Origin of the sequence: Luteimicrobium sp. DT211, from assembly GCF_049844995.1 — a bacterium.
In the GTDB taxonomy this organism is placed as follows: domain Bacteria; phylum Actinomycetota; class Actinomycetes; order Actinomycetales; family Cellulomonadaceae; genus Luteimicrobium.
On the sequence record NZ_JBNCMC010000002.1, the window covers coordinates 1 to 230,686 of the forward strand.

Sequence of the window (230,686 nt, forward strand, 5' to 3'; positions counted from 1 at the left end):
GTAGGACGCCGCCGAACACCCATTCAACCGAAGGCCACCCCCACCAGGGGGTGGCCTTCGGCATACCCGGACCCGGGCGTGCGTCGCTCGGTGCACGGGCTCGACTCAGCGCATCGGCCGGCGGGTCGCCGACTGACAGTCCTCGGTTCGGGTCCTGCGAGCCGTGGCCCAGCGTCGGCTCCGGAGTGCCGACCTCGTCGTCCCCGCCACGTCGAGGGTTTGACCGGCCCGGTTGAATGACCGGCCCTGTCGAGCTGTCCACGGGCAGCTGAACGGCGCGCGGCGTGCCCTGCCGATCCTCCCGTTGTCGGACCTCGCTGGTGGGGTGCCCGTGCACGAAGCGGCTCGAGCGCCCGTGGGACAATGGGTTCAGAGCCCGTGACGTGCGGCGCCGGACGGTTGTCGTTCAGCAGCCGCGGACGCGCGTGAGGAACCCGGCGGCGGGCGCAGAGCCGGGAGCGCGGCACTGATGCGCAGGTGTTCTCGAGCCGCGCAGGCTGATGCTACGGCGCGCGGCGCGATTCAGGGCACGACAGGATTCAAGAAGAGCGAAGTGCGTCGGGAGCCCGCGGGCACACGCACGGAACGAGGAGCGACCACGTGAGCGAACAGGCCAGATCGGACCACGGCGGCGACCGTCGTCGCCGGGACGGAGCCGGGCAGCACCGGAACTCCGACGGACGGCAGGGACGGAGCCGCGACGAGCGGGGCTCGGACCGGGCGGCACGGGGCGACGCACGTCCGGGGCGCTCGTCGTACGGCCGTGACGGTGGTTCGACGGGTCGCGACCAGGTGCAGGGAAGCTCCCAGGCGCGACGCGACGGCGGTTCTTCTGCGCGAGGTGACAGCGCTGCTGCGGCCGGTGACCGGCGCCGCGGTGCCGGCGACGGACCCCGGTCTGGCGGCCCCACACGCGGCGGCGGCGACGAGCGCCGGCCGGCGTACGGGCGCGCGGACGGCGCTCGTCGGCCGTCGTACGGTCGGGACGACCGGAACGACCGTCCGAGCTGGCGTCGTGACGGGGACGGTGGCGGCTCGGCTCGCGGCCCGCGGACTGGTGACGGGCGGGGAGACCGCGCGTGGGGAGGCCCTGCGGGTCCTCGCGACGACCGGCGCACCTCCGGCGGCGAAGGGTCGACCCGGTGGGGGCAGGATGCCGGTCGCGCCGGACGCCCCACGGGTGCGGGGCCGCGCGCCGGCGGCTATCGGGGAAGCGACGACCGGGCTGCGTACCGTGGCGGAGACGACCGGCGTCCGTACCGCGGTGGCGCGGCTGGCGCCGACCAGCGGTCGGGAGACCGCCGCACCCCGGGCCCGGACCGCGCGGACCGTGGCGGCGACGTCGGGCGCCAGCGACGCCCCGTCGATGCTGAGCGGGGTCCGCGTCGCGAGGGTGAGCGTGGGGGCTACGACCGTCCGCGTCGCGAGGGTGAGCGTGGGGGCTACGACCGTGGCGCGCGACCGGAGCGCGGCGGCTACGACCGTGGCGCGCGACCGGAGCGCGGCGGCTACGACCGTGGCGCGCGACCGGAGCGCGGCGGCGCGGCTGGACGCGGTTCGGCGGACCGGCGCGGCGGCCCGCGCACGTCGCGGCCGGACCGGCAGGGTGCAGCTCGCACCGACTCGAGGCCTCCGCGCGCCTTCGAGGACAGGCCGCGAGGTCCCGAGCTGCCCGAGGACGTCACGATCTCGGAGCTCGACCGCGTCGTCCGCGGCCGGCTCCGCGGCCTGACGAAGGACAACGCCGAGACGGTGGGGCGCCACCTCGTCATGACCGGACGGTTGCTCGACACGGATCCTGAGCTCGCGTACGAGCACGCCCAGGCGGCGGTCCGCCGCGCCGGCCGCATCGACGTCGTGCGCGAGGCCGCGGGCATCGCGGCCTACCGGCTGGGGCACTACGCGGAGGCGCTGCGCGAGCTGCGCACGGTGCGGCGGCTCAACGGGTCGTCCGAGCACCTGCCGCTCATGGCCGACGCAGAGCGTGGCCTGGGACGGCCCGAGCGTGCGCTCGACCTCGCTCGCTCGCCCGAGGCGGAGACGCTCGACGCCCAGGGACGGACGGAGCTGGCGCTCGTCGTCGCGGGGGCGCGGGTCGACCTGGGGCAGGCCGAGGCCGCCCTCGCCGTGCTCGACTCCGTCCCGGCCCGCGACGTCCGCAGCGCCGAGCTCCGCCACCGCGTGAGCGAGGTCCGGGCGGACGTGCTGCAGGCGCTCGGTCGGACCGACGAGTCCGCGGCGCTGCGCGCGGTGCTCGGGGAGCCCGAGGACGAGATCGTCGTCGTGGACCTCGAGGAGGACGAGGAGTCGGACGACGCGCTGACCGACGACGCCGAGCCTGACGGCGAGCCGGCCGAGGCCGGCGGCACGGAGCCGACGAGCGTGTCGGACGAGCTGCCGACCGACACCGACCCCGACGATGGCCTCGAGCCGCCGGCGAGCACCACGCCGGTCGACGAGGTGGTCGACGGCGAGGAGACCCGGTGAGCGGCGGTCTGCGAGGCTCGGACGTCCCGCTGGCCGAGCTCCACGATCTCGCCCTGGTCGACCTGGACGGGGTGGTCTACAAGGGGCACGAGCCGGTGCCCTTCGCGGCCGACAGCCTGGCGACGGCGCGCGACCGGGGTCTCGCGCTCCAGTTCGTGACGAACAACGCGTCCCGTGAGCCCGAGGCGGTCGCCGAGCAGCTGACGGCGCTCGGCGTACCGGCGCGCCCCGACGAGGTCTTCACCGCCGCGCAGGCGGGGGCTGCCCTCCTGACCACGCGGCTCGCCGCGGGCTCGCGCGTGCTGGTGGTGGGCGGCGCGGGGCTGCACACGGCGGTCCGGGCCGCCGGCTACGTCGTGGTCGGCTCGGCGTCCGACCGGCCGGACGCCGTCATCCAGGGGTTCGCGCCGACGCTCGGGTGGACGGACCTCGCGGAGGCGGCGTACGCCGTCGCCGGCGGGGCCTGGTTCGTCGCGACGAACCTCGACCTCTCGTTGCCGACCGACCGCGGCTACGCGCCGGGCAACGGGGCGCTCGTTGGCGCCGTGCAGGCCGCCACGGGAGTCCGGCCGGACAGTGCCGGCAAGCCCGAGCCGACGATGTACCACCTTGCGGTCGAGCGCACGGGCGCTCGCTCGCCGCTCGTCGTCGGCGACCGGCTCGACACGGACCTCGCGGGGGCGCGGTCCGCCGGCTACCCGGGCCTGCACGTCCTGACCGGCGTGAGCTCGGCGCGCGACGCCGTCCTGGCGCGGCCCGGTGAGCGCCCGGACTACCTCGGCGCCGACCTCCGTGCCCTCGCCGAGGCGCACCCGGCGCCGGCACGCTCCGGCGACTGGTGGGAGTGCCGCGAGGCGGCCGCGCGGGTCGCCGACGGCGTGCTCCAGGTCCGGGGCCACGGCCTCGACGCCGCCCGGGCGGCGTGCGCGGCGGCATGGGACGCCGTCGACCGGGGCGAGAGCCTCGACCCCGACACGGTGCCCGCCTGGGGTGTGGGTTCTTCACTCGAGGCGGCCCCGGCCAGGTAGCGTGGTGCCGCCGGGACCGCCGCTCGCGCCCGCTGACCTGCCCGCACGGTCGACGACACGCAGCGGCGGCACGGCACCGCATCAGCAAGAGGACCGCGGCCCGGCCGCGGACACACCGACGGGAGTGCAGATGACCAGCGACGCCGCGTACGACGCCCCGACCGGGGACGAGACGGTCGACGGCGCCGTCGGCCGGCTGCGTGAGGTGGGCGAGCTGCCCCTTCGCGAGCAGGTCGCCGTCTTCGAGGCGGTGCATGCGGCCCTTCAGGACCGCCTCGCGGAGACCGAGGACTGACAGGTGGCCGCACGGCTCGACGCCGAGCTGGTGCGCCGGGGGCTCGCGCGCTCCCGGCGCGAGGCAGCAGCCCTCGTCGCCGCGGGACGGGTCACGGTCGCAGGCGCGACCGTGACCCGCCCGGCCGCCCCGGCCCCGGCGGACGACGACCTCCGGGTTGACCGTCCCGCCGACGACGCGGGCTGGGCGTCCCGCGCCGCGCACAAGCTCGAGGGCGCGCTGGTCGCGCTGGAGGACGCGGGGCTCGCGGTGCCGGTCGACGGCACGGTGTGCCTCGACGTCGGCGCCTCCACGGGCGGCTTCACGGACGTGCTCCTGCGACGCGGGGCGCGCCGGGTCGTCGCCGTGGACGTCGGCCACGGGCAGCTCGTCGAGCGGCTGCGCGAGGATCCCCGCGTGGACGTGCGCGAGGGCGTGAACGCGCGCGAGCTCGACGCGGGGGACTTCGCCGTGCCGCCCACCGTCGTGGTGGGCGACCTCTCCTTCATCTCGCTCGGGCACGTGCTGCCCGCCCTCGCGCTGGTCGCTGCCCCCACGGCGCGCGCCGTGCTCCTGGTGAAGCCGCAGTTCGAGGTGGGGCGCGAACGCCTGGGGACCGGCGGCGTCGTGCGGGACCCGGCGCTGCACGAGGACGCGGTGCTCCGCGTCGCGGCCGACGCGGACCGGTCCGGCTGGACCGTGCGCGCGGTCGTGCCGAGCCCGCTGCCCGGCCCCCACGGGAACCGCGAGTTCGTCCTGCTGCTGGACCGTGCGAGCCACACCGCGGCGGACACCCTGGACGGGATGGTGGGCACCCGGTCGGCGCTGACGCTCGCCGACGCGGTGCGCGCCGCCGTGGCGGCACCCGTCGTGCCGGCCGCCGACGACTGGACCGCGCCCCCGACACCCGCGGCCTTCGTCGTCGGGACGGTCGGCGGCGCGGACCACGACCACGACCATGAGCACGATGAGCAGGGGGTGAGCAGGTGAGCGCGCGCAAGGTGGTCATCGTGGCGCACGGCGGCCGACCGGAGGCGCTCGTGGCGCTCACCGAGACCATCCGCGAGCTGCAGGCGGCGGGCTTCGAGGCCGTCCTGCACGACGACGACCTCGCCGAGGCGTTCGGCGACCCGGTGGACGTGGTGCGCACCCGCGAGGGGGTCGGCGACGCGGAGCTGGTCCTCGTCCTCGGCGGGGACGGGACGATCCTGCGCGCCGCGGAGCTGACCCACGGGACCGGCGTGCCGCTGCTGGGCGTGAACCTCGGGCACGTCGGTTTCCTCGCAGAGTTCGACCGCGAGGACCTGTACCTCGCGGTCCAGCGGCTCGCGGCCGGCGAGTACACGGTCGAGGAGCGCGGCGTGCTCGAGGTCACCGTCACGCGCCCCGGCGAGGACGAGCCGCTGCGCGGCTGGGCGCTCAACGAGGCGACGCTCGAGAAGGCCGACCGGTCGCGGATGATCGAGGTCGCGATCGCCGTCGACGGGCGGCCGCTGTCGTCCTTCGGGTGCGACGGGGTGGTCCTGTCCACGGCCACGGGCTCGACGGCGCACGCGTTCTCGGCGGGCGGCCCGGTCGTCTGGCCCGACGTCGACGCGATGCTCCTTGTCCCGATCGCGGCGCACGCGCTGTTCGCGCGCCCGCTCGTCGTGGGGCCGTCGTCGTCGCTGGGACTGGAGATCCTCGCGACGTCGGTGTCGCCTGGCATGCTCACGTGCGACGGGCGGCGGCGCGTCGACATGCCGGTCGGCTCGCGCGTCGAGGTGCGCCGCGGCCCGGAGCCGATCCGGCTGGCGCGGCTCAGCCGCGCGCCGTTCACGGACCGGCTCGTCGACAAGTTCGCGCTGCCCGTCGTCGGCTGGCGGCAGCTCGCCGCGTCACGCGCGGCCCACGACGGCGCCACGCCGGGGAAGGGGAACTGAGTGCTCGAGGAGATCGCGATCGAGAACCTCGGGGTCATCGACTCCGCGCGCATCGCGCTCGGCCCCGGCCTCACCGTCATCACCGGCGAGACGGGGGCGGGCAAGACGATGCTCCTCACCGGCCTGTCGCTGCTGATGGGCGGCCGGGCCGACCCCGCCACCGTGCGCCCCGGCGCGGGCAGGGCGGTCGCCGAGGGCCGGCTCCGGGTCGCTGACGGCTCGGCCGCCGCGGCCGTCGTTGACGAGGCGGGGGGCACGGTCGACGACGACGGCACGGTCGTCGTCGTGCGCACGGTCGCCGCGGAGGGGCGCTCGCGCGCCCACGTCGGCGGGCGGGGAGTGCCGCAGGCGGTCCTCGCGGAGCTCGCCTCCGAGCTGGTGACGGTCCACGGCCAGGCCGACCAGCTCCGGCTCCGTGCCCCGGCGCAGCAGCGTGCCGCGCTCGACGCGTTCGCGGGGACGGACCACGCCGCGACGCTGGCGCGCTACCGGGCCGCCTGGGCGGAGCGGGGCGCGGTCGCCGCCCGCCTCGAGGAGCTCACCGGCGCGGCGCAGGAGCGCGTGCGGGAGGCCGAGCTCCTCCGTCTCGGGCTCGCCGAGGTGGAACGGGTCGAGCCGCAGCCCGGCGAGGACGCGGTCCTCGACGCCCAGGTCGCCAGGCTGACCAACGTCGAGGACCTGCGCACGGCCGCGCAGCTCGCGCACGACGCGATCAGCGGACTGGAGGAGGCGGACGCCCAGGCCGGCGCCGTCGTCCTGCTCGACCAGGCGTGGCGTGCGCTCGACGGCGCCGCGGCTCAGGACCCCGCGCTGGCGGGCCTCGCAGCCCGGGTCCACGAGGCGGCGTACGCGCTGCAGGACGCCGCGACGGAGCTCGCCTCCTACGTCCAGGACCTCCAGGCCGACCCCGCCGCGCTCGAGACGGCCCATGCGCGGCGCGCGGAGCTCGTCGCCCTCACGCGGTCCTACGGCTCGACCATCGACGAGGTGCTCGCCTGGGCGCGCGACGCCGGGCTGCGGCTCCTGGACCTGGAGGACGACGGGAGCCGCGTCGCGGAGGCGCGCGCGCGGCTCGCCGAGCTCGACGGCGAGCTGCGCGGGCTCGCGGACGAGCTCACGGCAGGCCGACGCCGGGCGTCGGCGGAGCTCGCGGAGGCCGTGACGACCGAGCTCGCCGGCCTCGCGATGGCGGGTGCCCGGCTCGAGGCGCGGGTCGACGAGGCGGACGAGCCCGGGCCGTGGGGCGCGGACGCCGTCGCGCTCGAGCTCGTTCCGCACGCCGGTGCACCGGCCCGACCGCTCGGCAAGGGCGCGTCCGGCGGCGAGCTCTCGCGCGTCATGCTCGCCATCGAGGTCGCGCTGGCCGAGCGGCACGGTGACGGGTCGGACGCGTCGCTGCCCGCCTTCGTCTTCGACGAGGTCGACGCCGGCGTGGGCGGGCGGGCGGCGGTCGAGGTCGGCCGGCGGCTCGCGGAGCTGGCGCGCCGCGCGCAGGTGATCGTCGTCACGCACCTGGCCCAGGTCGCGGCCTTCGCCGACACGCACGTGGTGGTCGCCAAGTCCACCAGCGGCGCATCCGGCGCCGACTCGAGCGCCCCCGTGACCGCCTCCGACGTCCGCGCCGTCGCCGGGGACGAGCGTGTCCGGGAGCTCGCGCGCATGCTCTCCGGGCAGGAGGACTCCGACGCCGCGCTGCGCCACGCGGCCGAGCTCCTGGAGGCCGGGAGGTCGGCCGTCGCGCCGGACGTGGGACGATAGCCCCGATGAGACTCACGCTGCGCAGGCCGCCGTCCGACCAGGACGCGGGCGACGTCCAGGGCCCCGCGAGGATCGACCGGCGCACCAAGGCGCTGACGAAGCGGCTCGACCCGGGTGACGTCGCGGTCATCGACCACGAGGACATCGACCGCGTGGCGGCCGACGCCCTCGTGTCGGCGCGCCCCGCGGCGGTGCTCAACGCCGCGAAGTCCATCTCGGGCCGCTACCCGAACCTCGGCCCGCAGGTGCTCGTCGAGGCCGGGATCCCGCTCGTCGACGACCTCGGCCCCGCCGTCATGGAGCTGCGCGAGGGCACCGAGCTGCGGGTCGACGGCGGCGACGTCTACGCGGCCGGCGAGCTCGTGGCGTCCGGTCGGGCACAGGACGAGGCCAGGGTGCTGGAGTCGATGGACGCCGCGCGGGAGGGCCTGTCGGCCGAGCTCGAGGCCTTCGCCGCCAACACCATGGAGTACCTGACGCGGGAGAAGGACCTCCTGCTCGACGGCGTCGGCGTCCCGGACATCAGCACGCCGATCGACGGCCGGCACGTGCTGATCGTCGTGCGCGGGTACCACTACCGCGAGGACCTGCAGATCCTCCGGCCCTACATCACCGACTACCGGCCGGTGCTGGTCGGCGTGGACGGCGGCGCCGACGCGATCCTCGACGAGGGGTTCAAGCCGGACCTGATCGTCGGCGACATGGACTCGGTGTCCGACCGGGCGCTCGCGTGCGGCGCGGAGATCGTCGTGCACGCGTACCGGGACGGGCGGGCGCCCGGGCTCGAGCGCGTGCAGCAGCTCGGAGTGGACCCCGTCGTCTTCCCCGCGACCGGCACCAGCGAGGACATCGCGATGTTGATCGCCGACGACAAGGGTGCCGAGGTCATCGTCGCGGTGGGCACGCACGCGACGCTCGTCGAGTTCCTCGACAAGGGGCGCGCCGGCATGGCGAGCACCTTCCTGACCCGGCTGCGGGTCGGCAGCAAGCTCGTCGACGCGAAGGGCGTGTCCCGCCTCTACCGTTCGACGATCTCCAACGTGCAGGTCATGCTCCTCTCGCTCGCGGGCCTGCTCGCCGTCGTGGCCGCGCTGGCCGCGACCGCCGCGGGGCAGACCCTGTTCGGCCTCCTGGGAGCGCGGTTCGACGACGTCTGGTCGTGGGTCCGCTCGCTCTTCGGCGGCTGACCCGCGACGGCCCCGCCGCGCCCCCGCCGCGCCCCCGCACCGAACCCCGACCGTCGGCACGACGCCCGACCGACCAAGAAAGCCCTCCGTGATCAACTTCCGGTACCACGTCGTCTCCCTGATCTCCGTGTTCCTCGCGCTCGCGGTCGGGATCATCCTCGGCGCCGGGCCGCTCAAGGAGTCGATCGGCAACCAGCTGAGCGGTCAGGTGTCGTCGCTGCGCACCGAGAAGGAGCAGCTGCGCACGGAGCTCGACGACGCGCGGACGGCGGCAGACCGCGGCTCGACCGCTCTCGCCGCCGTCGCGCCGACGGTCCTCGACGGCGTCCTTCCCGATTCCCAGGTGACCGTCGTGGAGGTCAGCCCCGACCTCGACGACGAGTTCAAGGCGGTCTCCACGCAGCTCAAGGCCGCGGGGGCGGTCGTGCGGGGCCGGATCCGGCTCGAGTCGGCCTGGCTGACCGAGTCCGGTGCCGACGCGCGCAAGCAGGGCGTCGACGCGGCGCTCGCGGCGGGGCTGCCGCTCGACACGACGGCCTCGGAGGAGAAGCAGCTCGCGCAGGCGCTGTCGCTCTCGCTGACCATGTCCACGAGCGCGACCGACCACCAGCTCGCGGCCGCGGCGCGCACCACGCTCAAGGCCCTCGCCGACGCGAAGCTGATCACCGTCGAGAGGACGCCGTCGGTCGCGTCGACCGCGCTGCTGGTCCTCGCGGGCTCGGCGGACTCCCAGCCCGCCGTCGACGGCACGGCGGCGCCCACGGACGCCAAGGCGCTCGCGTTCGCGCAGGCCCGCGAGGAAGAGCTCGTCAGCGCGCTGCACACGAGCGAGCCGGCGACCGTCGTGGCAGGCCCGACGGGCGAGTCCGACAGCCTCGTCGCCGCGGTGCGCCACGACGGTGACCTCCAGGTCGCGGTGAGCACGGTGAGCGGCATCTCGACCCTGATCGGCCAGGTGAGCGTCCCGCTCGCGATCGCCGACCAGGCCCAGGGCACCGTGGGCCACTACGGCTTCGACGACGGCGCGACGCAGGCCATGCCACCGCGTCCCGACGCGACCTCGACCGACTCCGCGAAGGGCTGACCGTGGCTGCACGAGGACTCGCACGGGCGCTCGCGGGCGCCGCCACCGCGGCGGCCGCGACCGTGGCGGTCAGGGCGCTCACGGCGCGGCGCGCACCCGGCGGCGCCGAGCGGTGGGAGCGGACCAACCACCGCGGGGAACCCGTGAGCATGCTCGAGGGCCCGGCGGTGGCGGCAGGGCTCACCGCGGGCGCCGCGGTCGCGCTGCCGGGCCCGGTGGGCGCGGCGGCGGCCGTCGCGACCGTGGGCGGCGCGGCATTCGGGATCGTGGACGACCTCGCCGAGGACACCTCGCGCCGCACCAAGGGCCTGCGCGGGCACCTCGGCGCCCTGGCGCACGGCGAGCTCACGACCGGTGGGCTCAAGGTCCTCGGCATCGGCGCGACGGCGTTCCTCGCCGCCTGCGTCCGCGGCCCGCGGGGGAACGAGGGCGTCGCCGGGCGCGGGCTCGACGTCGTCGTCGACACGGCGCTCGTGGCCGGGACGGCGAACCTGCTCAACCTGCTCGACCTGCGGCCGGGCCGCGCGCTCAAGGCCGCCGCCGGGGCGTCGGTGCTGCTGGCGCCCCTCGCGCCCTCGACCGCCGCCGCGGCCGGGCCGGTGCTCGGCGCTGCGGCGTCAGCGGCCTCGCGCGACCTCGCCGAGCGCGACATGCTCGGCGACGGGGGAGCGAACGCGCTCGGAGCGCTGGTCGGGCTGCAGGCCACGGGGCTCGCGCGACCCGCACGTCTCGCCGCCCTCGTGGGCGTCGTGGCGCTGACGGTCGCGAGCGAGCGGGTCAGCTTCTCCGCGGTGATCGACCGCACGCCGGCGCTCCGGACGCTCGACCGGCTCGGGCGCCGGGGGTGAGCGCCCCCGGCCGCTGGCGGGGGGCCACGCAGAGCCTCGCGGGCGCCGCGCTGCTCATCACGGTCGTCACGATCGCGAGCCGCCTGCTCGGCTTCGCGCGGCAGCTCGTCCAGGCCTCCGAGGTCGGCACGGTGGGCGTCGGCACCGCCTACGCGAGCGCGAACCTGTTGCCCAACATCCTCTACGAGGTGGCCGCGGGCGGCGCCCTCGCGGGCGCCGTCGTGCCCGTCCTCGCCGGCGCGATCGCGCGCCGAGCGCGGCTCGACGTCAGCCGGTCGGCGTCGGCGCTGCTCACCTGGGCGCTGGTCGTGCTCGTGCCGCTGGCGCTGGTCGTGCTCGCGCTGGCAGGCCCGATCGCCTCGCTGATCCCGCACGTGGGACACGGGGAGACGGCCGCGACGACCACCTACTTCCTCCGCGTGTTCGCTCTCCAGATCCCGCTCTACGGGGTGGGCTTCGTGCTGTCCGGGGTGCTCCAGGCGCACAAGCGGTTCTTCTGGCCGGCGGCCGCGCCGATGCTGTCGAGCGTCGTGGTGATCGGCGCGTACCTGGTGTTCGGGCACCTCGACGCCGACCCCACCGACGTCGCGGCCGCGTCGCGGTCCGCGCTGGCGTGGCTCGCGTGGGGCACGACCGCGGGCGTCGCGGCGATGTCGCTGCCGCTGTTCGTCCCGGCGTGGCGCACGGGCACGTCGCTGCGCCTGACCCTGCGGTTCCCACCCGGACAGGCGGTGCGGGCGCGCCGGCTCGCGCTCGCCGGCGTGGGCGCCGTCGTCGCCCAGCAGGTCGCCTCGGTCGCGATCCTGTGGGCGACCAACCGCTGGGGCGGCGACGGCGCGTTCCCCGTCTACCAGTACGCGCAGGCGGTCTACGTGCTGCCGTACGCCGTGCTCGCGGTCCCGCTCGCGACGAGCACGTTCCCGCGGCTCGCGGAGCGTGCCGCGCTCGGCGACCACGCGGGCTTCTCGCGGCTGGTCGCGACAACCACGCGGCTCGTCCTGACGGTCACCGCCGCGGGCGTGGCGGCGCTCGTCGCCGCGAGCGACGCCGTCCAGGCGCTCTTCGACACGTTCACGCCCGGCGGCGTCGGGGGCATGGCCGCGACGGTGGCCTGGCTCGCGCCCGGCCTGCTCGGCTTCGCGCTGGTCTTCCACCTGTCCCGCGTCCTGTACTCGCTCGACCACGGGCGTGCCGCGGTCCGCGCGACGGCGCTCGGCTGGGGGGTCGTGGTGGTGGCCTCGCTCGCCCTGCCGCCCCTCCTGACCCGGGGCGGCGCCGACGCGGTCCGCACGCTCGAGGGCGTGGGCGCCGCGACGAGCCTCGGCATGACGGTCGCCGGGGCCGCCCTGCTGTGGGCGGTGCACCGCTACGCGCCCGGGCGCCCGCTCGCGGGGCTGGCGCGCACGGTCGTGACGCTCCTGGTGGGGGCTGCGCTGGGCGCCGTCGCCGGGCTGCTCGCGAGCGACCTGCTCCTGCCCGACGACGCCGGCTGGCCCGCGGCGCTCGGCGTCGGGATCCTGGTGGCGGTCGTCGGGGCCGCGGTGGTGCTCGTCGTGTCGCTCGCCGGCGACCGTCCCACGCTGCGCGGGCTGAGCTCGCTGCGCCGGAGCGACCCCGCGGTGGCGACGACGGAACCGGGCGACGCCTCGACCCCGCCGACGGACGAGACACGGAGCGACGTATGAGGGTGCTGCAGGTCCTGGGGTCGAGCGCGGGCGGCGTCGGCCGGCACGTCGGCCAGGTCGCGTCGGCGCTCGGCGCCGCCGGGCACCGCGTGGTCGTCGCCGGGCCCAGCGAGGTCCGGCCCCTCGTGGGCGGCGACGTCCCGTTCGAGGTCGTCGCGATCGCCGACCGGCCGCGCGCCGGCGACGTCGCCGCGGTCCGGCGCCTCGCCGCGCTGGGCCGGGACGCCGACGTGGTCCACGCGCACGGGCTCCGGGCCGGGGCGCTGGCGGTCCTCGCCGTCCGTGGCCTGCGCCGGGCACCCGCCGACGGGCGGCACGCGCCGCGCGTCGTCGTGACGTTGCACAACCTGCCCGTCGGCGGTCGCGCCGTCCGTGGGGTCTCGGCCGTGCTGGAGCGCGTCGTCGCGCGGGGCGCGGACGTCGTGCTCGGCGTGAGCCCCGACCTCGTCGCGCTCGCGGGGGCGCGCGGCGCGCGCCGGACCGGCCTGGCGCTCGTGCCGGCCCCTCAGGCGTCGGCCGCGGCGGAGGCCGCGTCGGTGCGGGCCACCCGCGACGGCCTCGGGCTCGCGGGCGACGAGCGGCTCGTCGTCACCGTCGCCCGCCTTGCGCCGCAGAAGGGCCTCGACGTCCTCGTGGCCGCCGCGGGCGAGGTGCAGGGGCTGTCCGGGTCGTGGCGCTGGGTGGTGGCGGGCGTCGGGCCCCTGCGCGCGGGCCTCGAGGCGGAGGTCCGCGCGTCGGGCGTGCCGGTCGAGCTTCTCGGCGCGCGCGACGACGTCCCCGCGCTCCTCGCCGCGGCCGACGTCGTCGTGAGCGCCGCCCGCTGGGAGGGGCAGCCGCTGTGGCTCCAGGAGGCGCTCGCGAACGGCGCCGCGATCGTCGCGACCGACGTCGGCGGGACGAGCGCCGTGACGGGCGAGGCGGCGCGGCTGGTGTCGCCCCTGCCCCCGGCCGACCTCGCGGGAAGGCTGGGCGCCGCGGTCGCCGGGCTCCTGTCCGACGACGGCGCGCGCGACGCGCTGCGACGCCTGGCCCGGGAGCGGGCGGCCCGGCTGCCCACCGAGCGCGACGTCGTCGAGCAGCTCGAGGCGGTCTACCGGGCGGGGCCGGCGCCGGCCTGACGGACCCCGCCGCTCCCGTCCGCTGTTAGGATGGAGTTCCGTGGCAGACCACTCGAGCAGGCTCACCAACCGCCCCGGCAACGCGCACCGCCTCCGTGCGGACTCTCCGACGCGACACGTCTTCGTCACGGGGGGTGTGGCGTCCTCCCTCGGCAAGGGACTGACCGCCTCGAGCCTCGGGCGCCTCCTGCGGGCCCGCGGCCTGCGGGTCAAGATGCAGAAGCTCGACCCGTACATCAACGTGGACCCGGGCACGATGAACCCGTTCCAGCACGGCGAGGTGTTCGTCACCGAGGACGGCGCTGAGACCGACCTCGACATCGGCCACTACGAGCGCTTCCTGGACGTCGACCTCGAGTCGTCCGCGAACGTCACGACCGGCCAGGTGTACTCGAGCGTCATCGCGAAGGAGCGTCGCGGCGAGTACCTCGGCGACACGGTCCAGGTCATCCCGCACATCACGGACGAGATCAAGGCGCGCATGCGCGCGCAGGCCGGTGACGACGTCGACGTGATCATCACGGAGATCGGCGGCACCGTCGGCGACATCGAGTCCCAGCCGTTCCTCGAGGCCGCACGCCAGGTCCGCCACGACGTGGGCCGGGACGACGTCTTCTTCCTGCACGTCTCGCTCGTGCCCTACATCGGGCCGTCGGGCGAGCTCAAGACCAAGCCCACGCAGCACTCGGTCGGCGCGCTGCGCAGCATCGGCATCCAGCCCGACGCGATCGTGCTGCGCTGCGACCGCGACCTCCCCGAGTCGACGAAGCGCAAGATCGCGAACTTCACGGACGTCGACGAGGAGGCGGTCGTCACCTGCAAGGACGCGCCGAGCATCTACGACATCCCGCGCGTCCTGCACTCCGAGGGGCTCGACGCGTACGTGGTGCGCCGGCTCGGGCTGCCGTTCCACGACGTCGAGTGGGCCGGCTGGGACGACCTCCTGCGCCGCGTGCACGAGCCCGCCCACGAGGTCGAGGTCGCGCTCGTCGGCAAGTACGTCGACCTGCCGGACGCCTACCTGTCGGTGACCGAGGCGCTGCGCTCCGGCGGCTTCCACCACGACGCGAAGGTGCACGTGCGCTGGGTCGCGTCGGACACGTGCGAGACCCCTGAGGGCGCCCGCAAGCACCTCGGCGGCGCGGACGCCGTCCTCATCCCCGGGGGCTTCGGTGTCCGCGGGATCGAGGGCAAGCTGGGCGCGCTGCGCTGGGCCCGCGAGAACAAGGTCCCGACGCTCGGGATCTGCCTCGGCCTCCAGTCGATGGTCATGGAGTACGCGCGGACCGTGCTGGGGCTCGACGACGCGTCGTCGTCCGAGTTCGACCCCGACACGAAGCACCCCGTGGTGGCGACCATGGAGGAGCAGCTGGCGATCGTCGGAGGCGACGGCGACCTGGGCGGCACCATGCGCCTCGGCTCGTACGAGGCCGTCCTGGCCCCCGGCTCGGTCGTCGCACGGGCGTACGGCGCCGAGCGCGTGACCGAGCGGCACCGGCACCGGTACGAGGTGAACAACTCCTACCGCAAGCAGCTCGAGGAGGCCGGCTTCGTGGTGTCGGGCACCAGCCCGGACGGCTCGCTCGTCGAGTTCGTCGAGCTGCCCGCCGACGTGCACCCGTACTACGTGGCGACGCAGGCCCACCCGGAGTTCAAGTCGCGCCCGACGCGCTCGCACCCCCTGTTCGCCGGCCTCGTCGGCGCGGCGCTCGCCGTGCGCGCGGGCGTGACGGAGGTCACCGAGGACGTCGCCGCCGAGGCGCTGTGAGCGGGGAGCCCGTCGTGCGGGACGTGATCGCCCCGCGGCCGGTGCTGCGGCGCGAGCTCGTCCACCACGGGCGGATCTGGGACGTCGTCGCGGACGACGTCGACCTCGGCCAGGGCACCGTCGTCACCCGGGAGGTCGTGGACCACCCGGGTGCGGTCGCCGTCGTCGCGCTCGACGACGACGGCCGCGTGCTGCTGCTGCGCCAGTACCGGCACCCGGTCGGACGGGAGCTGTGGGAGGTGCCCGCAGGGCTGCTCGACGTCCCCGACGAGCCGGCCGCGCTCGCCGCGGCCCGGGAGCTGGGGGAGGAGGCGGACCTGCGCGCCGCCCGCTGGGACGTGCTCGCCGACTTCTACACGACACCGGGCGGCAGCTCCGAGGCCGTGCGGGTGTTCCTCGCGCGCGACCTGTCGCCCGTGCCCGACGCCGAGCTCCACGTCCGCGAGGACGAGGAACGCGACATCGAGGTGCGGTGGGTCGCGCTCGACGACGCCGTGGCCGCGGTGCTCGGGGGTGCGGTGCACAACCCGTCGGCCGTCGTCGGCGTGCTGGCGGCCCACGCGTCCCGGGCGACCGGCTGGGCGACGCTGCGTCCTGCGGACGTCCCGTGGCCGGAGCGCAGGACGGCGACGCTCATGGAGCGCCGTGACCTCGAGGGGCAGGCCTCCCACCTGCCGTGATGCGCCGCCGTCCCGCGGCGCCGGTGCCGCGGGAGGGCGGTCCGCGCCGCTAGGGTGGTCGTCGTGCCAGGCTCCCCTCCACCCGCGGACGCCGCCGGCGTCGACAGCGGACGTCCGGCGCGCGCCGACGCCCACGTGCTGGGCGCGGTCCAGGTCCGTGGCGCGGACGGGCGGCACGTGGCTCCCGGCGGCGTCCGGTCCCGCGAGCTGCTCGTGGCGCTCGTCCTCGCGCACGGGCGGCCGGTGTCGTCGCGCACCCTGCTCGACGAGCTGTGGTGGGACCACGACGACCTGACCGACCCCCGCGCCGCGCTGCAGACGCTCGTGTCCCGCACCCGCAGGATCGTCGCACCCGGCCTGGTGGGCTCCGGTCCGGCCGGTTACGCGTGGGCGGGGACGAGCGACCTCGCCGAGGCCCGCGCGGCGCTCGACGCCGCCGCGTCCGCGCTCGCGGCCGACGCCCCCGAGACGGCGCTCCGCACGACCCGTGACGCCCTGCGCCTGTGGCGGGGCGAGCCCGGGGCCGACCTCAGCCCGGGCTCACCGCTCGCGGACGCGCTCGCGACGGAGGCGGCCCACCTTGCCACGGGCCTCCAGGAGGCACTGCTCGTCGCGCTCGTCGCGGCCGGCCACGACGAGGAGGCGCTCGACCTCGCGGGGCGCCGGCTCGCGGCGCGGCCCACGGACGAGGCCGCCTGCGTCGCCTACATGACCGCCGCAGCGCGCCTCGGACGGGCCGGCGACGCCGTCCGGGCGTTCGCCGCCCTGCGGGAGGCGCTCGCGGACGAGCTGGGCGCGGACCCGAGCGCGTCGGTCGGCGAGCTGCACGAGCGGCTGCTGCGGGGCGAGGTCCCGCGCCCGGCGGTGCCCGCGCCGTCGGGACCGGGCGAGAGCGCGGACGACGAGGCTCCTGCCACCGCGGAGCCGGGACCGGGTGCCGGCGTGCCGCGGGCGACCGCCTCCCTCGCGATCGGGCTCCGGGCCGCGCCCAACGCCCTCGTCGGCCGCGACGACGACGTCCGGGAGCTCGAGCGCGCTCTCGCAGCCTCGCGGCTCGTCACCGTGCTCGGGCCCGGCGGTCTCGGCAAGACCCGCATCGCGCAGGAGCTCGCGCACCGTGCCGTGGCTCGCGGCGAGCCGGTCGCCGTGATCGAGCTCGCGAGCGTCCGGACCGACGACGACGTCGAGCTCGCCCTCGCCACGACGCTCGGCGTCCGCGACGTGCAGGGCAGCCAGCGGATCGGGGACGGGCTCCCGCGCCCCGACACCCGCGCCCGGATCCTCGACCGCCTGCGGGCCCCCGGCACGCTCGTCGTGCTCGACAACTGCGAGCACGTGCTCGACGGCGCGGCGTCCTGGGTCGCCGAGGCGCTCGCGGAGACGCCCGTGCGGGTGCTGACGACCAGCCGGGCGCCGCTCGCGCTCGCCGCCGAGACCGTCCGCCCGCTGCCGCCGCTCGCGAGCCACGGGGGCGACGGCACGGCGGGGGATGCGGACGCCGGACCCGCGGTCGTGCTGTTCGAGCAGCGGGCACGGGCCGCGCGCCCCGAGGCGCCGCTGCCGCGCGACGTCGTCGAGCGGCTGTGCGACAGGCTCGACGGGCTGCCCCTCGCGATCGAGCTCGCTGCCGCACGGGTCCGGTCGATGTCCGTCGCAGAGATCGAGCGTCGGCTCGCGTCGCGCTTCGCCCTGCTGACCTCCGGCGACCGAGCGGCCCCCGAGCGCCACCGCACGCTGCGCGCCGTGATCGAGTGGAGCTGGAACCTCCTCGGCGCCGCGGAGCAGGCGCTGCTGCGGCGCGCGTCCGTGTTCCCCGGCACGTTCGGCGCGGACACGGTCGAGGCCGTGACCGCCCGCGTCGACGGCCGCCCGGCCGACCCCATCGCGCTCGGGACGCTCGACGACCTGGACGGGCTCGTCGGGCAGTCCATGCTGGTCGTGGTGGAGGACGCCGCGGCCGGGATCACGCGGTACCGGATGCTCGAGACGGTGCGGGAGTTCGGCGGGCTCGAGCTCGAGCGCGCGGGCGAGGGGCCCGCGGTGCGCGACGCCGTGTACGCGTGGGCGGCGGCGTTCGGGCGCGAGCACGGCGGCCGCCTGACCGGCAGCGAGCAGATCCTCACGATGCGCCGCGTGCGCGCCGAGCAGGACATCCTGGTCCAGGTCGTCCGCTGGGCGCTCGAGGACCGGCGGCGCGACGTGCTGGGCCCCGTCTTCGCGCTCCTCGCGCACTTCTGGATGCTGCGCGGCCAGTTCGTCGAGACGGTGTCCTTCGGGCTGGACGTCGCCGAGGTGTTCGTGGGCCACGAGCCCACCGTCGACGACGCGAACGACCTCGCGTGGGTGTACTTCGCCGCAGGCTCGCCCCTCGCGATCGTCCTCGACCAGCGGAGGTCGCTCCGTTCGGCGGCGCGGCTGCGGCGCCTCGCCCGGGACCGGCTGCCGCTGGCGCCGGTGACGCGGGCGTTCGTCGAGCTCGCCGTCGCGGTCGCCGACCTCCCGTCCCTCCCCGCGCTGCTCGAGCGCCAGCGCGCTGACGAGGACTGGACCGTCTCGATGTTCGCGCACGTCATGTCCGCCCAGATCGGCGAGAACATGGGCGAGCTCGACGTCGCCGAAGGGTACGCGCGCCGGGCGTACGAGATCGCGTCCGAGCACGGGGACGCGTGGGGCTCGGCGATGGCGACGCAGAGCCTCGCGGAGCTCGCCGCCGAGGCTGGGAACCCGGACGAGGCGCTGCGCTGGGTCGCCGTCACCCGGGCGGGCCTGCAGGACCTCGACCTCGAGACCGACGCCTTCACGTTCCAGGTCGGCTCGATCGAGGCCAACGCGCTCGTCTCGCTCGGTCGGGGGGAGGAGGCGCGCTCGACGTTGCGGGACCTCGCCCGGACGCCCGACGGTGAGGGCACCTCGACGGTGCTGCCGGGAGCCGAGGACGTCTTCAGCGCGTCCGACCGGCGCATCATGGGGATGGGCGGGCTCTCTCACGCGGCGTACGCGAGCGGGGACGTCCGCGAGGCGCTCGACCTGGCCACGACGACGATCGACGAGCTCAGCCGCCAGCGTCGCGGAGGGTTCCAGGGCGGCACCGTGCAGGCCGCGTCCCGCCTCGCGATGGCCGTCCTGGACGCCGAGGACGCCCGCCTGACCGGTCGCGAGCCCGCCTCCACCCCTGAGGAGCGCGAGGTGTGGGTCACCGAGCTCACGACGCCCCTGCGCATCGCGATCCGCGGCGGGGGGCCGTCGGGCTTCGTCGACCGGCCCGTCCTGGGCGCCGCGGTGCTCGCGCTCGGCGGGTTCCTCTGGTCGACCCGACCGGACGTCGCGGACGTCGGGCTCGAGCTCGCGGCGCTCGCGGCCCGGGTGAGCTCGCGCCAGGACTACGTGGCGCTCGAGCGGCGGCGTCACCGTGACGCGGCCGTGCGGGCGCTCGGCGAGGAGGCCGTCGAGGCCGCGGAGCGGAGGGCCGCCGCTGTTCCCGACCCCGTCGCACGGATCATCGAGATCGTCGGGGAACGCCCGTGGCGGAGGCCCGCCGGCTGAGCCGGGGACCCCCGCCACGGCAGGGTCGTGCACGACGCCGCGCGCGTCGTCGTGCGGGAAGTGTCACGCCTTGCGCATGTACGCCTTGACGGTGAGCGGCGCGAAGATCGCGACGATCACGGCCGCGCCGAGGAGCGAGATCCAGGCGTCGGAGCCAAAGCTTCCGTCGTTGGCGAGCTCGCGCACCGCGGTCACGAGGTGCGAGATCGGGTTCACCTTGACGAAGCCCTGCAGCCACCCGGGCATGGTGTCGACGTTCACGTACGCGTTGGACAGGAACGTGAGCGGGAACAGGATGATGAGGGACATCCCCTGGACGCTCGACGCCGTGCGTGCCACGACGCCGAAGAACGCGAAGATCCAGCTCACCGCCCACGAGCAGGCGATGACGAGCAGGCCGGCGACCACCACGTTCCCGAGGCCGCCGTCGGGCCGGTAGCCCATGACGAACCCCATGACGAACGTGAGCGTCGTCGCGATCCCGTACCGCAGCGTGTCGGCGAGCAGCGCCCCCGACAGCGGCGCGATCCGCGCGATCGGCAAGGACTTGAACCGGTCGAACACGCCCTTGTCCATGTCCTCGCGGAGCTGGACGCCCGTGACGACGGACGTCGTGATGACCGTCTGGACGAGGATGCCGGGGATCAGGGTCGGCAGGTAGCTCTTCACGTCGCCCGCGATCGCGCCGCCGAAGATGTACGAGAACATCAGCGTGAAGAGGATCGGCTGGACGGTGACGTCGACGAGCTGCTCGGGCGTCCGCTTGATCTTGAGGAGCCCGCGCCCGGCCATCGAGATCGTGTTCTCGACGGTCTGCTTGAGGCTCGTCCGGTTCTTGAGCTCGCGGTCGACGCCGGGGACGATCGTGGTGCGGTCGAGGGTGGTGGAGATGCTCATCGCAGGGCCGCCTCTCGGGTGGTCGTGGACGGGGTGCTGAGGGGCGCCGGCTCGTCGCCGGCCTCGGGTGCCTCGGGTGCCGGCGCGTCGTCGTCGACGCCGCGCCCCGTCAGCGTGAGGAAGACCTCGTCGAGGCTGGGCTTCTGCATGGACAGCGAGGCGACGTCGATGCGCGCGTCGCGGAGCCGGACGAGCAGGTCGGTGACGGCGTCGGGCCCGGTCACGGGGATGGTCAGGCGGCGGGCCTCGGGCGAGGGGGTCGCGGGGACGCCGAACGCGGCCTCCGCGAGTGCGATCGCCGGCGTGAGGTCGTCCGGCCGCACCAGCCCGACCTGGAGCGACTGGTTGCCGACGGTGTCCTTGAGCTCGTCGGACGTGCCCTCCGCCACGACCCGTCCACGGTCGATGACCGCGATCCGGTCGGCGAGCTGGTCCGCCTCGTCGAGGTACTGGGTCGTGAGGACGACGGTCGATCCGGTCGCGACGAGCTCGCGGATCGTGTCCCACATCTGGGTGCGGGTGCGCGGGTCGAGGCCCGTCGTCGGCTCGTCGAGGAAGATCAGCGGGGGCTGCGCGATGAGGCTCGCCGCGAGGTCGAGCCGGCGGCGCATGCCGCCGGAGAAGTTCTTGAGCGGGCGCTTCGCGGCCTCGGTCAGGCTGAACGCCTCGAGCAGCTCGGCGCTCTTGCGCCTCGACGCCGCGCGCGACAGGCCGTTGAGCCGGCAGAACAGCATGAGGTTCTCGTTCGCGCTCAGCGTCTCGTCGACGGACGCGTACTGGCCCGTGACCCCGATGAGCTGGCGCACGACGAACGCCTCACGCTGCACGTCGTGCCCGAAGATGCGTGCCTCGCCGCCGTCGGGCCGCAGGAGCGTGGCGAGCATGCGGATGGTGGTGGTCTTGCCGGCGCCGTTGGGGCCGAGGACGCCGTAGACCGTGCCGGTGCGGACCGACAGGTCGACGCCGTCGACGGCACGGTTGTCGCCGAAGACCTTGACGAGACCGCTGGCCTCCACGGCCCAGTCTCCGGTGCTGCGGGTGGTCATTGCCTACCTCCTGGATGCGGGAACGAGCCCAGCATCGCGAGAGGTGCTTTCAGCGCGCTGTCACCTGACTGACGCCGACGCTGACGTCGGCTCCCGTGCCGTCAGCCCCACTGGTGCGCGTCGCCCGCGAACGTGTGGACGAACCCGCACGTCGCGCAGATCGCGCCGTCCGCGGACCGGTTGAGCCAGTCGAGGTCGAGGAACGTGAGCCCCGTCGTCTGGAGCTTGATCTCGCGCCGGAAGAACCGATCGGCACCGCAGGTGCGGCACGTGAACGGGTTGCCGAGGACGGTCAGCGTGCGGGGGTCACGGGATGCCATGACCCGCGAGCCTACTGGCCCGTTGACGGTGCGACTGCCGGCCCGCCGGCGCCGCGCGGGGTGCGCTCGCGCATGGTGAGCAGCGCCCACGTGGTCGCGGCGGTCAGGCAGGCGGCGAGGAGCATGTGGACGGCGACCAGGCCGATCGGCAGGCCGGAGAAGTACTGGACGTACCCCACGACACCCTGCACGACGACGAGGCCCAGGACCACGAGGAGAGCGCGGCGGACCCGCTGCGGTGTGGGGAACCGGTGCGTGCGCCACAGCAGCCACGCCAGCAGGGCGACGAAGACCCAGACCACACCCGCGTGCGCGCGAGCGACGACCTCGGGGTCGAAGGAGAGCCGGTCGGCGTGCACGTCGTCGCCGCCGTGCGGCCCGGAGCCGGTCACCACGACGCCCAGGACCAGCACGGGCACGAGCACGAGCCCGAGGGCGCGCGAGAGGTTCCAGGTTCCCGGGTCGACGACGCGGTGGGGCGGCGTGTCGGCCTCGCCCCAGCGGACGAGCAGGAGCATCGAGAGCCACACGAGCGTCATCGAGACGAGCAGGTGGACCCCGACGAGCGTGGGCGGCAGGTCGAAGAGGACCACGATCCCGCCGATCACGGCCTGCGCGACGACGCCCAGCAGCGGCGCGAGGCCGAGCCACCGCACGGAGCGGGCGCGGTCGCGCCGCCGCCACACGACCACCGCGACGTAGGCCGCGATGACGCACAGGACGATCGTCACCATGCGGTTCCCGAACTCGATCGCCTGGTGGTAGCCGGTCTCGGCGTGGCGGACGGGCGTGAAGCTCCCCGGGTGGCACTCGGGCCACGTCTCGCAGCCGAGGCCGGAGCCGGTCAGCCGGACGAACCCGCCGGTGACGATGATGGCGATCTGCCCGACGAGGTTCGCGATCAGCGCGGGACGCGCCCACGCGCCGAGACGGTCCAGGACGCGGCCCAGCGCGGTCGGCGCTGCGGGCGCGTCGTGGTCGGTGCGGGTCGCGGTGGTCACGCGACCACGGTACGGGACGGACGGCTCCGTCCCGGAATCCCGCGGACCTGATGGGTCCGGGGCGTGCGTCACTGCCACCGGAACCACCGGCGCGTGGCCCACCCGAGGACGACGGTCCACACCAGGAGGACCACCACGGGCCCGACGGGGACCGAGCCGTCCAGCAGGGCGCCGCGCATGGCGTCGCCGAGCGCGCCGGACGGCAGGAGCGCTGCGACGTGCCCCCAGCCCGACGCGAGGTGCGCGGGCGGCACGAGCACGCCGCCCGCGACGATGAGCACCACGAGCAGGAGGTTGGCGACCGCGAGGACGCCCTCGGCCCGCAGCGTGCCGGCGACCAGCAGGGCGAGCGACGTGAACGCGGCCGTCCCGAGCAGCGCGGCGACGATCGCGAGCGGAATGCCCGAGGCCTGCGGGTGCCAGCCCAGGACCAGCGCGGCGACGACGAGCACGACGGCCTGCACGACCTCGACGGCGAGCACGCCGAGCACCTTCCCGGCGAGCAGCCCGCCGCGGCCGAGCGGCGTGGTCGCGAGCAGGCGCAGGACGCCGTTGCGCCGGTCGAACGCCGTGGCGATCGCCTGGGACGTGAACGCCGTCGACATGACGGCCACGGCCAGGACGCCCGGGGTCAGGAAGTCGATCCGGGTGGCGCCGGACGTGTCGAGCTCGACGGCGTGCACCCGGTCCAGCCCGACGAGCAGGAAGAGGGGGAGCAGGATCGTCACGAGGATCTGCTCGCCGTTGCGCAGGATCGCGCGGGTCTCGAACGAAGCCTGGGCGGCGATGCGCCGCCGGGTCGGCGCGGCGCCCGCGTGCGGGGTCCCGGCGTCCGGCACGGTGGTGGCGGACGTGCTCATCGCAGGTTCCTCCCCGTGAGGTCGAGGAAGACGTCCTCGAGCGTGCGGCGCCCGACGGCGACCCGGGACGCGAGCACGTCGCGCGACGCGAGCGCCTGCGTGAGCGCCACGAGGGTCTCGGGCCCGACGACGCCCTTGGTCACGTACTGGCCGGGCGCGCGCTCGCGCAGCTCGAGGCCGCGCAGGAGGTCGGTCGGCAGCCCGGGGGCGGCCTCGAGGCGCAGGGTCTGCTCGTGCTGCGCGCCCTCGGCGCCGCCGCCGTCCGTCACGAGCTCGCGCACGGAGCCCTGGGCGATGACCTTGCCCCGGTCGACGATCAGCACGTCGTCGGCGAGGGCCTCCGCCTCGTCCATGAGGTGGGTGGTGAGCACGACGCCGACGCCGTCCGCGCGGAGCTCCGCGACGAGCTCCCAGACGGCGCGCCGCGACTGCGGGTCCATGCCCGCGCTGGGCTCGTCGAGGAACACGAGCTCCGGGCGCCCGACGACGGCGACCGCGAGCGCGAGCCGCTGCCGTTGCCCGCCGGACAGGCGTCGGACGGTCGTGCGCGCGAACGAGCCGAGGCCCAGGCGCTCGGACAGCTCGCCGACGTCGCGCGGGTCGGCGTACATGCGGGCGACGTGCTCGAGCATCTCGAGCGCGCGGACGCCGGTCGGCAGGCCGCCGTCCTGCAGCATCACGCCGACGCGCGGGCGCAGCGCGGCGGCGTCGGCCAGGGGGTCGAGGCCGAGCACGCGGACGGACCCGGCGTCGGGGGAGCGCAGGCCCTCGCAGCACTCGACCGTGGTGGTCTTGCCGGCGCCGTTGGGTCCGAGGACCGCCGTGATCGCGCCGCGGCGCGCGGCGAACGACAGCCCGTCGACGACGGCGGTGCCGGCGTACCGCTTGACGAGGCCGTCCACGCGCAGCGCCACGTCACCGGTGGACGGTCGCTCGGCGCGGGCTGGGCCGGTCTCGGGGGTGCGGGACACGAGCGCCCAGTGTAGGAGGCGTGCCTGACCGCTCGGGCTCGGAGCGGGTCTTTCGCCGGGTTGGAGCGGTGTTCGTCTCGTCACGTAAGGGGTGCCTTGCTTGCACCCGCCCATTTTGGCAACGAAGATGTTTCCTAACGTCTGGCTGTGCCGGGCATGCTGAGGAGGTGAACCGGTGGCGACGACCCACGTGCGCGTGCAGGACCCGTCCGACCAGGACGCCTCGATGCACGACGCCTCGACCCGCGAGCGCGTGCTCGCCCTGATCGCTTCCGAGGGCCCCGTCAGCGCCGCGAGCCTGGCCGCCGACCTCGGGCTCACGTCGGCCGGCGTCCGCCGCCACCTGGCCTGCCTCGAAGAGGACGGCCTGATCGCGGTCCACGACGCGGGCGCGCACGGGCCGGGCAAGGCCCAGCGCGGCCGCCCCGCCCGCCGCTACGTCGCGACCCGCCAGGGCCAGTCGCGGATGGCGGGGGAGTACCCCGAGCTCGCCAGCGCGGCGCTGCGGTTCCTGCGCGACCACGTCGGCCCCGAGGCCGTGGAGGCCTTCGCCGCCGAGCGGTTCGCCGGGATGGCCGACCGGTACCGCGACGGCGTCGACGCACCCGACGTCGCCGGGCGCGTCGACCAGCTCGCGGGCCTGCTCGCCGCGGACGGCTACGCCGCGAGCGTCCGGCCCGTCTCCGCGGGTCTGCCCGGGGCCAGCCTTCGCCTCGTGCAGCTCTGCCAGGGCCACTGCCCGGTCCAGCAGATCGCGGCCGAGTTCCCCGAGCTGTGCGAGGCGGAGGCCCAGGTCTTCACCGAGCTCCTCGGCACGCACACGCAGCGCCTGGCCACGTTGGCCGGCGGCGGTCACGTGTGCACCACCAACGTCCCCGTCGTGACCGCCCCCGGACGGTCCGTCGAACGCCCGAACGACCCCCTTGCCTCGCCCCCCGCGGAAGGAAGCAGATGAGCGCCCCCACCCAGGACACCCGCCGCACCGACGACGAGATCATCGCCGAGATCGGTGGCTACGGGTACGGCTGGCACGACTCCGACGACGCCGGCGCCACCGCGCGCCGCGGCCTCTCCGAGGACGTCGTGCGCAACATCTCGGAGCTCAAGAACGAGTCCGAGTGGATGCTGAAGACGCGCCTCAAGGCCCTGCGGCTCTTCGACAAGAAGCCCATGCCGCACTGGGGCGCCGACCTGTCCGGCATCGACTTCGACTCGATCAAGTACTTCGTGCGCTCGACCGAGAAGCAGGCGGCCTCGTGGGAGGACCTGCCCCCGGACATCAAGGCCACCTACGACAAGTTGGGGATCCCGGAGGCGGAGAAGCAGCGCCTCGTCGCGGGCGTCGCCGCGCAGTACGAGTCCGAGGTCGTGTACCACCAGATCAACGAGCAGCTCGAGGCGCAGGGCGTGCTCTTCCTCGACACCGACACCGCGCTGCGCGAGCACCCGGAGATCTTCGAGGAGTACTTCGGCACCGTCATCCCGTCGGGCGACAACAAGTTCGCCTCGCTCAACACGGCCGTCTGGTCGGGCGGCTCGTTCGTCTACGTGCCGCCGGGCGTGCACGTCGAGATCCCGCTGCAGGCCTACTTCCGCATCAACACGGAGAACATGGGCCAGTTCGAGCGGACGCTGATCATCGCGGACGAGGGCTCGTACGTGCACTACGTCGAGGGCTGCACCGCGCCGATCTACTCGTCCGACTCGCTGCACTCCGCGGTCGTCGAGATCGTCGTCAAGAAGAACGCCCGCGTGCGCTACACGACCATCCAGAACTGGTCGAACAACGTGTACAACCTCGTGACCAAGCGCGCGACGGTCGCCGAGGGCGGGACGATGGAGTGGGTCGACGGCAACATCGGCTCCAAGGTCACCATGAAGTACCCGGCCGTCTACCTCATGGGCGAGCACGCCAAGGGCGAGACGCTCTCCATCGCGTTCGCCGGCGAGGGCCAGCACCAGGACACGGGCTCGAAGATGGTGCACCTCGCGCCGCACACGTCGAGCTCGATCATCTCGAAGTCCGTCTCGCGCGGCGGCGGCCGCTCGTCGTACCGCGGCCTCGTGCAGGTCATGGAGAGCGCGCACAACTCCAAGTCGAACGTCCTGTGCGACGCGCTGCTCGTCGACACGATCTCGCGCTCCGACACGTACCCCTACGTGGACGTGCGCGTCGACGACGTCGAGATGGGCCACGAGGCGACGGTCTCGAAGGTGAGCGAGGACCAGCTCTTCTACCTGATGTCCCGCGGTCTCGAGGAGACCGAGGCCATGGCGACGATCGTGCGCGGCTTCATCGAGCCCATCGCGCGCGAGCTGCCCATGGAGTACGCGCTCGAGCTCAACCGCCTCATCGAGCTGCAGATGGAGGGGTCGGTCGGCTGACCGCGTCCCGCGCCCGTCTCGTCCGTTCCCTCCCTCACCACCGGAGCCCTTCGTCGTGACCACCTCGACCGACCTGTCCACCGACCACAGCCGCGCCCGGCTCGACGGCGCGCACAGCCACGGCATCCCCACGGGCGTGCCCGAGCGCGACCGTGCCGAGCGCCTCACCTCGTTCGACGTCGCCGACTTCCCCGTACCCACGGGCCGCGAGGAGGAGTGGCGCTTCACCCCGCTCGCGCGGCTGAAGCGCGTCTTCGCCGCCGAGGCGTCCGACGCGCGGCTCGCGACCACCACCTCGCTGCCCGACGGCGTCACGCTGACGACCCTCACGCTCGCCGAGGCCCGGGAGCGTGCCGTGCTCGCGCCCGCCGACCTCCCGGCCGCCGGCGCCGCGAGCCTCGCGGGGGAGGCCGTCCTCCTCTCCGTCCCCGCCGGGTTCACCTCGACCGACCCGCTCGTCGTCGACCTCGCCGGCTCCGGCGTGGACGACCTCGTCTGGGGCCAGGTGCTCGTCGAGGTCGGCGCGAACGCCGAGGTGGCGGTCGTCGTCACCCACACGGGTTCCGCGACGTACTCCGCCCAGCTCAGCGTCGACGTCGCCGAGGGCGCGCACGTCACCTTCGTCTCGATCCAGGACTGGGACGACGACGCCGTGCACCTTGCGGAGAACGACCTGCGCCTCGCGAAGGACGCGACGCTCAAGCACGTCGTCATGACGTTCGGGGGCGCGCTCGTGCGGATCCCCGTGAACGCGCGGCTGGAGGGCGAGGGCTCGAACCTCGAGCTCGTCGGCGCGTACTTCACGGACGCCGGGCAGCACCAGGAGCACCGCCTGTTCGTCGACCACGCCACCCCGCGGGCCCGCTCGCGGGCCACGTACAAGGGCGCGCTCCAGGGCGACGGCGCGCACGCGGTATGGGTCGGCGACGTCCTGATCCGCGCCGAGGCCGAGGGCACGGACACCTACGAGCTCAACCGCAACCTGGTCCTCACGCCGGGCGCGCGCGCCGACTCCGTGCCGAACCTCGAGATCGAGACCGGGGAGATCGAGGGTGCGGGCCACGCGTCCGCCACCGGCCGGTTCGACGACGAGCAGCTCTTCTACCTGCAGTCGCGGGGCATCCCGGAGCTCGAGGCGCGGCGCCTCGTCGTGCACGGCTTCTTCGCCGAGCTCGTCCGCGAGATCGGCGTGCCGAGCGTCGAGGAGCGCCTGCTCGTCTCGATCGAGAAGGAGCTCGCGGTCGAGCCCACGGGCGGCGCGCCGGAGGCCGCATGACCGCCCAGCTCGCCTGCCGGACCGACGCGCTCGAGCCCGCCGAGGCGCTGCGCGTCGAGCTGCCCGCCGCCGACGGGGCCCTCGTCGAGGTCGCCGTCGTCCGTGACGAGGACGGCGACTGGCACGCGATCTCCGACATCTGCTCGCACGGCCAGGTCTCGCTGTCCGACGGCGAGGTCGAGGGCTGCACGGTCGAGTGCTGGCTGCACGGCTCGACCTTCGACCTGAGCACCGGCCAGCCGCTGTCGCTGCCCGCGATCCGGCCCGTCCCCGTCTACCCGGTGACCGTCGACGGCGAGCAGGTGCTCGTCGACGTCGACGCCCGGGCCAACTGACCACCCAGACCCGCAACACCACGAGGAGCCACCCCCGATGTCCACCCTTGAGATCCGCGACCTGCACGTCAGCGTCGAGACGAAGGAGGGCCCCAAGGCCATCCTCCGCGGAGTCGACCTGACGATCGCCAGCGGCGAGATCCACGCCGTCATGGGCCCCAACGGCTCGGGCAAGTCGACGCTCGCGTACTCGCTCGCGGGCCACCCGAAGTACCAGGTCACGTCCGGCACCGTCACCCTCGACGGCGAGGACGTCCTCGCGATGACCGTCGACCAGCGCGCTCGTGCCGGCCTCTTCCTCGCCATGCAGTACCCGGTCGAGGTCCCCGGCGTGTCGGTCTCGAACTTCCTGCGCACCGCGAAGACCGCGATCGACGGCGAGGCGCCCGCGCTCCGCACGTGGGTCAAGGACGTCAAGACGGCCATGGGCAACCTCCGCATGGACCCCGCGTTCGCCGAGCGCTCGGTCAACGAGGGCTTCTCGGGCGGCGAGAAGAAGCGCCACGAGATCCTCCAGCTCGAGCTCCTCAAGCCCCGCTTCGCGGTGCTCGACGAGACCGACTCGGGCCTCGACGTCGACGCGCTGCGCATCGTGTCCGAGGGTGTGAACCGCGCGCACGAGGCGAGCGACCTCGGCGTCCTGCTGATCACGCACTACACGCGGATCCTGCGCTACATCAAGCCCGACTTCGTCCACGTGTTCGTCGACGGCCGCGTCGCCGAGGAGGGCGGCCCGGAGCTGGCCGACCGCCTCGAGAACGAGGGCTACGACCGCTTCCTGCCCGCCGGGACGGTCGCCTGACATGCCGTCGTCCGCCACGCAGGGTGCGCCCGCACCGACGGGCGCCCGCCTGACCGACGCCGAGCTGGCGGCGGTCCGGGCGGACTTCCCGCTGCTCGGGCGCACCGTGCGGGGCGGGCACCCGCTCGTCTACCTCGACTCGGGGGCGACGAGCCAGAAGCCCGACCCGGTGCTGGACGCCGAGCAGGACTTCTACGTGCAGCGCAACGCCGCCGTGCACCGCGGCGCGCACCACCTGGCCGAGGAGGCCACGGAGGCGTTCGAGCGGGCGCGGGCCGACGTCGCCGCGTTCGTCGGGGCGGACGAGGGCGAGCTCGTGTGGACCTCCGGGGCCACCGCCGCGATCAACCTCGTCGTGTACGCGATGGGCAACGCGACCGCGGGGCGGGGCGGTGCGGCGGCCCGGCGGTTCGCGCTCGCGCCCGGCGACGAGATCGTCGTCACCGAGGCCGAGCACCACGCGAACCTCGTGCCGTGGCAGGAGCTCGCTGCCCGCACCGGCGCCGTCCTGCGCTGGCTCGAGGTCGACGACGAGGGCCGGGTCCGCACGGACCAGGCCGTCGACGTCGTGACCGAGCGCACGCGCGTGCTGGCGTTCACGCACGCGTCCAACGTCACCGGGGCGGTCACGCCGGTCGCACCGCTGGTCGCGCGTGCGCGCGAGGTCGGCGCGCTGACCGTCCTCGACGCCTGCCAGTCGGTGCCGCACCTGCCCGTCGACCTGCACGCGCTGGGCGTCGACTTCGCCGCGTTCTCGGGGCACAAGATGCTCGGCCCGACGGGCGTCGGCGCGCTCTACGGGCGGCGCGAGCTGCTCGAGGCGCTGCCACCGTTCCTCACCGGCGGGTCGATGGTCGAGGTCGTGACGATGGCCGAGACCACGTTCGCGCCGCCGCCGCAGCGGTTCGAGGCGGGCACGCAGCCGGTCGCGCAGGCGGTCGCGCTCGGCGCGGCCGCGCAGTACCTCGGTGAGCTCGGCATGGACGCCGTGGCGGCGCACGACCACGAGCTCGCGGGCGAGCTGCTGCGGGTCGCCGAGATCCCGGGCGTCCGGGTGATCGGCCCCGCCGAGCCCGGCGCCGTCGGGGAGCGGCTCGCGATCGTGTCGTTCGTCGTCGACGGCGTGCACGCCCACGACGTCGGCCAGGTGCTCGACGCCGCCGGGATCGCCGTGCGCGTGGGGCACCACTGCGCGCAGCCCCTGCACCGCCGGTTCGGGGTGGCGGCCACGGCCCGCGCGTCCGCGTCCGTGTACACCACGGCCGACGAGGTCGCCGCGTTCCGGGAAGCCCTGGCCGGGGTCCGGGCGTTCTTCGGGGCGGAGGGAGCACGATGACGAACCAGCTCGAACAGCTTTACCAGCAGGTCATCCTCGACCACGCCCGGTCCGCGCACGGCCGCGGCCTGGCGGTCGCGGACGCCGTCGGGCATCCCCACGGAGAGTCGCACCAGGTCAACCCCACGTGCGGCGACGAGGTGACCCTGCGGGTCGCGCTGTCGGACGACGGCGCGACCACCATCGAGCAGGTGAGCTGGGAGGGCCAGGGCTGCTCGATCTCGCAAGCCTCGCTCTCCGTGCTCACGGACCTCGTGAGCGGCCGGAGCGCCGAGGACGCGGAGCAGCTCGGCGAGACGTTCCGGGCCCTCATGGCCTCCCAGGGCAAGGGCCTCGACGAGAGCCTCGAGGACGAGCTCGGCGACGCCACGGCGTTCACCGGCGTCTCGCAGTTCCCGGCACGCATCAAGTGCGCGCTGCTCGGTTGGGCCGCGCTGCGCGACGCACTGGCCAGGGCCGGAGCGGCGTCCGCGACGTCGACCCCCGTGGCGCCCGCCCCCAAGACGCAGGACTTTCCGAAGGAGGACGCATGACCACCGATGCCGACAAGGTGCCGACCACGGCCCCGCCGGCCGTGACCCCGGAGGCGGCCGCGGCCGCCACGCCGGCGACCGTCGAGGAGGTCGAGGAGGCGCTCCGAGACGTCATCGACCCCGAGCTCGGGATCAACGTCGTCGACCTGGGCCTCATCTACGGGGTGACGATCGACGAGAACAACCACGCGACGATCGACATGACGCTGACGTCCGCGGCCTGCCCGCTCACGGACATGATCGAGGACCAGTCGGCGCAGGCGCTCGAGGACGTCGTGACCGGGTTCCGCGTGAACTGGGTCTGGATGCCGCCGTGGGGCCCGGAGAAGATCACCGACGACGGCCGCGAGCAGCTGCGGGCGCTGGGCTTCAACGTCTGAGCGTCCGTCGCGCCGCGACGGAAGGCCCCCCGAGCAGCGGAGACGCTGGTCGGGGGGCCTTCGTGCTGCGTGCTCAGGACCCGCGGCGTGCGGCCCCGTCGGCGCCGGGCCTCGGTCGCGGCCTCCTCGGCGCCCGCCACGTCGTCCTCGCTCCGCGCGACCTCCTCGGCCGCCGCAGCGACGGCCTCGCGCGCCTCGTCGACCGAGGCGGCCCGCGCCTCGCGCACCTCGCGCCGGCGGGCGAGCTCGGACTCGGCCTCCGCGACCGCCGCGTCCGCCCGGTCGAGCGCTTCCGCGACGGACGCGAGGTCGGCCCCTCGTTCGTGGTAGGCCGCGCGTGCGGCGTCGAGCGACTCCTCCGCGCGGTCGAGCGCCTCGGTAGCGTCGGCCACCGCCCGCTCCGCGTCGTCCCGCCCGCCGCTGGTCTCGTCGTGCTCGTCGTGCTCGTCCTGCTCGGCGCCGCGCGCCGCCTTGGCCGGGCGCGCCGGCGCGGGCGCGGGCGGCGTGGAGGGCAGGTCGACGGGCTCGCCCGCCTCGTCGACGAGCCCGAACCCGACGTGCTGGAGCGCACGGGCGAGGTTCCCCGCGCGGACGGCCGCCGCGGCGCCCGGGTCGGCGACGGCGGCGACGAACGTGTCCCGGACCGCCCGCAGCGTGGCCTCGGACGCGGGCCGGCCGCCGGGCCGCACGGTGTCCGCGACGCCGTCGAGCAGGGCGTCCAGCAGCCGGCGGCGCTCCTTGTCGAGCGCGACGAGGCGCTCGCGGTCGCTGTGCGCCGTCGCGTCCCGCAGCTCGTCGCCGACCGCGACCACGGCGTCGACGGCGTGCGGGACCGTGCGCGCCGCCTGGTCGACGACCCAGGCGGAGGTCGTCGGCTTCGGCAGCGCCGCGATCCGCCGTGCGAGCGGACGGTCGCCGGCGGATCGCGCCGAGCGGGCCTCCCCGTCGCGGGCGGCGACGAACTCGTCCAGGGGGAGGCCGTAGAGCCGGTGGACCAGCGCGGCGGGGATCTCGCCCTCGTCGGGGGCGTCGTCGGCACGCGCGCGGGACGTCACGCCCCCAGCCTGCCCCGGGGACGCCGGAGCCGCCCGGGTTCGGCTGCCCGAACTTCTGACTCCGCATCCCCTAAGATCGCCGTATGACGGAGAGGCGCACGGGCACGGTCCCCGCACGCGCGCGCGACGACGGGGCAGCCCGGCCCGGTCGCGCCTCCCTCGGCCGCGGGCTCCTGCCGCTGCTCGGCCCGGCCTTCGTCGCGGCGATCGCCTACGTGGACCCCGGCAACGTCGCCGCGAACATCACCTCCGGCGCGCGCTACGGCTACCTCCTCGTGTGGGTCCTCGTGCTGGCCAACGCGATGGCCGTGCTCGTGCAGTACCAGTCGGCCCGGCTGGGGATCGTCACCGGGCGCTCGCTGCCCGAGCTCCTGGGCGACCGGCTGCCGCGCGGCCGGCGGATCGCGTTCTGGGTGCAGGCTGAGGTCGTCGCGGCAGCCACCGACGTCGCCGAGGTCATCGGGGGAGCGATCGCGCTCCAGCTGCTCTTCGACCTGCCCCTCGTCGTCGGCGGCGTGATCGTCGGCGTCGTCTCGCTCGGCCTGCTCACCGTCCAGGGACGCGGGCAGCGGCGGTTCGAGGCCGCCGTCGTCGCCCTCCTGGCCGTGATCACCGTCGGGTTCGTCACCGCCCTGTTCGTCTCGCCGCCGGACGCGGGCGGCGTGCTCGCGGGCCTGGTGCCCCGGTTCGCGGGCACCGACTCCGTCCTCGTCGCGGCGTCCATGCTGGGCGCGACGGTGATGCCCCACGCGATCTATCTGCACTCGGCGCTCGCACGCGACCGGCACGCCCCCGACGGTGCGTCCGCCGGGCCGGAGGCCACCGCCGCGGACCATCGCCGGACCCGGCGGCTGCTCGGCGCGACCCGCTGGGACGTCGTGGGCGCGCTCGTGCTCGCCGGAGCCGTCAACGTCGCGCTCCTGCTCGTCGCGGCGGCGAACCTGCAGGGGGCGGACGGCACCGACACCATCGCGGGCGCCCATGCGGCCATCGTGGACGCGCTCGGGCCCACGATCGGGGTCGTGTTCGCCGTCGGGCTGCTGGCCTCGGGGCTCGCGTCGACGTCGGTGGGCGCGTACGCGGGCGCCGTCGTCATGGGCGGGCTGCTGCGGGTGCGCGTGCCGCTCGCCGCGCGCCGCATCGTCACGCTCGTCCCGGCGCTCCTGCTCCTCGCGGGCGGCGTGGAGCCGACCTGGGCGCTCGTGCTCAGCCAGGTCGTCCTCAGCTTCGGCATCGCCTTCGCGCTCGTCCCGCTCCTGTGGCTCACTGGCCGCCGCGACGTCATGGGCGAGTTCGCCGACGGGCGCTGGATGCGGCTCGGGGGCTGGACGTGCGCCGTCCTGATCGTCGGGCTCAACGTGGCGCTGCTCGTCCTCGGCGTGTGAGCCGGGAGGTGACGCCCGTCACCTCGGGGCGGATCGCCTCGGGGAACCCCGCGCCGGGCCCGTAGACTCGACCCCCGTGATCTCAGCCCAGAACGTCGAGCTGCGCGTCGGCGCACGCGTCCTCCTCGAGGACGCCTCCTTCCGCGTCGGCCCCGGCGACCGCGTGGGCCTGGTGGGCCGCAACGGTGCGGGCAAGACCACCCTGACCAAGGCGCTCGCGGGGGAGACCCAGCCCACCGGAGGGCAGATCGTCCGCTCGGGCGACGTCGGCTACCTGCCCCAGGACCCGCGCAGCGGCGACCTCGACCAGCGCGCCATGGACCGGGTCCTCTCGGCCCGCGGCCTGGACGACATCGTGCGCCGCATGCGCGAGGCCGAGGGCGAGATGGCGAGCGCGGACGCCGACACCATGGTCGCCGCGCTCGACCGCTACCCGAAGCTCGAGGCCCGGTTCCTCGCCGCGGGCGGGTACGCGGCCGAGTCCGAGGCCGAGCGCATCACCGCCAACCTGGGCCTCGACGAGCGGGTCCTGGGCCAGCCCATGCGCACGCTCTCCGGTGGCCAGCGCCGGCGGATCGAGCTCGCGCGGATCCTGTTCTCGGGCGTCGAGACGCTGCTCCTGGACGAGCCGACGAACCACCTGGACGCGGACTCGATCATCTGGCTGCGGGACTACCTCAAGTCGTACTCGGGCGGCTTCGTCGTGATCAGCCACGACGTCGAGCTGCTGCGCTCCACGGTCAACCGCGTGCTGTACCTCGACGCCAACCGGTCGGTCATCGACACCTACGCGATGGGCTGGGACGCCTACCTGCAGCAGCGCGAGTCGGACGAGCGGCGCCGGCGTCGCGAGCGGGCGAACGCGGAGAAGAAGGCCGGTGCGCTCATGGTGCAGGCCGAGAAGATGCGCGCGAAGGCCACCAAGGCCGTGGCGGCGCAGAACATGATCCGCCGGGCCGAGAAGATGCTCGGGTCGCTGGAGGGCGAGCGCGTGAGCGACAAGGTCGCACACCTGCGCTTCCCGACGCCCGCGCCCTGCGGCAGGACGCCGCTCACCGCGGAGGGCCTGTCCAAGGCCTACGGGTCGCAGGAGGTGTTCACCGACGTCTCGCTCGCGATCGACCGGGGGAGCCGCGTGGTGATCCTGGGCCTCAACGGCGCCGGGAAGACGACGCTGCTGCGCATGCTCGCGGGCGTCGAGAGCCCGGACACCGGCGAGGTCGTGCCGGGCCACGGCCTCAAGCTCGGCTACTACGCGCAGGAGCACGACACCCTGGACCTCGACGTGAGCGTCGTGGAGAACCTGCGGCACGCGGCGCCCGACCTCACCGACACCCAGGTGCGGTCGGTGCTCGGGTCGTTCCTGTTCTCGGGCGACGACGCCGACAAGCCCACCCGGGTGCTCTCCGGCGGCGAGAAGACGCGTCTGGCGCTCGCCACGCTCGTCGTGTCAGCGGCCAACGTCCTGCTGCTCGACGAGCCGACCAACAACCTCGACCCGGCGTCCCGCGCCGAGATCCTCGGGGCGCTGCGCTCGTACGAGGGCGCCGTCGTCATGGTGACCCACGACGACGGAGCGGTCGACGCCCTCACCCCCGAGCGCGTGCTGCTGCTCCCGGACGGCGACGAGGACCTCTGGAACGACGGCTACGCGGAGCTCGTCTCCCTGGCCTGAGGCTCCGGCTCGGGCGCGTCGCCCGACCGGCGGTCCGCCGCGAGCTGCGCGTCGACGATCGCGTCCTCCTCGTCCTCGAGGCTGACCCTCGTCGGCCGGCCGGAGCGTCGCGCCGCCTGCCGCGCGGTCCGCGCCGTGTCGACGTCGTCGTACCCGGCGAGCAGGTCGCCCGCCGTGAGCCGGGGCCCGCGCTCCCGCCGCCACAGCACCGCGTACGCGGCGAACATCCCGACGGCGAAGATGAGCCACTGGATCGTGTAGGACAGGTTGGTGTCGGGGTCGGGCGCGGCAGGCGCGGGCAGCGTCTCGATCGCGTCCGTCGCGGCCGGGTCCTCGGAGGTCATGACGCCGTAGGCGGCCGTCGTCCGGCCGTCGGCCCACGCGGCCCCGCCGGGCGCCGCGGCGAGCACCGCGTCGGTGGAGATCGCCTGGACCTGGCCGGCGGGCGCCGACTTGGTGGGCGCCGGCTCGTCCGCGCGGAGCCGGGCGACGACGGTGACGTCGCCCGATGGCGGCGCGGGGACGGCGTCGGGCCGCTCGGCGCTGCTCGACGACAGCGGCACGGTGCCCCGGTCGACGACGAGCACGACGCCGTCGACGGGCGTCCCGGGGTCGTCGACCACGAACGGCACGAGCACGTGGAAGACCGCGGCGCCGTCGACGGGACGGTTGCGGAGCAGCACGGTCCGGTCGGCCTCGTAGTGGCCGCGGGCGGTGACCGACCGCCACACGTCGCCGGGCGGGAGCGGCTCGCCGGGGGCGGGAAGCAGGTCGGCGACCGGCACCGGGTCGGCGCCGTACGCGGACGAGATCTGCTCGGCCTGCGACTTGTGCAGGTCGTACCGCGACCACTGCCACTTCGCGGCGAGCAGGCAGACGAGCGCCAGCAGCACCGCGCCGACGGCGAGCACGATCCACTGCCGGCGCGTCCTGGCGCCGCGGACCTCGCTCACGCGCCGCCTCCCGCGCTCGCGTCGAGCCGGTCGAGCTCGGCCGCCGGCACGACGTCGCGCAGGAAGCCCCGCAGCTCGAGGAACTCGGCGAGGTGCTGGCGGTGGTCGTCGCACGCGAGCCAGACCTTGCGGCGCTCCGGGGTGTGCAGGCGCGGGTTGTTCCACAGGAGCCCCCACCCCGCGGTCGCGCGGCAGCCCTTCGCGCTGCAGACCAGCTCGCCCACGGCGTCCGCGCGCGGGCCCAGCTCCTCGGCGCTCATGCGGCGTTCCCGTGGTCGCGGGAGGAGGGTCCCTGGTCGGCCTCGCCCGGGCGGTCGTTGTCGTCCTCCGGCTCCTGCTCGACGACGACGCCGGGCGCGATCGCGGGCCGCTGCGGCTCGTCCTCGCTCGCCTCGAGCCCTCGGTACTCCATGCCGACGGAGTCGGACCCGCGGCGCTGTCCGCTCGCGTTCGCGAAGATCACCGCCGTGTACGGCAGGACGACGGCGCCGACGATCAGGACGATCCGCACCGGCCAGCTCGGCACCAGGATCGCGCCCAGGAAGCACAGCAGCCGGACGGCCATCTGGATCGCGTAGACGCGCATGCGGCGCGACTGCTCGTCGTGCCGTGACTCGGGTGCGGAGGTGATGGAGACGACCTCGTCGTCGCCCGCCTCGCGCGGGTCGTGCCCTGGCGTCCTGCTCACCGAGCCAGTCTAGGCGCGACGTCTGGGAGCGGCGGGCTTGTCGGGTCCGCACAAAAGCGAGGAGGGCGCCCGTCGCGCGGCGGCAGCGCTCCGAGGTGCACCGACGGGATAGGTTGTGTGGCGGCTCCAGGACCTGAACAGGACCGGAACGTGCCGCACACCACACCCCGACCGAGCGGAGCAGCAGTGAGCGAGACGACGAACGACGTGACCCCCGCGCCGCGCACGGTGCTGGTCACCGGCGCGAACCGCGGGATCGGCCGCGCCATCGCGGAGCGCTTCGTCGCGCAGGGCGACCGGGTCGCCACCCTCTACCGCGGCGGCGACCTGCCCGACGGCGTCCTCGGCGCCGTCGCCGACGTGCGCGACACCGCGGCCGTCGACGCCGCCTTCACCGAGATCGAGAACGCGCTCGGCCCGGTCGAGGTGCTCGTCGCGAACGCGGGCGTCACCAAGGACGGCCTCCTGCTGCGCATGCGCGACGAGGACTTCACGGACGTCATCGACGTCAACCTCACCGGCACCTTCCGCTGCGTGCGCCGCGCCTCGAAGAGCATGATCCGCCTGCGGCGCGGGCGCATCGTCCTGATCTCGTCGGTCGTCGGTCTCTACGGCGGCCCGGGCCAGGTCAACTACTCCTCCTCGAAGGCCGCGCTCGTCGGCATGGCGCGGTCGATCGCGCGCGAGCTCGGCGGCCGCGGCATCACGGCGAACGTCGTCGCGCCCGGGTTCATCGAGACCGCGATGACGGCCGAGCTGCCCGAGGCGCGCCAGACCGAGATCAAGGGCCAGATCCCGGCGGGCCGCTACGGCTCGGCGCAGGAGGTCGCCGGCGCGGTCGCGTTCCTCGCGTCCGACGACGCCGCGTACGTCAACGGCGCCGTGATCCCCGTCGACGGCGGCCTCGGCATGGGCCACTGACGGCACCCCCGCACTTCGCTTCGACCGCACGACCTCGACCCTGCCCGGCCGGGCCCGCCCCGGTACGCTCAGGTCGAGCTCTTCTCTGAAAGGACACCGATGGGCCTGCTCGACGGCAAGAAGATCCTCGTGACGGGAGTCCTCACGGACGCCTCGATCGCGTTCCAGGCCGCGCGCCTCGCGCAGGAGGAGGGCGCCACCGTGCTGCTCACCTCGTTCGGCCGCCAGGCCAAGCTGACGCAGGCGATCGCCAAGCGCCTGCCCGCCGAGGCGCCGGTGCTCCAGCTCGACGTCCAGAGCGCTGAAGACCTCGCGAACCTCGACCGTTCCGTGCGCGAGCACGTCGACTCGCTCGACGGCGTCGTGCACTCGATCGGCTTCGCCCCGCAGTCCGTGATGGGCGGCAACTTCCTCGCGGGCGAGTGGAAGGACGTCGCGACGGCGCTCGAGGTCTCGGCCTACTCGCTGAAGTCGCTTGGCGTCGCGACCCGCAAGCTCCTTACCGACGGGACCCCCGGCGGGTCGATCGTCGGCCTCACGTTCGACGCGACCCTCGCCTGGCCGGTCTACGACTGGATGGGTGTCGCCAAGGCGGCGTTCGAGTCGACCGCGCGCTACCTCGCCCGCGACCTCGGCCCGGACAAGATCCGCGTCAACCTCGTGTCGGCCGGCCCCATCAAGACGGTCGCCGCGAAGTCCATCCCCGGCTTCGAGAAGCTCGACGCGGAGTGGCCCGAGCGCGCCCCGCTCGGCTGGGACAACTCGACCGCGGAGCCCGCGGGCCGCGCGATCGCCGCGCTGCTCTCCGACTGGTTCCCGGCCACGACGGGCGAGATCGTGCACGTCGACGGCGGCTTCCACGCGATGGGCTCCTGAGTGAGGCTCGCCGCGTGACGGGCACCGAGCCCCGGCAGACGACGCGCACCACCGACGCCCCCGACGGGGCGCCCGGTGGCGCGCGTCGTCTCGTGCTGCTCCGCCACGCGAAGGCCGAACCCGCCGGGTCCGGCCCGGACCACGCCCGTCCGCTGGCGCTGCGCGGCCGTGCGCAGGCGACGCAGGTAGGGCAGACGCTGACCGCCGCGGGGCTCGTCCCCGACGTCGTGCTCTGCTCGTCGGCACTGCGGACCCGGCAGACGTGGGACCTCGTCGCCGGGCGGCTGCCGGCGACGCCGGCCGTGACGGTCGACGACGCGCTCTACCACCTCACCGTGCGCGAGCTACTCGCCCTCGTGCACGAGCTGCCGGACGACGCGCGGACGGTTCTCGTCGTTGGGCACGAGCCCACCATGGGGGCGGCGTCCGCGTTCCTCGCGGGACCCGACTCCGACCAGGGTGCGGTGACGGTCGCGCGCGTCGGGCTGCCGACGGGCGGCTACGGCGTGCTCGAGGCCGACGCCGCGTGGTCGGCCTGGGGCCGCGGGGCGGCGCTCCTGCGGCACGCGGGGCGACCTGCCGACTGACGGGGCCGCCCGCGGGCGCGCGGTCAGCCGATCGCCGACGAACCCTGGCCGATCGGTTGATGCACGCCCGGGCCGTCGCTCCGGATGCTGGGGCCATGGCCTCCACGACGACCCCGTCCCCGCACGTCCGCCTGCACCCCGAACCCGTGCCCGCCGGGGAGACGGAACGGTGAACGGCCCCGCAGAGGTTGTCGTCGTCCTCGGGGTCGTCGGGTACCTGGTGGTCCGACGGATGGTGGGGGAGCCGGCCGAGGGGCGGCGGATGATCCTGCTGCCCGTGGCACTCGTCGCGGTAGGGCTGACGAACCTGGGGCACGTCGCCCTGGCGCCGGTCTCCGTGGGCGTCCTCGCTGCCTCGACCGTGGTCAGCCTGCTCCTCGGCGTGCTCCGGGGCGTGAGCGTCCGGGTCTTCGAGCGCGACGGCGTGGTGTGGATGCGCTACACCGTGACCACCGTGGCGCTGCTCGCGGCGAACCTCGCGCTCAAGCTCGGCACCGACCTGGTGCTCCGGGCGCTCGACCGGTCCGCGGAGCACGCGGTCGGCCAGGGCCTCGCCCTGACGCTCGGCGCCGGCCTGCTCGCCGAGGGCGCCGTCGTGCTGTCCAAGGCGGTGCGGTCGGGCGGACGTGTCCGCTGGGAGCGGGACGCGGGCGACAGGCAGCAGGGCCGGTTCTAGGTGCGTCCGGCGAGGGGCGGACGGTCCGCCGCACGCTCGGGGCCGAACCGCACCCACCGGCCTTCCGAGACCACCGTCACGGTCCCGCCCCAGACGCGGATCGCCGTCTGCTCGTCGATCGCGTACGCCGGGCCGCCGAGGTCGGCGGCCCAGCGTTCGGCCGCGTCGAGGGTGTCGGTCGGGAACGCGTCGAGGTGCGGGAAGATCGAGAAGTCGACGACCCCGAGGGCGCGGTCGTCCGGGGCGCTCGGCCACTCGACGAAGGACGGGCCGATCCGCGGCGTCATCACCATGCTTCCGGCGCTCACGCCGACCCAGACCAGCTCGGGCAACGACGGCAGGAGCTCGGCCAGGCCGGACTCCCGCATCCAGTGGCCCAGGTAGGTCGCGTCGCCGCCGTCGACCAGGAGTACGTCGGCCTCCCGGACCCACGGGACCCACCGCTCGGCCCCGATCGTGGGGAGGGCGGTCAGCTCCAGGACGCCGAGGGAGCCCCAGCCCAGCCCGGTGAAGTGCCGGAAGTCCGGCTCGGCGGCCACGAGGCCGCGCACCGACCGCGGTCCGCACCGGGGGTGCCCCCACTGCGCGGTCGGCACGACCAGCGCGTGGCACTCCTCGATCGGCTTGTCGAGCAGCTCCACGAGCGCCGAGCGGATGCTCGGGTTCGTGACGCCGCCGGACGTGAGCAGGAGCTTCATGGCGCCTCCAGGTCGTGGAGCGGAACTGCCCCACCGTGATGACCCGCGGCGCCGCCCGGACTCATCGGGCCCGGCGCACGCGCCCGTCAGCGGGCGGCGTCGGCCGCGTCGACGACGTCCAGCACCTCGTCGAGGCGCCCGTCGACGGCGTAGGGTGCCTGCTCCCTGACGACCGGTTTCGCGCGGAACGCGATCCCGATCCCGGCCGCGCGGATCATGTCGAGGTCGTTGGCGCCGTCGCCGACGGCGACCGTGTCCGCCATCGGGACGTGGAGCTCCGCCGCGAGCTCGCGCAGCGCGCGCTCCTTCGCGGCGCGGTCGACCACCGGCCCGGTCGTCCGGCCCGTGAGGCGGCCGCCCGACACCTCGAGGCGGTTCGCGCGGAACCGGTCGATGCCGAGCGCGCGCGCGAGCGGCTCGACGACCTCGGCGAAGCCGCCGGACACGAGCGCCACCACCCAGCCGCGGCGGTGCGCCTCGGCCACGAGCTCGCGCGCCCCGGGCGTGTGCGTCGCCGACGCGCGGACGTCGTCGAGCGCGGACGCCGGGACCCCGGCCAGGGTCGCGACGCGCTCGCGCAGCGACGCGGCGAAGTCCAGCTCGCCCCGCATGGCCCGCTCGGTCACCGCCGCGACCTGCTCGCGCGTGCCCGCGTGGTCCGCGATGAGCTCGATGACCTCCTGCTCGATGAACGTCGAGTCGACGTCCATCACGAGGAGGCGACGGCGGTGGGCGGTCTCGGGCTCGCGCGGCTCGGGCACGGGTCGGGCTCCTCGCGGGTCGGGGCCCTCGGGCCCGTTCGGTTCAGTCGACGACCGTCCCCTTCGGGACGACCGTGATGCCGGACGCGGTCACGGTGAACCCGCGCGCGCGGTCGGCGTCCGGGTCGAGACCGATACGCGCCCGCGCGCCCACGATGACGTTCTTGTCGAGGATCGCGCGGTGCACCTGCGCGTGGCGGTGCACCTGCACGCCGTCCATCAGGACGCTGTCCGACACGGACGACCACGAGTGTAGGTGGACGCCGGGGGACAGGACGGAGCCGACCACGGTCGCGCCCGAGATGAGGACGCCGGGCGAGACGATCGAGTCGGCGGCGTGGCCGAGACGGCCCGGGCCGGCGTGCACGAACTTCGCGGGCGGCAGGCCCGTGTACCCCGTGTAGAGGGGCCACTCGTCGTTGTAGAGGTTGAAGACCGGGTTGATCGAGATGAGGTCCTTGTTGGCGTCGAAGTACGCGTCGATCGTGCCGACGTCGCGCCAGTAGCTGCGGTCCCGGTCCGTCGCGCCCGGTACGTCGTTGCGGATGAAGTCGTAGACGCCGGCCGTCCCGCGGTCGACGAAGTACGGCACGATGTCGCCGCCCATGTCGTGCGCGGAGGCCTCGTTCGCGGCGTCGCGGGTCACGGCCTCGACGAGCGCGTCGGCGTCGGCGACGTAGTTGCCCATCGACGCGAGCACCTCGCCGGGGGAGTCGGCCAGCCCGACCGGGTCGGTGGGCTTCTCCAGGAACGCGCGGATCCGGCCGGGCTTGTCCGGGTCGACGTCGATGACGCCGAACTGGTCCGCGAGGGCGATCGGCTGCCGGATCCCGGCGACCGTGAACTCGGCGCCCGAGGCGACGTGCTCGTCGACCATCTGCGAGAAGTCCATCCGGTAGACGTGGTCGGCGCCCACCACCACGACGATGTCGGGCCGCTCGTCCTCGATGATGTTGAGGCACTGGTAGATCGCGTCGGCGCTGCCGAGGTACCAGTGCTTGCCGACGCGCTGCTGCGCCGGGACCGGGGCCACGTAGTTGCCGAGCAGCGTCGACATGCGCCACGTCTTCGCGACGTGCCGGTCGAGGCTGTGGGACTTGTACTGGGTCAGCACGATGACGTGCAGGTAGCGCGAGTTGATGACGTTCGACAGCGCGAAGTCCACCAACCGGTAGATCCCCCCGAAGGGGACCGCGGGCTTGGCCCGCTGCGCCGTCAGGGGCATCAGTCGCTTGCCCTCGCCGCCGGCGAGGACGATCGCGAGGACTCGCTTCGTCGCCATGGCTGCACCCTACGGTCTTTCCGGGCGCCACGTGGGCCGACGGCGCGCGGGCGCACGCTAGCGTTGCGCCATGCGCGTCGACCTGCTCTCCCGCGAGTACCCACCGAACGTCTACGGCGGCGCGGGGGTGCACGTCGCGGAGCTGTCGCGGGTCCTCGCGCGCCGGCTCGACGTGCGCGTGCACGCCTTCGGCCCCGGGGACCCGCTGCGCGTCCCGGAGCGGTCCGCGCCCGGCGAGCCGGTCGTCACGCGGTACGGCGTGCCCGCGGAGCTCGCGGACGGCGACGCGGCGCTCGCGACGTTCGGCGTGGACCTGCAGATGGCCGGGCGCCTCGCCGGGACGGACCTGGTCCACTCGCACACCTGGTACGCGAACCTCGCGGGCCACCTCGGGTCGCTGCTGACGGGTGCGCCGCACGTCCTGTCCGCGCACTCGCTCGAGCCCCTGCGCCCGTGGAAGGCCGAGCAGCTCGGCGGCGGCTACGCGCTCTCGAGCTGGGCGGAGCGCACCGCGTACGAGGCCGCCGACGGCGTGATCGCCGTGAGCGCGGGCATGCGCGCGGACATCCTGCGCGTCTACCCGTCGGTCGACCCGGCGCGCGTCCACGTCGTCCACAACGGGATCGACCTCGACGGCTGGCAGCGGCCGGAGGCACCGGACGAGGTGGCGGACGCGCGGGCGACGGTCGCCCGCCTCGGCATCGACCCCGACCGGCCGACCGTCGTGTTCGTCGGCCGGATCACCCGGCAGAAGGGCCTGCCGTACCTGCTGCGCGCCGCCGAGAGGCTCGCCCCGGAGGTCCAGCTCGTCCTGTGCGCCGGCGCGCCCGACACACCGGAGATCGCGCAGGAGGTGTCGTCCGCCGTCGCGCGGCTCGCGACCGAGCGCACCGGCGTCGTCTGGATCGAGCAGATGCTGCCCCGCCAGGAGCTCGTCGCCGTGCTCGCCGCGTCGACGGTGTTCGTGTGCCCGTCGGTCTACGAGCCGCTGGGCATCGTCAACCTCGAGGCCATGGCGGTGGGGCTGCCCGTCGTCGGGTCGGCGACCGGCGGGATCCCCGAGGTCGTCGACGACGGTGTGACCGGGCTGCTCGTGCCGCTCGACCAAGCGGACGACGGCACGGGCACGCCGCTCGACCCCGACCGCTTCGTGGCCGACCTCGCGGACGCTCTCACGGCCGTCGTCTCGGACCCCCCGCGTGCCGCCGCCATGGGCCGGGCCGCGCGTCGGCGGGTCGAGGAGCACTTCGCGTGGGACGCGATCGCCGACCGGACGGTCGCCGTCTACGAGCAGGTCCTGGCGGGCGCCCGGTGAGCGCGCCCGACACCGCCGGCGAGCGCGTGATCCGCGTGGCCGCCGCCGTCGTCACCGACGACGCCGGCCGCTACCTCCTCGTCCGTAAGCGCGGCACGACCGCGTTCATGCAGGCGGGAGGGAAGATCGAGCCCGGCGAGGACGCCCGTGCCGCGCTCGTGCGAGAGCTCGCGGAGGAGCTCAGCGTCGACGTCGCGCCCGCCGACCTCGTGTCGCGGGGCACCCACCACGCCGCCGCGGCCAACGAGCCCGACCATCACCTCGTGGCCGAGGTCTTCGAGGTGCGCGGCACCCTCGAGCCGCGGCCGGCCGCGGAGATCGAGGAGCACCGCTGGGTCCACCCGGACGACGTCGGCGACGTCGAGCTCGCCCCGCTCACCCGCGACCTGCTCGCCGCGGCCACCGCCAGGTAGACGGGCCGCCCGTCTACCTCGCGGTCAGCGCAGGTGGAGCGTGGCGGCCTCGAGCGCCCGACGCGCGGCCTCGCCCACGGCGTGCAGGGCCGCGCCGCGCTGGTCGGACTGCCACAGGTTGACGGCGCCGCCGTCGTCCCGGGTCGCGAGGTCCACGATGGTGCGCAGCCTGACGGCCTGCGAGAGCACGCGGGCCCGCTTGGGGTCGAGTGCGGCGGGCACGCTCGCGCCCAGGTCGAGGGGGGACCGGAGCCGGGCGATCGCGTCGGCGGCGTCCTCGCGCCAGCTCGCGACGTCGAGTGAGTCGAGGGCCTCGGTGGCGGTCACGAGGGCGGCGCGCAGGTCCCGCTCGGCGTCCTCGACGCTGCCGACGGAGCCGAGCACGCGGGTCTGCCACGGCCCGACCTCGACGACGTCCCAACGGACCAGGTGACCGGGCTCGAGGTCGCTGCCGAACCGCTGCACGTCCGGGACGGCCGCGAACGCGCGCCCGCGGCGCTCCACGAGGACGCACTCCCCGGCGTCGACGGCGGCGTGCGACACCGGCGCCGGGACCGCCGCGGCACGGCCGGCCTCGGGCAGGAGCGCGACGACGGCGTCCGTGCGTCCCCACGCCGCGAGCAGCCGGCCCACGCCGGTCGCCGGTCCGTCGTCGTCCCTCGCCGCGCGGTCGTCGTCGAGGTCGAGCTCGAGCCCGGCGACCTCGTGGGGCTCGTCGTCGCCCTGGACGAGCCGCGCCGCGCGGGTGAGCGAGGCGGCGTCGCGGGGGCCGAGGGCCAGCCACAGCGCGAGCACGGTGCTGCGGGAGAGGGCGGGTGGCGTGTACGGATCCATCGCGCCCAACCTATAGGGTCGGTTCCCATGAGCTGGGTTCTCGACCTGTCCGACATCACCGTCCGCCGCGGGACCAAGACGATCCTCGACGGCGTCGACTGGAAGGTCGGGGAGGGCGAGCGCTGGGTCGTCCTGGGGCGCAACGGCGCCGGCAAGACGACGCTCGTGCAGATCGCGGCGGGGCGGATGCACCCGACGTCGGGCACGGCGCGGATCCTGGACCAGGAGCTCGGGAAGTCCGACGTGTTCGAGCTGCGTCCGCGCATCGGGCTCGCGAGCGCGGCGCTCGCGGACCGCATCCCGGGCTCGGAGCACGTGCTCGACGTCGTGCAGACCGCGGCCTACGGGGTCACCGGGCGCTGGCGCGAGGACTACGAGGCGCTGGACACGGACCGCGCGCACGACCTGCTCAAGCTGTTCGAGGTCGACCAGCTCGCCGACCGCACCTTCGGGACCCTCTCGGAGGGCGAGCGCAAGCGCGTGCAGATCGCGCGCTCGCTCATGACGGACCCGGAGCTGCTGCTGCTCGACGAGCCGGCCGCGGGCCTCGACCTGGGCGGCCGGGAGGAGCTGGTGCGGGCGCTGTCGGAGCTCGCGAGCGACCCGGGGTCCCCGGTGCTGGCCCTGGTCACGCACCACGTCGAGGAGATCCCGCCCGGGTTCACGCACCTCCTGCTCCTCAAGGACGGCGCGGTGCACAGCGCCGGCCCGCTCGAGGAGATCCTCACGTCGGACAACCTGTCGTCGGCCTTCGGCCTGCCCCTCCTCGTCGCGCACGGCGCGGGGCGCTGGCTGGCGCGCGCGGCCCGCTGACGGCACCCGGAGGGGGCGCGCCGACGCGCTCCGAGAAGCCGGTCGAAGCCGCCCGGCAGGGGGGTGCGCCAACCCCGGAGATTTGGTAAAGTCCGGGCAAAGGTACCGAGGTCACGCAGGCGAGGTCGCATCGCGGCCCGCGGCGCGACGTGCCCTCCCGGAAGGGGATGCCATGGAGTGGCTCTGGTGGATCGGCGCAGCGCTGCTGTTCGCCGTCGTCGAGGTCATGACGCTGAGCTTCGTGCTCGTCATGTTCGCGGGCGGGGCCCTGGTCGCGGCGATCGTCTGCGCGTTCGGCTGGCCGTTCTGGGCGCAGGTCGTCGTGTTCGGCATCGTCTCGACCATCTTCCTCGTGACGTTCCGACGCTGGCTCGTCCGCAGGTTCCGCACGTCCACCCCGGTCGCGAGGACGAACGCCGACGCGCTCGTCGGACGCGAGGCCGTGGCGCTCGCCGAGGTCAGCGAGGTCGGCGGGCGGATCAAGCTCGGCGGCGAGGTCTGGACGGCGCGCGTCGTGCGCGGCTCGCTCGCGATCCCGACCGGCGAGCACGTCCGGGTCGTCCGGATCGACGGCGCTACCGCCGTCGTCGAGCCGCTCTCGTTGGGCACCGGCACGGCCGACGCACCGGGCCCCGCCGTCAGCGGCGGCGCCTGACCTCGGCTCTCTGCTGCGGCGCGCCGCGCGCGCCGCCCCGACCCCCGCACGACACTCCGATTCGCAGCACTGTGGAAGGACCCGCATGAACGACCCCTCGGCCGGGACGATCGTCGCCTGGATCGTCATCGCCCTCATCGCGATCTTCGTGATCGTCTCCCTGGTCAAGGCGGTGCGCATCGTGCCGCAGGCCGTCTCGCTCATCGTCGAGCGCCTCGGCCGCTACTCGCGCACCCTCGACGCCGGCTTCCACCTGCTGGTGCCCTACGTCGACCGGGTGCGTGCGGGCGTCGACCTGCGCGAGCAGGTGGTGTCGTTCCCGCCGCAGCCCGTGATCACGAGCGACAACCTCGTGGTCAGCATCGACACGGTGATCTACTTCCAGGTCACCGACCCCAAGGCCGCGGTCTACGAGATCGCGAACTACATCACGGCGATCGAGCAGCTCACCGTCACCACCCTGCGTAACGTCATCGGCTCGATGGACCTCGAGCAGACCCTGACCAGCCGCGACCAGATCAACGGCCAGCTGCGCGGCGTGCTCGACGAGGCGACCGGCAAGTGGGGCATCCGCGTGAACCGCGTCGAGCTCAAGTCGATCGACCCGCCCGCGTCCGTGCAGGGCTCGATGGAGCAGCAGATGCGCGCCGAGCGTGACCGCCGCGCCACGATCCTCACCGCGGAGGGCGTCAAGCAGTCCCAGATCCTCACGGCTGAGGGCGAGAAGCAGTCGAACATCCTGAGGGCGGAGGGCCAGGCGCAGTCCGCGATCCTGCGGGCCGAGGGCGAGGCCCGCGCGATCCTCCAGGTCTTCGACGCCATCCACGAGGGCGACGCCGACCCGAAGCTGCTGGCGTACCAGTACCTGCAGATGCTGCCGCAGATCGCGAACGGCACCGCGAGCAAGCTCTGGGTCGTGCCGACGGAGTTCACGGCAGCGCTCGGCTCGATCGCGAAGGGCTTCGGCGGCGAGGGCGGCCCGGCGGGTCCGGGCGGCGGGGACGAGGGCGGCCCGGAGGGCCGTGCCCCGCGTCCGCGCGTCGACCGGTCGGCGCTGGGCGAGCAGGCCCTGACGGACCCGGCGGAGGCGCTCGCCGAGGCGCGGCGCCAGGCCGAGGCCGCGACGGCCGACGCGACGAGCTCCGGGACGCGGTCCGGGCTGCCGTTCGACCCGGCCGCCGAGCGCGGCCAGCACCCGGGCGGCGGGACGCTCCCCCCGGCGTCGACGGGCCAGCGTGGCGCCGAGCCCCGGCCGCTCGGTGGCGCGACGCCGCCGCCCGCGCCTCCCACGGGCCCGGGCACGGGCGGCCCCGCCGGCGAGCAGGGACCCGACGCCCCGCAGCAGTAGCGGGCGCCGGTCACCCGGCCACAGCAGTCCGGACGCCGTCTCGCGTCGCTCAGCCGAGCGACGCGAGGCGGCGTTCGAGGTGACGGCGCGACGGCGGGTCGGTCGTGAGGTCGACGGCTCGCCCGAACGCCGCCCGCGCGGCGGCGTCGTCGCCGGCGTGGGCCAGGAGGTCGCCGCGCGTCGCCCAGTAGGGCTGGAAGGCGCGGCAGCGTGCGGCGAGCGGGTCGAGGACGTCGAGCCCGGCGCGCGGTCCCTCGACGTGCGCCGTCGCGGCGGCGAGCGCGACGACGGCCCCCAGGGTGGGCGCGACCTCGACGAGCGCCCGGTGCAGCCGGAGCACCGCCACCCGGTCGGTGCGCCCCGTGCGGGCGCGCGCGCAGTGGGCCGACTGCAGGGCGGCCTCGAGCTGGAACCTCCCGGGACCGGGCAGCCCGGCGTCGGCCCACCCGGGCGCGAGGTTCGCGTGCGCGCGACGGAGGAGGGCCTCGCCCCGCTCGACGAGCTCGGCGTCCCACCGGCCGGTGTCCTGGTCGTCGAGCGGGACGAGGACGCCACCGACGACGCGGGCGCCCAGGCGCGCGGACGACAGGCACAGCAGGGCGGCGAGGCCCAGCGCCTCGGCGTCGTCGAGCAGGGACGCGAGGACGAGCGCGAGCTCACGGGCCTCGACGGCGAGCGACTCCCGCACCTGCGGCCCGGCGGTGCGCGACCAGTCGATCGTGTACGCGCCGTAGATCGCCTCGAGGACGGCCGGGAGCCGGCGGCCGAGCTCGTCGCGACCGGGCACGCGGAACGGGATGCGGGCGTCCCGGATGCGGCGCTTGGCGCGGACCAGGCGCTGCGCCATGGTCGCCGTCGGCACGGCGAACGCAGCGGCGATGCGAGCCGCGTCGAGCCCGAGGACCGTCTGGAGCATGAGCGGCGCACGCACCGCCGGGTCGATGGCCGGGTGCGCGCAGACGAACAGCAGCTCGAGGCGGCGGTCCGGGAGGCCGTCCGGGTCGGTCCCCTCGGGGCCGGGACCGAGGTCTGCCGGCTCGGTGGCCTCGCCCAGCGGGCGGGACGTCCGCCGGGAGGCCGAGCGCAGCACGTCCAGGGCGCGCCGCCGGGCGACGCGGTGCAGCCAGCCCGCAGGGTTGTCGGGGACGCCCGCCGCGGGCCAGGTGCGCAGCGCGCGCTCCACGGCGTCGGCGAGCGCGTCCTCGGCGAGGTCGAGGTCGCCGCACCAGGCGGCGAGCAGCGCCAGCACGCGCCCGTACGACGCGCGGACCGCCGCCTCGAGCGCGGCCCGCGCGTCGTCCTCGGTGGCGCTCAGGCCGTGGGCACCCACGTGCCCGACTGCACGTACGTGGCGCTCGGCCGGACCTCGACGGGCCCCCACCACACCGAGGGCGCCTTCTCGGCCCACGCGAGGGCGGCGTCGAGGTCGGGCACGTCGACGACGAACTGGCCGCCGAGCTGGTCGTGCGTGTCCGCGAACGGACCGTCCTGCACGCGCAGGGTGCCGTCGGCGGCGGTGAGGGTGGTGGTGGCCGACGACGGCTGCCAGACCTCTCCCGACACCAGGACGCCGGCCTGGTCGAGGTCGCGGGCGTAGGCCTGGAACGCGGACTGGCCCTCGGCGAGGGCGTCGCCGAGCTCGTCGCCGGAGCGCTCGGGGTAGTGGAGCATGATGGCGTAGCGCATGGCTGGTCTCCTTGTCGTGCGGGAACTCCTTCGTCCCTGTGACGATCGTGCGGCCCCGCAATCGACAGGGCGCGGCGAGGGACCGCGGCGCAGCCGCCGTGTTCGCTCTGGGCGAACGCCCGATGGCGTCCGGAGGCTTGTGAGTGAGTGCTCACTCATTTAGCCTCGGTTGTCATGACACCGACGGACGTGGGTACGGATCCGCGCGCTGCGACGGCAGGGGACGGCGCAGCCCGGGCCGGCCGCGCCGCGCCCCTGCCGCCCGACGAGCGCCGCGCCTCGATCCTGCGCGCCGTGCGGCCCGTGCTCCTGGAGCGCGGGGTCGCCGCGACCACCCGCGAGCTGGCCGAGGCCGCCGGGGTCGCGGAGGGCACGCTCTTCCGCGTCTTCTCGGACAAGCTGAGCCTGATCGGCCAGGCGGCGTTCGTCGCGGCCGACCCGGCCGACGCGGTGCCCGACCTCGACGCGATCGACCGGGCGCTGTCGCTGCGCGACCGGCTCGTCGCGGTCATGGAGATCGGGCTCGCCCGGATCGAGACCACCATGCGGTGGATGGCCATCCTGCACGAGATCGGGCGCGTCGACCCCCGGCCCCAGGCCGAGCGCGACGCCGCGGGCCGCGACGGCTGGGCCCAGTGGGTCCAGCGCCAGACCGAGGGCGAGGCGCAGGTGCGTGCCGCGCTCGAGCGGGTCATGGGCCCCGACCCCGGGCTCCGCGTGAGCACGGCCCGGGCCGTCGAGCTGTTCAACGTGCTGCTGGTGGGCTCGTCCATGCAGCTCGTCGACGCGCGCCGCCGCGGGGTCGAGGCCGCCCCGGTCGATCCCGCCGAGCTGGTCGGCCTGTTCCTCGACGGCGTCGCGCGCCGCACCTGAGACCGCCACCCCCGACCTCTCGGGACCGGGCGCCCGCCCGGCGCCCGCGACCCGAACCCGAACCCGAACCGTCCGCCTGACCCGTTGGGAGCCCTGATGCTCGTCCCGCTGCTCCGGCAGTTCCTCGCCCAGTACGCGAGACCCATCGCGCTGCTGCTCGTCTTCCAGCTCGTCCAGACGATCGCCGCGCTGTACCTGCCCACGCTCAACGCCGACATCATCGACAAGGGCGTCGCCCAGGGCGACACCGGCTACATCTGGCGCGTCGGCGCGATGATGCTCATGGTCACCCTCGTCCAGGTCGCGTGCACGGTCGCTGCGGTGTTCTTCGGCGCGCGGGTCGCGATGGGCTTCGGCCGCGACGTGCGCCGCGCCCAGTTCGTCCAGGTGGAGTCGTTCTCGCAGCAGGAGGTCGGCACGTTCGGCGCGCCGTCGCTCATCACGCGCGCGACCAACGACGTCCAGCAGGTCCAGATGCTCGTGCTCATGAGCCTCACCATCATGGTGATGGCGCCGATCATGATGATCGGCGGCGTGATCCTCGCGCTCCAGCAGGACGTCCCGCTGTCCAGCCTGCTGCTGGTCATCGTGCCGGTGCTCGCCGCCGTCGTGGGCCTGATCATCTCCCGGATGGTGCCGTACTTCCGGAGCATGCAGAAGAAGATCGACCGCATCAACGGCGTCCTGCGCGAGCAGATCTCCGGCATCCGGGTGATCCGCGCGTTCGTGACCGAGCCGCGCGAGCGCCGCCGGTTCGGGGACTCGAACACCGAGCTCTACGACACGTCGGTGCGGGCCGGCCGGCTGATGGCGCTCATGTTCCCGTCGGTCATGCTCGTGATGAACCTGTCGACCGTCGCCGTGATGTGGTTCGGCGGGCACCGCGTCGACTCGGGCGGCATGCAGATCGGCGCGCTGACCGCGTACCTCAGCTACATCATGTACATCCTCATGGCCGTCATGATGTCGACGTTCATGTTCATGATGGTCCCGCGCGCGGCCGTCGCCGCCGAGCGCATCCGCGGCGTCCTGGACACGGACGCGTCGGTCGTCGAGCCTCTGCAGCCGCGCAAGGACACCCAGCACGCGGGCGTCGTCCGGTTCGACCGCGTCACCTTCGCCTACCCCGGCGCGGAGAAGCCCGTCCTCCACGACGTGAGCCTCGAGGCTCTCCCCGGCCGCACGACCGCGATCATCGGGTCGACCGGCTCCGGCAAGTCGACGCTCCTCAACCTGGTGCCGCGGCTGTACGACGTGACCGACGGCGCGGTCCTCGTCGACGACGTCGACGTGCGTGACCTCGCGGGCGAGGACCTGGGCGCGCTGCTCGGGCTCGTCCCGCAGAAGGCCTACCTGTTCACGGGGACCATCGCGGACAACCTGCGGTACGGCAAGCCCGACGCGACCGACGAGGAGATGTGGGCGGCGCTGGACGTGGCGCAGGCCCGGTCGTTCGTCGAGGAGCTCCCGGACGGCCTCGCGTCGCCCGTCGCCCAGGGCGGCACCAACTTCTCGGGAGGCCAGCGCCAGCGGCTCGCGATCGCCCGGGCTGTCGTCCGCGACCCCCGCGTCTACCTGTTCGACGACTCGTTCTCCGCGCTCGACTACGCCACGGACGCCGCGCTCCGGGCCGCCCTGCACCCGCGGACGAGGCGGTCGACGGTGATCGTCGTCGCCCAGCGGGTGGCGACGATCCGGCACGCGGACCAGATCGTCGTCCTCGACGAGGGCCGCGTCGTCGGCACCGGCACGCACGCCGAGCTCCTCGAGACGTGCGAGACCTACCAGGAGATCGTCTACTCGCAGCTCTCGGTGGAGGAAGCAGCATGAGCGACCAGAACACCCGCGACGCGCAGCAGAGCCCCGGGGCCGCATCAGCGCGCCCGGCCGCTCCCCAGAGCCCGGCCGGACCGCGCCCGCCGCGCCGCGGCCCGGGCGGCGGCGGGCCCATGGGCGGGATGGGCATGCCCGCCGAGAAGGCGATGAGCTTCGGCCCCTCGCTGCGCCGGATCGCGCGCTACCTGGGCGCCGAGCGGTGGCGCGTCGTCGTCGTCGCCCTGCTGACGGTCGCGTCGGTCGCGGCCGCGGTCGCGGGCCCCAAGCTCCTCGGCAACGCGACGAACGTCATCTTCGACGGCGTGACGTCGAAGATGCTCGCGCAGTACTTCCCGGCGGGAACCACGTCCGCCGAGGCGGCGCAGGCGCTGCGCGACCAGGGCGAGACCACGCAGGCCGGGCTCGTCGCGTCGATGAAGGGCCTCGTCGTCGGGCACGGCGTCGACTTCCACCAGCTCGCCGTGATCCTCGCGTGGGTGATCGCGGTCTACGTCGCCGCGTCCGTCTTCCAGTGGCTCGCCGGCCGCGTCACCACGATGGTGGTCCAGAACACGGTCCGTCGGCTGCGCGACGAGGTCGAGGCCAAGCTGCACCGGCTGCCCCTGTCCTACTTCGACAAGCAGGCGCGCGGCGAGGTCCTGTCGCGCGTCACCAACGACATCGACAACGTCGCCCAGTCGATGCAGCAGACGCTCTCGCAGCTCGTGAACTCGGTCCTGACCGTCGTCGGCGTGCTCGTCGTGATGTTCTGGATCTCCCCGCTCCTCGCGGTCATCGCCCTGGCGACCGTGCCGTTGTCGGTGTGGGTGGCGACGGCGATCGCCAAGCGTTCCCAGCCGCAGTTCATCCAGCAGTGGGCGAGCACCGGGCGCCTCAACGCCCATATTGAAGAGATGTTCACCGGCCACACGCTGGTCAAGGTGTACGGGCACCAGCGCAACGCGATCGAGGACTTCGACGCCGAGAACGAGGGCCTGTACAAGGCGAGCTTCAAGGCGCAGTTCATGTCCGGCATCATCCAGCCGGCCATGGGCTTCGTCGGGAACCTCAACTACGTGCTCGTCGCCGTCGTGGGCGGGCTCAAGGTCGCGACCGGTCAGATGAGCCTCGGCGACGTGCAGGCGTTCATCCAGTACTCGCGCCAGTTCACCCAGCCGCTCACGCAGGTCGCGTCGATGATGAACCTGCTGCAGTCGGGCGTGGCCTCGGCCGAGCGGGTGTTCGAGCTCCTCGACTCCGAGGAGCAGACCCCCGACCCGGTGCCCGCCGCGGCGCTCGGTCCGGTCCGCGGCCGCGTCGCGTTCGAGGACGTGTCGTTCAGCTACACCCCCGACGCCCCGCTCATCGAGCACCTCGACCTCGTGGTCGAGCCCGGTCAGACGGTCGCGATCGTCGGGCCGACGGGCGCCGGCAAGACGACGCTCGTCAACCTCGTCATGCGGTTCTACGACGTGGACGCCGGGCGGATCACGCTCGACGGCGTCGACACCCGCGACCTGACCCGGGCCGACCTGCGCTCCAACGTCGGGATGGTGCTCCAGGACACCTGGGTGTTCAAGGGCACCATCGAGGAGAACCTGCGCTACGGCGTCCGCGACGGCCGGACCGTCGACGAGGCCGAGTTCCTCGCGGCCACGGAGGCGACCCACGTCGACGGGTTCGTCCGGACGCTGCCCGACGGGTACCAGACGGTGCTCGACGACGAGGGCTCGTCGGTGAGCGCGGGGGAGAAGCAGCTGCTGACGATCGCCCGGGCGTTCCTCGCGGACCCGCCGATCCTCATCCTCGACGAGGCGACCAGCTCCGTGGACACCCGCACCGAGCTGCTCGTGCAGAAGGCCATGAACGCGCTCCGGCAGGGCCGGACGTCGTTCGTGATCGCCCACCGGCTGTCGACGATCCGTGACGCCGACACGATCCTCGTGATGGAGCACGGCTCGATCGTCGAGCAGGGGACGCACGACGCCCTGCTCGAGTCCGGCGGCGCGTACGCGCGGCTGTACGAGAGCCAGTTCGCGGGTGCCGTGGCGGACGAGGAGGACGTGGTCGCGGCGCCCGCCGGGCCGCCGTCGTCGCGCTGAGCGGTCCCCGCGCGTCCCCCCGCGTCCCGACGCATGCTGTTGCTCGGCGTCGGGACGCGGCGGCCCGCCGTGGGACCATGTCGCGGTGGGACTGGGCGCGTATCGAGAGGTCCTGCGGGAGCCGCAGCTGCGACGGCTGATCGCGGTCGCGATGGTCGCCCGGATCCCCAACTCGGCCGCCGCGCTCGTCCTCACCCTGCACGTCGTCCAGACGCTCCACCGTTCCTACGTCGAGGCGGGGATCGTGGCCACGGCGGCCACCGTCGGGATGGCGCTCGGCGCCCCCTGGCGCGGCCGGCTGGTCGACCGGGTGGGCCTGCGCCGCGCCGTGTGGCCGTCCGTCGTCGCCGAGCTCGTGATCTGGCCCCTCGCCGGCGTCGTGCCGTACGCCGCACTGATCCCGCTCGTCCTCGTGGGCGGGCTCCTCGCGCTGCCGATCTTCACCGTCGTTCGCAAGTCGATCAGCGTGCTCGCGGAGCCCGGGCAGCAGCGGTCGGCGTACGCGCTCGACTCGATCGCGACCGAGCTCGTGTTCATGGTCGGGCCCGCGGTCGGCGTCGCCGTCGCCACGCAGGTCGGGACCGCGCCCGTGCTGGCCGCGATCGGCGTCGCGGTCTCCGGGGCCGGCGTGCTGCTCCTGGTCTTCGACCCGCCGACGAGCGCCGACCAGGTCACGCGCCGGGCGTCACGGACGGCGTACGCGGTGCCTCCGTCGGCGGACGCACCGCCACCGTCGGCGGGCGGGGCGTCGCCGTCGCGGCGGCTGTCGTGGCTCACGCCGACGGTCGCGGCGGTGCTCGCGGCGTCGTCGGGCGCGACGATCGTCCTGGTGGGCACGGACCTGGCGATCCTGGCGCACCTGCGCGCCCAGGACCAGGTCGGGTCGCTCGGCATCGTCTACTTCGCGTGGTGCCTCGGGTCGGTCGTGGGCGGGCTCGCGTACGGGGCCCGGCACCGCCCGACGAGCTCGATGCTGCTGCTCCTCGCGCTCGGCGTGCTCACGGTGCCGATGGGCCTGGCCCACTCGGTGGTCGGCCTCACGCTGCTGGCCTTCGTGGCGGGGCTTCCGTGCGCGCCGGTGATGACGGCGACCGCCGAGGAGGTGGCACGCATGGTGCCCGAGGAGCGGCGCGGGGAGGCGATGGGTTGGCAGGGGACGGCGTTCACCGTCGGGAGCGCGGTCGGCTCGCCGGTGCTGGGCCTCGTCATCGACGCCGGGGCCCCGTGGCTGGCCTTCGTCGTCGCGGGCGGCGCCGGCGCCCTGATCGCGGTCGCCGGGCTCGCGGTGCGGCGCGCCCGTCGGGACGCGGACCCGCAGGGAGAGCTGCGGCTCTGAGCCCGCGGACACGCGTCGGGGCTTGTCAGAGCGAGGCTGACAGGATTAGCGTCGGTCTGGCGCTGTCAGGACAGGACTGACAGCCTGGACCGAGGAGAGTCATGTCCGCCCAGCTGTCGTGCTCGTTCTGCCTGCGCCCGGAGCGTGAGGTCCGCAAGCTCGTCGCCGGTCCCGGCGTCCTGATCTGCGACGCGTGCATCGCGCTCGCGGCGCAGATCGTCTCGTCCGGGGACGACGAGCCACCCTCGAAGGAGTCGAATCCGCCCGCCGGCGCGGCCGTCGTCGTGCCGTGGGACGACCTCGACGACGACGCGATGCTCGCGAGGCTGCCGCGGATGGGCGCGGTGTCCGCCCAGGTGGACCGGGCGATGCACGAGTGGGTCGACGAGCTGCGGCGACGCGGGGTGACGTGGGAGCGGGTCGGGCGGGCGCTCGACATCACCCGGCAGTCGGCGTGGACGCGGTTCGCGGGCGACGACGCGCGGGAGGGCGACGCCGGCCGCTGACGACGTGAGGGCGGGCGGCCGGCGCGCCGGGCATCACGTGGGCTCGGCGAGGCGGGGCAGCACGCGCAGCAGCGTGGCGCGCTCGCCCGCGTCGAGGCCCGCGAGCACGACCTCTTCCATCGCGCGGATGTCGGCGCGGGTCGCGGCCAGGGTGCGGGCGCCGTCGGCGGTGAGCGAGACGCCCCGGGCGCGGCGGTCCGCGGGGCCGGGGCGACGCGCGACGAGCCCGCGCGACTCGAGGCCGTCGAGCAGGGCGATGAGGCGCGTCTTGTCGTACCGGATCGTCGTCGCCAGCGCGAGCTGGGTGGGGGCGGCCTCGCGCTCGAGCGCGCTCAGCGCCACGTACTGCCACATGGTCAGGTCGTGCGCGACGAGGATCGGCGCCTCGGCGTCGACGAGGCGGCGTGTCACGCGAGCGAAGAGGGCTCCGAGGTCGGGACGGTCCACGCGGCCCAGGCTAACGGGTCTTGACCGATCGTGTGCCGTAGTAGACGATCTATATATGCGTATCGAAGCAGAGGCGCTCGACCGCCATCGTCGTGCCGTCGAGGAGTCGGTCCGGGTCGTGACGGACGTCCGCGCGTCGGAGCTCAGGAGTCCCACCCCGTGCGCGGGGTGGAGCCTCGCCGACCTGCTCGCGCACATGACCGTCCAGCACACCGGCTTCGCGGCCGCGGCGCGCGGCGAGGTCACGGCGCTCGCCGACTGGGCGCCGCGACCCGTCGCCGACGACGTGGCGGACGCGTACCGGGCCGCGGCGGACGACGTCGTCGCCGCGTTCGTGACGTGCGACGCCGACGCCGAGCTGTGGCTGCCGGAGATCCGCGGCGGGACCCGCGTCCCCGCGCGCACCGCGCTCGGCTTCCACCTGGTCGACTACGTCGTGCACGCGTGGGACGTGGCCGCGAGCCTCGGGACGTCGAGGGCGCTGCGGCAGGGCGACGACGTCCTCACCGCCGCGCTGGCCGTTGCCCGGGGGGTGCCCGACGACGCGAGCCGCGGGGTGCCGGGCGCGGCGTTCGCCCCGGCCCTGCCGGAGGGCGGCGGCGCGGACGGACAGGCGGGCGACACGCTGGCCCGCGTCCTCCGCCTGCTCGGCCGTGATCCCGCCTGGGCGCCGGGCAGGGGCTGAGCCGGCCCGGCGTCGGGCACGGGCCTCACGCGCGGGGAGCCTCGCCCGTCAGCGCGTCGAAGAAGGCCACGACGTCGGCCGCGAGCTGCTGCGGCGCGAGGTGCGCCTGGTAGTGCCCGCCGTCCTCGTACACGGTCCACCGGCGGATGTCGGCGTGGTCCCGCTCGGCGAACCGCCGGATCGAGGCGAAGTCGCCGCGGGCGGAGGCGAGCGCCGTCGGGACCGTGGTCGGCCCGGCGGGTTCGGCGGGGACGGCCGGGTGCGCCATCTCGTAGTAGAACCGCAGCGACGAGCCGGTCGTGCGCGTGAACCAGTAGGTGGCGGCGTTGGCGACGACGAACGCCGGGTCGAGGTCGCCCATGAGCTGCGAGTTCCAGCCGAGGAGGCCCGCAGGGGAGTCCGCCAGGGCGTGCGCGAGCGTCTGGGGAGACTGCGACTGGAGCACGTTGAAGGCACCCATCGACGACCAGAACCACTGCAGGTGCTCAAGGGCGGCCTGCTCGTCGGCGGTCAGGTCCGCGAGCTCCGCCGGGTCGCCCGACGGGAACGAGAACAGCTGCGTGACGTGGACGCCGACCACGTGCTCGGGGTCGAGCCGGCCCACCTCGGGCGAGATCATCGAGCCCCCGTCGTTCCCGACGGCGCCGTACCGCTCGTAGCCCAGACGGCGCATGAGCTCGACCCAGGCCGCCGCGGTGCGCCGCACGTCCCAGCCGCGCTCCGTCGTCGGGCCGGAGAACCCGAAGCCCGGGATCGACGGGATCACCAGGTCGTAGCCCGCGGCAGTGAGCGGCTCGATCACGTCCAGGTACTCCAGGACCGAGCCGGGCCAGCCGTGCGTGAGTACCAGGCCCACGGCGTCCGGCCGGCCCGACGTGACGTGCAGGAAGTGGATGCGCTGGCCGTCGATCACGGTCTCGAGCTGGGGGTAGGCGTCGAGGCGCGCCTCGACGTCGCGGCTCCAGTCGAAGTCCTCGAGCCAGTACCGGACGAGCTCGCGGACGCCCGCGACGGGGGTGCCGTAGACCTCGTCGGCGTCCACGATCGGATCCGTGAACCGGGTGCGGGCGAGGCGCTCGCGGACGTCGTCCAGGTCGGCCTGCGGGATGCGGACGGGCGCGGGACGGATCGCGGTGGGGTCGGTCGTCATCGTGCTGCTCCTGGTGTCGGGTCGAGGCGTCGTCGTCGGGTGCGTGGGCGGTGCTCAGGCCGGCGGCGCCCAGCGGGGGTCGCGGCCGAGGTAGCGCAGCAGCTCGTCCACGACCGGCTCGGCGGGCTCGACGGTCGGGTCTGCGGGGACGACGGCGGCGTACGCGCCCCACTGGCGCAGCGGCTCGACGATCTGCCGGGCGAGGTCGAGGAGCGGGCCGGCGAGGTCGTCGTCGAGCGGGGAGGGTCGGCCGGTCGCGACCGCGAGGTCCCAGGCGTGGACGCCCGCGTCGAGGGCGGCGGCGGTCGCGGCGTCCGACCCGGCGAGCTGCCCGGGCGGGACGGGGACGGGCGTGGTGGCGTCCGGGTCGACGGTCGCGAATGCGCCCGCGGAGGCGGCGACGGCCGGTCCGACGAGCGCCTCGACGCTCGTGGCGAGCTCGCCCGACGGGGCGAAGGGGTCGCCGTCGGGGCCCTCCGTTCCGGTGATGGCCTGGGCGTAGGCGCGCTGGTCGCCGGCCGCGTGCTGGAGGACCTGCGCGACCGTCCAGTCGGAGCACGGCGTCGGCGCCGCGAGCTGGTCGGGGCCGATGCCGGCGGCGACGCTCACGAGAGCGGCGTGCGCGCGGTCGAGGACGGGGAAGGAGGTCGGGCTCATCGGGTGCTCCTCGGTCGGTCTGCCGGAACGGAATGAAGCATTCCGCTAACCTCGAGCGTAGCGGAACGTTCCGTTCCGCACAAGAGGTAGGGTGGTTGTCGTCAGCCCGCGAGAGGAGAGAGTCGTGCCGAGTCAGTCCCAGGACGCGGAACCGCAGGTTGCGTCCGCACCGCAGGGCGCGCCCGCACCGTTGAGCGGCCGTCGCGCGCAGGCCGCACGCAACGACGGCGCGATCCTCGACGCGGCGCGCCGCGTGTTCGTCGACGACCCTGAGGCTCCGGTCGCGGCCGTCGCCCAGGCGGCCGGCGTCGGGATCTCCGCGCTCTACCGGCGGTACCCCAGCAAGGAGGAGCTGCTCGCCCGGCTCTGCCTCGACGGCCTGCGCCGGTTCGTCGCCGTCGCGTCCGAGGCCGACGTCGTCCCGGACCCGTGGGAGGCTTTCGCCACGTTCCTGCGGGGGATCGTCGACGCCGACGTCCACTCGCTCACGGTCCGGCTCGCCGGTCGCTTCCGGCCGACCGAGGAGCACCGGAGCCTCGCCGCCGACGCCGGGGAGCGCGCCGGCCGGATCCTCGCGCGGGCGCAGGACGCCGGCGTCGTGCGCGCCGACGTCACCGACGACGATCTGCCGATGGTCTACGAGCAGCTCACCGCGGTCCGGCTCGGGGACGCCGCGCGGACCGCGGAGCTCCGCGCCCGGTACGTCGACCTGCAGCTCGAGGGGCTGCGCGCCCGGGCCGACGCGGCCGCGCTCCCCGGGCCGCCGCCGGCGCCGGCCGAGCTGGGCGCGCGATGGCGGTACCGCGAGTAGGAGCCCGGCGACGCGGGTGCCGGGGGCGTGGGATCATCGAGCCGTGCCTGAGCCCGTCGCCTCCACCACCCTCGTCACCGACCCCCGCGACCCGCGGCTCGTGGACTACACGGACCTGACGGACGTCGCGCTGCGCCGGGTGCGCGAGCCCGCCGAGGGTCTGTACATGGCGGAGTCGTCGACGGTGATCCGCCGGGCGCTCGCGGCGGGGCACCGTCCGCGGTCGTTCCTCATGGCCGAGAAGTGGCTCGACTCGATGGCCGACGTCGTCGCCGAGGCACGGCAGGCCGACCCGGACGTCCCCGTCTTCGTCGCCGACGAGCCCGTGCTCGAGCAGATCACCGGGTTCCACCTGCACCGCGGGGCGCTCGCGGCCATGCACCGCCCCGAGCTGCCCGACGTCGCCGATCTCCTCCGCGCCGCGCGCGACGGGGCCGGGGCGCGCCGGGTCGTCGTGCTCGAGGACGTCGTCGACCACACGAACATCGGCGCGGCGATGCGCGCCTGCGCGGCCATGGGCGTGGACGCCGTGCTGCTGACGCCGCGCTCCGCGGACCCGCTCTACCGCCGGGCCGTGCGCGTGTCCATGGGGACCGTCTTCCAGGTGCCGTGGACACGGATCCACGACTGGCCCCGGGCCGCGCCGGGCACCGACCGTGCCGGCGGCGTCGACCTCCTCCGCGACCTGGGCTTCCAGGTCGCCGCGCTCGCGCTCGAGGACGACTCCGTCAGCCTCGGCGACGTCGCGGCCGACCCGCCCGAGCGGCTCGCCCTCGTCTTCGGGACCGAGGGCGACGGGCTCAAGCCGAAGACGATCGCGACGTGCGACGTGACCGTGAAGATCCCCATGGCGGGCGGGGTCGACTCGCTCAACGTGGCCTCGGCGGTCGCCGTGGCGGCCTGGGCGGTGCGCGTTCCCGGATCGTGACCCGCCGTGGCCGAGTCGTGACCGTCGGGGAGCCCCGCGGCGGCTCGCGCGCTGGCACAGTGCTGCCATGCCGTCCGAGCAGCTCTGGTCGCGGATCCCGCCCATGCGTCCGGTGGCGCCCATGGCCGGCCCGCCGAGCCGGCAGGGGACGGCGGCCCTCGTCGTCGGACTCGTGCTCGCCGTGGTGGGGCTGGGCGTCCTGGTCGCCCCGCTGGCGACGTTCGACCAGCTCTGCAGGTTCGCACCCTGCGAGCCGCTCGTCCCGACCGTCGGCTTCCGAGCCGCGGACGACGGCGGGATCGTGGTGGAGACCGGCCCGCGTACCGCCGCCGAGATGACGAGCGTGACGGTGTACGGGCGGTTGCCCGCGCACAGCCCCGACGACGCGCTGCCACCCGTGCTCTGGGAGGTCCAGCGCCGCGGCCAGGTGGCGTCCGGGTGGGACGGCGCGGTCGAGCTCGGCCGGGTGCCACGGGGCTTCGTCGAGAAGGTCGCCCCGGCGACGTCATGGCGTTCGGCCGCGGTGAGCGTCGGCGTCGAGAACGGGTGCTACGAGGGCTGGGACGTGCTGCCGCGTGGGCGGCTGAGCACCGACCGCGTCGTGTACTTCAGCGGGACGGAGTACGACGTGCTCGACCAGTTCCGCACCGAGGACTCCGGGTTCACCCCCTGCGACGCGGACGCCCGCCTGCTCGCCCGGCGTCCCGACCTGCGGGGTCTCGCCGTCGGCCTCGCGGGCGTCGGTCTCGTGGTGCTGGGGGTGGTGCTGCGCCGTCGGCGGTGGTGACGGCGCGCCGGCCCGTCCAGGATCTCAGCCCAGCCCCAGCGCGCTCAGCGCGGTCTCGGCGACCTGCGCGGGAGGGCCGTCGACGGGCACGACGACGCCGTCCTCGGCCACGCCGAGCGGCTCGAGCGTGGCCAGCTGCGAGGGCAGCAGCGAGGGAGGCATGAAGTGGCCTGCGCGCTGCTGCATGCGCGTGCCGACGAGCGACGCGTCGCCGACGAGGTGCACGAACCGGGTGCGCCCGGGCGCCTCCCGCAGCACGTCGCGGTAGGTGGTGCGCAGAGCGGAGCACGTCACGACGGTGCTGGTGCCGGCGGCGTCCTGCTCGGCGGTCCAGTCGCGGATCGCGCGCAGCCAGGGCAGCCGGGCGGCGTCGTCGAGCGGGGTCCCGGCCTGCATCCGGGCGACGTTCGCGGGCGGGTGGAACGCGTCGCCCTCGGCGAACGCCCACCCGAGGCGGTCGGCGAGGAGGCGGCCGACCGTCGTCTTGCCCGTGCCGGACACCCCCATGACTACGAGGTGCACGGGCGAGGCGGGGGGCACGGGCGCGGTCGTCACGGCCACGACCGTACCCGGTCGCGGCGCGCGGACCGGTTCGACGCTCGTCGAAGCGCTCGGCGCGGTACGGTGGCGGTGGAGTCGAGAAGTGGCCCCCTACCCAGCCCACCCGATGGAGCTGACGATGACCACGACCTCCTCTACCCCGATCACGTCCACGAACGGCACGCACGGCGCGTCCGCCGACGCGGGGGGCGCCGCCCCGCTCACGGCGGCGGAGGCCGCAGCCGTCCTCGGCGCGGGCACCTCGTTGCTCGTGGGCCGCTACGTGGTCGACCTCGAGACCGGGATCTGCCGGCGGTCCCCGGAGGTGGACGCGATCCACGGCCGGACGGGAGATCCCTTCGGCACCCTCGCCGACCTGCGCGCGCGGACCCATCCCGACGACGCCCGCGTCGCGCCGTCGACGCTCGACGCCGCACGGCGCGGACGCGTGTTCGCCGCCGCCCACCGCGTCGTCGACGCCCGGGGCCGCGCGCGGACCGTGCTCGTCGTCGGCGACCCCCGACGCGGCCGCAGCGGCGCCGTCGGCGAGATCGGGGGATACGCCGTGGACGTCACCTCGGTCGTCCACGAGGCCGTGGAGCGCGAGGCCGACCGGGCCGTGACCCGCGCGATGGCGTCCGGGGCCGTGGTCGAGCGGGCGGTGGGCGCCCTCATGGTCCTCGCCGGCCTCGACGCCGCGGAGGCGGGCCGGACGCTCGGCAAGGCCGCCGGCGACGCCGACGTCCCCGTGCCGGACGCCGCCCGCCAGGTGCTCGCCCACCTCGCGGGCCGCGTGCCGCTGGGCGAGGGGCCTGCGGCGGTCCGCGAGGCGCTCGGCTCGGTCACGGCGGGCGCCCGCCACGAGAACGGCGCGCGCCTCGCGCGGCGCATCACCCGACGGGCCCGATGATGGTCGTCGACGCCGGTCCGGGGGCGAGGGCGCGGGCCGCGGGCGTGGACGGCGTCCCCCGGATGGACAGCCTCGCCCAGGCCGTGAGGCTCGTGGAGCGGAGTCGGGAGACGCTCTACGTGCGTGTCAGCGGCGGTCCCGCCGTCGACCGGTGCACCGTGAGCCGGGACCACGAGAGCGGCTGCGTCCTCCCCGGGCTGAGCGTCAATCCGCTGAGCCCCGAGCCGTGGTGGGACCGGCCGGTCGAGCACTGGGTGGCGCGCCAGCTGACCCAGTACGCGCACCTCGCCGACGACGGCAGCTTCGCGTGGCTCCTGACCGGCGAGGTGTCGGGGCGCGGGCCCGACTGCGAGCCGCTGCTGGTGGCGGTGCGGCCCGTCGCGGTGCTGGAGGACGCCGCGCTGGCCGAGGCGCGCGGCGTCTACGAGCGCGTGCTCGACCACGACGACCGCGGCGAGGACTGACCCGGCCGGAGCCGGGACGAACGGAGGAGAGAGCAGTGGACCTGGGACTGGAAGGACGCGTCGCGCTCGTCACGGGCGGCGACTCCGGGATCGGGCTGGCCGCCGCCCGCGAGCTGCTCGCGGAGGGCGCGCGGGTGATCCTGACCGACCGGGAGGCGGGTGCGCTCGAGCGCGCTGTCGGCGAGCTGGCCGGGGGCGGCGGCGAAGGAAGGGTCGTCGGCGTGCCCGCCGACGTCACGGACGCCGCCGCGGTCGAGGCGCTCGCGGGCCGGGCGCGGGAAACGTTCGGCGACCCGGAGATCCTCGTGCACGCCGCGGGGACCACGGGCGCCACCGGCGACTTCCTCGACATCGACGACGCCGGGTGGCTCTCGACGCTGGACACCGACCTGGTGGGCGCCGTCCGGGTGGTGCGGGCGGTGCTGCCCGCCATGCGCGCGCGCCGGTGGGGGCGCGTCGTCCTGCTCGCGTCCGAGGACGCCGTCCAGCCGTACCCCGACGAGCTGCCGTACTGCGCGGCGAAGGCCGGGCTGCTCGCGCTCTCCAAGGGCCTGTCGAAGGCGTACGGCCCCGACGGGGTGCTGGTCAATGCGGTGTCGCCCGCGTTCGTGGAGACGCCGATGACCGACGCGATGATGCGGGAGCGGGCCGCGCAGCGCGGCGAGAGCTTCGAGGAGGCGGTCGCCTCGTTCCTCGACGAGGAGCGGCCCGGCATCGCGCCGCGACGCCGGGGGAGCGTCGCGGAGGTCGCCGCCGTCGTCGCGTGGCTGTGCTCCGACCGGGCGAGCTACGTCGTCGGGTCCAACTGGCGGGTCGACGGCGGGTCGGTCGCGACGGTCTGAGGCGCGCCGGGCAGGCCGTCCCGGCTCGTGCGGTCCGCGTCGCCCGTCAGCAGCCGGGCGAGCGCTGCGGTCGTCATCGGCCCGTCGGAGGCGTGGCGGGCCGTGACGGCGGCGACCAGCTGCTCGGCCACCGCCCGGAGCCGCACGCCGCGGCGGGCGCCGGCCTCGCGCAGGGCGTCGAACGCGGAGTCCTCGTCGCCGCCGAGCACCGCTATGACGATGCCCTTCGCCTGCTCGATCACGCCACGGCTCGCCGCCGCGGCGCGGATGGCCTCCGACGCCTCGGCCTGGCTGGTGCGGCGCTGCGGGCCCGTGATGTCCACGAAGAAGCCCTCGACGCTGACCGGCTCGCCGTCGTCGTCGAGGTGCGGGCGGCCGACGACCGCCACCGTGCGCACCCTGCCGTCGGCGTCGACGATCCGGTGGAAGGAGCTGAAGGGCTCGTTCGCGGCGACGGCGTCGCGCACCACGTCGTCGACCTGTACGCGGTCGTCCGGGTGCTTGTGCGCGGCGAGCACCTCCGCGGACGGGACGACCTCGCCCCGCTCGAAGCCGTGCATCGCGTACACCTCGTCGGACCACCACCAGCGCCCGGACGCCAGGTCCACCCGGAAGCTGCCCACGTCCGTGTGCTCGCCGACGGCCAGGGCCCGCTCGTGCTCCTCGCCCGCTCCCGCCACACGCCTCATGCGGCCGATGCTAGTCCCGCAGCGGCGCACTCGGGGCCCGCACGCGGGTGACCTGCGAGGGCGTGAGACGACCGCCGCGTGCCAGGTACGCTGTGCTTCGACTCCGGCACGACCGGGGAGCCCCGCGGGTTGAGCAGCCAACTCGTCGGAGGGCGGGACCGCGCCGGACCATGGGCGCGGAGAGGTTGACCGTGATGCAGAGCGAGGCTGTCCGCAGCGTGCCCGGGGCACGCCCCCCGTGTGCCGACCGCGCCGCAGACCCCACCGCCGCGGCGGGCACGACGGAGCTCGCGTCCGGCCGCTTCCAGGTCGACGCGGACGGCGTCCGCTGCACCTGGTCCGACGAGCTCTACGCGCTCCACCGGCTCGCGCCCGGCGACGTCGTGCCGACGGTGGACCTGCTGCTGGCGCACCAGGGGCACCGCGACCGCGACCGCGTCCGGGCCATGATCGAGGGCGCGCGGCTCGCCGGGCGACGCTCGGCGTGCCTGAGCCGCCTGGTCGACTTCGCGGGACGCACGCACGTGGTGGTGGTGCGCGTCGAGCCCGACGACGACCTGCCGGGTGACGGCCCGTGGCCGGTGGCCGGCTGGTTCGTGCTGCTCGACGGCGCGTTCGACGCCGCCGTGCGCGCCCGGGTCGACGTCCAGCTCGCCCAGGCCGTCGAGTCGCGCGGCGCCGTCGACCGCGCCAAGGGTGTGCTGACCGCGCTCTGGCGCCTCGACCCCGACGCCGCCTTCGACCTCCTCCGGCTGGCTTCGCAGGCGCGCGGCGTGAAGGTCCGGGCGCTCGCCGACGCGGTCGTCGAGGGCGCGGCCCGGCAGCGCGCCGACGGCGAGGGCGACCACTGGCTCCGGAAGATCCTGGGCACCAGGCCGTGACGGCGGGCGGGTCGCCGGGCCCGCACCCCCCCCAGGGCCGGCCGTCAGCCGACGGCGCTCCCCGGGGCGCCGGCCGCGGGCGCGTCGGTCACGCCCGCGAGCTGCGCGAGCCGCTCCCACGACCGGTGCAGGCCGAGCGCCTCGCGCAGGGGAGCGAGGAGCCCGTCGGTGCCGGCGGGCGTGAGCACGCCGGGCGCGTCGAGGGGGACCCCGGCCCCGGCGAGCACGTCGCTCCCATCGCCGACGGCGACGAGCGGCTTGCCGTGCCGGTACGCCTCCTGCAGCAGGACGGCGGTGCGCGGGTCGCGTGCGAGCCCGCCGCCGGCGACGCCCGGCACGACGACGACGGCGTCGTACTCGATCGAGCGCGTGGTCGCGACGGTCCGGTCGACGGGCAGCGCGGCGCCGTCCGCGCCGGCGACCGTGCCGCCGTGGGCGGCCACGACCCGCACGACGACGTGCTCGGGGCCGAGCGCGTCGGTGAGCGCTGTGGAGACGGCGAGGTCCGCGCCGTCGTCCGCGAGGACGCCGACCACCCGGCCGTCCACCCGTCCCGGCTCGGACGGCCGCTGGGACAGGGCGGGCGAGGGGACGACGTCGGGCACGTCGCCCGGTGCGGGAGCCGGCAGGCCGAGCTCGGTCGCGACCGCGGCCGCGAGGTCGCCGTCCACGCGCGCGAGCAGCGCGACCTCGCGGGCGCGCACGTCCTCGTCGGTGCACTTGCCGAGCTCGAACGCGAACGCGTCCTGCAGGTGGGCGCGCTCGACGGGCGACAGCGAGAGCAGGAAGAGCCGCGCCTGGGTCGTGTGGTCCTCGAACGAGACGGGGCGCCACCGCCCCTTGTCGCCGTCCACCGGGGTCGGGTAGGTGACGAACGCGTCCTGGGGGGAGCGGGCCGGCTGGTCACCGTCGAGGGCGTTGGGCACGTAGGTCGTGATGCCCTCGTGGATCGCGGTCTGGTGCATGCCGTCGCGCAGCAGGTCGTTCACAGGGGCGTGCGGCCGGTTGATCGGCAGCTGCGAGAAGTTCGGGCCGCCGAGGCGCGTGAGCTGCGTGTCGAGGTAGGAGAACATCCGGCCCTGCAGGAGCGGGTCGTTGGTCGCCTGGACGCCCGGCACGAGGTGGCCGACGTGGAACGCGACCTGCTCGGTCTCCGCGAAGTAGTTGGCAGGGTTGGCCGTGAGCGTCAGCAGGCCGACGCGCTGCACGGGGCACAGCTCCTCCGGCACGATCTTGGTCGGGTCGAGCAGGTCGATGCCCTCGAAAGTCTCGGAGGGGTCGTCCGGCATGACCTGCAGGCCGAGCTCCCACTGCGGGTACGCGCCGGACTCGATCGCGTCGGCCAGGTCGCGCCGGTTGAAGTCGGGGTCGGCGCCCTGCGCGAGCTGGGCCTCCTCCCACACGAGCGAGTGCACGCCGAGCACCGGCTTCCAGTGGAACTTCACGAGGCACGTCGACCCGTCCGCGGCCTCGAGGCGGAACGTGTGGACGCCGAAGCCCTCCATGGTCCGGTAGCTGCGCGGGATCGCCCGGTCCGACATGGCCCACATGACCATGTGGGTGGCCTCGGTGTGCGCGGACACGAAGTCCCAGAACGTGTCGTGGGCCGTCTGGGCCTGCGGGATCTCCCGGTCGGCGTGCGGCTTGGCCGCGTGGATGATGTCCGGGAACTTGACCGCGTCCTGGATGAAGAACACGGGGAAGTTGTTGCCGACGAGGTCGAACGTGCCCTCGGCCGTGTAGAACTTCACGGCGAAGCCGCGGACGTCGCGCACCGTGTCCGCCGAGCCGCGCGAGCCGATCACGGTCGAGAAGCGCACGAAGACCTCGGTCTCACGGCCCTCCTCGGCGAGGAAGCCCGCCTTGGTCAGGGGCGCCGCGTTGCCGTAGGCGCGGAACACGCCGTGCGCGCCGGCGCCGCGCGCGTGCACCACGCGCTCCGGGATCCGCTCGTGGTCGAAGTGCGTGATCTTCTCGCGCAGGTGGTGGTCCTCGAGCAGCACCGGGCCGCGCGGTCCCGCGGTGAGCGAGTGGTCCGTGTCGTCCACGCGCGCGCCCTGCGCCGTCGTCAGGCGGTCGCCGTCCTGGGCGGGCGGGGTGGGCGGGATGCCCTTCCTCGGGTCGCTGCGGTCGTCGTCGGTCATCGTGCTCCTCCTCGTGGTGCCTCGTGTCGGTGCGTCTGGTGCTGCCAGGCCGTCAGAAGACCGGCTTGCCGCCCGTGACCCCCAGCACCGTGCCCGACACGTAGCTCGCGTCGCTCTCGGAGGCCAGGAACACGAACGCCGGCGCCACCTCGGCCGGCTGCCCGGCCCGGCCCAGCGGCGTGCTGGCGCCGAACTGCTCGACGTGGTCGGGCGGCTGGGTCGCCGGCTGCAGCGGCGTCCAGATCGGGCCGGGCGCGACGGCGTTGACGCGGATCCCGCGGGGCCCGAGCTGCGCCGCCAGGTTCACCGTCACGTTGTTGATCGCGGCCTTGGTCGCCGCGTAGTCCACCAGGGCGGGCGACGGCTCGTACGCCTGGATCGACGACACGTTGATGATCGAGCTGCCGGGGCGGAGGTGGCGGACCGCCTGCTGGGTCACCCAGAACAGCGCGTACAGGTTGGTCTTGAGGACCCGGTCCATGACCTCGGTCGTGAGGTCCTCGAAGGACTCGCGCCGCGCCGACTGGAAGCCCGCGTTGTTCACGACGACGTCGAGCCCGCCGAGCTCCTCGGCGGCCTGGTCGACCATGTCGCGCGCCGACAGCTCGTCCCGCAGGTCGCCCGGCAGCAGGACGGCGGCGCGCCCGGCCTCGCGGACCCAGTGGGCGGTCGCGTCGGCGTCGACCTGCTCCTCGGGGAGGTAGGCGATCGCGACGTCGGCGCCCTCCCGGGCGAACGCGATCGCGACGGCGCGGCCGATCCCGGAGTCGCCGCCCGTGATGAGCGCTCTGCGGCCGTCGAGGCGGCCGTGGCCCACGTAGCTCTGCTCGCTGTGGTCCGGCTCGGGGGACATCGCGCCCGTCAGGCCGGGGGGCTCCTGCTGCTGGGCGGGGAAGGGGGTCTCGTCGGGCATGGGTTGCTCCTCGGTGCGAGCGTCCGGGCCCCGTCTCGACCCGACCACCACGTTAGGTGGGGCCGCCGTCGTTCGCACCCGCGTCGTCGTCGGCGTCCTGGGCCGTGAGCGGCGTGGCGACGTCCTCGAGCGACTTCTTCTCGGCGCTGACGCCGAGGAAGATCGCCACCACGCCGCCCGCGATCATCAGCCCGGCACCGATGTAGTACCCGACGGCGATCCCCGTGATGTCGTGCTGGGCGCTCGCCGAGTCGATGAGGCGCCCGAACAGGAGCGGGCCCGTGATCCCGCCCACGGCGGTGCCGACCGCGTAGAAGAACGCGATGCACAGCGCGCGGGTCTCGAGCGGGAACACCTCGCTCGCCGTCAGGTACGCCGAGCTCGCGCCTGCCGAGGCGATGAAGAAGATCGCCATGCCGAAGAGGGTGAGCGTCCAGGCCGTGAGGCTGCCGAGCATGATCCCGGCGACGGCGAGCAGGACACCCGAGGCGAGGTACGTCGCGGAGATCATCGGGACCCGGCCGACGCGGTCGAAGAGCGGGCCGAGCGCGAGCGCGCCCACGAAGTTGCTGATCGCGAACAGCGCCAGGTACGCGCCCGTCTGCCCGACGCCGAGGAAGGTCTGCAGCGTGTCGCCGTAGGTGAAGAAGAACGCGTTGTAGAGGAACGCCTGACCGACGAACAGGGCGAGGCACAGCACGGTGCGCCGGGGGTAGTCCGTGAACACGGTGCGCGCGACCCGGCCCAGGCCGATGGTGCGGCGCTGCCGGACGGTGAGGCCCTCGTCGTCGGGCACGTCCTCCAGCTCGTCGCCGGTCTGCTCGCGGACGGTGTCCTCGACGTCGGCGACGATGCGCTCGCCCTCCCGCTCGTGACCGTGCACGAACAGCCAGCGGGGGCTCTCCGGGACGTTGCGGCGGACGAACAGGACGACGAGTCCCAGGGTCGCGCCGAGCGCGAAGCACACGCGCCAGCCGAGCCCCGCCGGGACGAGCTTCGGGTCGAGCAGCGGGATCGTGACGAGCGCGCCGGCGGCCGCGCCCAGCCAGTAGGACCCGTTGATCGCGATGTCCGTGCGCCCGCGGAACCGGGCCGGGATGAGCTCGTCGACGGCGGAGTTCACGGCGGCGTACTCCCCGCCGATGCCCGCGCCCGTCACCACGCGGCACGCGAAGTACATCAGCGGGCTCACCGAGAACGCGGTCGCTACGGTGCCGACGAGGTAGACGGCGAGCGTCACCATGAACAGTCGCTTGCGGCCGAACCGGTCGGTGAGCTGGCCGAACAGCAGCGCCCCGAAGCACGCTCCGGCGACGTAGACCGCGCCCGCGAGGCCGATGTCGCTGCTCGTCAGGCCGAGCCCGTGCGAGGAGGACTTGAGCGCCGCCGACAGGTTGCCGACGATCGTCACCTCGAGGCCGTCGAGCACCCACACCGTGCCGAGCCCCACCACGATCATCCAGTGCCAGCGGGCCCACGGCAGGCGGTCCAGGCGGGCGGGGACCGTCGTCGTGATGGTGCCCAGCCCGGACCGGTCGTCCGACGTCGTCGTCATGCCTCCCCAGGGTAGGCAGGAGCCGGCGCTACGCACGCCGGGGCGCCCAGGTGCGCAGGGGCGGGCGGCTCCGTAGCGTCGGGTGCATGAGCGACACCTTCACGTACCGCGCGGTCCTGTCCGGCGGGATGCAGTCGGCCCACCAGATCGGCTCGTCCTTCGAGGCCACGGCCGACGAGGCCCCGGCGCGCCTCACCGAGCTGCTCGCGCAGAACTGGCAGGAGCCGGGCGCGCTCGTCCGGCTCCAGCGCGCGGGCGAGAGCGGCTGGGAGGACACGGGCATCGAGGTCGCCGTGGACGACTGAGAGCGCCGTCCCTGGCGCGGGTGCGTAGCGGCGCGCCCAGCAGGACGATCGAGTCATGACCGCTTTCGGTTACACCCTGATGACGGAGCAGTCGGGCCCCCGAGAGCTCGTGGCCTACGCGGAGGCCGCGGAGCGGGTGGGATTCGACTTCGAGGTGTCGAGCGACCACTACTTCCCGTGGCTCGACACGCAGCACCACGCGCCCTACGCGTGGAGCCTGCTCGGCGCGGTCGCCCAGGCGACGTCGCGCGTCGAGCTGATGACGTACGTGACCTGCCCGACGGTGCGGTACCACCCGGCGGTCGTCGCGCAGAAGGCGGCGACGCTGGGCGTCCTGTCCGAGGGACGGTTCACGCTCGGCCTGGGCGCGGGGGAGAACCTCAACGAGCACGTCGTGGGCGAGCGCTGGCCCGCGGTCGGCGAGCGCCACGAGATGCTCGCCGAGGCCCTGCAGATCATCCGCGCGCTGCTCGCGGGTGCCGAGCTGACGTGGGCGGGCGACCACTTCCGCGTCGACTCCGCCCGGCTGTGGGACCTGCCCGACGACCCGGTCGAGCTCGCGGTGGCCGTGTCGGGCGACGCGTCCGTGGAGCGGTTCGCGCCGCTCGCCGACCACCTGGTCGCGGTTGAGCCCGACGCCGGCCTCGTCTCGGCATGGAACGCCGCGCGCGAGGAGGCCGGGCTCGCGCCCACGCGCGCGATCGGCCAGATCCCGATCTGCTGGGACACCGACCGCGACCGCGCCGTCGCCCGCGCGCACGAGGAGTTCCGCTGGTTCGGGCTCGGCTGGCCCGTGAACGCGAACCTGCCCACCACGGAGGCGTTCCGCGCGGCGAGCCAGTTCGTCCGGCCCGACGACGTCGCCTCGTCCATCCCGTGCGGCCCGGACCTCGACGCCGTCGTGGAGGCGGTGTCGGCCTACGTCGAGGCGGGCTTCACGGACGTGGCGATCGTGCAGATCGGCGACGACGGGCAGCAGGAGTTCCTCGACCGGGCGGCCGCGCCGCTGCTCGAGAAGCTGCGGGCGGCCTCGTGAGCGTGGACCAGGGACCCGGCGTGCTGTTCGACGTGGACGGCACGCTCGTCGACTCCAACTACCTGCAGGTCGCCGCCTGGCTCCGGGCGCTGCAGTCCGTGGGCCTCGACGCCCCGGCGTGGCGGCTGCACCGCGCGCTCGGCCGGACCGGCCGCGAGCTCGTGGGCGACGTCGTCGGCGACGCGGGGCTCGAGCGGTTCGACGAGATCTCCGGCGTGCACGCGCGCGAGGTCGACGCGACGGCCGACCGGCTGCGGCGGACCCGCGGCGCGGCCGAGCTGGTCCGCGCGGTCGCGGCGAGGGGCGCCCGCACGGTGCTCGCTACGTCCGCGTCGGCCGAGAGCCTCGAGGCGCTGCGCCGCGTGCTCGACCTCGACGACGTCCTGACGGCCGTCACCTCCGCCGAGGACGTCGAGCGCTCCAAGCCGCACCCGGAGCCGGTGCGCACCGCGCTCGCGAGCGGCGGCGTCGACCCGGCGCACGCGGTCTTCGTGGGCGACAGCGTGTGGGACGTCCAGGCCGCGGCAGCCGCCGGCCTGCCGTGCGTCGGGCTGCTCTGCGGCGGGATCGGTGCGGACGAGCTGCTGGCCGCCGGGGCCGTCGAGCTCTACGACGACCCCGCCGACCTCCTCGACCACCTCGACGCGAGCGCCCTGCGACGCGCGTGGTGAAGGCGCGCCTCAGCAGGGGCGCACGTCCACGACCAGCGCCCGGTGGTCGGAGATCCCGGTGTCGACCGACCGCCCCGGCCCGGCGGGGCACAGGCCGCCGCCCGTGAGGATGTGGTCGAGCTGCTCGCGCGGGCCGACGATCGGGAACGTCGGCTCGGTGACCAGCGGCACCCAGCCCGTCGCCCGCGCGGGCCGGTCGCCGGCGGTGTTCAGGTCGCCCATGACGACCAGCGGACCCTCCGTCTCGCGCAGCTCGCGGGCGAGGCGACGCAGCTGCCCGCGGTTGCGGACGGGCACGAAGCTCAGGTGCGTGGCCGCGACGGTCAGCGGCCCGAAGGGCGCGTCCAGGCGCGCGACGAGCGCCGCCCGCGGCTCGTCGTGCACGAGCGTCGGCCGGCGGTGCCCGGGGAACCGCACGGGGACGCGCCGCCGGGGCTCCGGCAGCCGGATCTCGTGCCACGCGCGCACCGGGACGCGGCTGAGCAGCGCGATGCCGTACGTCGCCGTGTCCGGCTGCAGGTCGCCCGTCGCCGACGTCCACACGCCCGGCTCGCCCGCGAGCGTGGCCGCGAACCGGTGCTCGACCGCGCCCATCGCGTCCGCCGCGAGCGCCGTCAGATCCCCGCCGTGGGAGCGCGGCTGGTCGCGGTCCACCTCCTGGAGCGCCAGGACGTCCGCGTCCAGGCCGGCGACGGCGGCCGCGAAACGGTCCAGGTCGACCTCGCCGTCCGGGCCCTGGCGGCCGTGCAGGATGTTGAACGTCGCGAGTCGCACCTCCTGATCCTCGCAAGGCCCGCGCCGCCACGCCCGCCCGCCGGCACGCCCGGCGCCCCGGCGTGCGCAGCGCCGGGGGCCGCCTTAGAGTCGCAGGCCGGTCCCACCCCGTCGAGAGGCGCCCATGACCCACGACACGCCGCCCGGCACGGCCGGGCCCGACGGCCCCGACCTGCGCGAGGCGCTCAAGGCGGCCGGCGTCGCGCTCAAGCGGGCGGGCGTGCCGTTCGCGCTGTGCGGCGGCTTCGCGGCCTGGGTCCGGGGCGCGCCCGAGCCGTCGCACGACGTCGACTTCGTCGTCACGCCCGGCCACGCCGACGCCGCTCGCGAGGCGCTCGCGGACGCGGGCTTCGACGTCGTGCAGCCGCCCGAGGACTGGCTGTTCAAGGCCTTCCGGGGCGAGGCGATGGTCGACGTGATCCTGCGGCTGTCGGGCGGCGAGGTCACGGAGCGGGACCTGGCGCGGGCGGACGACCTGGACGTGCTGTCGGTGCGGCTGCCGGTGCTGTCGGCGACCGACCTGGTCGTGTCCCGGCTGACACCGCTGAGCGAGCACTACTGCGACCTCGGGCCGCAGCTGGAGGTCGCCCGTGCGCTGCGCGAGCAGGTCGACTGGGACGAGGTCGCGGACCGCACGGCCGCGAACCCGTTCGCCCGCGCGTTCCTGTTCCTGCTCGGCGAGCTCGACGTCGCGGGCCGCGCGCCCGCTCGGAGCGACCGGTCGGCCACCACGCGCACCGCGGAGTCCTCCGGCTCGGTGGCGTCAACCGCGAGCATGCCCGCGCGCACGCCGGACGTGAGGTAGCGGAGCATCTCGTCGATGGCGCGGTAGAGCGGTCGCGTCATGCCTCGTCGGGTGCGTGCAGCGTGAGCACCAGGTGGCCGCCGAGGTACCCGCCCGCGGACACGAGGCCCGCGCCGAGCAGGCTGAGCGCCTTGCCCCGTCCGCGGCGCCGTGCGAGCCACGACGCGGCGAAGCAGAGCACGGCGCCGCCGTTGAGGGCCGCGTGCGCGACGCCGACGCCGCGGGCCGGCTGGTGCGTCGTGCGCCAGTCGGCCAGGCCGGCGAGGGCGGTGGGGACCGCGGCGACGAGGCCGGCGCCGACGAGGCGGCGGGACGCGTCCTCGAACCGGCGGCCCCCGGCGTCGAGCAGCACGGCGGACGTCCACAGCCCGATCGGCAGGTCGCTCAGCGTCGGGTGCAGCGGATGCCCGAACGGCTTGCCCCGCAGGACGGCGTCGACCGCGCCGTGCGGCAGCAGCCGCGCCAGGGTGTCGTACAGGGGCGTGAGGGCCTCGACCGGCCTCGACCGGCCGACGCCGTCGACGGCCCGGTGCAGAGCAGAGGCCTCCGTGGGGGAGCTGGTGGTGGCAGACATCGTTCCTCCGTTCAGGACTGGCCGTGCGCAGCGCGGAGCGCCGTCACGATCTTGTCCGCGGCCCCGACCTCCTCCGCGAGGTTCGCGGCGAGCAGGTCGCGCAGGTCGGCCTTGTCCGGGCCGTCGGCGAGCACGAGGAGCGAGCTGTAGGTCGCGATCTCGTGGTGCTCGGTCTCCAGCGCCGCGGACAGGGCGACGTCGTCGTGCAGGGCGTCGTCGGTCTTGCGCAGGAGCGAGTGGGCTTCTTTGGCGAGCCCGGCGGTGGTCGGCGACGGTGAGGCGTCCTCGGGGCTGCCCACGAGCTCGAGGCACCGCTCGACGTTGGTGATCTGGCGCCGCGTCTCCTCGGCGTGCTCGGCGAACAGCGGCCGGATGCGCTCGGAGGTCGCGCGCGCCAGCTCCTCCAGCATGTCGAGGGAGTCCTTCTCCGCGTTGAGGAGGGAGCCGAGGCGGAACGTGAGCAGGTCGTCCGGGGTGGTCAGGTGCTCGAACATGGCGGGTCCTTCGGTGGGGCGTCGTCGCCGTGGCCTCGACGACCCTTCGACCGTGCGCACCACACCGCCGCTACGCAACCGCGGCGCGGCCCGGCGTCCGCCGGGCCGCGCCGGGCGGCCGTCAGTTCCGCGAGCTGGCGACCGGCGCGGCCGCGAAGAGCTCGGGGTGCAGCTCGCCGCTGCTCGCGCGCTCCACCAGGTCGCACGCGAGGTCGCGCACGGGGACGTTGCTCTCCATCGACGCGCGTCGCAGCAGCTCGAACGCGGCCTCCGGCTCGATGCGGCACGCGAAGGAGAGGAGGCCCTTCGCCTGCTCGATCGCCGCCCGGCTCTCGGCCGCCGCGCGGATGGCCTCGTTCGCGCGCTCGGTGGCGGCCTGCTCGACCACGGGCGTGGCGTCCGCCCAGTAGGTCACCAGCTCGACGAGCTCACCGGTCTCCGGGTCCCGGCGCCCCTGGCCCGCGATCGACACGACCCGTTCCGTGCCGTGGGCGTCCATGATGCGGTGCACGATCGAGAACGGTTCGCCGGTGCTCCACGCCCGCTCGAGCGTCCTCGCGACCCGCTCGCGGTCGTCGGGATGCTTGTGCGCCAGGATCAGTGCCGTGGTCGGGACGACGTCGCCCGGTTCGAACCCGTGGAGGCGATAGGTCGCGTCCGACCACCACCACGTCCTCGTCATGATGTCGTACCGTCCGACGCAGACGGTGGGGGTCGCGCCGGCCACCGCTGCAGGTGCTGCCTTCTCGGATTCCGTGATCATCATCAACCCCTGTCGCTCCGGGGATGGGCACGCGCCTCTGCTTGGCCGTGTGCCCACCACGCTAGGGCACTTCTCGGGTCGCATCAACGGCACCGACGCGCCCGGCCGCCGTCGCGGGCGAGTAGGTTGGACAGTGGTGACCAGGAGGGGAGGGGCGCGATGGCTGACAATCGGTCCGCCGTGCTCGCGCAGCTCGCCCACGCCGTCGCCGCTGCCGCCGACGTGCCGCTCCCGGTCCGGCTGACGCGGGCGTGCGTCGACATCCTCGGCGCCGACGGCGCGGCCATCACCCTCGCCTCGACGTCGCCCGAGCGCCTGACGGTGACGACGTCGGACGGCATCTCGGCCCGCATCGAGGACCTGCAGGACGTCCTCGGCGAGGGCCCGGGGCAGGTCGCCTTCGTCGAGGGGCGCACCGTGGTGACGCAGATCGACGGCGACCGGGGCGGGGCGTTCCCGCTCTTCATGGAGCTCGCGGGCGAGATCTCCGGACCGCTGACGGTCTTCGCGATCCCGATGCGCCCGTCGCGGGTCGTCATCGGGGTCCTGACGCTGTACAGCGCGGAGGCGACCCTGGCCCGGACGCTGACCGACGCCCAGTTCCTGGCGGACGCGGTCGGGGCGGCGCTCCTCGGGGACCCGGACCTCACCTCGACCGAGAGCTTCGAGCTGTGGAGCGACCGGGCCCGCGTGCACCAGGCGACCGGGATGGTCGTCGCGCAGCTCCGGATCCCGCCCGAGGACGCCCTCGCCCTCCTGCGGGCGCACGCCTTCGCGGAGGCCGTGTCCCTGGACGAGATCTCCGCCTCCGTGGTGTCCAGGCGGCTGGCCTTCGGGTCGGACCATCGGGGCGCCCCGATCGAGTCCCACGGCGAGTCCCACGACGACACGGAGACCGAGGAGCCATGACCCGAACACCGGCCCAGGCGCTGGCCGCGGCCACGGCGGCGCTGCTCGAGGAGCACGAGGCGGCCGACGTCGTCGAGCGCGTGCTGCAGGACGTCGTCCGGCTCCTCGCCGCGGACGCGGCGGCGGTGCTGCTCGACTCGGGACGCGGCCTCGAGCTGTTCGTGGCGACGTCGCACCGCGCCGAGGAGCTCGAGGTGCACCAGGCCCAGAACGACGAGGGTCCCTGCGTGGACGCGGTGCAGACCGGCGTGCACGTCACCGCTGCGAGCGCGGCTGAGCTCGAGTCGCGGTGGCCGACCACCGGCCCGACGATCGCGCGCGCCGGGTTCGCCTCGGTCGACGCGCTCCCGCTGCGCTGGCACGGGCGCGCGCTGGGCGGGCTCAACGTGTTCTCCGAGGCCGAACGGGGGCTCGGCAGCGACGAGGTGGCCCTGGCCCAGTCGTTCGCGGACGTGGTCACGCTGGTGGTCGTCCAGTCGGCCGACCTCGACGACACGGACGTCCTCGCGAACCTGAGGCACGCGCTCGGGGGGCGGGTCGTCGTCGAGCAGGCGAAGGGGGTGCTCGCGCAGCAGCTCGACGTGGGCATGGCCGAGGCGTACGACGCCCTGCTGAGCAAGGTCGGGGACGACGGGTCGCTGACCGCGGTGGCGCGCGCCGTCGTCGAGGACGCGTACCGGGCCTGAGCCGGGAATCCCGCCGCCCGGGCCGGGGTTGCGCGAGCCATGCGAGCCATCACCTACGACCGTCACGGCGGCGCCGACGTCCTGCAGCTCACCGACCAGCCGGTCCCGCCCGTGGGGCCGGACGCGGTGCTCGTCCGGGTGCACGCGGCGGCCGTGAACCCGGTGGACCTGTACGTCCGCGCGGGCGGCCTCGACGCCCTCATGGCCATCCAGTTCCCGGTGGTGCCGGGCTGGGACGTGGCCGGCGTCGTCGAGCGGGTGGGCCTGGACGTGCCCGAGCTGGCCGTCGGCGACGAGGTGTTCGGGTACGTGCGCAAGGACTGGGTGCACGGCGGGACGTTCGCCGAGTACGTGGCCGCGCCGGTGCGCACGCTCGCGCGCAAGCCGGCCGCGCTGAGCTTCGAGGCGGCGGCGGCGGTGCCGCTCGCCGGCCTCACGGCCTACCAGACGATCGTGCGGTCCGGGCTCGGCGCGGGCCAGACGGTCCTGGTCCACGGCGCGTCCGGCGGGGTCGGGTCGTTCGCGGTGCAGATCGCGCGGTCGCTCGGCGCCCGCGTCATCGGCACCGCCTCCGACCGCAACCACGAGTACGTCCGCGGGCTCGGCGCCGAGCCGGTCGCGCACGGCGACGGGCTGGTCGAGCGGGTCCGGGCGCTCGCGCCGGGGGGCGTGGACGTGCTGCTCGACTACGCGGGCCACGGCGTCGTCGCGGACGCGCCGCGGCTGCTCGCCCCGGGCGGCGCCGCGGTCTCCGTCATCGACGCGTCGGTGCGGGAGCTGCCCGGCGGCATCTACGCGTGGGTTCGGCCGTCGTCGTCCGACCTGGCGGAGCTGGCGCGCCTGGCCGACGACGGCGCGCTGCGCGTCCACGTGGACCGCGTGCTCGACCTCGAGGAAGCCGCCGAGGCGCACCGGCTGGTCGAGGCGGGCGGCGTGCGGGGCAAGGTCGTCGTGCGGGTGAGATGAGCCACACCGCATTTCGTCACGGCGGTCTTGCGTAAAGACCAGTCCGCCGGGTTAGGCTCCCCTTCGTGAGCCAACCCTTACCTGCGGACCGGGCGATCGGTGCGGCGCTCGCCGGCACCGGCCTCGAGCTCGCCTACGACGGGCGCGTGGTCGTGCACGGCGCCGGACTGTCCCTGCAGAAGGGCCAGGTCACCGTGCTCGTCGGCCCGAACGGCTCGGGCAAGTCGACGCTCCTGCGCTCGCTCGCGCGGCTCCATGCGCCCGTCGCCGGCAGCGTCGTGCTCGCCGACGACGCCGCTCCCGCCGACGGCGCCCCGGCACCGACGCTCGACGCGCTCGCCCTGCACCCCAAGGACTTCGCGCGCCGCGTCACGCTCCTGTCCCAGTCGCGCCCCACCCCCGCCGGCGTGAGCGTGCGCGACGTCGTCTCCTACGGCCGCCACCCCTACCGTGGCCGGTTCGGGACGGGCGACGCCGACGGGCGCTCCGTCGTCGAGCGGGCCATGGGCCTCACCGGCGTCGCAGCCATGGCCGACCGGCCCGTCGACGAGCTCTCGGGCGGCGAGCTGCAGCGCGTCTGGCTCGCGACCTGCCTCGCGCAGGACACCGGCGTCGTCCTCCTCGACGAGCCCACCACCTACCTCGACCTGCGCTACCAGGTCGAGACCCTCGACCTCGTGCGCGACCTCGCGGACGTCCACGGCGTGGCCGTCGGCGTCGTCCTGCACGACCTCGACCAGGCCGCCGCCGTCGCCGACCGTGTGGTGCTGCTGCACTCGGGCGTCGTCCGCGCCGACGGCGCCCCCGCCGAGGTCCTGCGCGGCGACCTGCTCACCGAGGTCTACGGGCTGCGCATCGACGTCCACGTCGACGACGCCGGACGCGTGCGCACCCAGCCCGTCGGACGCCACACCGCGCGCCTCGCGCGCCCCGAACCCGCCCCCGCCTGACGGCCCCGCCGTCTCTCGCCGCCGCCCGTTCCCGGGCACCACCCGTCCCGCTACCCAGACCGAAGGACCACCGTGCCTCTGTTGTCCTCGACGCCGTCGAGCACCCGTCCCGCCCGCCGCCGCGCCCTCGCGGCCGCCACCGCAGCGTCCGCGACGCTCGTTGTCCTCGCGCTCGCTGCGTGCGGCACCACCGAGGACCCGGCCGCCGCCGACGCGTCCCCGACGATCGCCGCGACGAGCGCCGGCCCCGTCGACGTCACCGACGAGCGCGGCGCGGTCCACCTCGACGCGCCCGCCACGAAGGTCGTCTCGCTCGAGTGGGGCCTCACGGAGAACCTCGTGGCGCTCGGCGTGAAGCCGGTCGGCGAGGCCGACGTCAAGGGCTACAACACGTGGGACACCTCGGCCCCGATCGACGCCTCGACCCCGGACGTCGGCACGCGCGGCGAGCCGAGCCTCGACGCGATCGTCGCGCTCCACCCGGACCTCGTGGTGGTCACGACCGACCTGCCCGAGAACGTCATCAAGCAGATCGAGAAGAAGGTGCCCGTGCTCGCGCTGCGCGGGTCCGACGGCTCGGACCCGATCGGCTACATGCGCCGCACCGTCGACACGCTCGCGCAGGTCACGGGCACGCAGGCGCAGGGCGAGAAGGTCCTGGCGGACTTCGACGCCAAGATCGACTCCGCGAAGGCCGACCTCGAGAAGGCCGGGAAGACGGGCGCGCCGTTCACGATGGCGGACGGCTGGGTCGACAACGGCACCGTCTCGGTCCGCATGTACACGCCGGGGTCGTTCTTCGGGGGCATCGGCGCCGAGCTCGGGCTGAAGAACCAGTGGACCACCGGCGGCGACAAGGACTACGGCCTTGCGACGACCGACGTCGAGGGCCTCACCAAGGTCACCGACGCGGACACGACCTTCGTGTACGCGGCCAGCGACTCCGAGGCCGACCCCTTCGCCGACGGCCTCAAGGACAACAAGGTCTGGAAGCAGCTGCCGTTCGTCGAGGCGGGCCACGTGAAGCGGATCCCCGACGGCATCTGGATGTTCGGCGGCCCGCTGTCCGCCGAGCGCTACGTCGACGCCCTCGTCGACGCGCTGAGCTGAGGCTGCCGTGACGACGCTCGAGCGCCCGCCGGGCGGCCCCGGCCCGGTGGCGACCGGCCGCGCCGCCGGGCAGGCCGGGACCGGCGGGCGCCCGCGCGCCGGTGGGGTGGTCGGCGTGTTCGTCGCCGGCCTGCTCCTGCTCGCCGTCCTGTCGGTCTGGCACCTCACCCAGGGCACCGCCCAGCTCGGCGTCGGGGAGCTGCTGCGCGCCGTCTGGCCGTGGGCATCGGACGCAGGGGGCGCGCCCGACACGAGGGACACCGCCGTCGCCGTCCTCGTCTCCAGCCGCGTCCCGCGCCTGCTGGCCGGCCTGCTCGTCGGGCTTGCGCTCGGCGTCGCCGGCACGGTGCTGCAGTCTGTGGCGCGCAACCCGCTCGCGTCGCCCGACACCCTCGCCGTCAACGCCGGCGCATACGTGGCGGTCGTCGCGGTCGCCGCGTTCGGGATCTCCCTGCCCTTCTTCGCGAACGGGCTCGTCGCGTTCGTCGGCGGGCTCGCCGCCGCCGGGCTCGTCCTCGCCGTCGCGCGCGGCGGGGCCACCGGCCCCACCCGGCTCGTCCTCGCCGGGTCCGCCGTCGCGCTCGCGCTCTCGTCGCTCACCACCGTCCTGCTCATGCTCTTCCAGGAACGGACCACCGGCCTGTTCGCCTGGGGCGCCGGGACCACGGTCCAGTCCGGCACGCACCAGGTCGCGCTCGCCGCGCCGGTCGTCGGCATCGGGGTCGCGGCCACGCTCGTCCTCGCCCACCGGCTCGACGTGCTCGGCCTCGGCGACGACACCGCCACCGTCCTCGGGGTCGACGTGCGGCGCACCCGCGTCGTCGCGATCGTCCTCGCGGTGCTGCTCTCCGCGGCCGCCGTGACGGTCACCGGGCCGATGGGCTTCGTCGGCCTCGGCGCGCCCGTGGTCGCGCGGCTCGCCGCCCGTCACGTGCCCGGGCTCGGGCGTCACCTGCTCCTCCTGCCGCTCGCCGGACTCGTGGGCGCGCTCGTCGTGGTCGCCGCCGACGACGTCCTGCGCCTCGTCGTGCCCTCGTCCGTCTCCATCGCCGTCCCGACGGGCGTCGTCACCACCCTGTTCGGCGCCAGCCTGCTCGTGTGGCTCGCGCGCCGCGTCCGCGACGGCGGGCCCGCCGCGGCCAGCACCGCGCGCGGTGCCGGGGGAGCGGTGCGCTCGCGCGCCTGGGTCGTCGGCGTCGTCGTCGTGCTGGCCGTGGCCCTCGTCGCCGCGTTCGTCGCGGCGCTGCTGCTCGGCGACCGGGTCGTCCTCCTCGGCGACGTCGCCAACTGGTGGCGCGGCGCCGCGGGCGACGAGGTGACGTTCGTCCTGCAGCAGCGCTGGCCGCGCGTCCTCGCCGCCCTGCTGGGCGGCGCCGCGCTGGCGCTCGCGGGCGGGATCGTCCAGGCCGTGTGCCGCAACCCGCTCGCCGAGCCCAGCCTGCTGGGCGTGACGCCCGGCGCCAGCGTGGGCGCGGTCGCCGTCGTGCTGCTCGTCCCCGGCGTCGGCATCTGGCCCGTCATGGGTGCTGCGACCGTCGCCGCGCTCGCGACGTTCGCGCTCGTGTACCGGCTGGCGACCGGCCGTCGCGCCGGCGCGGGCGGGGGGCGCGGGCTGTCGTCCGACCGGCTCGTCCTCATCGGCGTCGGCGTGAGCGCCGCCGCCGGCGCGGTCACGACGCTCGTCGTGCTGGCCTCGTCTCCCTGGAACACGAGCCTCGCGCTGACCTGGCTGTCGGGCTCGACCTACGGGCGCACGCTCGACCAGCTCGTGCCCGTCGCGATCTGCCTCGCGGTCGGGCTGCCGCTCGCCCTCGCGGGGGCACGCAGCCTCGACCTCGTGGCCCTCGACGAGGACGTGCCGCGCGTCCTCGGGGTGTCCCTCGACCGGTTCCGGCTCGGCAACCTCGTGCTCGCGGCCGTCCTCACGGCCGCCGCCGCGTGCGCCGTGGGTGCCCTCGGCTTCGTGGGGCTCGTCGCCCCGCACGCCGCGCGAGCCCTCGTGGGGGCGCGGAACCGCGTCGCGCTGCCCGTCGCCGTCGGGCTCGGGGCGCTGCTCGTGAGCGTCGCCGACACCATCGGCCGGACCGTCATCGCTCCCTCGCAGCTCGCCGCCGGGCTCGTGACCGCGCTGGTCGGCGCGCCGTACTTCGTGTGGTTGCTGTGGCGCACGCGAGCCGCGCACTGAGCGTCCGCCCTCGCCGTGGTTGGGTCCGCGGGCGGGTGCGGGCAGGTGGTTCGGACTGCGTCACCTTCAGGCCCCTGGGGGCCTTCCGGCTCCTTGACGTCCTTCACCACCTGCCCGCCCCCGCCCGCTCCCAGGGTCACGTCACCCGGGCGACCCAGCCGTGCGCCGTCGTCGGAAGCGCCCGTGCCCGCCGAGCACGCGGTTGCGAACCCGCTTCCCTCGCCGAACACGGGGTCTTGAACACGTTCAGCGACGGATCGGTGCACAAGCCCGTCTTCGGCGAGAGGGACGTCACCGTCGGCGAACCGCGCGTCACCGTCGGCGAACCGCGCGTCGTCGTCGGGAGCGCCGCGCGGGTGTGACCCGGTGCACACGGATTTCCGCGCCGATCGTCTTGCGTAATACCCGCACCCGCAGGTTAGGCTCACCTACATGACCCAGGAGGACACCGTGGAGACGAGCACGCAGGGCACCGCCCGATGAGCGTCGACACCGCGACCCGCCCCGACGTCGCCGAGGACGGTGCGCCCGACGCCCCGTCCTCCCCGTGGCGGTTCTACGACGTCGTCGTCGCCCGGACCGAGCGGATCAGCCCGACGTTCCTGCGTGTGACGTTCGTCGGCGAGGGCCTCGACGACTTCGACTCCGGCGGCCTCGACCAGCGCGTCAAGCTCGTCCTGCCTGCGCCGAGCAGCGGCTACGCCCACCTGCCGCGCGACGCGGACTGGTTCGGCGTCTGGCGCGCCCAGCCCGACGAGCACCGCTGCGTCCTGCGCACCTACACCGTGCGGTCCGTGCGTCGCGGGATCCCCGGCCTCCCCGCCGAGGTCGACGTCGACTTCGCCCTCCACGGCGAGACCGGCCCCGCCGCGCGGTGGGCGCTCTCCGCTCGCCCCGGGGACCAGGTCGTCCTCATGGGTCCCGACGGCCGCCACGGCGGCCCCTACGGCGGCGTCGAGTTCGCGCCGGGCGTCGGTGCCGACACCTTCCTCGTCGTCGGCGACGAGACCGCCACGCCGGCCGTCGCCGCGATCCTCGAGCACCTCGCCACCCGTGTCGCCGACGGCCACGCCGTGCGCGGCGAGGTCCTGCTCGAGGTGCCCTGCGCCGCCGACGTCCTCGACCTCGTGGTCCCCGCCGGGGTCACGCTCACGTGGGTCGTGCGCGACGGCGCCGCGCACGGCGAGCGGCTCGTCCCCCTCGTGCACGCCGCGTCCGCGCGGATCCTCGCGGGCTGCCGGGGCAGCGCCGAGGAGCTGCCCGAGGTCGACGTCGACAGCGAGCTCCTGTGGGAGGTCCCCGTCGACGCCGCCGGCGCGTCGCTGGCGCCGACCGCCCCGCTCTACGCCTGGCTCGCCGGCGAGGCGTCCGTGATCCGGACGCTGCGGCGCCACCTCGTCCGCGACTGCGGCATCGACCGCAAGGCCGTCGCGTTCATGGGCTACTGGAGGCAGGGCCGCCCCGAGATGTGAGGGGTACCCGGCCTCCTGCCGAGCACGGGCTCTGCGCCCGTCTGCTCGGCGTGACGGACGGCCAGCCCGTGTTCGACGGGCGGCCAGCCCGTGTTCGACGGGCGGCCAGCCCGTGTTCGACGGGCGGAGAGCACGCGCTCGGCGGCCGGACACGCCGCGAGCGCCCCGCACTCGGTCAGGGAAATCCGTCGCCCGGCGCCCGCCGTCCTGGCAGGATCGTGCGACATGTCCACCCAGCACGCCGGGGCCACGGAACCCCGGGCCTCGAACGACCCGACGCTCCCCGCGACCCTCGGCCCCACGCTCCTGAGCTGGGCGTCCGTGCTCGAGCCGACGACGCGCGAGCAGGCCGAGCGCACCGCCTCGATGCCGTTCGTCTTCCCCCACGTCGCGCTCATGCCCGACGCGCACCTTGGCCTCGGCGCGACCGTCGGCTCGGTCATCCCGACCCTCGGTGCCGTGATCCCGGCGGCCGTCGGCGTCGACATCGGCTGCGGCATGATCGCGGTGCGGACGCAGTGGACCGCCGACGAGGTCCGGTCGGCCGGGTCGCTCGCCGACCTGCGCCGTGCGATCGAGCGGGCCATCCCGCTGTCGGCGGGGTCCTACAACCGCAAGATCGTCGCGACGGCCGCGCCGCGCGTCGTGGAGCTCGAGGCGCTCGCCGCGTCGTCGGGCGTCGACCCGGACGCCGTGACCGGGAACTGGCGCCTGCAGCTGGGATCCCTGGGATCCGGAAATCACTTTGCTGAGGCAACAATGGACGAGACTGGCCAGGTCTGGCTGTTCCTCCACTCCGGCTCGCGCGGCGTCGGCAACAAGATCGCCCAGCGGCACATCAAGGTCGCGGCCGAGCTGTGCCGGCGCTGGTGGATCCCGCTGCCGGACAAGGACCTCGCGTACCTCGTCGAGGGGACGGACGAGTTCTGGGCGTACATCCGCGACCTGCGGTGGGCTCAGGAGTTCGCGCGCCTCAACCGCGAGGAGATGATGGACCGCGTCGTCCGCCAGCTCGCCGAGCACATGGGCGCGGACGTCGAGCGCACCGAGCAGGTGAACTGCCACCACAACTTCACCGAGAAGGAGCGCCACTACGGCAAGGACGTGTGGGTCTCCCGCAAGGGTGCCATCCGCGCCTACCCGGGCGAGCCGGGGCTGATCCCGGGCTCGATGGGGACGGCGTCGTACGTCGTCGTCGGGAAGGGCGAGCCGCGGTCGCTGTGCTCGAGCCCGCACGGCGCGGGGCGGCTGTACTCACGCAGCGCCGCGCGCCGGACGTTCACGCGCGACCAGCTCCGCGAGGCCATGGCGGGCATCGAGTACCGCGACACCGACGCGTTCCTCGACGAGATCCCGGCGGCGTACAAGGACATCGACCAGGTCATGGCCGACGCGGCCGGGCTCGTCGAGGTCCGGCACGTGCTGCGCCAGCTCGTGAACGTCAAGGGGGACTGACCGACCACGCGGTCGTCGCCCCTCGGGCACGGGATCCTCGACGGTCTGCTCACTCAGACGGACCGGGATCCCGTGCTCGGCGGGAGGGGCGTGGTCACGACGCGCGGGGCAGCGCGAGCCCGGCGACGACCTCCACGCCGGGCAGGGTGGCGAGCAGGGCCCCGGGCAGCACCAGCTTCGAGCGCCGGGCGCCGGAGCCGAGGCACGCGACCGACCCCGCGGCCACGACCAGCGGGTCGAGGAGCACGCGCCACGTGCCCGGCAGGCCGATCGGCGTGATGCCGCCGTACTCCATGCCCGACTCCGCGACCGCGCGGTCCGTCGGCAGGAACGACGCCTTGCGCACGTCGAGCAGCGCCTTGACGCGCCCGTTGACGTCCGCGCGGGTGGTCGCGCGCACGACCGCCGCCGCGATGCGCTCCTCACCGGTGCGCCGTCCGGCCACGAGCACGCAGTTCGCGGACAGCTCGAACGGGATCTCGTACGCGGCCGTCATCTCGTCCGTGTCGGCGTTGGCGGGGTCGATCTCGGCGCAGACGACGAGCTCGGCGACGTCGGGCACCGCCTCGGCCCAGCGGGCGAGCGCCGCGTGGACCGGGGGCGCCACGAGGTCCGGGTGGGCGAGCGCGGGCTCCCAGGTCAGCGTGCCGACCTGCAGGGCGGACGGCGCCACGGTGCTCCCGCCGCCCGACGGCGCAGGCGCTGCCTCGTTCACGCCGCCGGCCGGGCGTAGGTGCCGGTGAGGGTCGCGCGCGCGAGCGTGTGGAACAGCGCGTTGAACGCGACCGCGGTCGCGCTCGTGGAGGCGTCCACGCCCAGGTGCTCGACGTCGAGCGCGTGGACCGCGAGCACGTACCGGTGGGGGCGGTCGCCCGGGGGCGGGCCGGCACCTTCGTAGCCGTCGGTGCCGCCGTCGCTGCTGACCTGGAACGCGCCGTCCGGCAGGGCGAGGAGCGAGGCGGGGCCGGTCGTGGTCGCCGCACCGGTCGGCAGCGACGTCACGGACGCGGGCACGTCGACGAGGGTCCAGTGCCAGTAGCCCGCCGGCGTCGGGGCGTCGGGGTCGAACAGGTTCACCAGGAACGACCGCGTGCCCTCGGGGAACCCGGACCAGGACAGCGCGGGGGACAGGTTCTCGCCGTCGACCGTGAAGCGACGGTCGATCGGCTCCCCCTCGGCGACGTCGCTGCTCGTCAGCGAGAACGACGGGACCGGGGGGAGCAGCGGGTAGGGCTCGGGGGCGAGGGGTCGGGTGAGGTCCATGAGCCCATTCTGGGACATGGTTCGCGGTTCGGCCCGCCGTTCGCGCGCCTCGGAGGCTCCGGTTGACGGGGACCCCTGGGAGGGCGTTGACTGGTGTTGTTCGAACAGGTGTTCGAACGTTGCCTCGCCCGTACCACCGCACCACCAGGAGGAGCGATGACCCTCCTCGACGCCCCCGCGGCCCTGGACCGGGCCGCGCTGGCCCGCACCGTCCTGGCGCGCGCCGAGCAGCGGACGGGCGTCCGGCGTGCGGCGACCGAGCGGGACTGGGTGCGCACCTGGGCCGAGCCCGTGGCCTCTGCCGGGGGGCCGGCCGGCGCCGCCGCGCCGGCGGTCGCACCGGCCGAACCCGCCGAGCCGGTCTCGCTGCGCGAACCCCTCGAGGCGCCCGGCCGCTCGACGACTCCCGGCTCCGACCTGCCGGTCGCCGCCGGCGTCCGGCACCTCCTGCCCGGCGGCGTCCTGCGCCGCGGCCGCACCGTCGTCGTCACGGGCTCGCGCTCCCTGCTGCTCGCGCTGCTCGCGCGGGCGTCGGCGGACGGGGCGTGGGCCGCCGTCGTGGGGCTGCCCGCGCTCGGGCTCGTGGCCGCCGCCGAGGCCGGGGTCGACCTCGACCGGCTGGCGCTCGTGCCCGACCCCGGCCTGGACGCCCCCGTGGCCCTCGCGGCGCTCCTCGACGGCATGGACGTCGTGATCGTCGGCCCCGGGGCGGCCCTCGCCGACGCCGACCGCCGCCGCCTCCAGGCCCGCGCCCGCGAGCGCGGGACCGTGCTCCTGGCGGCCACCGCGTGGCCTGGCGCCCACGTCGTCCTCGACGCCGCCCCCGAGGGCTGGTCCGGGGCGCAGGCCGGCGCGGGCTGGCTGCGCCGCCAGCGCGTCGTCGTCGAGCGGACCGGGCGCGCCGGGTGCACCCCGGGCCGGTTCGAGGTCGCGCTCCCGCTCGGCTCGCGCGGGGCCGCGTCCTTCCGCGACCGCGCCGCGGCTCCCGACACCACTGCACCCGACGCCGCCGCGCCCGTCCCCGTGGTGCTCGACGACGCCCCTGCGGCTCGGCCCGGGCGTCCCGACCTGCGTCTGGTCGGGTGAGCGCGATGGGCCTCGTCGCCGCGCGCACCGCCGTCGTGTGGGTGCCGGACTGGCCGGTCCTCGCCGCGCTGACCGCGGCTGGGCTGGAGGTCGACCGGCCCGCCGCGGTCCACGACGGACATGGCATCCTCGCCGCGTCCGCGCTCGCCCGCGCCCGGGGCGTGCGCCGCGGCATGCGCCGCCGCCAGGCGCAGCAGGCGTGCCCCGAGCTCGTGCTCCTCGCCGCCGACGACGTCCGGGACGTCCGCGAGTTCGAGCCCGTCGCCGCGGCCGCGGAGACCGTCGTCGCCGGCCTCGAGGTCGCCCGGCCGGGTCTGCTCCTGCTGCCCGCCGACGGCCCGGCCCGCTACCACGGGTCGGAGGAGGCGCTCGCGGAGGCGCTCGCGGACGCCGTCGCGCGGGGGGCGGGGCACGAGTGCCACGTGGGCGTCGCGGACGGCATCCTCGCGGCGGTCCTCGCGGCCCGCGAGCAACGGGTCGTGCCGCGCGGCACGGCGCTCGCGTTCACCGACCCGCGCCCCCTCGGCGACCTCCTGCACGCGGCGACCGTCCCCGGGGCCGTCGGCGACGTCGCGGCGCTCGTCGACCTGTGGGGCCGCCTCGGCCTGCGCACGTTCGCCGACCTGCGCGCCCTGCCCGCGGCCGACGTCGAGACCCGGTTCGGGGCGCTCGGCGCCTGGGCGCACCGACTGGCCCGCGGCGAGGACCTGCGCCCGGCGGCGCGGCGGCGCATCGAGCCGGACCTCGCGGTCGGCCGCGAGCTCGACCCGCCCGCCGAACGGGTCGACACGGCGGCGTTCGTCGCCCGGTCGCTCGCCGAGGAGCTCTACGAGCTGCTGGTCCGGGGCGGGGTCACGTGCGGGCGCCTTCGCATCGAGGCCCGCGCGGTCGACCCGGTGGACGGGACGCCGACCGAGCTCGTGCGCGCCTGGCGCTGCGACGACGAGGCGATCGGGGGGCTGTCCGCCGCCCGCCTGACCGACCGGGTGCGCTGGCAGCTCGAGGGGTGGCTCACGTCCGCCGCGCTGGGACGGCGCGGACGTCGCACCGGCACCAGCTCCGACGAGCCGCGTCCCGCCCCGATCGTCTTCCTCGGGCTCACGGCCGAGGAGGTCGTGCGCGCCGGCGCCCACCAGGGAGGCCTGTGGGGCGCGTCGAGCGGGCAGGACGCCCGCGCCCTGCGCGCGCTCGAGCGCGTCCAGGGGCTGCTCGGCGGGGAGCAGGTGCTCGGCGTCCGGCTCCAGGGCGGCCGCGACGCGCGCGAACGCGTCCAGGTCGCGCCCTGGGGCGACGCGGCGCCCCCTGCACGCCCCGCCGACCGGCCCTGGCCCGGCGCCCTGCCCGAGCCGTCGCCCGCGAGCGTCCTCCCCGAGCCCGTCGACGTCGTCCTGCTCGACCCGAGGGGCCGGCCCGTGGCGGTGGACGACCGCGGCGGCCTCCGCGCGCCGCCGGCGACGCTCGTCGAGCCCGCACCCCCGGGCCCCGGCGAACAGGTTCGTGAGGCACGGCGTCGGGCCGTGCACCAGTGGGCGGGTCCGTGGCTGCTCGACGAGCGCTGGTGGTCGCCCCAGGCGCGCCGCGGCGCGTGGCTCCAGGTCGTGCTCGACGACGGCCGCGCCGCCCTGCTCGCGGGCACGACGGGTGCGGGCACGACGGGTGCGGGCGCGACGGGTGCGGGCACGGGCACCGGCACGACCGGCTGGCGGCTGGAGGCGCTGTATGACTGACTCCCGCACGCCCGAGCCCCGTCATGCCGACGAGCCCCGGTACGCCGAGCTGCACGCCCACTCCGCCTACAGCTTCCTCGACGGCGCGAACCAGCCCGCCGAGCTCGTCGGCGAGGCGCACCGGCTCGGCCTCGCCGGGCTCGCGCTCACCGACCACGACGGCCTGTACGGGGTCGTGAAGTTCGCGGAGGCGTCGCGCCGGGTCGGCCTGCCCACCGTGTTCGGGGCGGAGCTGCACCTGCCCGTGCAGGCCGCTGCCCGGCCCGACGGCCTGCTGGACCCGCACGCCAACCCGTCCACGGGCGCCCTCGACCCGCCCACCGGCGTCCCCGACCCGCGGGCCACGCACCTCCTCGTCCTCGCGCGCAGCCCGCAGGGCTACCGCAACCTGTCCGCCGCCATCGCGGAGGGGCACCTCGAGGCCGGGGTCAAGGGCGCGGCGACGTACCGGCTCGGCGACCTCGCCGACCGGTCGGGCGGCGAGTGGCTGATCCTCACCGGCTGCCGCAAGGGCACCGTCCGCTCGGCCCTCACCCGGGGGTGGGGCACGGGCCACGGACCGCGCCGGTCGCAGGGCCCCCGGGGGACCACGCCCGGCGTCGTGACCGCCGCCGCCTACGACGACGCGCGCGCCGAGCTCGCCCGGCTCACCGACGCCTTCGGCCGCGACGCGGTCGCGGTCGAGGTGACCCGGACCGGTCACCCCTACGACGACGCGGTCTGTGAGGCGTTGGCGGCCCTCGCGGACGAGGCCGGCCTCCCGCTCGTCGCCACCGGCGGCGTGCACTACGCGAGCCCCGCCGACGCCGACCTCGCGGGGGCGCTCGCGGCCGTCCGCGCCCGTTCCTCGCTCGACGACCTCGACGGCTGGCTGCCCGCCGCGCCCGCCGCGCACCTGCGCTCGGCCGCCGAGATGCTCGCCCTGCACCGCGACCGCCCGGACGCCGTGCCCAACGCCGCGGCGCTCGCGGCCGAGTGCGCGTTCGACCTCGACCTGCTGGCCCCGCAGCTCCCGCCCTACCCGGTGCCGGACGGGCACGACGAGGCGAGCTGGCTGCGCGAGCTCGTGCGGGTCGGCGCGGACAACCGGTACGGGCCCCCCGAGGCGGAGCGGGTGCCCGGCGCCTACGCGATGATCGAGCACGAGCTCGGCATCATCGAGCAGCTCGGCTTCCCGGGCTACTTCCTCGTGGTCTACGACATCGTGACGTTCTGCACCGAGCACGGGATCCTCGCGCAGGGGCGCGGCTCGGCGGCCAACAGCGCGGTCTGCTACGCGCTCGGGATCACCGCGGTCGACGCCGTGCGGCACGGCCTGCTGTTCGAGCGGTTCCTCGCCCCCGAGCGCGACGGCCCGCCCGACATCGACGTGGACATCGAGTCGGAGCGCCGCGAGGAGGTCATCCAGCACGTCTACGCGACGTTCGACCGCCGGCACGCCGCGCAGGTCGCGAACGTCATCTCCTACCGGCCGCGTTCCGCGGTGCGCGACGCCGCCCGCGCGCTCGGGTACGACGTCGGGCAGCAGGACGCGTGGAGCAAGTCGATCGAGCGCTGGGGGAGCCTGCGGAACGGGCAGATCGTCGAGACCCCGTGGGGGAGCCGGGACCGCACCCCGCGGGTCACGGTCGACGACCTGTCCGGCATCCCGGACCCGGTGCTCGACCTCGCGGAGCGGATGCTGCGCCTGCCGCGCCACCTGGGCATCCACTCGGGCGGCATGGTCATGTGCGACCGCCCGGTGATCGAGGTGTGCCCCGTCGAGTGGGCGCGCATGGAGGGCCGCACCGTCCTGCAGTGGGACAAGGAGGACTGCGCCGACGCGGGGCTGGTGAAGTTCGACCTGCTGGGTCTCGGGATGCTCACGGCCCTGCGGATCATGTTCGAGCAGGTCCGCGAGCGCACGGGGGAGGCGCTCACGCTGCACGGGCTGCCGCAGGACGACCCGCTCGTCTACGACCTGCTGTGCGCCGCCGACACGGTGGGCGTCTTCCAGGTCGAGTCGCGGGCCCAGATGGCCACGCTCCCGCGCCTGCAGCCGCGGCGGTTCTACGACATCGTCGTCGAGGTCGCGCTCATCCGGCCCGGCCCGATCCAGGGGCAGTCCGTGCACCCGTACATCGACCGGGCCCGGGGCAGGAAGCCCGTGACGTTCCTGCACCCCAAGCTCGAGCGCTCCCTCGGGCGCACGAAGGGCGTGCCCCTGTTCCAGGAGCAGCTCATGCAGATGGCGATCGACATCGCGGACTTCACGCCCGCCGAGGCGGACCGGCTGCGCCGGGCGATGGGCTCGAAGCGCTCGGTCGAGCGCATGGAGGAGCTGCGCGGCCGGCTGCTCGCCGGGATGGCCGGCAACGGGATCACGGGCGCGGACGCCGAGGAGGTCTACGACAAGCTCAAGGCGTTCGCGGACTTCGGCTTCCCCGAGTCGCACGCGTACTCGTTCGCGTACCTCGTGTACGCGAGCTCGTGGATGAAGGTCCACCGGCCCGCGGCGTTCTACGCGGGGTTGCTGGCGGCGCAGCCGATGGGCTTCTACTCCCCGCAGTCCCTCGCCGCCGACGCGCGGCGGCACGGGCTCGTCGTGCGGCGTCCCGACGTCCTCGCGTCCAGGGCTCAGGCGGTGATCGAGCCGAAGGCTCGACCTGAGGTCGAGGGTGCGGACGCTGACCCTCAGGTGGAGGTCGAGGGCACGGGAGAAGGTGGCCAGGTCGCCGCCGGCTCCCTGCGCGAGGGCTCGGCGTCGCCGGAGGGCTCCGCGTTCGACTTCTCCGGCCACCCGTTCGCCGTCCGGCTCGGTCTCGCCCAGGTGCGCGGCGTCGGCAAGGACCTCGCGCAGCAGATCGTCGACGAGCGGACCGCGCGCGGCCCGTTCGCGGACCTGCGCGACCTCGCACGCCGGGTCCGGCTGACGACGGCGCAGCTCGAGGCGCTCGCGACGGGCGGGGCGCTCGGCTGCTTCGGGGTCACGCGGCGCGAGGCGCTGTGGGCGGCGGGCGCGCTGTCCCAGGAGGGCCCCGACCGGCTGCCCGGCGTCTCGGTCGGGGTCGAGGCGCCCACGCTGCCCGGCATGAGCGCGGTCGAGACGGCCGTCGCCGACGTGTGGGCGACCTCCGTGTCCGTGGACAGCTACCCGACCGAGTTCGTGCGGGACGGGCTCGCCGCCCAGGGCGTCCTGCGGGTCGCGGACGTGCTCGTCCACGAGCCCGACCGGCGCGTCGCGGTCGCCGGCGTCGTGACGCACCGGCAGCGGCCCAGCACCGCGGCCGGCGTGACGTTCCTGTCGCTCGAGGACGAGACCGGGATCCTCAACGTCATCTGCACGCAGGGGCTGTGGCGCCGGTTCCAGAAGATCGCGCGGACCTCGGCGGCGCTCGTCGTGCGGGGCAAGGTCGAGCGCGCCGACGACGCGACGAACCTGCTCGCCGAGCACCTGGCGCCGCTGTCGCTGCGCGTGCCGTCGGCGTCGCGCGACTTCCACTGAGCGTGTTCGGGGCGCGTCCGTCCCGCCTCCGCATCGAGTCGGCTCCCCGCGCGCCCGCGGTGAGGCCGGGTTCGTCGATGGCCACGCGACGCCACCGTCGACGAGCGGGACGTCACCGTCGGCGACACGACGCTCAGGCGGGTGGCCGGTCGCCCTCCGGCCCGACGTCGGTCCACCCGCCGAGCTTGACGGTGAGCTTCACGGCGCGCACCGACGACATCCCGGCCGCGTACAGCGCCGTGCCCACCGACAGGAGCAGGAACCCCAGGATGTGGAAGCCGTCGACGCCGAGGAGGACCAGGCCGATCCGGTCCAGGATGAAACCCGGGGTCATCGCGACGGCGCTCAGCGCGCCGGCCGCGATCCAGCCGCCCAGCGTCTCCCGGAGCGGCAGGCGCTGCTTCGAGGCCCCGATGATCCGGGCGGGTACCGCGACGAACAGCCCGAGCATGACGGCGAGGGCGGCGCCCAGCGTCACGAGGTAGAGGAGCACGGAGCCCGCGCGCGGGACGACGAACGCGGCCGCGCCGAGGACGACCCCGACGAGCACCCCGGTCGCGACGATGCGGCCCGTCGCCTCGCGTGCGCGGCGGGCGGCCGGCGCGATCCGGGGCGGCCTCGCCTCGATGGCGTGCGCGAAGACGGTGTTGCACCACAGGGCAGCGATGCTCGCCGCGACGCACAGGGCGGTGAGCGTGAGCACGCCGGGCGCGTGCAGCTCGCGAAAGGGGGCCCCACGCAGGCCGTGCTGCTTGAGGTCCCACATCACGACCCACACCCACACCGCGGGCACGAGCTGGACGAGCGTGAGCCGCCAGTTGAGCACCAGCAGCCGGATCCCGCGCAGCAGGAGTACGAGCGTCCCGGCGGCCCACGCGACGGGGAGGAGCCACCGGCGGGACGCCCCGATGCGCCGGGCCCCGGCCTCGAGGGCGCGGGGGTCGCCGTCGGCCACGAACCGCGCGAGCGCGATCGCCCATCCGAGCGCGGCGCGGGGAGCCTGCTCGGGCGGCGGGTCGGGCGGGTGCGCCGTGGCGGGGTGGTGCTGCGTCACGGTCGGAACGGTAGCGCGACCTCACCACGCGGCGGCGAGCAGACGCGCCAGGAGCTCGTCGGGGTCGACCGCGAGTCCCCGGGCGGTGAACCAGCCGGCCATGGTCCGGCAGTCGCGGTGCAGCAGGTCCGTGCTGAACGGGTTGGCCGCCAGGTCGACGATCTGCGGCACGTCGATCACGACGAGCCGGTCGCCGTCGGCGAGCACGTTGTAGGGGGAGAGGTCGCCGTGCGCGTACCCGAGGCCGGCGAGCGTCGTCATGGCGTCCTCGACCTGCGCCCAGTAGTGCTCGAGCAGCTCGCGGCCGGGCCGGGTCTGCGCGAGCCGCGGCGCCGCGGTGGGGGCGTCGTCGCGGTCGCCGTCCGGGGTGCCGACGAACTCCATGAGCACCTCGGTCCCGTCGACCTGGACGGGGTAGGGCACGGGCACCCCGGCGGACCACAGCTCGCCCAGCGCGGCGAACTCCGCCGACGCCCACTGGCTCTGTGCCACGAGACGCCCCCAGGACGACTTGCGGTCGAGGGCGCGCTGGTCGCGCGTCCGCCGCACCCGCCGGTCCTCGGTGTAGACGCTGTCGCGGTGGAACGCGCGGTGCTCGCGGGCGCGGTACCGCTTGGCGGCGAGCAGGCACGACGACGCCGCGTCCGGCCAGGTGCGCGGCGCGGCCGGGTCGTCGGGGACGGCGCGGCGCAGGAGGAACACGTCGGCCTCCTTGCCGGTCTTGAGGACGCCGAGCTCGGTGTCGATCGCGGCGTCGGCGGTCACGAGCCAGGACGGTACGGGGTCGGGGCCGCGGGCGCCCTTCTCCACGCTGTGCCAGGTCGACCAGCGCCGGTCGGGGCCGAGGTCGTCGGGCAGCAGCGCAGGGCTGTCGTCAGCGGTGAGGACGACGTCGACGCCGTCACGGCCGACGCCCTCGAGCTCATCGCGTGAGCCGCCGGCGTGACCGCGGGTGGCCCGGTGGACGAGTGAGGGCTCGCCGTCGTCCCAGCGCTCGCGGCGCGAGCCGCGCCGGGGACGCTCGGAGAAGGAACGGTCGGAGAAGGAATCGGTGAAGGACGGGCGGAGGTCGTCGGAGTACGACACGGTGGGGCTCCTGGGGCAGACGGAGCCCGGGCGTCAGCGCGCGGGGCTCCGGTACGGGAGGGGGTGGCGGGTGCGCGCACGGGCGCGCGTCAGGACATCGGCCACGACGCACCTCCTCGGTCCCAGGACCCCGCTGGTCGGGGCCTTCCGACGCAACCTCCCACGGCAGCCGGCCCGGCCGCCAGCTCTTTTTCGTCCGACGCTAGTGACCGACCGTCGCGGCGACCCGTGCGTACGCGTCGGCGGTGTCGAAGCCCATCTGCTCGAGCAGCGCCCACCCGACACCGAGCACCGCGTACGCGCTGACGGGCACGAGGAGCGTCCACTCCCGTCGCGACCCGGCGTCGCCGAGGATCGGGAGCGCGACGTTGCCGCCGCGCTTCCACACGTCGTTGAGGACGTTCGTGCTCGCCCACCACCGCGGCGGACGGTGCCGGATCGGCCACAGCAGCGGGACCCCGCCGGTCGTGAGCAGGTCGCCGACCAGGTGCACGCTGCAGCCGATCCCGACGGCCAGCGGGAGCCACGTCCACTCGGTCGGCGAGAAGAAGGCGACGAGCGTCGCGATCGTGAGCGCGCCGAGCCACGGCGCGACCTTCCCGCGCACGAGGTGGAGCGCCTTCAGCGCGTACGACACGAGCAGCACGGCGAGCACCCCGGCCCCCACGTCGACGACGCCGAAGCCGTCCACGGTCATGCGCCAGTGGCCCAGCAGCCACGCCAGCCCGGTGAAGACGGCGACCCCGAGGATCGAGTGCGTGGCGTGCCGGTGCCCGCCCGAGACGGCGCTCACGCCCCGGCACACCCAGTGCGAGACCGGGGGCAGCGAGTTGGCGATCGTGCCGTCGTGGTGGTCGGCGTCGGGCAGGAGCGCCGCGCCCGCGCACACGACGGCCCCGGTCGCCACGCCGACGTGCGAGACGGGGTACCAGCCGAACGCGAACGGTGCCGTCGCCGTCGCCGCGACCCATGCGGCCGCGCCCGTCGCGGCGTGGTGCCCACCCATCATGGTGAGGATTCGACCATCCCGGGACCGACCGGTCCAAATCGCTCGTGGCGTCACACGGACGTAGCGCACCCGACACACGGCGGCAGCACGTGGCGTCTACCGTCACGCCATGACGACGCACGCCGTGACGGGCCCGGGCCCGACCCTCGCCGGACGGACCGCCGGCGACGCCGGCCTGCCGCCGCACCTCGTCGTGCCCGCCGGCGCGGACGTGCTCGCGCTCGCCGGGGCGTGGTACGAGGGGGCGCGCTGGCTCGTCAGCCCCGCCGACGCGCGGTCGCGGACGCTTCCCGTCGTCGCGGTGGGCGCACGGTTCCGCGGGGCGCGCGCCGAGGCGCCCGTCGTGGTCCCCCGCCTCGAGCTCGCGCCCGGCGTCGTCGTCGAGGGTCCGCTCGCGCCCGGAGGGGCGGTGGCCGCGGCCGCGGTCGCGCGGGCCCGGCTCCGGCCCGAGGTCGACACCTACAGCGTGCCGGCCGACCCCACCGCGACCGCGTGGGCCACCGCTGCCGCGCGGCACGCCGGGGGCGCCGTCGTCGTGGGCACGGAGGTCGTCGCGCCGCGGCCGTACGACGCGCTCGTGCCGCTCACCGTCTACGCGCCCGGCCCCGCCGACCTCGCGGGGGTCGCCGCGCTCCTCCACAACGCCCTGCCCCTCGCGCAGCCGGTCCGCACCCCGGCGAGCCCCTCCGCGGACCCCGACGCCCTCCGCCACGACCTCGACTACGACGGCTCCGTCGTCGTGCGGCCCGGCGCGGCAGGCGCCGGCATGCCGCCCGCGCTCCGGACCGTCGACTGGCGCCGCGTCGGCCCCCACACCTGCACGATCACCTGGCACCCGCCCCTGCCCGACGACGACGCGCCCCTCGACCTGGTCTCCCTGCGCCGGGCCGCGCCGTGGCTCGTGCGTGCGGCGCGCGCCCTGCGCGACGGACTCGGCGGCACGGTCCTCGACGCCGAGGGCTTCGTCGTCGACGACGCGGCGCTCGCGGCCCTCGCTGCGGGCCGGTAGCCGCTCGTCGCGCCGGCGCCGGGCCGCTCGGCGATGATGGGCGCGTGACCTCGCAGACAGCGCCGCAGGGCGTCGTCCCGACCGGCGAGGACGAGCGGTTCCGGCCGAGGCCCTGGCAGCGCGTCGCGTTCGGCGCGGTCGCGGCGGGCCTGCGCGCGACGCTCGTCGTCTCGCCCCGCCCCACGTGCCGGCTCGTGCGGCACCTGTTCGCGCGCTCGACGGTCGACCGCGCGGCGCGGCAGCTCGCCGAGGCGCCGCCCGTGGACGCCGTCCTGGACGAGCGCTACGGCGACGGCCCGCTCGCCCGCCTCGACGTGTACGTCCCGGAGGGCGCGGCGCGCGCCGGCCGGGCACTTCCCGTGGTGGTCTGGACGCACGGCGGGGCGTTCGTCGGCGGGACCAAGGACGAGCTCGCCGGCTACCTGCGCACGCTCGCGGCCCGCGGGTTCGCGGTGGTGGCGGTCGGCTACGACCGTGCGCCCGAGGCCCGCTACCCGGGGCCCGTCCGGCAGGTCGTCGCCGCGCTCGCGCACGTCGTGCGGGAGGCGGGGCGCCTGCACGTGGACCCGGCGCGCGTCGTGCTGGCGGGAGACTCCGCGGGCGCCCAGATCACTGCCCAGGTCGCGGCCGCGCTCACCACCCCGGCGTACGCCCGGCTGCTCGACGTCGAGCAGCCCGTGGCGGCGGACGCGCTGCGGGGCGCCGTGCTGTGCTGCGGCATCTACGACCTCACGAAGGTGCCCGACGACGGGCCGTTCCGGCACGTGCTCGGCGCGATCGGCTGGGCGTACTCGGGCCGCCGGCAGTTCCGCGACGACCCCGAGTTCCTCGCGTCGGTCGACGTCGGCGCCCACGTCACGCCCGCGTTCCCGCCCGCGTTCGTCACCGCGGGCGGCGCGGACCCCCTCGAGCCGCAGTCGCGCGCGTTCGCGGAGCTGCTGGCGGCGCAAGGCGTCGCCGTGGAGCCGCTGTTCCCCGGGGACGGCGGCGGGCCGCCGCTCGGCCACGAGTACCAGCTCGAGCTCGACACCGACGACGGCGCGGCGGCCTTCGAGCGGATGGTCGCGTTCGTCCGTGCGAGGGTGGGCGGATGAGCGGTCACCTGGAGCTCACGGACTGGCGGCGCCGCGTCGCCGAGCTGTACGCGCACGTGCGGGACCGTGCCGCAGCCGACCCGGCGGCCGCGCACGCGGACTGGCGCGAGGGTCGCGACCGCCTGTTCCGCGAGCACCCGCAGAGTGCGCTGCCGGCGGACGACCCGCTCCGCGCGTCGGGCCTGCCGTACTGGGCCTACGACCCGGCGCTGCGGTTCGAGCTCCCGGTGCTCGCCGCGGAGCCCGCGTCCCTCGCGCTCGGGACCGGCGACGACGGGACGACGACGCTCGAGCGGGTCGGCCGCGTCGAGGTGCCGGACGTCGGCGCGCTGGACGTGTGGTGGCTCGCGCAGTACGGCGGGGGCCTGTTCCTCCCGCTGCGGGACGGCACGGCCGGGTCCGGCTCGTACGGGGGAGGCCGCTACCTCCTCGACACCGCGAAGGGCGCGGACCTGGGCGGCGCCCACGACACGCTCGTCGTCGACCTCAACTTCGCCTACCACCCGTCGTGCCGGTACGACCCGCGCTGGGTGTGCCCGCTCGCTCCGGCGGGCAACCGCACGAGCGTGCCCGTCGAGGCGGGCGAACGGCTCTAGCCGGCCCGCGGCGGGCCGGCCCCGCACGTGTCGGGCGTACCGCGCGTCTGCGACGGGCGTGGGAACGGGACGTGACGATCCGGCGACACGTGCGCCCCGGGGCCGGAATGTGCTCGTCGCGGCGCGCCGCGGCGGCCCATACTCGGGAGAGCGGGCCGTTCCGCCCGCTCGGAGGACCGGGGAGGTGACGGCGATGACGCGCACGACGACGGGCTGGACCGCGCACGCGGCAGCCCGCCAGCCCGCGCCCGCGCACCGGTTCGCGGGTGCCGACCGGCTCGTCCGGTCGAGCACGCTGCTCCTCAACGCCTCCTACGAGGTCCTGTGCTTCGTCGAGACGCCGCGCGCGCTCACGCTGCTCGTCAACGAGCAGGTCGACGTCGTCCAGGCGGCGCCCGACCGGTTCGTGCACTCCCGGCACCTGACGCTGCCCTGGCCGACCATCGTCGCGCTGCGGCACTACGTGCTCGTCCCGTACGACGTGCGCGCCACGACCGAGACCGCGAGCCGCAGCCAGGTCCTCGCGCGCGACAAGCACACGTGCGCCTACTGCGGCGGCCGGGGCACCACGATCGACCACGTCGTGCCGCAGTCCCGCGGCGGGCTCAACACCTGGACGAACCTGGTCGCCTGCTGCGCGCCCTGCAACAACCGCAAGGCCGACAGCACCCCCGAGGAGGCCGGCATGAGGCTGCTGTTCGAGCCCCACCCGCCCCGCGACGCGAGCACGCTGCAGCGGATGGTGTGGGACCTCGTCGGGCGCGGGTGACGTCCGCGGCGGGCCGCTCCCGGACGTCGTCCGGACGTCGTCCGGGGGTTCGAAACCTGCCCCCGCTTCGTGCTATGTTTCTACCCGCGCCCCGACGGGAAGCGCCGGTGAGAACCCGGAGCTGACCTCGAGGTCGATCACCTGTCCGGGTGGCGGAATGGCAGACGCGCTAGCTTGAGGTGCTAGTGCCCTTTATCGGGCGTGGGGGTTCAAGTCCCCCTCCGGACACTCGTTGAGACAGCGACACCGAAGGCCCCGACCGGGAACGGTCGGGGCCTTCGGCGTTCCCGGGCGGTGACGTTCCTCGCGGTGATCCGCGAGTCTCGGCGCGTGTCGCTGCACTCGTCCTCCCCGGGCGGCAGACTGGGACCTCCGACGACGGAGGGTGGTCAGATGACGAACGGTGCCGCGGGGGACCAGGCGACGACGGGCGCGCCGTCGCCGGGGTCCAAGCCGCCCGCGGGGGTCAGCCCGGCGGCCCGCCGCGTGGCGGGCGCGCGGCGCAACCCGAGCGTCGTCGGCGTGACCCCCGAGCCCGTGCCGCTGTGGCTGCGCACCATGGCCGGGTGGATCTGGCGCCTCCTGCTCATCATCGTCGCGGTCGCGCTCGTGTTCTGGGCGACCAGCCAGGTGCGCCTGCTGTTCATCGCGCTGTTCGTCGCGTTCGTGTTCACGTCCGTGCTGCGGCCCGTCGTCAAGCTCTTCGAGCGGGTGATGTGGCGCTGGCTCGCCGTCATGCTCACCCTCCTGCTCGCGATCGCCGTCGTCGGGGGGCTCGTCACCTACGTGGTCGCCTCGGTCGCCGGCCAGTGGGCCGACCTGGCCGAGCAGTTCAACGCCGGGCTCCAGCAGATCCTCGACTTCCTCAACGGCAGCCCGTTCCACCTCAACCTGCAGCTCAGCGACCTCAACACGTGGGTCGACCGGGGGCGCGAGTGGCTCACCCAGCACTCGGGCGACATCGCGAGCACCGCGTTCTCGCAGGCGGGCTCCGTCGCCGAGGTCTTCACCGGCCTCGCCCTCGCGATCTTCTGCACGATCTTCTTCCTCGCGCGCGGGACCGAGATGTGGACCTGGTTCCTCAACCAGATGCCGTCCGGGAGCCGCGAGCCGCTCATGGCGGCGGGCGGCGCCGGCTGGTACACCTTCTCCGGGTACGCCCGCGGCACCGTGATCATCGCGCTGACCGACGGCATCCTCGCGGGGATCTGGCTGACGATCCTGCGCGTCCCGCTGGCAGCCCCCCTCGCCGTGCTCGTGTTCATCGGCGCGTTCATCCCCCTGATCGGGGCGCCCCTCGCGATGGTCGTCGCGATGATCGTGGCGCTCGCGACCCACGGCGTGTGGTCGGCGGTGCTCGTCGGGATCGGCATCGCGATGATCGGGCAGCTCGAGGGCCACGTGCTCCAGCCGCTCGTGATGGGCCGGCAGGTCTCCCTGCACCCGGTGGTGGTCGCGTGCAGCGTCACCGCGGGCACCCTGATCGGGGGGCTGCTCGGCGCGATCATCGCGGTGCCGCTGGTGGCCGTCACCTGGTCCGTCTACTCGCGCCTGCACACGCCCGACCCGCCGATGGACGAGGGAGACCGGGCGGAGGCCGCGCACGACGTCGAGCCGCAGCCGGACACGGAGCCCGCGGACTGAGAAGGTCGCCCGGGTCGCTCGTGTGACGATGGGGCGCATGACGTCCGACGCCGCACCCGCCCTCGACCCAGCCAACCCCTTCGCCGCGCCGTCCGGCCTGCCGTACGAGCTCCCCGACTTCGCCACGATCCGCGCGGAGCACCACCTGCCCGCCGCCCGCGCCGGCATGGCCGAGCAGCTCGCCGAGGTCCGCGCCCTCGCCGCGCAGGGCGAGCCCCCGACCGCGGAGAGCGTCCTCGACGCGTTCGAGCGCACCGGCCAGCTCCTGCGCCGCGCCGCGACGGCCTTCTTCAACGTGCTGAGCGCCGACTCGACGCCTGAGCTCGAGGCCGTCGAGGCCGAGCTCGCGCCCGAGCTCGCCGCCCACGAGGACGCGATCTACATGGACCGCGACCTGCACGCGCGCTTCTCGGCGCTCGCTGACCGGGCCGCGTCCGGCGAGGTGGCGCTCGACGACCAGCAGGCCTGGCTCCTCGAGCGGACCCTCGAGCGCTTCGCCCGCGCCGGGGTCGCGCTCGACGACGACGACCAGGCGCGCCTGCGCGAGCTCAACACCCGCCTGACCTCGCTCGAGGCGAGCTTCGGGCGGACGCTGCTCGCGGCGTCCAACGCGGCCGCCGTCCTCGTCACCGACCCGGCCGACCTCGCCGGGCTGCCCGACGACGCCGTCGCCGCGGCCGCGCAGGCCGCCCGCGACGCGGGGCACGCCACGGGGGAGGACGCCGATGCCGAGCGCGGCCCCTGGCTGCTCGAGCTGCAGCTGCCCACCCAGCAGTCGGTCGTCGCGAGCCTGGACCGTGCGGACGCACGGGCCCGCGTCCAGGCCGCCGCCGAGTCGCGGGGCACCGGGGGAGACCACGACACGCGCGCCGTCCTGCTCGAGATCGCGCGCCTGCGGGCCGAGAAGGCCGGGCTCCTCGGGTACGCCCACTACGCCGACTACACCGCCGCGGACGGCACCGCGCGGACCGGCGCCGCCGTCGCCGACGTGCTCGCCCGGCTCGCCCCGCCCGCGGTCGCCAACGCGCGCCGCGAGGGCGCCGACCTGGCCGCGTACGCCCGCGGGTCCGCCCTCGACGTGACCGCCGTGGACAGGCCGGGCGCGGACGACGTCGCGGCGAGCGACTGGGCCTACCTGTCCGACCGGCTGCGCACCGCCCGCCACGACCTCGACGCGACGGCGCTGCGCCCGTACCTCGAGCTCGAGCGCGTCCTGCAGGACGGCGTCTTCCGCGCCGCGAACCTGCTCTACGGGCTGGTGTTCGCGGAGCGGCACGACCTGGTCGGCTACCACCCGGACGTGCGCGTCTTCGAGGTGTTCGACGAGGCGACCGCGGCGCCGGGCGGCGGCCCGGGCGCCCCGGGCGAGGGGGTCGGCCTGTTCCTCGCGGACCACTACACGCGCGCGTCCAAGCGGGGCGGCGCGTGGATGAACAACCTCGTGGACCAGAACCACCTGCTCGGGCAGCGTCCCGTGGTGGTCAACAACCTCAACATCCCGAAGCCGCCCGCGGGCAGCCCGACGCTGCTCGAGTGGGACAACGTCATCACCCTGTTCCACGAGTTCGGGCACGCGCTGCACGGCCTGTTCTCCGACGTGCGCTACCCGTCGCGGTCCGGCACCGAGGTACCCCGCGACTTCGTGGAGTACCCGTCCCAGGTCAACGAGATGTGGGCCTGGGAGCCGCAGATCCTGCGCGCCTACGCCGTCCACCACGTCACCGGGGAGCCCATGCCGTCGGCCTGGGTCGACACCCTGCTCGCCACCCGGCAGTGGGGCGAGGGCTTCGCCACGACGGAGTACCTCGCGGCCGCGCTCCTCGACCAGGCGTGGCACCGCCTGGCCCCGGGCGACGTCCCCACGGACGCGGGCGACGTCGCCGCGTTCGAGGCGGCCGCCCTCGCCGCGGTGGGCGTGGACTACGCGCCCGTCCCGCCGCGCTACCGCTCCACCTACTTCAACCACGTGTTCGGGGGCGGCTACGCGGCCGGCTACTACGCCTACATCTGGTCGGAGGTCCTCGACGCCGACACCGTCGAGTGGTTCCGCGAGAACGCCGGCCTGCGCCGCGAGAACGGCGACCGGTTCCGGCGCACCCTCCTCGCCCGCGGCGGGGGCACCGACCCCATGGACGCGTTCCGCGAGCTGCGCGGGCGCGACCCGGAGATCGCTCCGCTCCTCGAGCGCCGCGGGCTCGCCTGAGGCCCGGCGCCGTCACGTCCGACCGCCCTGCGGACGCCCCGCCCCGCCGTGGCGGGGCGCCCGTGGGCGGCGGGTAGCGTGACCCCATGACCGCGACGCACGCCACCCAGCCCCCCGCGCCCGTGCCCTCGGCGGAGGACGAGGTCGTCGACATCTGCCGCGACCTGCTCCGCATCGACACGTCGAACTACGGGGACGGCTCCGGGCCCGGCGAGCGCGCTGCCGCCGAGCACGTGGCTGCGCTCCTGGCCGAGGTCGGGCTCGACGTCGACGTCTTCGAGTCCGCGCCGGGCCGCACCAGCGTCGTGACCCGGGTGGAGGGCGCCGACCGCACCCGGCCCGCGCTCGTCGTGCACGGTCACCTCGACGTCGTGCCGGCGCGCGCGGACGACTGGAGCGTCGACCCGTTCGCGGCCGAGGAGCGCGACGGCATGCTGTGGGGCCGCGGCGCCGTCGACATGAAGGACATGGACGCGATGATCCTCGCGGTCCTGCGCCGCACGATCCGGGAGGGCCGCAAGCCCGCCCGCGACCTCGTCGTCGCGTTCTTCGCGGACGAGGAGGCCGGCGGCGTGCAGGGGGCGCAGTGGGCCGTGAACGAGCGCCCCGAGCTCTTCGAGGGCGCCACGGAGGCCGTGAGCGAGGTCGGCGGGTACAGCGTCGACGTCGACGGGCACCGCGCCTACCTCCTCCAGACCGCCGAGAAGGGCCTGTGGTGGCTGCGCCTCGTCGCCGACGGCAAGGCAGGCCACGGCTCCCAGGTCAACGCCGACAACGCCGTGACCCGGCTCGCCGGGGCCGTCGCCCGCATCGGCGCCCACCGCTGGCCCCTGCGCCTCACGCCCACCGTGGACGCGCTGCTGCGCGGCGTCGCCGACCTCACGGGGCTGCCCTACGACCCGCACGACCCCGACGGCGTCGACCGCCTCGTCGCCGCGCTCGGGCCTGCCTCGGCGTTCGTCGGCGCGACCGTCCGCCACACCGCGAACCCCACCCAGCTCGACGCCGGGTACAAGGCGAACGTCGTGCCGGGCAGCGCGTCCGCCACGATCGACGCCCGGTTCCTGCCCGGCCACGAGGACGAGGCCGAGGCCCAGCTCCGGGCGCTCGCGGGCGAGGGCGTGCGGTTCGAGACGATCCACCGGGACGTCGCGCTCGAGGTGCCCTTCTCGGGCGGCCTGGTCGACGCGATGTCGGCGGCGCTGCTCGCGGAGGACCCGGGCGCTTCCGTGCTGCCGTACACGCTCTCGGGCGGCACGGACAACAAGTCGCTGTCGCGGCTCGGGATCACGGGCTACGGCTTCGCGCCGCTGCGCCTGCCCGCGGACCTCGACTTCGCGGGCATGTTCCACGGCGTCGACGAGCGCGTGCCCCTCGACGCGCTGCGCTTCGGGGTGCGCGTGCTGGACCGGTTCCTCGCGACCTGCTGAACTCCGCCGCCACCCCTGCTGCCAGTCACGCGAGCAGCGCGTCGAGCATGCCCCGCAGCCGGGTCACGTACCCGCCGCCGAACAGCACCGCGTGCACCGCGACCGGGTACACCTGGTGGCAGGCGACGCGGCGCCGCCAGCCCGGCGCGAGCGGGTGGGTGGCGTCGTAGGCGGCCAGGACGACGTCGAGGTGGGGCGCGCCGAACAGGGCGAGCATCGCGAGGTCGGCCTCGCGGTGGCCGCCGTGGGCGGCGGGGTCGATCAGGACGGCCTCCACCGCGCCGGTGCCGCCGGACCCGTCGGCGCCGCCTGTCGTCGCGGTCGCGGGTGCCCACAGCACGTTGCCCGACCACAGGTCCCCGTGCACGCGCGCGGGCGGCTCGCCGGTGTCCCAGCGCCCGGCCCGGTCGGCGAGCCGGTGCAGCCCGTCGGCGTCCGGCCGGGCGAGCGCGCCGCGCGTGACCCCCTGGGCGGCGACGGGGCGCAGCCGGGCCTCGCCCCAGAAGGCCGCCCACGTGTCCCACGCGCCGGTCGGCAGGGGCAGCGGGTCGTCGAGGGGCCCGAAGAACGCGTCGCCCGACCAGCCGGGCGGTGGGCTGCCCCAGGCGGGGGCCCCGGCGTCGTGCAGGACGGCCAGCTCACGCCCGAACCGTGCGGCGGCGTCGGCGGTCGGCGCAGCGGGCTCGATGCGCTCGAGGTCGAGGTGGCCGTCGCCCACGCCCTTCACGCGCACGACGCGCGGCCCGCTCGGGCCGTCGGGCACCAGCGGGCGCCACGCGTCCCCGAGCCACGCGAGACCCGCCGCCTCGCACCGGAAGAACCCCGCGGGGGCGTCGGCACGCTGCTTGCGGAAGGTCGCGCCGTCGGGCGCCGGGGTCGCGGGCACGGCCGTCACGCGCGGGCGGACGAGCGGCTCAGAGCGTGGACTGCACGCGGATGATGCGGCGGCGCAGCTGCACGCGACGCTCGCCGCCGACGTAGAGCACGGTGCGGTGCAGCTCCCACCGTCCGTACTCCGCTTCCTCGGTGAGGGCACGGCGCGCGTCCGCGCGGCTCGTGCCCCGGTCGAAGCGCATCGTCCGGTACTCGTACTGGGACTCGGACGTGCGACGCGACCGGTGGGACATGGGGCCTCCTCGGGTGCCGGACCAGTTGACTGTCCATTGTGCCCCGCCCGGCGCTACCGTTCGCATATGACCGCTGACCCGCGCGCCGCCCTGGACCGTCTCGTCGCCGCGCTCGAGGCGCACTACAACGCGATCGCTGCCCGCCGCAGCGACGACGACCCCGCCGTCGACGACGCGTACGACGTCCTCGCGGACGCGTTCGAGGTGTACGACGAGGCGGTCCTGCAGTCGTTCGGCGAGGTGCTGCCGTTCGCCCTCGTGGAGGACGACGACGAGGACGACGAGCACGACGATGATGATGATGACGACGACGACGACGACGACGACGAGGACGACGAGCACCACGACGACGACCACGAGTTCGACGAGGACAGGGACCAGGAGGAGCGGGCGTTCCGCGCCCGCTGAGCCGAGCCCACGCTGAGCCGGTCCGAGCCCGTCCGGGCCCCGCGCCGACCTGACCCTGCCGGGCGGTCGCGCTGCGCCGTCCTGCGCCTGCCGGCGACGCCCTGTCAGAGAGGGGCGGCGCCGTCCCAGCGCTCGGGCTGTCCGGCGTCGGGCGCGGACACGTCGTCGAGGGCGTCGTAGAGCTCCGCGGGCAGCGCGAGGTCGAGGGCGGCGAGCGACGCGCGCAGCTGCGCGGGGGTGCGGGCGCCGACGACCGCCGACGCCACGTCGGTGCGCGCGAGCAGCCAGGCGAGAGCCACCTCGTGCGGCGCGCGCCCCAGCCCCGCCGCCGCTGTAGCGACGGCCTCCACGACCGCCGTCGCCCGCGCGTCGAGGTGCTCGGACACGAAGGCGCCGAGGTGCGGGGACGCCGCCCGAGAGTCGGACGGCACCGCGCCCCGGTACTTCCCGGTGAGGACGCCGCGCCCGAGCGGCGACCACGCGAGCAGCCCCTGCCCGAGGGCTCGGGCGGCCGGCAGCGCGTCGCGCTCGGCGTCCCGCCGCACGAGCGAGTACTCGAGCTGCAGGGCCACCAGGGGCGCCGGCGTGCCGGCGAGCAGCCCGGTCAGGTGCGACGACGCCCACGCGGGGTGGTTCGACACCCCGACGTACCGGGCGCGCCCGGACGAGACGACGTGCTGCAGGGTGTGAGCGACCTCGCCCGGCGGGGTGGCGGCGTCGGGCGTGTGCACGACGAACAGGTCGACGTGGTCGGTGCCGAGGCGGGCGAGCGAGGCGTCGAGGCCGCCCAGCAGGGAGCGGCGGGAGGTGTCCGCCCGGACGCCGTCGCGACCGCGGACGAGGCCCGCCTTGGTGCACAGCACGACGTCGGCCCGGTCCACCTGGCCGTCGAGCAGCGACCCCAGCACCCGCTCGGCGTCCCCGCCGCCGTACGACGCGGCGGTGTCCACGAGCGTGCCGCCGGCGTCCAGGAAGTCCCGAACCTGGTCGGCGGCGTCGAGCGCGTCGGTGTCCCGTCCCCACGTCATGGTCCCGAGGCCGAGCTCCGACACCCGCAGACCGCTGCTACCGACGAGGCGTTGCTCCATGCGCGGCAGGGTATCGTGGCGCCCCGTGTCGATGTGGCAAGCCATCCTGATGGGCCTCGTGCAAGGCCTCACCGAATACCTGCCGGTGTCCTCCTCGGCGCACCTGCGCATCGTCGGGGAGCTGATCGGCGCGGGCGACCCCGGCGCCGCCTTCACGGCGATGATCCAGATCGGCACCGAGGCGGCCGTCCTGCTGTACTTCCGCCGCGACATCAAGCGGATCTGCGTGGCCTGGTGGCATGCCGTCACGGGCAAGCAGGGCGCGGACCGGGCGGCCCGGTTCGGCGCCCACGACCCCGACGCGCGCATGGCCTGGTACATCGCGCTCGGCTCGCTGCCGATCATCGTGCTCGGGCTCGCGTTCCAGGACGCCATCGAGACGCACTTCCGCAACCTGTGGCTCATCGCGATCACGCTGGCCGTGTTCGGCCTGATCCTCGGCTGGGCGGACCGGCGCGGGGCCCACGTGCGGACCCTCGACGAGATGACGCCGCGCCGCGCGACCGCGTTCGGGTTCGCGCAGGCCCTCGCGCTCATCCCCGGCGTCTCTCGGTCGGGCGGCACCATCACCGCGGGTCTGCTCATGGGGTTCACCCGCGAGGCCGCCGCCCGCTACTCGTTCCTCCTCGCGGTGCCCGCCGTGCTCGGCTCCGGGCTGTTCGAGCTCGCCAAGTCGGTCGGCGGCGACAGCGTCGCCGGGGCACCGGGGTTCGGCCCCACGCTCGTCGCGACGATCGTGTCGTTCCTCGTCGGGTACGTCGTGATCATCGGCTTCCTCAAGATCGTCTCGACGTTCTCGTACAAGCCGTTCGTCGTGTACCGGCTCGGGCTCGCCGTCCTCGTCGCGCTGCTGCTCCTCGGGGGCGTGCTCGAGCCCGTCGGGAACCTCGCCGGCGCCGTCTGACGCGCTCGCCGCGGGTGCCGTCGTCGGGCCGGCGAGTCCCGGACGCGGGCCGGGGCGAGGTCCGGTCCCACCTAGACTGAGCGCGTGCACTCCTGGCCCGCGCCGCAGATCCCCGCCCTCCCGCCGGCTCCCACCACCGAGGCCGGCTCTGCCGAATCCCTCGAGATCCGGGTCCACGACTCCAGCACCGGTGAGCTCGTCGTCGCCGCCCCCGGGGCGCACGCGCGGATGTACGTGTGCGGGATCACTCCCTACGACGCGACCCACCTGGGGCACGCCGCGACGTACGTGGCGTTCGACCTCCTGCAGCGCGCCTGGCGCGACGCCGGCAAGCGCGTCACGTACGCGTCCAACGTGACCGACGTCGACGACCCGCTGCTCGAGCGCGCGGACGCCACCGGCGTCGACTGGCGCCAGCTCGCGGCCTCCCAGACCGCGCTGTTCGCCGAGGACATGGCAGCCCTCGGCGTCATCCCGCCCGACGTGTACGTCGGCGCCGTCGAGTCCGTGCCCGACGTCGCCCGCGCCGTCCGCGAGCTCGTCGCCTCGGGCGCCGCCTACCGGGTGCCGCTCGAGGACGGGGCCGGGGGAGACCGGCCCGACCTCGGCGACGTCTACGCGGACCTGTCCGCGGACGCCGCGTTCGGGGCCGTGTCGCGACTCGACCGGGACGAGATGCTCGCCCTGTTCGCGGAGCGCGGCGGGGACCCAGACCGGCCCGGCAAGCGCGACGCCCTCGACCCGCTCCTGTGGCGGCGCGAGCGTCCCGGCGAGCCCGCGTGGGACGGCGGAGACCTCGGGGCCGGCCGACCCGGCTGGCACATCGAGTGCGCGCTCATCGGCGCCCACGGGCTCGGGCCCGGCTTCGACGTCCAGGGCGGTGGGATCGACCTGCTGTTCCCGCACCACGAGATGTCCAGCTCGCACCTGCGCGTCCTGCCGGACGACCTCTTCGACGCGACCGGCGCCGACGCCGCCGAGGCGCCCGGGACGGACGCCGTGCCCGCCGGCCGGCGCGCGGCGCGCGTCAACCTGCACGCCGCCCTGCTCGCGTACGAGGGCGAGAAGATGAGCAAGTCCCGCGGGAACCTCGTCTTCGTCTCCGCGCTCCGGCGCGCCGGGGTCGACCCCATGGCCATCCGCCTCGCGATCCTCGCCCACCACTACCGCACCCCGTGGGAGTGGACCGACGCTGACCTGGTCGAGGCCGGGCGGCGTCTGGACCGCTGGCGGTCCGCGCTCTCCGGCAACGGGGGCCCGTCCGCCGACGCGGCGCTCGCCGCCGTCCGCGCCGCGCTCGCCGACGACCTCGACGCACCGCGCGCGCTCGGCGCCGTCGACGCCTGGGCCGACCGGGCGCTCGCGGCCGGCGCGAGCGACGAGGACGGGTGGCACGAGGGCGCGCCCGGCGTCGTCGGCCGCGCCGTGGACGCGCTGCTCGGCGTGCGCCTGTGACGGGAGATGCCTCCGAGCCGGGCGACCGCTACGAGCTGAGCGACGACCCCGCGCGCGTCGACGTCGACGCCGTCTGGGACTTCCTGTCCACCGACGCGTACTGGGGCCGGTGGCGCACCCGCGCCGACGTCGAGGCCCAGCTCGCCGGCGCGTGGCGGGTCGTCGGCGCCTACGGCCCGGACGGTCGCCAGGTCGGCTTCGCCCGCGCGGTGTCCGACGGCGCCGGGTTCGCCTACCTCGCCGACGTCTACGTCGACCCGGCCCACCGCGGCCACCGGCTGGGGCACCGCCTCGTGGAGACCATGATCGACGGCGGCCCCGGCACCGACTTCCGCTGGGTGCTGTTCACGCGCGACGCCCACAGGCTGTACGCGTCGCACGGCTTCGAGGATCCCGGGCCGTCGGCGATGGTGCGTCCCGCACGCGGCGCCCAGGCCACGCCGGTCGTCTGAGCGGTCGAGCTCGCGGGAGCGCGGGGTCGGGTCGGGCCCGGCGTCCGAGCAGGCTGGCCGCTGTCAACGGCGTCGGGTGATCAGGATGCCGTCCCGGCTCTTGATGCCGACAGTCGGTACGGCGACGGTTGCGTCGCGCTGCGTCACGGCAGGTCACCGCAGCGTCGCGGACGACGGCCTGCACGCCCTGGGCGCGTGGGTCATCGCTGTCGCGCTGCGTCGCGGACGACGTTGTCGATGACGGCGCCCGACGGCGTCAGCCTCAGCAGTGCGTCGAGGTAGGCCGGCTCGTGGTGCCATGCGGCGAGACGAACGGTGATGGCTGGCGCGACTGCACTCAGAACGGTGGCGGGCCTTCGTCGGGATCGGCGCCGGGCGCTCGCGCGCCATCGCCGGTGCCGTTGGCTCGGACGGGCGGGTTCGTGGTCGCCGGCGCCGTGGCGTGCGTCCGCCCGGTGGGCGAGATCCAGGTCACGGTCCCGGGCGGGGCGCCGGGGTCGGCACTCAGGGTGGGCCACCAGGCGGTCTCGTGCTTGAGGCGGTGATGGTGCCGGCACAGGTGCACGAGGTTGTCGGCGCTGGTGGTGCCGCTGTCGGTGTACGCGACGAGGTGGTCGACGTCGCAGGCCGTGGCGCGCCGCCCGCACCCGGGGAACCGGCAGGTTCCGTCGCGGACCGCGAGGTGGCGGCGCAGGTCGGCGGGGACCGCGTAGGACTCGCGCCCCACGTCGAGCACGGCCCCGGTGTGCGGGTGAACGAGGATCCGCGTGAACGACGGCGCGGACGCCGCGAGGGTGCGGGCTGTGTCGGGGTCGATCGGCCCGTAGCCCGCGAGCTCGCCCGGCTCGTCGCCCCGGCCGAGGAGCGTCAGCACGGGCACCGTGACCGCGACCCGCGGCGTGAGCGACCGTGCCAGCGCCGCGAGCCGTGCGGCGTCGTCGGCCGGCGTGTCGGTGTCCTCGACCGACGCAGCCTCGACGCATGCGGCAGCAGCGGGATCTGCGTTCCGTCCGATCCTTTCAGCGGCGACGGGGTTCGCGGCGACGACATCGAGGGCGCGCGCGACCGGTGCCTCCGGGCCGTCGAGGAGGAGCCCGGCGAGCACGTCGGCGCGCAGCTGGTCGTGCGTGCGCTGCTCGTCGGGTGTCGCGAGGGTCGAGGTGGCGTGGTCGATGCGGTCCATGATCGCCTCGGCCGTGACGGCGGGGAGGAACGCGGTGAGCCAGCTCATGCCGTCCGCGGCGCGGTCGAGCCGCACACGCCGCTCCGTGGCGGCGCGTCGGTGCCTCACCTGCACGGACTCGGGCTGGACGCGCTCGCGGGCGCGGCGCAGACGGCGGGCGAGGCCGGTCGGCGTCGTCGAGCTCGCGCGGGCCAGGCCGGCAGCCTCGACGGCGTGGGCGGCCTCGGGGTCGAGGCCCGCCGTGTGCTCGACCATCACCTGGGCGTGGCGGTAGGAGACGGACCCCTTCCCGAGCGCCGCCAGCGTCGTGGGCAGGTCGTGGACGAGGGTGCGAGCGTCCTCGACCATGGCCCGCGCCGTCGTCTCCGGGAGCAGGAGGGCGGTGGCGGGGTCCGCCACGAACGCGCGCTCGGCGAGGTCCTCCCGCGCCGAGAGCTCGGGACCCTTCGCCGCGGCCGAGGCGGGGTAGAGGAGGGCGGCCTCGGCGGCGGGAACCTGGCGACGGGCGGAGTCGATCAGCACCGTCCGGTACGCCGTCAGCCGCCGGATCGCGGCCTCCACCTCGAGAATCGTGTCGATCGCCTCGCCGAGGCGCGCGACCTCCCTCAGCTCCGTCTCCCGCTCGGCGCTCGCGGCAACGGGCACCGCGAGGTCCGCGTGCTCGGTCGCCGCCGTCGTCGTCATGCCACCAAGTCAACATCGAGCCACTGACACTCGCTCGAACATGTGTTCGAACCGGGTGGGAGGTCAGAGGCCACCCGCAAGCACGATCGGGCTACCCAGCAGCATGAGGAGACCTCGGGCCGAGAATGAACGCGGGCGGCGCGGTGTCAGAGGGCGCGGTGGTAGTGCACGACCGGCAGCGGGGTGAAACCCTGCCGACTCGTAGAGTGCACGCGCCGACACGTGGCCGTCGTCGCCACCGGTCCAGACGTTCGCCGGGCGGAGCTCGCGCAGGGTGAGGGTCACATCGTGCACGCTAGGCGGCGGGGGACGCTGGCCCCAGCTCTTTGACGGCCTACCTCAGCCGTTGCGGCCGTCGTCGCGCCGGCGCAGGTACCGCTCGAACTCGCGCGCGATCGCCTCGCCGGACGCCTCGGGCAGCTCCGCGGTGTCCTTGGCCTCCTCGAGCTGGCGCACGTACTCGGCGATCTCGGGGTCCTCGGCGGCGAGCTCGTCGACGCCGGTCTGCCACGCGACCGCGTCCTCGGGGAGGTCGCCGAGCGGCACCGGCTCCGACAGCAGGTCCTCGACCCGCGACAGGATCGCGAGCGTCGCCTTCGGGGACGGCGGCTGCCCGACGTAGTGCGGCACCGCGGCCCACAAGGACACCGACGCGCAGCCGTGCTCGGCCGCGGCGTGCTGCAGCACGCCCACGATGCCGGTCGGCCCCTCGTACGCGGTGGGCTCGACGTCGAGCACGGCCTGCAGCCCCACCGACTCGCTGGTGGCCGTGAGCGGGATGGGGCGCGTGTGCGGGACGTCCGCGAGGAGCGCCCCGAGGGTCACGACCGTCTCAACGTCGTGCTCGTCTGCGTGGCGCAGGAGCTCGCGGCAGTACGACCGCCACCGCATCGACGGCTCGATCCCGCGCACCAGGAGGACCGTCCGCCCGCTCGTCGGCAGGGTCGCGGTCCACACGGTCGTCGTCGGCCACTCGATGGTCCGCCGCCCGTCCTCCCCGAGGGTGACCTGCGGCCGGTTGACCTGGAAGTCGTGGTACTCCTCGGGGTCCAGCCGGGCGACCTCCACCGCGCCCCACACCTCCTGCAGGTGCTCGATCGCCGCGGTCGCGGCCCCGCCGGCGTCGTTCCAGCCCTCGAACGCGGCGAGCAGCACGGCGCGCCCGGGGCGAGGGGCGGAGGGCGCAGGCTGGGGATCGCTCATCGGTCCAGCCTACGGGGGTGCGCGGGTCCCGGGAGGGCCCCCGGCGTCCGCCGCCCGCGAACGAGCCCCGGCGTCCACAGCCCCGAGGCCCCGCCGCCCGCCCCCCCTACGATGAGGCGGTGAGCGAACAGTCCCTCCCGAGCCCCCTGACCGCGACCACCCCCGCCACCGTCGACGACGGCGCCGCGGCCCCCGCAGGCGGGCAGACGCCCGCCGCGGTGCTCTGGGACCTGGACGGGACGCTCGTCAACACCGAGCCCTACTGGATGACGGCGGAGACCGAGCTCGTGGCCGAGCACGGACTGACGTGGACGTACCAGGACGGGCTCGGTCTCGTGGGGCGCCCCCTGCTCGAGTCCGCCGGGCTCATCGCCGCCCACGGCGTCCCGCTCCCTCCCGAGGAGATCGTCGAGCGGCTCGTCGGCCGGATGGTCGAGCACCTGCGCGACGCCGTCCCGTGGCAGCCCGGCGCCCGCGAGCTCCTCGACGCCCTGCGTGAGGCCCGGATCCCGTGCGCCCTGGTCACGATGTCCTACCGCGTGCTCGCCGAGGCCGTCGTCGACGCCGTCCCGGAGGGCACGTTCCAGGTGGTCGTCTGCGGAGACGAGGTCACCCACGGCAAGCCGCACCCCGAGCCCTACCTGCGCGCCGCCGAGCAGCTCGGTGTCGACCCCGCCGCGTGCGTCGCCGTCGAGGACTCCCGGCCCGGCATCGCGTCGGCGCTCGCGTCGGGGGCGCGCACCGTCGGCGTCCAGGTCGTCGTCCCCGTCGAGCCAGCGCCCGGCCTCACCCGCATCGCGTCCCTCGAGCAGCTCGACGTCGACCGCGTGCGCCGGGTCGCCTCGGGCGAGACGTTCGACCTTCTCGACGCCGCGCCGCGCTGACCCGGACGGGCTGCGCTCACACCTCCGGCGCCACGCCGAGCGTCCGCAGCGACGCCTCGACGGGGTACGCCGGGGGAGTGCCGTCGAACTCCGGGCACACCGCCTGGTGCGCGCACCACCCGCACAGCGCCGATCTCCGCGGCGGGAAGTGCCCGGCCCGCGCCATCGACTCGATGCCCGACCACAGCGTCCGCACGCGCCGCTCGGTGTTCTCGAGCGCCACCTCGCTCGGCTCCGAGCGCAGCACCTGCCCGTCGCCCAGATACACGAGCTGCAGCATCCGCGGCACCGTGCCCGTCTCGCGCCACAGCACCAGGGCGTAGAACCGCATCTGGAACTCCGCCGAGCCTCCGTACCCCGGCCGTGGCGACCGCCCCGTCTTGTAGTCGACCACCCGCACCTCGCCCGACGGCGCCACGTCCAACCGGTCCACGATCCCGCGCAGCTGCGGCCCGCCCTCCAGCTGGTGCCGCACCGCGAGCTCGCGCGAGCGCGGCTCCAACCGGTTCGGGTCCTCCAGCCGGAAGTAGGTGCCCAGCAGGTCGCCGGCCCTCCCGAGCCACGGCTCCAGCGCCGCCGCGTCCTCCACCAGGTCCGCGTACTCCGGCCGCGCCTCCTGCAGCGCCGACCACTCCGGCCCCAGCAGCGACCGCGCGTGCTCCACCGTCCGCGCCCCCGCAGGCGCGTCGAACAGCCGCTCCAGCACCGCGTGCACCAGCGTGCCCCGCGCCGCCGCCTCGCTCGGCGGCTCCGGCAGCCGGTCCACCACCCGGAACCGGAACAGCAGCGGGCACTGCATGAAGTCGTTCGCCCGCGACGGCGACAAGCCGGGCACCCGCACCTCGGCCGCACCCGGCCCGCCCTCCGCCCCCGGCGCGCCCGAGGTCACGTCCGGGGTCGCCATCGTCGTCCCGGTCCCGTCCGTCGTCCTGTCAGTCACAGTGTCGATCCCAGCCACGCCCGCGACCCTAGCGCCGCCCGCCCACCACTCCGCCGGCCCTCCACAGCCCTGCCGTCACCAGACGCCTTCCCCAGGCACCGCCGCTGCCCAGCAGGCGCCCAGCACCGCCCACTACGCTGACCAGGTGAGTCAGACCCCCGCCCCCCGCGGGCGCCGCCCGCGCCGCACCTCCTCCGGCTGGGTCATCGGTCGACTCGCCGGTGCGCCCGTCGTCGTCACGCCCTCGTGGTTCATCGCCGCCGCCGTCCTCACCGTGCTCTTCGCCCCCACCGTGCGCGTCGTCGCGCCCGACCTCGGCATCGGCACCTACGTCATCGCGCTCGCGTTCGTGCTGCTCCTCTTCCTCTCCGTGTTCCTCCACGAGGCCGCGCACGCCCTCGTCGCGCGCGCCCGGGGCCACGAGGTGCACGAGCTCGCCCTCACCCTCTGGGGCGGCCACACCGCCTACGGCGGCGGCGGCGGCCCCCTCGACGCGTTCCTCGTCGCCGTCGTCGGACCCGTCACCAACCTCGTCCTCGCCGGCGCCTTCTGGGCAGCCTTCCAGCCCGTCCGCCACGACGCCTCCATCGCCGGCCTCCTGCTCTACGCCGGCGCGTTCTCCAACGCGTTCGTCGGGATCTTCAACCTGCTGCCCGGCCTGCCCCTCGACGGCGGCCAGATGCTCGAGTCCGCCGTCTGGGGCGGCACCGGCAGCCGCGAGAAGGGCACCGTCGCCGCCGGCTGGGTCGGGCGCGTCGTGGCGCTCGCGGTCATCGCGTGGGTCGTCGCCGTCCCGCTCGGCCGGGGAGAGCAGCCGTCGCTCACCACCGTGATCTGGGGGGTCCTGATCGGTGGTTTCCTGTGGCAGGGCGCGTCGTCGGCGGTGGCGTCGGGCAAGGCACGCGCGGCCGTCGCCCACCTGCGGGCGGCCGACCTCATGCTGCCCGTCCGGCTCGTCTACGACACGGGTACCGTCGCCGACGCACGGGCCGTCAGCCTGCCCCACCACGCGCTCGTCGTCGTGGACCGGGCGGGGACCGCGGTGGGCGCGATCGACCCCCAGGCGCTCGCCTCCGTCCCGGACGCCGCCGCGGCCGCGACGCCCGTCAGCGCGGTGGCCCAGACGCTCGACCGTGACGCCGTCGTCGACGTCGACACCGCCGGGGGCGACCTCGTCGGCACGGTCGCCGAGGCCGCGCCGCGCGCCCCCGTGCTGGCGGTCACCCACCAGGGGTCCGTCGTCGGCCTGCTGCCGGTCCAGACCGTGGTCGAGGCCGTCCGGCTCGCCAACAGCAAGCAGGCCTGACCCGCCACCTAGACTGGTCGGTCGTGACCACCGACGACACGGCCCCCACGCCCCCGGGCGCTCCCTCCGGCCCCGACGCTCCCACGCCCACCGGCGCGGACCTGCGGCGCGGCCCGTTCCGCGCGGGCGACAAGGTCCAGCTGACCGACCCCAAGGGCCGGCTGCACACCATCACCCTGGAGCCGGGCGCCACGTTCCACACGCACCGCGGCTACTTCGCGCACGACGCCCTGATCGGCGCGCCCGAGGGGCAGGTCGTCGCGAGCACGGGCGGCACGGAGTACGTCGCGCTGCGGCCGCTGCTGGCCGACTACGTCCTGTCGATGCCGCGCGGCGCCGCGGTGGTGTACCCCAAGGACGCGGGCCAGATCGTCACGATGGCCGACATCTTCCCGGGCGCGCGCGTCGTCGAGGCGGGCGTCGGCTCTGGTGCGCTCACGCTGTCGCTCCTGCGCTCCGTCGGCGACGGCGGTTCGCTGCACTCGATCGAGCGTCGCGAGGACTTCGCGGCCATCGCGCGCGGCAACGTCGAGGCGTTCTTCGGCGGCCTGCACCCGGCGTGGGAGCTCAGCGTCGGCGACCTCGCGGACGTCCTCCCGACCGTCGCCGAGCCCGGCACGGTCGACCGGGTGGTCCTCGACATGCTCGCGCCGTGGGAGAACCTGGCCGCCGTCGCGGAGGCGCTCGCCCCGGGCGGCGTGCTCTGCTGCTATGTCGCGACGACCACGCAGCTCTCCCGCCTGGCCGAGGACGTGCGCGACGACGGCCGCTACACCGAGCCGACCGCCTGGGAGTCGTTCGTGCGCGGCTGGCACCTGGAGGGGCTGGCGGTCCGGCCGCAGCACCGGATGATGGGCCACACCGGCTTCCTCCTGACGACGCGGCGCCTCTCCGACGGCGTCCAGGCGCCGGAGCGCCGGCGCAGGCCCGCCAAGGGCGCGTACCCCGTCGCGACGCCGGACGGCGGTGCGGACGGGACCAGCGCCGGGCCCGACGGCGCCGAGTGGACCGAGGAGGCGCTCGGGGAGCGGCCGGTCTCGCCCAAGAAGATCCGCCGCGTGCGGCGCAGCGTCGGACAGGCCCCCGACCAGGACTGACGTCGGCGCGCGGCCGGTGTGACGCGGGCCACGTGAAGGTCGCGTGTCGCTGCATGGAACGTCCGGCGCGGTGTGGGTGTTGCCGACTAAGGTCGAAGTCCCACGACAGGGGAGGACGAGATGACCGACGCCCCCATCCGAGACCCGCGCGACCAGCAGGTCGCGCTGCTCGCCGCCAAGAACGAACGGCTCGCCGACGCCCTCGTGGCCGCGCGTGACCAGATCGTCGAGCTCAAGCGCCAGATCGACGAGCTCGCGAAGCCCCCGGGCACGTACGCGGTCTTCGTCGGGGCACGCCCCGACGGCACGGTCGACATCATGTCCGCGGGCCGCAAGATGCACGTGGGGACGAGCCCGTCGCTCGACACCGCGTCGCTGCGCCCCGGCCAGGAGCTCAAGCTCAACGAGGCCATGACGGTCGTCGAGGCCGGCGGCTTCGAGCGGATCGGCGAGCTCGTGACCGTCAAGGAGCTCCTGCCCGAGGGGCGGGTGCTCGTCGTCGGGCGCGCGGACGAGGAGCGCGTGGCGCGGGTGGCCGGCTCGGTGACCGACGAGGTCCGGGTGGGCGACGCCGTCACGATCGACACGCGCTCGGGCTTTGTGTTCGAGCGGATCCCCAAGTCGGACGTCGAGGAGCTCGTGCTCGAGGAGGTCCCCGACATCCACTACGCGGACATCGGCGGGCTCGGCCCGCAGATCGACCAGATCCGGGACGCCGTCGAGCTCCCGTTCGCGCACCCCGACCTCTACCGCGAGCACGGCCTGCGCCCGCCCAAGGGCGTCCTGCTCTACGGGCCGCCCGGGTGCGGCAAGACGCTCATCGCCAAGGCCGTCGCCAACTCGCTCGCCCAGATGGTCGGGCAGCGCCGCGCGGCCGAGTCGGGCGACGCGACGGCGGGGGAGAGCGTGCAGAGCTACTTCCTCAACATCAAGGGCCCCGAGCTCCTCAACAAGTACGTGGGCGAGACCGAGCGCCACATCCGGCTGATCTTCGCCCGCGCGCGCGAGAAGGCCAGCGAGGGCATGCCCGTGGTCGTCTTCTTCGACGAGATGGAGTCGCTGTTCCGCACCCGCGGGACCGGGTTGTCGTCCGACGTGGAGACGACGATCGTCCCGCAGCTGCTGTCGGAGATCGACGGCGTCGAGCGCCTCGACAACGTCATCGTCATCGGCGCGTCCAACCGCGAGGACATGATCGACCCCGCGATCCTGCGCCCGGGCCGCCTCGACGTGAAGATCCGCATCGAGCGGCCGGACGCCGAGGGCGCCAAGGAGATCTTCGGCAAGTACCTGACCACCGCGCTGCCGATCCACCCCGACGACCTGGCCGAGCACCGCGGCGACGCGTCCGAGGCGATCGACGCGATGGTCCGCGCCGTCGTCGAGCGCATCTACTCCGAGGACGACGAGAACAAGTTCCTCGAGGTCACCTACGCGTCGGGCGACAAGGAGGTCCTCTACTTCAAGGACTTCAACTCGGGCGCGATGATCCAGAACATCGTCGACCGCGCCAAGAAGACCGCGATCAAGGACTTCCTGACGACGGGCCAGCGCGGCCTGCGCGTGGACCACCTGCTCAGCGCGTGCGTCGACGAGTTCAAGGAGAACGAGGACCTGCCCAACACCACGAACCCGGACGACTGGGCCCGGATCAGCGGCAAGAAGGGCGAGCGGATCGTCTTCATCCGCACGATCGTCGAGAAGAAGGGCAAGGCGGCCGCCGCGGCGCGCACCATCGACACCGTGACCAACACCGGGCAGTACCTGTGACCCCAGCGGAGCCGAGCGGGCCCGAGTCGTACTCCGTCAGGCGCGTCATGGGCATCGAGACGGAGTACGGCGTGCTCCAGCCCGGGCGCCCGTACGCCAACCCGATGCTGCTCTCGTCGCAGGTGGTGACCACGTACCGCGCGCTCGCAACGCTGGGCGGGGGGCGAGGCGCGCGCTGGGACTACGACGACGAGGACCCGCTGCACGACGCGCGCGGCTTCCACCTGCGCCGCGCGTCCGCGCACCCGTCGCTGCTCACGGACGACCCCGACCGGCCGGTCGCGCCGGGGCCGGTGTCGTCGAACGGCGGCGACGGGTCCACCGAGGCGCTCGAGCGACCCGAGGCCGAGGAGTACGACGACCCGAGCGCCGCGAACGTCATCCTCACCAACGGCGCGCGGCTGTACGTCGACCACGCGCACCCCGAGTACTCCTCGCCGGAGGTCACGGGCCCGCGGGAGGCGGTGCGGTTCGACGTCGCGGGGGAGCGGGTCATGCTCGCTGCGGCGCGCGAGCTGGCGCCCTTCCCGGGCGGCCCGGTCGCGCTCTACAAGAACAACGTGGACGGCAAGGGCGCGAGCTACGGCTGCCACGAGAACTTCCTCGTCCGCCGGGACGTGCCGTTCGCCGAGCTCGCGCAGCTCCTCATCCCGTTCCTGGTGACGCGCCAGGTCTTCGCGGGCGCCGGCCGTGTGGGCCTCGGCCAGACGGGCGCGGACGCGGGGTTCCAGCTGTCCCAGCGGGCCGACTACGTCGAGGCGGAGATCGGCCTCGAGACGACGCTGCGCCGGCCCATCGTCAACACGCGCGACGAGCCGCACGCCGACCGGCAGCGGTGGCGCCGGCTCCACCTCATCATCGGCGACGCCAACCTCCTCGAGGTCGCCACCTACCTCAAGCTGGGCACGACGTCCCTCGTGCTCGGGCTCATCGAGCGACGCGACGAGCTCGCCGCCCAGCACGCGCGGCTCGCCGCGCTCCGCCTCGCCGACCCGGTGGCCGACGTCCAGGCCGTGAGCCACGACACCACCCTCACCACCCGGCTCCGCCTGGCCGACGGGCGGGAGCTCACGGCGCTCGAGATCCAGCGCACCTACCTCGACGCGGTGCGCGAGGCGCTCGACGTCCTCGCGGCGGACGGCGGCCCCGACGACGAGACGCGCGCCGTCGTCGAGCGCTGGGACCGGGTGCTGCACGGGCTGGAGCACGACCGGGCGAGCGTCTCCGGGCAGGTCGAGTGGGTCGCCAAGCTCCGCATCCTCGACGGGCTGCGCCGCCGCGACGGACTCGACTGGGAGCACCCGCGCCTCGCCGCGACCGATCTGCAGTGGTCGGACGTGCGGCCCGAGCGCGGCATCTACCACCGGCTGCTCGCCAAGGACGCCGTCGAGCGCGTGGTCACCGAGCAGGAGGTGGCGCGCGCCGTCCACCACCCGCCGGACGACACGCGCGCGTACTTCCGCGGCGAGGTGATGGCCCGGTACGGGGAGCACGTGTCGGCGGCGAGCTGGGACTCGATCATCTTCGACGTCCCGGGTGCGCCGTCGCTGCAGCGCGTGCCCATGCCGGACCCCGAGCGGGGGACCCGTCGGCACCTCGGCGACCTGCTCGACCGCAGCGCGGACGCGTCTGCGCTGCTCGCGGGCCTTTCGGGGCCGTGACGGCGCGCGTGGACGGGCCAGCCGGGTGGGCCGTCACGGCCTAGGCTGGAGGACGGAACGGATCATCGGGACGGCGCGGCGCCCGCACGGGCGCCGGACCGGCACGACAGCAGGACCAGCAACGAAGGAGACGACGATGGCAGGTCGCGAGCAGCAGCAGCACGTCCGCCGCGAGGACGACGTCCCCGACGACGACGCCACCCCCACCCCGCCGCCGGCGGCGCCGCAGGGGCAGGACGCCGAGGTCGACGCGCTCCTGGACGACATCGACGACGTGCTCGAGGCGAACGCCGAGCAGTTCGTCCGCGGGTTCGTCCAGAAGGGCGGGCAGTAGGACCCGATGACACCCGAGGCAGACGCGAGGCTCCCTCGCGCGTTCACGACACCCGGTTCGGCGTCGTTCGTCGAGTTCCTCGCGGCCCACGACCCCGCGCTGCTCCCGGCGGGCCGCGTGCTGCCGGCCGGTGACGCGCCCACCGCGCCGCACGGCACGACGATCGTCGCGGTCACGTACGACGGCGGCGTCGTCATGGCGGGCGACCGGCGGGCGACGGCCGGAGCGATGATCGCGAGCCGCGAGATCGAGAAGGTCTTCCCCGCCGACGAGTACTCGGCGGTCGGCATCGCCGGCAGCGCGGGGCTCGCGCTCGAGCTGGTGCGCCTGTACCAGCTGGAGCTCGAGCACTACGAGAAGATCGAGGGCTCGCTGCTCTCCCTCGACGGCAAGGCGAACCGCCTCTCGACGATGATCCGGTCGAACCTGGGGCTCGCCATGCAGGGTCTCGCGGTCGTGCCGCTGTTCGCGGGCTACGACCTCGACCGGGACGCGGGACGCATCTTCTCCTACGACGTCACGGGCGGGCGCTACGAGGAGCACGAGCACCACAGCGTCGGGTCGGGCTCCGTGTTCGCGCGGGGCGCGCTGAAGAAGCTGTGGCGCCCCGGGCTCGACGCCGCGGGCGCCGTGCACGTCGCGGTCGAGGCGCTCTACGACGCCGCCGACGACGACTCCGCGACGGGCGGACCGGACCCGGTCCGCCGGATCTGGCCGGTCGTCGCGACGGTGGACGCGGACGGGTACCAGCGCGTCGGCGACGACCAGCTCGCGGCGCTGGCGGGCGAGATCGTCGCCGAGCGCACCGCCGCGAACGACGCGCGCACGAGCGGCCGCCGCACGCGCGACGACCGGGGCCGCCGGACGACCGCGACCAACGCGTCCGACGAGCCGCGGCCGGTGCCGCACGACGAGGGCGCCGACGGTACCGACAGCGAGGGAGACACCCCGTGAGCATGCCGTTCTACGTCTCGCCCGAGCAGCTGATGAAGGACCGGGCGGACTACGCGCGCAAGGGCATCGCGCGCGGCCGCTCGGTCGTCGTCCTGCAGTACGACGACGGGATCGCGTTCGCGACCCAGAATCCCTCCCGCGCCCTGCACAAGATCTCGGAGATCTACGACCGGATCGCGTTCGCCGCGGTCGGCAAGTACAACGAGTTCGAGAACCTCCGCGTCGCGGGCGTGCGCTACGCGGACCTGCGCGGATACTCCTACGACCGTTCCGACGTCACGGCCCGCGGCCTCGCCAACGCCTACGCGCAGACCCTGGGGACGGTCTTCACCACCGAGTCGAAGCCCCTCGAGGTCGAGCTCGTGGTCGCGGAGGTCGCGGACGAGCCGGCGGGCGACCAGATCTACCGCCTCTCGTACGACGGGTCGGTCGCGGACGAGCACGGCGTCGTCGCGATGGGCGGCCAGGCCGAGGAGCTCGGCGCCCGGCTGCGCGAGGAGTGGCACGAGGGCATGACCCTCCCCGAGGTCCTCGCCCTGGCGACGCGGGCGCTCGGCACGAGCGGCGAGGGCGGCGCGGAGGGCGCGGAGCCGCAGGAGGTTCCCGCCGCCCAGCTCGAGGCGGCCGTGCTCGAGCGCACGGCGCGGCGGCGCGCGTTCCGGCGGCTGGCGACCCCGGCCCTCGATCAGCTCCTCGCGCGGCGCTAGCTCGCGGCAAGGCCCGGCAAGGACAGGAGACCACCGATGGACCGACGCATCTTCGGGCTCGAGACCGAGTACGGCGTGACGTGCGCCGCCGAGGACGGGCGGGGGCTGTCCGCGGACGAGATCGCGCGCTACCTGTTCCGGAAGGTGGTGGCGTGGGGGCGCTCGTCGAACGTGTTCCTCCGCAACGGCTCGCGGCTGTACCTCGACGTCGGCTCGCACCCGGAGTACGCGACCGCGGAGTGCGACGACGTGCGCCAGCTCGTCGCCTACGACCGCGGCGGCGAGCGGATCCTCGAGGGGCTCGTCGCCGACGCGCAGCAGCGGCTCGAGCACGAGGGTCTGGCGGGCCGGATCCACTTGTTCAAGAACAACACCGACTCCGCGGGCAACTCGTACGGCTGCCACGAGAACTACCTCGTGCGCCGACAGGGCGACTTCGCGCGCCTGTCCGACGTCCTGGTGCCCTTCCTGATCACCCGGCAGATCCTCACGGGCGCGGGGAAGGTCCTCGCCACGCCCCGCGGCGCCACGTTCACGCTGTCGCAGCGGGCCGACCACATCTGGGAGGCCGTCTCGAGCGCGACCACCCGGTCCCGCCCGATCATCAACACGCGCGACGAGCCGCACGCCGACGCCGAGAGCTACCGCCGGCTGCACGTGATCGTCGGCGACTCGTCGATGGCGGAGCCGACGACGGTCCTCAAGGTCGGCGCGACCGACCTCGTCCTGCGCCTCGTCGAGGCGGGCGTCCCGATGCGTGACCTGGGCCTCGAGAACCCCATCCGCGCGATCCGGGACATCTCCCACGACGTCACGGCCAAGGTCCCGGTCCAGCTCGCGAACGGCCGGACCATGACGGCGATCGACCTGCAGGGCGAGTACCTCGAGCGGGTCAAGGACCACGTCGAGGCGCACGTCGAGCCGACGCCCATGATCAAGCAGGTGCTCGACCTGTGGGAGCGGGGCCTGCGCGCGCTGGAGTCGGGCGACCTGTCGCTCGTGGACCGGGAGCTCGACTGGGTGATCAAGCTCAAGCTCATCCAGCGGTACCAGGCCAAGCACGGGCTCGCGCTGACGGACCCGCGCATCGCGCGCCTCGACCTCGCGTACCACGACATCTCGCGGACCGAGGGCCTGTACAACCTCATGGCCCAGCGGGGCCTCGTCGAGCGGGTCGTCACGGACCTGGAGGTCTTCGAGTCGACCGCCGTCCCGCCGCAGACGACGCGCGCCAAGCTCCGCGGCGACTTCGTCCGCGCGGCGCAGGAGGCCCGGCGCGACTACACCGTCGACTGGGTGCACCTGAAGCTCAACGATCAGGCGCAGCGCACCGTGCTGTGCAAGGACCCCTTCCGCAACGTCGACGACCGGGTGGAGCGGCTGATCGAGTCGATGTAGGTGCGCTCGTTGACGGTGCGTTCCTTCTGCTGGGTCGGGCGGGGCGGGGGTGTGGCGCGCGGTCTTCCATCCGCCTCGCTCGTTCCTCGCTCGGCTCCCGCCAGGCCCGTCCACGACCGCGCGCCACACCCCCGCCCCGCCCTCCGCGTCCGCCCCTCAGCTCGCTGAGTTCCCCCCCAGACCCGCGGGACCGGGTTCGGCGACGGTGCGTTGCGTTCGCCGACGGTGACGTTTCGTTCGCCGACGGTGACGTATGGCGTGACCCGCCGAACTTGAGTGGGTGCGCAGGGAGCAGGAGCGCCGGTGCCCGTTCTCGGCGCGGACGCTCCGCTCGGCGCCGGAGTGGGTGCGGTGCGCACGACGACGGAGGGCGGTCCGGGCGGGTGAGGTTGCGGTCGAGCGGGTGGGGGCGGGCAGGCGGTGAAGGACGTCAAGGAGCCGGAAGGCCCCCAGGGGCCTGGAGGTGACGCAGTCCGAGCCGCCTGTCCGCACCCACCCGCGGCCCCGACCACGCGACGCCATACCGAACCACCGCCGAACGCGGCCCACCGTCGGTGCACGTTCAGGGGGTTCGTCGGTGGCCCCGCTACCCTGTGGCGCGTGATCCCCCCGACCTCGCTCCGCCTCGCCCTGCCCCGACGTCGGTCGTCTGCCGTCCGTCCGACCCGGCCGCTGCGGGTGGTCGCGGCGCTGGTCGTGGCGCTCGGCGTGGCCGGGACCGTGGCGGCGTGCGGCGAGGAGGACCCGCAGGACGAGCCGACCGTGACGGGCGCGACGCAGGCCGACGTGCAGGTCGTCGGGAACGCGTGGGCGCCGCCGTCGTTCGCGTACGACACCCCGCTCACGGTCACCGAGCCGCGGCTCGAGACTGTCTGGGAGGGCGTGGGGGCCAAGGTCGACGACGGCGACGTCGTCGTGCTGGACACGTACGCCGAGGACGGCCGGACCCGCAAGGTCGTCGCGAACACGTTCGGGGGCGAGCCGCGCGCGGTCCGGGTCGACGAGAAGACGCTCGGCACGGACCTCTACCGGATGGTCAAGGGCAGGACCGCCGGCAGCCGGGTGCTCGAGGTCGCCGACTCGAAGGGCGTGCCGCTCGTCACGACCGTCGACGTGCTGTCCGGCCGGGCGGTCGGGGAGCAGGTCGCGCAGGGCAAGGGCGAGCCGGTCGTGACCCGGGCCGCCGACGGCACGCCGAGCGTCAAGATCCCGAAGGGCGCCCAGGCGCCGAGCGAGCTGGCGGTCCTGCCGCTGATCCGCGGCACGGGGCCGCAGCTCCAGGCCGGGCAGCTGGTGACCGTCCAGTACACGGGCGTCACGTGGTCCGACGGCAAGGTGTTCGACACCACGTGGGGCGGCAAGAAGCTCCCGCTGACGTTCCGGCTCGGCGTCGGCGACGTGATCGAGGGGTGGGACCAGGGGCTCCTTGAGCTGCCGGTCGGCTCGCAGGTCCTCCTCGTCGTCCCGCCGGACCTCGCCTACCAGGGGACGTCGTCGAAGCTCGCGGACCAGGCCCTCGTGTTCGTCGTCGATATCCTTGACGCGCACACGCCGGGCACAGGGCCGGAGGTCGGCACCAAGGCCAAGGCCGCCAAGGTGTCGCCGTCCGAGACCCCGACGTCCGGCTCGTGAGTCGTCACCGCCCGATCGTCACCGCCTGACTGCTAGCGCCCGGCTCGCCCGGGACGACCTCGAAGGAGCCGCCGTGCCCGTCGCCGTCCGCGTGATCCCGTGCCTCGACGTCGACGCGGGGCGGGTGGTCAAGGGCGTGAACTTCGAGAACCTGCGCGACGCCGGCGACCCCGTCGAGCTGGCGGCGCGCTACGACGCCCAGGGCGCGGACGAGGTCACGTTCCTCGACGTGTCGGCGTCGTCGGGCGGCCGCGAGACGACGTACGACGTGGTCCGCCGGACCGCCGACCAGGTGTTCGTCCCGCTGACCGTCGGGGGCGGCGTCCGGACCGTCGACGACGTCGACACGCTGCTGCGCGCGGGCGCCGACAAGGTCGGCGTCAACACCGCCGCGATCGCGCGGCCGGAGCTGATCAGCGAGATCGCCGGACGGTTCGGGAACCAGGTGCTCGTCCTGTCCGTCGACGCGCGGCGGGTCCAGGGCGACGTGAGCACCCCGAGCGGGTTCGAGGTGACCACGCACGGCGGCCGCCGCGGGACGGGCCTCGACGCCGTCGCGTGGGCGGCGCGGGCCGCCGAGCTGGGGGCGGGCGAGGTGCTGCTCAACTCGATGGACGCGGACGGCACGTACGAGGGCTTCGACCTCGAGATGCTGCGCGCGGTCCGGGCGGCGGTCGGGGTGCCGCTGATCGCCAGCGGGGGAGCGTCGACGGCGCAGGACTTCGTCGCGGCTGCGCAGGCCGGCGCCGACGCCCTGCTCGCGGCCAGCGTCTTCCACTTCGGCAGGCTGACCGTCGCCGACGTGAAGGACGCGCTGCGCGGGGCCGGCGTCGAGGTCCGCTGACCGCCGCGACCAGGGAGAGTGCGCGTTAGGCCCGCCTACCCGCGCGACCGCTCGGCGCGCGGGCCGGGCCGGACGGCGTCGAGCGCCGTGACGTCGCGGTCGTCGCCCACGACGGCGACGTGCGCGTGCCGCCCGCGACCGGACGCGTGGAGCACCAGCTCCCCGACGGCGCCGGTGAGGACGACGGTGCCCGCGCCCCGCCGGGACCCCGAGACCCGGCGCCGGCCGAGCCCGGGCGCGACGAGCACCACGCCCGGCGCGGCGGGCCGGTAGGCGAGGCGCGCCGCGACGCCGAGCTGCCGCCACAGCGCCCGCTCGACGTCGTCGTCGAGCGGCCGGGACGGGACGTCGCCCGGCCCGCGGCGCACGTCCTCGGCGTGCACGAAGAACTCGGTGACGTTCATGAGGTCGCCGGCCCAGGCGTGCGGGGACAGGCGCGGGGGCGGCTCCGCGACGCGGACGACGAGCGACGCGTACACCTCGGGGTCGCGCGCACGCTCGGCGAGCGCCCGGAAGGCGGGGGAGTGGATCCGCGGGCTGCGTTGACGGGTGAGGACGTGCGCGGCCAGGTGACGGGCCTCCCACCCCTCGCAGAGCGTCGGGTCGGTGGGGGAGGCGGCGTCGAGCGCGGCCGCGAGGTCGGCGCGCAGGCGGGCGTGGCGCGCGGCGGGACCGGGAACGGACATGCCGCCCATCGTGGCACGACACGCCGCCGCCCGGGCCACTCTGTCTGCAAAAAATAATGTGCCAAGCGATACGCTCGCCCCATGACCGCCGACGACGCCGACACACCTCCCACGCCCGCCCCGGAGGGAGGGGCCGCCGGGCGCTACCCGCGCCCGACGGTCGACCTCGACGAGGCCGAGTGGGTCTGGCGCGACCTGGCCGCCCGGGCGACGCGCGTGCCGGTGCGCGACGAGGAGGTGCGTCTGGCGGTGATCGCGGGCCTGGCGCGCTGCACGGGCGCGCGGTACGGGGACCTGCTCCGCGTGACGGTCGAGGACGTCGTCCTCGACCCGCCCGACGCCGGCACGGGCGCGGCGAGCGGCGGTCGCCCGGTCGGGGGCCGGGTGGGGGGCGGCGTCGTGCGCGTGCGGCACGGCAAGCACCGGACGGTGCGCGACCACCCGGTCGGCCGCGGCGCGGCCGTCGTCCTCGCGCGCTGGCTGGAGGTGCGCGAGGAGCTGTGCGCGGACCTCGAGGGCTCGGTGCCGCGGGCCCTGCTGCTGACGGTCCACCACACCCACGACAACGGGGTCACCGTGTCCAAGGGTCTGCCGATCACCGCCCAGGGCCTCGTGCTGTCGTGGCGCCGCTACGTGCACCGGACGGCGGCCGAGCAGGGGGCCCGACGTCGCCCGCTGCCGACGCGGTTCGAGCAGGTCCGGCGGGCGTGGGTCGCGGCGCGCGCCGCGGCCGACGACGGCCGATAGCCTGGGAAGCCAGGCTGCAGAAGCCAGGCCGCGGCGGGCGGAGCCGCCCGCGGCGGGAGGTACGACGCGGAGAGGTGGCGCATGGCCGAGCAGGCGGGGGCGCGGCCCGTGGCGGAGCCCCGCGAGGCGATCGTGACGGACCCGCAGGGCGTCGCGGTCCACGTCTACGTGTGGGACCACGACGCCCCGAGGGCGGTCGTCCACGTGTCGCACGGCGTCGGCGAGCACGCCGGCCGTTACGCGCACGTGGCGCGGGCCCTGCACGACGCGGGCTACGCGGTCGTCGCGGACGACCACCGGGGCCACGGCGCCACGGGCGTCGGACACCTGGGGCTCGGCGTCCTCGGCAAGGGCGCACACCACGCGGTCTTCGACGCGGTCGAGGCGGTGGCGCGGCAGGCCCGGGCGTGGTTCGCGCCGGCGCCGTTCGTGATGCTCGGGCACTCGTGGGGATCGCTGGTCGCCCAGAAGCTCCTGGCGCGCGACCCGGGGCTGTTCGACGGGCTCGTGCTCTCCGGGACGTCGTACGCGCTGCCGGGTGTCATCAACGGCGGCGACCTGGGCAAGCGGTTCCGCGGCGAGGACGGCACGGGCTTCGAGTGGCTCAGCCGCGACCCGGCGGTGGGCGCCGAGTTCGCGGCAGACCCGCTGACGTTCGACGTCAACGCGCGCAGCCCGTACACCTGGTGGCAGGCGCTGCAGCTGCTCGGCCGGCCGCCGCGGCACCTGGCGCGCGACGTCCCCGTCCTCATCCAGGGCGGCGCCGAGGACACGCTCGGCGGGACCCGCGGCATGACGATGCTGGCCGACGCCTACCGCCGCCGCAGCGGGCTGACGGACGTGTCGCTCATGATCTACCCCGGCGCCCGGCACGAGATCTACAACGAGACCAACAAGGACGAGGTCCTCGCGGACCTGGTCGCGTGGCTCGACGCGCGGTTCGGGCCCCGGCCGTGACGTTCCGGGTCGCGACGGAGTCGGGCGTCGTGGTCGGGGAGACCGACGGCGGCGCGCGGGTCTGGCGCGGCCTGCCGTACGCCGAGCCGCCCGTGGGCGCCGCGCGCTGGCGGCGTCCGACGCCGGTCGAGCCCTGGGCCGGCGTGCGCGACGCCACCCGGTTCGGGGCCGTCTGCACCCAGCACCGGCTCCGCGCGGGGGGTGGCGTGCCGGCCACGTGGCCGCGCAGCGAGGACTGCCTGACGCTCAACGTGTGGGTGCCGCCGTCGGAGGCGGACGACCTGCGCCCGGTGCTCGTGTGGGTGCACGGGGGAGCGTTCGTCGCGGGCTCCGGGATGCTGCCGGACTTCAACGGGGCCCGGCTCGCGGTCGAGGGCGACGTCGTGGTCGTGACGCTCAACTACCGGCTCGGCACGCTGGGCTTCCTCGACCTGTCGTCGTTCGGCGCGGGCGACGAGCGCTTCGACGCCAACGTGGGCCTCTGGGACGTGATCGAGGCGCTGCGCTGGCTGCGGGAGAACGCGGCGTCGTTCGGCGGGGACCCGGGACGTGTGACGCTGGCCGGGGAGTCGGCCGGCGCCAGCGTGGTGACGACGCTCGTCGCCGCGCCGGCCGCACGTGGGCTCTTCCACCGCGCGGTCGCCCTCAGCCCGGCGCCCGCGGCCGTCTACTCCGCGGACCGGATGGCGTCGTACGCGCAGCGGCTCCTGCGGATGGTCGGCGCGGGCCTGGACGACGCCGCGTCCTGGCGGCGCATCCCCGCCGAGGCCCTCGTCGACGCCGGGACGCGGCTCCTCGACGAGGTGGACGCGCGCTACACCGGAACCATCGCGTTCGCGCCGAGCGTCGACGGCGTGCTGCTGCCCGAGTCGCCGGTCGACGCCGCGCTGGGCGGCAGGACGGCGCCCGTCCCGCTGATCACCGGCACCATGCGGAACGAGGCGCTGCTGTTCCTGCGGGCGCGCCCCCACATCCTCCCGGTCGCCCCGCCCCGCGTGGACCGGGTGTTCGAGCTCCTCGCCGAGCAGCGCGCCGCCCGGGCGACGTCCGGGGGCGCGGGCCGAGCCGGTTCGGACGAGCGCTCCGACGACGACGACGCCGCGCTCCAGGCGGACGTCCTCGCCGCCTACCCGGGCTACCCCGAGCGCGAGGCGGTCCTCGACTTCGCCGCCGACTCGACGTTCCGCATCCCGACGATCCGGTTCGCCGAGGGGCACGGCCAGGTCGCCCCGGTGTGGATGTACCGGTGCGACTTCGCCACGCCCGCCGAGCGGATGGCCCGCCTCGACGCGACCCACGGGACCGAGATCCCGCTCGTCTTCGACACGCTCGACGCGCCCGTGGGCCGCCTCACCATGCTGCTGGGCGGCCGGTCGGCGGCGCAGCGGCTCGGCGCGCGGATCCGGCGGCACCTGGTCGGGCTCGCCCGGGACGGCGCGCCGGGCTTCGGCTGGCCGCGCTACGCGGCGCCGGACCGGACGACGCTCGTGCTCGACCGCGACGTGCGGATCGCGCGCGACCCCGGCGCCCGGGCTCGCGAGGCGTGGGACGCCGTCGACTTCCTGCAGTGACTCCTGCGGTGACGCGCGGCGCCCGCGAGGGTGGGCCGCGTCACGGTGGGCGGGTTCGGGCCCGACCGGCCCGGCGTGGCAAGATCGCTCCGTGCCCTCCCGACTGCCCATCGGACCCGATTCCGAGCCCGCGCTCGCGCCCGACGTCGCCGCTCGTCTCAAGCGCGACGACGCCGGCCTCGTGGCCGCGATCGTCCAGCAGCACGACACGGGCGAGGTGCTCATGCTCGGCTGGATGGACGACGAGGCGCTGCGCCGCACGCTGACCAGCGGCCGCGTGACCTTCTGGAGCCGGTCCCGGAGCGAGTACTGGCGCAAGGGCGACACCTCGGGCCACGCGCAGTACGTGCGGTCCGTCGCGATCGACTGCGACGGCGACGCGCTCCTCGTCCGGGTCGACCAGGTCGGCGCCGCCTGCCACACGGGCGCGCGCACGTGCTTCGAGGCCGGCGGCGAGCTGCCGGCCGTCATCGGCGAGCGGCCTGCCGCAGCGCACATGGGTGACGACGATGAGCACTGAGTCGACGGTGCCCACCGTGCCCTTGGACCCCGCGGTCGACGTCGCGTGGGGCGAGACGTGGCCGACGGCCGACGGCTTCCGCGCGCTCGCCGCGGACCGGCGGGTCGTGCCCGTGGTGCGCAAGCTCCTCGCCGACGACGTCACGCCGGTCGGGCTGTACCGGACCCTCGCGCAGTCGCGGCCCGGGACGTTCGTGCTCGAGTCGGCGGAGGTCGACGGGTCGTGGGCCCGGTACTCCTTCGTGGGGGTCCGGTCGCGCGCGACGCTGACGGTCGGGGACGGGCGTGCGCGGTGGACCGGCGACGTGCCCGTGGGCGTGCCGACGGACGGCGACGTCCTGGAGGTCCTCGACGCGACGCTCGAGGCGCTGCGCACCCCCGCGGTCCCGGGCCTGCCGCCGTTCACGGGCGGGCTCGCGGGGGCCCTCGGGTGGGACGTCGTCCGGCACTGGGAGCCGACCCTGCCCGCGCTCGCGCCCGACGAGCTGAACGTGCCCGAGCTGACCCTGCTCCTCGCGAGCGACCTCGCCGTCGTCGACCACGTCGAGGGCTCGGTGTGGCTCGTCGCGAACGCGATCAACTTCGACGACACGGACGAGCGGGTCGACTGGGCCTACGCGGACGCGGTCGCGCGGCTCGACGCGATGCAGGACCGGCTCGGCCACCCCGACGCGGGCGCGGGCCCGCTCGTGCTCGCCGACGTGCCCGAGCCGGAGCTGCGGTTCCGGTCGACGCGCGAGGAGTTCGAGTCGTCGGTGCTGGCCGGCAAGGAGGCGATCCGCGAGGGCGAGGTGTTCCAGGTCGTCCTGTCCCAGCGCCTCGACCTCGACTGCCCCGCGCCGCCGCTCGAGGTGTACCGCGCGCTGCGGACCATCAACCCGAGCCCCTACATGTACTACTTCGAGCTCACGGACGCGGACGGCGCGCGGTTCGCGGTGGTCGGGTCGAGCCCGGAGACGCTCGTCAAGGTCACGGACGACAAGGTGCTGACGTACCCGATCGCGGGCTCGCGCCCGCGCGGCGCGACGCCCGAGGAGGACCTGGCGCTCGGCGAGGAGCTGCTCGAGGACCCGAAGGAGCTCGCCGAGCACATCATGCTGCTCGACCTGTCGCGCAACGACCTGGTGAAGGTCTGCGAGCCGACGTCGGTCGAGGTCGTGGAGTTCATGGCGACCAAGCGGTTCAGCCACATCATGCACCTGTGCTCGACCGTCACGGGCCGGCTGCGGGCAGGCGCGACGGCGCTCCAGACGCTGGTCGCGACGTTCCCCGCGGGCACGCTCTCGGGGGCCCCCAAGCCGCGTGCGATCGCCCTGATCGACGAGCTCGAACCGGCGCGGCGCGGCATCTACGGCGGAACGGTCGGCTACTTCGACTTCGCCGGGAACATGGACATGGCGATCGCGATCCGCACCGCCCTGATCCGCGACGGCGTCGCGAGCGTCCAGGCGGGCGGCGGGATCGTCGCGGACTCGGTGCCGGCCCTCGAGTACGCGGAGTCGCGCAACAAGGCCGCGGCGGCCGTGCGCGCGGTCCAGGTCGCGGCCCGGCTGCGCCCGGCGGGTGGGCGGGCATGACGGTCTCCCGGCGGTCCGCCGTCCTGCTGCTCCTCGTCCTGGGCGGCGTCGCGCTGCTCACCGCCGTGCCGACGTGGCTCACCACCGCGGGCTCGACGGTCCTCGAGCCGCACGTCGACGTGCTGGTCGCGGGCACCAAGGCCGCCCCCGGCGTCGGCGCCGGCGCGCTCGTCGTGGCCGCCGCCGCCCTGGCGCTCGGGATCATCGGACGCATCGGGCGGTACGTCGTGCTCGCCGTCGCCGCGCTCGCCGGCGCCGTCGTCGCGTTCTCGGCGCTCGGCGTCGTGCGGGACCCCACGCCGGTCGCGACGCGCGAGGCCGCGGACGCGACCGGCGTCACGGAGCTCACCGAGGGCGTGCACGTCGCGTTCTGGCCCTACGCGACCGTGGTCGTCGGCGCGCTCGTCGTGGTGCTGGCGGTGCTGGTGGCGGTCGGGTCGCGCTCGTGGCGGACGTCGAGCCGGCACGAGCGTGTGACCGCGGCAGAGACGGGAGAGGCCGCCCGTCCGGCGGCGCCCGACGACGCTCCCGACGCCTCCTTCGAGGACGAGCACGCGGCGTGGGACTCGCTCACCCGCGGCGAGGACCCCACCGACGACGGCGCCTCCGGGCGCTGAGCCCGCGACCCGCGAGGCGCCACGACCCGCGCTGTCCCACCTGCGCGTACTACCCTGCTGTCATCATCCCGGAAAGGCATCCCATGGCTGAGAACACCCCTGCGACGGCCTCGCGGTCCGCGAGCAACTACCTGCCGCCGTCGTCGCCGCCCGCCAACGAGGGCAACACGCGCGCGGCGTGGACCGCGATGATCCTCGTGATGTTCGGCGCGGTCGTCATCGGCGTTGGGATGGTGATCCCGGCGATCGCGATCGTCGTCGTGGGGGCCGTGATCATCGTGGGCGGCCTCGTCGTGGGCGCGGTGCTGCGGAAGGCCGGCCACGGTCAGCCCGTCGACTGAGCCGGCGTCGACGCCGGCCGCGGCCCCCGTCGGGGCGGCCCGGCCGGCACGGCCCGGTCTGCCCGGCCCGTCCGAGCCCTCAGGTGTCCTCCGGCACCTGAGGGCTCCGTTCGTGGTGGCGGGTGCGGTCGCCGCGGCGACGGCGTGGGTCGGGCTCGTCGACCCGAACCGGCCCGGGCACTACCCGGTGTGCCCGCTGTACACGCTGACGGGGCTGTACTGCCCGTTCTGCGGGGGCCTGCGGGCGACGCACGGGCTGGCGCACCTCGACCTGGCGGCGGCGTGGTCGCAGAACCCGCTGTGGACGGTGCTGGCTCCGCTGCTGGTGCTGGGCTGGGCCGACTGGGCGTGGCGGCGATACCGCGGACGGCCCGCGCGGCGGGTCCCGCGGCCCGTGGTGGTGGCGGCCGTGGGCGTGCTGGTGGTGTTCGCCGTCGCGCGGAACGTGCCCGCGTGGGGCCCCTGGCTGGCGCCGTGAGCGTCTCGCCCCGTGAGGCCGTGGCTCGGACGCTCGCCGGTCGGCCCTACGATGGCCATGACCGCACCGGTCGCGTCACGAGGGGCCGGGTGCGCTGACGAGGGGAGTGGGACGGTGGCCACGGTTCTGGACGACATCATCGCGGGCGTGCGGGTGGATCTCGCCGCGCGCGAGGCTGCGACGCCGCTCGCCGAGCTCAAGGAGCGCGCCGCCCGGGTACCCAGCGCGCTGGAGTGCGTGGGCCGCCTCAAGCTCGAGGACGCCGTCGCGGTGATCGCCGAGGTCAAGCGGTCGAGCCCGTCCAAGGGCGCGCTCGCGAACATCGCCGACCCGGCCGCGCTGGCGCTCGAGTACGAGCGCGGCGGCGCGGCGGTGATCTCGGTGCTCACGGAGCAGCGGCGCTTCCACGGGTCGCTGGCCGACCTCGACGCGGTGCGCGCGAAGGTCGACGTGCCGGTGCTCCGCAAGGACTTCGTCGTGACGCCGTACCAGGTGTGGGAGGCCCGCGCGCACGGCGCGGACCTCGTGCTCCTGATCGTCGCGGCCCTCGAGCAGACGGTCCTGGAGTCGCTCGTCGAGCGGGTCCACTCGCTCGGCATGACGGCGCTCGTCGAGGTGCACTCGGCCGAGGAGGTCTCGCGCGCGCTCGACGCAGGCGCGCGGGTCGTCGGCGTCAACGCCCGCGACCTCAAGACCCTCGAGGTGGACCGGTCGACGTTCGCCCGGGTGGCGCCCGCGATCCCCGACGACGTGGTCCGCGTCGCCGAGTCCGGGGTGCGGGGCCCGCACGACGTCGTCGACTACGCCCGCTCCGGCGCGGACGCGGTGCTCGTCGGCGAGGCGCTCGTGACCGACGACGCCCCGCGCGACTCGGTCGCCGACCTCGTCGCCGCCGGCGCCCACCCGTCGCTGCGCGCCGTCCGGCACTGACCGGCATTGACCGGCACTGACGGCCCCGCGCCGCCGGTGCCCCCCGATCCTTCCCCAAGTCCCCGCGAGCCGTTGGAGGTCCTCGTCGTGCCGGAGCTGTCGCACGTGCCGGGCGAACCGCTGCACAACCCGCTGCTGGCCACCCAGCCGGGTCCCTACTTCGGCGTGTTCGGGGGCCGGTACGTCCCCGAGGCGCTCATCGCCGCCCTCGACGAGCTGGACGCGGAGTACCGCAAGGCCCTCGAGGACCCGGAGTTCGGCGCGGAGCTGAGGCGCCTGCTGCGCGACTACGTCGGGCGGCCCAGCCCGCTGACGGAGGCGCCGAGGTTCGCGGCGCACGCGGGCGGCGAGGCGGGCGTCCGCGTCTTCCTCAAGCGCGAGGACCTCAACCACACCGGCTCGCACAAGATCAACAACGTCCTGGGCCAGGCCCTCCTGGTCAAGCGGATGGGCAAGACGCGCGTCATCGCGGAGACCGGCGCCGGCCAGCACGGGGTCGCGACCGCCACCGCGGCCGCACTCATGGATCTCGAGTGCACCGTGTACATGGGCGAAGAGGACACCGAGCGCCAGGCGCTCAACGTCGCCCGCATGCGCCTGCTGGGCGCCGAGGTCGTGCCCGTCACCCTGGGCACGCGCACCCTCAAGGACGCGATCAACGAGGCGCTGCGCGACTGGGTGACGAACGTCGAGACCACGCACTACCTGCTCGGCACCGTCACCGGGCCGCACCCGTTCCCGGAGATGGTCCGCGAGTTCCACAAGGTCATCGGCGAGGAGGCGCGCGAGCAGATCCTCGAGCGCACCGGCGCCCTGCCCGACGTCGTCGCGGCGTGCGTGGGTGGCGGCTCGAACGCGATGGGGATCTTCAACGCCTTCCTCGACGAGCCGTCGGTGCGGCTCTACGGCTTCGAGGCCGGCGGCGAGGGCATCGAGTCCGGCCGGCACGCCGCCCGGTTCTCGGGCGGCCAGCCGGGCGTCCTGCACGGCGCTCGCACCTACGTGCTGCAGGACGAGGACGGGCAGACCCGCCCGAGCCACTCGGTCTCGGCGGGCCTCGACTACCCGAGCGTCGGGCCGGCCCACGCCTGGCTGCACGACCTGGGCCGCGCCACCTACGAGCCCGTGACGGACGACGAGGCCATGGACGCGTTCTCGCTCCTGTGCCGCACCGAGGGCATCATCCCGGCCATCGAGTCCGCCCACGCCCTCGCCGGGGCGCTGCGGGTGGGCCGGGCCGCCGCCGAGCGGGGCGAGAGCCCCACGATCCTCGTCAACCTGTCCGGCCGCGGCGACAAGGACGTGGCGACCGCCGCCCGTTGGTTCGGGCTCCTCGGCGGCGACGCGGACGACGTGAGTGAGGGAGACCAGTGACCAGCCCCGCCGTACCTGCCACCGACCCGGCCGCGACCCCGGGCGGCTCGTCCGCCGGCACGGGTACCGCCCCGTCCCAGACCGCCGACCTGCTGCGTCGCCTGCGCGCCGAGGGGCGCCCGGCGCTGATCGCCTATCTCCCCACCGGCTTCCCGACCGTCGAGCGGTCCGTCGAGGCCGTGCGCACCCTCGTGGAGCACGGCGCGGACGTCGTCGAGATCGGCATCCCCTACACCGACCCGGTCATGGACGGGACCACGGTCCAGCGTGCCGTCGAGCAGGCCCTCGAGGCCGGCTCCCGCGTCCGGGACGCCTTCACCCTCGTCCGGGCGGTCTCCGACGCCGGCGCGGTGCCGCTCGTCATGACGTACTGGAACCCGGTCCTGGCGTACGGCGTCGACGCGTTCGCGCGCGACCTCGCCGCCGCGGGCGGCGCCGGGCTCATCACCCCGGACCTCATCCCCGACGAGGCCGCCGAGTGGATCGAGGCCTCCGACCGGCACGGCCTGGACCGCGTGTTCCTGGTCGCGCCCAGCTCGACGCCCGAGCGGCTCCAGCTGACCGCCCGCGCGTCCCGCGGGTTCGTCTACGCGGCGTCGACGATGGGCGTCACGGGGGAGCGCGCGACGGTCGGCAGCCGCGCCGAGGAGCTCGTGGAGCGCACCCGTGAGCGGGGCGCCGAGCTCGTGTGCGTGGGCCTCGGCGTCTCGAACGGCGACCAGGCCGCCGAGGTCGGGCGATTCGCCGACGGCGTCATCGTCGGGTCGGCGTTCGTCCGTCCCCTCCTGGGCGACGCCCCCTGGTCCGAGCGCCTCGCCGCGCTCGGCGTCGTCGTCGACGACCTCGTGGCGGGCGTCCGCCGGGCGCGGGAGGGCGGGCAGGCATGACCGGCGCCCTCCACGCCGGGCACGGCGCGCTCGTCGCGTCGATCCCGAGCCCCTCGCAGGGCGTGTGGCACCTCGGCTTCGTCCCGATCCGCGCGTACGCGTTCGCGATCCTCGCGGGCATCGTCGTCGCGGTCCTCGTGTGCCGGGCCCGCTGGGTCGAGCGCGGCGGCAACGCCGACGACGTCCTCGAGATCGCCCTGTGGGCGGTCCCCTTCGGGATCGTCGGCGGCCGGCTGTACCACGTGATCACCACGCCGGAGCCCTACTGGGGCAAGGGCGGCGACCCCGTCAAGGCGCTGTTCATCTGGGACGGCGGGCTCGGCATCTGGGGCGCAATCGCGCTCGGGGCGGTGGGCGCCTGGATCGGCTGCCGCCGCCTCAACGTCAGCTACCCGGCGTTCGCGGACGCGCTCGCTCCGGGGCTCCTGTTCGCCCAGGCCATCGGCCGGCTCGGGAACTACTTCAACCAGGAGCTGTTCGGGCGCCCGACGGACCTGCCGTGGGGCCTCGAGATCGACCCCGCGCACCGCCCGCTCGGGTACGAGCAGTACGCCACCTTCCAGCCCACGTTCCTCTACGAGCTCGTCTGGAACGTCGCCGGAGGACTGTTCCTCATCTGGCTCGACCGCAGGTTCAAGCTCGGTCATGGTCGGGTATTCTGGCTGTACGTGATGATCTACACCACGGGACGTGTGTGGATCGAGGCTCTCCGGATCGACGACGCCGAACACATCCTCGGGCTCCGGTTGAACATCTGGACCTCGATCCTCGTGTGGGTCGGAGCGCTAGTTGCGTTTATCGTTGTCGGGCGCCGCCACCAAGGGCGCGAGAAGACAGTGGAGCTCGCCGCGAAGGAGCCCGAGCACACGGACGCAGTCTGATCCCACCGGGTCAGCGCGATCCGTCCCCCGGGACGCACCGGTCCGACCGGTGCCCTCCCCACCCCCCACGGGCCGACGCCGTCCCGTCCCCCCAGCAGAACGAGGGCACCCGGCGTCCGCGCCGGGTGCGTGTGAGGACCGACCAGATGACGATGCAGCCGCCTCCCGGGCAGCCCCGCGCCGCCGCCCCCACGGCTCGTGGCCTGTACGACCCCGCCGCCGAGCACGACGCCTGCGGCGTCGCGTTCGTCGCGACGCTGCGGGGCACGCCCGGACGCGACATCGTCGACGCCGGTCTCACCGCCCTGCTGAACCTCGACCACCGCGGCGCGGTCGGCGCCGAGGAGAACTCGGGCGACGGCGCGGGCATCCTCACGCAGATCCCCGACGCCTTCGTGCGCGACGTCGTCGCGGCCGAGCTCCCCCCGCCCGGCTACTACGCGATCGGCACCGCGTTCCTGCCCGTCGGCGACGAGGACGCCACGGCGCGCCGGTTCGAGGAGATCGCCGCGGAGGAGAAGCTCGACGTCCTCGCGTGGCGCGACGTGCCCGTCACCGCCGACCTCGTCGGCCCGACGGCCCGCGCCTCGATGCCCACGTTCCGCCAGGTCGTCCTCGCCGACCCCTCGCGCGAGCTCGCCGACGTCGCCCTCGACCGCCGCGCCTACCGGGCGCGCAAGCGCGCCGAGAACGAGCTCGGCCTCTACTTCGCGTCCCTGTCGGCGCGCACCATCACCTACAAGGGCATGCTCACGACGGCGCAGCTCGAGCCGTTCTTCCCGGACCTGTCCGACCCGCGCTACGCGAGCGAGATCGCGCTCGTCCACTCGCGCTTCTCCACCAACACGTTCCCGTCGTGGCCGCTCGCGCAGCCGTTCCGCCAGATCGCGCACAACGGTGAGATCAACACGGTCCGCGGCAACCGGAACTGGATGGCGGCCCGCGAGGGCACGCTCGCGAGCGAGGCGCTCGGCGACCTCGCGCCGCTCCTGCCGGTCTGCTCCGAGGGGTCGAGCGACTCCGCGAGCTTCGACGAGGTGCTCGAGCTCCTGCACCTGTCGGGCCGCTCGCTCCCGCACGCCGTGCTGATGATGATCCCCGAGGCGTGGGAGAACAACGCCGACCTCGACCCCGACCTGCGGTCGTTCTACGAGTACCACGCCGCCCTCATGGAGCCGTGGGACGGGCCGGCGTGCCTCACGTTCACCGACGGCACCCTCATCGGCGCCGTGCTCGACCGCAACGGTCTGCGCCCCGGGCGCTACTGGGTCACCGAGGACGGGCTCGTCGTGCTCGCGTCCGAGGCCGGCGTCCTCGACCTCGACCCGGCGACCGTCGTGCGCAAGGGGCGCCTCGAGCCGGGCCGCATGTTCCTCGTGGACACCCGCCAGGGCCGCATCGTCGAGGACGAGGAGGTCAAGGCGCAGCTCGCGTCGCAGCGCCCGTACCAGCAGTGGGTCGCCGAGAACTCGGTCTACCTCAAGGACCTCCCGGAGCGTGAGCACGTCGCCCACAGCCCCGCCTCGGTCCAGCGCCGCCAGCGGACCTTCGGGTACACGCAGGAGGAGCTCAAGGTCATCCTGACGCCGATGGGGGAGACGGGTGCCGAGCCGCTCGGCGCCATGGGCTCCGACACCCCGATCGCCGTCCTGTCGCAGCGCCCGCGCCTGATCTTCGACTACTTCACGCAGATGTTCGCGCAGGTCACCAACCCGCCGCTCGACGCCATCCGCGAGGAGCTCGTCACCTCGATCGCCGGCGCGATCGGCCCCGAGCCGAACCTGCTCGTCGACACCCCGCTGCACGCGCGCAAGCTCGTGCTGCCGTTCCCGGTGCTCGACAACGACCAGCTCGCCAAGATCATCCGCGTCGACCGCGACCCGTCGCTCGAGGGCATCTTCCGGGCCGTCACGGTCCGCGGCCTGTACAGGGTCGCCGACGGCGGCGCCGGGCTCCTCGCCCGGCTCGAGGAGATCTTCGCCGAGGTCGACGCGCACGTGGCCGCGGGGGCGAGCTTCATCGTGCTCTCCGACCGCGACTCCACCCAGGAGCTCGCGCCCATCCCGTCGCTGCTGCTCTCGAGCGCGGTGCACCACCACCTGCTGCGCCGTCACACGCGCACCCAGGTCTCGCTCGTCGTCGAGGCCGGCGACGTCCGCGAGGTGCACCACGTCGCGCTGCTGATCGGCTTCGGCGCCGCGGCCGTCAACCCCTACCTCGCGATGGAGACCGTCGAGGACCTCGCGCGCCGCGGCTACCTGGCCGTCTCTCCCGAGAAGGCCGTCGCCAACCTCATCAAGTCGCTCGGCAAGGGCGTGCTCAAGGTGATGAGCAAGATGGGCATCTCGACGATCTCGTCCTACCGGGGCGCGCAGGTCTTCGAGGCGCTCGGCCTGTCCCACGAGCTCGTCGACGACTACTTCACCGGCACCACCACCCGCCTGGGCGGCGTCGGGCTCGACGTGCTCGCCGCCGAGGTCGCGGCCCGGCACGCCGAGGCGTACCCGGCTTCCGGCAACCACCAGCCCCACCAGAGCCTCGTGTCGGGCGGGGAGTACCAGTGGCGCCGCGACGGCGAGGAGCACCTGTTCGACCCCGAGACGGTCTTCCGCCTCCAGCACGCGACCCGCACCCGTCGCTACGACATCTTCCGGCAGTACACCGGCCGCGTGAACGAGCAGTCCCAGCGCCTCATGACGCTGCGCGGCCTGCTCGAGTTCGCCCCGACGCGGGAGCCCGTCCCGATCGACGAGGTCGAGCCCGTCAGCGAGATCGTCAAGCGCTTCAACACCGGCGCCATGTCGTACGGCTCGATCTCTGCCGAGGCGCACGAGACCCTCGCGATCGCGATGAACCGCCTCGGCGGCCGTTCGAACACCGGCGAGGGTGGCGAGGACTCCGAGCGCCTGTACGACCCGGAGCGCCGCTCGCGCGTCAAGCAGATCGCGTCGGGCCGGTTCGGCGTCACGAGCGAGTACCTGACGAACGCCGACGACATCCAGATCAAGCTCGCCCAGGGCGCCAAGCCGGGGGAGGGCGGCCAGCTGCCCGGCCACAAGGTCTACCCGTGGGTCGCGAAGACCCGGCACTCGACGCCCGGCGTCGGTCTCATCTCGCCGCCGCCGCACCACGACATCTACTCGATCGAGGACCTCGCGCAGCTCATCCACGACGCGAAGAACGCCAACCCCGTGGCCCGCATCCACGTCAAGCTCGTCTCCGAGTTCGGCGTCGGCACGGTCGCCGCGGGGGTTTCCAAGGCGCACGCGGACGTCGTCCTGATCTCCGGGCACGACGGCGGCACGGGCGCGAGCCCGCTGACCTCGCTCAAGCACGCGGGCACCCCGTGGGAGATCGGGCTCGCCGAGACGCAGCAGACCCTCGTGCTCAACGACCTGCGCGACCGGATCGTCGTCCAGGTCGACGGGCAGATGAAGACGGGGCGCGACGTCGTCGTAGCCGCGCTGCTGGGCGCGGAGGAGTTCGGCTTCGCGACGGCCCCGATGGTCGTGTCGGGCTGCGTCATGATGCGCGTCTGCCACCTCGACACCTGTCCCGTCGGCGTCGCGACCCAGAACCCCGAGCTCCGCTCCCGCTTCACGGGCAAGCCCGAGTTCGTCGTGAACTTCTTCGAGTTCATCGCCGAGGAGGTCCGCGAGCTCCTCGCCGCGCTGGGCTACCGCACCATCGAGGAGGCCGTCGGCGACGTCGCGGCGCTCGACACGCGCAAGGCCGTCGACCACTGGAAGGCAGCCGGGCTCGACCTCGGCCCCGTCCTCGAGGTCCCGGAGCCGCTGCCCGGCTCCGCGCTGCACCAGGTCAAGACGCAGGACCACGGCCTCGCGAAGGCGCTCGACAACGAGCTGATCGCGCTTGCCGCCCCGGCGCTCGAGCGCCGCGAGCCGGTCCGGGCCGCGCTGCCGGTCCGCAACGTGAACCGCACGGTCGGCACCATGCTCGGCCACGAGGTCACCAAGCGCTACGGCGGCGCGGGGCTGCCCGACGACACGATCGACGTGACCCTCACGGGCTCCGCCGGCCAGTCGTTCGGCGCGTTCCTGCCGCGCGGCGTGACGCTGCGCCTGTTCGGCGACGCCAACGACTACGTCGGCAAGGGCCTGTCGGGCGGCCGCATCGTCGTCCGCCAGGACCGTGCGGCGATCCTCACCGGCCAGGCGAACGTCGTCGCCGGGAACGTCATCGGCTACGGCGCGACCTCCGGCGAGATCTTCCTGCGGGGCGTGGTGGGCGAGCGCTTCGGCGTCCGCAACTCGGGCGCGACGCTCGTCGTCGAGGGCGTGGGCGACCACGGCTGCGAGTACATGACCGGCGGAACCGTGCTCGTCCTCGGGCGGACCGGTCGCAACTTCGGCGCCGGGATGTCCGGGGGGTCGGCGTACGTGCTCGACCTGCGCGAGCCCGCCCTCAACCAGGCGTCGCTCGCCGCGGGCGAGCTCACGCTCGCGTCCCTGGCCGACGACGACCCGGACGTGGCCGAGGACGCCGAGCTCGTCGTCGGGCTGGTCCGCCGTCACCACGAGGAGACGGGCTCGCCCGCCGCGGCCGAGCTCCTCGAGCAGCTGGCCGCCGACCGCGCGGCCACGCTCGCACGCTTCACCCGCATCCTGCCGACCGACTACGCCCGCATGCGCCGCGCGCTCGCCGAGGCCGAGGCCCAGGGCCTCGACCCGGCCGCGCCCGGCCAGTGGGAGCACATCCTGGAGGTGGCTCGTGGCTGACCCGCGAGGATTCCTGAAGGTCCGCGAGCGCGAGCTGCCCGCGAACCGCCCCGTCGAGGTCCGCCTCCGCGACTGGAAGGACGTCCACGAGCACCGGCAGGAGGGCCAGCCGTTCCTCAAGGAGCAGGCGGGCCGCTGCATGGACTGCGGCGTGCCGTTCTGCCACCAGGGCTGCCCGCTGGGGAACCTCATCCCCGACTGGAACGACCTGGTGTGGCGCGGGCAGTGGAAGGACGCGATCGACCGCCTCCACGCGACGAACAACTTCCCCGAGTTCACCGGCCGGGTGTGCCCCGCGCCGTGCGAGTCGGCCTGCGTGCTGGGCATCAACCAGCCCGCGGTGACGATCAAGAACATCGAGGTCTCGATCATCGACGAGGCGTTCGAGCGCGGCTACGTCACCCCCCAGGTCCCGCAGCGACTCACCGGCTCGACGGTCGCGGTCGTCGGCTCGGGCCCCGCCGGGCTGGCCGCGGCGCAGCAGCTCACGCGCGCCGGGCACACGGTCGCGGTCTACGAGCGGGACGACGCGGTCGGCGGCCTGCTCCGCTACGGCATCCCGGACTTCAAGCTCGAGAAGAAGCACGTCGACCGCCGCATCGCGCAGATGGAGGCCGAGGGCACGCGGTTCCGCACGAACCGCGAGATCGGCCGGGACATCACGTGGGACGGGCTGCGGCGCCGGTTCGACGCGGTCGTCGTCGCCACGGGCGCGACGGTCCCGCGGGACCTGCCGCTGCCGGGCCGCGAGCTGGACGGGATCCACTTCGCGATGGACTTCCTGCACCCCGCGAACGCGGAGGTCGCTGGCAAGGACGCGCCCGACGCCATCTCGGCCGAGGGCAAGCACGTCGTGATCATCGGCGGCGGCGACACCGGCTCCGACTGCCTGGGGACCTCCCTGCGGCAGGGCGCGGCCTCCGTGACGACGCTGGCGATCGGCAAGAGGCCGCCCGCCGACCGCCCGGCGAGCCAGCCCTGGCCGACCGACCCCATCCTGTTCGAGGTGTCGAGCTCGCACGAGGAGGGCGGCGAGCGCGCGTACCTGGCCTCGACCGTGGAGTTCGTCGGCGACGACGCGGGCCGCGTGCGCGCCCTCAAGGTCGCCACCACCGAGTACCTGCCCGACGGGCGCCGCGCGCCGACGCCGGGCACCGAGCGCGAGATCCAGGCTGACCTCGTCCTCGTCGCGATGGGGTTCACGGGTCCGGAGGCCGACACCCTCGAGGCACAGGGCGGGGTCGCGCTCACGGGCCGCGGCCTCGTGGGCCGCACGGCCGAGTACGCGACCAACGTCCCCGGCGTGTTCGTCGCCGGCGACGCCGGGCGCGGCCAGTCGCTCATCGTGTGGGCCATCGCCGAGGGGCGTGCCGCCGCGGCCGCCGTCGACGCGTACCTGCAGGGCGGCACCGAGCTGCCCGCACCGGTCGCCGCGAGCACGGCGGCCCTGCGGGCCTGAGCGACCCCGCCGCCGCAGGGGGGCGGGGACGACGTAACAACGAACGACGGCGGCCACCCACCGGACGGTGGGTGGCCGCTCGACGGGGCGCGGCGCCCTCGGGCGGCGGGCCGGAGAAGTATCGACAAGTAGGCTGGAGCCATGCGCAGAGCAAAGATCGTTGCCACCATCGGACCCGCGACCGAGTCCCCGGAGATGCTCCGGGCGCTCGTCGACGCAGGGCTCGACGTCGCCCGCATCAACCGGAGCCACGGCAGCCAGGAGGCGCACGAGGCCGTCTACCACGGGGTGCGCGAGGCGGCGAAGGCCTCCGGCCGCAACGTGGCCGTGCTCGTCGACCTGCAGGGCCCGAAGATCCGCCTCGGCTCCTTCCAGGGCGGCGTCAAGCCGTACCTCAACGAGGGTGACACCTTCGTCATCACGACCGACGACGTCGAGGGCACCGCCGAGCGGGTCTCGACCACGTTCAAGGGCCTGACGGGCGACGCCCGCGTCGGCGACCCGCTGCTGATCGACGACGGCAAGGTCCAGGTCCGCGTCACCGCGGTCGAGGGCAACGACGTCGTCACGCGCGTCGAGGTCGCTGGCCAGGTCTCGGACCACAAGGGCATCAACCTCCCGGGCGTCGCGGTCTCCGTCCCCGCACTCTCCGAGAAGGACCGCGAGGACCTGCGCTGGGCGCTGCGCCTCGGCGCCGACCTCATCGCGCTGTCGTTCGTGCGGAACGCGCAGGACTACGACGACGTCCGCGTGATCATGGACGAGGTGGGGCGCGTCGTCCCCGTCATCGCCAAGATCGAGAAGCCGCAGGCCATCGAGAACCTCACCGAGATCGTCGACGCGTTCGACGGCATCATGGTCGCCCGCGGCGACCTGGCCGTCGAGGTGCCGCTCGAGCAGGTCCCGATCATGCAGAAGCGCGCCGTCGAGCTGGCGCGCCGCAACGCGAAGCCGGTCATCGTCGCGACCCAGGTCCTCGAGTCGATGACGAACAACCCGCGCCCGACGCGCGCCGAGGCGTCCGACTGCGCCAACGCGGTGCTCGACGGCGCCGACGCGGTCATGCTCTCGGGCGAGACGAGCGTGGGCGACTACCCGATCGAGACGGTCCGCACGATGGGCCGGATCATCGAGGCGACCGAGGAGCTCGGCCGCGAGCGCATCGCCCCGCTCGGCTCGACGCCCGGGACGCGCGGTGGCGCGATCACCCGCGCTGCGGCCGAGATCGGCGAGACGCTGAGCGTGAAGTACCTCGTCACGTTCACCCAGTCGGGCGACTCGGCCCGGCGCATGTCGCGCCTGCGGTCGCAGATCCCGCTGCTCGCGTTCACGCCGGACGAGCACGTGCGCGCCGTCCTCGCGCTCACCTGGGGCGTCCAGGCGTACCAGGTGCCGCCGGTGGCCTCGACCGACGCGATGGTCTCGCAGGTCGACCAGACGCTGCAGGCGAACGGCCTGGCCGAGAAGAACGACCTCGTCGTGATGGTCTCCGGCGCGCCGATCGGCGTCTCCGGCACGACGAACTCGATCCTCGTGCACAAGATCGGCGACGAGACGGACAACGCCCGCAAGGCGTGACACACCCGCTCCTGCCTGACGACGACGGCCCGGACCCCCACGGGGGTCCGGGCCGTCGTCGTCAGGCGCTGGGGTCCGTCACCCGAACCGGCCGTTCACGTAGTCGGCGGTCCGTGGGTCCGTGGGGTGGGAGAACATGGCCTCGGTGTCCCCGCGCTCGACGACGAAGCCGGGCGTGCCGGCCTCGGCGAGGAAGAACGCGCACTGCTGGGACACGCGGGCGGCCTGCTGCATGTTGTGGGTGACGATGACGATCGTCACCTCGGACGACAGCTCGCCGATGGTCTCCTCGATGCGTCGCGTGGAGGTCGGGTCGAGCGCCGAGCACGGCTCGTCCATGAGGAGCACCCCCGGCCGCACCGCGAGCGAGCGCGCGATGCACAGCCGCTGCTGCTGGCCGCCCGAGAGCCCACCGCCGGGGGCGCTGAGGCGGTCCTTGACCTCGCGCCACAGCCCGGCGCGCGTGAGGGAGACCTCGACGAGCTCCTCGCGCTCCGACCGGTTCGCCTTGACCCCTGTGAGGCCGAGGCCCGCCAGGACGTTGTCGTGGATCGACATCGCGGGGAACGGGTTCGGCTTCTGGAAGACCATCCCGATGCGGCGCCGCGCGTCCGTGACGCGCCGCGCCGGGTCGTAGATGTCACCGCCGTCGAGCAGGACCTCGCCGGCGAGCGCCGCCGACGGGACGAGCTCGTGCATCCGGTTGAGGATGCGCAGGAAGGTGGACTTGCCGCAGCCGGAGGGGCCGATGAGGGCGGTCACGCGACCCGCGGGCATGGTCAGGGAGACGCGGTCGAGGACCTTGTGGGTACCGAACCAGGCGGACACCTCGCGGGCCTCGAGGGTGCTGCGGGTCCCGGGCGGGGCGACGAGGCGGCCGGCGGGGGCGGGACCGACGGTGTCGGCGACGGCACCGAAGATCGCGGCGTCCAGCGTCGTCGCGACGGGGGCGACGACGGGAGGCAGGACGGCGGTGTCCGCGGCGGAGGCCGCCGTCGGGCCCGGCGTGGCGGCAGTGTTGGTCACGGCCGGAGCGTCCCGCACGGACGTGGCCGTGGGGTGAACGGCGTCGGTCACAGGAGGTTCGGCAGGAGGACGAACGTCTCCTGCCCCGCGAGGAGAGCGACGAGCAGGAGGACCGGCAGGCACACGAGCCAGGCGTGCCAGCGGCCCCACCAGGACGCGAGGAACGTGCGCCCGACGAGCACGAGGACGAGGGCTCCCAGCGCGAGGACGAGCCACGGCCAGGCCTCGGGGTCGCCCGCGAAGGCGAGCTCGGGCCCGGTGAGCTCCTGGGTGCTGAGGGTGGCGACGGGGGTGGTGAACGGCGTCCCGGCGAGGGTCGCGTCGACGCGGACGACGTCGTCGGGCAGGAAGGGGGTGCCCGACGCGCTGACGAGGGTGAGCCGGCCTGCTCCGGGCTCGAGGACCCTGGGCAGGGGCGAGCCTCGGTGCCGCACGTCGGTGACCCGGTAGGTCGCGGTGCCCTGCCCGGTGACGGTGACGATGCGGCTGCCGACGGTGAGCTCGTCGAGGTGGCGGAACGGGCCGCCGAACGTGGACTGGCGTCCCATGACGACGCTGGCCCCGGCCTGGCCGGGCAGGACGGTGTCGCGGCGGTGCCCGGGCCCGGACAGCATGACCTTCGACGTGGTGCCCTCGAGGACGACGTCGTCGACGCCGAGGTCGGGGATGCGGAGGATCGCGACGGCGGTACCGGCGCCGAGGAGCCGGTCGTCGGCACCGGTCTGGCCGACGGGCGCCGTGCCGTTGGCCAGGTCGGAGCGGTACGAGTCGTAGGCGACGTGCTGGTCGCGGGCCTCGCGCAGCGGCGAGACGACCGTGGCCTGGAGCACGAGCCCGAGGAGGAGGGCGGCGACGGCGACCAGCGCCGAGCCGAGCAGGCGCGCCCGTCCCGCGGGCTCGAGACGGGGGAGGGCGGCGTCGGGGCCGGCGGGGACGCCGTCGGGCGGACGGGTCCCGCCACCGGCGGGAGCCGGGTCGGGGCCGGCAGGCCGGGGTGCCGGGCGCGGCGGGGCGGGAGCGCTCATCGGGGTCCTCTGGCGGGCGGGGCGAGTGGCGGACGGGGACCGCCGCGCTGCGCGCGACGGTCCCCGTCCGGGCGGTGCGGTGCGGTCAGCGGGTGACCTTGAGGGACTTCGTCGCGCTGTGCGACGTGCCCACGGTCGACGAGCCGCCGTACGAGACGACGAGCTTGTGGGTGCCCGCCGACAGCTTCGGCAGCGTGACCGTCACCTTGCCCGAGCGGAGCGTCGCGGTCGCGAGGGTCTTGGAGCCCTGCTTGATCGTGACCTTGCCCGTCGGGGTGACGCCGGTGGCCTTCACGCTGACGGCGACCTTGGCGTGCTGCGTGGTGCGGACCGAGTGGATCGTGCCGAGAGTGACGGACGAGATCGCCTTGGCGGCGCGGACGGTGACCGACCTGCTGGTGCTGCCCTTGACGACCGCGGTGGTCGTGGGCTGGTAGACGGCGTGGACCGTGTAGCTCGTCCGCGTGGCCTTGAGGGAGAGCGCCGCCCGGTGGGTGGTGGTCGAGAAGGTCGCCGAGCCGAGGCGGGTGCTGCCGTTGTAGAACGTCACCTTGCCGGCGGCGTACTTCGACGCCGAGACGGTCGCCGTGAGGGTGAGCGTCCGGCCGACGCGCGGCGAGGCCGACGCCTTGACCGTGGTCGTCGAGGACACGGCCGGGACGGCGGAGACCGTGAGGGGCTTCGTCGCGGTCGGCGCCGGCGCGTCGACGCCGGTCAGGGCAGGGACGAAGTAGGCGAGGACCTGCGAGGTACCGGTGGTCGTGGGCGTCCAGGACGCCTTCGCCGTGACGGAGGCGCCGGCAGCGACCTTCGCGGTGGCGAGCGTCGTGGCGGTGGCCCCGGACATCTTCGCGAACGTCACGGTGCCGCCGCCGACGCCGACGCCGGTGACGGTCGCGGACAGGGTGGCGGCCTTGCCGACGGTCACGGCCGGGAGCGTGCCGAGAGCGACGGCGCTGGGCGAGGTCGCCGCGGCGTAGGCGCGGGTGGTGGTGTCACCGCACTTGGTGGAGCCCGTGAGGAGCCCGAACCCGAAGGCCGCGATGACGGACGTCTGCTTGCAGACCTCGGAGTCCGGTCCGACGAAGGCTTTGTGGATCGCGGACGTCGGGTCGTCGGCGAGCCGCGACGGCACGATGTCGTACACGAGGCGGGTGTAGCCCGCGTAGGTCGGGTTCAGCGAGTACGCCTTCTCGGCGCCCTGGACGGGTGCGGTGCCGTTGACGGAACCGAGGATGGCGCCGGCACGGTTGTCGGTGACCTTTCCGTTGCCCTGCGCGACCCACTGGCCGGCCGAGAACGGGGCGATGGCGCCGGCGTCCTGGTCGTCGGTGCCGCTCGCGAGGGCCTGGCCGTGGTGCTCCTGCACCGGGACCCCGTCGAAGTCCACGTCCCTGATGTTCGGGTACTTGGTGCTCGAGATGTCGTTCTCGGTGATCCCGACCTGGCCGAGCCAGTACGAGCGCGTGCCCGAGCCGGCCTGCGGGATGAACGTCGTGATCGGCACGACCCGCGCGCCGGCTGCCGCGGCGTCGCCGGGCTTGAGCAGCGTCGAGACGCCGTCCACGACCTGCACGCGGTCGTACTGACCCTGGTAGACGGCCGTGAGCTGGTCCTTGGTGAGGTTCGTCGGGATCACACTGTTCGGCGCGACCGCGTAGGTGACGGCGTCGCTGGCGAAGGGGATGTACGTGAGCACGCCCGTCGGGCTGACGTCGGCGGCGCCGGGGCCGCTCGACGACCGGGCGAAGTCGATCCGGCCGTACACGTCGGCCGTCGTGACGGACTTCGTGCCGTCGGTGGCGGTCGCCACGGACGCGGAGGAGGTCTGGCCGGTCGCGACGCGGAGCAGGTCGCGTCCCGCGCCGGAACCGTTCGCCCGGGGGATCGCCGTGCTGTTCGCACGCGTGACGACGGTGCCGGAGCCGGTCGCGTCGTACGAGGCGAGCAGCTTGCCGGGGATCGCGGCGGCGAGGGCGTCCAGCACGTCCTGGGTCGTGTCCGACCCCAGTCCGACGAGGGTCCCGTAGGCGCCGGACGGCGTCGGGTCCGCGTGGGCCGGGAGGCCGAGCGCGCCGAGCGCCAGCGCGCCGACACCTGTGCCGAGGGCCAGACGGGCGAAGGCGTTCACCTTCATGGGTGGTTCCTCTCTGAGGTCCTGGTTCTCGCAGTCGCGAGGTCGTCGCCATGGGCGACGCTGGGGACGCTAGTGGCGACGGGCCAACGGACGACCCGTCCGGGCCGACGTCCGGGCGAACAGCAGGCTCCGTACGGCGAACGTTCGGTGTCCGTCCAGCGCGCGTCCGGTCGGGGCGTCACAGGAGCTCCTCCTCGAGCAGCGCTCGGGCGTCGAGGACGCTCGCCCGGCGCACGAGGAGGGGGCCCGCGAGGGCCGAGGGGACGCCGATCCCGAGGCAGCCCGCGAGGCCGAGACGGAACGCGGTAACGGACGCCGGCGTGACCCGCGGGGTGGTCGTCCCGGCCCCGGCGGCCGCGGCGCGGGGGCCGCCCGCGCGTGCCCCGGTCGCGCCGTCGGGGTCGGGCGCCGACCCGCCGGCCGCGGTGGGCGCCCCGCCCGTGGTCCCGATGCCGGCGCCCGTGCCGGTGCCGGGCGACGACTCGCCGCCGCCCGCGCCGCCCCCGTCGTCCGACCCGCCGGGGGTGCTCGTGCCGGTCCCGCCGGAGCCGTCGCCCGACCCCGTGCCGGTCCCGCCCGAGCCGTGGTCCGAGCCCGCGCCGCCGCGGCACAGCGCGGCGGTGCTCGTCGCGGAGCCCAGCGTCGACGCCAGGTCCTGGGTCCGCTTCGCGTCGGCCGCGTCCAGGGGTACGTAGCCCCGGGGCAGCCGGCCCTGGGCGTCGCCGGTGACCTGGCCCGTCGTCGTCGCGAGCCGGAGGAACGTCGCGTAGTCGCGCCGCTCGTCGGGCGTGGCGAGGCAGACCGCGACGGCCGCGTAGCTGACCGTCGCGAGCGGGTACGCGCCGAGGACGCGGTGGTCCGGGTCGGCGACCTTGACGCCCGGGGCGTCGCCCGACTCGGGCATCGCGGCGATCGCCGCCCGCACCGTCGTGGCCGTCGCCGCGACCGGGTCGCCGGCCGCGTTGACGAGCTGCGCCGTGCGCAGCCCGTACCGCTCGGCCGAGCTGAGGTCCGTGAGGGCGAGCTCGAACCGCTGGCCCGGCAGCTGCGCGCCCGACGACATGAACGCCGGCGGCAGCCGGGTGGGGTCCCAGACCGTCTTGCCCCCCGCGTCGGCCCGCTGGGCGCGCATCGCCGCCTCGCGCATGTCGTTGGTGTACGGGCGCATGTCGAGCGTCCCGTAGCCCGGCGCGGGCACCGAGTCGTCCTGGCGGTACGTGGTGAGGTCGGCCTTGGGGTAGGAGTCGATCGACGCGTCGTCCGCGATGTCGAGGGACAGGTAGCTCGGGTTCACGACCATGCCCCAGTCGTCGGGGCTTCCCCGCAGGAACGCCGCCGCGTGCGGGTCGGCCTTGATCCACGCCCAGAGCTGAGCCGAGGCGTCGGACGAGCCCAGGCTCACCATCAGCCCGTCCGGCCCCGACGACGGCACGAAGTCGGCGAACTGGGGGTTGAGGGCGACGAACTCGGGGTCGTTGACGATCGACCTCGGGTTCTTCGCGACGGCCTTGCCGCCCCCGCCGGGGACGTCGGCGCGGTACGACTGCGTGAGGAGCTTCGCCAGCAGCCGGGCGTTCAGGGTCAGACCGGTGACCGGGGTGCCGTTGCGCGATGCGCCCGCGCTCCCGAGCGAGTCGTAGGTGTCGATGTTGTACGCGACGACGAGCGCCGACTGGGCGAGCGGCGCGTACCGGACGACCGTGCCGGCGGCCTCGGCCGAGGTCAGCGGGTTCTGCACGACCGCGAGCCGCGAGGAGCCGTCGATCGCGCTCGTGATCTGGTTACGGCCCTCGTCGTCGCCGATCTGCGAGAAGCCGTAGGTCGTGCCGGTGGTGCACAGAGCCGGCTGCCAGGACGTGATCGCGTCGGCGACGAGCTCGTGCCCCACGAGCCGCTCCTCGTCGGCGCCGATGGAGCACGACGACCCGACGGGCTGGAAGCCGAGGTGGAACTGGACCCTGTCCCGCCACGCGGACGCCGACAGCGGCGAGCCGGACAGCGACCCGTCGGCCGTCTCGGCGACGGGCGTGCCGTCCGCGTCCGTGGCGGTCCGCGGCACGACGACGAGCCAGCAGGACCGGCCCGTGCCGTCCTTCTGCCGGTCGCCGCAGCCGAGCTGCGGGGCCTCGAGCGAGGTCTGCGTCGTGAAGACCGTCGTGCCGGTCCCGTCGTCGCCCGTGCGGAGCGCGGTGAGCTCGTTCGTCGTCGCGGAGGTGAAGTACGGCGACACGTCCCAGGCCCTCGTCCCGTCCACCGGCTCGAACGGGACGGCGTAGGCCTTGAGGTTCGGGTTCGTGAGCGGCGGCGGGACGAGGTAGTCGCTCGTGTACTGCTGCGCCGGGTCCTCGCCCGACCGCAGCGTGCGCCCGGCGACGCGGTCGCCGAGCAGGCCCGACAGCCCCGACGCCGGCGCGCCCCACTGGCACTGCTCCGGCGACGGCCCGCCCGAACCACCCCAGCACTGCATGACCTGCAGGTAGTTCGACGCGAACCGGCCCCGCGACGTCGCGGGCGCGCCGCTCCACGCGATCGTGAGGCCCTGGTTGGTGACGTCCTTCGTCTGGTTCACGGTGACGGTGAGGCCGCGCAGCGCGTCGTAGGACGCGTCCGACGCGTCGTGCCCGGCGACGGACGACCACGCGACGGTCGTCGTCGACGACGTCGCCGGGAAGTCGTCCGGCAGGCTCGCCGCCGGGCCGGTCGCCGTCGGCGTCGGGGTCGGCGTCTCGGTGGGTGCGGGCGTGGCGGTGGGCGTCACCGTCGGTTCCGGGGTGCTCGTCGGCTCGGAGCCGTCCGGGGCGGACGGGTCCGCAGAGGGTGTCGCGCCCGCGACGGGGGTGCCCGTCGTCCGGGCCGCCGGCTGGGTCGCGGTGGCGGTGGCGCCGTCGGTCGGCGTCGCGGCGGCCGCGGCGACGGCGAGCACCCCGGAGAGCGTCGTCAGGGCGAGGCCGCCGGCGGCCAGCGCCGTCCCGACCCGGCGCAGCGTCGAGGACCTCATGCCTTCGCCCCCCGCCGGGCCGCGGCGCCTCGCCGGGCCCGCGCCACGACGGGCGGCAGGAGGAGCGCGCCGAGCAGCAGGGCGATCCCGAGGCCCGTCGCGAGTGCGCGGCCGCCCGACGCAGCCGGCCGGTGCGTGCTGACAGGCTCGGCGACGACGTTCGTGCAGACGCCGGTGTCGGCCTCGCAGCTCACGGGCCCGCCTCCGTAGTCGGCGGGGACGAGGCTCGTCGTGCCGCCCGCGGCGCCGACGACCGCGCCGGAGGCGCCCGCGGCCCCGACACCACCGGTGCCCGTGCCCGCGGCACCGGTGCCGGTCGTGGCGCCCCTCCGGTCGCGGCACCCGTGCGGTTCGAGCCGCGGGGCCCCGTGCCTGCCCCGCCGACGCCGGCCCCGCCGACGGCCCCGGCGGCAGCACCACCGCCCCCGCCGGCGGAGGCGGCGCCGGTCGTGCCCTTCCCGGTCCCGCCGCTCGTCGTGCCCGACGTCGAGCCGCCCCCCTTGCCCGTCGTGGGCGTCGTCGTGCCCTTGGCGCCGCCCGTGCCGGTGCTGCACTGGGTGGTGCCGAGCTTGTCGCACGCCGAGGGCATCGGTGCCTTCTTGGCGAGGGTGTTCGTGCCGTCGGTCGAGAACGTGGGGTTGTGGCAGGACCTGATGTCGACCGACTTCACGTCGACGCCGGGGATCTTGCGCACCTGCGCGAGTCCCGCCCGGACCAGGTTGATCGGCAGCGGCGAGTACCCGAGCACCTCTGCCTGCTGCTGCCCCTCGCACAGGAAGTAGTACGCGAACGCGCCCAGCGTCTTGCCCTTGGCGTCGGTGAAGCCGCTCTGGTCGGCGGTCGGCACGACCACGTAGCTGTACGACGACAGCGGGTACGTGCGCGGGTCCTTGCTCGTGTACACGCGGGACAGGTCCTGCGTGAGGTACGACGACGAGCCCGTGTCCTCGTTGATCCGCGCGGACAGGAGCCCCACGGCGACGTTCGACGCGGTCGGCTCCACGTAGTAGCCCGCCGTGTTGAGGATCTTGGCGACCGGGTAGCCCGTCTTGAGCGCGTACGAGTACTCGACGTACGTGATGGTGCCCTGGTTGGCGGTCTGCGCGACGTAGCCGGCGACGCCCTGCGAGTTCGGCTGGGAGACGAAGCCCTTGCCCGCGACCGTGGGGAAGTTCGACGTCACGCCGCACGGGGTCGAGCGGCCCGCCGCCCGGCAGTAGGCGTCCCACAGGTCGGCGTGCTGCGCCGCCATCCAGGTGCTGAACTGGGCGGTCGAGCCGGAGCCGTCGGACCGGACCACCGGGACGATCTGGCGTGCCGGGAGGGCGAGGCCCGGGTTGTCGGCCGCGATGGCCTTGTCGTTCCAGCGCGTGACGACACCCGTGAAGATCTTGGTCAGCACCTCGCCTGACAGCCGCAGGTTCGTGACCCGGTGCCCGCCGACCTGCAGGTTGTACATGAAGGCGGTGCCTCCGGCGACGATCGGCATGTACGCGAAGGAGCGCGTCGGCAGCGTGTCGACGACGCCGCCGTCCATGAGCCCGTAGGGGATCTCGGTGCTCGCGAAGTCGACCGTGCCGGCCTTGAACTGGTTGCGGCCGTCCGACGAGCCGGTGCTCGCGTAGTTGATGCGCATGCCGTACTGCTCGACGTTGCGCCGCCACTGGTCGATGGCGTTCGAGCTCCACGACGAGCCGGCGCCGTTGACGGGCACGTAGCCGTCGGCCCGGGCGGGCCCCGCGGACAGGCCGACGAGGGGCACCGCGAGCGCGACGAGCGCGAGGAGCGAGCGCAGCCGGCCTGGCCGGCGGCGGGGACGTGGGGTCACGAAGGCTCTCCGAGGGTGGGTGCCGGGGCCGCTGTCGCGGCCTCCGTGCCGGTGGTGTCGGTGGGGGAGTCGGGTGCGGCGCCGCGGCGCGCGAGCCGGCTCAGCGCGAGCGGCGCGAGCCGGACGACGTCCATGAACCGGTCGATGCGCTCGGCGCGACGGGCGCGTGCCGCGACGTCCTGGGCACCGATGACGCGGGCAAGGACGAACAGGAGCACGACGAGGACCATGAGGACCGCGGCCGTGCCGAAGCCGCGGGCGATCATGGTGGGCTCCGGCGACTTGACGAACTGGAAGATCGCGAGCGGCAGCGAGACCATCGGACCGTGCAGCGGGTTGACGTTGAGCGACGCGGTGAACCCGGAGGTGAGGAGCACGGGGGACGTCTCGCCGATCCCCCGCGCGGTCGCGAGGATGATCGCCGTCATGAGCCCCGAGCGCGCCGTCGGCAGGACGACCTGCCACACGGTCCGCCACTGGCCGGCACCCAGCCCGACGGACGCCTCCTTGAGGGTGTGCGGGACGAGCCGCAGGACGACGTCCGCGGAGCGGATCATGATCGGCAGCATCATGATGCTGATGGCCATCGACGCGGCGAGCCCGGACTTGTCGATGCCGAGCGCGAGGATCGCCGTCGCGTACACGAACAGGCCGGCCACGATCGACGGCAGTGCGGTCATCGCCTCGACGACCGTGCGCACGAACCGCGCGAACGCCCCGGGCACCTCGGTGAGGAAGACGGCGGTCGCGAGGCCCAGGGGGACGGTGACGGCGAGGGCGATCGTGATCTGGATCAGGCTGCCGACGATCGCGTGCGCGACGCCGCCCACCGACAGGGGGTCGAGCGGCCCGGCCAGGGACATGTCCTGCGTGTAGAAGTTCGCGTGCAGGAGCGCCTCGAGCCCGCGCCCGAGCGTGAACACGACGACGAACACGAGCGTCGCGAGCACGACGAAGGCCAGGCCGTGGACGACGACCATGACGAGCCGGTCACGCACCGCGGGGGCGTCGGCGTCGAGCGAGACGACCGCGGCGTACACGACCAGGAAGAGCGCCGTGGCGACGGCGACGCACGCGGGGACGCCGCGCACGGGCGCGAGCTGCGTCGCGATGACGGCGGTCAGGGCGAGCGCCGCGACGGCGGAGCCGAGGAGCGCGAGCGCGTCCCCGATCCGGGTGCCGCCGAGCTGGCGCCGCCGCTCGGGACGGCGCGGGGTGCCCTGGGTGCCGGGGACCGTCGTGCGGGGGCCGGTCGTCGGCGGCGGTGCGGGCGTGTCGACGACGCCGGACGACGCCGGGGGGAGGGTGGTGGTCATCGGGTCCTCAGCTGTGGGCGCCGGAGCGGGAGCGCGCCACGATGCTCGACGCGCCGAAGTTGACCGCGAGGGTCAGGAGGAAGAGCGCGAGCCCGGCCGCCATGAGGGCCGACATCCCGAACGGCGACGCCTCCCCGTAGCGCAGCGCGATGAGGGACGACACGGAGTTCGCGCCGTTCTGGAGCACGTGCCACTGCACCGTGAAGACGGGCGAGATGATCATGTAGATCGCGATGGTCTCGCCGAGCGCGCGGCCGAGGCCCAGCATGGTCCCGCCGACGATCCCCCCGACGCCGTACGGCAGGACGACCGAGCGGACCATGCCCCACCGGGTCGAGCCGAGCGCCAGCGCGCCCTCGCGCTCGCCCACGGGCGCCTGCATGAACACCTCGCGCATGATCGACGTCATGATCGGCGTGATCATGAACGCCACGACGAGCCCGGCGACGAAGGTCGAGGACGTGTAGAGGGTCACGGGGGACAGCGGGTCGGCGGGGTCGGCCCCCTGGACGCTGAGCGGCGGGAACCACGCGAAGACCGTCGAGATCCACCGAGCCACGTCGGTGAGGTGGCCCTGCAGGTAGAACACGCCCCAGAGGCCGAAGACGACCGACGGCACGGCCGCCATGAGGTCGACGAGCGTGACGAGCCCCCGGCGAAGGCGGACGGGGGCGTACTCGCTGATGTACAGGCTCGTGCCGAGGGAGAGCGGCAGCGCGACCGAGACCGCCACGAGGGCGATCAGCACCGTGCCCACGAGCACCGCCGCGATGCCGAAGCTGCCCGAGTCGGGCTCCCAGGACTGCGTCGTCAGGAAGCCGAGCCCGGCCACGCGCAGCGCCTGCCAGGCCCGCACGAGCAGAAAGATGCCGACGCACGACATGATCGCGAGGACGAGCACGCCTCCGCCTCGTACGGCTCCGCGGAAGACGCGGTCGGACGGGGCTCGGCGCGTGCCGAGCCGTCTCGGGACGTCCGGTGGGGTCACAGGTCCTCCGTGCGCAGGCAGCCTCGCCGGGACGTCCGGCCGAGCGGGTCGGGCGCAGGACGCGCGCCGGACGGGAGGATCGTGCAGGTCACGGACGACGCTGGGGGTCCCGGCAGGGGGCCGACGGCTGAAGGATCGGTGAACGGACGGCCGCGCGGAGCCCGCGTCGTCGCGGGCGAGGTGCGGCCGCCGGGCGGGGCGGGAAGGGAGGAGTGCCCCGGGTGGGATTCGAACCCACACTGGATCGGGTTTGAGCCGAACGCCTCTGCCGGTTGGGCTACCGGGGCATGGGAGCAATCGAACCATACGGCCCGTCCGGGCGCGGAATCCGTCCGACGCCGTCGCACGTCACACTCGGTCGCCGGACGCCAGGGGTTCGGGCGCACTACGATGTGACGGTGACCCAGAACGACGCCCCCGACAACGACGCCACCCCGCTCGAGCTCCCCCCGCTGCTGGAGCCCGAGCCCACCCCCGCCAAGCCCTCCGGACCCGTCCGACGCGCCGTCGTCGCCGAGGACGAGGCCCTGATCCGCATGGACGTCGTCGAGACGCTCCGCGACGGCGGCTTCGACGTGGTCGGCGAGGCCGGTGACGGCGAGACCGCGGTCCGCCTCGCCGACGAGCTGCGGCCCGACGTCGTGGTGATGGACGTCAAGATGCCCGAGCTCGACGGCATCTCCGCGGCCGAGCGCATCGGCAAGGCGCGCAGCGCGCCCGTCGTGCTCCTGACGGCGTTCTCGCAGCGCGAGCTCGTCGAGCGGGCCCGGGACGCGGGTGCCATGGCGTACGTCGTGAAGCCGTTCACGCCGGCCGACCTGCTGCCCGCGGTCGAGATCGCGATCTCCCGCTACACGCAGATCAGCGCGCTCGAGTCGGAGGTCGCCGACCTCGCCGAGCGGTTCGAGACGCGCAAGCGCGTCGACCGGGCGAAGGGCCTGCTCATGACGAAGATGGGCCTGACGGAGCCGGAGTCCTTCCGCTGGATCCAGAAGACCTCGATGGACCGGCGCCTCACCATGCGCGAGGTCGCCGACGCGGTCATCGAGCAGGTCGGCAGCTGAGACGGAGCGCGTCGCCGCCCTCCCGCGAGCGGGCCGGCGCCGGCAGACCCCCTCTTGGACGAGTGTCCTAAAAGGGCTAGGGTGTCGAGCGTCGCGCGCCGCGGGTCAGTCCCGCAGCAGGGGGCCGGGCGACGGAGCAGCCTGTTCCACCGACGAGGGAGGTCCCACGTGCGCGTCGCGGTCGAGGTGAGGCCGGCGGTCCCGGCCGACCTGGCGGAGCTGGCCGACGTGTGCGCGCTCGCGCGCGAGGAGTCGTCTGCCGGCGTGCAGCTCTGCGCCCCGGAGCCCGGCAAGATCGCTGAGCAGCTCGGGGTCCTGCTGAGCGTGCCGGGCGGGCACGCGCTCGTCGCCCGGGTCGACGGCCGGGTCGCGGGGTTTGTCCTCGCGCGGACGCTGGGCAGCAACGACTTCCTGCCCAAGACCGTCCTCTACCTCGAGGGCCTCTACGTGCGCACCGAGGTCCGCCGGCGGGGGGTCGGGCACGCACTCCTCGCCGCGACGGCCGAGCTCGCGACCGACCAGGGCGCCACGGACGTGTACGCGGTGCCGATCCCGGGCTCGCGGGGCGTGCAGCGCTTCCTCGCGCGCGTGGGATTCGCCCCCGCCGCCACGCACCGCTACGTGTCGACGAACGTGCTGCAGCGCCGCCTGGCCTCCGAGGCCCACGGCCAGCGGCACCGCGGCCGGGCCGGCAGCCTCGAGGAGCTCATCGCGCGGCGGCGCCGCAGCCGTGGGGGCGCGCCGACCGGCTCGGTCGACCTCGGCGCCGTGCGCGGCCGCCTCGAGGACGGCGCGAGCACGCAGCGCCTCGTCGGCTGAGCCGACCGCTCAGCGCGGGTCGAGGATCAGGCAGGTCAGCCGCACGGTGCTGATCCGCCGGTCGTCCCCGTCGCTCACCACGATCTCGTAGCTCGCGGTCGTGCGACCCAGGTGGATCGCGGTCGCTACCCCCGTCACGACTCCCTCGCGCGCCGAGCGGTGGTGCGTCGCGCCCAGCTCCAGCCCGACGACGTGCCGGTCCAGCCCGCCGTGCACCCACGCGGCGATCGATCCGAGGGTCTCGCCGAGCGCCGCGGTCGCGCCCCCGTGGAGCAGCCCCGCGGGCTGGGTGTTGCCCGCGACGGGCATGGTGCCGACGGCGCGGCGCGGGCCGACCTCCAGCAGCTCGATGCCGAGCCGGTCGATGAGCGTCCCCTGCGAGTGCTCGCGCCACCACTGCAGGTCCGGGATGTGGGTCATGACCGATAGGTTGGCACCCGTGAGCACGACTGCGCTAACCGCCGACCGCACGTCCCGCCCCCGACTCCTCCTGATCGACGGGCACTCGATGGCGTTCCGGGCGTTCTTCGCCCTGCCCGACACGATGGTGACGACGACCGGCGAGGTCACGAACGCCGTCTACGGCTTCACGTCGATGCTCACCAACCTGCTCCGCGACGAGCAGCCCACGCACGCGGCCGTCGCCTTCGACGCGGGCCGCCAGACGTTCCGCACCGAGCGCTACCCGGAGTACAAGGGCACCCGGTCAGCGACGCCGGAGGCGTTCCGCGGCCAGGTGCCGCTCATCAAGGAGGTCCTGGCGGCGCTCCAGGTGCCCACGCTGGACCGGGTGGGCATCGAGGCGGACGACATCCTGGCCACGCTCGCCGGGCAGGCCGAGGCCGCCGGGATGGACGTGCTGATCTGCTCCGGGGACCGCGACTCGCTCCAGCTCGTGACGGAGCACGTCACGGTGCTCTACCCCGTGCGCGGGGTCTCCGAGCTCGCCCGGATGACGCCGGACTCCGTGCTCGAGAAGTACGGCGTCTCGCCGGAGCGCTACCCCGACCTCGCGGCGCTCGTCGGCGAGACGAGCGACAACCTGCCCGGGGTCCCGGGCGTGGGGCCGGGCGTGGCCGCGAAGTGGATCGGCCAGTACGGCTCGCTCGACGCGCTGCTCGACCAGCAGGACTCCGTCACCGGCAAGCGGGGCGAGGCGCTGCGCGAGCACGCCGGGCAGGTGCGGCTCAACCGCGAGCTCAACGCCCTGCTGCGGGACGTGGAGCTGCCGTACGGGCCGGACGACCTGGCGCTGCGCGGCTTCGACCGGGACGCGCTCTTCCGGGTTGCCGACGCCCTGCAGTTCGGCCCCCTGCGCGAGCGCGTCCTCGCGGTCGACCCCGCCGCCGACGTCGCGGAGACCGTCGCCGCGCAGGCCGCGGTCGCCGTCACGCTCGACGAGCTGGGCGAGGACGGGCCCGGCCCGTGGCTCGCCGAGCGCGCGGGCCGGCGCCTGGGCCTCGTCGTCGAGGGCAAGCCGTCACCGTCCGCGGCGGACGCGTGGGCCGTGGCCGTCGCGGACGACGCGGGGGCCGCCTTCGCGCTCGACCTCGCCGACCTCGCCCCCCGCGCGGAGGAGGCGCTCGTCGCCTGGCTGGCGGACCCGTCCGCGCCCAAGGTGCTGCACGGCGCCAAGGACGCCTGGCACGAGCTCGCCGCGCGCGGCTACGAGCTGCGCGGCGTCACGTTCGACACCGAGCTCGCGGCGTACCTGTGCTACCCCGACCAGCGCGGCTACGACCTCGGCGAGCTCGTCGAGCGGCTGCTGCACCGTGCGCTCGTCGCCGCGGAGCCCGAGGCGCAGGGCACCCTCGACCTGGAGCTCGACGAGGCGGGCGAGGGGTCGCGCTCCGCGACCCGGGCGGCCGCCGTCGTCGAGCTCGCCCAGGTGCTCGAGGAGGAGGTCGCCGACCGCGGGGCCGCGGCGTTGCTGGCCGACGTCGAGATCCCCCTGTCCGACGTGCTGGCGCACATGGAGCAGCGCGGCATCGCCGCCGACGTGCCGTACCTGACGGAGCTCGAGGAGCAGTTCGGGACGCAGGTCGCGCGGGAGGCCCAGGAGGCGTACGACGCGATCGGCCGCGAGGTGAACCTGGGCTCGCCCAAGCAGCTCCAGGAGGTGCTGTTCGACCAGCTCGCGATGCCCAAGACCAAGAAGATCAAGACGGGGTACACGACCGACGCCGCGGCCCTCGCCGACCTGTACGAGCGCACGGGCCACCCGTTCCTCGAGCACCTGCTCGCGCACCGTGACGTCACGCGCCTGCGTCAGACGGTCGAGGGCCTGCTCAAGTCGGTGGCGCCCGACGGGCGCATCCACACGACGTTCCAGCAGACGATCGCCGCGACCGGCCGGCTCAGCTCGACCGACCCCAACCTGCAGAACATCCCGATCCGCACCGAGGAGGGTCGTCGGATCCGCCGGGCCTTCGTCGTGGGCGAGGGCTACGAGCAGCTCCTGACGGCCGACTACAGCCAGATCGAGATGCGGATCATGGCCCACCTGTCGGGCGACGAGGGCCTCGTTGACGCGTTCCGCTCGGGGGAGGACCTCCACCGGTACGTGGGGTCGCGCGTCTTCGAGGTCGCGCCCGCCGACGTCACGCCGGCGATGCGCTCCAAGATCAAGGCGATGAGCTACGGGCTCGCGTACGGGCTGTCGTCGTACGGGCTCTCGAAGCAGCTGAGCATCGAGGTCGGCGAGGCGCAGGGGCTCATGGACGACTACTTCTCGCGGTTCGGCGGGGTGCGCGACTACCTGTCGGGCGTCGTCGACGAGGCGCGGGCGACCGGCTACACGGCCACGATCTTCGGCCGCCGCCGCTACCTGCCGGACCTCACGAGCGACAACCGGCAGCGCCGCGACATGGCCGAGCGCATGGCCCTCAACGCGCCGATCCAGGGGAGCGCAGCCGACCTCATCAAGATCGCGATGCTCGGGGTCGAGCGCGAGCTCACCGAGCGCGGGCTGCGGTCGCGGCTGCTCCTGCAGGTCCACGACGAGCTCGTCCTGGAGGTCGCGGCGGGGGAGCGGGACGAGGTCGAGGCACTCGTCCGCGCCCAGATGGGCGGCGCCGCGGACCTCTCGGTCCCGCTCGACGTGTCCGTCGGCGTCGGGCGCAGCTGGCACGACGCCGGGCACTGACCGGCCCGTCGCCCGCGGGCTCGGGCCGTGAGCGCGCGCTCAGGGCCGGTGCGTGACGAACACGGCGGTCCCGGGCAGGTACGCCCCGCGCACCGGTCCCCACCCGCCCCACACGTTCGCGTTGTCGGCCGGCCACTCCGGCTCGACGACGTCGTCCACCACGAGTCCCGAGGCGACGACGTCGCGCACGTGGTCGCCCACCGTCCGGTGGTACTCGGCGTAGAGCACGCGCCCGTCCTCGGCGGTCTCCACGTAGGGACGCCGGTCGAAGTAGGACCGCGTCACGGTGAGGCCGTGCTCGGTCGGGTCGTCGGGGAAGGCCCAGCGCAGCGGGTGGGTCACCGAGAAGACCCAGCGTCCGCCGGGGCGGACCACGCGGGCGGCCTCGCGGTGGACGCGTGCGGCGTCGGGGAGGAACGGGAGCGCCCCGAACGCGGTGAAGACGGCGTCGAAGCTCGCGTCGGCGAACGGCAGCGCCCGCGCGTCCGCCTGGACCAGCGGGAGGCGGACCCCGGCCGCGCGGTCGAGGGCCGCGCCGCGCGCGAGCATGCCGTGCGACACGTCGGTGGCGACGGCGCGGGCGCCGGCTCCGACGAGCCAGCGCGAGCACTGGGCGGCGCCGGCGCCGACCTCGAGGACGTCCCGCCCGACGACGTCGCCGAGCAGCCGCGCGTCCGCCTCGCGCAGGCCCTCGGGACCCCAGAGGAAGTCGGCGTCGCCGAGGAAGGCTCCGTGCTCCGCGAGGTACTCGGGCGCCTCGGCGTCCCACCAGGCGCGGGCCGCCGTGCCGCCCGCCTCGTCCGGAACGTCCCGGTAGCCGACCGCGGACACCGGGGGCAGGCCGGGCGCGTCGGAGGGTGGTCGGCGGGCGCCGTCGTCGGGGTTGGTCACGTGCTTTGACCTTTCCATGACCGCACGACTAGCATGGTCTGCGGTGTGTTCTGTCGGGAGGTACTCGACTTCCACTCGACGTCGTCGAGTCGATCGGGTCGATCGTCCGGCGTGCCGTGGTCGTCACTGCTTCACCGCCGTGGTCGCCAGGGTCGCACCGCATCGCTGTCACATCGCCGTCACCGTACCCCGGCGGTCGTCGTCCTCGACGTCGTCGCCGGTCCCGCGGTGCAGTCGCCTCCCGGGGTGACCATCCATCCTGTCCGCACTACGTCCTGTCCGCATCGGAGCATCGAACTCAATGACCATCTCCACCCCCGCGAAGTCCGTTCCCCAGGTTGCCGTCAACGACATCGGCACCGAAGAGGACTTCCTCGCCGCCGTCGACGCCACCATCCGTTACTTCAACGACGGTGACATCGTCGAGGGCACCATCGTCAAGGTGGACCGCGACGAGGTCCTCCTCGACATCGGCTACAAGACCGAGGGCGTCATCCCCTCGCGCGAGCTGTCCATCAAGCACGACGTCGACCCGTCCGAGGTCGTCGGCGTCGGCGACCAGGTCGAGGCCCTGGTCCTCCAGAAGGAGGACAAGGAAGGCCGCCTGATCCTGTCCAAGAAGCGCGCCCAGTACGAGCGCGCCTGGGGCACGATCGAGAAGATCAAGGAGGAGGACGGCGTCGTCACCGGCACCGTCATCGAGGTCGTCAAGGGTGGCCTCATCCTCGACATCGGTCTGCGCGGCTTCCTCCCCGCCTCGCTCGTGGAGATGCGTCGTGTCCGCGACCTCGCGCCGTACGTCGGCAAGGAGATCGAGGCCAAGATCATCGAGCTCGACAAGAACCGCAACAACGTCGTCCTCTCGCGCCGCGCCTGGCTCGAGCAGACGCAGTCCGAGGTGCGCTCGACCTTCCTGCAGACGCTGCAGAAGGGCCAGGTCCGCCCGGGTGTGGTCTCGTCGATCGTCAACTTCGGTGCGTTCGTGGACCTCGGCGGCGTCGACGGTCTCGTGCACGTCTCGGAGCTGTCCTGGAAGCACATCGACCACCCGTCCGAGGTCGTCGAGGTCGGCCAGGAGGTCACGGTCGAGGTGCTCGACGTCGACTTCGACCGCGAGCGCGTCTCGCTGTCGCTGAAGGCGACGCAGGAGGACCCGTGGCAGACGTTCGCCCGGACCCACGCGATCGGTCAGGTCGTGCCGGGCAAGGTCACCAAGCTCGTCCCGTTCGGTGCGTTCGTGCGCGTCGAGGACGGCATCGAGGGCCTCGTGCACATCTCCGAGCTCGCGCAGCGTCACGTCGACCTGCCCGAGCAGGTCGTCAACGTCGGTGACGACGTGTTCGTCAAGGTCATCGACATCGACCTCGAGCGTCGCCGCATCTCGCTGTCGCTCAAGCAGGCGAACGACGGCGTGGACCTGGAGTCCGAGGACTTCGACCCCGCCCTCTACGGCATGGCCGCCGAGTACGACGACCAGGGGAACTACAAGTACCCCGAGGGCTTCGACCCGGAGACCAACGAGTGGCTCGAGGGCTTCGAGACGCAGCGCGAGGCCTGGGAGACGCAGTACGCCAAGGCGCACGAGCTGTGGGAGGCGCACCGTCACCAGGTCGCGGAGGCCGCCAAGGCCGACGCCGAGGCCACCACGGGCGACTCGGGCTCCTCTTCGTCTTCGTCGTCGTCGTCCTCGTCCTCCTCGTACTCGTCGTCGGCTCCCGAGCCCGCGGCGGGCACGCTCGCCTCGGACGAGGCGCTGGCCGCGCTCCGCGAGAAGCTCACCGGCAACTGATCACGGCAGGCCGCCGGCGCGCGTCGCCGGCGGCCTCCCGCGACACCACGAAGGGCCCGGCGGGCCGTCAGGACCCGTACACGGGAGCGTCGTTCTGACGATCGGCGCGACGGCGTGAGCTGTCAGAACGACGTACCGGTATCCGGGCGTCACGTTCTGACAGCCGCGTGGTCGACGTCAGGCGACCTCGTCCAGCGCGCTCGCGCCCGCGACGCGCTCGGCGTCAGGGCCGTCGGCGAACTGGGTGTGGTAGAGCTCCGCGTACAGGCCGCCGGCGGCGAGCAGCTCGGCGTGCGTGCCCTGCTGGACGACGCGGCCGGCGTCGAGCACGACGATGAGGTCCGCGTCGCGGATGGTCGAGAGCCGGTGGGCGATCACGAGCGCGGTGCTCGAGGCGAGGGCCTCGTCGAGCGCGGCCTGGACGGCGGCCTCGGACTCGGAGTCGAGGTGCGCGGTGGCCTCGTCGAGCACGACGAACGCCGGCTCCTTGAGCAGCATGCGCGCGATGGCGAGGCGCTGACGCTCGCCGCCGGAGAGCCGGTAGCCCCGGTCGCCTACGACGGTCTCGAGCCCGGACGGCAGCGAGCGGACGAGGTCGGCGACGTGCGCGCGCTCGAGCGCCCGCCACAGCTCGGCGTCGTTCGCGTCGGGCCGCGCGTAGCGCAGGTTCGCGGCGATCGAGTCGTGGAAGAGGTGGGCCTCCTGCGTGACCACGCCGACGGCGTCGTGCAGGGACTGCTGCGTGACGTCGCGCAGGTCGGTCCCGGCGACCCGGACGGCGCCGCCGGTCGGGTCGTACATCCGGGTCGCGAGCTGCGACACGGTCGTCTTGCCGGCGCCCGACGGCCCGACGAGCGCGACGGTGGCGCCGGTGGGCACCGTGAAGGTGACGTCGACGAGGGTGTCGTGCGTCGGGTCGTTGGTGAGCGCGGCGACCGACTCGAGCGAGGCGAGCGAGACGTCGGTGGCGCTGGGGTAGCGGAACGAGACGTGGTCGAGCTCGACGGTGGCGCCGTGCCGGGCGAGGTCGTCGGCGAGGTCGTGCGCGCCGGGGGCGTCGTCGACCATGGGCTCGAGGTCCAGCACCTCGAGGACGCGCTCGAACGAGACGAGCGCGGTCATCACGTCGACCTGGACGTTGGACATCGCGGTGATCGGCCCGTACAGGCGGCCGAGGTACGCGGTGAGGGCGACGACCATGCCGACGGTCAGCGACCCGCCGATCGCCATCAGCCCGCCGGCGCCGTAGACGATCGCGACGCCGACCGCTGCCACGGCCGTGAGGCCGGCGCGGAAGTAGACGCCGAGGACGGCGGTGCGGACCCCGATGTCGCGCACGCGTCCCGCCTTCTCGGCGAAGTCGGCGGACTCGAGCTCGGGCCGCCCGAAGACCTTGACGAGGTGCGCGCCCGCGACGTTGAAGCGCTCCTGCATCATCTGGGCGGCGTCGGCGTTCAGCCCGTAGCTCTCGCGCGTGAGGCCGGCGAGGCGACGGCCGACCCAGCGCGCGGGCAGCACGAACACGGGCAGCAGGACGAGCGACACGAGCGTGAGCTGCCACGACATGGAGAGCATCGCCGCGAGCACGAAGACGATCGTGAGGGCGTTGCTGACGACGTTGGAGAGCGTCGAGGTGAAGGCCTGCTGCGCGCCGAGCACGTCGCCGTTGAGGCGCTGGACGAGCGCGCCGGTGCGGGCGCGGGAGAAGAACGCGAGCGGCATCCGCTGGACGTGGTCGAAGACCTGCGTGCGCAGGTCGAGGATGAGGCCCTCGCCGATCCGGGAGGAGATCCACCGCTCGGCGACGGTGAGGGCCGCCGAGACGAGCGCGAGGCCGGCGAGCAGCGCGGCGAGCGTGACCACGAGGCGCCGGTCGCCGGTCGCGATGCCGTCGTCGATGAGGTGGCTCACGAGCAGGGGGCTCGCCGCACCGGTCGCGGCGTCGACGGCGAGCAGCCCGACGAAGCCCGTGAGCGCCCGGCGGTAGGGGTGGGCGAAGGCGAGGATGCGGCGGAGCGTGCCGCGGTGGAGCCGCTGCTGGGCGACCGACGAGTCCTGGACGAAGGACCGCATGCCGCGGCCGCCGCCGCGCGCAGGTCCGCCATGGGGTCCGAATGCCATAGGTGATCTCCGGGGTACGAGAGGAAGGGGAGTGATAGTGAGCATAGCTCACTATCGGTTACGACACAAGGTTCGGTAGACTCGGGCCATGACCACGACGCCGTCCCGCACGACGACGCACCCGGCCGCCGCTCCCGAGGTGCCCACGGGCGGCGACTTCGTCGCCGTCCTGCACGCCGCGATGCGTGCGGTCCGCCGGGAGGCGGAGGCCCAGCTCGGCGAGGACGCCGTCGCGCCCGGCCAGCTCCGGCTCCTGCGCATGCTGGACCGCGCCGGCGGAGTGCAGCGCCCGAGCGCCCTCGCCGAGACGCTCGACGTCAGCCCCCGCTCCGTCACCTCCAAGGTCGACGCGGCGGAGCGCGACGGCTACGTCGTCCGGCACCCGGACCCCAGCGACCGCCGCGCCACGCTGGTCGAGCTCACCGAGCACGGCCGGGCCGTCCTCGTGCGGGTCGGGAACCTGCGGGCCACCGGGGCCGGGGGCCTGCTCGAGCGGCTGACGCCGGCCGAGCAGCAGGAGCTCGTCCGCCTGCTGCGGCGCGTCGCCGGCCCGGCCGGAGGGGCCGACAGCACGCACCCCTGAACCGCCGCTGGCAGGATGGGGGCATGTTCCGCGTCGGCCTCACCGGTGGCATCGCATCCGGCAAGTCCGTGGCACTGGCTCGCTTCGCCGAGCTCGGTGCCGTGACCATCGACCACGACGGGCTCGCGCGCGAGGTCGTCGAGCCCGGGACGGTCGGGCTCGAGCGCGTCACCGACGCCTTCGGGACCGAGGTGCTCGCCGCGGACGGCTCCCTCGACCGCGCGGCCCTCGCGGCGATCGTCTTCGCCGAGCCGGCGCGCCGCGAGCAGCTCAACGCGATCGTGCACCCCGAGATCCGGCGCTGCGCCGCCGAGCGGGAGGCGCGGGCGGCTGCCGCCGACGCGGACGTCGTCGTCGTGCACGACATCCCCCTGCTGGTCGAGACGGGGCAGGCGGACGCGTTCGGGCTCCTGGTCGTGGTGGACGCACCCCGGGACCTCCGGCTCGCCCGGATGGTCGAGGAGCGCGGGCTGAGCGTGTCCGAGGCGGAGGCCCGGCTCGCCGCCCAGGCGCCCGACGCGGAGCGGGTGGCCGCGGCCGACGTCGTCCTCGACGGGTCGCAGGACCCCGACGCCCTGCGGGCCCAGGTGGACGCGCTGTGGCCCTCGCTGGTGCGCGAGGCGCGCGACGAGGACGAGTCCGCCGGATGAGGGCGGAGGCCCCGCTCGTCCTGCTCACCGGGTTCGAGCCGTTCGGCGGCGCGGACACCAACCCGTCGTGGGAGGTGGCGTCGCGCGTGGCCGCGCGGTGGTCGGGCCGGGGCGTCGTCCAAGCGCGGCGCATCCCCGTGACCTTCGACGGCGGCCCGCGCGCGGTGCTCGACGCCGTCGTCGAGGTCCGCCCGGACGCCGTCGTCATGTTCGGCCTGCACGGCGGCGCGCACGAGCTGCGCCTCGAGCGCGTGGCCGTCAACGTCGCCGACGCGCGCATCCCCGACAACGCCGGGGCGCAGCCCGTCGACGAGCCCGTCGTGGTCGGCGGTCCCGTCGGCCACTGGTCGACGCTCCCGCTCCGCGCGGCGCTCGACGCCGTAGGGACGACGGGCGTCCCGGCGGCGCTGTCGCCGTCGGCGGGGACCTACGTGTGCAACGCGACGTTCTACGCCGTCCAGGACGCCCTCGCGCGCGGCGGCGGGCCCGCGGTCTCGGGCTTCGTGCACGTCCCGCCCGTGGCGGGCGAGCGTGTCACCGACGACGACGGCGTGGCGGCGGCCGGCTCGCCCGGCCTCCCGCTCGACGACCTCGTGCGCGGGGCAGAGGCCGTGGTCGGTGCCGTGGTCGCTGCGCTGGTCGCGGCGCCGCCGGTCGACGACGCGGCCTGACCCGCGCCCCGGTCAGCTCCGACGGCGCCGGGCTATCAGGACCGCGGCGAGCCCGAGAGCCACCAGGAAACCGCCGACCGCCGCGATCGTCAGGGCGTCGAACCCCGTGACGGCAAGTCCGCCGCCGCTCGTGGCGGAGGCCGTCGGCGCGGGCACGGCCGGGGTGGACGACGCCGGCGACGTGGGTGCGGACGTGGTCGGTGCGGGGGTGGTGGTCGTGGGGCTCGGGGTGGGGGTCGGGGTGCTCGCGTCGAACGTGTTGGTGACCGTCACGAGGGCGGTCTGCGCCGGGTCGGCGCTCCCGATCGTGACCTCCGCCGGGCTGACCGACGCGGTCCAGGTGCCGGCCGGGTCGTCGACGGTCGGCTCCGAGATCGTGCACTCCGTGCCGACCGGGAAGCCCGTGATCGGGTCGGACTCGTCGCCCGCGTGCAGCGTGACGGTGCCCGAGGACCGCCCGTCGGCGTTCGGCCGGTCGCACGACCAGTCGACGGTGAACTCGTCGACGCTCGCGCCGCCGTCGCCCTCGACGACCTTCTCCACCAGGAACCCGCCGACCGTGCTCGTGAAGGTGTTCGTCACCGTGACCACCCGGGCGGCCGACGTGCCCTCGGTGATGACGAAGTCGCCGGCCGGCGCGATCGAGGACTCCCAGGTGCCGTTGTCGTCCGTCGGGGCGTCCTCGGCGACGGAGCACGTCGTGCCCGTGGGGAACCCGTCGACCGCCAGGGTCCCGCCGTCGTGCAGGGACCAGGTGCCCGCGCTGTCGCCTGCCGCGTCCGGCGCGTCGCAGGTCCACGTGCCGGTGAAGGTCGTCGTCGAGGCGCCGTGGTCGCCGGCGACCTCCTTCTCGATCGTGAACCCGCCCACCGCGTGCGTGAACGTGTTGGTGACCGTGACGACCTGGGCGGTGCCGTCGTCCTGCGCGATGGTGACGGTACCCGGGTCGACGACGGGCGCGGCCCAGGTGCCGTTGTCGTCGGCGGGTGTGGTCTCGGCGACCGTGCACGTGGTGCCCACGGGGAAGCCGGTGACGACCTCCGATTCCCCGTCGCCGACCGTCACGGTCCCCGAGTCGTCGCCGTCGGCGTTCGGGGCGTCGCAGGACCAGGCGACGTCGAAGGACGTGGTGGACGCGCCCGTGTCGCCGGTCACAGCCTTCTCGATGGTGAACCCGCCGCGCTGCAGCGTCGCCTCGTTGGTGACGGTCACGGCCTGCACGGTGTCCTCCGCGCCGATGGTGACCGGGTTCGGCGCCAGGGTGGGCGTGCCCCAGTCCACCCCGTCCACGTCGGGGAGCGTGGGCTCCGACAGGGTCACGACGTCGCCCTCCTGCAGGTCGCTCGGCCCGGTGACGGGCGTGCCGTCCGCGAGCACCTCCAGGTCGCCCTCCCGCCCGAGGTCCGGGCTGTCGGACGGGCCTGTGACCGTCCAGTGGACGGTGAACGCCGTGCCGTCCGGGACGCGGTCCGCGCCGTCGCCGGAGAGTGCCTTCCGCACGGTGAACGTGCCGGGGGTGGGGGCGGCGCAGCCGAGAGCGCCCGTGAACGGGTACGCGTGCAGCTCGTCGCCGTTCGTGCCGGCCGCTGCACCGCTGTGCGTGAGGTCGCCGGGCGTGTAGATGCGGCCGTTCGATCCGGAGAAGCCGACGGTGAGGTGGGACGCGGGGTCGCCGACGAGGACCGAGCCGGGGAACTGCGTGGCGCCGCCGAGCGTGACGTCGGTCGAGAACGGGTAGTTCCAGAGGATCGCGTTGCCGTGCTCGAGCGCCAGCGCCTTGAGGTCGTCGGTCTCGCCGCTGCCCCAGTAGACGTCCCCGACGAACTGGCTCACGGCGCCCGTCGCGAGCGTGTTGATGAGGACGGTCGCGCCGGCCTTGACGCCGTCGATGTGGAAGTGGGCGTCCTGCGCCGCGGTACCGACCGTCGCGGGGAGCTGGAACTCGACGACGTCGCCGGCGCCGGTGCTGGTCAGGGTGTAGGCCGTCGCACCGCCCTCGGTACCGGTGGTGACCGTGCCGTGCTCGAGAGCGAGGGTGCCGCCCTCGTTCCGGATCGAGGTCGCGCTCGTGTCGGTGCTGAGTTCGGCGTAGCACTGCTGGGAGTAGCGGGCCATCTTGCCGGCGGAGCCGAAGAGGTCGGTGTAGTGGTCGTCGGCGAGCACGCTCGTGTCGCTGTCGATGACGTTCTGCTGGTCGACGGCGGGAGGCGACTGGTTGGCGGAGTCGATGTCGCCGAGCCGCCCGAACCCGGGGTTGCTCGCCTCGCTGTACGAGGGGTCGCGGAAGTTCCAGGTCCCTCCGACGTGGATGTCGCCGAACCGGCTGGTCCCGTCGCCGGTCGTGAGCCCGATGCCGACGGTCGCGGGGTTGCCCCCGGCCTGGGGGTCGAGGCTCGGGTTCACGACCGTGCCGTCCCCGCCGACGATCAGCATGTCGGCGCGGTGGGCGGGGACCACGCCGGTCCCGCCGCCGGCCACGCCCACGTTGTAGGACTTGTCGAACAGCGCGTCGCCGTTCACGACGAGCAGCCCCTCGGTCTCCGCCGAGCCGAGGCCCGCCGTGAAGTCGCCGCCGACGATGACGCTCGGGCCGTCGTCGGTGCCGGGGAAGGACCCGACGATCGACCCCGGCGGAATGAGCCAGCCCTGGCAGCTGTCGGTCGCGTCAGGATCGGGGACGCACGGGCCCCAGGAGCCGGGGGTGTCGCCTCCCGCCGCGGGGCCGGGCAGGATGCCGCTCGCCGGTGGGAGCAGGTCCGCCGGGGCGGCGTCGGCGGCAGGCGTCGTCGTCACGACCGCGACGGCTCCTCCCAGTGCCAGTGCCAGGGCCAGCGCCGCCCCCGCCGCCGCCCTGCGGCGCAGTGCCTCTCGCATCATGGGGACCCCCGTCCAGCTCGCCCCCGCGCCTCGACTGCGTCAACTGTGGCGTACCGAGGCGGACCGCGCATGTCGGACGGCGGCCCGCGTGGGTGGCGCCGAGCTGCCGCGACCGTGTGCGTCGAGGACGGCCTCGGTCGCGCCCCGCGATGTGGGAGGCCCGACCTAGGCTGGTCGCATGCGCCCCGTCACCGATCTCCAGCGCGCCGCCGCCCCGTTCGAGGTGGTGTCCGAGTACACGCCGTCGGGCGACCAGCCGACGGCCATCGCGGACCTCACCCAGCGCCTGCAGGCGGGGGAGAAGGACGTCGTCCTCCTCGGCGCCACGGGAACCGGCAAGTCCGCGACGACGGCGTGGCTGATCGAGCAGGTGCAACGGCCCACGCTCGTCATGGCGCCCAACAAGACGCTCGCCGCGCAGCTCGCCACGGAGTTCCGCGAGCTGTTGCCCAACAACGCGGTCGAGTACTTCGTGTCGTACTACGACTACTACCAGCCCGAGGCGTACATCGCGCAGACGGACACCTACATCGAGAAGGACAGCTCGATCAACGACGAGGTGGAGCGGCTCCGCCACTCGGCGACGAGCTCGCTCCTGACCCGGCGGGACGTCGTCGTCGTGGCCTCGGTGTCGTGCATCTACGGCCTCGGCACGCCGCAGGAGTACGTGGACCGCATGGTCCGCCTCGACGTCGGCGACCAGGTCGAGCGGGACCAGCTGCTGCGCCAGTTCGTCACCATGCAGTACACGCGCAACGACATGGCGTTCACGCGCGGGACGTTCCGTGTCCGCGGCGACACGGTCGAGATCATCCCCGTGTACGAGGAGCTCGCGATCCGCATCGAGTTCTTCGGCGACGAGATCGAGTCGATCCAGCTGCTGCACCCGATGACGGGCGACGTCATCCGCGCGGAGCAGAGCACCTACATCTTCCCGGCGACGCACTACGTCGCCGGGCCGGAGCGCATGGAGCGCGCCATCGGCTCGATCGAGTCGGAGCTCGCCGACCGGCTCGACGAGCTCGAGCGGCAGAACAAGCTGCTCGAGGCGCAGCGCCTGCGCATGCGCACCACGTACGACATCGAGATGATGCGCCAGATCGGCACCTGCTCCGGCATCGAGAACTACTCGCGGCACATCGACGGCCGCACCCCCGGGTCGCCGCCCAACACGCTGCTCGACTACTTCCCCGAGGACTTCCTCCTCGTCATCGACGAGTCCCACGTGACCGTCCCGCAGATCGGCGCCATGTACGAGGGTGACATGTCGCGCAAGCGGAACCTCGTCGACTTCGGTTTCCGGCTGCCGTCGGCGATGGACAACCGACCGCTGCGGTGGGAGGAGTTCGTCGACCGGATCGGGCAGACGGTGTACCTCTCCGCGACGCCGGGCTCGTACGAGCTGTCGATGTCCGACGGCGTCGTCGAGCAGATCATCCGCCCGACGGGCCTCGTCGACCCCGAGGTCGTCGTCAAGCCCACCAAGGGCCAGATCGACGACCTGCTCGGCGAGATCCGCGACCGGGTGGAGAAGGACGAGCGCGTGCTCGTCACGACCCTCACCAAGAAGATGGCCGAGGACCTCACCGACTACCTGCTCGACAAGGACGTCCGGGTCCGCTACCTGCACTCCGAGGTCGACACCCTCCGCCGCGTCGAGCTGCTGCGCGAGCTGCGCCTGGGCCAGTACGACGTCCTGGTCGGCATCAACCTGCTGCGCGAGGGCCTCGACCTGCCCGAGGTGTCGCTCGTCGCGATCCTCGACGCCGACAAGGAGGGCTTCCTCCGCTCCGGGACGTCGCTCATCCAGACCATCGGGCGCGCGGCCCGCAACGTGTCGGGCCAGGTCCACATGTACGCGGACCGGATCACCGACGCGATGGCGCTCGCGATCGACGAGACGACCCGGCGCCGCGCCAAGCAGGTCTCGTACAACGAGGAGCACGGCATCGACCCGACGCCGCTGCGCAAGAAGATCGCGGACGTCACCGACATGCTCGCGCGGGAGGACCTCGACACCGACGAGCTGCTGTCCACGGGCTACCGCGGCGCCGGCAAGGGGCGCAAGAACGGCGGCCAGGACGCGGCGGCGCCCGTCAAGGAGGGCGTGGGTGGGAACCGGCTCGCGGCGGCCGCCGCCGGCGACCTGGCGGGCCTCATCCAGGAGCTCACCGACCAGATGCACTCGGCCGCGGGTGAGCTGCAGTTCGAGCTGGCCGCGAGGCTCCGCGACGAGATCTCCGACCTGAAGAAGGAGCTCCGCCAGCTCCACGCCGCGACGGCGTAGCGGACGACGGCGACCGGTCCGCAACCCGTCGGCCGGCGGACCACCAGGCAGGGAGCAGCGATGGCGTACAGCGTGCAGGTCACGTTCGACGCGCACGACCCCCAGGGGTTGGCGCGGTTCTGGATCGAGGCGCTCGGCTACGTGGTCCCGCCGCCACCCGGCGACTTCGGGAGCTGGGACGAAGCCCTGGACGCGTGGGGCGTCCCCGCGGACGAGCGGGACCGCGCGTTCGCGCTCGTCGACCCGGACGGCGCCGGGCCCCGGCTGTTCTTCCAGAAGGTCCCCGAGCCCAAGACCGCGAAGAACCGCGTCCACCTCGACGTCAACGTGGGAGCCCGCGCCGGCGGGGACGCCGACGCGGCGCGCGCCGCCGTGCGTGCGCACGCCACCAGGCTCGAGGCCCTGGGCGCGGAGCGCGTGCGCGAGGTCGGCCCCGACGAGACGACCGGCGAGTTCTGGATCGTCATGCGCGACCCCGAGGGCAACGAGCTCTGCGTGCAGTGAGACACCGGTCCGTGCGGCGGGTGCTCCGGGGCGACGCCCGCCTACGCTGACCTTGTGACAGCTTCCCCGCCGGAGCCCCTCGCACGCCTGCGCCGCGACCGCCCGTCGGGCCTGTTCGTCGGGCTGACGACGCTCGACGTCGTGCACCGGGTCGGCGCGCCCCCGGACCCGAACACGAAGGTCACGGCGCGCCGCCAGGACGTCGCGGCAGGTGGCCCTGCGGCGAACGCAGCGGTCGTGTTCGCGGCGCTGGGCGGACGGGCCACGCTGGTGACGGCGCTCGGGTCGGGCGCGGCGGCGTCGGCGGCCCGCGGCGACCTCGAGGCGCACGGGGTGCGCGTGGTCGACGTCGCGCCGCGCGGGTTCGCGCTGGCGGTGTCGGCGGTGGCCGTCGACGAGCGCACGGGCGAGCGGACGGTCGTCTCGCCGGACGGCGGCCGCCAGGAGGTCGCCGCGCCGGGCCACGTGCACGAGCTGGTGCGAGGCCAGGACGTGGTGCTCCTGGACGGGCACCACCCGGCGCTGCAGACGGTCGCGGCGCGCGCGGCCCGCGCGGCGGGGGTGCCGGTCGTCCTGGACGCGGGCCGGTGGAAGCCCCACCTGGCGGAGCTGGTGCCGTCCTGCGACGTGGTGGCGGCGTCGGCGGACTTCCGCCTCGGGGCCGAGGCGCCCGGGCGGGGCGACGCCGTCGGCCCCGGGCTGCGTGCCGTCGGGGTCCCGCGGGTGGCGGTCACGCACGGCGGGGCCCCGGTCGAGTGGTGGGAGGACGGGCGCTCGGGCACGGTCGCGGTGCCGCCGGTCCGCGCGGTCGACACGCTCGGTGCGGGCGACGCCTTCCACGGGGCGCTGGCATGGTCGCTGGCGTCCGGGGCCGGGTTCGTCGCGGCCCTCGAGGAAGCGGCGCGGGTCGCGTCGCTCCGCGTCACCGTGGCCGGGCCGCGGGACTGGCTGGCGGCCCTCGCGTCGGGCCCGGACGCGGAGGCGGACGAGGATCCCGTCGAGGTGTCGGCGCGCGAGGAGCTCGTCGCGAGGGCCCGCGCGCTCGTCGACCGGGCCCGGGCGGACGGACGGCGGCGGGTCCTCGGCGTCGCGGGTCCGCCGGGTGCGGGGAAGTCGACGCTCGCGGCGGAGGTGGCCGGCGCGCTCGACGGCGCGGCGGTCGTCGTCGGGCAGGACGGGTTCCACCTGGCCCAGCGGGAGCTCGAGCGGCTGGGCCGCGCCGACCGCAAGGGCGCCCCTGACACGTTCGACGCGACCGGCTTCGTAGCGATCCTGGAGCGCCTGGTGGCCCAGGGGCCGGACGACCCCGACGTCGTCGCACCCGAGTTCCGGCGCGAGCTGGAGGAGCCCGTGGCCGGCGCGGTCGCGGTGGGCGCGGACGTCCAGCTCGTCGTCGTGGAGGGCAACTACCTGCTGCTCGACGACGGCCCGTGGGCTCGCGTCCGGTCCCTGCTCGACGAGGCGTGGTTCCTCGCGCCCGACGACGCGGCCCGGGTCGAGGAGCTCGTCGCGCGCCACGTCCGGCACGGGCGCTCGCCCGAAGCGGCCCGCGCCTGGGTCGGACGGTCGGACGAGGCGAACGCCGAGGTCGTGCGGCCGGGCGCCGCGCGCGCGGACGTCGTCGTGCGGCTCGCCGACTGGTAACCTCGGAACCCGCAGAAGGGGAGTATTCCTCAGCGGCGACCTCGTCATCACGAGCGTCCGGCCCGGTCCCGGGTCGGTGAGCGCTCCGGGGCGTCGGCCCGGCCCACGGGCGGAAGAGACCTTCGGTACCCGTCGTCGTACCGGAGGTCTCTCACATGGATGTTCCCGTCTGGGTGTGGCTCGTCACCGTCGTGGTGATCCTGGCCATGCTGGCGGTCGACTTCGTCGGCCACGCCCGTGTCCCGCACGCGCCGTCGATGCGCGAGTCCGCGTGGTGGTCGGCCGCGTACGTGGCGGTGGCCCTCGTGTTCGGGCTCGTCGTATGGGCCGGCTGGGGTGGCGGCTTCGCCGGCGAGTACTTCGCCGGGTACATCACCGAGAAGAGCCTCTCGGTCGACAACCTCTTCGTGTTCGTCCTGATCATGGCGACGTTCCGGGTGCCCCGGCTGCTGCAGCAGAAGGTCCTGCTGCTGGGGATCTCGGTCGCGCTCGTCCTGCGGACGATCTTCATCCTGCTCGGCGCGGCGCTCGTCGAGAACTTCTCGTGGATCTTCTACCTGTTCGGCGCGTTCCTGCTGTGGACCGCCTGGTCCCAGCTGAGGCACGCGCGCGGCGGCGACGACGAGGAGTACCACGAGAACGGGTTCCTCCGGCTCGTCCGGCGCACGCTCCCGGTGACGGAGGACTACGTCGAGGGCCGGATGGTGGTGCGCCGGGCGGGTCGTTGGCTCGTCACGCCGCTGCTCGTCGTCATGCTGGCGATCGGCAGCGCGGACCTCCTGTTCGCGGTCGACTCGATCCCCGCGATCTTCGGCCTGACCCAGGAGACGTATCTCGTGTTCGCGGCGAACGCGTTCTCGCTGCTCGGCCTGCGCCAGCTCTACTTCCTCATCGACGGCCTGCTCGACCGGCTCGTCTACCTCGCGTACGGGCTCGCGGCGATCCTGGCGTTCATCGGGGTCAAGCTCGTGCTCCACGCCCTGCACACGAACGAGCTCCCGTTCGTGAACGGCGGCGAGCACGTGGACGTCCCGGAGGTGTCGACGGCCGTGTCGCTCGGGTACATCGTCGTCGTGCTCGCCCTGACCACCGTGCTGAGCCTCTGGGCGGACCGCCGCCGCCGCGAGCTCGCCGACCCCCTCCGGAAGGACCGCTGACCCGTGCACGACATCCCCACCTGGTTCCGCGCGGTCAGCCTCGCGGTGCTCGCGCTCCTCCTCCTCGGCGACCTGTACCTCGTGAGGCGGCGCCCCCACGTACCAACGGTCAAGGAGTGCCTCGCGTGGATCGGGTTCTACGTCGGCCTGGCGGTCGTGTTCGGCGGACTGCTGTACCTGGTGGGCGGGGGAGCGCCCGCGACCGAGTTCTACGCCGGGTGGCTCACCGAGTACAGCCTCTCGGTCGACAACCTGTTCGTCTTCGTCCTGATCATGGCCTCGTTCGCGGTGCCGAAGGAGCAGCAGCAGCGCGTGCTCATGGCGGGCATCGTGATCGCCCTGGTGCTCCGCGGCGTCTTCATCCTGGCCGGGGCGGCGCTCATCGAGCACTTCACCTGGATCTTCTACTTCTTCGGCGCGTTCCTCGTCTACACGGCGGTCACGCTCGTGCGGGGCGGCGGCGAGGAGGAGGAGTACCACGAGAACCGCCTCGTCGGCCTGGTGCGGCGCGTGCTGCCCGTCACCGACCACTACGACGGCGGCCGCCTCACGACGCGCGTCGACGGGCGCCGGTTCCTCACGCCCCTGCTCGTCGTCTTCGTGGCGATCGGCACGACCGACCTGCTGTTCGCGTTCGACTCGATCCCCGCGATCTTCGGGCTCACCCAGGACCCGTTCATCGTGTTCACCGCGAACGTGTTCGCCCTCATGGGGCTGCGCCAGCTCTACTTCCTGCTGGGCGGGCTCCTCGACCGGCTCGTGTACCTGCCGATCGGGCTCGCCGTCGTCCTCGCCTTCATCGGCGTGAAGCTCGTGCTCGAGGCGCTCCACGAGAACACGGTGCCGTTCGTCAACGGCGGTGACCCCGTCCCCGTGCCCGAGGTTCCCACGTGGCTCTCGCTCGTCGTGATCGTCGTGGTGCTCGCGGTCGCGACGCTCGCGAGCCTGTGGCGGGCGAGGCGCCTCGGCGCCGACGCGGCATCGAGCACCCGAACGTAGCCCGCCGACGTCGAACGGGACGTCACCGTCGGCGACGCGTGAGGCGGGCGATCGCCGGGCGGTGTCAGGACGTAGGCGCCCAGGGACCCATGACCTGGACCCACTCGCGGACGTCGCGCCGGGCGACGAGGCCCGCGGTGCGGAACGGGTCGCGGTCCAGGACCGCGGCGACGGCATCGGCGTCGGCCGCGGTCATGACGAGCAGCGCGCCGTCCCCCCGGCCCTCGGCGGGCGTCCAGGGGCCCGAGGCGAGCAGCACGCCCCGCCCGAGCAGGTCGGCGAGGAACGCGCGGTGCGCCGGACGGACGTCGTCGCGGGTCGCGGTGTCGTCGCTGTACGTGTAGAGGACGGCGAACACGGGCTGGGCGGGCACGGTCATGCCGCCATTGAAGCGCACTACCAGCCGCGCTCGCGCCACTCCTCGAGGTGCGGACGCTCGGCGCCGAGGGTCGTCGGGAGGCCGTGCCCGGGCAGCACGACCGTGTCGTCGCGGTAGACGTCGAACACCCGCGCGACGACGTCGGCGTGGAGCCGGGCGAACCGCTGCGGGTCGTGCTGCGTGCTCCCGACGCCGCCGGGGAAGAGCGAGTCGCCCGTGAACAGGTGGGTGCGCCCCGGCACCGCGTCCGGCGCGGAGGCGGTCCCGGGCTCGGTGTACGCGAGCGCGACCGGCCCGGGCGTGTGGCCGCGCAGCCCGACGACGGCGAGCTCGACCTGTCCGAGGCGGAGCCGGTCGCCGTGGTGCAGAAGCCGGTTGACCGCGACGCCGGTCGCCGCGGTGATCGCCGCGGCGTCGTCCTCGCCGGCCGCGGCGACGGCGCCCGTCGCCCCGGCCACCTCCGCGAGCGCGCCGAGGTGGTCGCGGTGCCCGTGCGTCGTCACGACGACGTCGAGCCGGCCGTCGGGGGAGCCCTCGCGGACGAGCGCGAGGAGCCGGTCCGGCTCCGCGGCGGCGTCGACGAGGAGCTGGGCGCCGGTCGCCCGGCAGGTGAGCAGGTAGGCGTCGTTGTTCATCGGTCCGACGGCGAGCTGCCGCAGGACGAGGTCGTCGAGGGTGAGCACGCGCCCATCGTCCCCCGGGGCACCGACGCCCGCAGCCAACAGCGGTCGAACATGTGTGCGATTGTCGGTGGCGCGCCCTACGATGGTGCGGTGACCAATCGCCTCGTGATCCAGGGTGCGCGCGAGCACAACCTCCGCAACGTCGACCTCGACCTCCCGCGCGACGCGATGATCGTCTTCACGGGCCTGTCAGGCTCGGGCAAGTCGTCCCTCGCGTTCGACACGATCTTCGCCGAGGGCCAGCGCCGCTACGTGGAGTCGCTCTCCGCGTACGCGCGCCAGTTCCTGGGGCAGATGGACAAGCCCGACGTCGACTTCATCGAGGGCCTGTCGCCGGCCGTCTCCATCGACCAGAAGACGACCAACCGCAACCCGCGGTCGACCGTCGGGACGATCACGGAGATCTACGACTACCTGCGCCTGCTGTTCGCGCGCGCGGGCACGCAGCACTGCCCCGTGTGCGGGGAGAAGGTGCAGGCGCAGACGCCGCAGCAGATCGTCGACCGGCTGCTCGAGCTCCCCGAGGGTGCCCGGTACCAGGTGCTGGCGCCCGTGGTGCGGGGCCGCAAGGGCGAGTACGCCGACCTGTTCAAGGAGCTGCAGGCCAAGGGGTTCGCGCGGGCCCGCGTGGACGGGCAGGTCGTGCAGCTCACCGAGCCGCCGGCGCTCGAGAAGAAGCTGAAGCACGACATCGAGGTGGTCGTCGACCGCCTGGTGTCGCGCGAGGGCGTGCAGCGCCGACTGACGGACTCCGTGGAGACGGCGCTCGGGCTCGCCGGCGGGCTGCTGCTCGTCGAGATGGTGGACGCGGAGGAGGACGACCCGGAGCGGCTGCGTCGCTTCTCGGAGCGGCGAGCGTGCCCGAACGACCACGAGCTGACGCTCGACGAGATCGAGCCGCGGACGTTCTCCTTCAACGCCCCGTACGGGGCGTGCCCGGAGTGCACCGGCATCGGGTTCCGGCTCGAGGTCGACCCGGACCTCGTGATCCCCGACGAGGAGAAGACCCTCGCCGAGGGCGCGGTGGCGCCGTGGGCGCAGATCTCGAGCGAGTACTTCGTCCGGGTCATGTCGGCGCTGTCCGACGAGCTGGGCTTCTCGATGGACGTGCCGTGGCGGGCCCTGCCCGAGCGGGCGAAGAAGGCGATCCTCTACGGTCAGGACCACAAGGTCCACGTGCGCTACAAGAACCGCTGGGGCCGCGAGCGGCAGTACTCGACCGGCTTCGAGGGCGTGGTGACCTTCCTCGAGCGCCGGCACCACGAGACCGAGTCGGAGTGGTCCAAGGAGAAGTACGAGGCCTACATGCGCGAGGTCCCGTGCCCGGTCTGCCAGGGCACGCGCCTCAAGCCCGAGGTGCTCGCCGTCAAGGTCGGCGGCCGGTCCATCGCGGACGTGTGCCGGCTGTCCCTGCGCGACGCGCACGCGTTCCTCGGCGCGCTCGAGCTGGGGGAGCGGGAGCGGCGGATCGCGCAGGAGGTCCTCAAGGAGATCGGGGCCCGGCTGGGCTTCCTGCTCGACGTCGGGCTGGACTACCTGTCGCTCGAGCGGCCGGCGGGCACGCTGTCGGGCGGCGAGGCGCAGCGCATCCGGCTGGCGACGCAGATCGGGTCGGGCCTCGTCGGCGTGCTGTACGTGCTCGACGAGCCGTCGATCGGCCTGCACCAGCGCGACAACCGCCGCCTCATCGACACCCTCACCCGGCTCCGCGACCTCGGGAACACGCTGATCGTCGTCGAGCACGACGAGGACACGATCCGCACGGCGGACTGGATCGTCGACATCGGCCCCGGCGCGGGCGAGCACGGCGGCCACGTCGTGCATTCCGGCGACCTCAAGGGCCTGCTCCGGTCGCGCGAGTCCATCACGGGCGCGTACCTCGCGGGGCGCCGCAGCATCCCGATGCCGGACGTCCGGCGCCCGGTCGACCAGGGCCGCAGGGTCACGGTGGTCGGCGCGCGCGAGCACAACCTCCAGGGCATCGACGTGTCGTTCCCGCTCGGCACGTTCACCGCGGTGACCGGCGTCTCCGGCTCCGGCAAGTCGACGCTCGTCAACTCGATCCTCTACACGGTCATGGCGAACGAGCTCAACGGCGCCCGCCAGGTCGCCGGGCGGCACACCCGCGTGACGGGCCTCGACCAGCTCGACAAGGTGGTGCACGTCGACCAGGGACCGATCGGCCGCACCCCGCGGTCCAACCCCGCGACGTACACGGGCGTGTGGGACCACGTGCGCCGGCTCTTCGCGGAGACCACCGAGGCCAAGGTCCGCGGGTACACCCCCGGCCGGTTCTCGTTCAACGTCAAGGGCGGTCGCTGCGAGGCGTGCTCCGGCGACGGCACCCTCAAGATCGAGATGAACTTCCTGCCCGACGTGTACGTGCCCTGCGAGGTGTGCCACGGCGCCCGGTACAACCGCGAGACGCTCGAGGTCCACTTCAAGGGCAAGACGGTCGCCGACGTCCTCGACATGCCGATCGAGGAGGCCGCGGACTTCTTCGCCGCGGTGCCCGCGATCAGCCGGCACCTGCGGACGCTCGTCGACGTCGGCCTCGGGTACGTGCGGCTCGGCCAGCCGGCCCCGACCCTGTCCGGCGGCGAGGCGCAGCGCGTGAAGCTCGCCAGCGAGCTGCAGAAGCGGTCCACCGGGCGCACCGTCTACGTGCTCGACGAGCCCACGACGGGCCTGCACTTCGAGGACGTGCGGAAGCTGCTCGCGGTGCTGCAGTCGCTCGTCGACAAGGGCAACACCGTCATCGTGATCGAGCACAACCTCGACGTCATCAAGAACGCCGACTGGGTCATCGACATGGGCCCGGAGGGCGGGTCCGGCGGCGGCCGCGTCATCGCGGAGGGCACGCCCGAGCACGTCGCCGGGGCCGCCGGGAGCCACACCGGGCGCTTCCTCGCCGAGGCGCTGCCGGACGCCGAGGTCACGGAGGAGCGCCGCAGCGCCTGAGCGCGAGGGCGCGCGGCCGGCCGACGACCCGGGTCCGGCCGGGCGTCAGCCCTGCGGCTGCGCGATGCGTGCGGGTGCGGGCTCGACCGTGACCGGGAAGTTCACCGACCGGGCGATGAAGCAGTGCTCGTGGGCGAGCTCGTGCACCCGCGCGAGGGCCTCGTCGTCGGCCCCGGACCCGGCGTCCACGGTCACGCGAGGCCGCAGGATGACGTCGACGAACTGCCCGGCGCCGCTGGACTCCACCCGCATGCGGCCGGTCGCCTCGTCGGTGTACTCGCGCACGACGACGCCGTGGCTCGAGGCGAGGTGGAGGAACCAGAGCATGTGGCAGTCGCTCAGCGACGCCACGAAGAGCTGCTCGGGGGAGTACCGCGCGGGGTCGCCGCGGAACGCCGGGTCGGCCGACGCCGGGAGCGCGGGGAGCCCGGGGAACTCGACGGTGTGGTCCCGCGAGTACGACGTGTACGAGCTCGTGCCGGAGTCGCCGGCGCCCGTCCAGGTGATCGTGGCGAGGTAGTCGTGGAAGGCTCCCATGGCCACACCCTAGTGGCGTGCGTCACAGGGCGCGCGGGTCCGTGGGGAGCCACCGTCGTCGTCGGTGGGCGCTACTAGGCTCGTCCGTATGGCCGATCCCGCGACGTACCGCCCTGCCCCGGGTGAGGTGCCGACCGACCCGGGTGTCTACCGCTTCCGCGACCAGCACGGCCGGGTCATCTACGTCGGCAAGGCGAAGAACCTCCGGTCGAGGCTCGCGAACTACTTCCAGGACGTCGCGAACCTCCACCCGCGCACGCAGACCATGGTGACGACGGCCGCGTCGGTCGAGTGGACCGTCGTCGGGACCGAGGTCGAGGCCCTCGCGCTCGAGTACTCGTGGATCCAGGAGTTCGACCCGCGGTTCAACGTGAAGTACCGGGACGACAAGTCCTACCCGTACCTGGCGGTCACGCTGGGCGAGGAGTTCCCGCGCGCCCAGGTCATGCGCGGGGCGAAGCGCCCGGGGACGCGCTACTTCGGCCCGTACGGTCACGCGTGGGCGATCCGCGAGACCCTCGACCTCCTGCTGAGGGTCTTCCCGGTCCGCACGTGCTCGTCGGGCGTGTTCCGGCGCGCCCAGCAGACGGGCCGGCCGTGCCTGCTCGGGTACATCGACAAGTGCTCGGCCCCGTGCGTGGGCCGGATCAGCCCCGAGGACCACCGCGCGCTCGCCGAGGACTTCTGCGACTTCATGGCGGGCGACACGGCGCGGTTCGTGAAGCGCCTCACGGCGCGCATGCAGGAGGCCGCGGGGTCGATGGAGTACGAGCAGGCGGCGCGGCTGCGCGACGACATCCAGGCCCTCGAGCGCGCGACCGAGAAGAACGCCGTCGTGCTGGGCGACGGCACCGACGCCGACGTGTTCGCGCTCGTGGGGGACGAGCTCGAGGCGGCGGTCCAGGTGTTCCACGTGCGCGGCGGGCGCATCCGCGGGCAGCGGGGCTGGGTCGTGGAGAAGGTCGAGGACGTCACGGACGCGGAGCTCGTCGAGCACCTGCTGCAGCAGGTCTACGGTGCCGACGGCGACCGCCCCGCGGGGCCGGTCGCGGACGCGGACCGGTCGGCCGTCCGCCGGAGCGGGCGGACCGCGGACCGGGACGCCGACGCCCGGCGCGCCCGCACGAACGACGCCGTGCCGCGCGAGGTGCTGGTCCCCGTCCTGCCGTCCAACCACGACGAGGTCGTGGCGTGGCTGTCCGGGCTCCGGGGGGCGCGGGTGGACGTGCGCGTCCCCCAGCGCGGCGACAAGGCCGAGCTCGCCCGGACGGTCCGGACCAACGCGGAGCACGCGCTGGCCCTGCACCGCACGCGCCGGTCGGGCGACCTGACGACGCGCTCCCAGGCGCTCCGCGAGATCCAGGAGGCGCTCGGCCTCGAGACGGCGCCGCTGCGGATCGAGTGCTACGACATCTCGCACAACCAGGGCACCTACCAGTCCGCGTCGATGGTCGTCTTCGAGGACGGCCTGCCCCGCAAGAGCGAGTACCGGCGGTTCGCCGTCCGCGGCCCGGAGGGCGACGGCGCGCGCGACGACACCGCCGCCATGCACGAGGTCCTGACGCGGCGCTTCCGCCGCTACCTGGAGGCGCGCGACGGCGTCTCCGACGTCGAGCTGGACTCGGTCGAGGAGGAGGCGGCGCCCACGCCTCGGGCGACCGACGTCACCGGCTCGTCGGGCCCGGTCGCGGGCCCGGCACCGCTCGACGAGGAGGGCCGTCCGCGCCGGTTCGCGTACCCGCCCAACCTCGTCGTCGTGGACGGCGGCCCGCCGCAGGTCGCCGCCGCGGCGCGTGCGCTCGAGGAGCTCGGGGTCACGGACGTCGCGCTGTGCGGCCTCGCGAAGCGGCTCGAGGAGGTCTGGCTGCCGGGCGAGGAGTACCCGGTCATCCTCGAGCGCTCGTCCGAGGGGCTGTACCTGCTCCAGCGCGTCCGCGACGAGGCGCACCGGTTCGCGATCACCTACCACCGCAGCCGCCGCAGCAAGGGCATGACCGTCTCGGCGCTCGACGACGTCCCGGGCCTCGGCCCGGCGCGCCGCAAGGCGCTGCTCGCGACGTTCGGGTCGGTCAAGAAGCTGCGGGCCGCGACCGCCGAGGAGATCGCGACGGTTCCCGGCATCGGGGAGTCGACGGCGCGCGCGGTCGTCGCGGCGCTGGCCCCGGAGCCGTCGTCCGCTGGCATGCTGGACCGATGAGCCACGAGCCCGACCCCTCGACCGTCCCCGTCGGCATCCCCGCGGTCGAGGCCGCGACGCCGGCGCCCGAGGCGACCGAGCGCGAGGTCGTCATCGTCACCGGGATGTCCGGCGCCGGGCGGACGCGCGCCGCCGCCGCCCTGGAGGACCTGGGCTGGTACGTCGTCGACAACCTGCCGCCGCGCATGATCGTCCCGCTGGTCGACCTGATGACCCGGTCGGGGTCGTCGGTCGAGCGGATCGCGGCCGTCGTCGACGCGCGTGGGCGCGAGTTCTTCTCGGACCTGGAGGAGGTGCTGGGCCACCTGCGCCAGGCCGGCGTGTTCTACCGGATCCTCTACCTCGACGCGTCCGACGAGGTGCTGGTGCGCCGCTACGAGCAGGTGCGCCGGCCCCACCCGCTGCAGGGCGAGGGCCGGGTGCTCGACGGCATCGCCGCGGAGCGGCGCCTGCTCGCTCGCGTGCAGGAGCGCGCCGACGTCGCGATCGACACGTCCGAGCTGACCGTCCACGACCTCGCGCGCGAGGTCCGTGCCGCCGTGGCCGACGGCGCCCCCGACACCCTCCGGATCAACGTCGTGGCGTTCGGGTTCAAGTACGGGCTCCCTCTCGACGCCGACCACGTGGTCGACGTCCGGTTCCTCGCGAACCCGTACTGGATCACCGAGCTGCGGCACCTGACGGGGCGCGACGCGCCCGTCCGCGACTACGTGCTGGCCCGGCCGGGCGCGCTCGAGTTCGTCGACCGGTACGTCTGGGCGCTCGAGCCGGTGCTCGCGGGCTACCTGAACGAGGAGAAGCGGTACGTGACGATCGCGGTCGGGTGTACCGGTGGCAAGCACCGCTCGGTCGCGATCGCCGAGGAGCTCGCCGTGCGGCTGCGGCGCCGCGGCGAGCGGGTGCTGGTCACGGCACGCGACCTCGGGAAGGAGTGAGGTGGGTCCACGCAGCGCGTCCCCCGCGGTCGTCGCGCTCGGCGGGGGGCACGGGCTGTCGGCGTCGCTCGCGGCGCTGCGCCTGCTCTCCGAACAGCTGACGGCCGTCGTGACGGTCGCCGACGACGGCGGCTCGTCCGGCCGGCTCCGCGCCGAGCTCGGGGTGCTCCCGCCGGGCGACCTCCGCATGGCGCTGTCGGCGCTGTGCGACGACTCGGAGTGGGGGCGGACCTGGCGCGACCTGCTCCAGCACCGCTTCAGCTCGGACGGCGAGCTCGACCACCACGCCGTCGGGAACCTCATCATCGTGGCGCTGTGGCAGATCCTCGGGGACACGGTCGAGGGGCTCGACTGGGTGGGCCGGTTGCTCGGCGTCCACGGGCGGGTGCTGCCCATGTCCTCCGTGCCGCTCGAGATCGAGGCGGACTGCCGGGTCGACGGCGAGCTGGTGACCGTCCGCGGCCAGAGCCGGGTCGCGAAGGCGCCGGGTCCCATCGAGGAGCTGCGGATGGAGCCGTCGGACGCCGCAGCGTGCGCCGAGACGATCGACGCCGTCCGGGCCGCCGACTGGGTCGTCCTCGGCCCGGGGTCCTGGTACACCTCGGTCATCACGCACCTGCTCGTGCCCGACCTCGCGGCCGCCCTCCACGAGACGTCCGCGCGGCGCTGCGTGACGCTCAACCTGGAGCCCGAGGTGGGGGAGACCGACGGGCTCGGCCCGACCGAGCACCTCGAGCTGCTGCACCGGTACGCCCCCGACCTGCGCGTGGACGCCGTGGTCGCCGACCCCACGGCGGTCGACGACACCGACCGGCTGGCCCGGGCCGCGGACCGCATGGGCGCGCGCCTGCTGCTGCGCCAGGTGAGCCGCGGCGACGGCAGCGCCCGCCACGACCCCCTGCGGCTCGCGAGCGCGTACCAGGACGCGTTCGACGGGTTCTGGGGCGACGTCGGAACGCGGGCCTGACGAGCGTGGGTGGCAGGATGCTCCCATGGCGCTGACCGCACAGGTGAAGGACGAGCTCGCACGACTCGCGGTGGACCGCACGTCCTACCGCAAGGCCGAGGTCTCGGCGACCCTGCGGTTCGCGGGCGGGCTGCACATCATCTCGGGGCGCATCGTCATCGAGGCGGAGCTCGACACGGCGGCCGCGGCGCGGCGCCTGCGCCAGGCGATCCTCGAGGTCTTCGGGCACTCGAGCGACGTCATCGTCGTGTCGCCGAGCGGGCTGCGGCGCCAGACGCGCTACGTCGTCCGCGTCGTGCGCGACGGCGAGTCGCTTGCCCGGCAGACGGGCCTGCTCGACGCGCGGGGCCGCCCTGTGCGCGGGCTCTCCCCGCAGATCGTGTCCGCGGGCGTGGGGGAGGCGGAGGCAGCCTGGCGCGGTGCGTTCCTCGCGCACGGCTCGCTGACCGAGCCGGGCCGGTCGGCCGCGCTCGAGGTGACGTGCCCGGGTCCGGAGTCGGCGCTCGCCCTCGTCGGCGCCGCGCGCCGGCTCGGGATCCAGGCCAAGGCGCGCGAGGTCCGCGGCATCGACCGGGTCGTCATCCGCGACGGCGATGCGATCAGCGCGATGCTCGTGCGGCTCGGCGCGCACGACACGGTGCTCGTCTGGGAGGAGCGCCGGACCCGGCGCGAGGTCCGCGGCACCGCGAACCGGCTGGCCAACTTCGACGACGCGAACCTGCGCCGCTCGGCGCGGGCGGCCGTGGCGGCGGGGGCGCGCGTGGAGCGCGCGTTCGAGATCCTGGGCGACGACATGCCCGAGCACCTGCGGGAGGCGGGCGAGCTCCGGCTCGCGCACAAGCAGGCGTCGCTCGAGGAGCTCGGGCAGATCGCCGACCCGCCGCTGACCAAGGACGCGGTGGCCGGCCGGATCCGGCGCCTGCTGGCGACGGCCGACAAGCGGGCCGCCGAGCTCGGCGTGCCCGACACCGAGGCCGGGCTGAGCCCCGACATGCTCGAGCTGTGACGCCGTGCCCCGGTGCCGCCGACCGGCCTGGCTCGTCTCACCTGCAGGACACCACGGGGCGACCAAGGTCACACCGGGTATAGGCTTTGGGGGTCGGGAGACCTGCGAAAACCCACCATCGAACCTCGGACGAGGCTCGAGGTGCGTGCTCGGTCAGGGTCACCCCCCGCGTACGCCGATGTACGACAACGTTCGACAACAACCGTGTGCGTCGGAGCAGAACCGGCGCGCCCTGAGGAGGGCATAGTGACCATCCGCGTCGGTATCAACGGCTTCGGTCGTATCGGCCGCAACTTCTACCGCGCGCTCGTCGCGTCGGGTGCGGACATCGAGGTCGTCGCCGTCAACGACCTGACGGACAACAAGACGCTCGCGCACCTGCTGAAGTACGACACGGTGCTCGGCCGCTTCCCGAAGTCGGTCGACTTCGACGCCGAGAGCATCATCGTGGACGGCAAGGCCATCCGTGTCTTCGAGGAGCGCGACCCCGCGAACCTCCCCTGGGGCGAGGTCGGCGCGGACGTCGTCATCGAGTCCACGGGCTTCTTCACGGACGCCGAGAAGGCCAAGGCCCACATCGCCGGCGGCGCCAAGAAGGTCATCATCTCGGCCCCGGCCAAGAACGAGGACGCGACCTTCGTCGTGGGCGTCAACCACACGCAGTACGACCCGGCCGCGCACCACGTGATCTCCAACGCGTCGTGCACGACGAACTGCCTCGCGCCGCTCGCCAAGGCGCTCAACGACTCGATCGGCATCGAGCGTGGCCTCATGACCACGATCCACGCCTACACGGGTGACCAGAACCTCCAGGACGGCCCGCACAAGGACCTGCGTCGCGCCCGCGCGGCCGCGCAGAACATCGTGCCCACGTCCACCGGCGCCGCGAAGGCCGTGAGCCTCGTGCTCCCGGAGCTCAAGGGCAAGCTCGACGGCTACGCGCTCCGCGTGCCGGTCATCACGGGCTCGGCCACGGACCTCACCTTCACCGCCTCCAAGGAGGTCACGGTGGACGAGGTCAACGCGGCCGTCAAGGCCGCGTCGGAGGGCGCGCTCAAGGGCATCCTCGAGTACGTGGACGACGAGATCGTCTCGAGCGACATCGTCACCAACCCGCACCAGAGCATCTTCGACTCGAAGCTCACCAAGGTGATCGGCGACCAGGTGAAGGTCGTCTCCTGGTACGACAACGAGTGGGGCTACTCCAACAGCCTCGTCGCGCTCACGGTGTACGTGGGCGAGCGCCTCTCCTGACGCTCGACGTGCCCGTCGTGCGACTGACTGCGCGACACCCGTAGCACCGATGCCCGCGCCGGGCCGCGGCTCTCACGCCTCGGCCCGGCGCGGGCATCGTCGTGCGGTGACCTCAACACCCCGGCCCCCTCTAGGAGCAGCCATGGCAGTCAAGACCATCGCGGACCTCGGCGACCTGCGCGGCAAGCGCGTCCTCGTCCGCTCCGACTTCAACGTGCCCCTCGACGGCGCGACCATCACCGACGACGGCCGCATCCGCGCGTCGCTCCCCACGCTCGGCGGGCTCGTCGAGGCGGGCGCGCGCGTGGTCGTGACGGCCCACCTGGGCCGCCCCCAGGGCACCCCGGACCCGCAGTACTCGCTCGCGCCCGTCGCGAAGCGCCTCGGCGAGCTCCTCGGCCAGGACGTCGCCCTCGCGGCCGACGTCGTCGGCACCTCCGCGCAGGAGACCGTCGCGGCCCTCGGCGACGGCCAGGTGGCGCTGCTCGAGAACGTGCGCTTCGACGCCCGCGAGACCAGCAAGGTCGACGCGGAGCGCGAGGAGCTCGCGGGCGAGCTCGCCGCGCTCGCCGACGTGTTCGTCTCGGACGGGTTCGGCGTCGTGCACCGCAAGCAGGCGTCGGTGTACGACGTCGCGAAGGTCCTGCCGGCCGCCGCGGGCGAGCTGGTCCTCAAGGAGGTCCAGGCGCTGTCCAGGGCGACCGAGGACCCCGCGCGACCGTACGTCGTCGTGCTCGGCGGCTCGAAGGTCTCGGACAAGCTGGGCGTGATCGCGAACCTGCTCACCAAGGCGGACCGCCTGGTCATCGGCGGCGGCATGCTCTTCACGTTCCTCGCCGCGCAGGGCCACCCGGTGGGCTCCTCGCTGCTCGAGGAGGACCAGGTCGAGACGGTCAAGGGCTACCTCGCGACGGCCGCCGAGCGCGGCGTCGAGATCGTCCTGCCGACCGACATCGAGGCCGCGGACTCGTTCGCGGCCGACGCACCGCACCGCACGGTCCCGGCGGACGCCATCCCCGACGGCACCATGGGCCTCGACATCGGCCCCGACTCGGCCGCACTGTTCGCGAGCAAGATCACCGACGGCAAGACCGTCGTCTGGAACGGCCCGATGGGCGTGTTCGAGTTCCCGGAGTTCGCCGCAGGCACGCGCGCGGTCGCCCAGGCGATCACGGCTGCCACCGCGGACGGCGGGTTCACGATCGTGGGCGGCGGCGACTCCGCCGCGGCCGTGCGCCTCCTCGGCTTCGACGAGGACGGCTTCAGCCACATCTCCACCGGCGGCGGCGCGAGCCTCGAGTTCCTCGAGGGCAAGGAGCTGCCGGGGCTCGCCGTCCTCGGCGCCTGACCCCCCTCACCGCACGCGACCCGCACCCCCAGAGAGAAGGACCCCGTGACCACCACCCGCACGCCCCTGATGGCGGGCAACTGGAAGATGAACCTGGACCACCTCCAGGCCACCCACCACGTGCAGAAGCTCGCGTGGACGCTCAAGGACGCGAAGCACGACTTCGAGACCGTCGAGGTCGTCGTCGTGCCGCCGTTCACCGACCTGCGGAGCGTTCAGACGCTGGTCGACGCCGACAAGCTCCGGGTGAAGTACGCCGCACAGGACGTCTCGGCGCACACCGACGGCGCGTACACGGGCGAGATCTCGCCCGTCATGCTGGCCAAGCTCGGCGTCTCGTACGTCGTCGTGGGCCACTCCGAGCGCCGCCAGTACCACGCCGAGGACGACGCGACCGTGTCCGCCAAGGCGAAGTCGGCGTTCGGTCAGGGCCTCGTGCCGATCATCTGCGTCGGCGAGGGCCTCGACGTCCGCAAGGCCGGCGAGCAGGTGCCGTTCACGCTCGCGCAGGTCGACGGCGCGTTCGAGGGCCTGACCGCGGAGCAGGCGGCGGAGGCCGTCGTGGCCTACGAGCCGGTCTGGGCGATCGGCACGGGCGAGGTCGCCACCCCCGAGGATGCGCAGGAGGTCTGCGGCGCGATCCGCGGGCGGCTCGCCGAGCTGTACTCGGCCGACGTCGCGGACGCGGTCCGCGTCCTCTACGGCGGCTCCGTCAAGTCCGGCAACGTCGCGTCGATCATGGCGCAGACGGACGTCGACGGGGCGCTCGTCGGGGGAGCCAGCCTCGACCCCGAGGAGTTCGCGAAGATCGTCCGCTACCAGTCGCACGCCGGCTGACCCGGGCTGACCGACCCTCGAGGGTCACCCGCCGGCCCGCGGCTCGCCCCGCGGGCCCGGCGGGCGGCCCTGCCCCGCCGCCGTCCGGGGGGCGGCGTGTTCGCCGGAACCGCTCCGGCTCGCCTACTCTTGTCCTGTTCGACACACCGGAACGCGAGGAACACTTCACGTGGACGTACTGCGCATCACCCTCCAGGTCCTCCTGGTCCTCACGAGCATGCTGCTGGTGCTCCTCGTGCTGCTCCACAAGGGCAAGGGCGGAGGCCTCTCCGACATGTTCGGCGGAGGCATCAGCTCGAGCGCCGGCAGCTCGGGCGTCGCCGAGCGCAACCTGAACCGCATCACGGTCATCATCGCGCTGGTCTGGACGGCGTCGATCGTGCTCCTCGGCCTCATCCAGAAGACCAGCTGATCCGCATCGGCTGACGCGGCGCTCCGGCGCCGTCATCGGAACACCGCGCTGCGGAGCCCGGGCATCGTCGCTCGAGGACGCCGCGACGCCCGCAGGGAGAAGAGAAGCCGTAGTGGCTGGGGGACACGCCATCCGTGGCTCGCGCGTCGGCGCGGGGCCGCTGGGGGAGACCGAGCGGGGCGACGTCGCCCCGCGGCTGATCGTGTCGTACTGGTGCGCGCACGGGCACGAGACGAGGCCCGCGTTCGCGCTCGACGCGGAGGTCGAGGTCCCCGCGACCTGGGACTGCCAGCGCTGCGGGCTGCCCGCCGGCCCCGACCGCGAGGCCCCGCCCGAGGCGCCGCGCAACGAGCCGTACAAGACGCACCTCGCCTACGTGAAGGAGCGCCGCAGCGACGCCGACGGCGCCGCGCTCCTCGACGAGGCCCTCGCGGCCCTGCGCGCCCGCCGCGGCGGCTGAGCGCTCCGCAACGCACGAGCACCGTACGCACGACGACGCCGGCGCCGGATCCCCGTGGGGACCCGGCGCCGGCGTCGTCGTGCGTACGGTCAGGCCGCGCCCTGACCGGCGGCCGCGGCGTCCACGAGCCAGAGGGTGAGCTCCGACCCGGTCGCGCCCGCGGCCGGCGTGCCGTGCACGTCGTCGCCCCCGAGCGCCCGGGCGACGGCGTCGGCCTTCTCGGCCCCCGCAGCGACCACCCACACCTCGCGCGCCCCGCGGATCGTCTCGAACGTGAACGACACGCGCTCGGGCGGCGGCTTGGGCGAGCCGTGCACCCCGACGGTCGCGGTCCCGCTCACGTCGAGGGCGGGGTGGCCGGGGAACAACGAGGCGACGTGCCCGTCGGGACCCATGCCGAACATCAGGACGTCGAACGCGGGCGCGGCGGCGCCGTCGGGCGCGAACCGGGCGAGCTCGGCCGCGTACGCGGCGGCCGACTCCTCGGGCGTCGCGTACGCCCCCGCCGGGGGCATCGCGTGCACGTGGTCGGCGGGCAGCGCGCCCCCGGACACGAGCGCGTCGACGAGCGCCTCGCGTGCCTGCGTCTCGTTGCGGTCCGGGTCCTCGTCCGGCAGGAAGCGCTCGTCGCCCCACCACAGGTGGACGCCGGACCAGTCGACGGCGTCGACCAGCGGGCTCGCCGCGACGGCCGCCAGCGTCTTGATCCCGACGGTCCCGCCGGTGAGCACCACGTGCGTCTCGGGCTGGACGGACTGGAGGTCCGTCAGACGCACGAGCAGGCGCGCGGCCGCCGCCTCGGCGAGCGTGTCGGCGTCCGGGTGGACGACGACGCGGTGGTCGGCCGTCATGCCGCGTCGAGCTTCGCGAGGCCCTTGGTGAGGACCTCCCCGAAGGTCTCGTCGGGGTCGAGCCGGCGCAGCTCCTCGGCGAGGGCCTCGTTGAGGAGGCGGATCGGGAGGGCGACGTGGCGGTCGGGCTGGTCGGGCTGCGAGATCGTCACGACGCGGCCGTCGGGACGGTCGAACACGATCGGCCCGCTCCGGCGCTCGAGCGTGACCTTCGTGATGGCGTCGGCCTCGCGGTGGCGCCGGACCGTCACGGGGCAGCGGAGCCGGAGGCGCAGCCAGGCCGCCAGGAGGTCGATCGACGTGTGCCCGCTCTCGCCCTCGATCGTGACCGAGCTGACGGACTCGAACGGTGGCTGGTCGAGCGCGGCCGCGATGAGCCCTCGCCAGAGGGTCACGCGGGCCCAGGCGAGGTCGGTGTCGCCCGGCTGGTGCTCGGCGGCGAGCCGGCGCAGCATCTCCTCGGCGGACGCGTCCTTGGTCGAGTCCGTGACCCGCCGGTGCGCCATGGCGCCCAGCGCGTCCGCGGACGGGTCGGCGGGCGCGTCGGCCGGCCACCACACGACGATCGGGACGTCGGGCAGCAGCAGCGGCGTCACGAGCGTGTCGAGGTGCTCCACGATGGGGCCTGTCGGCCGCAGGAGGATGACCTCGCTCGCGCCGGCGTCGCCGCCGACCCGGATCTCGGCGTCGAGCCGCGCGTCGGCGTCGTCCCGGCCGGCGGGGGAGACGACGATCACGCGGCACGGGTGCTCGCGCGACGCGTCGTTCGCCGCCTCGACGGCCTCCTCGAGGTCGTCCTCGCCGACCCGGATGATGAGCGTGAGCACGCGGCCCAGCGTGACCGCGCCGCCCTCGTCGCGAAGCTTGACGAGGCGCTTGCCGACGTCGTTCGCGGTGGTCTCGGGCAGGTGGACGATCATGGTCTCCTCCAGGCACGGCCGTCGCGGGCCATCATCTCGTCGGCGGACGCGGGCCCCCAGGTGCCCGAACGGTAGGGCTCCGGACGTCCCTTGGACGCCCAGTGGTGCTCGACGGGGTCGAGGATCTTCCAGGAGAGCTCGACCTCCTCCTCGCTCGGGAACAGCGGCGGGTCGCCGAGGAGCACGTCGAGGATGAGGCGCTCGTACGCCTCCGGGGACGACTCGGTGAACGCGTGCCCGTAGCCGAAGTCCATGGTCACGTCGCGGATCTCCATGGCCGTCCCGGGTACCTTCTCGCCGAAGCGGATGGTGACGCCCTCGTCCGGCTGCACGCGGATGACGAGCGCGTTGTGCCCGAGCTCGGCGGTCTGCGACGACTCGAAGGGGAGGTGCGGCGCCCGCTTGAAGACGACGGCGACCTCGGTCACGCGGCGCCCGAGGCGCTTGCCGGTGCGCAGGTAGAACGGGACGCCGGCCCAGCGCCGGTTGTCGATGTCGACGCGGATCGCGGCGAACGTCTCGGTCGTGGACTCGGGGTTGAACCCTTCCTCCTCGAGGTAGCCGACGACCTCCTCGCCGCCCTGCCAGCCGTGCGTGTACTGGCCGCGCGCGGTGTGCTTGCCGAGGTCGCGGGGCAGCCGGACGGCCGAGAGCACCTTGATCTTCTCGGCGCGCAGGTCGGCGGCGTCGAAGCTGAGGGGCTCCTCCATCGCGGTGAGCGCCAGGAGCTGCAGCAGGTGGTTCTGGATGACGTCGCGCGCCGCGCCGATCCCGTCGTAGTAGCCGGCGCGCCCGCCGATGCCGATGTCCTCGGCCATCGTGATCTGGACGTGGTCCACGTAGTTGGAGTTCCAGATGGGCTCGTAGAGCTGGTTCGCGAACCGGAGCGCCAGGAGGTTCTGGACGGTCTCCTTGCCGAGGTAGTGGTCGATCCGGAACACCGAGTCGGGGGAGAACACCTTCGACACGACGCCGGACAGCTCCTGGGCCGACTCGAGGTCGTGCCCGAACGGCTTCTCGATGACCACCCGGCGCCAGGCGTCGGGGCCCGAGTGGGACAGCCCGGACCGCGAGAGCTGCTCGCAGACCTCGGGGAAGGCGCTCGGCGGGATCGACAGGTAGAAGGCGTGGTTGCCGTTCGTGCCGCGGTCCCGGTCGAGCTCCTCGACGGTGGTCCGCAGCCGTTCGAACGCCTCCTCGTCGCCGAACTCGCCCTGGACGAAGCGGATGCCCTCGGCGAGCTGCTTCCAGGTCTCCTCGCGAAACGGGGTGCGCGCGTGCTGCTTGACGGCGTCGTGCACCACCTTGGCGAAGTCCTGGTTGTCCCACTCGCGCCGGGCAAACCCGGTGAGCGCGAAGCCCGGGGGCAGGAGCCCGCGGTTGGCGAGGTCGTAGACGGCGGGCAGCAGCTTCTTGCGCGCCAGGTCTCCGGTCACGCCGAAGATGACGAGGCCGCAGGGGCCCGCGATGCGCGGCAGGCGCAGGTCGCGGGGGTCGCGCAGCGGGTTGTTCCCTGCGCTGATCTTGACGGGGCTCACGGGGTCTGGTGGTCCTCTCGTGCGGTGGTCGCGGGGGTCGGGGACGTCGTTGCCGTGCTCAGGCCCCGTGCCCCGACTCGCGCTCCAGCCCGGCGGTGATGGTGTCGAGGAGCTGCTCCCAGCTGGTGACGAACGAGTCGACGCCGTCGGACTCCAGCTTCGCCGTGACCTCGGCCATCGAGACCCCGAACGACTCGATCGTCGCCAGGTGCCCGCGCGAGGACTCGAACGTCCCGGCGATGGTGTCGCCCGTGACGACGCCGTGGTCGGCGACGGCGTCGAGCGTCTTCTCGGGCATCGTGTTGACCTCGTCGGCGGCCACGAGCTCGGTCACGTACATCGTGTCGCTGTACTCGGGGTTCTTGGTGCCCGTGGAGGCCCACAGCGGCCGCTGGACGTGCGCGCCCTCCGCGGCGAGCGCCTGCCACCGGTCCGAGGAGAACCGCTGCTGGAACAGCTCGTACGCGAGCCGGGCGTTCGCGAGCGCGGCGGTGCCGCGGGCGTCGAGCGCGCCGGGAGAGCCGACGGCGGTCAGCGCGTTGTCGACCGCGGTGTCCACGCGGGAGAGGAAGAACGAGGCGACCGAGCCGAGCTTCGACAGGTCGAGGCCGGCGACCTTCGCGCCCTCGACGCCGGCGAAGAACGCGTCGATGACCTGCGCGTACCGTTCGAGCGAGAAGATCAGCGTGACGTTGACGGAGATGCCCTCGGCGAGCGTGCGCGTGATGGCCGGCAGGCCCTCGACGGTCGCGGGGATCTTGATCATGACGTTCGGGCGGTCGACCGTCTTCCAGAGCTGCTGCGCGAGCGCGACGGTGCCGTCGGTGTCGCGCGCGAGCCGCGGGTCGACCTCGATCGAGACCCGGCCGTCCACGCCGCCCGTGGCGTCGAAGACCGGCCGCAGGACGTCGGCGGCGGCGCGGACGTCGTCGGTCACGATCGTCCAGACGGCCTCGTCGGCCGGGACGCCCGCCGCGGCGAGCGCGGCGAGCTGCTCGTCGTAGGCGTCGCCCTTCGAGACCGCGGCCGCGAAGATCGTGGGGTTCGTGGTGACGCCGACGACGTCGCGCGAGGCGACGAGCTCGGCGAGGTTGCCCGAGCGCAGCCGCTCCCGGGACAGGTCGTCGAGCCAGATGGAGACGCCCTGCTCGCTCAGAAGACGCGTGGGGCTGGGGGTGGTGCTGTCGGACACGCTGATCGCTTCCTTTCCGGGTCGTTCCGGTCCGCCGGCCTGGCCATCTCCCGGGGACCGGTGCCCGGGCGCCGCGTGCGCGGCGCCCGGGCAGGTCACGCTCTTCGGGTTCAGCCCCGGACGGCCGCCAGGGATTCCCGGGCGGCGGCCGCGACGGCCTCCGCGGTGATGCCGAACTCGCGGTACAGCGTCTTGAAGTCGGCCGACGCCCCGAAGTGCTCGAGGCTGACGATCCGGCCGGCGTCGCCGACCAGCTCGCGCCAACCCTGGGCGACGCCCGCCTCGACCGAGACCCGCGCCTTGACGGCCGCGGGCAGCACGGACTCGCGGTACCCGGCGTCCTGCGCGTCGAACCACTCGCGCGAGGGTACGGACACGACGCGCGCCTTGATGCCGTCGGCGGCGAGCTGCTCGCGCGCCTGCACGGCGAGCTGCACCTCGGAGCCGGTGCCGAGCAGGATCACGTCGGGCGTGCTCCCGTCGTCGGCGCCGTCGACCAGGACGTAGGCGCCCTGGGCGACGCCGGACGCGTCGGCGAACCCGTCCGTGCCGCGCGGGAACGTCGGGACGTTCTGGCGCGTCAGGACGATGCCGGCGGGGCGGTCGGTGTGCTCGAGCACGGTGCGCCACGCCCAGGCGACCTCGTTGGCGTCGGCCGGGCGGACGACGTCGAGCCCGGGGATGGCGCGCAGCGCGGCCAGGTGCTCGACGGGCTGGTGCGTCGGACCGTCCTCGCCGAGGCCGATCGAGTCGTGCGTCCAGACGAACGTCGACGGGATCTGCATGAGCGCGGCGAGCCGCACGGCGGGCCGCATGTAGTCGGAGAACACGAGGAACGTGCCGCCGTACGCCCGGGTGCCGCCGTGCAGGACGATCCCGTTGAGGATCGCGCCCATGGCGTGCTCGCGGATGCCGAAGTGCAGCGTTCGGCCGTACTCGTTGCCGGTCCAGGCCTTGGTCGAGTGCTCGCCCGGGATGAAGGACGGCTCGCCCTCCATGGTCGTGTTGTTCGACTCGGCGAGGTCGGCCGAGCCGCCCCACAGCTCCGGCAGGACCGGCGCGAGCGCGCCGAGCACCTTGCCGGAGGCGGCACGCGTGGAGGAGTCCTTGCCGGGCTCGAACGCGGGCAGCGTGTCGGCCCAGCCCTCGGGGAGGGTGCGGGTCGACAGGCGCTCGAGGAGCGCGGCGCCCGTCGGGTTCGCCTCCTGCCACGCCTCGAACGACGTCTGCCAGCGCCCGCGGAGCTCGGCCCCGCGGTCGATCACCTTGCGGGCGTGCGCGAGGACCTCGTCCGACACGGCGAAGCTCGCCTCGGGGTCGAGGCCGAGCTCGACCTTGAGGCCCTTGACCTCGTCCGGACCCATCGCCGAGCCGTGGATCTTGCCGGTGTTCTGCTTGGTCGGCGACGGCCAGCCGATCACGGTCCGCAGCGCGATGATCGACGGCTTGCCGGTCTCGGCGCGGGCCGCGGCGAGCGCGCCGGCGAGCGACTCGACGTCCTCGCCGTAGCCGGTGCCGCCGTTCGTCCAGTCGACGCGCTGGACGTGCCAGCCGTACGCCTCGTAGCGGGCCAGGACGTCCTCGCTGAAGGAGACGTTGGTGTCGTCCTCGATCGAGATGTGGTTCTGGTCGTAGACGACCACGAGGTTGCCGAGCTTCTGGTGGCCCGCGAGCGACGACGCCTCGGACGTCACGCCCTCCTGCAGGTCGCCGTCGCCGGCGATCGCCCAGATGGTGTGGTCGAACGGGCTCTCGCCCGCGGCGGCGTTCGGGTCGTACAGGCCCCGCTCGCGGCGCGACGCGAAGGCCATCCCGACCGCGGACGCGAGGCCCTGGCCGAGCGGCCCCGTCGTGATCTCGACGCCCTTGGTGTGGCCGTACTCCGGGTGGCCCGGGGTCAGCGAGCCCCACGTCCGCAGCGCCTGCAGGTCCGACAGCTCGAGGCCGTAGCCCGACAGGAAGAGCTGGACGTACAGCGTGAGCGAGGAGTGGCCGGCGGACAGCACGAACCGGTCGCGGCCGACCCAGTGGGGGTCGGTCGGGTCGTGGCGCAGGAACTTCTGGAACAGCAGGTAGGCCGCGGGCGCGAGGGAGATCGCGGTGCCGGGGTGTCCGTTGCCGGTCTTCTCCACCGCGTCGGCGGCGAGCGCCTTGATGGTCTTGACCGCCTGGTCGTCGAGCTCGGACCACTCGAGCGGCAGCCCTGCTGGTGTGAACGCGTTCACCGAACCTCTTTCCTGCGCGAGGAGCGCAGCCCTCGCAGCACTGTGCGTGTCGTCGTGCGCGGACGGAGCGCGGTGTGCGCTTCGTCACCCGGCGGCCGAGCGGACCTGCGGGGGCTGAGGAGCCTCCGACAGGGCACGGCACGGCCGGTGCGGGCGCGCGAGCGGGTCTGAGGGCTGTCCGCGCGCCGTTCACCACCCTACCGACTCGCTCGGCCCGCTGCCCGGGGCGGTCCGTCCCCTGGACGAGGAGCGTGTCCCCGCGGGGCGTGGCCGGGCCTCGGCTGCCGTCGCGCCCGTCCCGGACGACGTAGCATGGAGCCGCGACGCGCGCAGGCGCGAAAACCCCATTCGACGAACGGAAACACGGGCCCGCGTGACCACCATGAGCCAGGCAGCGACGAACGACGCGCCCGATCTCGGGACGGTCGGAGGTGCGGGCGTCGCTCCGGCGGACCCGGGCACGCGGTGGGGTCGCGTCCGCCACCGGGTCGGCGCGTACGTCTCGCTGACCAAGCCCCGCATCATCGAGCTGCTGCTCGTGACGACGGTCCCGACCATGATCCTCGCGGAGCGCGGTTTCCCGTCGCTGTGGCTCCTGGTCGCGACCCTCGTGGGCGGCGCGCTGGCCGCGGGCAGCGCGAACGTCCTGAACTGCTACGTGGACCGCGACATCGACCGGCTCATGAACCGGACGCGCAAGCGCGCGACGGCGACGGGCGAGATCAGCGGCCCCGCGGCGCTCACGTTCGGCCTGGCGGTCGGCGTGGTCGCGACCGTGTGGCTGCTCGCGTTCGTCAACGCGATGTCCGCGGCCCTCGCGGTCGGGGCGATCGTCTTGTACGTCGTCTTCTACACGATCATCCTCAAGCGCCGGACGTCGCAGAACATCGTCTGGGGCGGGGTCGCGGGCTGCATGCCGGTGCTCATCGGCTGGTCGGCGGTCACGGGCTCGCTGTCGTGGGCGCCGGTCGCGCTGTTCGGCGTGGTGTTCTTCTGGACGCCGCCGCACTACTGGCCGCTGTCCATGAAGTTCAAGCGCGACTACGCGAACGCGGGCGTGCCGATGCTGCCGGTCGTGGCCAAGGACACGCGGGTCGCGCGCGAGATGATCTGGTACACGGTCGCGATGATCGCCTGCTCGCTCGCGCTCGTCCCGCTCGCCGACATGACGTGGTTCTACACGGTGTGCGCGGTCGCGCTCGGGGGCTGGTTCCTGTTCCTGTGCCTCCGGCTGCTGCGGCGCGCCGAGCACCCGGAGACGGGCAAGCTCGGCGCGATGAAGGTCTTCCACGCGTCGATCACGTACCTCACGCTGCTGTCGGTGGCCGTGTGCGTCGACGTCTTCCTCCCGTTCTGAGCGTCGCCGTCGTCCGATGGCTGAGACCCTGCGCGACGCGCTCGACCAGTACCTGGCCCATCTGACGGTCGAGCGGGGCCTGTCGGTCAACACCACCTCCGCCTACCGACGCGACCTGGTCCGCTACGTCGACTACCTCGACGGGTGTGGCGTGCAGATGCCGGGCGACGTCACGCCGACGCACGTCCAGGAGTTCGTCGTCGCGCTGCGCTCGGGCGGGGACGGGCGCGCGGTCCTGTCGGCGTCGTCGACGGCGCGCTGCCTGGCCGCCGTGCGCGGCTGGCACGGCTTCTGCGAGGGCGAGGGCCTGACGACCGGCAACCCGGCGCACGACGTGCGGGCGCCCACCCGGGAACGGCGGCTCCCCAAGGCGATCAGCGTCGAGGACGTGGGCCGGCTGCTCGAGGCGGCGGCGCTGGGGGAGGGCGCCGTCCCGGTGCGGGACGCGGCCCTGCTCGAGCTCGTGTACTCGACGGGCGCGCGCATCTCGGAGGCGGTGAGCCTCGACGTCGACGACCTGGACCTCGACGGCGACGCCGCCTCGGTGCGGCTGTTCGGCAAGGGGCGCAAGGAGCGCGTCGTGCCGGTCGGGTCGTTCGCGGCACGCGCCGTCGGGGCGTACCTGGTGCGCTCGCGGCCGGAGCTCGCGGGGCGGGGCCGGGGGACGCCCGCGGTCTTCCTCAACGCCCGCGGTGCGCGGATGAGCCGGCAGAGCGCCTGGGCGGTGCTGCGGCACGCGGCGGAGCGGGCGGGCCTCGGTGCGCACGTGTCGCCGCACACGCTGCGCCACTCGTTCGCGACGCACCTGCTGGCGGGCGGCGCCGACATCCGGGTGGTCCAGGAGCTGCTGGGGCACGCGTCGGTCACGACGACCCAGCTCTACACGCTCGTGACGCCCGACGCGCTCCGCGAGGTGTACGCGGCGACGCACCCGCGCGCGCTGGGCTGACAGGCGCCCGAGACCGAGGTCCGGCACGCCCGGCGACGGTCCGAAGCTGCGCGGGAACGCTGTTGTAGGTTGGCTGCGTGAGCAGCCAGGCATCGAGCGAGAGCACCGAGCAGACGCTGCCGACCCTGTCGGCCCTGATCCCCGAGGAGCGCCAGGGTCCGCTGCTGGACCAGGTGGGCCGGGAGCTCCCTGAGTTCCCGGTGCCTGAACGGCTGACGTCGCACGGCCCCGGCCGGATCATCGCGCTGTGCAACCAGAAGGGCGGCGTCGGCAAGACGACGACGACCATCAGCCTGGGCGCCGCGCTCGCCGAGTACGGGCGCCGCGTGCTCGTCGTCGACTTCGACCCGCAGGGCGCCGCGTCGGTGGGCCTCGGCATCAACCCGAACGAGCTCGACCTCACGATCTACAACGCGATGATGGAGCGGGGCACGTCGCTCCACGACGTGCTCCGGCACACGGACATCGACGGTCTCGACCTCGTGCCCGCCAACATCGACCTCTCGGCCGCCGAGGTGCAGCTCGTGGGCGAGGTCGCGCGGGAGAGCGTGCTGTCGCGCGCGCTGCGCGACGTCGTCGACGAGTACGACGTGATCCTCGTGGACTGCCAGCCGTCCCTCGGCCTGCTCACCGTCAACGCGCTCACGGCCGCGCACGGCGTGATGATCCCGCTCGAGTGCGAGTTCTTCGCCCTGCGCGGCGTGGCGCTGCTGGTCGAGACGATCGAGAAGGTGCGCGACCGGCTCAACCCGCGCCTCGAGGTCGACGGCATCCTCGCGACGATGTTCGACTCGCGGACGCTGCACGCGCGCGAGGTCGTCCAGCGGGTCTACGAGGCGTTCGGCGACACCCTGTTCCACACCGTGATCGGGCGGACCGTGAAGTTCCCGGACGCCTCGGTTGCGGCGGAGCCGATCACGGTCTACGCCCCGACGCACGCGGGCGCGACGGCGTACCGGCAGCTCGCGCGAGAGCTGGTCGCGCGTGGCGACGCAGCCTGACGAAGCCGCGACCGGGCCGACCGCGCCCGACGAGCCGGAGGGGCGCCCGGGGGGCTTCGAGGTCCACCTGGCGAACTTCTCCGGCCCGTTCGACCTGCTGCTCTCGCTGATCTCCAAGCACAAGCTCGACATCACCGAGGTCGCGCTCGCCCAGGTGACCGACGAGTTCATCGGGTACATCCGCGCCGCCGAGACCGCGGCGTCGGACGGGACGGGCTCCGGGTGGGACCTGTCGACGGCGAGCGAGTTCCTCGTCGTCGCCGCGACGCTGCTCGACCTCAAGGCCGCCCGCCTGCTGCCCACGGGCGAGGTCGACGACGCCGAGGACCTCGAGCTGCTCGAGGCCCGCGACCTCCTGTTCGCCCGGCTGCTGCAGTACCGCGCGTACAAGCAGGTGGCCGACGTGGTCCGCGGCCGCCTCGACACCGAGGGCCGCCGGTTCCCGCGCGTCGTGGCGCTCGAGCCCCAGCTCGCCGCGCTCCTCCCGGAGCTCGTCTGGCAGCTCGGCCCCGACGACCTCGCGCGCCTGGCCGCGCGGGCCCTCGCTCCCCAGGCGCCCCCGCCGGGCGTCGACCTCGCGCACCTGCACGCGCCCGCGGTGAGCGTGCGCGACCAGGCCGTCCTGATCGCGGACCGGCTCCGGCACGACGGCGCCGCCTCCTTCCGCGCGCTCACGGCGGACGCCGGCGAGGTGGACGTCGTGGTCGCGCGGTTCCTCGCGCTGCTCGAGCTGTTCCGGGAGGGGTTGGTCGGGTTCGACCAGGTCACGCCGCTCGGCGAGCTCACCGTCCGCTGGTCCGGCGGGGACGGCACGGCCGAGGCGGCGGCGCTGCGGACCGACTACGACGACGTCGGCGACCCACGGGCCGCGCCCGCCGACCAGGAGGTGCCGGTATGACGGACGAGACGCTCCCCGAGGCGACCGAGACCGCGGCGGCGGAGCCGACGGAGCCGACCGTGGCTGAGGTGGCCGACGCGCCCGACGTGCACGCGCTGCCCGGCGGAGCGCACGCGGCGCTCGAGGCCGTCCTCATGGTCGTCGACGAGCCCGTGCCGGTGGAGCGCCTCGCCAGCGTCGTCGCGCTGCCGGTCGCGGAGGTCGTCGAGGTCCTGCACGAGCTCGCGGCCGCGTACCGGGGCGAGGTGGACGGCGAGGTCGTGGCGCCGCCGCGCGGGTTCGAGCTGCGCGAGGCGGGGGGCGGGTGGCGGATCTACTCCGCGCCCGCGTTCGCGGACGTCGTCGGGCGGTTCGTCCTCGAGGGCCAGACGGCGCGCCTCACCCAGGCGGCCCTGGAGACGCTGGCGGTCGTCGCCTACCGCCAGCCGGTGACGCGCGGGCAGGTGTCGGCGGTGCGCGGGGTGAACGTGGACGGCGTCGTGCGGACGCTCACGTCGCGCGGGCTCGTGGCGGAGGTGGGCACCGACCCGTCGTCGGGCGCCGTGCTCTACGGGACTACGGGATACTTCTTGGAGCGGATGGGCTTCTCGTCGCTCGACGAGCTGCCGCCGCTGGCCCCGCACCTGCCGGACCTCGACACGCTCGACGACGCGTTCGAGACCGCGTTCACCGCACCGCGGCCCGAACGGGACGGCGCGCCGCAGCGGGGCTGACCGCAGCGCCGACGACCGAACGAGGAGACCCGTGAGCCCAGCACGTAGGAGCGGCCGCAACGCCGCCAGCACCCCGGCGAGGGACGTCCACGACCCGGACGGCGTGCGCCTGCAGAAGGTCCTCGCCACCGCGGGCTACGGTTCGCGCCGGGCGTGCGAGGACATCATCGCCGCGGGCCGCGTCGAGGTCGACGGCGTGCGTGTGACGGAGCTGGGCCTCCGGGTGGACCCGACCAAGGCCGTCGTGCACGTCGACGGGCTGCGGGTGCAGCTCGACACGTCGCTCGTGACGATCGCGCTCAACAAGCCCCTCGGCGTCGTGTCCTCCATGCACGACGACGAGGGTCGGCCGGACCTGTCGCCGTTCGTCGCTGACCGGTCGGAGCGGCTGTTCCACGTCGGCCGCCTCGACGCGGACAGCGAGGGCCTGCTGCTCCTCAGCAACGACGGCGAGCTCGCCAACCGGCTCACCCACCCCCGCTACGAGGTGCTCAAGACGTACCTGGCGACCCTCGAGGGGCGCGTCCCGGACTCGCTCCGGCGGACGGTGCTGCGCGGCATCGAGCTCGAGGACGGGCCGGTGAAGGCCGACCACTACCGGGTCGTCGACCGGACGCCGCAGCAGTCGCTCGTGGAGATCCAGCTGCACGAGGGTCGCAACCGCGTCGTCCGGCGCCTGTTCGAGGAGCTCCGGTTCCCGGTGACCCGGCTGCTGCGGACCCAGGTCGGCCCCGTGCACCTCGGTGCGCTCAAGCCCGGCCGGACCCGGGTGCTCGGCCGCGACGAGCTCGGCGCGCTCATGTCAGAGGTGGGGCTGTGAGGGGTCGGGCCGTGCGAGGTCGGGCCTGATGGCGGTCCGGGCGATCCGCGGCGCGACGCAGCTCGACGTCGACGAGCGCGAGCACCTGTTCGCGCGCACGCGCGAGCTGGTCGCGGAGGTGCTGGCGCAGAACGAGGTCGAGACCGACGCGCTGATCTCGGTCGTGTTCACCTGCACCCCCGACCTGACCAGCGACTTCCCCGCGGCCGCGGCGCGCGAGATGGGACTCGGCGACGTGCCCCTGCTGTGCGCCGTCGAGATCGCCGTGCCGCACGCGCTCCCGCGGGTGGTCCGGCTCCTGGCCCACGCCGACCTCGACGTGCCGCGCGGCGCCGTCCGGCACGTCTACCTGCACGGGGCGACGGCGCTGCGGCGCGACCTCGCGCAGTGAGACCGGCGGCGGAAGCGCAGTAGTCTCCTGACGGGCCGGTTGCCGGCACCCCTTCCCATCAGCACGAGCAGGACGGATCGCACGCACGTGACCCTCGTCATCGCCATCGACGGGCCCTCGGGCTCCGGCAAGTCCAGCGTCTCCAAGGCGGTCGCCCGCCGGCTGGGGCTCGCGTACCTCGACACCGGCGCCATGTACCGTGCGGCGACGTGGTGGTGCCGGCACCAGGGCGTGGACCTCGCCGACGCCGCGGCCGTCGAGGCCGCCGTCGCCCGGATGCCGCTCGAGATGGGCGTCGACCCCGACTCGCCCTCCGTGCACGTGGGCGGCGAGGACGTGGGCGCCGCGATCCGCACGACCGAGATCTCCACGGCCGTCAGCGCGGTCGCCACCAACCTGGCCGTCCGCGACGAGCTCCGCCGCCTGCAGCGCGCGGCGATCGACGGGGAGAAGCTCGACGGGTTCTCCGGCGGGCGCGGGATCGTCGCCGAGGGACGGGACATCACGACCGTCGTCGCGCCCGACGCGGACGTCCGCGTGCTCCTCACCGCGAGCGAGGAGGCACGGCTCGCGCGCCGCGCCCGAGAGCTCCACGGCTCGGACGGCGCGGGCGCCGTCGAGGCCACCCGTGACCAGATCGTGCGACGCGACGCGGACGACTCGACCGTCTCGCAGTTCCACGTCGCCGCCGACGGCGTCGCGACGGTCGACTCCTCCGAGCTCGACCTCGAGCAGACGGTCAATGCGGTTCTCGCCGTCGTCGCCGAGCTCGCCCCCGCGGCCGCTCCCACCGACGAGGTGGGCACCGGGCGCACGGACGCATGAGCGGGGCGCCGCGCGTGGAGCAGGACCTGCCGGGCGCCGCGGGACCGGCCTGGTCCCGGTGGGTCGGGCGGTTCCTCGGACGCGTCGTCTGGAACGCCCGTGTCGTCGGGGCCGAGCACGTGCCGGACGACGGGCCGATCATCCTCGCCGCGAACCACACCGGTCTGCTCGACGGGCCGCTGCTCCTCGGCGTCGCGCCGCGCGGGCTCCACATCCTGGTCAAGGAGACCATGTGGGTCGGCCCGGTCGGGTGGGTTCTCAAGGCGTCGGGCCAGATCCCGGTCGACCGCGACGGCGGGCGGCGTGCCCTGGCGACCGGGCTCGGCGTGCTCCGCCGGGGGGACGCCGTCGGCGTGTTCCCCGAGGGCACGCGCGGGCGAGGCGACTTCTCCGGCGCGCGAGCCGGCATCGCCTGGCTCGCCCTCAACGGGCACGCCCGCGTGGTGCCGACCGCGCTGCTCGGCACCCGACGCACCGGGCGCAGCGTCAACAGCCTGCCGTTCCCCCGGGCGCGGCTGCACGTGGAGTTCGGAGCGCCGATCGCCGTCGTCCGCGAGGCCGGTGTGAGCGGCAAGGAGGCGATCGCCCGGGCCGCGGACACCATCCGCGACGGGCTCGCGGCGCACGTCCACGCCGTCAGCGCGAGCACCGGGATCGCGCTCCCGCAGGACGACCCGCTGCGCAGCTGAGCCCCGCGCGGGGCGCGGTTCGTCGTGGCGCCCCGCACCTGGGAGAATCGACGCATGAGCACCCCCGACCTTCCGGTGTCCGGCGAGCCCGACGGCGTCGACCCCGCCGACGACGTGACGCGTGAGCGCGCCCTGCGTGCCGGGCTGCACGACTACGAGCTCGACGACGCCGACCTCGCCCTGCTCGACGGCGGCGAGCTCGCGGACGACCTCGGCGAGGAGCCCGAGGTCCTGCCCGTGCTCGCGATCGTCGGCCGCCCGAACGTGGGCAAGTCGACGCTCGTCAACCGCATCATCGGCCGCCGGGAGGCGGTCGTCGAGGACACGCCCGGCGTGACGCGCGACCGCGTCAGCTACCCGGCGGAGTGGGCCGGGCGCCGGTTCACGCTCGTCGACACGGGTGGCTGGGAGGTCGACGTCGCCGGCATCGACGCGCGCGTCGCGGAGCAGGCGGAGGTCGCGATCGCCCTCGCCGACGCCGTCGTGTTCGTCGTGGACGCCACGGTCGGCGCCACGGCCACCGACGAGGACGTGGTGCGGCTGCTGCGCAAGGCCAAGAAGCCCGTCGTCCTGTGCGCGAACAAGGTCGACGGCCCGCGCGGCGAGGCCGACGCGACGGCCCTGTGGAGCCTCGGGCTCGGCGAGCCGCACCCGGTGTCGTCCCTGCACGGCCGCGGCACGGGCGACCTGCTCGACGCGGCGATGGCCGCCCTGCCGACCGAGTCCGCGCACGGCGTGGCGCTGCCCGAGGGCCCGCGGCGCGTGGCGCTCGTCGGCCGCCCGAACGTCGGCAAGTCCTCCCTGCTGAACAAGCTCGCGGGCTCGGAGCGCGTCGTCGTGCACGAGACCGCGGGCACCACGCGCGACCCGGTCGACGAGCTCGTCGTGCTCAAGGGGATCCCGTGGTGGTTCGTGGACACGGCCGGCATCCGGCGGCGCGTGCACCAGACCAAGGGCGCGGACTTCTACGCGAGCCTGCGCACGCAGGCGGCGATCGAGAAGGCAGAGGTCGCGGTCGTGCTGCTCGACGCGTCGGAGACGCTCACCGAGCAGGACACGCGCGTGATCTCGCAGGTCGTCGAGGCGGGGCGCGCGCTCGTCATCGCGTACAACAAGTGGGACCTCATGGACGAGGACCGGCGCACCTACCTGGAGCGCGAGATCGAGCGCGAGCTCGTCCAGGTGCAGTGGGCACCCCGCGTCAACGTGTCCGCGAAGACGGGCTGGCACGCGGACCGGCTGGTGCCCGCGCTCGAGCGCTCGCTCGAGTCGTGGGACAAGCGCATCCCGACCGGGCGCCTCAACGCGTTCCTCGGCGAGCTCGTCGCCGCCCACCCGCACCCGCTGCGCGGGGGCAAGCAGCCGCGCATCCTGTTCGCGACGCAGGCGTCCACGCGTCCGCCGCGGTTCGTCGTGTTCGCGTCCGGGTTCCTCGAGGCCGGCTACCGCCGGTTCATCGAGCGCCGGCTGCGCGAGACCTTCGGCTTCGAGGGCTCGCCGATCGAGATCTCCGTGCGCGTGCGGGAGAAGCGCAAGCGCTGAACCGCCCCGCCCAGCATCACGTGGTCGGGATGCGGCCGCGCAGCGTGTCCGGGCCCGTGACCGAGCCGGGCTCGCGGAACTCGTCGAGGAGCTCGCGCGCGCGGTCCGTCGAGTCCCAGACGTTCCACAGCAGCACGCCCTTGAGCCTGCCCGGCTCGCCGGAGTCCTCGGTGCCCACGTAGTAGACGACGCCGGTGTCGCCCTCCGCGCCCGGCGCCCAGTCCTCGACGAGGTCGAGGCTCGCGTCGAGCACCCCGACCGCCTCGTACCCGAGGTCGAAGATGTCCGAGTAGTAGAAGGGCGTGTGCTCGTACGGCCCGAGCTCGTTGCCGAGCACCGAGGCCGCCATGTTGAGCCCGGCGGTGCGGCCCGACTGCTGCGCGTGATCGACGTGCTCGACGCGGCGGGTCCCGAGCAGCCGGTCCGGGTACAGGGCGATGTCGCCGGACGCGAAGACGTCCGGGTCGCTGGTGCGCAGCGCCTCGTCGACGACGACGCCCCGCTGGTCCTCGTCGACGGCGAGGCCCGCCGCGACGGCGAGCTCGATGTTGGGCTCGATCCCGAAGCCCACGACCACCCCGAGCCCCGACAGCGTCACGGGCGACCCGTCGACGTCGGCGTGCACGAGGACGCGGTCGGGCTCGGTCTGCTCGAGGCCGGTGGCACGTGCCCTCGTGACGACGTCGACGCCGTGCTCCGCGTAGCGGGCCTCGATGCGTCGGGCCAGGATCTCCGGGTAGGTCGTCGATCCTGGGATCGGGTCGGCGGTCAGGTAGGTCACGGGCGCACCGGCCATGGCGAGGCCCGCGGCGACCTCCGTGCCGATGTAGCCGCCGCCGACGACGATGACGCGGCCCGCGTCCGGGTCGCCCGCCTGGGACCGCGCCTCGTCGGCGAGCTCGCGGGTGCGGTGGTAGTCGCCGAACGAGCGGTAGTAGACGACGCGCGGGTTCGGCGGGAGGTTCAGCTCGCGGGGCCGTCCGCCCGTCGCGAGCAGGAGCGCGCGGTAGCCGTACTCGTCGTCGTCGTTCGCTATGACGACGTGGCTCTCGCGGTCGATCCGCGTGACGCGGGTCGACGTGCGGACGTCAGCGCGGGCGGCCTCGGCGGTGCCGAGGTACGCGGAGTCGGGGGAGAGGTCCGGGTCTCGCCACAGGTCCTTCGAGAGCGGTGGCCGCTCGTACGGCTCGTCGACGTCCTCCGACAGGATCGCGATGCTGCCGTCCGGGTCCAGCTCCCGGATCCCGCGGGCCGCCGTGTCCGCGGACATGCCGCCGCCGACGATCACGTAGTCGTAGTCGAACCGCATCACGGGCCTCCTGAGGCGTGGGTGTCGCTGTGCCGGCCTGGCCGGGCCGGCGACGTCGTCCGGACGCTCCCACCGTAGGACGCCGCGGGCGTCCTCCGCGCGACCAGGCGGAACACCCGTCGGCCTGACGTCGCGGAGCGGAATGTGGTCCTGGCACCGGCCGCACGTGGGGTAGCATTACGGACGGCCCTGAGGGGTCACCTCGGTGTGCGAGGTCTCGCCTTTTCGGCACGGACGATCGGCACCGACGGGCTGTGGCGCAGCTTGGTAGCGCACTTGACTGGGGGTCAAGGGGTCGCAGGTTCAAATCCTGTCAGCCCGACCAGCGAAGGCTTGGTCCGGAGGCGGTTTTCGGTACTCACCGAAGACCGCCTCTTCTGCTGTCGGGAGCCCCGCGCGGTCGTCGCGGAGATAACCGTAGCGGCGCCGTGCGGTCCCTCGTGGCGGGGGAGAGGCCGGTGTCGTCCCCCGTCGCGACCGCGGGGGAGCGAGGCGAGTCGGCGGACGTGAGCGCACCCTCCAGCAGCAACCTGAGTGCCCGCTCCCGGCGAACGGGCGCCTGAACCGTCGGGCGTCGCGACTCGAGTCCGTGTCGCTTCAGAGTCCGGAAGCCACAGATATAAAAACTGTGCCAAGCGGATTCCCTCCGCGTCGCCGCCCGTGCGAACAACCCGGCCACCCGCACGCCCCGACGGGGAGGGAGGTGCGAGCGACGAGCGCCTGGAGTTCTGGCACGCCGACACGAAAGTCGTTCGGGTGCCAGTAGGCCGCAGGTCTGACCGTCAGAGAAGCGCGACGGAAACGATTGCCTCTCCGGCAGTACCCCCGATTCGGCGCACTCACCGAGAGATCCAGCCATGGACCTGCAGGGACGCGGTCACCGTGTCTCTCGTTGTCAGATTGCCTGCGCCGATCTCTTGACGCCGGTGCGGAATCGTTTGCACACTCGGTACGACGCTCCGAGCCAACGGCGGCCGGAGCCCGATCCCGGGAGTCGTCATGGCACGCGCTCCGCGTAGCACCGTCGCTCGCGCCTGCGCTCGACGTCTCCCGGCCGCCTGGTGTCACGCGCACGGGCTTCCACCACCGCGCTGAGTACGCCGTCCTCCGGCGACGGGCACGAGCAGGGTCAGGCAGGCACGCAGCGAGAGGAACGAGAGATGGCGCAGCCCGGACAGAGTGGTCCAGGACTTCAGCACGGACGCGGTATCGCAGGGTGGACGAGGCGATGGGGGGCGGCCGTCGCGGCCGGCTCGCTGGTCGCCGCGTCGTTCACGGCGGTGGCCGCCGGCCCCGCGCAGGCGGCGACGCGTGCGGTGGCGACGACGTCGTCCGGCTTCACCGTCTACGACGGACGGACGACCGCGCCGATCCTGATCGACGCCGGATACGACGGGGAGCACGCCGACCGGGACTACACGCAGGTGCGCCGCGCCGTCCAGGACCTCCGCCAGGACGTGGCGATGGTCACGGGCGGCGTGGACTCGCGCAAGATCCAGAGCCTGCTCGTCGACGACGAGGCGGCGAAGGAGGAGCGGCTCGCGAGCGCCCACCAGGGCAAGGTGCCGGCGTTGCTGACGACGCCGTCGACGCACCAGAAGACCGCGATCATCGTCGGCGAGGTGGGGGAGAGCCCGCTGATCGACCGGATCGTGAGGGCGGGCAAGTTCGACGAGGCCGCGAGGATCAAGGGGAAGTGGGAGGCGTACGCCACCAAGAGGATCAAGAACCCGCTCCCGGGCGTCGACGACGCGCTGGTGATCGCGGGCAGCGACGCCCGCGGCACGATCTACGGCACGTACGCGATCTCCGAGGAGATCGGTGTCTCGCCCTGGTACTGGTTCAGCGACGTCCCGGTCGAGCGACGGGCGACGATCGCGGTGAAGGGGAAGACGCACGTCGAGGTGGGGCCGAGCGTCAAGTACCGCGGCTTCTTCATCAACGACGAGGAACGCACGCTGGCGTGGGCGCGCAAGAAGTTCCCGACGGCGGACGGGACAGTCGACGTCAACTACTACCGGCACGTCTTCGAGCTCATCCTGCGGCTGCGCCTCGACACGTTGTGGCCGGCGATGCACGGCGCGGGGACGGCGTTCAACGCCGCCACGGACACCGGCACGTACGACGGCGGCACGCCGATCAACGCGCAGGAGGCGGCGGAGTACGGGGTGATCGCGTCGACGTCGCACGCGGAGCCCATGCTGCGCAACAACGAGGGCGAGTGGCGCCAGTGGTACACGGCGAACAAGGCCAAGTACGACATCAAGGGCGCCGACTCGAACGCCGCGTACGACTACTCGATCAACAAGCCGGCGATCCTCCAGTACTGGCGTGAGCGCATCGAGGCGAACTCCGACTTCGAGAGCATCGTCGTGCTGGGCATCCGCGGCGTCAGCGACAACAACGCGGCGTTCACGGCGGACAACCCGTACGGCTTCAAGGACAAGGTCGAGATGGAGGCCGACGTCATCCGCGAGCAGCGCACGATCATCGCGGACACGTACGGCAGCGCCGACGCGGTCCCGCAGGTGTTCATCCCGTACAAGGAGATGAACGACCTCTACAACCAGGGCCTCAAGAAGTACATCCCGGCCGACGTCACGCTGATGTGGGCCGAGGACAACTACGGCTACCTGCGCCAGGTGCCGACCGCGACCGAGGCCGCACGCGCGGGCGGCAACGGCGTGTACTACCACGTGTCCTACTGGGGCGAGCCGAAGAGCTACCTGTGGCTCAACTCGACGCCGATGTCGCTCATGGTGCAGCAGCTGCACCGGGCGTGGAGCTCGGGCGTCCAGCGGTACTGGGTGCTCAACGTCGGCGACATCAAGCCGGGGGACATGAAGCTCGAGCTCTTCTCCAAGCTGGCCTGGGACGTCGAGAGCTACGACGACACGAACATCGAGTCGACGTTCCTGACCCAGGACGTCGAGCGGGACTACGGCCTGCACGGCAAGGACGCGCGGACCGTCGCGGACGCGCTCGGCCGGTTCGACACGCTCGAGAGCACCAAGCGGGCGGAGTTCTGGGGCGACGTGAACACGTCGAGCGCGGCGTCGGGGCGCATCCACGACGGCGAGGTGTACCCGTTCAGCGCGACGTCGGACGGTGACGAGCTCCAGCGGTACATCGACGAGTCGAACGACCTCGTCCGGATACTGCAGGGCGTGTCCGTGAAGCTCGACCGGTCCTACCGGGCGGCCTTCTACGAGCAGGTCCTCTACCGGGTGCAGTCCTACCGGAACATGGCGGAGCAGGTCGGCTACTACTGGAAGAACCAGCTCGCGGCGTCGCAGGGCCGCTACGCGAGCGCCGGCAGCTACGAGCTGCTGTCCAAGGCCGCGCGCGACCGCATCTTCACCGACGAGCAGACGTGGAACGCGCTGAGCGACGGCAAGTGGGCCGGGATCATCGGGCACAGCCACCCCGAGGGCTTCCCGAACGAGGGCACGGTCATGCTGACGAACGACCGGTATGCGCGCGTCGGGAAGGCGGTCGCGGGCGTGGGGGCGGCCGCGGAGGGCAGCAAGGAGCCGGGTGCGGGCACGCTCCGCTTCGACGCTGCGGCGCCGGACGACCAACGGTTCTTCGACGTGTTCAACCGGGACGACGTGGCGAGCACGCACGCGTGGGTGGCCGAGACCGACGCGTCGTGGATCACGCTGTCGAAGCGCTCGGGCACGACCGCGACCGAGCAGCGCGTCGTCGTCACGGTCGGCAAGCAGCACCCGGCGGCGACGGGCACGATCCGCGTGTACGACGTCGTGAACGGGCAGAGGTCCGGTGACCCGGTGGCGACGTTCACCGTCGTGTCGGAGCGGCCGGCCGTCGACCTGAACCGCGTCAAGGAACCGGTCCACCTGGAGGCGAACGGGTACGTCGCGCTCGAGGCGGAGCACTACTCGTCGAACGTCCGCGGCGACGACGGGAGCAGCTGGGCTCCGCAGCAGGGAGTGGGGCAGCGGGGCTCGGTGATGGGCAGCTACCCGGAGACCGCGCCGCGGGTCGACGACGGCTTCGAGAAGACGGCGCGCCTGACGTACCGGGTGTACTTCCGGTCGACGGGCACGTTCACCGGGACGTTCTACCGGGTGCCGACGCTCAACGAGGGCACGAACGACGGCGGGAGCGCGAAGACTGCGCGCACGGCGATCGGCCTCGACGACGCCGTGCCCACCCTCCTGCGGGGCAACTCCGTCGCGGGGACGAGCACGAGCTCCTGGGGCTTCAACATCATGCACGGCACCGAGCCCCTCGACTTCACGGTCGACGTGAAGACGCCCGGGTGGCACGACCTCACGGTCTACCGCTCTGACGCGGCGATCCTGTTCGACCGGATCGTCATCGAGACGCAGGACGGGGCGGTCGGCGACGGCCTCGTCGGACCGACGGAGAGCCCGAACACCATCGCCGCACCGCAGCAGGCCACGGTTGCGGCGCTGCCGCGGGTGCTTCCGGCGCTCCACCGGCTCGCACCGGTCGAGACCACGGTCGGCGCGACGGTCGCCGTCGACGGCGTCACGGGAGGCGTCGCGTCCGCGGAGTCGGACAACACCACCGCGGCGACGGTGAGCGTGGACGACGGGAAGCTCAGCGTCACGGGGCGCCGGGTCGGGAAGGCGGAGGTCTCCGTCACCGACGCGGACGGCGGGGCCTGGGTCCTGTCGGTCACCGTGAACCGGGGCACCGTGACCTCGACGGGCGCCTACGTGGAGAAGGGCGGCCTGGTCGTCGTCGACGCGGCCGACGCGCTCGAGGAGAGCGAGTCCGCCCGGACGACGGACGGGAACGACGGGATCCACACGTGGGCGCTGGCCCGCAACGGGCTCCAGGTCGTGCCCGCCGCAGACGCGAGCGCCAAGGCGAACTGGATCGCCACGACCGCGGCCCAGGGCGACGCGCTCCTGAAGGCGGGCCCGAAGGACGTCGTCAACGGGAGCACCGCCGCGGGCGCGCCCCCGCGCCTGGACTTCCAGGTCGATATCCGGACGGCGGGCACGTACTACCTGTTCGTGAACTCCAGCCACCCGAACGACAACGCGGACTCGTACCACGTCGCCGTCGACGGGACGTGGCGCTACCAGTCCGGCAAGACCTCGCCGGAGACGGGGTCGGAGACCTGGTACGGCAGCACCGACGTCGACGGGGCCGCGCTCGAGCTCTCCGCGGGCGTCCACACGGTCACCCTGGCGGCGCGCGAAGCAGGAATCGTGCTCAACCAGGTGGCGCTCACGACGAGCACGTCGCCCGACCTCAGCGGGTTCCGTCCGACGAGCAGCCGGGCGACGGTGACCCCGCCGCACGAGCTCCCGGCGGTCGAGACCACGGTGGGCGCAGCGGTCGCGGTCGAGGGTGTGACGGCGGCTGCGTCGTCGGCGGCGTCGGACAACCCGACGGCCGCGACGGTGACCGTCGCGGCCGGTAGGGCGACCGTGACCGGGCGCCGCGTCGGGACGGCGGAGGTCACCGTCGCCGACGCGGACGGGGGCCTGTGGCTCCTGCCCGTGACGGTGCACCGGCCCGCGAGCGCCCCGACGGGTGCGTACGTGGAGGAGGGGGGCCTGGTGGTCCTGGATGCGGCGGACGCGCTCGAGGAGAGCGAGTCCGCGTGGACGACCGACGGCAACGACGGCGTCCACACGTGGGCGCTGGGCCGGAACGGGCTCCAGGTGGTCCCGCCCGCGAGCGTGTCGGCGAAGGCGCAGTGGTTGGCGACGTCGTCGTCGGAGGGGGAGGCACTCCTGAAGGCGGGTCCGTCGGACAAGGTGAACGGGAGCACGGCGGCCGGGGCTCCTCCGCGGCTGACGTTCCGGGTGGACGTGCGGACCGCGGGTACGTACTACCTGTTCGTGAGCTCGAGCCACCCGAGCGGCGACGCCGACTCGTACCACGTGGTGGTCGACGGGACGTGGCGGTACCAGTCAGGCAAGAGCGCGCCGGAGACGGGGTTCGAGACTTGGTACGGGAGCACCGGGACGGCGGGCGCCGGCCTGGAGCTGGCGCCGGGGGTGCACACGGTCACCCTGGCGGCCCGCGAGGCAGGGATCGTGCTCAACCAGGTCGCGCTGACGACGTCGACCTCGCCGGGGTTCGCGGGCTTCCAGCGCGCCAGCGACCGGGAGGCGAGCGCCTCATGAGCTGACGAGGGCCCCGCTGCCCGTCGCCGTGGTCGTGGCGCTCGCCCCCAGGGTGGGGGGCGGGCGCCACGGCGCGTGCGGGGGAGCTCAGGCGAGCGCGCGCGCCTTCAGGGTCGCGTACTCCTGCTCGTCGATGGCTCCGGAGTCGAGGAGCGCCTTGGCGTCGGCGATCTGCTTGGTGGGCTGGGTGCCGGCGACGTCGCGGATGTACGCGTCGGTGCTCGCCTGGGCGTCCGTCAGCCGCTGGGCGTGCCGTTCGGCCATGCCCTTGCCACGCACGATGAGGTAGACGAGCGCGGAGATGAACGGGACCACGATGAGCAGGAACAGCCACAACGCCTTCCACCAGCCGCTGAGCCCGCGGTCGCGGAACAGGTCGCCGATGATCTGGAAGAGCACGATCAGGTACATCACGAACGCGAACCACCAGACCATGAGCCAGAACCAGTCCATGAAGCTGTTCATCGGAGTGCCCTTCGTCCGAGGAGCGCGCCCGCGCCGAGCGGCGTCGGGTCGTGCCATCAGCGTCTCGCCGCACGGCCGCGCCGGTCGTCACACAGAACGCGTGAAGATCGTGGGCGGGGTGGCCTTCACGTCATCGGTGTGATGCGGCGCCGGGGCGACCGGGCGCTCAATGGTGGGGACCCTGTCGCCCGACCGAAGGAGCGCGCCGTGGACGACGCCGACCGGCTGCGGCGCCTCGCGATCAACGACACGCGCCTCGGCGACGAGGAGGCGCTCGAGCTCTCGGCACTCGAGCCGAAGAACGTCGCGCTGGTGCGGTTGGCCGCGCTGGTGGCGGTGGGTGGCGCCGAACCGACGTACGGCAGCGAGGTCGACAGGGCGGTCCGTGCCGGGGCCACGACGGCGGAGATCGTGGACGTGCTGGTCGCGGTGATCCCGATCGTCGGCCTACCGGGCGTCGTCGTGGCGGCCCCGTTGCTCGCGCTCGCGCTCGGCGGTCCGGCCGACGGCGAGGAGCCGACCTGACGTGTCACGCGCCGAGGAGGCCCATCGCGGCGGCCCGGTGGACGGCGTCTCCCCGGCACGACACGCCGAGCTTGCGGTAGATCGACGCGATCTGCGAGCTCGCGGTGTTGCGGGAGACGAACAGCCGCTCGCCGACCTCCCGGATCGTCAGGTGCGTCTGCAGGTAGGGGAGGAGCCGGAGCTCGGCGGGCGACAGGGGCGAGCCCCCACCGGCGCCGACGCGGTCGTGGGTGTTCGTGTCCTGCTCCTTGCGCAGGTCGGCGACCTCGTCGGCGAGCAGTCCGAGGGCGGGCCGGTGGACCAGGACGTCGGCGATCTCGCGCAGGAGGTACCGGACCGCAGCCACGTCCCCGCGCGCCCAGCTCGTCCGCGCGATGACGAGGCGGGACCGCACGGCGAGGGTGGGGAACGCGTAGGAGCAGAAGGCCCGTGCCCGCATCGCACGTGTCAGGAGCCCGTCCGTCCGTGCGAGGTCGCCGTCGTGGAGCGCGAGCCGTGCGCCGACCGCGAACCCCAGCGCGCTCGTCGGGTAGTCGTCGGTCCGGCGCGCTGCCACGGCATCGAGGGCGCGCCCGACGTGGTCTCGGGCGCCGTCCCAGCGTCCGCCGTCCATGTCGAGCTGGGCGAGGTGCGCCTCGGCGAGGACGAGCATGCCGCCGTTGCCCGTCTCGGCCGCGGCAGCCACCGCGAGCTCGAGGTCCCGGCGAGCGGCGGGGATCTCCCCGACGAGCAGATGCGCTTCCCCGCTCAGCGTCAGTGCGGTGTCGCGCCACGCGCTCCACGCGGGCTCGGCGTCGAGCGCCGTCTGGGCGTCCGCGAGCATCCGCGCCGGACCCTCGGGGCACCGCAGGGCGCGGAACATGGCGCGGGCCGACGCGAAAGCGGCGGTGCCGTCGGGCATCTCGCCGTCGAACGACGTTGCGTCGGCGACCCGCCCCCAGCGTTCCGCCTCGACGGCGTGACCCTCGTACACGGCGACATAGCCTGCGAGCGGGACGAGGGGAGGGTAGTCGGCGATCGCGTCGTCGCCGATGCTCAGCAGCCACCGCCGGACCGTAGCGAGCTGACCGGCCTGGAACAACGGCATCAGGACCGCGGTGACGAGCCGGACGCAACGGTCGCGCGCCGACGTCGCGAGCAGCTGCTCGATGGCGCGCGCGGGCGACCCGTGGGCCTCGTACCAGTCGGCCGCCCGGATCCTGAGCGGCTCGACCAGGTCGGGCTCCGTCGAGAGCAGGTCGGCCAAGAGGAACTCACGGAACAACGCGTGGTAGCGGAACCACCCACGGTGCGCGTCGAGCGGTACCAGGAAGAGGCTGACCCGCTCGACCTCGCGCAGCCGAGCGCGCGAGGTCCGCTCCGCGAGCACGGCGTCGCAGAGCTCGGCGCAGAGGTTCTCGAGCACCGCGGTGCGTCGGAGGAACCGCCGGAGCGGCGCGGCGAGCCCGCGGAAGGCCTCGAGCTGCAGATAGTCGGCCACGTAGGGATCCGCGCCCGTGACCGTCGTGTCGTCGCCGTCTCCGGCCCTGGCGACCAGCGATGCCAGGTAGATCCCGGCCGGCCAGCCCTCCGTGCGTCGGGTGATCTCCTCGGCGGACGCGCGCGAGATCGGCACCCGGGACGAGGCGAAGACCTGCGAGGTGGCGGCGACATCCAGCTCGAGATCGCGCGCGACGATCTCGTACGTCTCGCCGGAGGCCCGCAGATGGGGCAGGTGGGGCTGCTCGTGCCGGCTGGCCACCACGAGCTGCGACCCTCGCGGTACCCCGCCGACCACGACCTCGAGAACGTCGTGGCACTCCGCCGAGCGGAGCTCGTGCAGGTCGTCGAGCAGCAGGACGAAGGGCCTGGGCGCGCCGCGCAGAGCCGCAGCGAGGCGCGGCGCTGCCCGGCCGAGCAGCGCGCCTCCAGGCCCCGCCATCTCGGCCGGGAGACCGTGCGGCCCGCCGCCCGACCGGGCGAGCGCGGACGCCAGCAGCACCAACAGGTTCAGGGGGGCGTCGTCGAGCGGGTCGAGCGACACCCAGACGACGGCGCGGTCCTCCCGCGCTGCCCACTCGGACAGCAGGGTGGACTTCCCGTAGCCGGCCGGCGCCGTCACGGCGACCACGCGACGGCCGCCCGCCCGGGCAGCGTCGATCAGGTCGGCGCGACTGATCGCCGTCGTCGGTCGTCGGGGCACGGTGAGCTTGGCATCGAGCAGCAGCCGGTCGAGCTCGGTGAAAGCCGGGGCCGTGCGCGGCCCGTCACTCACCACCCCAGCGTAGATCGGGGGCGGCAGCCCAGCGCGCAGGAGGTCAGGAGGTCACCCCGTCCCCGGGCGAGGGGTGCGTCCCGACGTCAGCCGAGCGCGGCGGCGAGGTCGAGCCGCGCGATCCGCTCCGGGTCGGCGAGGACGTCGATCTCGGTGATGCGGCCGTCGTCGACGGTGAAGCCCAGGACGGCGAAGGGCTTGCCGCGCGGGGCGACGAGCACCCCGGCGACCCCGTTCACGAGGACCAGGCGCGCGGCCGACGCGAGCGACGCGAACTGCCTCGACGCGGCGACGACGCTCTCGGCGCCCCGCACGGTGCGCGACGGCCCCGCGGGACCGGCACCGGCGTCGGCGCGGAGCGTCACGTCGGGGGCGAGCATGCGGGCGAGGCGGTCGAGGTCGCCGTCGCGCGACGCGGCGACGAACGCCTCCACGACGTCGCGGTGGCGCCGGGCGTCGGTGCCGCGCACGCGGCCCGGGTCGGCGTGCGGGCCCGCTGCGCGCAGCCGGCCCCGGGCCCGGCTGGCGAGCTGCTTCGCGGCGCCGGGGGACCGCTCGAGGACGACGCCGATCTCGTCGAACGGCACCGCGAACACGTCGTGCAGCACGAACGCGAGCCGCTCGGACGGCGACAGCGTGTCGAGGACCACCAGCAGCGCGAGGCCCACGGAGTCGGAGAGGAGGGCCTGGTCCTCGGGACCGTCGGGCGCGCCGTCGTGGGCCCCCGGGAGCGGCCGCACCACAGGGTCGGGCACGTGCACGTCGAGGGGGTCCTCGCGCCGCGACGCCCGCGAGCGCAGCATGTCGAGGCAGACCCGGGACACGACGGTGGTGAGCCAGGCGCGCAGGTTCGCGACCTCGTCCGTGTCCGACCGGGCGTAGCGCAGCCAGGCCTCCTGCACGGCGTCGTCGGCCTCGGACAGCGAACCGAGCATCCGGTACGCCACCCCGCGCAGGTGCGCGCGGTGCGGTTCGAAGAGCTCTGCGTCGTTCACGCGTGTTACCTCCGGTGTGTCGTCCTCCGTCTACGGGTAGACGCATCGCACGCGACCAACGTAACGACGAGGAGAAGACGACATGAGCGAGCCCACCACCAGCGACGTCCCGCAGGCCGACGGGGAGACCCGGAAGATCGCGGCGCAAGGCCTCGCGAACCGGGTCGTGCGCGGGGTGCTCCGGACCCCGGGGCTCGACCGCCTGGCCGGTCGCCGCCTGGTCACCCTCTACGTCGTCGGGCGGAAGTCCGGGAACCGATACACCCTGCCTGTGGCGTACGTCCGGCACGACGGCGCGCTGCTGATCGGCACCCCGGCGCGCTGGGGGCGGAACCTGCGCACGGGGGAGCCGCTCGAGGTCCGGCTGCGGGGCCGGCGTCGGACCGTGGACGTCGAGGTCCTCACGTCGAAGGCCGACGTCGTTGCGGCCTACGCGGTCATGTGCCGGGAGAACGGGACGTTCGCGTCGCTCAACGACGTCCGCCGCGCCGACGACGGCACCCCGGTCCCCGAGGACCTGGTGGCCGCATGGGGGCGCGGCTCGCGCGCGTACCGGCTCACCCCGCGCTGACGGTGCCGACGACGGCGGGCCGTCGGCCGGGAGCGTCCCGGCCGGCGGCCCGCCGTGCTGCGGGTCAGCGGTGCAGGTCGAAGCGGTCGAGCTCCATGACCTTGACCCAGGCGGCGACGAAGTCGTCGACGAGCTGGCGCCCCGCGTCGTCGGACGCGTAGACCTCGGCGACGGCACGCAGCTCGGAGTTCGCCCCGAAGACCAGGTCGGCACGCGTGCCGAGCCAGGTGCGCTCGCCCGTGGCGCGGTCGGTGCCCTGGTAGGCGTGCTTGCCGGGGTCGAGGGCGGTCCACCGGGTGCCCATGTCGAGGAGGTTGACGAAGAAGTCGTTCGTCAGCACCCCCGGCCGCGTGGTGAGCACCCCGTGGGACGAGCCGTCGTAGGTCGCGCCGAGCACCCGGAGGCCCCCGACGAGCACCGTCGTCTCGGGCGCGGTGAGCGTGAGGAGGTTCGCGCGGTCGACGAGGTGGTACTCCGCCGGCATGGTGGCGTCCGGCCCGACATAGTTGCGGAACCCGTCGGCGAGGGGCTCGAGGTAGCCGAAGGACTCGACGTCGGTCTGCTCCTGCGTGGCGTCCACGCGGCCCGGCGTGAAGGGCACCTCGACGTCGAACCCGGCCGCACGAGCGGCCTGCTCGACGCCGACCCCGCCCGCGAGGACGATGAGGTCCGCGAGCGAGACGTCGGTGCCCGAGGCGTCCTTGATCTCCTCGAGGCTCGCGAGCACGCGGGCGAGCTGTTCCGGGTTGTTGACCGCCCAGTCCTTCTGCGGGACGAGGCGGACGCGCGCCCCGTTGGCGCCGCCGCGCCGGTCGCTGCCGCGGAACGACGCGGCGGACGCCCACGCCGTCGACACGAGCTCGGGGACCGTGAGGTCCGAGGCCCGGACGGCGGCCTTGAGGCTCGCGACGTCGGCGGCGGTGAGGACGGCCGCGACGTCGGGCAGGGGGTCCTGCCACAGGAACTGCTCCGTGGGGACCTCGGGGCCGGCGTACCGGGCGACCGGGCCCATGTCGCGGTGGGTCAGCTTGAACCAGGCGCGCGCGAACGCCGCCGCGAAGGCGGCCTGGTCGTCCTTGAACCGGCGGGCGATCGGCTCGTACACCGGGTCGACGCGCAGCGCGAGGTCGGAGGTGAGCATCCGCGGCTCGCGGCGGCCGTCCGAGTGGGCGAGCGGGACCATGTCGGCGCCGCCGCCGTCGACCGGGCGCCACTGCTGGGCGCCTGCCGGCGACTCCATGAGCTCCCACTCGTAGGCGAACAGGATGTGGAAGAACTCGTTGTCCCACCGGGTCGGGTGGTAGGTCCACGTGACCTCGAGGCCCGAGGTGATGGTGTCGTCTCCCGTGCCGGAGCCGTGCGAGCTCGTCCAGCCGAAGCCTTGCTCCTCCAGGCCCGCCGCCTCGGGCGCCGCACCGACGTGGCTGTCCGGCGCGGCGCCGTGCGTCTTGCCGAACGTGTGGCCGCCGGCGATGAGGGCGACCGTCTCCTCGTCGTCCATCGCCATGCGTCCGAAGGTCTCGCGTACGTCCCGGGCGGACGCGAGCGGGTCCGGGTTCCCGGCGGGGCCCTCGGGGTTGACGTAGATCAGCCCCATCTGCACCGCGGCGAGCGGCTTCTCGAGCTCGTGGTCGCCGTGGTAGCGCTCGTCGCCGAGCCAGGTGGTCTCGGGACCCCAGTACACGTCGTCGTCGGGCTCCCAGGCGTCGACGCGGCCGCCCGCGAAGCCGAGGGTCTCGAAGCCCATGGTCTCGAGCGCCACGTTGCCGGCGAGGATCATGAGGTCGGCCCAGGAGACGCTCCGACCGTACTTCTTCTTCACGGGCCACAGCAGGCGGCGCGCCTTGTCGAGGCTCACGTTGTCCGGCCAGCTGTTGAGCGGCGCGAACCGCTGCTGGCCGGTGCTGCCGCCGCCTCGGCCGTCGGTCACGCGGTAGGTGCCGGCGCTGTGCCACGCCATGCGGATCACCAGCGGGCCGTAGTGGCCGAAGTCCGCGGGCCACCAGTCCTGCGAGGTGGTGAGGACGTCGGCGATGTCCTTCTTGACCGTCCCGAGCTCGAGCGCCTCGAACGCCGCGACGTAGTCGAACTCCTCGCCGAGCGGGTTCGCGACCGCGGGGTTCTTGGCGAGGACCTTGAGGTTGAGCCGTTCGGGCCACCAGCCGCTGTTCGCGTTCCCGCTCGTCGGGTGCGGGGCGCGCTGCCGGTGCGGGACGGGGCAGGCGTCCTCGACGGGCTGGCCGGTCTCGTCGTCCGTGGGGACGACGCCGTGCTGCTCGGGATTCTGGGACATCAGCATCCTTTCGGGATGGGCGGGGACAGATCCGTCCCCGCCGTCGAGCGTGCCCCAGTCGGCGAGCGCCGTCCAGGCAGGCGCACCGAGGGTGGCGGGGGACCGCATCCCGCTACCCGCGGCGAGCGCCGTCCCGCCGCGGCGCCCACCCGTCGTCGCCCGCGAGGTAGGCGTCGGCGGTGTGCGCCCACGCGTGGTCGGCGTCCAGCTGGGGGCGTCGGGGCGTCAGCAGGGCGCCGGGCCCGCGGTTGTGGAGCTCGGCGTACCGGCCCGGCGTCCACTCGTAGCCGTGCATGGGCGCCCACGCGTCGGGCCGGCGCAGGTGCGCCCCGAGGTACGAGTCGCGGACGACGACGCGCGGGTCGTTGTCGGGCGCGCTGCTGGGGTGCCACGGCCGGCCCAGGTGGTAGGTGCCCGGGGGTGCGTCGGAGACGAGGCGGCTGTCGGTGACGAGGAACCCGTGCGGCCTCCCCGCGGTGGTGCTCGGGGCGAGCAGGTAGCCGCTCGGGGTGGCGTCGCGGGCCAGCGCCCGGATCGTCGAGCGCTCGACGACGGCCGTCGCACGCCCGAAGACGAAGTCGACGTCGCCCTCGATCCAGCAGTCCCGCAGGTACACGCGGGCGGGGACCTCGACGGCGGACGTGTCGAGGAACAGCGTGTCCTGGTGGCCGAGGAAGCGGACGCGCTCGAACAGCACGCGGTCGGCCAGCGTCCGCACCGCCACGGCCTGGCGGCTCGCGGCGAGCTCCGGGTGCGCGGCGTCGTCGAAGTCGTTGGCGAACGTGACGTCGCGCGCGGCGAACCCGTCGCCGGCGACCGTGAGGGTCGCGCTGCCGGCGGTGCCCCACGTGCCGCCGTCCGGGTGGGGCGTGCCGTTGGCGCGGTCGTCGACGATCACGACGTCCGCAGGGTCGCCCGTCCCGCCGACGAACGCGAGGTTCGGCCGGTCGGGGCCGACGTGGACCTGCCCGCGGTAGACGCCGGCCTCGATCCGGATGATGAACCGGTGAGCCGACCCGGACGGCGCGAGGTCGACGGCCTCCTGGACGGTGCGGGCGTCACCGGAGCCGTCCGCGGCCACCACGAGGCCGGCCGCGGACGGCGCCGGCGCGCTCACGCGGCGCGGCCCTCGTGCCCGGTGGCGCAGTCGCGCTGGGGCGTCCAGCCGTCGTCGCCCGCGAGGTAGTCCTCGATCCGGTTGGCGGCGGCGCCCGCGGCGTCCAGCTGCGGCCGGTCGGGGGTCACGAGCGCCCCGGGGCCGCGGTTGTCGTACTCCGCGTTGCTGCCCGGCAGCCAGTCGTAGCCGGACATGGTGTCCCACGGCTCGGTCACGGCGAGGTGGGCGCCGAGGAACGAGTCGCGGACGACGACCCGCGGGTCGTCGTCCGGCGCGCTGCTGGGGTGCCACGGCCGGCCGAGGAAGTAGCTGCCGCGGTCGGCGTCGGTGACGAGCCGGGAGTCCGTGACGAGGAACCCGTGGGCGAACTCCTTGGACGTGCTGGGCGCGAACACGTACCCGTTCGGGGTGCTGTCGCGGCGGAGTGCCTTGATCGTGGAACCGTCGATGACGGCGGTGGCGCGGCCGAACACGAAGTCGACGTCACCCTGGATCCAGCTGTCGCGGACGTAGACGCGCGCGGGCGTCGTGGCGCTCGGGCTGTCGAGGTACAGCGTGTCCTGGTTGCCGAGGAACCGGACGTCGTCGAACACGACCTTGTCGGCCGCGGTCTTGACGGCGACGGCCTGGTGCCCCGAGAACTCCGGGTGCGCGGCCTCGTCGAACGCGTTCTCGAAGGTGACGTCGCGGGCCTCGAAGCCGGCGCCCTGGACGGTGACGGTCGCGCTGCCGGAGGTGCCCCACGTGCCGCCCTCGGGCTTCGGGGTCCCGGCCGCGCGGTCGTCCGTGATGACGACGTCGCGCGGGTTGCCGGTCGCCCCGACGAACGCGAGGTTCGGCTTGTCCGCGCCGACGGCGACCCGCCCGTGGTAGACGCCCGGGCGGATGAGGATCTCGACCCGCGCGGGCGAGCCCGACGGCGCGAGGTCGACGGCCTGCTGGATCGTCGTGGCGTCCCCGGAGCCGTCCGCGGCGACCACGAAGTCGGCGCCGTCCGCGTGGGGGTGCGGGCTCGGGTGGGGCGCCGCCGTCGCAGGGGTCGCGAGCGCCAGCGCGGGCAGGGTGGCGAGGAAGCCCGCTGTCAGGCGGGCGCGTCGCGCGCGGCGGCTGGTGGTGGGCTGCGGGTTCATCGGTGTCGTGCCTCCGTGTCGTCGTCGACCGGCGCCGCGTCGTCGCGGCGGCGGTGTGGGGAACCGGTTACCGACAATGCCCGGTCGCTGGCCGACGGGACAAGCGAATCGCGCGAGAAACTTGAGAAACCGGTTCGCCCGGTCGGATGCGGGTCGAGGGACCTCCCGCGGCGCAGGCCGCACGCAGGGTTCGAGTCCTGCGTGCCTTCTTCGTGGTCCCGGCGACCGCGCGTCGCGAGGCTGGAAGCGCAGGCATCACCGACCGATGGAGGAGATCCCCATGAGCAAGCCCGTGCTCGAGCCCGAGGCGCAGGCCTTCGCCGACGCCACCTCGAAGCCGCCGTTCCCGTACCAGCTCGGCCCCGACGGCGCCCGGAAGGTCCTCGACGACGTGCAGTCCGCACCCGTCGACAAGCCGGACGTCGACGACGCGTGGTACACCGTGCCGGCGGACGTCGGCGACGTCCGCGTCCGCATCGTCCGCCCGGCGGGGTCGACGGGACCGCTGCCGGCCGTCCTCTACATGCACGGCGGCGGCTGGGTCCTCGGCAACGCCGGGACGCACGACCGTCTGGTCCGCGAGCTCGCCGTGGGGGCGCGCGCGGCCGTCGTCTTCGTCGAGTACAGCCGGTCGCCGGAGGCCCGCTACCCCGAGGCCGTCGAGCAGGGGTACGCCGCCGCCCGGTGGGTCGTCGCGAACGGAGAGACCCTGGGGCTCGACCCCAGCAGGCTCGCCGTCGCGGGCGACTCGGTCGGCGGGAACATGGCGGCCGTGCTCGCGCTCCTCGCCAAGCACCGGGGCGACGTGACGTTCGTCCACCAGTCGCTGTACTACCCGGTCACCGACGCCGCGCAGGACATGCCCAGCTACGTCGAGTTCGCGCACGGGCCCTACCTCACGGCCGCCGCCATGGCGTGGTTCTGGGACAGCTACGCGCCGGACGCGAGCGTCCGCTCCGAGATCACGGTCTCGCCGCTCCGGGCCACCCACGCCCAGCTGACGGGGCTGCCGCCGGCGTTCGTCCTGGTCGACGAGAACGACGTGCTCCGCGACGAGGGCGAGGCGTACGCGCGCCTCCTGACCGAGTCCGACGTCCCCACGACCAGCGTCCGCTACAACGGCACGATCCACGACTTCATGATGCTCAACCCCCTGCGGTCGTCCCGGGCGGCCACCGCCGCCGTCGAGCAGGCCGTGCACGTCCTCCGCGTCGCCCTCGGCACCGTGTGAGCACCCCACCCCATCGAAGGAAGGAACCCTCATGAGCACCGTCACCCCCACCGTCGTCCTCGTCCACGGCGCGTTCGCCGACTCCTCGAGCTGGGACGGCGTCGTCGAGCAGCTGCGCAGCCGGTCCGTCGAGACCGTCGCCGTCGCCAACCCGCTCCGGAGCCTCGCCGGCGACGCCGCCTACGTCCGCGACGTCGTCGCCGCCGTGGGCGGGCCCGTCCTGCTCGTCGGGCACTCGTACGGCGGCATGGTCATCACCCAGGCCGCCGTCGACGCCCCGGCGGTACGAGGCCTCGTCTACGTGGCCGCGTTCGCGCCGCAGGACGGCGAGTCCGCGTTCGAGCTGTCCGGGCGGTTCCCCGGCAGCACGCTCGGAGCAGCCCTGGACTCGTACCCGCTCGCGAGCGGGGCGACCGACCTGCGGATCGAGCCTGGGCGGTTCCCCGAGCAGTTCGCCGCGGACGTCCCGCTCGCCTACGCGCAGACCATGGCGGTCGCCCAGCGGCCGATCACCGAGGAGGCGCTGCGCGGAAGCCTCATGGCGCCCGACGCGCCGTGGCAGACGCTGCCGTCGTGGTTCGTCTACGGCGCCGACGACCGCAACATCCCCGCCGAGCTCCAGCGGTTCATGGCGCTGCGTGCGGGCGCTCGCACCACCCGGGAGGTCGAGGGCGCGTCGCACGCCCTCGCCGTCTCACGGCCGCACGAGGTCACCCGGACGCTCCTGGGCGCCCTCGGGCTGCCGGCTCAGGGCGAGGTAGCGGCCTGAGGGTCACGCTGACGCGCCGTCCGCCCCGCCCCGGTGGGGCGGACGGCGCGTCAGCGTCGGTGCGCGGCCTCGGCCGCGTCCCGCGCGGGGGCGAGCCACGCACGACGCAGCGTCTCGGCCTCGACCGCCGACTCGAGGTCGCCGCACGACCGGAAGAGGACGGCCGCCCGCGTGATGTCGTCCACGGGACCGAGGCCCTGCGGCACCTTCGCGGAGCCCGTGCCCGCGCCCGCGCCGGCGAGGAGCGCACGCCGTGCCCGCGCCCGGTAGAGGTACAGGCGGGCGGCGAGCGCCTCTGCGCCCTCGGCGGCGAAGCCGTCGATCGGCTCGTCGACCGTCGCGCGGACGACCTCCCAGTCCTCCGCCTCCGCGGCGAGCCGCACCATCGAGCCGGCGGCGTGGAGCGCCGTCAGCCGCGCGACCTGCCCCCGGGGTCCGCGCGAAGGGTCCAGGGCGAGGGAGACGCTCTCCTGCAGGGCCGTCAGGGCCTCGTCCGGGCGGCCCAGCATCGCGAGTGCGCGCGCCTCCATCTGGTAGGTCTGGGGGAGCCCTTCGCGGTCCTGCGCCGACGCCAGGAGCCGACGCGCCTCGCGGGCCGCTGTCACCGCCTCCTTCGCCCGGCCCCCCGAGCGGGCGCACCAGGCGAGGTAGAACCACGCCCAGCCCTGGAGGTCCCGGTCGCCGAGCTCCTCGGCGACGCGGCGGGACCGGGACGCGGCCTCGGCCCCGGCGACCGGGTCGTCGCAGCACCGCACGCACGCCCAGGCCAGGTACCCGGAGTGCGTCGCCACGGCCGTCGCCTCGCCGGACGCCTCGGCCGCGCGGACCGCGAGCGCGTACACCTCGCGCCAGCGCGGCCAGTACCCCCAGAGGTCCGAGAACCAGTGCAACGAGTCCGCGACGTCGAGGACGAGGGCATGCCGCCCGGCCTGCGCAGCGCGGCGGAGCGCGGGCAGCCAGGTGTCGGCCTCCTCGACGAGCCACGACCGCGCCTCGTCGCGGGTCTCGAGCGGCACGGGGCCCGCGGGGTCGGCCGAACCCTCGCCCTGCACCTCGGGCTCGAACCACCGCCCGGCGCGGACCGCGGTCCGCAGCACGCGCTCGTCGGCGTCGGCGCGGACCCGCTCCGGCTCGGTGCCCGCGCGCAGCACGAGGCGCTCGTGCGCGAACAGGCGCACGAGGTCGTGCAGCGCGAACCGGTCGCCGGCGGCGGTCTGGACGAGCCCGAGAGCGAGCAGCTCCTCCAGCCCCGCGTCGGCGCGGGCCGGCCCGGCGTCGGCCACGAGCGCCGCGAGACCGGAGCCGAAGCTCGCGCCGTCGATCAGGGCCAGCCGCTCGAAGAGACGCTTCGCGGCAGGGGCGAGCTGCTCGTAGGACAGGCTCACCGCGGCCCGGACCTGCAGGTCGCCCGCGACGAGGACGTCGAGGCGACGGTCCGCGCGGGCGAGCTCGTCGGCCAGATGGGCGACGGTCCAGCCGGGCCGGCTGCCGATGCGGTTGCCCGCGATGCGCAGCGCGAGGGGGACGGCGTCGCAGAGCCGGGTGAGTCGCGTCAGGTCGTCCGCCTCGGGTTGCTGCCCGGGCACGAGGCGCCTGAGCAGGGCCCGCGCGTCGTCCTCCGGCATGCGCTCGAGGTGGAGCCGGTCGACGGACTCGAGCCCGGCCAGCGAGCCCCTGCTGGTCGCGAGGACGGCGGAGCCGCCGGAGCCCGGGAGCAGCCCACGGACCTGCGCCTCCGACGTCGCGTCGTCGAGCACGACCAGGACCCGCCGGGACGCGAGGAGCGCGCGCAGCCGGTCCCGGTCCTCGCTGTGGGCGGCGGCCGAGCCCGTGAGTGCCCGGATCAGGCGTGCCGCGGCCGCGTCAGGCCCGAGCGGCGCGGGCCCGTGGCCGCCGAGCCGGAGGAAGAGGACGTCGTCGAACGCGTGCGCCGCCCGCCGCGCCGCCTCGACCGCGAGAGTCGTCTTGCCGTAGCCGGGCGGCCCGACGACCAGCCCGACGAGACCGTCCGGGCCGTCGGCGCCGCGAAGGCGCTCGGCCAGGCGCGCGAGCTCGGCTGCCCGGCCCGTGAAGTCCGGGGTCGCCGCAGGCAGGGGGAGGGCCCATGACGCCTCGCTCTGTCCGCGACGCCGTCCTTCCCGGGCCGCCGAGAGCATCGCCTCGCGATCCGCGGGGGCGAGCCCGAGCGCGTCGACGACGGCGAGCATCGTGCGGTGCTGCGGGCCCCGCGCGGCGCCGCGCTCGATGTCGCTGAGGGTGCGGTCGCTGACCCCCGACGCCGCCGACAGCGCCTCGAGCGTGAGGTCGCCGGCCTGCCGCAGAC

Annotated in this window: 202 protein-coding genes and 3 tRNA genes (1 of these 205 cut by a window edge); 137 read left to right on the plus strand and 68 right to left on the minus strand. The window is 74.4% G+C overall.

Annotated elements, in window-relative coordinates:
- Positions 1-1,770 precede the first annotated feature (1,770 nt).
- The 14 genes from ACLQ14_RS04155 (at position 1,771) to ACLQ14_RS04220 (ending at position 19,382) form a co-directional block, all read left to right on the plus strand.
- Positions 1,771-2,487 (plus strand): hypothetical protein, encoded by a 717-nt coding sequence (locus ACLQ14_RS04155; protein WP_425810202.1) that lies wholly within the window; start codon positions 1,771-1,773, stop codon positions 2,485-2,487.
- Positions 2,484-3,515, plus strand: coding sequence for an HAD-IIA family hydrolase (locus tag ACLQ14_RS04160; RefSeq protein ID WP_425810204.1), 1,032 nt, complete (start codon positions 2,484-2,486; stop codon positions 3,513-3,515). Before ACLQ14_RS04155 ends, ACLQ14_RS04160 begins: the two co-directional genes overlap by 4 nt.
- 130 nt (positions 3,516-3,645) lie before the next feature.
- Positions 3,646-3,810: a hypothetical protein gene (locus ACLQ14_RS04165; protein ID WP_425810206.1), complete on the plus strand. Its 165-nt coding sequence runs from the start codon at positions 3,646-3,648 to the stop codon at positions 3,808-3,810.
- A 3-nt stretch (positions 3,811-3,813) separates the two neighbouring features.
- Positions 3,814-4,779: a TlyA family RNA methyltransferase gene (locus ACLQ14_RS04170; protein ID WP_425810208.1), complete on the plus strand. Its 966-nt coding sequence runs from the start codon at positions 3,814-3,816 to the stop codon at positions 4,777-4,779.
- Positions 4,776-5,711, plus strand: a complete 936-nt coding sequence (locus ACLQ14_RS04175) for an NAD kinase (RefSeq protein ID WP_425810210.1) — start codon at positions 4,776-4,778, stop codon at positions 5,709-5,711. Before ACLQ14_RS04170 ends, ACLQ14_RS04175 begins: the two co-directional genes overlap by 4 nt.
- Positions 5,712-7,469 (plus strand): DNA repair protein RecN, encoded by a 1,758-nt coding sequence (gene recN / locus ACLQ14_RS04180; protein WP_425810212.1) that lies wholly within the window; start codon positions 5,712-5,714, stop codon positions 7,467-7,469. It begins immediately after the preceding gene.
- 5 nt (positions 7,470-7,474) lie between these two features.
- Complete coding sequence (gene steA, locus ACLQ14_RS04185; RefSeq protein ID WP_425810213.1) at positions 7,475-8,656, plus strand: putative cytokinetic ring protein SteA; 1,182 nt, start codon at positions 7,475-7,477, stop codon at positions 8,654-8,656.
- Between the two features lie 88 nt (positions 8,657-8,744).
- Positions 8,745-9,740, plus strand: a complete 996-nt coding sequence (locus tag ACLQ14_RS04190) for a copper transporter (protein ID WP_425810215.1) — start codon at positions 8,745-8,747, stop codon at positions 9,738-9,740.
- A 2-nt stretch (positions 9,741-9,742) separates the two neighbouring features.
- Positions 9,743-10,588, plus strand: coding sequence for a hypothetical protein (locus ACLQ14_RS04195; RefSeq protein WP_425810217.1), 846 nt, complete (start codon positions 9,743-9,745; stop codon positions 10,586-10,588).
- Positions 10,585-12,273, plus strand: coding sequence for a murein biosynthesis integral membrane protein MurJ (gene murJ / locus ACLQ14_RS04200; protein WP_425810219.1), 1,689 nt, complete (start codon positions 10,585-10,587; stop codon positions 12,271-12,273). The genes ACLQ14_RS04195 and murJ overlap by 4 nt, the downstream gene beginning before the upstream one ends.
- A complete protein-coding gene (locus ACLQ14_RS04205; protein ID WP_425810221.1) occupies positions 12,270-13,391 on the plus strand; it encodes a glycosyltransferase family 4 protein in 1,122 nt (373 codons plus the stop codon). Before murJ ends, ACLQ14_RS04205 begins: the two co-directional genes overlap by 4 nt.
- Before the next feature lie 40 nt (positions 13,392-13,431).
- Positions 13,432-15,159 carry a CTP synthase gene (locus ACLQ14_RS04210; protein ID WP_425810223.1) on the plus strand — a complete coding sequence of 576 codons (1,728 nt, stop codon included), beginning with the start codon at positions 13,432-13,434 and terminating at the stop codon, positions 15,157-15,159.
- On the plus strand, positions 15,156-15,839 hold the full coding sequence (locus ACLQ14_RS04215; RefSeq protein WP_425810225.1) for an NUDIX domain-containing protein: 684 nt from the start codon (positions 15,156-15,158) through the stop codon (positions 15,837-15,839). The genes ACLQ14_RS04210 and ACLQ14_RS04215 overlap by 4 nt, the downstream gene beginning before the upstream one ends.
- A gap of 63 nt (positions 15,840-15,902) precedes the next feature.
- Positions 15,903-19,382 (plus strand): AfsR/SARP family transcriptional regulator, encoded by a 3,480-nt coding sequence (locus tag ACLQ14_RS04220; protein WP_425810227.1) that lies wholly within the window; start codon positions 15,903-15,905, stop codon positions 19,380-19,382.
- Between the two features lie 63 nt (positions 19,383-19,445).
- Here the strand turns inward: ACLQ14_RS04220 and ACLQ14_RS04225 are convergent, their stop codons facing one another.
- The 6 genes from ACLQ14_RS04225 to ACLQ14_RS04250 form a co-directional block, all read right to left on the minus strand.
- Positions 19,446-20,279, minus strand: coding sequence for an ABC transporter permease (locus ACLQ14_RS04225; RefSeq protein WP_425810229.1), 834 nt, complete (start codon positions 20,277-20,279; stop codon positions 19,446-19,448).
- Positions 20,276-21,325 carry an ATP-binding cassette domain-containing protein gene (locus tag ACLQ14_RS04230; protein WP_425810230.1) on the minus strand — a complete coding sequence of 350 codons (1,050 nt, stop codon included), beginning with the start codon at positions 21,323-21,325 and terminating at the stop codon, positions 20,276-20,278. The genes ACLQ14_RS04225 and ACLQ14_RS04230 overlap by 4 nt, the downstream gene beginning before the upstream one ends.
- A gap of 101 nt (positions 21,326-21,426) precedes the next feature.
- Entirely contained in the window at positions 21,427-21,645 is a 219-nt protein-coding gene (locus ACLQ14_RS04235) for a hypothetical protein (RefSeq protein WP_425810232.1), read from the minus strand.
- Between the two features lie 11 nt (positions 21,646-21,656).
- Positions 21,657-22,646 (minus strand): COX15/CtaA family protein, encoded by a 990-nt coding sequence (locus ACLQ14_RS04240; RefSeq protein ID WP_425810234.1) that lies wholly within the window; start codon positions 22,644-22,646, stop codon positions 21,657-21,659.
- A 68-nt stretch (positions 22,647-22,714) separates the two neighbouring features.
- Positions 22,715-23,506 (minus strand): ABC transporter permease, encoded by a 792-nt coding sequence (locus ACLQ14_RS04245; RefSeq protein WP_425810236.1) that lies wholly within the window; start codon positions 23,504-23,506, stop codon positions 22,715-22,717.
- Positions 23,503-24,477, minus strand: coding sequence for an ABC transporter ATP-binding protein (locus tag ACLQ14_RS04250; RefSeq protein WP_425810238.1), 975 nt, complete (start codon positions 24,475-24,477; stop codon positions 23,503-23,505). The genes ACLQ14_RS04245 and ACLQ14_RS04250 overlap by 4 nt, the downstream gene beginning before the upstream one ends.
- Before the next feature lie 175 nt (positions 24,478-24,652).
- Here ACLQ14_RS04250 and ACLQ14_RS04255 point away from each other — a divergent pair, with 175 nt between their 5' ends.
- From ACLQ14_RS04255 to ACLQ14_RS04300, 10 genes are all read left to right on the plus strand, one after another.
- Positions 24,653-25,432, plus strand: coding sequence for a helix-turn-helix transcriptional regulator (locus tag ACLQ14_RS04255; protein WP_425810240.1), 780 nt, complete (start codon positions 24,653-24,655; stop codon positions 25,430-25,432).
- A complete protein-coding gene (gene sufB, locus ACLQ14_RS04260) occupies positions 25,429-26,862 on the plus strand; it encodes a Fe-S cluster assembly protein SufB (protein WP_425810242.1) in 1,434 nt (477 codons plus the stop codon). The genes ACLQ14_RS04255 and sufB overlap by 4 nt, the downstream gene beginning before the upstream one ends.
- A gap of 55 nt (positions 26,863-26,917) precedes the next feature.
- On the plus strand, positions 26,918-28,138 hold the full coding sequence (sufD, locus tag ACLQ14_RS04265) for a Fe-S cluster assembly protein SufD (protein WP_425810244.1): 1,221 nt from the start codon (positions 26,918-26,920) through the stop codon (positions 28,136-28,138).
- Positions 28,135-28,473, plus strand: coding sequence for a non-heme iron oxygenase ferredoxin subunit (locus ACLQ14_RS04270; protein ID WP_425810245.1), 339 nt, complete (start codon positions 28,135-28,137; stop codon positions 28,471-28,473). The genes sufD and ACLQ14_RS04270 overlap by 4 nt, the downstream gene beginning before the upstream one ends.
- Positions 28,474-28,510: 37 nt before the next feature.
- Entirely contained in the window at positions 28,511-29,275 is a 765-nt protein-coding gene (sufC, locus tag ACLQ14_RS04275) for a Fe-S cluster assembly ATPase SufC (protein WP_425810246.1), read from the plus strand.
- Position 29,276: 1 nt separating this feature from the next.
- On the plus strand, positions 29,277-30,611 hold the full coding sequence (locus ACLQ14_RS04280; protein ID WP_425810248.1) for a SufS family cysteine desulfurase: 1,335 nt from the start codon (positions 29,277-29,279) through the stop codon (positions 30,609-30,611).
- Entirely contained in the window at positions 30,608-31,144 is a 537-nt protein-coding gene (gene sufU, locus ACLQ14_RS04285; RefSeq protein ID WP_425810250.1) for a Fe-S cluster assembly sulfur transfer protein SufU, read from the plus strand. Before ACLQ14_RS04280 ends, sufU begins: the two co-directional genes overlap by 4 nt.
- Complete coding sequence (locus ACLQ14_RS04290) at positions 31,141-31,524, plus strand: metal-sulfur cluster assembly factor (protein WP_425810252.1); 384 nt, start codon at positions 31,141-31,143, stop codon at positions 31,522-31,524. Before sufU ends, ACLQ14_RS04290 begins: the two co-directional genes overlap by 4 nt.
- Positions 31,525-32,662: 1,138 nt before the next feature.
- Complete coding sequence (locus ACLQ14_RS04295) at positions 32,663-33,964, plus strand: Nramp family divalent metal transporter (RefSeq protein WP_425810254.1); 1,302 nt, start codon at positions 32,663-32,665, stop codon at positions 33,962-33,964.
- Between the two features lie 76 nt (positions 33,965-34,040).
- The gene (locus tag ACLQ14_RS04300; protein ID WP_425810256.1) at positions 34,041-35,639 is read left to right on the plus strand and encodes an ABC-F family ATP-binding cassette domain-containing protein; all 1,599 of its coding nucleotides are present in this window, start codon (positions 34,041-34,043) and stop codon (positions 35,637-35,639) included.
- Here the strand turns inward: ACLQ14_RS04300 and ACLQ14_RS04305 are convergent.
- From ACLQ14_RS04305 to ACLQ14_RS04315, 3 genes are read right to left on the minus strand one after another with little or no spacing between them, the layout of a single operon-like run.
- Entirely contained in the window at positions 35,612-36,592 is a 981-nt protein-coding gene (locus tag ACLQ14_RS04305; RefSeq protein WP_425810258.1) for an SURF1 family protein, read from the minus strand. The two genes, ACLQ14_RS04300 and ACLQ14_RS04305, sit on opposite strands and share 28 nt — an antisense overlap.
- A complete protein-coding gene (locus tag ACLQ14_RS04310; protein WP_425810260.1) occupies positions 36,589-36,852 on the minus strand; it encodes a hypothetical protein in 264 nt (87 codons plus the stop codon). The genes ACLQ14_RS04305 and ACLQ14_RS04310 overlap by 4 nt, the downstream gene beginning before the upstream one ends.
- Positions 36,849-37,280, minus strand: coding sequence for a DUF3099 domain-containing protein (locus tag ACLQ14_RS04315; protein WP_425810262.1), 432 nt, complete (start codon positions 37,278-37,280; stop codon positions 36,849-36,851). Before ACLQ14_RS04315 ends, ACLQ14_RS04310 begins: the two co-directional genes overlap by 4 nt.
- A gap of 186 nt (positions 37,281-37,466) precedes the next feature.
- Here ACLQ14_RS04315 and fabG point away from each other — a divergent pair, with 186 nt between their 5' ends.
- The 4 genes from fabG (at position 37,467) to ACLQ14_RS04335 (ending at position 40,340) form a co-directional block, all read left to right on the plus strand.
- On the plus strand, positions 37,467-38,201 hold the full coding sequence (gene fabG / locus ACLQ14_RS04320; protein ID WP_425810264.1) for a 3-oxoacyl-ACP reductase FabG: 735 nt from the start codon (positions 37,467-37,469) through the stop codon (positions 38,199-38,201).
- A gap of 99 nt (positions 38,202-38,300) precedes the next feature.
- On the plus strand, positions 38,301-39,077 hold the full coding sequence (gene fabI / locus ACLQ14_RS04325) for an enoyl-ACP reductase FabI (RefSeq protein ID WP_425810266.1): 777 nt from the start codon (positions 38,301-38,303) through the stop codon (positions 39,075-39,077).
- A 14-nt stretch (positions 39,078-39,091) separates the two neighbouring features.
- Positions 39,092-39,664, plus strand: a complete 573-nt coding sequence (locus tag ACLQ14_RS04330) for a SixA phosphatase family protein (protein WP_425810268.1) — start codon at positions 39,092-39,094, stop codon at positions 39,662-39,664.
- Between the two features lie 169 nt (positions 39,665-39,833).
- On the plus strand, positions 39,834-40,340 hold the full coding sequence (locus ACLQ14_RS04335) for a hypothetical protein (RefSeq protein ID WP_425810270.1): 507 nt from the start codon (positions 39,834-39,836) through the stop codon (positions 40,338-40,340).
- Here ACLQ14_RS04335 and ACLQ14_RS04340 read toward each other — a convergent pair.
- From ACLQ14_RS04340 to ACLQ14_RS04350, 3 genes are all read right to left on the minus strand, one after another.
- Complete coding sequence (locus ACLQ14_RS04340) at positions 40,337-41,038, minus strand: Type 1 glutamine amidotransferase-like domain-containing protein (RefSeq protein ID WP_425810272.1); 702 nt, start codon at positions 41,036-41,038, stop codon at positions 40,337-40,339. The two genes, ACLQ14_RS04335 and ACLQ14_RS04340, sit on opposite strands and share 4 nt — an antisense overlap.
- 86 nt (positions 41,039-41,124) lie before the next feature.
- The gene (serB, locus tag ACLQ14_RS04345) at positions 41,125-41,799 is read right to left on the minus strand and encodes a phosphoserine phosphatase SerB (RefSeq protein WP_425810274.1); all 675 of its coding nucleotides are present in this window, start codon (positions 41,797-41,799) and stop codon (positions 41,125-41,127) included.
- Positions 41,800-41,842: 43 nt separating this feature from the next.
- On the minus strand, positions 41,843-43,081 hold the full coding sequence (locus ACLQ14_RS04350; protein WP_425810276.1) for a glucose-1-phosphate adenylyltransferase: 1,239 nt from the start codon (positions 43,079-43,081) through the stop codon (positions 41,843-41,845).
- A 70-nt stretch (positions 43,082-43,151) separates the two neighbouring features.
- Here ACLQ14_RS04350 and glgA point away from each other — a divergent pair, with 70 nt between their 5' ends.
- Both glgA and ACLQ14_RS04360 read left to right on the plus strand, forming a co-directional pair.
- Complete coding sequence (glgA, locus tag ACLQ14_RS04355; protein WP_425810278.1) at positions 43,152-44,396, plus strand: glycogen synthase; 1,245 nt, start codon at positions 43,152-43,154, stop codon at positions 44,394-44,396.
- Complete coding sequence (locus ACLQ14_RS04360; protein WP_425810280.1) at positions 44,393-44,809, plus strand: NUDIX hydrolase; 417 nt, start codon at positions 44,393-44,395, stop codon at positions 44,807-44,809. Before glgA ends, ACLQ14_RS04360 begins: the two co-directional genes overlap by 4 nt.
- A gap of 24 nt (positions 44,810-44,833) precedes the next feature.
- On the opposite strand, the gene ACLQ14_RS04365 is transcribed toward ACLQ14_RS04360, so the two are convergent.
- Complete coding sequence (locus ACLQ14_RS04365; RefSeq protein ID WP_425810282.1) at positions 44,834-45,643, minus strand: hypothetical protein; 810 nt, start codon at positions 45,641-45,643, stop codon at positions 44,834-44,836.
- A gap of 27 nt (positions 45,644-45,670) precedes the next feature.
- Between ACLQ14_RS04365 and ACLQ14_RS04370 the strand changes: the two genes are divergently transcribed.
- The 3 genes from ACLQ14_RS04370 to ACLQ14_RS04380 all read left to right on the plus strand — a co-directional run bounded on the left by ACLQ14_RS04370 (position 45,671) and on the right by ACLQ14_RS04380 (position 48,459).
- Complete coding sequence (locus tag ACLQ14_RS04370; RefSeq protein WP_425810284.1) at positions 45,671-46,456, plus strand: ABC transporter ATP-binding protein; 786 nt, start codon at positions 45,671-45,673, stop codon at positions 46,454-46,456.
- Positions 46,457-46,628: 172 nt separating this feature from the next.
- Positions 46,629-47,111 (plus strand): NfeD family protein, encoded by a 483-nt coding sequence (locus tag ACLQ14_RS04375; RefSeq protein ID WP_425810286.1) that lies wholly within the window; start codon positions 46,629-46,631, stop codon positions 47,109-47,111.
- A gap of 85 nt (positions 47,112-47,196) precedes the next feature.
- The gene (locus ACLQ14_RS04380) at positions 47,197-48,459 is read left to right on the plus strand and encodes an SPFH domain-containing protein (RefSeq protein WP_425810288.1); all 1,263 of its coding nucleotides are present in this window, start codon (positions 47,197-47,199) and stop codon (positions 48,457-48,459) included.
- A 49-nt stretch (positions 48,460-48,508) separates the two neighbouring features.
- Here the strand turns inward: ACLQ14_RS04380 and ACLQ14_RS04385 are convergent, their stop codons facing one another.
- Together ACLQ14_RS04385 and ACLQ14_RS04390 are read right to left on the minus strand one after the other, a co-directional pair.
- A complete protein-coding gene (locus ACLQ14_RS04385) occupies positions 48,509-49,789 on the minus strand; it encodes an RNA polymerase sigma factor (RefSeq protein WP_425810290.1) in 1,281 nt (426 codons plus the stop codon).
- Positions 49,771-50,145, minus strand: a complete 375-nt coding sequence (locus tag ACLQ14_RS04390) for a YciI family protein (RefSeq protein ID WP_425810292.1) — start codon at positions 50,143-50,145, stop codon at positions 49,771-49,773. Before ACLQ14_RS04390 ends, ACLQ14_RS04385 begins: the two co-directional genes overlap by 19 nt.
- 174 nt (positions 50,146-50,319) lie before the next feature.
- On the opposite strand from ACLQ14_RS04390, the gene ACLQ14_RS04395 reads away from it, so the two are divergent.
- From ACLQ14_RS04395 to ACLQ14_RS04415, 5 genes are all read left to right on the plus strand, one after another.
- Positions 50,320-51,018, plus strand: a complete 699-nt coding sequence (locus tag ACLQ14_RS04395) for a TetR/AcrR family transcriptional regulator (protein ID WP_425810294.1) — start codon at positions 50,320-50,322, stop codon at positions 51,016-51,018.
- Between the two features lie 96 nt (positions 51,019-51,114).
- Positions 51,115-52,848, plus strand: coding sequence for an ABC transporter ATP-binding protein (locus ACLQ14_RS04400; RefSeq protein ID WP_425810296.1), 1,734 nt, complete (start codon positions 51,115-51,117; stop codon positions 52,846-52,848).
- A complete protein-coding gene (locus tag ACLQ14_RS04405; RefSeq protein ID WP_425810298.1) occupies positions 52,845-54,935 on the plus strand; it encodes an ABC transporter ATP-binding protein in 2,091 nt (696 codons plus the stop codon). Before ACLQ14_RS04400 ends, ACLQ14_RS04405 begins: the two co-directional genes overlap by 4 nt.
- Positions 54,936-55,020: 85 nt before the next feature.
- Positions 55,021-56,271 carry an MFS transporter gene (locus ACLQ14_RS04410; RefSeq protein ID WP_425810300.1) on the plus strand — a complete coding sequence of 417 codons (1,251 nt, stop codon included), beginning with the start codon at positions 55,021-55,023 and terminating at the stop codon, positions 56,269-56,271.
- 101 nt (positions 56,272-56,372) lie between these two features.
- A complete protein-coding gene (locus ACLQ14_RS04415; protein WP_425810302.1) occupies positions 56,373-56,777 on the plus strand; it encodes a ClpX C4-type zinc finger protein in 405 nt (134 codons plus the stop codon).
- 33 nt (positions 56,778-56,810) lie between these two features.
- On the opposite strand, the gene ACLQ14_RS04420 is transcribed toward ACLQ14_RS04415, so the two are convergent.
- Positions 56,811-57,224 (minus strand): MarR family winged helix-turn-helix transcriptional regulator, encoded by a 414-nt coding sequence (locus ACLQ14_RS04420; protein WP_425810304.1) that lies wholly within the window; start codon positions 57,222-57,224, stop codon positions 56,811-56,813.
- Positions 57,225-57,279: 55 nt separating this feature from the next.
- Here ACLQ14_RS04420 and ACLQ14_RS04425 point away from each other — a divergent pair, with 55 nt between their 5' ends.
- On the plus strand, positions 57,280-57,909 hold the full coding sequence (locus tag ACLQ14_RS04425; RefSeq protein WP_425810306.1) for a TIGR03086 family metal-binding protein: 630 nt from the start codon (positions 57,280-57,282) through the stop codon (positions 57,907-57,909).
- A gap of 25 nt (positions 57,910-57,934) precedes the next feature.
- On the opposite strand, the gene ACLQ14_RS04430 is transcribed toward ACLQ14_RS04425, so the two are convergent.
- A complete protein-coding gene (locus ACLQ14_RS04430) occupies positions 57,935-59,059 on the minus strand; it encodes an epoxide hydrolase family protein (protein ID WP_425810308.1) in 1,125 nt (374 codons plus the stop codon).
- A 54-nt stretch (positions 59,060-59,113) separates the two neighbouring features.
- Positions 59,114-59,716: a TIGR03086 family metal-binding protein gene (locus ACLQ14_RS04435; RefSeq protein ID WP_425810310.1), complete on the minus strand. Its 603-nt coding sequence runs from the start codon at positions 59,714-59,716 to the stop codon at positions 59,114-59,116.
- 124 nt (positions 59,717-59,840) lie between these two features.
- Between ACLQ14_RS04435 and ACLQ14_RS04440 the strand changes: the two genes are divergently transcribed.
- The 3 genes from ACLQ14_RS04440 to ACLQ14_RS04450 all read left to right on the plus strand — a co-directional run bounded on the left by ACLQ14_RS04440 (position 59,841) and on the right by ACLQ14_RS04450 (position 62,242).
- Positions 59,841-60,527, plus strand: a complete 687-nt coding sequence (locus ACLQ14_RS04440) for a TetR/AcrR family transcriptional regulator (RefSeq protein WP_425810312.1) — start codon at positions 59,841-59,843, stop codon at positions 60,525-60,527.
- 43 nt (positions 60,528-60,570) lie between these two features.
- The gene (locus ACLQ14_RS04445; protein WP_425810314.1) at positions 60,571-61,455 is read left to right on the plus strand and encodes a TrmH family RNA methyltransferase; all 885 of its coding nucleotides are present in this window, start codon (positions 60,571-60,573) and stop codon (positions 61,453-61,455) included.
- Positions 61,456-61,522: 67 nt separating this feature from the next.
- Entirely contained in the window at positions 61,523-62,242 is a 720-nt protein-coding gene (locus ACLQ14_RS04450; RefSeq protein WP_425810316.1) for a hypothetical protein, read from the plus strand.
- Positions 62,243-62,266: 24 nt separating this feature from the next.
- Here the strand turns inward: ACLQ14_RS04450 and ACLQ14_RS04455 are convergent, their stop codons facing one another.
- Positions 62,267-62,797 (minus strand): gluconokinase, encoded by a 531-nt coding sequence (locus ACLQ14_RS04455; RefSeq protein WP_425810318.1) that lies wholly within the window; start codon positions 62,795-62,797, stop codon positions 62,267-62,269.
- A gap of 124 nt (positions 62,798-62,921) precedes the next feature.
- Between ACLQ14_RS04455 and ACLQ14_RS04460 the strand changes: the two genes are divergently transcribed.
- From ACLQ14_RS04460 to ACLQ14_RS04470, 3 genes are read left to right on the plus strand one after another with little or no spacing between them, the layout of a single operon-like run.
- On the plus strand, positions 62,922-63,692 hold the full coding sequence (locus ACLQ14_RS04460; protein ID WP_425810320.1) for an ANTAR domain-containing protein: 771 nt from the start codon (positions 62,922-62,924) through the stop codon (positions 63,690-63,692).
- Positions 63,689-64,156: a DUF6098 family protein gene (locus ACLQ14_RS04465; RefSeq protein WP_425810322.1), complete on the plus strand. Its 468-nt coding sequence runs from the start codon at positions 63,689-63,691 to the stop codon at positions 64,154-64,156. Before ACLQ14_RS04460 ends, ACLQ14_RS04465 begins: the two co-directional genes overlap by 4 nt.
- A gap of 35 nt (positions 64,157-64,191) precedes the next feature.
- Positions 64,192-64,998 (plus strand): SDR family NAD(P)-dependent oxidoreductase, encoded by an 807-nt coding sequence (locus ACLQ14_RS04470; protein ID WP_425810323.1) that lies wholly within the window; start codon positions 64,192-64,194, stop codon positions 64,996-64,998.
- Here ACLQ14_RS04470 and ACLQ14_RS04475 read toward each other — a convergent pair.
- Positions 64,944-65,687, minus strand: coding sequence for a PAS and ANTAR domain-containing protein (locus ACLQ14_RS04475; protein ID WP_425810325.1), 744 nt, complete (start codon positions 65,685-65,687; stop codon positions 64,944-64,946). The genes ACLQ14_RS04470 and ACLQ14_RS04475 overlap by 55 nt on opposite strands.
- Positions 65,688-65,881: 194 nt before the next feature.
- Between ACLQ14_RS04475 and ACLQ14_RS04480 the strand changes: the two genes are divergently transcribed.
- Positions 65,882-66,568 carry an ANTAR domain-containing protein gene (locus ACLQ14_RS04480; protein ID WP_425810327.1) on the plus strand — a complete coding sequence of 229 codons (687 nt, stop codon included), beginning with the start codon at positions 65,882-65,884 and terminating at the stop codon, positions 66,566-66,568.
- Between the two features lie 44 nt (positions 66,569-66,612).
- Here ACLQ14_RS04480 and ACLQ14_RS04485 read toward each other — a convergent pair whose 3' ends face one another.
- The 3 genes from ACLQ14_RS04485 to ACLQ14_RS04495 are packed head-to-tail and all read right to left on the minus strand — an operon-like array spanning position 66,613 to position 71,180.
- Positions 66,613-68,760, minus strand: coding sequence for a catalase (locus tag ACLQ14_RS04485; RefSeq protein ID WP_425811613.1), 2,148 nt, complete (start codon positions 68,758-68,760; stop codon positions 66,613-66,615).
- Between the two features lie 4 nt (positions 68,761-68,764).
- Complete coding sequence (locus ACLQ14_RS04490) at positions 68,765-69,625, minus strand: glucose 1-dehydrogenase (RefSeq protein ID WP_425810329.1); 861 nt, start codon at positions 69,623-69,625, stop codon at positions 68,765-68,767.
- Positions 69,626-69,677: 52 nt separating this feature from the next.
- Entirely contained in the window at positions 69,678-71,180 is a 1,503-nt protein-coding gene (locus ACLQ14_RS04495) for an MFS transporter (RefSeq protein ID WP_425810331.1), read from the minus strand.
- 86 nt (positions 71,181-71,266) lie between these two features.
- Here ACLQ14_RS04495 and ACLQ14_RS04500 point away from each other — a divergent pair, with 86 nt between their 5' ends.
- Genes ACLQ14_RS04500 through ACLQ14_RS04510 form a run of 3 tightly spaced genes read left to right on the plus strand, consistent with a single transcriptional unit; the run spans position 71,267 to position 73,192 of the window.
- Complete coding sequence (locus ACLQ14_RS04500; protein ID WP_425810333.1) at positions 71,267-71,485, plus strand: hypothetical protein; 219 nt, start codon at positions 71,267-71,269, stop codon at positions 71,483-71,485.
- A 55-nt stretch (positions 71,486-71,540) separates the two neighbouring features.
- Positions 71,541-72,521 carry a TIGR03557 family F420-dependent LLM class oxidoreductase gene (locus ACLQ14_RS04505; RefSeq protein WP_425810335.1) on the plus strand — a complete coding sequence of 327 codons (981 nt, stop codon included), beginning with the start codon at positions 71,541-71,543 and terminating at the stop codon, positions 72,519-72,521.
- Between the two features lie 2 nt (positions 72,522-72,523).
- Positions 72,524-73,192 carry an HAD family hydrolase gene (locus ACLQ14_RS04510; protein WP_425810337.1) on the plus strand — a complete coding sequence of 223 codons (669 nt, stop codon included), beginning with the start codon at positions 72,524-72,526 and terminating at the stop codon, positions 73,190-73,192.
- A gap of 9 nt (positions 73,193-73,201) precedes the next feature.
- On the opposite strand, the gene ACLQ14_RS04515 is transcribed toward ACLQ14_RS04510, so the two are convergent.
- Positions 73,202-73,966, minus strand: coding sequence for an endonuclease/exonuclease/phosphatase family protein (locus ACLQ14_RS04515; protein WP_425810339.1), 765 nt, complete (start codon positions 73,964-73,966; stop codon positions 73,202-73,204).
- Between the two features lie 124 nt (positions 73,967-74,090).
- On the opposite strand from ACLQ14_RS04515, the gene ACLQ14_RS04520 reads away from it, so the two are divergent.
- A complete protein-coding gene (locus tag ACLQ14_RS04520) occupies positions 74,091-74,771 on the plus strand; it encodes a nucleotidyltransferase family protein (RefSeq protein WP_425810341.1) in 681 nt (226 codons plus the stop codon).
- 37 nt (positions 74,772-74,808) lie between these two features.
- On the opposite strand, the gene ACLQ14_RS04525 is transcribed toward ACLQ14_RS04520, so the two are convergent.
- From ACLQ14_RS04525 to ACLQ14_RS04535, 3 genes are all read right to left on the minus strand, one after another.
- Positions 74,809-75,345 (minus strand): DUF2231 domain-containing protein, encoded by a 537-nt coding sequence (locus ACLQ14_RS04525; protein WP_425810343.1) that lies wholly within the window; start codon positions 75,343-75,345, stop codon positions 74,809-74,811.
- 11 nt (positions 75,346-75,356) lie between these two features.
- A complete protein-coding gene (locus ACLQ14_RS04530; RefSeq protein ID WP_425810345.1) occupies positions 75,357-75,839 on the minus strand; it encodes a ferritin-like domain-containing protein in 483 nt (160 codons plus the stop codon).
- Between the two features lie 121 nt (positions 75,840-75,960).
- A complete protein-coding gene (locus ACLQ14_RS04535) occupies positions 75,961-76,602 on the minus strand; it encodes a PAS and ANTAR domain-containing protein (RefSeq protein ID WP_425810347.1) in 642 nt (213 codons plus the stop codon).
- A gap of 159 nt (positions 76,603-76,761) precedes the next feature.
- Here ACLQ14_RS04535 and ACLQ14_RS04540 point away from each other — a divergent pair, with 159 nt between their 5' ends.
- From ACLQ14_RS04540 to ACLQ14_RS04575, 8 genes are all read left to right on the plus strand, one after another.
- Positions 76,762-77,511: an ANTAR domain-containing protein gene (locus ACLQ14_RS04540; protein ID WP_425810349.1), complete on the plus strand. Its 750-nt coding sequence runs from the start codon at positions 76,762-76,764 to the stop codon at positions 77,509-77,511.
- Positions 77,508-78,197: a GAF and ANTAR domain-containing protein gene (locus ACLQ14_RS04545; RefSeq protein WP_425810351.1), complete on the plus strand. Its 690-nt coding sequence runs from the start codon at positions 77,508-77,510 to the stop codon at positions 78,195-78,197. Before ACLQ14_RS04540 ends, ACLQ14_RS04545 begins: the two co-directional genes overlap by 4 nt.
- Positions 78,198-78,236: 39 nt before the next feature.
- Positions 78,237-79,163, plus strand: coding sequence for an NADP-dependent oxidoreductase (locus ACLQ14_RS04550; protein WP_425810353.1), 927 nt, complete (start codon positions 78,237-78,239; stop codon positions 79,161-79,163).
- A 65-nt stretch (positions 79,164-79,228) separates the two neighbouring features.
- Positions 79,229-80,113, plus strand: coding sequence for an ABC transporter ATP-binding protein (locus tag ACLQ14_RS04555; RefSeq protein ID WP_425810355.1), 885 nt, complete (start codon positions 79,229-79,231; stop codon positions 80,111-80,113).
- A gap of 72 nt (positions 80,114-80,185) precedes the next feature.
- Positions 80,186-81,223 (plus strand): ABC transporter substrate-binding protein, encoded by a 1,038-nt coding sequence (locus ACLQ14_RS04560; protein ID WP_425810357.1) that lies wholly within the window; start codon positions 80,186-80,188, stop codon positions 81,221-81,223.
- A 7-nt stretch (positions 81,224-81,230) separates the two neighbouring features.
- Entirely contained in the window at positions 81,231-83,408 is a 2,178-nt protein-coding gene (locus ACLQ14_RS04565; RefSeq protein WP_425810359.1) for an iron ABC transporter permease, read from the plus strand.
- Between the two features lie 479 nt (positions 83,409-83,887).
- The gene (locus ACLQ14_RS04570) at positions 83,888-84,880 is read left to right on the plus strand and encodes a siderophore-interacting protein (RefSeq protein ID WP_425810361.1); all 993 of its coding nucleotides are present in this window, start codon (positions 83,888-83,890) and stop codon (positions 84,878-84,880) included.
- Between the two features lie 225 nt (positions 84,881-85,105).
- Positions 85,106-86,335 (plus strand): RtcB family protein, encoded by a 1,230-nt coding sequence (locus ACLQ14_RS04575; RefSeq protein ID WP_425810363.1) that lies wholly within the window; start codon positions 85,106-85,108, stop codon positions 86,333-86,335.
- 94 nt (positions 86,336-86,429) lie between these two features.
- Here ACLQ14_RS04575 and ACLQ14_RS04580 read toward each other — a convergent pair whose 3' ends face one another.
- Positions 86,430-86,993 carry a YbaK/EbsC family protein gene (locus ACLQ14_RS04580; protein ID WP_425811615.1) on the minus strand — a complete coding sequence of 188 codons (564 nt, stop codon included), beginning with the start codon at positions 86,991-86,993 and terminating at the stop codon, positions 86,430-86,432.
- A gap of 53 nt (positions 86,994-87,046) precedes the next feature.
- Positions 87,047-87,598, minus strand: coding sequence for a YbhB/YbcL family Raf kinase inhibitor-like protein (locus ACLQ14_RS04585; protein WP_425810365.1), 552 nt, complete (start codon positions 87,596-87,598; stop codon positions 87,047-87,049).
- A gap of 156 nt (positions 87,599-87,754) precedes the next feature.
- Between ACLQ14_RS04585 and ACLQ14_RS04590 the strand changes: the two genes are divergently transcribed.
- From ACLQ14_RS04590 to ACLQ14_RS04600, 3 genes are read left to right on the plus strand one after another with little or no spacing between them, the layout of a single operon-like run.
- Positions 87,755-88,684, plus strand: coding sequence for a hypothetical protein (locus ACLQ14_RS04590; protein ID WP_425810367.1), 930 nt, complete (start codon positions 87,755-87,757; stop codon positions 88,682-88,684).
- 5 nt (positions 88,685-88,689) lie between these two features.
- Positions 88,690-90,411, plus strand: a complete 1,722-nt coding sequence (locus ACLQ14_RS04595; protein ID WP_425810369.1) for a DNA polymerase Y family protein — start codon at positions 88,690-88,692, stop codon at positions 90,409-90,411.
- Positions 90,404-93,895: an error-prone DNA polymerase gene (locus ACLQ14_RS04600; RefSeq protein WP_425810371.1), complete on the plus strand. Its 3,492-nt coding sequence runs from the start codon at positions 90,404-90,406 to the stop codon at positions 93,893-93,895. The genes ACLQ14_RS04595 and ACLQ14_RS04600 overlap by 8 nt, the downstream gene beginning before the upstream one ends.
- A 133-nt stretch (positions 93,896-94,028) precedes the next feature.
- Here ACLQ14_RS04600 and ACLQ14_RS04605 read toward each other — a convergent pair whose 3' ends face one another.
- From ACLQ14_RS04605 to ACLQ14_RS04615, 3 genes are all read right to left on the minus strand, one after another.
- Positions 94,029-94,949 (minus strand): hypothetical protein, encoded by a 921-nt coding sequence (locus tag ACLQ14_RS04605; protein ID WP_425810373.1) that lies wholly within the window; start codon positions 94,947-94,949, stop codon positions 94,029-94,031.
- A 21-nt stretch (positions 94,950-94,970) separates the two neighbouring features.
- Positions 94,971-95,810 (minus strand): serine protein kinase RIO, encoded by an 840-nt coding sequence (locus ACLQ14_RS04610; RefSeq protein ID WP_425811617.1) that lies wholly within the window; start codon positions 95,808-95,810, stop codon positions 94,971-94,973.
- A 427-nt stretch (positions 95,811-96,237) separates the two neighbouring features.
- Positions 96,238-97,044 (minus strand): metal-dependent hydrolase, encoded by an 807-nt coding sequence (locus tag ACLQ14_RS04615; RefSeq protein WP_425810375.1) that lies wholly within the window; start codon positions 97,042-97,044, stop codon positions 96,238-96,240.
- Positions 97,045-97,153: 109 nt separating this feature from the next.
- On the opposite strand from ACLQ14_RS04615, the gene ACLQ14_RS04620 reads away from it, so the two are divergent.
- The 8 genes from ACLQ14_RS04620 (at position 97,154) to ACLQ14_RS04655 (ending at position 105,789) form a co-directional block, all read left to right on the plus strand.
- Positions 97,154-98,053, plus strand: a complete 900-nt coding sequence (locus ACLQ14_RS04620; protein WP_425810377.1) for a hypothetical protein — start codon at positions 97,154-97,156, stop codon at positions 98,051-98,053.
- A 44-nt stretch (positions 98,054-98,097) separates the two neighbouring features.
- The gene (locus ACLQ14_RS04625; RefSeq protein WP_425810379.1) at positions 98,098-99,147 is read left to right on the plus strand and encodes an alpha/beta hydrolase; all 1,050 of its coding nucleotides are present in this window, start codon (positions 98,098-98,100) and stop codon (positions 99,145-99,147) included.
- A complete protein-coding gene (locus tag ACLQ14_RS04630) occupies positions 99,144-99,743 on the plus strand; it encodes a DUF1684 domain-containing protein (protein WP_425810381.1) in 600 nt (199 codons plus the stop codon). Before ACLQ14_RS04625 ends, ACLQ14_RS04630 begins: the two co-directional genes overlap by 4 nt.
- A gap of 193 nt (positions 99,744-99,936) precedes the next feature.
- Positions 99,937-100,512: an HNH endonuclease gene (locus tag ACLQ14_RS04635; protein WP_425810383.1), complete on the plus strand. Its 576-nt coding sequence runs from the start codon at positions 99,937-99,939 to the stop codon at positions 100,510-100,512.
- Positions 100,513-100,655: 143 nt separating this feature from the next.
- A tRNA-Leu gene (locus ACLQ14_RS04640) sits at positions 100,656-100,740 on the plus strand.
- A 165-nt stretch (positions 100,741-100,905) separates the two neighbouring features.
- Positions 100,906-102,156, plus strand: a complete 1,251-nt coding sequence (locus ACLQ14_RS04645; protein ID WP_425810385.1) for an AI-2E family transporter — start codon at positions 100,906-100,908, stop codon at positions 102,154-102,156.
- A 28-nt stretch (positions 102,157-102,184) separates the two neighbouring features.
- Positions 102,185-104,359: a M3 family metallopeptidase gene (locus ACLQ14_RS04650; RefSeq protein WP_425810387.1), complete on the plus strand. Its 2,175-nt coding sequence runs from the start codon at positions 102,185-102,187 to the stop codon at positions 104,357-104,359.
- Positions 104,360-104,445: 86 nt separating this feature from the next.
- Positions 104,446-105,789: a M20/M25/M40 family metallo-hydrolase gene (locus ACLQ14_RS04655; RefSeq protein WP_425810389.1), complete on the plus strand. Its 1,344-nt coding sequence runs from the start codon at positions 104,446-104,448 to the stop codon at positions 105,787-105,789.
- A 25-nt stretch (positions 105,790-105,814) separates the two neighbouring features.
- On the opposite strand, the gene ACLQ14_RS04660 is transcribed toward ACLQ14_RS04655, so the two are convergent.
- Positions 105,815-106,675 carry a fructosamine kinase family protein gene (locus ACLQ14_RS04660; protein ID WP_425810391.1) on the minus strand — a complete coding sequence of 287 codons (861 nt, stop codon included), beginning with the start codon at positions 106,673-106,675 and terminating at the stop codon, positions 105,815-105,817.
- 28 nt (positions 106,676-106,703) lie between these two features.
- The gene (locus ACLQ14_RS04665; RefSeq protein WP_425810393.1) at positions 106,704-106,916 is read right to left on the minus strand and encodes a DUF5703 family protein; all 213 of its coding nucleotides are present in this window, start codon (positions 106,914-106,916) and stop codon (positions 106,704-106,706) included.
- Between the two features lie 66 nt (positions 106,917-106,982).
- Here ACLQ14_RS04665 and ACLQ14_RS04670 point away from each other — a divergent pair, with 66 nt between their 5' ends.
- Entirely contained in the window at positions 106,983-107,324 is a 342-nt protein-coding gene (locus tag ACLQ14_RS04670) for a primosomal protein (RefSeq protein ID WP_425810395.1), read from the plus strand.
- A gap of 104 nt (positions 107,325-107,428) precedes the next feature.
- Here the strand turns inward: ACLQ14_RS04670 and ACLQ14_RS04675 are convergent, their stop codons facing one another.
- Positions 107,429-108,412, minus strand: a complete 984-nt coding sequence (locus ACLQ14_RS04675; protein WP_425810397.1) for an aldo/keto reductase — start codon at positions 108,410-108,412, stop codon at positions 107,429-107,431.
- A gap of 25 nt (positions 108,413-108,437) precedes the next feature.
- On the opposite strand from ACLQ14_RS04675, the gene ACLQ14_RS04680 reads away from it, so the two are divergent.
- From ACLQ14_RS04680 to ACLQ14_RS04690, 3 genes are all read left to right on the plus strand, one after another.
- A complete protein-coding gene (locus ACLQ14_RS04680; protein WP_425810399.1) occupies positions 108,438-109,316 on the plus strand; it encodes an undecaprenyl-diphosphate phosphatase in 879 nt (292 codons plus the stop codon).
- 84 nt (positions 109,317-109,400) lie between these two features.
- Positions 109,401-110,771: a cysteine--1-D-myo-inosityl 2-amino-2-deoxy-alpha-D-glucopyranoside ligase gene (mshC, locus tag ACLQ14_RS04685; protein ID WP_425810401.1), complete on the plus strand. Its 1,371-nt coding sequence runs from the start codon at positions 109,401-109,403 to the stop codon at positions 110,769-110,771.
- Positions 110,768-111,223 (plus strand): GNAT family N-acetyltransferase, encoded by a 456-nt coding sequence (locus ACLQ14_RS04690; protein ID WP_425810403.1) that lies wholly within the window; start codon positions 110,768-110,770, stop codon positions 111,221-111,223. Before mshC ends, ACLQ14_RS04690 begins: the two co-directional genes overlap by 4 nt.
- A gap of 337 nt (positions 111,224-111,560) precedes the next feature.
- Here ACLQ14_RS04690 and ACLQ14_RS04695 read toward each other — a convergent pair whose 3' ends face one another.
- Both ACLQ14_RS04695 and ACLQ14_RS04700 read right to left on the minus strand, forming a co-directional pair.
- Positions 111,561-113,090 carry a DUF222 domain-containing protein gene (locus tag ACLQ14_RS04695; protein WP_425810405.1) on the minus strand — a complete coding sequence of 510 codons (1,530 nt, stop codon included), beginning with the start codon at positions 113,088-113,090 and terminating at the stop codon, positions 111,561-111,563.
- A 339-nt stretch (positions 113,091-113,429) separates the two neighbouring features.
- Positions 113,430-114,293, minus strand: coding sequence for a PAC2 family protein (locus ACLQ14_RS04700; RefSeq protein ID WP_425810407.1), 864 nt, complete (start codon positions 114,291-114,293; stop codon positions 113,430-113,432).
- Positions 114,294-114,412: 119 nt separating this feature from the next.
- Here ACLQ14_RS04700 and ACLQ14_RS04705 point away from each other — a divergent pair, with 119 nt between their 5' ends.
- Entirely contained in the window at positions 114,413-115,177 is a 765-nt protein-coding gene (locus ACLQ14_RS04705; protein WP_425810409.1) for an HAD family hydrolase, read from the plus strand.
- Between the two features lie 16 nt (positions 115,178-115,193).
- Here the strand turns inward: ACLQ14_RS04705 and ACLQ14_RS04710 are convergent, their stop codons facing one another.
- Positions 115,194-116,081 carry a RecB family exonuclease gene (locus ACLQ14_RS04710; protein ID WP_425811619.1) on the minus strand — a complete coding sequence of 296 codons (888 nt, stop codon included), beginning with the start codon at positions 116,079-116,081 and terminating at the stop codon, positions 115,194-115,196.
- A 181-nt stretch (positions 116,082-116,262) separates the two neighbouring features.
- Between ACLQ14_RS04710 and ACLQ14_RS04715 the strand changes: the two genes are divergently transcribed.
- From ACLQ14_RS04715 to hisF, 10 genes are all read left to right on the plus strand, one after another.
- Positions 116,263-117,423 (plus strand): site-2 protease family protein, encoded by a 1,161-nt coding sequence (locus tag ACLQ14_RS04715; RefSeq protein ID WP_425810411.1) that lies wholly within the window; start codon positions 116,263-116,265, stop codon positions 117,421-117,423.
- 23 nt (positions 117,424-117,446) lie between these two features.
- Entirely contained in the window at positions 117,447-118,520 is a 1,074-nt protein-coding gene (locus ACLQ14_RS04720; RefSeq protein ID WP_425810413.1) for a tRNA (adenine-N1)-methyltransferase, read from the plus strand.
- 120 nt (positions 118,521-118,640) lie between these two features.
- A complete protein-coding gene (gene arc / locus ACLQ14_RS04725; RefSeq protein WP_425810415.1) occupies positions 118,641-120,290 on the plus strand; it encodes a proteasome ATPase in 1,650 nt (549 codons plus the stop codon).
- Positions 120,291-120,337: 47 nt separating this feature from the next.
- Positions 120,338-121,951: a depupylase/deamidase Dop gene (gene dop, locus ACLQ14_RS04730; RefSeq protein ID WP_425810418.1), complete on the plus strand. Its 1,614-nt coding sequence runs from the start codon at positions 120,338-120,340 to the stop codon at positions 121,949-121,951.
- 136 nt (positions 121,952-122,087) lie between these two features.
- Positions 122,088-122,285, plus strand: coding sequence for a ubiquitin-like protein Pup (locus ACLQ14_RS04735; protein WP_425810420.1), 198 nt, complete (start codon positions 122,088-122,090; stop codon positions 122,283-122,285).
- A 6-nt stretch (positions 122,286-122,291) separates the two neighbouring features.
- The gene (prcB, locus tag ACLQ14_RS04740; RefSeq protein WP_425810422.1) at positions 122,292-123,239 is read left to right on the plus strand and encodes a proteasome subunit beta; all 948 of its coding nucleotides are present in this window, start codon (positions 122,292-122,294) and stop codon (positions 123,237-123,239) included.
- Positions 123,236-123,946: a proteasome subunit alpha gene (gene prcA, locus ACLQ14_RS04745; RefSeq protein ID WP_425810424.1), complete on the plus strand. Its 711-nt coding sequence runs from the start codon at positions 123,236-123,238 to the stop codon at positions 123,944-123,946. Before prcB ends, prcA begins: the two co-directional genes overlap by 4 nt.
- Positions 123,947-123,982: 36 nt before the next feature.
- A complete protein-coding gene (pafA, locus tag ACLQ14_RS04750) occupies positions 123,983-125,344 on the plus strand; it encodes a Pup--protein ligase (protein WP_425810426.1) in 1,362 nt (453 codons plus the stop codon).
- Positions 125,345-125,944: 600 nt separating this feature from the next.
- Entirely contained in the window at positions 125,945-126,976 is a 1,032-nt protein-coding gene (locus ACLQ14_RS04755) for an FKBP-type peptidyl-prolyl cis-trans isomerase (protein WP_425810428.1), read from the plus strand.
- Between the two features lie 73 nt (positions 126,977-127,049).
- Entirely contained in the window at positions 127,050-127,820 is a 771-nt protein-coding gene (gene hisF / locus ACLQ14_RS04760) for an imidazole glycerol phosphate synthase subunit HisF (RefSeq protein ID WP_425810430.1), read from the plus strand.
- A 35-nt stretch (positions 127,821-127,855) separates the two neighbouring features.
- Here hisF and ACLQ14_RS04765 read toward each other — a convergent pair whose 3' ends face one another.
- Positions 127,856-128,506 (minus strand): TIGR03085 family metal-binding protein, encoded by a 651-nt coding sequence (locus tag ACLQ14_RS04765; RefSeq protein ID WP_425810432.1) that lies wholly within the window; start codon positions 128,504-128,506, stop codon positions 127,856-127,858.
- Positions 128,507-128,587: 81 nt separating this feature from the next.
- Here ACLQ14_RS04765 and ACLQ14_RS04770 point away from each other — a divergent pair, with 81 nt between their 5' ends.
- The 15 genes from ACLQ14_RS04770 (at position 128,588) to pyk (ending at position 147,161) form a co-directional block, all read left to right on the plus strand.
- Positions 128,588-129,253, plus strand: coding sequence for a tyrosine-type recombinase/integrase (locus ACLQ14_RS04770; protein WP_425810434.1), 666 nt, complete (start codon positions 128,588-128,590; stop codon positions 129,251-129,253).
- An 81-nt stretch (positions 129,254-129,334) separates the two neighbouring features.
- On the plus strand, positions 129,335-130,210 hold the full coding sequence (locus ACLQ14_RS04775) for an alpha/beta fold hydrolase (protein WP_425810436.1): 876 nt from the start codon (positions 129,335-129,337) through the stop codon (positions 130,208-130,210).
- Positions 130,207-131,781, plus strand: coding sequence for a carboxylesterase/lipase family protein (locus ACLQ14_RS04780; RefSeq protein ID WP_425810438.1), 1,575 nt, complete (start codon positions 130,207-130,209; stop codon positions 131,779-131,781). Before ACLQ14_RS04775 ends, ACLQ14_RS04780 begins: the two co-directional genes overlap by 4 nt.
- A 91-nt stretch (positions 131,782-131,872) precedes the next feature.
- Positions 131,873-132,301 carry a phosphoribosyl-AMP cyclohydrolase gene (gene hisI / locus ACLQ14_RS04785; RefSeq protein ID WP_425810441.1) on the plus strand — a complete coding sequence of 143 codons (429 nt, stop codon included), beginning with the start codon at positions 131,873-131,875 and terminating at the stop codon, positions 132,299-132,301.
- Entirely contained in the window at positions 132,291-133,877 is a 1,587-nt protein-coding gene (locus ACLQ14_RS04790) for an anthranilate synthase component I (protein ID WP_425810443.1), read from the plus strand. The genes hisI and ACLQ14_RS04790 overlap by 11 nt, the downstream gene beginning before the upstream one ends.
- Positions 133,874-134,494 carry a Trp biosynthesis-associated membrane protein gene (locus ACLQ14_RS04795; RefSeq protein ID WP_425810445.1) on the plus strand — a complete coding sequence of 207 codons (621 nt, stop codon included), beginning with the start codon at positions 133,874-133,876 and terminating at the stop codon, positions 134,492-134,494. The genes ACLQ14_RS04790 and ACLQ14_RS04795 overlap by 4 nt, the downstream gene beginning before the upstream one ends.
- A gap of 83 nt (positions 134,495-134,577) precedes the next feature.
- Positions 134,578-134,835, plus strand: a complete 258-nt coding sequence (locus ACLQ14_RS04800) for an HGxxPAAW family protein (protein ID WP_425810447.1) — start codon at positions 134,578-134,580, stop codon at positions 134,833-134,835.
- A gap of 112 nt (positions 134,836-134,947) precedes the next feature.
- A complete protein-coding gene (locus ACLQ14_RS04805) occupies positions 134,948-135,313 on the plus strand; it encodes a DUF2752 domain-containing protein (protein WP_425810449.1) in 366 nt (121 codons plus the stop codon).
- 114 nt (positions 135,314-135,427) lie between these two features.
- Positions 135,428-136,243, plus strand: coding sequence for an indole-3-glycerol phosphate synthase TrpC (gene trpC / locus ACLQ14_RS04810; protein WP_425810451.1), 816 nt, complete (start codon positions 135,428-135,430; stop codon positions 136,241-136,243).
- 96 nt (positions 136,244-136,339) lie between these two features.
- Positions 136,340-137,617, plus strand: a complete 1,278-nt coding sequence (trpB, locus tag ACLQ14_RS04815) for a tryptophan synthase subunit beta (protein ID WP_425811621.1) — start codon at positions 136,340-136,342, stop codon at positions 137,615-137,617.
- An 89-nt stretch (positions 137,618-137,706) separates the two neighbouring features.
- A complete protein-coding gene (gene trpA / locus ACLQ14_RS04820; protein WP_425811623.1) occupies positions 137,707-138,504 on the plus strand; it encodes a tryptophan synthase subunit alpha in 798 nt (265 codons plus the stop codon).
- A complete protein-coding gene (lgt, locus tag ACLQ14_RS04825) occupies positions 138,501-139,385 on the plus strand; it encodes a prolipoprotein diacylglyceryl transferase (RefSeq protein ID WP_425810453.1) in 885 nt (294 codons plus the stop codon). Before trpA ends, lgt begins: the two co-directional genes overlap by 4 nt.
- A gap of 152 nt (positions 139,386-139,537) precedes the next feature.
- Positions 139,538-144,124 carry a glutamate synthase large subunit gene (gene gltB / locus ACLQ14_RS04830; protein WP_425811625.1) on the plus strand — a complete coding sequence of 1,529 codons (4,587 nt, stop codon included), beginning with the start codon at positions 139,538-139,540 and terminating at the stop codon, positions 144,122-144,124.
- Positions 144,117-145,583 carry a glutamate synthase subunit beta gene (locus ACLQ14_RS04835; RefSeq protein WP_425810455.1) on the plus strand — a complete coding sequence of 489 codons (1,467 nt, stop codon included), beginning with the start codon at positions 144,117-144,119 and terminating at the stop codon, positions 145,581-145,583. Before gltB ends, ACLQ14_RS04835 begins: the two co-directional genes overlap by 8 nt.
- Positions 145,584-145,724: 141 nt before the next feature.
- Complete coding sequence (pyk, locus tag ACLQ14_RS04840; protein WP_425810457.1) at positions 145,725-147,161, plus strand: pyruvate kinase; 1,437 nt, start codon at positions 145,725-145,727, stop codon at positions 147,159-147,161.
- A 78-nt stretch (positions 147,162-147,239) separates the two neighbouring features.
- Here the strand turns inward: pyk and ACLQ14_RS04845 are convergent, their stop codons facing one another.
- From ACLQ14_RS04845 to ACLQ14_RS04885, 9 genes are all read right to left on the minus strand, one after another.
- Positions 147,240-147,989, minus strand: coding sequence for a phosphate ABC transporter ATP-binding protein (locus tag ACLQ14_RS04845; RefSeq protein ID WP_425811627.1), 750 nt, complete (start codon positions 147,987-147,989; stop codon positions 147,240-147,242).
- A 245-nt stretch (positions 147,990-148,234) separates the two neighbouring features.
- Entirely contained in the window at positions 148,235-149,212 is a 978-nt protein-coding gene (locus ACLQ14_RS04850) for a sortase (protein ID WP_425810459.1), read from the minus strand.
- Positions 149,213-149,297: 85 nt separating this feature from the next.
- A complete protein-coding gene (locus ACLQ14_RS04855; protein WP_425810461.1) occupies positions 149,298-151,349 on the minus strand; it encodes an Ig-like domain repeat protein in 2,052 nt (683 codons plus the stop codon).
- Positions 151,350-151,527: 178 nt separating this feature from the next.
- Positions 151,528-154,347, minus strand: coding sequence for a hypothetical protein (locus tag ACLQ14_RS04860; protein ID WP_425810464.1), 2,820 nt, complete (start codon positions 154,345-154,347; stop codon positions 151,528-151,530).
- Positions 154,344-154,541, minus strand: coding sequence for a hypothetical protein (locus ACLQ14_RS04865; RefSeq protein WP_425810468.1), 198 nt, complete (start codon positions 154,539-154,541; stop codon positions 154,344-154,346). The genes ACLQ14_RS04860 and ACLQ14_RS04865 overlap by 4 nt, the downstream gene beginning before the upstream one ends.
- The gene (pstS, locus tag ACLQ14_RS04870) at positions 154,538-156,175 is read right to left on the minus strand and encodes a phosphate ABC transporter substrate-binding protein PstS (protein ID WP_425810470.1); all 1,638 of its coding nucleotides are present in this window, start codon (positions 156,173-156,175) and stop codon (positions 154,538-154,540) included. Before pstS ends, ACLQ14_RS04865 begins: the two co-directional genes overlap by 4 nt.
- Positions 156,172-157,491, minus strand: a complete 1,320-nt coding sequence (gene pstA, locus ACLQ14_RS04875; protein ID WP_425810472.1) for a phosphate ABC transporter permease PstA — start codon at positions 157,489-157,491, stop codon at positions 156,172-156,174. Before pstA ends, pstS begins: the two co-directional genes overlap by 4 nt.
- Positions 157,492-157,498: 7 nt before the next feature.
- Positions 157,499-158,479: a phosphate ABC transporter permease subunit PstC gene (gene pstC / locus ACLQ14_RS04880; protein ID WP_425810474.1), complete on the minus strand. Its 981-nt coding sequence runs from the start codon at positions 158,477-158,479 to the stop codon at positions 157,499-157,501.
- Positions 158,480-158,692: 213 nt separating this feature from the next.
- A tRNA-Leu gene (locus tag ACLQ14_RS04885) sits at positions 158,693-158,766 on the minus strand.
- A 165-nt stretch (positions 158,767-158,931) separates the two neighbouring features.
- Here ACLQ14_RS04885 and ACLQ14_RS04890 point away from each other — a divergent pair.
- Both ACLQ14_RS04890 and ACLQ14_RS04895 read left to right on the plus strand, forming a co-directional pair.
- A complete protein-coding gene (locus ACLQ14_RS04890; protein ID WP_425811629.1) occupies positions 158,932-159,543 on the plus strand; it encodes an ANTAR domain-containing response regulator in 612 nt (203 codons plus the stop codon).
- A gap of 168 nt (positions 159,544-159,711) precedes the next feature.
- Complete coding sequence (locus ACLQ14_RS04895) at positions 159,712-160,362, plus strand: GNAT family N-acetyltransferase (RefSeq protein ID WP_425810476.1); 651 nt, start codon at positions 159,712-159,714, stop codon at positions 160,360-160,362.
- A 9-nt stretch (positions 160,363-160,371) separates the two neighbouring features.
- On the opposite strand, the gene ACLQ14_RS04900 is transcribed toward ACLQ14_RS04895, so the two are convergent.
- Entirely contained in the window at positions 160,372-160,782 is a 411-nt protein-coding gene (locus ACLQ14_RS04900) for a PaaI family thioesterase (RefSeq protein ID WP_425810478.1), read from the minus strand.
- Here ACLQ14_RS04900 and polA point away from each other — a divergent pair.
- Positions 160,781-163,507, plus strand: coding sequence for a DNA polymerase I (gene polA, locus ACLQ14_RS04905; RefSeq protein WP_425810480.1), 2,727 nt, complete (start codon positions 160,781-160,783; stop codon positions 163,505-163,507). The two genes, ACLQ14_RS04900 and polA, sit on opposite strands and share 2 nt — an antisense overlap.
- Positions 163,508-163,546: 39 nt before the next feature.
- Here polA and ACLQ14_RS04910 read toward each other — a convergent pair whose 3' ends face one another.
- The gene (locus ACLQ14_RS04910; RefSeq protein ID WP_425810482.1) at positions 163,547-164,398 is read right to left on the minus strand and encodes a class I SAM-dependent methyltransferase; all 852 of its coding nucleotides are present in this window, start codon (positions 164,396-164,398) and stop codon (positions 163,547-163,549) included.
- 301 nt (positions 164,399-164,699) lie between these two features.
- On the opposite strand from ACLQ14_RS04910, the gene rpsA reads away from it, so the two are divergent.
- Positions 164,700-166,187 carry a 30S ribosomal protein S1 gene (gene rpsA / locus ACLQ14_RS04915; protein WP_425810484.1) on the plus strand — a complete coding sequence of 496 codons (1,488 nt, stop codon included), beginning with the start codon at positions 164,700-164,702 and terminating at the stop codon, positions 166,185-166,187.
- Positions 166,188-166,364: 177 nt separating this feature from the next.
- Here the strand turns inward: rpsA and ACLQ14_RS04920 are convergent, their stop codons facing one another.
- Positions 166,365-168,260 (minus strand): ABC transporter ATP-binding protein, encoded by a 1,896-nt coding sequence (locus tag ACLQ14_RS04920; RefSeq protein ID WP_425810486.1) that lies wholly within the window; start codon positions 168,258-168,260, stop codon positions 166,365-166,367.
- Positions 168,261-168,396: 136 nt separating this feature from the next.
- On the opposite strand from ACLQ14_RS04920, the gene ACLQ14_RS04925 reads away from it, so the two are divergent.
- From ACLQ14_RS04925 to ACLQ14_RS04935, 3 genes are read left to right on the plus strand one after another with little or no spacing between them, the layout of a single operon-like run.
- Positions 168,397-168,891, plus strand: coding sequence for a MarR family winged helix-turn-helix transcriptional regulator (locus ACLQ14_RS04925; RefSeq protein WP_425810488.1), 495 nt, complete (start codon positions 168,397-168,399; stop codon positions 168,889-168,891).
- A gap of 23 nt (positions 168,892-168,914) precedes the next feature.
- Positions 168,915-169,541 (plus strand): dephospho-CoA kinase, encoded by a 627-nt coding sequence (gene coaE, locus ACLQ14_RS04930; RefSeq protein ID WP_425810490.1) that lies wholly within the window; start codon positions 168,915-168,917, stop codon positions 169,539-169,541.
- Positions 169,538-170,212, plus strand: a complete 675-nt coding sequence (locus ACLQ14_RS04935; protein WP_425810492.1) for a pyroglutamyl-peptidase I — start codon at positions 169,538-169,540, stop codon at positions 170,210-170,212. The genes coaE and ACLQ14_RS04935 overlap by 4 nt, the downstream gene beginning before the upstream one ends.
- Before the next feature lie 12 nt (positions 170,213-170,224).
- Here ACLQ14_RS04935 and ACLQ14_RS04940 read toward each other — a convergent pair whose 3' ends face one another.
- The gene (locus ACLQ14_RS04940) at positions 170,225-173,089 is read right to left on the minus strand and encodes a DUF5979 domain-containing protein (protein ID WP_425810494.1); all 2,865 of its coding nucleotides are present in this window, start codon (positions 173,087-173,089) and stop codon (positions 170,225-170,227) included.
- A gap of 178 nt (positions 173,090-173,267) precedes the next feature.
- Between ACLQ14_RS04940 and uvrB the strand changes: the two genes are divergently transcribed.
- The 5 genes from uvrB to ACLQ14_RS04965 all read left to right on the plus strand — a co-directional run bounded on the left by uvrB (position 173,268) and on the right by ACLQ14_RS04965 (position 179,680).
- Positions 173,268-175,376 (plus strand): excinuclease ABC subunit UvrB, encoded by a 2,109-nt coding sequence (gene uvrB / locus ACLQ14_RS04945; protein ID WP_425810496.1) that lies wholly within the window; start codon positions 173,268-173,270, stop codon positions 175,374-175,376.
- Positions 175,377-175,436: 60 nt separating this feature from the next.
- On the plus strand, positions 175,437-175,880 hold the full coding sequence (locus tag ACLQ14_RS04950; RefSeq protein WP_425810498.1) for a VOC family protein: 444 nt from the start codon (positions 175,437-175,439) through the stop codon (positions 175,878-175,880).
- 54 nt (positions 175,881-175,934) lie between these two features.
- Positions 175,935-177,524 carry a nucleoside/nucleotide kinase family protein gene (locus ACLQ14_RS04955; RefSeq protein WP_425810500.1) on the plus strand — a complete coding sequence of 530 codons (1,590 nt, stop codon included), beginning with the start codon at positions 175,935-175,937 and terminating at the stop codon, positions 177,522-177,524.
- Between the two features lie 155 nt (positions 177,525-177,679).
- Complete coding sequence (locus tag ACLQ14_RS04960) at positions 177,680-178,681, plus strand: TerC family protein (protein WP_425810502.1); 1,002 nt, start codon at positions 177,680-177,682, stop codon at positions 178,679-178,681.
- A gap of 3 nt (positions 178,682-178,684) precedes the next feature.
- Positions 178,685-179,680, plus strand: coding sequence for a TerC family protein (locus tag ACLQ14_RS04965; protein ID WP_425810504.1), 996 nt, complete (start codon positions 178,685-178,687; stop codon positions 179,678-179,680).
- 64 nt (positions 179,681-179,744) lie between these two features.
- Here the strand turns inward: ACLQ14_RS04965 and ACLQ14_RS04970 are convergent, their stop codons facing one another.
- Positions 179,745-180,059, minus strand: coding sequence for a YciI family protein (locus ACLQ14_RS04970; protein ID WP_425810506.1), 315 nt, complete (start codon positions 180,057-180,059; stop codon positions 179,745-179,747).
- 17 nt (positions 180,060-180,076) lie between these two features.
- Positions 180,077-180,742 carry an MBL fold metallo-hydrolase gene (locus ACLQ14_RS04975; protein ID WP_425810508.1) on the minus strand — a complete coding sequence of 222 codons (666 nt, stop codon included), beginning with the start codon at positions 180,740-180,742 and terminating at the stop codon, positions 180,077-180,079.
- Positions 180,743-180,832: 90 nt separating this feature from the next.
- Between ACLQ14_RS04975 and uvrA the strand changes: the two genes are divergently transcribed.
- Positions 180,833-183,703 (plus strand): excinuclease ABC subunit UvrA, encoded by a 2,871-nt coding sequence (gene uvrA, locus ACLQ14_RS04980; protein ID WP_425810510.1) that lies wholly within the window; start codon positions 180,833-180,835, stop codon positions 183,701-183,703.
- 45 nt (positions 183,704-183,748) lie between these two features.
- On the opposite strand, the gene ACLQ14_RS04985 is transcribed toward uvrA, so the two are convergent.
- Positions 183,749-184,240 carry an OsmC family protein gene (locus ACLQ14_RS04985; protein ID WP_425810513.1) on the minus strand — a complete coding sequence of 164 codons (492 nt, stop codon included), beginning with the start codon at positions 184,238-184,240 and terminating at the stop codon, positions 183,749-183,751.
- Between the two features lie 88 nt (positions 184,241-184,328).
- On the opposite strand from ACLQ14_RS04985, the gene uvrC reads away from it, so the two are divergent.
- From uvrC to ACLQ14_RS05030, 9 genes are all read left to right on the plus strand, one after another.
- On the plus strand, positions 184,329-186,437 hold the full coding sequence (uvrC, locus tag ACLQ14_RS04990) for an excinuclease ABC subunit UvrC (RefSeq protein WP_425810515.1): 2,109 nt from the start codon (positions 184,329-184,331) through the stop codon (positions 186,435-186,437).
- Positions 186,434-187,372, plus strand: a complete 939-nt coding sequence (gene rapZ, locus ACLQ14_RS04995; RefSeq protein WP_425810517.1) for an RNase adapter RapZ — start codon at positions 186,434-186,436, stop codon at positions 187,370-187,372. The genes uvrC and rapZ overlap by 4 nt, the downstream gene beginning before the upstream one ends.
- A gap of 1 nt (position 187,373) precedes the next feature.
- Positions 187,374-188,339 carry a gluconeogenesis factor YvcK family protein gene (locus ACLQ14_RS05000; RefSeq protein WP_425810520.1) on the plus strand — a complete coding sequence of 322 codons (966 nt, stop codon included), beginning with the start codon at positions 187,374-187,376 and terminating at the stop codon, positions 188,337-188,339.
- A gap of 25 nt (positions 188,340-188,364) precedes the next feature.
- On the plus strand, positions 188,365-189,345 hold the full coding sequence (whiA, locus tag ACLQ14_RS05005) for a DNA-binding protein WhiA (protein WP_425810522.1): 981 nt from the start codon (positions 188,365-188,367) through the stop codon (positions 189,343-189,345).
- Positions 189,346-189,591: 246 nt separating this feature from the next.
- The gene (gene gap / locus ACLQ14_RS05010; RefSeq protein WP_425810524.1) at positions 189,592-190,599 is read left to right on the plus strand and encodes a type I glyceraldehyde-3-phosphate dehydrogenase; all 1,008 of its coding nucleotides are present in this window, start codon (positions 189,592-189,594) and stop codon (positions 190,597-190,599) included.
- Between the two features lie 142 nt (positions 190,600-190,741).
- Positions 190,742-191,947: a phosphoglycerate kinase gene (locus tag ACLQ14_RS05015; protein ID WP_425810526.1), complete on the plus strand. Its 1,206-nt coding sequence runs from the start codon at positions 190,742-190,744 to the stop codon at positions 191,945-191,947.
- Between the two features lie 45 nt (positions 191,948-191,992).
- Entirely contained in the window at positions 191,993-192,784 is a 792-nt protein-coding gene (tpiA, locus tag ACLQ14_RS05020; RefSeq protein WP_425810529.1) for a triose-phosphate isomerase, read from the plus strand.
- 169 nt (positions 192,785-192,953) lie between these two features.
- Entirely contained in the window at positions 192,954-193,196 is a 243-nt protein-coding gene (secG, locus tag ACLQ14_RS05025; RefSeq protein ID WP_425810531.1) for a preprotein translocase subunit SecG, read from the plus strand.
- Between the two features lie 112 nt (positions 193,197-193,308).
- On the plus strand, positions 193,309-193,656 hold the full coding sequence (locus ACLQ14_RS05030) for an RNA polymerase-binding protein RbpA (protein WP_425810533.1): 348 nt from the start codon (positions 193,309-193,311) through the stop codon (positions 193,654-193,656).
- 89 nt (positions 193,657-193,745) lie between these two features.
- On the opposite strand, the gene pgl is transcribed toward ACLQ14_RS05030, so the two are convergent.
- The 5 genes from pgl to tkt form a co-directional block, all read right to left on the minus strand.
- Positions 193,746-194,507 (minus strand): 6-phosphogluconolactonase, encoded by a 762-nt coding sequence (gene pgl / locus ACLQ14_RS05035; protein WP_425810535.1) that lies wholly within the window; start codon positions 194,505-194,507, stop codon positions 193,746-193,748.
- Positions 194,504-195,427 carry a glucose-6-phosphate dehydrogenase assembly protein OpcA gene (locus ACLQ14_RS05040; protein ID WP_425810537.1) on the minus strand — a complete coding sequence of 308 codons (924 nt, stop codon included), beginning with the start codon at positions 195,425-195,427 and terminating at the stop codon, positions 194,504-194,506. The genes pgl and ACLQ14_RS05040 overlap by 4 nt, the downstream gene beginning before the upstream one ends.
- Positions 195,424-196,965, minus strand: a complete 1,542-nt coding sequence (gene zwf / locus ACLQ14_RS05045) for a glucose-6-phosphate dehydrogenase (RefSeq protein WP_425810539.1) — start codon at positions 196,963-196,965, stop codon at positions 195,424-195,426. Before zwf ends, ACLQ14_RS05040 begins: the two co-directional genes overlap by 4 nt.
- 58 nt (positions 196,966-197,023) lie before the next feature.
- Positions 197,024-198,157: a transaldolase gene (tal, locus tag ACLQ14_RS05050; RefSeq protein ID WP_425810541.1), complete on the minus strand. Its 1,134-nt coding sequence runs from the start codon at positions 198,155-198,157 to the stop codon at positions 197,024-197,026.
- A gap of 110 nt (positions 198,158-198,267) precedes the next feature.
- The gene (gene tkt, locus ACLQ14_RS05055; protein WP_425810543.1) at positions 198,268-200,382 is read right to left on the minus strand and encodes a transketolase; all 2,115 of its coding nucleotides are present in this window, start codon (positions 200,380-200,382) and stop codon (positions 198,268-198,270) included.
- A 382-nt stretch (positions 200,383-200,764) separates the two neighbouring features.
- Between tkt and ACLQ14_RS05060 the strand changes: the two genes are divergently transcribed.
- From ACLQ14_RS05060 to der, 10 genes are all read left to right on the plus strand, one after another.
- On the plus strand, positions 200,765-201,739 hold the full coding sequence (locus tag ACLQ14_RS05060; protein ID WP_425811631.1) for a heme o synthase: 975 nt from the start codon (positions 200,765-200,767) through the stop codon (positions 201,737-201,739).
- A 16-nt stretch (positions 201,740-201,755) separates the two neighbouring features.
- Positions 201,756-202,688: a site-specific tyrosine recombinase XerD gene (locus tag ACLQ14_RS05065; protein ID WP_425810545.1), complete on the plus strand. Its 933-nt coding sequence runs from the start codon at positions 201,756-201,758 to the stop codon at positions 202,686-202,688.
- A gap of 137 nt (positions 202,689-202,825) precedes the next feature.
- Positions 202,826-203,689 (plus strand): ParA family protein, encoded by an 864-nt coding sequence (locus ACLQ14_RS05070; protein ID WP_425811633.1) that lies wholly within the window; start codon positions 202,826-202,828, stop codon positions 203,687-203,689.
- Entirely contained in the window at positions 203,673-204,587 is a 915-nt protein-coding gene (locus tag ACLQ14_RS05075) for a segregation and condensation protein A (protein WP_425810547.1), read from the plus strand. Before ACLQ14_RS05070 ends, ACLQ14_RS05075 begins: the two co-directional genes overlap by 17 nt.
- Positions 204,584-205,300: an SMC-Scp complex subunit ScpB gene (gene scpB / locus ACLQ14_RS05080; RefSeq protein ID WP_425810549.1), complete on the plus strand. Its 717-nt coding sequence runs from the start codon at positions 204,584-204,586 to the stop codon at positions 205,298-205,300. The genes ACLQ14_RS05075 and scpB overlap by 4 nt, the downstream gene beginning before the upstream one ends.
- A 31-nt stretch (positions 205,301-205,331) precedes the next feature.
- Positions 205,332-206,120 (plus strand): pseudouridine synthase, encoded by a 789-nt coding sequence (locus tag ACLQ14_RS05085; protein ID WP_425810551.1) that lies wholly within the window; start codon positions 205,332-205,334, stop codon positions 206,118-206,120.
- A gap of 28 nt (positions 206,121-206,148) precedes the next feature.
- Positions 206,149-206,511 (plus strand): chorismate mutase, encoded by a 363-nt coding sequence (aroH, locus tag ACLQ14_RS05090; RefSeq protein WP_425810553.1) that lies wholly within the window; start codon positions 206,149-206,151, stop codon positions 206,509-206,511.
- A gap of 87 nt (positions 206,512-206,598) precedes the next feature.
- On the plus strand, positions 206,599-207,336 hold the full coding sequence (gene cmk, locus ACLQ14_RS05095) for a (d)CMP kinase (protein WP_425810555.1): 738 nt from the start codon (positions 206,599-206,601) through the stop codon (positions 207,334-207,336).
- A complete protein-coding gene (locus ACLQ14_RS05100; protein ID WP_425810557.1) occupies positions 207,333-208,025 on the plus strand; it encodes a lysophospholipid acyltransferase family protein in 693 nt (230 codons plus the stop codon). Before cmk ends, ACLQ14_RS05100 begins: the two co-directional genes overlap by 4 nt.
- A 54-nt stretch (positions 208,026-208,079) precedes the next feature.
- Positions 208,080-209,567: a ribosome biogenesis GTPase Der gene (gene der, locus ACLQ14_RS05105; RefSeq protein ID WP_425810559.1), complete on the plus strand. Its 1,488-nt coding sequence runs from the start codon at positions 208,080-208,082 to the stop codon at positions 209,565-209,567.
- Between the two features lie 16 nt (positions 209,568-209,583).
- Here der and ACLQ14_RS05110 read toward each other — a convergent pair whose 3' ends face one another.
- Positions 209,584-210,876, minus strand: a complete 1,293-nt coding sequence (locus tag ACLQ14_RS05110) for an NAD(P)/FAD-dependent oxidoreductase (RefSeq protein WP_425810561.1) — start codon at positions 210,874-210,876, stop codon at positions 209,584-209,586.
- Positions 210,877-211,124: 248 nt separating this feature from the next.
- Between ACLQ14_RS05110 and ACLQ14_RS05115 the strand changes: the two genes are divergently transcribed.
- Both ACLQ14_RS05115 and ACLQ14_RS05120 read left to right on the plus strand, forming a co-directional pair.
- A tRNA-Pro gene (locus ACLQ14_RS05115) sits at positions 211,125-211,201 on the plus strand.
- An 835-nt stretch (positions 211,202-212,036) separates the two neighbouring features.
- A complete protein-coding gene (locus tag ACLQ14_RS05120; protein ID WP_425810563.1) occupies positions 212,037-217,013 on the plus strand; it encodes a glycosyl hydrolase 115 family protein in 4,977 nt (1,658 codons plus the stop codon).
- 87 nt (positions 217,014-217,100) lie between these two features.
- Here the strand turns inward: ACLQ14_RS05120 and ACLQ14_RS05125 are convergent, their stop codons facing one another.
- A complete protein-coding gene (locus ACLQ14_RS05125) occupies positions 217,101-217,478 on the minus strand; it encodes a hypothetical protein (RefSeq protein ID WP_425810565.1) in 378 nt (125 codons plus the stop codon).
- A 207-nt stretch (positions 217,479-217,685) separates the two neighbouring features.
- Between ACLQ14_RS05125 and ACLQ14_RS05130 the strand changes: the two genes are divergently transcribed.
- The gene (locus ACLQ14_RS05130) at positions 217,686-218,003 is read left to right on the plus strand and encodes a carboxymuconolactone decarboxylase family protein (protein ID WP_425810567.1); all 318 of its coding nucleotides are present in this window, start codon (positions 217,686-217,688) and stop codon (positions 218,001-218,003) included.
- 4 nt (positions 218,004-218,007) lie between these two features.
- On the opposite strand, the gene ACLQ14_RS05135 is transcribed toward ACLQ14_RS05130, so the two are convergent.
- Both ACLQ14_RS05135 and ACLQ14_RS05140 read right to left on the minus strand, forming a co-directional pair.
- A complete protein-coding gene (locus ACLQ14_RS05135; protein WP_425810569.1) occupies positions 218,008-220,257 on the minus strand; it encodes an AAA family ATPase in 2,250 nt (749 codons plus the stop codon).
- Positions 220,258-220,343: 86 nt separating this feature from the next.
- Entirely contained in the window at positions 220,344-221,252 is a 909-nt protein-coding gene (locus tag ACLQ14_RS05140; protein ID WP_425810571.1) for a sigma-70 family RNA polymerase sigma factor, read from the minus strand.
- Between the two features lie 82 nt (positions 221,253-221,334).
- On the opposite strand from ACLQ14_RS05140, the gene ACLQ14_RS05145 reads away from it, so the two are divergent.
- On the plus strand, positions 221,335-221,823 hold the full coding sequence (locus ACLQ14_RS05145) for a hypothetical protein (RefSeq protein ID WP_425810573.1): 489 nt from the start codon (positions 221,335-221,337) through the stop codon (positions 221,821-221,823).
- A 64-nt stretch (positions 221,824-221,887) separates the two neighbouring features.
- On the opposite strand, the gene katG is transcribed toward ACLQ14_RS05145, so the two are convergent.
- The 3 genes from katG to ACLQ14_RS05160 form a co-directional block, all read right to left on the minus strand.
- Complete coding sequence (katG, locus tag ACLQ14_RS05150) at positions 221,888-224,116, minus strand: catalase/peroxidase HPI (protein WP_425810575.1); 2,229 nt, start codon at positions 224,114-224,116, stop codon at positions 221,888-221,890.
- A gap of 112 nt (positions 224,117-224,228) precedes the next feature.
- On the minus strand, positions 224,229-225,233 hold the full coding sequence (locus ACLQ14_RS05155; RefSeq protein WP_425810577.1) for a pectinesterase family protein: 1,005 nt from the start codon (positions 225,231-225,233) through the stop codon (positions 224,229-224,231).
- On the minus strand, positions 225,230-226,363 hold the full coding sequence (locus ACLQ14_RS05160) for a pectinesterase family protein (RefSeq protein ID WP_425810579.1): 1,134 nt from the start codon (positions 226,361-226,363) through the stop codon (positions 225,230-225,232). Before ACLQ14_RS05160 ends, ACLQ14_RS05155 begins: the two co-directional genes overlap by 4 nt.
- Before the next feature lie 280 nt (positions 226,364-226,643).
- Between ACLQ14_RS05160 and ACLQ14_RS05165 the strand changes: the two genes are divergently transcribed.
- Both ACLQ14_RS05165 and ACLQ14_RS05170 read left to right on the plus strand, forming a co-directional pair.
- Complete coding sequence (locus ACLQ14_RS05165; protein ID WP_425810581.1) at positions 226,644-227,594, plus strand: alpha/beta hydrolase; 951 nt, start codon at positions 226,644-226,646, stop codon at positions 227,592-227,594.
- 31 nt (positions 227,595-227,625) lie between these two features.
- On the plus strand, positions 227,626-228,363 hold the full coding sequence (locus ACLQ14_RS05170; RefSeq protein ID WP_425810583.1) for an alpha/beta fold hydrolase: 738 nt from the start codon (positions 227,626-227,628) through the stop codon (positions 228,361-228,363).
- 50 nt (positions 228,364-228,413) lie between these two features.
- Here the strand turns inward: ACLQ14_RS05170 and ACLQ14_RS05175 are convergent, their stop codons facing one another.
- A protein-coding gene (locus ACLQ14_RS05175) for a helix-turn-helix domain-containing protein (RefSeq protein WP_425810585.1) crosses the window boundary here: on the minus strand, positions 228,414-230,686 show its 3' portion. Its footprint extends 43 nt past the window's final position; only the last 2,273 of its 2,316 coding nucleotides appear in the window; its start codon lies beyond the right edge, outside the window; its stop codon occupies positions 228,414-228,416.

Bases quoted from the DNA above. Each gene is read 5' to 3' on its own strand.
- fabI (WP_425810266.1), top strand. From the start codon at position 38,301: ATGGGCCTGCTCGACGGCAAGAAGATCCTCGTGACGGGAGTCCTCACG.
- ACLQ14_RS04765 (WP_425810432.1), bottom strand. From the start codon at position 128,506: ATGTCCGTTCCCGGTCCCGCCGCGCGCCACGCCCGCCTGCGCGCCGAC.
- glgA (WP_425810278.1), top strand. From the start codon at position 43,152: ATGCGCGTCGACCTGCTCTCCCGCGAGTACCCACCGAACGTCTACGGC.
- ACLQ14_RS04340 (WP_425810272.1), bottom strand. From the start codon at position 41,038: ATGAAGCTCCTGCTCACGTCCGGCGGCGTCACGAACCCGAGCATCCGC.
- ACLQ14_RS04595 (WP_425810369.1), top strand. From the start codon at position 88,690: ATGGGCCTCGTCGCCGCGCGCACCGCCGTCGTGTGGGTGCCGGACTGG.
- ACLQ14_RS04860 (WP_425810464.1), bottom strand. From the start codon at position 154,347: ATGAGGTCCTCGACGCTGCGCCGGGTCGGGACGGCGCTGGCCGCCGGC.
- ACLQ14_RS04435 (WP_425810310.1), bottom strand. From the start codon at position 59,716: ATGAGCCCGACCTCCTTCCCCGTCCTCGACCGCGCGCACGCCGCTCTC.
- arc (WP_425810415.1), top strand. From the start codon at position 118,641: ATGACCGACGCCCCCATCCGAGACCCGCGCGACCAGCAGGTCGCGCTG.
- aroH (WP_425810553.1), top strand. From the start codon at position 206,149: ATGGCGGTCCGGGCGATCCGCGGCGCGACGCAGCTCGACGTCGACGAG.
- rapZ (WP_425810517.1), top strand. From the start codon at position 186,434: ATGAGCCACGAGCCCGACCCCTCGACCGTCCCCGTCGGCATCCCCGCG.
- ACLQ14_RS04505 (WP_425810335.1), top strand. From the start codon at position 71,541: ATGACCGCTTTCGGTTACACCCTGATGACGGAGCAGTCGGGCCCCCGA.
- ACLQ14_RS04960 (WP_425810502.1), top strand. From the start codon at position 177,680: ATGGATGTTCCCGTCTGGGTGTGGCTCGTCACCGTCGTGGTGATCCTG.
- ACLQ14_RS04575 (WP_425810363.1), top strand. From the start codon at position 85,106: ATGTCCACCCAGCACGCCGGGGCCACGGAACCCCGGGCCTCGAACGAC.
- ACLQ14_RS04495 (WP_425810331.1), bottom strand. From the start codon at position 71,180: ATGACGACGACGTCGGACGACCGGTCCGGGCTGGGCACCATCACGACG.
- ACLQ14_RS04550 (WP_425810353.1), top strand. From the start codon at position 78,237: ATGCGAGCCATCACCTACGACCGTCACGGCGGCGCCGACGTCCTGCAG.
- ACLQ14_RS04520 (WP_425810341.1), top strand. From the start codon at position 74,091: ATGACCCACGACACGCCGCCCGGCACGGCCGGGCCCGACGGCCCCGAC.
- ACLQ14_RS04950 (WP_425810498.1), top strand. From the start codon at position 175,437: ATGGCGTACAGCGTGCAGGTCACGTTCGACGCGCACGACCCCCAGGGG.
- ACLQ14_RS04855 (WP_425810461.1), bottom strand. From the start codon at position 151,349: ATGAAGGTGAACGCCTTCGCCCGTCTGGCCCTCGGCACAGGTGTCGGC.
- ACLQ14_RS05120 (WP_425810563.1), top strand. From the start codon at position 212,037: ATGGCGCAGCCCGGACAGAGTGGTCCAGGACTTCAGCACGGACGCGGT.
- ACLQ14_RS04670 (WP_425810395.1), top strand. From the start codon at position 106,983: ATGACCGCTGACCCGCGCGCCGCCCTGGACCGTCTCGTCGCCGCGCTC.
- ACLQ14_RS04450 (WP_425810316.1), top strand. From the start codon at position 61,523: ATGCCGTCCGAGCAGCTCTGGTCGCGGATCCCGCCCATGCGTCCGGTG.
- ACLQ14_RS04400 (WP_425810296.1), top strand. From the start codon at position 51,115: ATGCTCGTCCCGCTGCTCCGGCAGTTCCTCGCCCAGTACGCGAGACCC.
- ACLQ14_RS05015 (WP_425810526.1), top strand. From the start codon at position 190,742: ATGGCAGTCAAGACCATCGCGGACCTCGGCGACCTGCGCGGCAAGCGC.
- ACLQ14_RS04600 (WP_425810371.1), top strand. From the start codon at position 90,404: ATGACTGACTCCCGCACGCCCGAGCCCCGTCATGCCGACGAGCCCCGG.
- ACLQ14_RS04620 (WP_425810377.1), top strand. From the start codon at position 97,154: ATGACGACGCACGCCGTGACGGGCCCGGGCCCGACCCTCGCCGGACGG.
- ACLQ14_RS05100 (WP_425810557.1), top strand. From the start codon at position 207,333: ATGAGCGGGGCGCCGCGCGTGGAGCAGGACCTGCCGGGCGCCGCGGGA.
- ACLQ14_RS04425 (WP_425810306.1), top strand. From the start codon at position 57,280: ATGCGTATCGAAGCAGAGGCGCTCGACCGCCATCGTCGTGCCGTCGAG.
- ACLQ14_RS04800 (WP_425810447.1), top strand. From the start codon at position 134,578: ATGGCTGAGAACACCCCTGCGACGGCCTCGCGGTCCGCGAGCAACTAC.
- ACLQ14_RS04295 (WP_425810254.1), top strand. From the start codon at position 32,663: ATGACGGAGAGGCGCACGGGCACGGTCCCCGCACGCGCGCGCGACGAC.
- ACLQ14_RS04695 (WP_425810405.1), bottom strand. From the start codon at position 113,090: ATGACGACGACGGCGGCGACCGAGCACGCGGACCTCGCGGTGCCCGTT.
- coaE (WP_425810490.1), top strand. From the start codon at position 168,915: ATGTTCCGCGTCGGCCTCACCGGTGGCATCGCATCCGGCAAGTCCGTG.
- pgl (WP_425810535.1), bottom strand. From the start codon at position 194,507: ATGACGGCCGACCACCGCGTCGTCGTCCACCCGGACGCCGACACGCTC.
- ACLQ14_RS04645 (WP_425810385.1), top strand. From the start codon at position 100,906: ATGACGAACGGTGCCGCGGGGGACCAGGCGACGACGGGCGCGCCGTCG.
- ACLQ14_RS04365 (WP_425810282.1), bottom strand. From the start codon at position 45,643: ATGGATCCGTACACGCCACCCGCCCTCTCCCGCAGCACCGTGCTCGCG.
- dop (WP_425810418.1), top strand. From the start codon at position 120,338: ATGGGCATCGAGACGGAGTACGGCGTGCTCCAGCCCGGGCGCCCGTAC.
- ACLQ14_RS05165 (WP_425810581.1), top strand. From the start codon at position 226,644: ATGAGCAAGCCCGTGCTCGAGCCCGAGGCGCAGGCCTTCGCCGACGCC.
- polA (WP_425810480.1), top strand. From the start codon at position 160,781: ATGACCGATAGGTTGGCACCCGTGAGCACGACTGCGCTAACCGCCGAC.
- ACLQ14_RS04935 (WP_425810492.1), top strand. From the start codon at position 169,538: ATGAGGGCGGAGGCCCCGCTCGTCCTGCTCACCGGGTTCGAGCCGTTC.
- ACLQ14_RS04490 (WP_425810329.1), bottom strand. From the start codon at position 69,625: ATGCCCGACGAGACCCCCTTCCCCGCCCAGCAGCAGGAGCCCCCCGGC.
- ACLQ14_RS04535 (WP_425810347.1), bottom strand. From the start codon at position 76,602: ATGATCACGGAATCCGAGAAGGCAGCACCTGCAGCGGTGGCCGGCGCG.
- ACLQ14_RS04280 (WP_425810248.1), top strand. From the start codon at position 29,277: ATGCCGTCGTCCGCCACGCAGGGTGCGCCCGCACCGACGGGCGCCCGC.
- ACLQ14_RS04245 (WP_425810236.1), bottom strand. From the start codon at position 23,506: ATGAGCACGTCCGCCACCACCGTGCCGGACGCCGGGACCCCGCACGCG.
- ACLQ14_RS04530 (WP_425810345.1), bottom strand. From the start codon at position 75,839: ATGTTCGAGCACCTGACCACCCCGGACGACCTGCTCACGTTCCGCCTC.
- ACLQ14_RS04235 (WP_425810232.1), bottom strand. From the start codon at position 21,645: ATGGCATCCCGTGACCCCCGCACGCTGACCGTCCTCGGCAACCCGTTC.
- ACLQ14_RS04205 (WP_425810221.1), top strand. From the start codon at position 12,270: ATGAGGGTGCTGCAGGTCCTGGGGTCGAGCGCGGGCGGCGTCGGCCGG.
- ACLQ14_RS04480 (WP_425810327.1), top strand. From the start codon at position 65,882: ATGCAGAGCGAGGCTGTCCGCAGCGTGCCCGGGGCACGCCCCCCGTGT.
- steA (WP_425810213.1), top strand. From the start codon at position 7,475: ATGAGACTCACGCTGCGCAGGCCGCCGTCCGACCAGGACGCGGGCGAC.
- pstA (WP_425810472.1), bottom strand. From the start codon at position 157,491: ATGACCACCACCCTCCCCCCGGCGTCGTCCGGCGTCGTCGACACGCCC.
- ACLQ14_RS04395 (WP_425810294.1), top strand. From the start codon at position 50,320: ATGACACCGACGGACGTGGGTACGGATCCGCGCGCTGCGACGGCAGGG.
- ACLQ14_RS04230 (WP_425810230.1), bottom strand. From the start codon at position 21,325: ATGACCACCCGCAGCACCGGAGACTGGGCCGTGGAGGCCAGCGGTCTC.
- ACLQ14_RS04985 (WP_425810513.1), bottom strand. From the start codon at position 184,240: ATGGGAGCCTTCCACGACTACCTCGCCACGATCACCTGGACGGGCGCC.
- sufC (WP_425810246.1), top strand. From the start codon at position 28,511: ATGTCCACCCTTGAGATCCGCGACCTGCACGTCAGCGTCGAGACGAAG.
- ACLQ14_RS04775 (WP_425810436.1), top strand. From the start codon at position 129,335: ATGGCCGAGCAGGCGGGGGCGCGGCCCGTGGCGGAGCCCCGCGAGGCG.
- ACLQ14_RS04570 (WP_425810361.1), top strand. From the start codon at position 83,888: ATGAGCGTCGACACCGCGACCCGCCCCGACGTCGCCGAGGACGGTGCG.
- ACLQ14_RS04795 (WP_425810445.1), top strand. From the start codon at position 133,874: ATGACGGTCTCCCGGCGGTCCGCCGTCCTGCTGCTCCTCGTCCTGGGC.
- pafA (WP_425810426.1), top strand. From the start codon at position 123,983: ATGGACCGACGCATCTTCGGGCTCGAGACCGAGTACGGCGTGACGTGC.
- ACLQ14_RS04710 (WP_425811619.1), bottom strand. From the start codon at position 116,081: ATGGCGACCCCGGACGTGACCTCGGGCGCGCCGGGGGCGGAGGGCGGG.
- ACLQ14_RS04405 (WP_425810298.1), top strand. From the start codon at position 52,845: ATGAGCGACCAGAACACCCGCGACGCGCAGCAGAGCCCCGGGGCCGCA.
- whiA (WP_425810522.1), top strand. From the start codon at position 188,365: ATGGCGCTGACCGCACAGGTGAAGGACGAGCTCGCACGACTCGCGGTG.
- ACLQ14_RS05170 (WP_425810583.1), top strand. From the start codon at position 227,626: ATGAGCACCGTCACCCCCACCGTCGTCCTCGTCCACGGCGCGTTCGCC.
- ACLQ14_RS04790 (WP_425810443.1), top strand. From the start codon at position 132,291: ATGAGCACTGAGTCGACGGTGCCCACCGTGCCCTTGGACCCCGCGGTC.
- ACLQ14_RS04770 (WP_425810434.1), top strand. From the start codon at position 128,588: ATGACCGCCGACGACGCCGACACACCTCCCACGCCCGCCCCGGAGGGA.
- ACLQ14_RS04155 (WP_425810202.1), top strand. From the start codon at position 1,771: ATGACCGGACGGTTGCTCGACACGGATCCTGAGCTCGCGTACGAGCAC.
- ACLQ14_RS04500 (WP_425810333.1), top strand. From the start codon at position 71,267: ATGAGCGACACCTTCACGTACCGCGCGGTCCTGTCCGGCGGGATGCAG.
- ACLQ14_RS04545 (WP_425810351.1), top strand. From the start codon at position 77,508: ATGACCCGAACACCGGCCCAGGCGCTGGCCGCGGCCACGGCGGCGCTG.
- ACLQ14_RS04970 (WP_425810506.1), bottom strand. From the start codon at position 180,059: ATGACCGTGCCCGCCCAGCCCGTGTTCGCCGTCCTCTACACGTACAGC.
- ACLQ14_RS05110 (WP_425810561.1), bottom strand. From the start codon at position 210,876: ATGCGGTTCGACTACGACTACGTGATCGTCGGCGGCGGCATGTCCGCG.
- ACLQ14_RS04735 (WP_425810420.1), top strand. From the start codon at position 122,088: ATGGCAGGTCGCGAGCAGCAGCAGCACGTCCGCCGCGAGGACGACGTC.
- ACLQ14_RS04540 (WP_425810349.1), top strand. From the start codon at position 76,762: ATGGCTGACAATCGGTCCGCCGTGCTCGCGCAGCTCGCCCACGCCGTC.
- ACLQ14_RS04630 (WP_425810381.1), top strand. From the start codon at position 99,144: ATGAGCGGTCACCTGGAGCTCACGGACTGGCGGCGCCGCGTCGCCGAG.
- ACLQ14_RS05060 (WP_425811631.1), top strand. From the start codon at position 200,765: ATGAGCCAGGCAGCGACGAACGACGCGCCCGATCTCGGGACGGTCGGA.
- ACLQ14_RS04675 (WP_425810397.1), bottom strand. From the start codon at position 108,412: ATGGAGCAACGCCTCGTCGGTAGCAGCGGTCTGCGGGTGTCGGAGCTC.
- der (WP_425810559.1), top strand. From the start codon at position 208,080: ATGAGCACCCCCGACCTTCCGGTGTCCGGCGAGCCCGACGGCGTCGAC.
- ACLQ14_RS04370 (WP_425810284.1), top strand. From the start codon at position 45,671: ATGAGCTGGGTTCTCGACCTGTCCGACATCACCGTCCGCCGCGGGACC.
- ACLQ14_RS04270 (WP_425810245.1), top strand. From the start codon at position 28,135: ATGACCGCCCAGCTCGCCTGCCGGACCGACGCGCTCGAGCCCGCCGAG.
- lgt (WP_425810453.1), top strand. From the start codon at position 138,501: ATGACCGGCGCCCTCCACGCCGGGCACGGCGCGCTCGTCGCGTCGATC.
- sufB (WP_425810242.1), top strand. From the start codon at position 25,429: ATGAGCGCCCCCACCCAGGACACCCGCCGCACCGACGACGAGATCATC.
- scpB (WP_425810549.1), top strand. From the start codon at position 204,584: ATGACGGACGAGACGCTCCCCGAGGCGACCGAGACCGCGGCGGCGGAG.
- ACLQ14_RS04390 (WP_425810292.1), bottom strand. From the start codon at position 50,145: ATGCGCTACGCCATCATGCTCCACTACCCCGAGCGCTCCGGCGACGAG.
- ACLQ14_RS04350 (WP_425810276.1), bottom strand. From the start codon at position 43,081: ATGGCGACGAAGCGAGTCCTCGCGATCGTCCTCGCCGGCGGCGAGGGC.
- ACLQ14_RS04920 (WP_425810486.1), bottom strand. From the start codon at position 168,260: ATGCGGTCCTTCGTCCAGGACTCGTCGGTCGCCCAGCAGCGGCTCCAC.
- ACLQ14_RS04650 (WP_425810387.1), top strand. From the start codon at position 102,185: ATGGGGCGCATGACGTCCGACGCCGCACCCGCCCTCGACCCAGCCAAC.
- ACLQ14_RS04525 (WP_425810343.1), bottom strand. From the start codon at position 75,345: ATGTCTGCCACCACCAGCTCCCCCACGGAGGCCTCTGCTCTGCACCGG.
- ACLQ14_RS04585 (WP_425810365.1), bottom strand. From the start codon at position 87,598: ATGGACCTCACCCGACCCCTCGCCCCCGAGCCCTACCCGCTGCTCCCC.
- ACLQ14_RS04165 (WP_425810206.1), top strand. From the start codon at position 3,646: ATGACCAGCGACGCCGCGTACGACGCCCCGACCGGGGACGAGACGGTC.
- ACLQ14_RS04850 (WP_425810459.1), bottom strand. From the start codon at position 149,212: ATGAGCGCTCCCGCCCCGCCGCGCCCGGCACCCCGGCCTGCCGGCCCC.
- ACLQ14_RS04940 (WP_425810494.1), bottom strand. From the start codon at position 173,089: ATGATGCGAGAGGCACTGCGCCGCAGGGCGGCGGCGGGGGCGGCGCTG.
- prcB (WP_425810422.1), top strand. From the start codon at position 122,292: ATGACACCCGAGGCAGACGCGAGGCTCCCTCGCGCGTTCACGACACCC.
- ACLQ14_RS05160 (WP_425810579.1), bottom strand. From the start codon at position 226,363: ATGAACCCGCAGCCCACCACCAGCCGCCGCGCGCGACGCGCCCGCCTG.
- pyk (WP_425810457.1), top strand. From the start codon at position 145,725: ATGCGCAGAGCAAAGATCGTTGCCACCATCGGACCCGCGACCGAGTCC.
- ACLQ14_RS04225 (WP_425810229.1), bottom strand. From the start codon at position 20,279: ATGAGCATCTCCACCACCCTCGACCGCACCACGATCGTCCCCGGCGTC.
- ACLQ14_RS04375 (WP_425810286.1), top strand. From the start codon at position 46,629: ATGGAGTGGCTCTGGTGGATCGGCGCAGCGCTGCTGTTCGCCGTCGTC.
- ACLQ14_RS04635 (WP_425810383.1), top strand. From the start codon at position 99,937: ATGACGCGCACGACGACGGGCTGGACCGCGCACGCGGCAGCCCGCCAG.
- ACLQ14_RS04310 (WP_425810260.1), bottom strand. From the start codon at position 36,852: ATGAGCGCCGAGGAGCTGGGCCCGCGCGCGGACGCCGTGGGCGAGCTG.
- ACLQ14_RS04380 (WP_425810288.1), top strand. From the start codon at position 47,197: ATGAACGACCCCTCGGCCGGGACGATCGTCGCCTGGATCGTCATCGCC.
- ACLQ14_RS04475 (WP_425810325.1), bottom strand. From the start codon at position 65,687: ATGAGGCGTGTGGCGGGAGCGGGCGAGGAGCACGAGCGGGCCCTGGCC.
- ACLQ14_RS04655 (WP_425810389.1), top strand. From the start codon at position 104,446: ATGACCGCGACGCACGCCACCCAGCCCCCCGCGCCCGTGCCCTCGGCG.
- ACLQ14_RS04415 (WP_425810302.1), top strand. From the start codon at position 56,373: ATGTCCGCCCAGCTGTCGTGCTCGTTCTGCCTGCGCCCGGAGCGTGAG.
- ACLQ14_RS04700 (WP_425810407.1), bottom strand. From the start codon at position 114,293: ATGAGCGATCCCCAGCCTGCGCCCTCCGCCCCTCGCCCCGGGCGCGCC.
- ACLQ14_RS04465 (WP_425810322.1), top strand. From the start codon at position 63,689: ATGATGGTCGTCGACGCCGGTCCGGGGGCGAGGGCGCGGGCCGCGGGC.
- ACLQ14_RS04290 (WP_425810252.1), top strand. From the start codon at position 31,141: ATGACCACCGATGCCGACAAGGTGCCGACCACGGCCCCGCCGGCCGTG.
- ACLQ14_RS05145 (WP_425810573.1), top strand. From the start codon at position 221,335: ATGAGCGAGCCCACCACCAGCGACGTCCCGCAGGCCGACGGGGAGACC.
- ACLQ14_RS04615 (WP_425810375.1), bottom strand. From the start codon at position 97,044: ATGATGGGTGGGCACCACGCCGCGACGGGCGCGGCCGCATGGGTCGCG.
- ACLQ14_RS04925 (WP_425810488.1), top strand. From the start codon at position 168,397: ATGACCACGACGCCGTCCCGCACGACGACGCACCCGGCCGCCGCTCCC.
- ACLQ14_RS04900 (WP_425810478.1), bottom strand. From the start codon at position 160,782: ATGACCCACATCCCGGACCTGCAGTGGTGGCGCGAGCACTCGCAGGGG.
- uvrC (WP_425810515.1), top strand. From the start codon at position 184,329: ATGGCCGATCCCGCGACGTACCGCCCTGCCCCGGGTGAGGTGCCGACC.
- ACLQ14_RS04590 (WP_425810367.1), top strand. From the start codon at position 87,755: ATGACCCTCCTCGACGCCCCCGCGGCCCTGGACCGGGCCGCGCTGGCC.
- katG (WP_425810575.1), bottom strand. From the start codon at position 224,116: ATGTCCCAGAATCCCGAGCAGCACGGCGTCGTCCCCACGGACGACGAG.
- ACLQ14_RS04665 (WP_425810393.1), bottom strand. From the start codon at position 106,916: ATGTCCCACCGGTCGCGTCGCACGTCCGAGTCCCAGTACGAGTACCGG.
- uvrB (WP_425810496.1), top strand. From the start codon at position 173,268: ATGCGCCCCGTCACCGATCTCCAGCGCGCCGCCGCCCCGTTCGAGGTG.
- rpsA (WP_425810484.1), top strand. From the start codon at position 164,700: ATGACCATCTCCACCCCCGCGAAGTCCGTTCCCCAGGTTGCCGTCAAC.
- ACLQ14_RS04430 (WP_425810308.1), bottom strand. From the start codon at position 59,059: ATGACGACCGACCCCACCGCGATCCGTCCCGCGCCCGTCCGCATCCCG.
- gltB (WP_425811625.1), top strand. From the start codon at position 139,538: ATGCAGCCGCCTCCCGGGCAGCCCCGCGCCGCCGCCCCCACGGCTCGT.
- ACLQ14_RS05125 (WP_425810565.1), bottom strand. From the start codon at position 217,478: ATGAACAGCTTCATGGACTGGTTCTGGCTCATGGTCTGGTGGTTCGCG.
- ACLQ14_RS05065 (WP_425810545.1), top strand. From the start codon at position 201,756: ATGGCTGAGACCCTGCGCGACGCGCTCGACCAGTACCTGGCCCATCTG.
- sufU (WP_425810250.1), top strand. From the start codon at position 30,608: ATGACGAACCAGCTCGAACAGCTTTACCAGCAGGTCATCCTCGACCAC.
- ACLQ14_RS05040 (WP_425810537.1), bottom strand. From the start codon at position 195,427: ATGATCGTCCACCTGCCCGAGACCACCGCGAACGACGTCGGCAAGCGC.
- ACLQ14_RS04460 (WP_425810320.1), top strand. From the start codon at position 62,922: ATGACCACGACCTCCTCTACCCCGATCACGTCCACGAACGGCACGCAC.